The organism is Paraburkholderia kirstenboschensis, from assembly GCF_904848585.1.
GTDB classification, from domain to species: domain Bacteria; phylum Pseudomonadota; class Gammaproteobacteria; order Burkholderiales; family Burkholderiaceae; genus Paraburkholderia; species Paraburkholderia kirstenboschensis.
In genome coordinates this window covers 226,216-456,901 of the sequence record NZ_CAJHCR010000004.1, presented here as the reverse complement: position 1 = coordinate 456,901, position 230,686 = coordinate 226,216, and the positions used below count along the sequence as shown (strand labels likewise).

The window sequence follows — 230,686 nt, the reverse complement described above, 5'->3', positions numbered from 1 at the left end:
CGTCGTGCGGTACGTGCGGCAACACTGCCGGACACGCCGCGATCAACACCAGCGCGCTGACGGTGGCCGCCAATGCCAGATGCACGGCCGGCGCCATGCCATGCGCGAGCAGCGCGCCGCCCGCCGCCGCGCCGAACATTCCGCCGACGCTGAACATGCCGTGCAACGACGACATGATTGGCTTGCCCAGCGCCTTTTCGACGGCGCTGGCTTCTGCGTTCATCGCGACGTCGAGCGTGGCCATGCCCGCGCCGAACGTTGCCAGCACGATCAGCAAAAGCCAGTAAAACGGCACCACCAGGATCAATGCGGCGCAGACCGCCATCACGAGGCCGCCGGTCAGGCAGGCGCGGCGTGTGCCGACGCGCGCGATCCACGAAGCATTGGCTGCCATCGCGCCGATCGAGCCGCCAGCGACGGCAAGAAGCGCCAGCGACAGCAATGCTGGACTAAGCTGAAAACGGTCGCGCACGGTCGGCACGTGCACGCCCCACGACCCGTACACCATTCCGGCGATAAAAAACACTGCCATGGTCGCAATGCGGGCTCGCTGACGGACTGTGTAGGACAGGTCTCGGTGAGCAGCGGGGATGGCGGCGAAGTCGGGAGATCGATCGGACACGGAAGTCTCGTGAAGAAAGGTGCGGGAGAAAGCGCACTGAAAGCGAATTTCCGATTCTAACCAGGCGCGCTGTCTTATGCTTGAAGCGCTTGAAGCCATGAAAGTGTACGTCGGAGGCGATTGGCCCCGACTGCAAGCCCTAGCGCGGGCCGCGAGCGGCAGGTCAAGCGTCCCCTCCTGTAACTGCATTTGTGGTCTCCGGAGAGCAGAGATCATTCATCAAGGAAGGCAATTGAACATTCCCGCACAAGCTCCATTGCACCTGCTGCATACCTCCGCCGTCGGTACGCTTGCGACGCACGCTCGCCAGCCCGAAGGTTTCCCCTATCCGTCCGTGCTGCCATTCGCGCCGGACGAGCGCCACCGGCCTACGATCCTGGTGAGCCGGCTCGCCGAGCATACGCACAATCTGCACGCAGATCCGCGAGCCGGCTTTCTCGTCGTCGACGCGCCCGACGGCGACGTACTCAATGGTCAGCGCGTCACCTTGCTGGGCACGTTTGAACCGGTCGATCCGGCGCCGGAACTCGTCGCGCGTTATCTGCGCTATCACCCTGACGCGGAGCGCTATCTCGTTCTCGGCGACTTTACGTTCTGGACCATGACGCTCGATCGTCTGCGCTATATCGGCGGGTTCGGCGCAATGGGGTGGCTCGGCGGCGACGAACTGGACCCGCTGCCTGCGCTGGAAGCCGATCAGGAAGAAGCGCTCATAGGAGAATTCGCCGATGGGTTTTCAAACCGCTCTGGTTATCAGCTCATTGGCATAGACCGGTATGGCGCCGATTTAAGACAAGGTGGGCTGCGCAAACGTTTCGCCTTCGAGAGCGGTAAGCCGGATCTGGCAACCTTGCACGCGGCGCTAGAAGATTGCATGCGGCGGCAAACCAATTAGGCGTTTATTGCCGATTCGGGAAAACCTTATCGCAGAAAAACGGCGGGAAGCGCCGCTGCAATATGTTACGTCGTCTCATATCAAAGCTTTCATGAAATGAGATGTTTGGCCGGTGAAACGTATCTTAATTTTCATCTGCTGATAATTAATCCCATAATTACCGACGCAAGATAGTCTTTCGCTGCAATATGCGGACGTGGCGAAATGAAAGGGAGCGCGCGGACACGGGGCCGCGACGAAAGTTTTTGAAACGAAGAAGTATTAGTTTTACGCCGATGCATTTGTAGTCTTTCTATTTTGTGTTAATCTCGCGTGCAAATTCCGAGGCATGAACACCTTCAAAGGGCAAGCTGGCTTAAGACTGGCAGTCGTTAATTCAAACCATAAGGGAACCTATGTCTTCCTACAAGGAACTACTCGCGCAGCGAGAGAAGCTTGAAAAGCAGATCGAAGAGGCTAAGTCGCGCGAATACGCCGAAGTGCTCAACGAAATCAAACAGAAAATGGCCGACTACGGCATCTCCCTTAGCGAACTGGGTGGCGGCCGCGCACCTAAAGGCGCCAAAGCCGCTCGTCCGCGCGCCGGCGTCGCACCAAAATACCGTGACCCGGAAAGCGGCAGCACGTGGTCCGGGCGTGGCAAACCGCCGCGGTGGATTGCCGGTTTGGATCGCGAGAAGTTTCTGATTCAAAAGTAATCCCTTAGGGAATTACTCAGATGTAAATGGCTGCCCCGTTAAATGTAATACGAATACGAGTCGGTTGCGAGAGCGCTTCAGCCTCGCCGAGAAAGGTCGCGTGCTGTTCTGAACGCGGCCTTTTTATTGTCGCGCCGAACGCGCTGCAAGTTGCCGTGCGCCGCCACTTCGCGTAATTGGAATGCGAATGCTTTTCGTTTTCATAAGCGGCTGATTTTTATAGATGTTTTTCCGGTCAGCGCGGTTTATGAAGGCCCGGCGGGTAGAATGTAGGCATTGAACTCCTGCTTCCTTCAAGATGCCTTCCGCCGCCGTTGAGTCCGCCGAGAAACACCGCGTCGCGCGCAAAAGTACGTTTGTGAGTATTGCGCTGAATGCGGTATTGATGGCGCTGCAAATCGCCATCGGCGTGTTCGCGCACTCGCAGGCACTCGTGGCAGACGGCATCCATTCTCTTGCCGATCTGATTTCGGATTTTGTCGTGCTGTTTGCCAATCGGCACAGCGGCGCGAAGCCGGACGCGGATCACAATTACGGGCATAGCCGTTACGAAACGGTCGCTTCGTTATTTCTCGGCGCGCTGCTGATCGCTGTCGGCGTCGGTATGTTGTGGCGTGCAGGCACTCGTCTCGCCGATCTGGACAGCATTCCAGCCGTTCATCTGAGCGCTCTGTTCGTGGCAGTGCTCGTGCTCTTCTCCAAAGAAGGATTGTTCCGCTACATGCTGCGGGAAGCGCAGCGCGTGCGCTCAGCCATGCTGATTGCGAACGCGTGGCATGCGCGCTCGGACGCGGCATCGTCGCTGGTGGTCGCGCTCGGTATTCTCGGCAGTCTCGCCGGCGTGCGCCTGCTCGATCCGATCGCCGCCGCGATCGTCGGTTTCATGGTGGCGCGCATGGGCTGGATGTTCGGGTGGGACGCGCTGCAGGATCTGTCCGACCGCGCGTTAGACGAAGCCGCCACTGCCGACATGCGCGCGCTGCTGCTGTCGACGCCCGGCGTGCGCGACGTCCACGAATTGCGCACGCGAAAAATGGGCGATTTCGCGCTAGTCGACGCACATATCCTGGTTGATCCGCTGATCTCGGTGTCCGAGGGGCATTACATCGCTGAGAGTGCACGCCTGCGTGTGTTGACCGACAACCGCGTGCTCGACGCGCTGATCCATGTCGATCCCGAGAACGATGCCGTCGCGCATCCGCCGGTGGGTTTGCCGTCACGCGAGCGGATCGTTGCTGATGTCAACGTGGCATTGGCGGCGGGCGGCCTCAAGGCGGCAGCGGTGAACATCCACTACCTCAGCACAGGGCTCGACGTCGAAGTCGTGCTGCCCGTTCAGCCATTGCACGACAACGACAGCGACAACGACCACGAGAGCACCGGAGCGCTAGAGCGTGTCGACCTCGCCGCGCTGAAGCGCCGCCTCGGCGCGCGCAAGCTCGATGTATTGCGCGAACTCAACACGCCGTCGACGCAAAGCGGTTCGTCGACGCAACTCGGCGCGGGCGCGCATCGTCACAAGAGCACCGTGGTCCCGCATGGCACCAGCTGAGCCGTGCAAGAACGCAAGCCGACGCAAGGCGCGGCCGTGCCGCGCGCAACTGCGAGCCGCGCTCAATGAGGCGCCGCGCGCAGCAGCACCGGCTCGAGCTTCATCTGCACGGTCGACGGCTACTTAACAGCGCGGATCACAGCGGCAATTGCGTATCGAATTTGATTTCGCGCAGCACGACGCTCGTGCGTACCTGAGCAACCGCGGGAATCTTGAAGATGCGTTCGTGCAGAAACGTGTCGTACGCCTTGATGTCCGGCGCGACGATCTTGAGGATGTAATCGGACTCGCCGGTCGTGCTGTAGCACTCGGTCACTTCGGGGCAAGTGGCGATTTCCCGCTCGAACTGTTCGACGCCGCCCTCGGTATGACGCGTGAGGTGAATGTGCGCGAGCGCGCACACGTGCAGCCCCAGTTTTTCGCGATCCAGTAGCGCGGTGTAGCGCTGGATCACGCCCGATTGCTCCATGTCCTTGATGCGCCGCCAGCAAGGCGTGCTCGACAGACCGACCTGGTCGGATATTTCTTGCACCGAGCGGCGTGCATCTAGCTGCAAAAGGCGCAGGATTTTTTGAGAGAACGTATCGAGTGTCAACTGCGCCTCCGTTGGCGTCGCCGTATCACCGCATGGTAGAGGGCGCGAAAACGAAACGCAATGCAAAACGGCCTGAGCGAGGGAGATTACCTAATTTGCTGGTTCCTCAGCGGGATTTTGTCCTGAGGCGTCCCCTTCTACACTGGCAGCTAGGCCCGCGGCCTGCATTGCGCGCAGATCCTTCAGCATGTTGCAGAAAAGCGCGCCTTGCTCGATCGCGTCGTCGAGCGCCACGTGCGTATGTGGATGCTCGTCGAACCAGTGTTTTGGAAAGCGCGGCTTGATGTTCTTGCGATACGGCAAGCCGGTCATTGCGAAGGCGAGTGTCTTGATGTCGAGCGCCGACCACGAGAACGGGCAACGGCCGACAAAACGCATCATGTACCAGAACATGTACGTGAAGTCGAAGCCGGCCGGCATGGCGACGAACACGGGCTTGCCGGGCAGCGCCTCGACCCAGTCGACATACGCCGCGAGCGCCGCCTCCGGACGCTGCAAGTCCGTGCGGCAGGCCGCCCAGGCTTCCGGCTGTGTCTTCCACCACGCTTCTTGCACGGGATGCGGCGCGGCGCCCTCAAGCAATTCCAGATTCGCGGAGAAAGTGGCGATGAGTTGCTTGTCTTCCGTATAGGCGGCCGATGCGAAGCTCAGCATCGAATGCGGACCGGGAATCGGGCCGTCCGCTTCGACGTCGGTACTGACATAGATTTCGCTGCTCATGCGACGACTCCGTCGGCAACATAGGGATTGCTACGCCGCTCCGCGCCGAATGTCGACGTGGGACCGTGGCCCGGGACAAAGGTGACGTCGTCGCCGAGCGGCCAGAGCTTTTCACGAATCGAGCGCACCAGATCCGCGTGATTGCCACGCGGGAAATCCGTGCGGCCGATCGAGCCTGCGAACAGCACGTCGCCGACTAGCGCTAGCCGGTGCGCGCGGCTAAAGAACACCACGTGGCCGGGCGTATGCCCCGGGCAGTGATAGACCTCGAGCGTCTCGTCGCCGAACTGCACCGTGTCGCCATTGTCGAGCCACTGGTCGGGCTCGAACGCTTCGGCCGCCGGAAAACCAAAGCGCGTGCTCTGATCGGGCAGTTTGTCGAGCCAGAAGCGTTCGTCAGGATGCGGGCCTTCGATCGGCACTCCGTAATACGTGGCGAGCGTCTTTGCACCGGCGCAGTGGTCGATATGACCGTGCGTCAGGAAGACTTTCTCGACGCTCACGTTCTGGCGCGCGATCTCAGCCTGAATGACGTCGAGGTCGCCGCCCGGATCGACGACGGCCGCGCGCCCAGTCGCCTCGCAAACGAGCAACGAGCTGTTTTGCTGGAACGGCGTAACGGGGATCAAGGTGACTTTCATGAATGACGGCGCCGCGGGGAAAACGTTGATTGTACCGGCGTCTCAACGCACTGCGCCGACGTTCGCGGGCGCCCGCGAGTGCTTGCACCGAAGTGTTTTGTCTGCTGATTTTTGCAGCAATGGTGAAGATTCATCAAGGTTTTCAGTCGCTTAGCAACACAGCATTCTGTTTTGGGTATAATGGACCCCATGCACGAGGAATCGTGCTGCCACAAGGCGATGCGTCCCCATCAAAAATGGGAGCGCGGATCGCCACTCAAGTATGGGCTGTCGCGGTTATGGGCGGCCATCAGGTATCGAGCTTTCGATGCACACGTCTTGCCCAGCCAGGCGCCGCGCGCCTGCTATGACTCTTACGGTCGTGACGCTGGGTGGGGCCTACGCCGCCGTTCCTGCGCGCTGAGTCTCGCACGCAAGAACGTGTTTGCCACGTTCGATGGCGGCATGTGGGGTCTGGTCAGGCTGCCGGGGACAGGTTGCGCCAGACGTGAAAATTAACCGTGCGGTAGCGGCTGAATGAGCCGCATCCGGGCTTTGACGTTCTGCGCTCGTCTGCGCGGCGCGTTGTCGTCCTTTGCCGCCGGAGTCGCAGGCAACACGCTCAACTACGCGTGATGCGGCTCGACAATTTGATTGCACGTCTTATGAAAACTCGGTTATCCCGTAGTCTGGGGACTCTTTTTGCCTTTTTTGTGCTGGCCGGTTGCGCCACGCCGCCGGGCGCCGACAACAGCGTCGCAAGCGCTGTGCCGCTCCGCACAAAGAACGCGCAAGCAGCGTCTTTCGGACCGCAAGCCTACGGCAGCGCGCCGGCATCCGCCGATGCTGCCGCGCAGGGGCCGTCGCTGGCCGATGCGAAGCCGCTTTCGGATGACAGTACCGGTGTCTCGGACTTTCATCAGACCGGCCGCGCCTCGTGGTACGGCCGCGGCTTCCATGGCCGCCGCACCGCCAATGGCGAGCGTTACGACATGCACGCGCTGACTGCAGCGCATCGCACGTTGCCGCTTGGGTCGTATGTGCGAGTGACGAATCCCGCCACTTCGCGCTCCGTTGTCGTGCGAATCAACGACCGCGGCCCGTACGCGCGCGGCCGTGTGATCGACCTGTCGATGGCGGCAGCGAATGTGCTCGATATGCGCCACGCGGGCACCGCGCGCGTGAAGATCGAAGGTTTGACGCAGGACGAAGCGCGCCTGGCGCGTGACGAAACGCTGGCCTCCGACTCGGGCTCCATCGCGCAGAAGTAATACGCGCACGGCGCTGTTTGCGTCGTTCGGCATGGCAAACGACGCCTGCCTGTAGAAAAAAGAAGGGCCGCTCATGCGCATGGGCGGCCCTTTTTGTTTGAGTTTGTGCGGCTGCGCGTACGTCGTTGCCGCTTCCCTCAGTCGTCTTCTTTCTTGAGCGCCAGTGCGCGCGTGTACAGCGCGTTGCGCGACGCGCCGGTGATCGACGCCGCGATCCTGGCCGCGCTGCTCACTGTCAACTCTTCCAGCAACATCTCCAGCAACGCATCGTGATCATGTTCGCCGGCCGTTGCCTGCTGCGCGCCTTCGACCACCAGTACGAACTCACCGCGTTGGCGGTTTGGATCCGCTGCGAGCCACGTTGGCGCTTCGGCCAGGGTGCCGCAATGCAAGGCTTCGTGTAACTTCGTCAGTTCTCGCGCGATCAGCAGCTTGCGCTCGCCGCCCCACGCATCGGCTAGCGCCTGCACTGTTTCGACAATGCGGTGCGGCGCCTCGTAAAAGACCATCGCGTGCGGATGCTGAGCGAGCGTTTGCAACGCGGCGGCGCGGGCTTTAGGTTTCGGCGGAAGGAAGCCGAGGAACGAGAACGTCGCGACCCAATCCCCCGCCGCACTCAGCGCGGTGGCAAGTGCGCTGGCGCCGGGCAGCGGAATCACTGCAAAGCCCGCTTCGCGAGCGGCATCGACGAGTTTTGCGCCGGGATCAGAAATGCCGGGTGTGCCCGCGTCGGACACATAGGCCACGCGCTCGCCCGCTTGCAAATGCTCGACGATGCGTTGCGCGGCGGCTCGCTCGTTGTGCTGATGAACCGCGATGAGCGGCTTCGAGATGCCATAGCGCGCGAGCAACTGACCCGTGTTGCGCGTGTCTTCCGCGGCGATGCGATCCACGAGTCCGAGCACATGCAGCGCGCGCAGCGTGATGTCGGCGACGTTGCCGATCGGCGTGGCCACCACATACAGCGCGGCGGCAGGGTATTGCTGCCCTTGCGCGAGTTCGGAGAGAGGAGTCATGAGGCAGAAAACGCAAACGGACGGAATGAGGCCGTCATTGTGCCACGCAGCGCCGCGCGTTCCGGCTGGCGCGCGGAATGTCGACGCGGCGCGTAAGACGCCGAGCGCAAGCGCCGCCATATCGAACAACTTTTCCGGGCAGGCGGGGTCCAAACTCGTCGGCGCGGCGTTCGAGGCGCGTGCGCAGGAGTTTTTGCAGCGTCAGCGTTTGCGGTTCGTGGCGCGCAATGTGTCGTGCCGCGGCGGGGAAATCGATCTCGTGATGCGCGAGCGCGACGGCGCGCTGGTATTCGTCGAAGTTCGTGCGCGCGCGCAACGCAACTATGGCGGCGCGGCTGCAAGCATTGGTTGGCAGAAGCGGCAACGGATCGTACGCGCCGCGCAGCACTATCTTGCGAGCCAGCGTTCGCATTCGCGCGAACAGCCCGCTTGCCGCTTCGACGTGATTGCGTTCGAAGCGGGGCGCCTCGTCTGGTTACGCGATGCTTTCCGTGCCGACGAAGTGTGACGCAATGCGCGGAGAACATGGGTTAGTGCGATAAACTTGCGCTCGCGTGCGAGCTACGGGGCGAAATGGTGAGACTTCAGCGTGCTGCACAGCGCATTTTGCGAGGTGTTGAAGCGCACACGGTTCGTTGCGCTCAAGGTTCGGTGGAGCGCTATTGCTCGCAGCAAGACTTCATTTATACGACTTCACAATACGGCCGCACGTCGCGGCCCACTCGCGGCAGAAGATAGAGACTCGATGTCAGTCGAACGCATTCAACAACACTTCCGCGATAGCGCGGCAGTCAAACTCGAAGCTTTGGAAACCTTGTCGATGCCGATTGCCGCAGCAATCGACACGATGTTTGCCGCGCTTGCCAACGGCAACCGTATTCTTGCGTGCGGCAATGGCGGTTCCGCGGCGGACGCGCAGCATTTTGCCGCCGAACTGATCGGCCGCTTCGAACGCGAGCGGCCTGGCTTGCCGGCCGTCGCACTCAGTACCGATACGTCGGTGCTCACCGCCATCGCCAACGACTATTCGTTCGAGCAGATTTATTCGAAGCAGGTGTGGGCATTGGGTCAACCGGGCGATGTCCTGCTGGCGATCAGCACGTCGGGCAATTCCGCCAATGTGGTCGCCGCGATCGAAGCCGCGCACGAGCGCGAGATGATCGTCGTCGCGTTGAGTGGAAAGGGCGGCGGACGCATGCAGGAAGTATTGAGCGATACCGACATCCACGTGTGCGTGCCGTCAGATCGCACCGCACGCATCCAGGAAGTGCATTTGCTGACCATCCATTGTCTATGCGACGGCATCGATGCCATGTTGCTGGGCGAAGACTGAGATTGATCCGAAGGAGAGCTAGTTGATGAGCGTATTCCGCGTCAAAAAGACACTGGTGAGAACCGTGCTGGTAGTTGGGTTTGCGGCGGGGTTGTCCGCGACGTTGCAGGGTTGTTTTCTCGCCGTTGCGGGCGCAGCGGGTGGCGGCGCGTTGATGGCGACCGACCGGCGGACAATCGGCGCGCAGACCGAAGACCGCGAGATCCAGGTGAAGGCGCTTTCGCAGATCAGCCAGAATCTGCCGGATTCGGCGCACGTCAACGTGACGGTGTTCAACCGCCGCGTGCTGCTGACCGGCGAAGTGGCGGGAGATGCGTCCAAGCAGCGCGCGGAGAGTATCGCGCGTGGCCTGAACAATGTGAATACGATCGTCAACGAACTTGCGATCATGCCGGCGAGTTCATTCTCCTCGCGCACGAATGACACGTATCTCGAGACGCGCGTGAAAACCGCGCTGATCGCCGAGAAGGATATCTCGGCGAACGATTTCAAGGTCGTCGCCGAGCGCGGTTCCGTGTATCTGATGGGCCTCGTCACGATGGACGAAGGCAATCGCGGCGCGGACGTCGCTAGCCGGGTGCCGGGCGTCACGCAGGTTGTGAAGGTGTTCCAGTACATCCAGCCGCAAGAAGCCGCGGCGGCGAATGCGGCTGCGGCGACGGCGCCCGTTGCCGCGTCGCAGCCGGATGCTGGCGCGCCGACGGTGGGGACGATTCCGGACTCATCGGTCAGCGCGCGACCGCTCGAGCAGCAGTCGCCGGCGCCGGTCACGAATTCGAACGCGGTGCATCCTGGCAATCCGAAGGCGCCGCAATGAAGCTTGGGGTTGTCGGTGTCGTTATCGCTTCTTTGATGTTCGGGGCGGCGGGCTTGTTTGTATCGACGGCATATGCGGCCGATGTACCCAGCGGTCAGAGGGTGGCCGGCGCGAATGCTTGCATGGGATGCCACGCGGTGGATCGCAAACTGGTCGGTCCGTCGTTTCAGCAGATCGCCGCCAAGTACAAGGGCGACGCCCAGGCGCCCGCGAAGTTGGCGCGCAAGGTGAAGGACGGCGGCTCGGGTGTGTGGGGCATGATTCCGATGCCCGCGCATCAGTCGATGAGCGATGCGGATATTCACGCGGTGGTGGATTGGGTGCTTGCTGGGGCGCCTTCGAAGTGAGTTTTTGCCGTGGCTGGCGGCTTGGCAAAACGGAAAATCCTTGTGCTAGAATTATTTGCACGTTGGGGGGGTAGCTCAGCTGGGAGAGCGTCGCGTTCGCAATGCGAAGGTCGGGAGTTCGATCCTCCTCCTCTCCACCAACCAGATTCCAAGCGACACCAAAGTTTTACCACAAAACCCCGTCAGGCCTAGCCTCACGGGGTTTTTTGTTGCAAACTTCTCCAAGGTTCCACCAACCGCAACAACCCCCATACTGGGGTAATTCTGGTGGTTGCTCCAAGGTGTCGCAGACCTGTTACCCCAACCATGGCCAAAGCCAACCGGATTCCCTTGTCAGACGCGGCAGTGCGCGCCGCTGTCCCGCTTGAGAAGATCCGGAAGCTGTACGACAGCTTGGGGCTGCTCGTCGAAGTCCATCCGTCGGGCGGTAAGTATTGGCGGGTCAAGTACCGGTTTGCGGGTAGGGAAAAGCGGCTCGCGCTGGGCGTATTTCCCGACGTAAATGTGCGCGACGCGCGCAAGCTCCGCGATGAGGCCCGGCAGCTGCTCGCCGCCGGTATTGATCCGGGCGAGGTACGCAAGGAAGAGCGCATCGCACGGCGTCAGGAAGAGGAACGGCGCGACGCTGCGATGCGCTTCATGCTGGACAGCGATGGGGCTCTGTCGTTCAGGCTGGGCAAGCGCTGTCTGAACCTGACAGCAGCAGAGACGGTTGAGCTTCGTGTCTTTCTGGATGCGACGCGTGCCGTCACTCCCAAAGGTTAATCATGGCGCTTACTGATCTGAAGATCCGCAACGCAAAGCCCACCGACAAGCAGCAGAAGCTGTTTGACGAGCGTGGGCTGTATCTGCTCGTTACTCCCGCCGGGGGTAAGTGGTGGCGACTCAAGTACAGGTTTGGGGGTAAGGAGAAGAGTCTATCCATGGGCGTGTTTCCTGACGTAGGCCTGAAAGAGGCGCGTGAGCGCCGGGACGCCGCACGCAAGCTGCTGGCGAACGGGGTTGATCCGGGCATCGAGCGCAAAGTACAGCGAGCCGGAGCGGCGGAACGTGCGGCCAACAGCTTTGAAGCCGTCGCTCGTGAGTGGTTCGCGAAGTACGAACCAGGATGGGCAAAGTCCCACGCCGAAAAAGTCATGGGACGCTTGGAGAAAGACGTGTTCCCGTGGCTCGGCGGTCGCCCGATCGCCGAGATTACCGCTCCCGAAGTGCTGGCGGTTCTCCGCCGCGTAGAAGCCCGGGGAGCACTTGATACCGCGCACCGTGTCCACCAGAACTGTGGTCAGGTTTTCCGCTATGCGATCGCTACCGGGCGAGCGGAGCGCGATGTCAGCGCGGATCTGCGCGGCGCACTGCCGGCGGCGCGTCATACTCACTTCGCGTCCGTTACCGAGCCTTCTGAGGTGGCTGGGCTGCTTCGCGCGCTCGACGCATTTCAAGGCACGTTTGTTGTTCAGTGCGCGTTGCGGCTGGCGCCGCTGCTGTTCGTGCGCCCAGGGGAACTCCGCACTGCGGAGTGGGCTCACTTTGATCTCGACAAGGCGCAGTGGCGCTACACCGTTTCAAAGACAAAGACCCAACATCTGGTACCGCTGGCCACGCAGGCTGTCGCGATCCTTCGCGAACTCTACGCGCTCACCGGTCAGCGCACGTACGTTTTCCCGGGGAGAGACGTGAAAAAACCGATGAGTGGTGCGGCCGTCAACGCGGCGTTGCGGCGGATGGGATTTGACACAAAAACAGAGATAACGGGCCACGGCTTCCGCGCAATGGCGCGCACGATCTTGCACGAGCATCTGCGCTTTCCCGGCGAAGTCATTGAGCACCAGCTTGCCCACAAGGTACCGGACGCGCTGGGAACCGCCTACAACAGGACGAAGTTCATTGACGACCGTATTCGAATGATGCAGGCATGGGCGGACTATCTCGACTCGCTCAAGGCCGAACCCCGACTCGACCCGATAGCAGTCGCAGAAGCGCACGCGACATGAACATGATTGGTCGTCGCTGACTCAACCGCTGGACATCAGCTGGAGCAGTTGAGACAGCCTACACGGCGCTGAGCTACTGCTTGCGCTAGCGATTCAACACGGGCTGGGTTGAATCCGTCGACCAGCTCCACCCGCGCGCAGCGACGCGTTCAGCGCTAACGTTTGTTCGACAGGGCGCGTGCCTTTGCGGGAAAGGCGTCGTCGTCGAGAAGGCCGGCGTGCCGGTGGCCGACATCGGCTGCACGCTGTTCGCCGTGTACGGCGTGCTTTCCGCGTATATCGGCGCGCGGAAGACCGGGCAGGGGGCAGTTGGTGATTTTCTCTTCTGCCACCTTGCGCAAGATGCCTCTTCACGTCTCGCTCACTGCGCACTATCCCATCGCCATGGTGGCATTGCCCGCTAATTCATCGTTGGCTTCGAAACAGTACAATCGCCCGCTGACGACTCCAGCCGTTTGCAGCACGCGGCGCCCGCACTGTTTTGACCGCGCGCCGGTGTGGGCATGGATTGTCGAGGCGCTTGCAAACTCGACGCGCGAGTGAAATAGCATTTAAGGGCTGGAATGAAAGACCGACAGACTGTGGGCATCGAGCCGGGTAGCGAGGACTGCCGGACGAACCCTGAACTCGCACGCGATGCGGCGGCTGCGATCTCGACGGCCAAAGGATCGGTAACTGCTGCTCAAGCCGATCGTCGGCCGAACTGGAACAGATGGGCGGACGTCCCCGAAGCCAAGATCGGCGAGGCGGTGGCGCTCTCTGAAGACATCGGCCCGGAGAAGGTCGATTGGGGCAATGGCGCCGAGTGCGGTACCGCGCCTGCTGAATCGCAATCGTTCAATGACCGACTCTTCGCAGCCGTGCGGCACGCGGGCATCGGTAAGCCGTTGACTATCGTCTCTGGCTCCAGCGAAAACCCGACGATCGACTCAATGATCAGGTTGGAGGATTTTGTCGCCTGGGCTCGTAAGAAGAGGTGGTGTCTTCCAGCAGAGCTCGAAGAATTCTATGGAGAATACGACCCCCCGTACGACCCCCACTGGGACGGCCCGTCAGCTTCCCGATCTGAGCCTTCGAAATGGCCTTGGGGCGATCACGATACACCTCTGCTTCGTCAGATGGCCGCTGCTGCCCAAAGATTCTGGTCGCTGTACGATCCGGCCGATCCTTCCACGGCGCCGACGAACAAGGACGTGGCGGAGTGGTTGATGACACAGGGTGTCCACAAGCGGGTGGCCGAAATTATGGCCACCATCCTTCGTGACAAGAATTTGCCCGCTGGGCGGCGCAAAAGATAGTCGCACCTTTCCGCGGCATATCCGGCGCAGCACTCCGAAATGGCGCGCCCATTCTCCAGCGGAATGGCGCGACCCTTCGCGCCTATTCCGAGTGGCTATCAATCTATAAATTCCAAAGCCATGTTTCACAACCTTTGACAAGGAACGACATGGCGCATCAGACGATCGCACTCACCAGCAGCGTAGGCCCGAAGCCGGCAGAATGCCGTCATTCGCTCCCGGAGATGCCGATCACGCTTCCCGAGGTGGGTCTCTTCCGGTTCAAGCAATTCGCGGCGTTTTTGCCGTTCAGTCGTGAGACCTGGCGCAAGCTGGTGCTCGAAGGTAAGGCGCCGGCGCCGATCCGTATGGGCGGTCGGTGCACGGTCTGGCCCGCGTCCGAACTCCACAAATTTTTTCACGACCCCGCGAACTACCGAACTGAAAGACCTTCCGAAGCGCGACGCGGCGAAGGGCGAGCTATCGTTCGCTAGCAGATCAGATTCGACGCGACGGTCCGGTCAAGCTATGGTTCTGCGGGGCGGTAATACTAGCCGGCCGACAGGTCGCGGTCCTCGCGACTTCGAGATCAACCCAGACTAATGGAGGTGCCTCGACCTTTTTCGATAAAACAAACGTATCCATTAACTTAGTACAACTGATAAAACACAATATGACCATTGATAACCAGCAGCGACACTCCGCAATCCCGCGGCCCACGCCGTTGCCTCTTCGCGCAGCGGATATTCCCGACGAACTGAAAAGACATGCTCGCTGGGTGGCATGGAGGTATGTGTCGGACGGCCACCGCTGGACCAAACGTCCGATCAATCCATGCAGTGGCGGCAATGCGAAGTCGAATAATTCGGCAACTTGGGCGACGTACGAAGAAGCACTGGGTGCTGTGCTTATCTATCCGGACATGGCAGGCATCGGCTTCATGTTGGGCGATGGCTGGGTCGGCATAGACGCAGACCACTGCTATACGGTGTTGGACGGTTTCACCGAACTCGCGCAGTCAGTGCTCGACAGCGTGCCAGGTTATGCCGAACTCTCCCCGTCCGGCGAGGGCGTCAAGATCATTACGCGCGGCACAATTCCGCAAAGCAAGGCAGACGGCGTCCTTGGCTTGGAAGTCTACGACCGTCATCGCTTTTTCACGGTCACCGGCCACGCCGTGCCGGGGCGTATCAATATCATTCCGGCTGCACCCACCGATCTGACGACGTTTTACACTCGGCACTTCGGCGCGCTCATGCCATTCAATGATGATGATCTGTTGGTGTACGGTAAGAGGCCGCTTCCTGGGTGGCCCATCGAGCGCGTTAAAACTGAGGTCCTCGTGCACATGTCTGCCGATTGCCACTATCAGGAGTGGCTCGAAGCCGGCATGGCGCTGCATCATCAGGGCGAGGCGGATGACGATTGGCTGAAGCTTTGGGACGAGTGGAGTGCGACCGCTCCGGACCGGTACGACGAAGGCGCGACCGCTGTCAAGTGGGAAACCTTTGGCGAGCAGCGGATGCAGGGACGCGGCGGCATTGCGTTGCCCACGCTAATTTGGCGCGCTCGACTGGCGTGTGTTGCACACTGGCGCGCGCAGATCGCGACGATCACCGATCAGGCACAATTGATATCAGCGGTTCCAACTGGCATTTCTCGCGACGCGATCTTGAGTGGCGCTGACCGCGACGTACTCGCACGGGAGTTGACCGCGCGAATCCAGGGGGTGCTATGTCTGTGAGTCTGCTTGAAACCAAAGTCCGCAAGCTATTGCAGTCACCGATGATGCCGGTGGACTATCAAAGCCGACTTAACGCCGATTTTCCGCTCACGGAGTTTGGCAACGCGGCCCGCATGGTGCAGCTTTGCGGTTCGGAACTCACTTATGTGCCTGAGGACAATTCCTGGTACCTGTGGACTGGCGTGTACTGGCAACGGACGACGGAGGCGAATGTGCGCAAAATGGCAGCTAACGTCGTGAAGGAGATGTCGCGGACGATTCCCAACGGGCTGGACAGCGCGGCGCTTGTCGCCTATCACAAGTGGTGCGTGCAGAGTCAGAAGGCATCGATGGTCAGCAGCATGGTTTCCTTGGTTGCAAATGACCCGACGGTGCTGGTGCCCTTCAACCAGTTGGACCGCGATCGGAACTTTTTGGGGGTCGCGAATGGTGCGGTAAACCTGACGACCGGTACGTTGCAGAACCCGAACCGGAGTGATTACCTGACCATTACGACCGGCGTGGCGTTCAACGCGACAGCCACCTGTCCACTTTTCGAGCAGACCGTCTCCGACGCGTTCTACGGAGACGCGGATATGGTCGCCTTCTTTCAGCGGGTCGTCGGGTACTCGTTGATGGGCAATCCGAAAGAGCACGTCATCGTGATTCCATATGGTAGCGGTAGCAACGGAAAGTCCACCATCTTGAACGCGATTTCCGCCGTTTTGGGCGGCCACGCCAAGTGCACATCAGCGAGTACTTTTCTTACGGATGGGCGAGGCTTTAGCGGAAACGCATCCGGTCCGAACGAAGCCGTGTTGCGCTTGCGGGGTTCGCGCTTCGTTGCCATGAGCGAACCAGACGAAGGTAGTCAGTTGCGAGAGGGGCTGATTAAGAGTGTGACGGGCGGTGACACAATCAGCGCGCGCGGAGTGCATGCGAAACACTCGGTGGAATTCCAACCGTCTTGGGTGACTTTTATGGCAACGAACCACCGACCGATTGTAAAGGGCGTCGACCATGCGATTTGGCGTCGGCTGCTGCTCGTTCCCTTCACGCGTAACTTCAGCGCCGACGCGGCCATACCAAAAGACCCCGACCGCGCCGAAAAACTGAAGACTGAATACGAAGGAATTTTGCGCTGGTGCGTTGATGGCGCGCTCGCTTACCAACGGGCGGGGCTAGGGCTTCCGGATAGCGTTAGGGCGGCGCACCTAGCCTATAAGGTAGCCATGGACTTGCTCGGCGACTGGCTGGCCGAGGAATGGGAGGACGACCCAAACGGTTATGCGACCACGGAAGAATTGTGGGCCTCGTGGAAGAGGCACGGCGAGCACTTTGGCACTATCGAAATGGTGCGAACTGTCAATGCTCTTTCGCGGAGCTTGGTAGACAGAGGCTATACCAACGTCAGGAGGGTGCCGGGAGCCGGTAAACGCGGTTTCCGGGGCATCAGGCGTCGCACATTCGAAAATCGCGATTTTTTGGACTAGCCTGGCGCATTAGATGGGTTTCCCCGGAAGCGTTGCCAGTAAGATTGTAGAAATGTGGCGAGGGCCAATATTCCGGGCGATTCCCCGGGCGCATTGGGCGCATCAATACTTTTTTCTGATAACTTTCACGGACAAGATCATATAGAAAAGTTCCGGGAAAAAGGTCTGAAATGTGTCCAATGTGCTGCTCTTTCTCTCGAACCTGCATAAGGCGCAACGACCACAATGGAATGAGCGCATACCACGATGGTCAAAAAGGCGCGGATACGAAGTATCCAATGCGGGGCCTGTCGGCCATATTGGTGTGGGCGACCTGTTACCGGAACCGGGTAAGGTGCAGGCGGCTGGTTTCGGGGCGATTACGGGCGAAGTCGTGTGCGCCCTCATGCCATCGCCGCTAAACGCCGGATGTTCGCAATCCAGGCACTTCCCGTCGGCTCCCGTCTAGCGTTTTCCGGCGCCAACGGAAGCGCGCAACGTCAGGCTCTCTTTCACCCTCCTAACCGTCGGGCACGCATACAGCTATCGCGCGCGCGCGCGAGGTGGGTTGCGATGTTCTTTTCGTAAAGCGCGTTGCCCGCAAAAGACTAGCCAAGGCGGGCTCGGTGCACGCTCGTTTACCTAGGTCTCCAAATGCTCGCGCAAGTCGCCTTTGGCGCCCGCGCCGCTTGTTACGCGCGGTCTCCCAGCGCTCGCGTCTATCGTGAGAAGAACTCAACGGGTGCACATATGATTGTGGCGGCAATGCGCGAACATACGCGGAGGCGCAACCTATTCGTCGCCACCTGTCGGCGGGATCAGGTAGCAAATCTTCCGATTGAGGTATAAGGGTGACACGTGCGCGGCGGCAAGCGACCCAATCCCGGTGCATCACTCTTTTGAGGCCGCCAAGATGAGAGTCTTATCAATGCCGATGAGCGCGGGCATGGTACCGATAGTCGCGAGGCTCACCCGGAAGGAGTCAACTGCACCGGACTTGGGGCTCGCCACACCGGCGAAATTACACAGATGCCAGAAAGGACGATCGTCGGAAAAGCAATCGATACGGCCGCCGATCGCTTACGACATGCAACCACCACAGACGGTCAGCCCGCTTTTGTGCATTTGGGGTACGCTTCAGATGGACGGTCCGTGCGGGCCGCCGCGCCGTCCTTGGGTGTCTAACTAGGGTTGACATTGGATTATTTGACACTTCGTCCATCATAGTCTAGAAATTAGTTGGACAGAGGCATAGAGCGGTATGGCACTCTCGCTAGACTCGAAAGGAAGCGCATCATGAGCAAGGGGCAAAGAATCGGCTATGTGCGAGTGAGCACGGCCGATCAGAACGCGGAGAGGCAGCTAGACGGTCTCGCGCTTGACAAGGTGTTCACCGATAAGGCTAGCGGCAAGGACACCAAGCGTCCTCAGCTACAGGGGGCACTCGAGTACGTGCGCGAGGGCGACACGCTAATCATCCACAGTATGGACCGGCTTGCACGGAACACGGAGGACCTATTGCGGATGGCGCGAGAACTCACTTCGCGCGGCGTATCCGTCGAGTTCGTGAAGGAGCGGCTCACCTTCAGCGGAAACAGCGATGACCCGATGTCGCACCTCATGATGACGATGCTGGGCGGCTTTGCGCAGTTCGAGCGGGCCCTCATCCGCGAGCGCCAACGAGAGGGGATTGCGCTGGCCAAGGCGAAAGGCAACGTGTACAAGGGACGTAAGCCCTCACTTACGAAAACCCAAATAATAGAGTTGCGGCAGCGGGCTGCGAAGGGCGAGTCCAAGGCTGAACTGGCTGCGAGCTTCGGCGTGGCACGGCAGACCATCTATAACGCGCTGGGCCGTCCATGAATCGCTCGTGCACGTGAGCACCGTGACGGCACATCGGAATCGAACCGCTAATCGACCTCGCGACCGAGGTTGTAACGCTGCCGGTGCGCATAGATGGCGACCTCGCGAATGAGCAAGTTTGGGAAGACATTCCCGCCCGCCGCGCCGGGGTTCCCCGCGACGCTGCGGACTAGGTGCGCGGCTTGTACCTGTTGAAGCGGCTGCGATGCGGCGCACGCGTGGGAGGTTGCTTGCGACACTGGAGCCGTACAGCTATCGGGTGGGCAGCGATTGGCGCCTGCCCGACATGCCACCGTAAGGGCGCCGCGCATCTTCGACCGGGGTTCGTTATTGATAACGACGGGCAAATGCTGCACAGGCCTTTGCTCTGGCAGTGCTATGAGGCGTGCACCGGCGACGGACACGATTACACCGGCGGGGTACGCACCTGCGGCGCGCCGCGGGAGTTAATGACGGAACTTGGCGCGCGCTGTCAGTCGAGCCGTGCGCTTTGCTGTATCGCTGGCTGCGCGAGCGGCACCAGACGCGCGTGCAATCCTGGGGGATTGGGCACGTGCGTTCCTCGCCACACAGACAACGCAAGACGGCGGTGCGTTTATCACCGCCAAGGAGGCGTCCAATGCCCGCATCAACGGTTTTGACCGGCGCAAAGCGAGCGGAGCTGAAGACGTTAACAGCGAATCAAAGGGAGTTCTTTGACGAGCGCGCCGCCATTCTGGAATACGAGGCCGGGGCCTCACGGCTCGACGCGGAGCTACGCGCACTGGACCTAACGTATCAATGGTTCGGTTTGCGTACCTGCCCACGGGACGGGGCCGATTCCTAATTGCGAATCACGCGCTGGAGTTCCGCCGATGACGGGGAGGAACACTGAACGGCGTCGCGCCGTCCGTCGCCACGTTGATGGCGATTGTTGTTCTCGCGAGGTGGGTGTAATCGGCGGAAGGGTGCTGCTCGCTGTTGCCGTCGGCCTCTGCGAAGACGCATTGACCACCTCTGACCACCCGCAGTGCGTTTCGGTTTTCGCCCCCCCCGGCATGCCCATTCTGCGCCTCCACCCGGGTCCCATAAAAATGGTGCACTCAAACAGGGACATTTTTTTTGAAAACTTTAAATCCCGATTCGGTTGTTAAGGGCGATCGCACCTTCCCGCAGTTCCGCCGGGGACCGGCGTGCCGCGCGCGCTGCTGCCCGAGTTTATCGCCGACCTGATCCGCCACCCCATTCCTGCCGGTCGACGACAGTACACCCCGTCGTCCTTTTTCAAAGTGATACTGTTGAAAAAGTCGCTGGCTGTCTATTTCATGAGGTTTTCAGGGGTCTTCTTACCCTTGGCCGGCATGTGCGAGCGGCTTGCAAGCCGATCTGAGAGGTCAATTTCGCGCAGGACAACTGATAAAACCTACTCGGCGACTTTTTCAACAGTATCAAAGTGACATCGGTCATTCGCATGCCGTGATTGTCGGCCGGTGCTCGACCTTTGCTAACTAGTTAGGTGCGTCGACCGGCAAGCGAGAGGAGGTAGCCGGGCAAGCAGCTCCCCGGCCAGTTCGACGAGATCGCGAACGATTACGCCATCGGTATGAGCTCGGACTGTCTGAAAGCGATCTGACCGGCGGGGCGTCGCCCCGGCGTTCGCGGCGGAAGCATAGTGCCCTCCAGATGACGTTAAGGATCCCGAGGTATTGGTTCATTTTGTTTCTAGATACCCAACCATTCCGACCGGCTTTCGCTATGTTGGGAAGCGCACATTCCCGCACGGACACATGTTGCGTTGGGAAATGCCATGACCTAGATTTACGTTGCTTCTACCTTACGTGTTTCCCATGCTATTCGAGGAGCGTCAAATGGCGCGATCGCTGTAGTGGTCAAGAACGCGACGTCGAATGAACATGCGGTTCACGTTTTTGATCGATTCGCGAATGGCCGACGCGAGATATTCGGCCCTCGCGTCCCGAATCAACAAGCGCTTTATCTCGCGAAAGACGAGATGACGCCCGCATTGACCGTTGATGCCTCAACCGACCTCGACGTACTGAAAGGAAAGATTGCATTTTCGGTCGACAATGGTCCTAAGGTCTTGGTCGGATACTCTTGCAGCGGGCGGCCTAACGCTGGGGACAGGCGATGGCACCAACCATTCTGCCTGCCAGAAACTGCTCCCCTCCCAAGCCTTCCCCACCGTACGCGACATCCAGTTCCGCAAAAGATCCATCCACCGACACGGCATCGAAACCCGGCCGGATCTCTGGTCGCATCGTGGATGGCCGGCCTTATGAACCCTCCGCAGGCTTTTGGGCGGACCTGATCACTAGCTTCGATGGCGCTCAGAAGCAACTCTATCGCTATCAGGCCGTCGTGGTGAACCTTCTGCTCTTGCTGGTCGGTATCTATCACGTGGCGCAACACCTCGCGTACCCGTATTCGATCCGTCGTGGCTGAGCTTTCTGGGCATCAGTGGGTCTACCTTCGGCATCGGCAAGCAATTGGTCGAAACGAAGTGAAGTCACCGCGCGAGTCGCCGTCACGCGCGTATGCGCCTAGCGGCGGCGGCTGTATTTCCGTGAAGAGAACGCGCCGTTCTACTACTGTCGTCGGCCGGCGATTGACCGGCTGGCGACGATGATCAGCTTCGCCTCGCGTTCTGCGGCTGCGAAGGTCTTAATGCTCCGCCGCCGGCGGTTCCTGGCCGATACTGTTGAAAAAGTCGCTGGTCGTCTATTTCATGAGGTCTTCAGGGGTCCTCTTACCCTTGCCTGACATGTGGCAGCGGTTTGTAGGCCGATCTGAGACGTCGATTTTCGCGAAGGAGAACTGATAAAACGACGCGCGACTTTTTCAACAGTATCGGCCGACGCCGAACGTTCGTAGCCGTACTGATGTCCAGATGAGGTTCGATCGGTAGCTCAGGCCATCCACTTCATGAACTTACGGAGGCGCCTTTATGAGTGAAGCGTTGTGGGCCAGTCCATCCCGCCAAGCCGATCGCGCTCGGCGGCTGTTAAATTGCGGGTTCGATTGTTTCGTGTCTCCCACCTCTCACAAGGACGAGGAGTTGCGCTACGCGGAGTATGAGTTCCAGCTCTATTCCATGCACGCAAAGTGGCTCGCGCATAAAGGCCCAGATGGCGTTGTGCAACGCGCGGCAAGCCAGCAGGTATGCATCGATCTGCAGACATTAACAGCGGGACTGCGTCTGGGAGAGGCATGGAACAGCCGATGGGATGCATGCCTGGACCGCTGGAATGATCCCGCAGATCCGCACGGCGCTTACGTGTGCCCCGTCCTGATTGATCGCGTCGACGCACCGTCCAACTTTCCCGATGAGCATGATCCAGCCGGCGAGTGCGATCGCGAAAACGTGTGGACCATCACGAACGCCGACCGGGACCGCTTCTTTTTTGCACGCGATTTCTCGGGAATGTTCGCGATTGCCAACGACGATCCGGCCTATCGCGCCGCTTCGGGCTACGTTCCCCCCGCGGGCATGTTTGAAGAGAAGTGGCTGTTCGAGCGCCGCTCGTTCATGCAGATCCTGCCGTATCTGCAAACGGAAGGCGTTGCTGTTCAACCTTGGAGAGGGTGCGAATTTCTGCCCGATCTGCTTGGGCCGGATGCTGCACGCATCCGCGCGGATGACCAATGGCGCAGTCTCTACCGAGTGATCCGCGGCCTGAGTCAGGTCGAATGCAACGGCTTCTTCGACCGTTTGCAAGGGTATGACGACGTCAATCTGTCCGTACCGTTGTTCCACTACACGCTTACTTCCAAGGGCAACAAGGCGTTGGCCTCCGAGCTCGGAGGCCTGCTGATCTGGCTGGAACGGTTCGATCCTGAGCTGGCTAGCAGATTTGCTAATGCGGGCTTGTCGGCCTTCAAGGCCGATCCGACACAGGCAAAGGCAGAGGTCAAGTATCAGGAGAAGCACTGGGCCGATGACGGGGGCTGGGGGGCGCGCTACGACGCAGGCTCTGGCGCAGGCTGCAATGATGGAGCCCGAGTGACCGGCTCGGTCAGCATTGGGTCAGGCGTCGTGGATAGTGCAGCTGACATGGAGTTCCTGCGCAAGCCACACTTTCATTACAGGGCCACGATGCTGTTGCGCACGCTTCCCGCGTTGCGCATAGCGCTGTGGAAACTCGCCATTCATCGACTGCGCAATCTGGCGTGGCTGCCTCTCACAGATATGTCTGGCCAATTGCCATCCAAGCTCGGCAACCGAAGCGCGCTGGGTCAGGTTCTCACCAGCGAACTTGCGATGGCCATCGTCGTCCGATTGCACATCTTCCTCCCAAATACGATGTTGGCGAGGTACGTAATGCCGGCCATCGGGCGAGCATGGGACGCTGCTGAGAAGAGGAATCCTGGAATGTCTGAAGCCGAACTCCAGCAGGATTTCGAGTACCGCTTCTGCCAGGACTTCTTCACGGGATCCATCGAGCAGCAGGATGGCCATTGGATGGACAGCATCCCCAACTCGAATCTGCACGAGTTGCCAGCATGGCCTGCGACATCTAAGAACGGCTTCGGGTCGCGATTGCGTCAGTCGCATCTGGAGGGCAACGGGCAGGCCGATCCGTCGGATCCTCAACCGCCGCGACTGTCGTGGCTTCCCTGGACCTCGCCGTTCTGGAAGGTGCAGGCCGATGGCCGGGCGGAATTTCGTGATCCTGTGGCAAGCCTTGATCACGATCTTGACTTCGCAGGCGACGGCCACCCGGCCGTTCCGATGCGCTACCCCGTGATCGGGGCCAAGCAAGACTTCGACGCACTCGGCACACAGGTGCTGCTGCCCGCCACATTCGGGAAGGTCGGCATGGAAGTGCTGAGTGCACAGCGCGTGCGGGAATCGTTGGCGATACGCACAGCTTCCCATGTGCTGGTCGATGGCCAGCTGGCGGACAACGCACAGGCATTGGAGCGCCGCTTGCACGGGGATAGAACGCAGTTCTGGGCGCGACGCCACGTCGGCGAAATGCGTCGCGGACGAGTGGCAAGTGCGCTGCGCTGTGGGACTACGACGACCGCGCCGACGCCCGCGGCTGCCCTGTGGGCGCTGGACGGCGCAGCAACTGGCAGCACCCTCTACGTCTTCGACTGGCGCAGCGGCCTGCCCTCGAGCGGCGAGAGTGGAGAGGTGTTCGCAACAGTCGGCGCCGGCGGAAAGATCGCGAGCGAGGGCGACCGCTTTGCGGTACGCGACCCGGGAAATTTCGGCGCATTCCTCCTACCCCTTCAGCAGAAGACCTTCAGCGCTTTTGAGCAGGCGCTCGGCAAGGGCGCTGGCGTCTCCCACGTCGACCAGTTTCGAGTCGAGCCAGGTATCAAAGGCTGGACCCTCACCCTGGCAGGTTTGCGCCAGTACTTTCCGCTGAGTGGTGGCGGGTCGGTCCCGCCGAGCGAATGGGGCTTGATGGTAGAGTTTCTGGCCTGGCGTCACGCCGAACGGACACCCGACCAAGATGGCTGGTACGGCGGACCGTTCAATGTGATGCGCGACCTTGGTTTTGACGCCTGGGTCCCGCAGTCGGTTGGCGCAAGCGCGACATTTCTGCGCCAGGGCTGGCCCGAGGTTGCGCGTGGCGCCGTCACGCCCAAAGAAGGCCAACCGCTGCCGGGGCCGGGCCCGCTCGACGGGTTGTCGCTGCGCTGCGCACCGCATATCTGGAATGCGCCCGCACCGATGAAAGCTTCTTCCAGCGCACAGATCACGGTAGCGATGCTCAACTGGCCTTCGCTCTACCGGCTGCGTGAGATGTTTCAGGACTCGGAGCAGGCGCGCCGCGCTGTGTACGACCTGTGGCGCATGGGTGTGCGCGCGGCCTTGACTCTGCCGCTCACGGGGCTCAAACCTGTCTTCGGCAAGCAACTGCCACTCGCCCATCAACTGTTCCAAAGTGCAGAGTCGATCGCCATGCTGGCTTGCTGGCGTTATCTCGACAGTGGGGGACTGGCGCAGGCGCTGCAACGTGACACGGGTCCGACCGCTAAGGCAGCCAAGGCTTGGTTCGATGCGGATGTGGTGCGCAAGGATTTCCGGAATTGGACCGCGGAGCAGGAGTATGCATTTGTGTGGCAGGCGCTGGTACCAGCCATTAAGGAGCAGAACATCCGTCTAACGCTGGAGAAGCTCAGACCTCTGCCGCCACTTGCCACCCGTGTCTACGTCGACCAACTAAGCGAGGTGATGGATCTGGAAGGGCTGGACAGCGCGGCGCCGCCCGTCCCCCAGATCGACTACCAGGCCGTGCTGCTGCGCCAGCCTGCGGCTGAGGTTGGACTTGGCCTGTTGGCGGCGCCTGCACCTGCTCTCATCGCGGAAGGGGACGTCGCCATGCATAGGCTGGCAGCGCTGCCAGGCGCGGGCCAGTTCTGGGTTGGCGGCGTCGTGCCAGTGCTGAAGGTTGGAGCCGAACTCAAGGCGGTGCCTCTTATGCTGCCCGAGCCAGCGCTGGTGCGACTGTCCCAAGGCCCCGCCGAAACGGTCCAGATTGGGACCTATTGGGCCCGCGACGGTGTGGAGGAACTGCTGGATTTCGCTGCGCTGGACGTCGCCGAGCCCTTCACGATTGAGGCAGACGTCAGCAGTTGGATGGGCGATCTGGCCGAGGGGCTGTCGCTCACCTTGCTGGCATCGGTGACTGTGCCATCCGAGGGCACATTCGCTTTGAGCCTCGGCCTGCGCCTGGCCGGGCCATGGCTGCACAAGCCACTGGAATGGTCGCGCAAGGTAGTCGAGATCAGCGGCATCTCGATCGCCAATGTTGCGGGCGGCAAAGAGCTGGTATGGCGCTTTCCGTTGGCCGATCTTGGCGACACCGGGGCTCTGCCGCTCCGGGTGGACAGCAACGCTCTGATTGAGCTGGGACTTGGCCTGTGCAACGGGGCCGTCACCGCCCGATTCAGCGTGCGCGCGACCACCCTGAGCGTTGGTCTGGGTTCGCCGGTTGCCAGTCTGCGCCTAGAGACTGAAGGTGCGCCGCTCGGCTTTGAGGCCGATCTGATGAGTGGTAGTGCGCTGGTGACCTACCCCGACAGCTTCGGTGCCTATCTGGCGCTGGAGCTGGCGGCGTTACCCGGCGCAACCCACGACGCCGCCCGCATCGTCCCCACTGAAGGCAAGGACGCGGGCGCCCACGTTCCTCCTTTCGACATTCTGCTGGCGCGCTTTGGCGCCCCTGCCGTCGCCAAGGCGCCATTGGCGGCGCGCCCGGGCATCGATCTGTCGGACCTGGCGCGTCCGCGGATTCCAGCCTGGCTGTTCGAGAGCGGCGCTGCCGCACACCACACAAAGCCAAGCTGCCGCCTGCTAGACATCGCGGGGCAGTGGCTGGAAGGTGCCGCCGACTCGGTTGGCGCTTTCCTGTCGGCTGTCCAATCGCCCGTCATCGCCCGGCAAGCCGACCATCTGCAACTGACCCTGCCCGTGCTCATCACGGTGTCCAGTATGCGGGGCGAAGCCACGCTGAATGCCCGTTGCGCCGTGGATGTGCAAGACTACCTGCAACTGCGCGGCGACAGTTTTGCCTGCGGCCTAAGCCGCATCAAGCTCGACATGGACGTCGGTGCAACGCCACTTGAACTGGGCAGTATCGCCAAACTCACGCTGCCGTCCAAGGTAGAAGCGATGCTGACACTCGATGGCAGCGACCCTGGCAGCTGTTTCCGCTTGGTCATCCCCGAAGAGAACGAGCATCCGGTGCTTGCCGTGCCGGCCAGTGGTGGCATCAAATTTGACATCAGCGAATTCGCCCTGGGCAGCGGCGGACTGACGCTTGCCGCGAAGGTGAGCAAGGATGTGGTTGCGCTCGACCTGCCGGTGCTGGACAAAGAACTGGCGGTGCAGGAGCCCAAGGACGGCATCGGCGAATTCCGCATCGTGCGCGGGCGGTTGGTCTCGGCCAGTCTGCAGGCCAAGGTGCGACTCAAGGTGTTCGACGACGCTGAAGGCGTGCTAACGATGCGGGTCGTGCAGAACAGCGGCGGCCTGACCATTATGGCGGAGCTGGATGTTGGCGTGGCCAAGACCTTCCACTTGCGCGCTCTGTACCTGCAGGTGATCGTGGCAAGCATCAACCTGAGTCTGAGCTACGGGTCGGATAGGCAGTGGCAGGTCAAGGGCGGGCTCACCGGCAGCATAAAGTTCTCGCCTGAGGGACCGATGCTGGGCCGATTGGGAGAGTACCGGTCCCTGTTTGATGGCACCAGTGTGCACTTCGAGAACATGGACCTGGCGCATTTGGGCGAGTCGCCGATCACGGTCATGGTCACGCCGCGTACCTTCGATGTGGCCAGCATGTTCGCCGTCACTTGGCGCGGCTTCGTGTTGCAGCGCCCGGGCGACCTGCAAGCGTTCATGGGCCTGCGCCTGCTGGGCGACATCACGTTTAAGCAGCGCCTCCCTAAAATGCGCGTTGCGCTCACGCTTGGTGACATCACTATCCGTCAGTCGCGCGCCGACTCGCTGATCCCGAAGATCGCGATCTCCTCGATCGGCGTGGACATCGGCATGAATGGTGGCTTTTCGTTCAAGGGACGTATCACCGAATTCGACGACGCCTACGAATACGGTTTCGGTGGCGAAGTGGAACTGCGCAGCGAAGCCCTTCCAGCAACCCAGGCCTTGCTCAAACTGACGCGCCTGAAAGACGATCCTGCCAAGCCGTCGATCGCGGTGTACGCATCGACGGAGCGCAACGATTCGCTCGGCTATGGGTTCTTCCTGCGCAAGGTGGGCATCGGTGTCGGCATTCGTCAGGGCCTTCGCGGGTTCTCGGACGAACCCGGGCAACCCAGCGCGCTAACGATCGCCGCTCGCGTCGAACGCACGCTGAAAGACCCGCGCGGTTTGCCATATCCGGCACACCTGAGTTCCTGGCAAGCGCTCGTACCCGGCCAGCGGCCCGAATATGTACTGGTGGCCTACATGTTGGTTACCTTCGGCTTGCTCAAGCCCGATGTCGACCATCCGCTAGCCGCGTCCGCCGTGCTGGCGATCGACGACAACTTGGACATCATCGTCGGCCTCAACGGCTGGTTTGTGACCTCGCCAGATAATACGGGAAACGACGCGTACATTGCACATCCGGCCATCAAGGGCGCGTTGGCGCTGTCGCCGCGCGAACAGGTCCTCTACGGTCGTTTCATGACCTTGCCGAACTCGAAATTCGGCGACACGGCAAACCTCAATCCAATGATGAGGATGCTGCAGAGCGCGTTGGATGCCGTGCGCCTGTGCGTATCGATGTATGCCGATCCACGCGGCGCCCTGATCGAAGTCGGCTGGCCACGCAATGCCCGGTTCGAAATGCAGCTCGGGCCCGCCCGGGGCTGGGCTGAAGCGGGTTTTCGCTTTGGGTACTACCGAGGCACTCAGGTGGTCGGACTTAACCTCGCAGTGCAGGCCGAGATCGGCGGCAGCTTCTCGCAGGACATGGGCTTTGCAAACGTGTCGCTCTCGGCAGTGGCGCGCTTCCAATTACAGGCGACTTTCGCAGGTGCCGTCACCAACTCAGGACAGTACTATGTGCTGGCAGATGTAATGCTAAGTGCACTGTTGGAGATCGCGGCCCGAGTCTACAAGCGCATCAGCATCAGCGGATGGGGCTTCAGTTTCACCGTAACCCTGTTCGATGTCAGCGTCACGCTCGGGATCACGGCGACCGCTGTTTTACAGACGGCGATCGTCCCCTCGGGGTTGGGTTTCAATGGCAGCGTCGAGGTGCACATTCAAGTCGCGGGCTTTGGCATCGGCGCGCGCGTGCACATCGGGTCGTCAGAAGGACGGGTCGACGAGGCTCGTAGCGCCATTACCGCTCTGGTGCCCCCGATTGAAGAGTTGATCAAGGCTGGAACGCGCAGCGCCGCCGCACGACTGCTCGCGCATACCGCGATGCCCACAATCGATGCGTCGCTAGCGCCCGCCTCGTCGGTGCCGGTGACGCCGCGGGCGGCCGCGGCCCCGACGCGCTGGCGCTGCTACGCAATGCCAGTCGGCACAGACGAACTGCGGGTGGTCCTATTTCCCGACGCCGAGGGCGACTTGGACGCGATCGGCTATCCGCCGCAGGCCGCCCCAACCGATGGCAGCCCGGTGCCCTTTGTGCCGCGAACCCATACGCTGTGGCTCAACGCAGCCGCGGCCGATGCGTTCCAGGGCGTGGTCGGTCACGATGCCAGCCCGCCACCGCCGGTGACTGGCGGGCCGGTAGAGCTTACCTTGGTGGAGGCGGCCGACGATGTGCTGCTTTCGCATGATTGGCTGGCACGACAACAGCCCGATGCTCCGCGCGCCCTTTATGCGGGCGACCTACTCGCCAACATCGCTGTCGAGAGTGCGGAAGTGCCGGAGGAAGTCGTAGATCCGCGCACCGTCCAACCGGTCGCTGGAGACTTTGACGACCCGGCTGTGCTGGCCGATCCGAAACGTCGTTCGACACGCTTTCGCAAGCGCTATGGCTCAGACAACACGCCGACCTACGACGATCATGTGCGTCGGGCAGACGAGACGGAACTCAACGGTCCCGTGGCAGCGGCGGGCACTACCAGCAGCGGTGAATTGCTGATGCAGTTGCTCAACATGGCGCGGGACGCCAGTGTGCGGCCGGGCCATCCAGTGTCTGGTCCGGCGCCGCACGACAAGAATTACAGTCCACACCTTCTGGCGTCGCGCCTTGGCCTGGTACTGTCGTTTGCCTGGTCCAAGCAGCTCGAAGCGCAGCTCGCGTCACAGGGCTTGGCCGCCATTATCGATTCGGAAAAACCGCAACCGATCATGTTTAGCCACGCGACCACCGCCGCGGACTGGTCCTGCGATGCCACACGTCGCGCCCGCTTTCAGATCGAACCGGGCTATTACTTCGAAGGCAAGGGCGAGATTGGTCTGGTTTGGTCGGTGTTGCGCACCAGCGCGCAAGGCGTGACCACAGATGAAGGGCCAGCCAACCACATGGGCATCGCCGCATTCCGGGTCCAACGCCTGAAAGACGATCGTTCCGGCCTGCCGGCGTCGGACAAGATGCATGTGATTCCGATCTGGCGCAAATATGTTCGCGGTGGGAAAACGTACTGCGTGCGCCCACAGTTCCAGTTTCATGACAGCAATCTGCCACTGACTGGGACTGCTCAGCCGGTGTACTTAGTAGAGGCTCTCGCCGACGATGGTAAAGGCGACACGGTGGTCGCCAGCACGACTATCCCGGTCGACTACCGCGCCGCGTCGAGCCTGTTCTCGCTGGTCCATGCGCAGGCAGTGTTGCGCTTGCCGCCGGAGGCGCCTGATGCCACCGTTGCGGCACTGGCGCCTTATCGGCTCGAACTGCTGCTGCACGTCGATGTGGACACGCGCGCCACGCCAGAGCGCGCCTGGAAGGCGACGCGCACCGATCTGGAGAGGCTGGCTAGCCGAATCGAAGTGTTCCGTTATCGGGTTGACGCCGGTGTGCTGGGCCGCTATGGACAGGGGCACGACGGTCAGGTCTCGGTGTTTTGGTCCGAGGAGGACAAGGCGTCCGGGATCGCATTGCCGGATACCAACCAGTTGCGGCAACTGAGCATCACCGATCTGGACACCGTCACCGACCGGCTCAAGCCCTTGGTGTGGAGGGTTGAGCGGACCAAGGGGCCGGTGGCTCCGAGCGCGGAAGAGAAGACCACGGAACACAAAACGGTTACTCTGACCTGCCGCGCGCGGCTCGACATCCGCGTCGCCAGCGAACAGGCAGACTGGGACCGCGTGCTGGGCGCCGGTGGCAACGCGGCCGAACTACATGTACGCCTGAAGGGCGACGCGGGGGGGGCCACGCTGCCGCCGGAACTGGCAACCGCACTGCTGCGCTGCCGGATCGCGCTGATGCGCGACACCACTCTGGTCACAGTGGTCAGGGAGCCGAATGCAGAGGTGACCGAGGGCACAGAAGTGGCGGCATTGGAGCGCTTGCCGCTGGCCGCCGCAGTGGAACGTCAACCCGAATGGCTGCCGCGAGCGACGTCCAGTTTCCGAGCCGAGGTCGCGGCCCAGCCGTTCGTGGCGGGTGGACGGCCTGAGGACATCGGTCTGCGTCTGCGCGGCATAATCAACCACACCCGAGACATAGCCGATCGTTACGGCGCGGTGGTCGGCTACCGGGTCTGGACATTGGATCGCTTCGATGCGGACCCGGAACGACGCGGCAGCGCACTGGCCGATTTCCTGGTGGAGCCTGAAGCTTTGTACCGCGCCACGCCGACGGCCGTCACGGTGCGCCAGCTTGCGGGGGGGCCGCCCGGCCAACCCAACTGGCGGTTAGAAGGCGACCGGCTACGTTTGCCCGCGGCATCTCCGTCATCGATTCCCGCTGTTCAGGAGGGCTTCGGCGTGCGTGCGCTTGACGGCGGCAACAAAGTCGCACTGCATGCGTCGCTCGTCGCGCTGACCAATGATCTTGAGAGGAGCGGCGTCTACAAGGCTTGCTGTCACGCAGACGAACCGATGTGGCCCGCCGTCTCGGCCGATGGCGACCGATTGGCGGAGTTGCTTGCGCGCAATGTGGCTGCGAGTGATATCTACGGATGGCGCTTGCTGGAGGCGCTGGGTGGATGCGTCACAGTATGGGTCGCAAGCGACGATGACCGCTTCGGCATTGAGACCTGGGAACACACTCTGTCGGCGCATGCGGCGTCGGTGCTCGCTGTGACGTTCTCTCACCTGCAGCCCGGTGAGCGCCCCGACAAGCAGTCGCTGACACTGTACGGGGTGCGCGTGTTTGCGCGCACTATGCTGGATGAATTGCTCGCCATTGCGGTGTCGCAGGACGTCGCGCAATGCCTGACCGAGGCAGCAAGCCAGCTTGCCGCAGCTTTACGGCTGGTCGCACCGCCTGCCAAGTCCGGTGTGCTGAGCTCAGCGGAAATTCCGCATGCGTGGATTGAGTATGTCGAAGCCCTCGTGGAGCGGATTGACGGCTTGGTCACCCGCTCGGACAAAGACCATCCACCGTGTCTTCTCGCGCGCATGTGGGAGCTGGCGAAGGTTCCGGCGACGCAACACAATGCGCAACGGGGCGAACACTCCAACGCTGCCGCAGAGCAGGGTCCGAAGGCGCAGTTCCCGTCTGTGCTGCCTGTGCTGGGCGGCCAGGTGCACGTCTTCCATAACATGGAGAACGGCTATGCGCGCGAGCTCGAGGTGGCAGTGGAAGTGGTGCGTCGCTATGACATCGTGGCGCCACGCGCAGTGCGCACCATGCCAGCCAGTTATGTGCACGAGGTGCCGGTCTTCCGCACTCAGGCGCTGGAAGCGGAGCGCTGGGCGATGACGCCTGATCCAGACACGGGAGCGCTGACCGCGCTGGTGGCCGTCCACTCGGCCCAGCGGCTGGCGCTGTACCGAAGTGACCTGGCAGCCCGGGTGCAGTTCATTGAGCAGAAGGTGCGCTTGCAGCGCGCCGTGGCGGCGCCGGCCAGTGGCGGGTGGGAAGCGGTGATGGGCGCGGTCGCCGCAGACTTCAATGTTGACGCTTACCGCGGATCCTGGGCGGCCGGTGAGGAGCAAAGTGTGCCCCCAATGTCGGACTGGACGCTGGTCGACGACGCAACCCCTGCAATCATCAACCACGGCTACGACGCGTACCGTTACCCGGATCTTCCGCCCTTCTACGCGTATGGCGTGCAAGTTGTGACGCAAGCGGGCGTGCGGCACTCGGCCGAAACCGGCGCGCTCGAAACGGTCCCTGCGATGGTCGAGGCCATGTTCACTGAGCGCGCAGGCCTGTCTTATCCGACCCCGCAGCTGCGCTGGCTGCTGGCGGATGATGGTGAGACCTTGCTCTTTGAATTCGCGCTGGTGCGTGGCGCGGACGCCCTCCGGCCGCAGGTACGGGCGCACTGGATCGCGCGCGACCAAGTGTGGCAGGTGCGTGCCACCGGGGAGGGGACGGACCTGGAAGTGCCCGTGCTGCAGCTTCCGGACGTGCGCGCGCAATACAGGCTTGTTGTCGCCGGCGGGGCGCTTGACGGGCCGCCGCTTCGTGTTGAACTCGTGCAATTGGGGCACCGGGACGCGGGGGTTGCTGCGCGTGTGCTCGTCGGTCCGGACGACGGCACACAGCAAGTGGAGGCCAAGCTGGTTCAACTCACCGAAGAGGAACACCGGGGCCGAATCGGGATCGCGGGCGCGCTCAGTCTGGCCCCCGTGGAACTGGGCTGGTTGCGTACGGCGCTGGGCCGGGATACCGCCGAATGGACCTTGAGCATAGAGGTGCAACGTGACGGTGTGCAATACCGCAGCGAAGGGGAAATCCCATGACCACTACCTTGTCGGTCCGCACCAACGATGTGACCGGTTTCTGTCCGCTGACCTATAACAAGTGGGGGCAAAATACCAATTGCGGCTATCTGTTCGCCGCGCGCCATGAGTTGCAGGCTCTCCTAGAGGACGGCGACTTTCAGAACCTAACCAGTGCAGACGGCAGCGCCACGCTGGTACGCGTCTCGCTTAACGCCCGTGAGTGCCGACTGACGCTGTATGCACCCGACTTCAGCAACGGGGTGTTATGGCCGCACGAACGCCCGGTGGTGGAAACGACCGTCAAGGTGAAGGTGTCGGGCGATGCTGTGCTGCGCCGCACCAGTACCAGTCCACTGCGCTACCAGGTTGTGGTCGGCATTTTGCGGTGCGCCTTTGCGCCAATGTTCGAGGCCTTGCGCGCGGCGCATGGCGGCGCATCGGCGCTGGTCGCTTTCTGGCCCAGCTTGCCGCACACCGGCCAGGATTTGGACTACTGGTTCACCCCGCTCGGACTGGCCTTGGAGGGTGCGCTCGAGTGGCGGGCCCCGGACCGACGCGACGTGCTGCTGCTGCCCCGTCATCAGCCAGATGCGGCCGATGGCGACGCCGCTTGGAAGACGATACCGGACAGCGAGAGGACGGGCACGCACGCGTGGAATCGACTCGTGCCAGCGTCGGCGCGCGCCAAGCCCAATCTCGAGGCATTGGTGGAGGGCTTGCGCGCCGATGCACCCGATCCGGAGGCGTGGCCAGGCACGGAGCCGCGCTGGGCCATGCTCCGCTGGCGCCTCATGACGCCGGATTGCCAGCCGTTCATCGATCAATGCTTCCAGCACGCGGCGACCGGGGTGCGTTTGGAGCGCATGGCAGCCGCGTCAGGTGCCGTGCAGCCGGTGTGCGCGGAGCTGGTGTGTCAGCTGTGGGTCTCTGGTGACGGTGCGGCTTTGAAGCTTGAACATGGTGGCTTGGTGTGTGATGTAACGGGCACGGCGATGACCGCGCAATTCGTCTGGGACGCTCGTGAGCGCAATTCGGTAATGACCGCGCGCACTGCCCGCTCCGCATTGTGGCTGTCCGGCGCAGTGCCGGCGCCCTCGGCAGCGCAGTTCGACATAGTGCGCCTGACGCTGCGCACAGCCGGCAAGTCAGATTTGCAGACACCCAATCTGTCATTGAAATGGGCGCATGACCAGCAGCCCGTGCACACGCAGCTGACCTTGGCGGCCACGGGCATGCTGTGTGGTGATGCTCTAGCAGGTGCTGCTGGCATCGATCCACCCGCAATGGGCGGGTCACCCAACGTCAATACGCCAGCAGAGGTTCAGCCCGTCTGGCTGATGCTCGAAGAAGGCTGCCTGCAGCTCGAAGCCGAGGCGCTACCGTTGGACCGGAATGAAGCGCGTCCTGCGCAGGCGCTGCTGGCCGCCGCGGCCGACAGTAGCAAGGTCTTTCGTGGCGGCTTGCCGCTGGAAGCATTAGGTGGCCCGGCCGGACTGACGGCGTGGGTGTCAGGCGGCGCCAACCAAGCCGAGCCGCATGTGGTTCTGCGCATCGACCGCCACGAGGTCCAACTGTATCTCTATGACGCCATCTTGGTCTGGCGCACACCGGGCTGGTGGGTTTGCGCCGGTGGCGCGCGCCAGAACGCATTGACTCTGCCATCGCTGGGGAGGCCGTTCATCGATGCTCTGGCTTCGGCCCCTGCCAGCCGTGCCGATGCCGACAGCAAGCTCGCCCTGGCGTTGGCTTCGATGATCTTCCCAGCCCTCTGGGTAGGCCGTGCCGGGGTGGCCGCGCCAGGCGGATGGTCGCTGGATATCCGTCATGGGAGTAAGCCCGAGTTCGTGCTGCCTGCAACGGCAGTACGCTCTACCGTGCTGTGGTCGGCTTTTCAGGACGCTTATCTTGTGCAGACCATACCCGCTGGCGGCCAGGCGTTGGGGGGGCCGCTGCTCGATCCAGCCCGTGCGCTGGTGCCGCTCGTGCACGCCACCGGAGAACCCTTGCAGCTAGTGTTGGGCACGTCCGGCCTGCCACGGCTGGCCGCCCCGCGCTACCCATTACCGACGCATTTGGCCAACGGCTGGAAGCCGCTGGCTGGCGAATTTTTTCATCCCAATGTGACCGGGCTAACCCTAGACCCCGTCGAATCGCGCTACACCTACCGACATGCCCCGCCGATACTGGCCGATGGCTACCTGCGTGCCATGCTCGACGGAACGCTCGGCAGCACACTCGCTTCGCAGTCGCTTGCTGCGGTGCGGCCCGTGGACGATCTCGCCATCGACGCAATCGCCGTGAAGATAGAGAGCAGCACCGTATACCAAGTGCGCGGCTGGCTGGCCGCGCCGCAAACGGTGACCGTTTCTAAATTGGAGCTGGCGCTCGGGGGCGCCGACCCGCATCTGTCCATGCAGGCCACCGGCGGCGCGGACGACGGCGAGCAACTGCCGCTGCGCATCGGCAGCCGCGATGATGGGTTCAGCGGGCCGGTCGCGGTGGTGACGGGCAGCGCGGGCAACAGGTCTTATCTGACGCGCGTCATGGGAACCGGCAAGCTGCTGCGCAACTTCGGCCAGTCACTCTGGATCGATGACGCATGCCGCACGTTTCGCGATGGCGTCGGCAGGAACTGGACGCCGTTTGCCGATGGTGTGCGCACGATCACGAGTATCGGGGAAGGGCCATCCGACCCCCGGCGCTTGTTGACCCAGCAACGCCTCTGCACGGTCGACGGTGGCGCTCTCGGCGTCATTGAACTGATCCTTTGCCTGGCCGACCTTGATCCAGCTGCCCCGGAATGGAGCGGGAGTTGGGACCTAAGTGGTCCGCTACAAAACCATGCGGGCAGCACGCCGATGTGGGGGCCTTTCGTGCTGCTGGCTGATGAATTGCTGTCCATCAGCACCAGTGCGGCTGCAGTGAAGGTGCGGTTGGGCGCACCGGCCGGCGATCGGTTCCTGCCGCCGATTGACGCCTCCGGTGCGATATTGCTGGATTGGCAGATAGGCATTCACGGATGGGGCTTGGCGCTCGGCGCAAATCCCTTGTTCGAATGGCGCATGGAAAAGGTGCCAAGCGCAGATCCCAGCGTAGCAAGCGTCAGCGGCACGCTTGTGGCTGACGGACCGCGAATGGTCGTGAAGGTCAACCGCATCAGCTTGCACACCAGCCTCGGCGAAGTGGTGCTGCCGTGCAAAGAGGTCGAGCTGAATTATTACTTTGAAGATGGCGTCTGCAAGGCCCTCGCCGCTAAGATCGAGGTCGAAGCCTCGACAGGGCTGGAGGCGCATTTCATTCTGCACTACCGTTTCTGCGCCAACGCGCAGCAGAGCGCGGGCTGGCGCATCGTAGCCTCGCCAAGCGGCGAGCCAAGCTTGAGTTGGAAGAGTGGACCGGCAGGAGAGTTGGTGCTCGAACTTGGCGTCGGCAAGGCGGGCGCGATCAGTTTCACCGATGTGAGCGGGCGTGCTCTGGAACTGGAGCAGGCACAAGCTGGCGCGCAGCGCTGGCTTGTGCTGGGGAAGTGTACTGGTGGCAAGCAGATGGCAGGCTGTCTTGAATGCCGAAACGGTGACCCCGACCAAGCGACTCAACTCAGACTGGCATATAGCTGGACCGACCTGCTTGCAAAGCCTGAGGCCTGTTTCGGGTCACTGGACGAGGTCAGTCGGATACGTGTCAACGGCCTTGCCGACTGGTGCAGCAGGCATTGGGAAGGGGCTCCGGCGACGGTGACGCGCACATTGAGCGGCCACCTGGTGCTTGACAACGATTACGAGTTCGAGTTCCAGCAACGAGCGGCTGCTCCGATGACGATGCGCGACTGCGTGCACTGCTTCTTCGACGGGGTGCCGCTGGACGCCGACGGGAGCGTTGCAGGCGACGTGCTGCACGCGATGGTGGAACATCGCTTGCACATCGGCACCGCAGCAACTCCCGTTTTCTCGTTTCAGGTCCCGCAGGCGATCCGTCTAGTGAAGTTTCACGATGGCAAGGTGGGTATGGTTGCCAACGACGTGATTCTGTTGCGCCTGACTGACGCTGAAGCTGATGCGCCGCAAGTTGTGCCCCAGGTCCTGTATGAGTGCGACGAGGCACTAAGCGCTTGTCATGGTGCCGCGAGCGGCAACGGGCATGTCCGCGGACTGTTGCTGCGCTTGCCGCTGCGCACGGGGCAGGGGCGCTCGGTGCTGAGGGTGCCACTGCCGCAATTGCCGAAGTTGGAGTGGTTTCCGTTGATCTCGCCACCAGTGGACGAGTCTTGTGCGCCGGCCAGTCGCTGGCAGGAACGCCGGGCACTGGCGCACGCTCTCAATGCCCATACCATCGCACGGTTATGCGAATCTCAAACTGCGGCAGAATTCGCTACGGGCGTGGGCTTGCCGGGGGATGGCGAAACGCTGCCGGAATGGAGCGCGGTCGCTCAGGCGGTGGGTTGGCTGGACAGCGGCCTGCTGAGCGCAGGTGTGGGCGTGCTCGCGACGCCATATTACGTCGGAGTGTTGAAGAGAGGGGTTTATCCAGTTATGGAGAGTGCCATTCCAGCCACACTGTATGTGCCCGATGCGGCAGTGCAAGGCGGCCTGCGGGAAGTGGCGCACGCCTTGGTCACCGATGCCGCAATCAATGGCAAAGACGGCGCCCCGGATGCCGAACGCACAGCGCTGCTGACATGGGGTACCCGCGAACTGCTGCGCCGCTCGTTGCGCTCGAGCGCGCTGGTGATGGCACATGGCCGACCAACGCTGAGCGGTCCGGTGCCCCGCAGTTTTGTCGTGACTGCGGTCGACGATGAAGCATCGGCGCCGCCACTGCTGTCAGGCGCCCACCAACCACGCTACTCCGCGCTGATCGAACTGATGAGGCCAGCGGAGGCGCCTGCAATGGCGTCGCAGGTGCTGACCGCGCGCACTGACCAAGATGGTGTGTTGGAAGTTGTTGACGCTCAGCCGCTGATAGCGGAAGGCGAGCCGGCGCTTCGCTTCCGCCTCGCGCTGAACCATATCGTCGACAACGCGGGCCGCTTGGCGCCCCTCTCGTCTATCGGTGCGGCACTGTCGAAACGGCAGCGAATCATGTTTGCGGAATCGGTGCAGTCGGACGCGCGCCTTCGCAGGGTGCTGCCACTGGTTTCGCCGCTAGCCGGCGCCTCGGCGCAAATTGTCAGTCCGGCGCTGGTGGATGTCTGCGCCGCGGTACTCCGTCCTGGCGACATGGTCCTCACGCGCTGGGCCCTGCGCGGCGAGGGCGCGGAGACTGGTCCCGGCGTAGAACTAGGTTTGCGTTCGGCCCGGGCCGGCAATGCCGCGGCTGGCAACGCGGTGGCTTTGGGTATCACTGAGCGCGCCAAGGCCCTTGTAGACGGCGTTGAGTGGGTGCTGCAAGAAGTGACCACGGCGCGTTCGCTGGGTGCCGTTCCCACGCCTCTTGCAGACAAGGGCATCGAGGTGACCGTGGTGACACCACGCGACACGGTTCATCGCCTCATACCGTTTGGAGCTGACCCGCAGGACAACTGGAAATTAGTGCTGGGCGTGGCTGCACAACAGGCCGACGATCCGGACAGCACCGAGGGGACACGCGACTTGTCGCTGCGCCTGCTGGAGCCACTCTTGTGCGGCGCCTTTCCACATGAGGTCGGTGCATTGGTATCCGAAGGGGCTGAGCTGGCATGGGCGGTGGCGGCGGGCGATCAAGGGCGTGGATCGCGAGACTCATTGGATCCTGCCGAAGTGTCTAGCGTGGAAGAGATCGACGCCAGCGCGCGAGCGCGCGACACATGGAACGCGGCTGAACAGATTCGCGCGGTTCGGCTAGGCCCGTGGCAATCGATGATGGACCGGCCTTTGCACGAGGAGGCATCCACCAATCCGGGTCGCTACAGCATGGCTCCTGGCGCTGATTTGGGCCGCCTGCTACAGCTGACTCGCAAGGACCGCAACGCGTCGCGCCACTGGCTGCTTAAGGAGGGCTTGGAGGCTGGTCCCTTATTGGTGCTGCTCATTCGCTCGGGTGGCGAAATGCGTTACATTGTCGCCTTTGCTGTGGATTGGCAAAGAGGCACAGCGCTTGAGCAGCCTGAACGAGTGTTGGCCGTGCACGGCGGTCGGGTGATTGGCTTCGGCGACCTCGCCGGCCCTCAAAGCATTCGTCTTGAGCACGACGCGTTCATGCTCTACAGCACTGCCTACGCGTTGAGCCTGGCACTTCCAAAACAAGAGTCCGCACCCGCGCGCGCGTGGCTATTCAATCGTGACGGCGCGTGCGGCGCTATCACACCGTCAACATCGCCGTAGGATCGACAATGCTTGAGCGGCTATGTCCTGGGCGGTGACCGGCATCGTTGATAGAAGACGTGTCCATAGACGCAGCGTCGAATACGACACTGCTTCGGCTGGCTGTACATCGCTGACGGTGGCTAGCATGGAAAAGCTCACAACGTACTACGGCGATGATGCGAAATACCTTTGCGGGCCGCTGTCCTATGTCATTCGACGAATACTTGAAACCCCGAATAGATACATGCGCACAGGCACCCGGAGCTTTTTGCGAGTCAACATGGGAACCGGATCCTGGTTGATCGTTTTTGGAACGATGGCCCAGTCGCCGGAACATGGATTTGGTAGGACAGGAAGACCGCCGACGGCCAATTGTCGCCCGTTCACTGACGTCCGCTGGGTGATGCTGAGCGCCGTTTCGATGTCGCGATGTTGGAGTCGGCCAACGACAGCGATTCGGCCTCCGCACGGTAGATGCTGACGCTACCAGACAATGTAGTCCCGTCATACCAACCTTGTCTCTCAGTGGCACAACTGCGGCGGCAGTCGCGATTACTCTGGCGGCCTACGCTACACATCTCTCAGTAGGTGGAGCACTCACTCCGTCCCACAGTCGCAAAACTGTGGCGCCAGTCGCAAGTCTGGCGCCCTACGTCAGCGTGCCCTCAAACCCGCGCATTTCCATACTCCGCAAGCCTTTACTTATCAAGCCCTGCTCATCAAAAGAGTAAATTATGGTTGCGCTTGTCGTGTCCGGATCATATGTTTAATCGCAACCGGTGCGCATACTCGCCTGGCGCGACAGAGATCTTCGCAGGGTCAACCAACCGACAGGAGGATTCCATGGCGGAAAGCGAAGATTCAAAGGTTAATAACAAGGATTCCAAAAAAGAGAAAAAAACCCTATGGCAATTTCTCAAAAAGAATTCGTGCGGCATAGTCGCAATCGTCGTGATCTTGGCCTTTGTCGTCCTGGGGCTGATCGGGAACAAGACCTCCCTCAACCTTTACAAGATAAGTCTGACCTCCGAACCAACGCAGACCGTGCCTGCGATCTGTCGATCACTTTTCGGCGAGGTAACCCAGATTCGAACGGTCATGGCCGAGCAGAGTTCGACTCTTTCGCAAATGCGGCTCGACGCAACAGCTTACGCAAACAAGTATGACAATCCCGCCGACGCAGCATCATTCGGGAATTCGAAAGACAAGGGACCTGGCTATCTGAACTGGCAAGAGCGCCGAGCCGATGCAGATGCTCAGCAGAAAAATTTCGATAACACTGTCGCTCAATTAACCGGCGTCATCGCCCAGGTGGAGCAAAAATGCGACTTCAACAAGTGACAACTGAGTTGTCGTCAAGCTTTTCACACGCCTCGTGGCGCACTCACCACAAGTGACTGTTTGGCGAGCGGTACGGCCATCTCAATGTCCGATTCGCGGACCGGACGAATGTCCCTTCATGGCCCGAGCTGAGCCGCTTCCATCCTGACAGTCGCACGAATTCGCGACGCATGGCGAGTGACCAGATACTGACGCGCTGCAAGACGGCATAATCCGGCGCGCTTCAGCTGATTGAGAGTTGCGATTGACACGAAGCTCGCCGCGCGGAGGTTTTCGTGTATTTTCGCTGAGCGCAAGCCCGGATTGGCGCGGACGGGTGAATTGCAGCCGGGTGTAACGTGGATTGTCTTTGAAGAGTTCCCATAACAGCCAGTACAGCTTTTGGCGTGATGGTGTAGCCCAACGAGAGTGTTTCTTGACCGGCTAAAGGGCGTGACCTACCGTCCATTGGCGACGTCGTGGTTTCCTCGCCTAGAAAATCCGTTCGCTGCACCCGCCTAGCCATCCCATGCAAAGGAGGTGTCACCATGCCGACAAGACCGAGTCCGATCTTCGGGACAGGATGAGGACCGCCAGTATTCCTCTCCGAAGGTCTTACGGTTACCGCTGCTGCGACGTTGGACACCAACGATAGTTTCCAAACCATTCCATTCTATATGTGCGCATCAGGGACGAAACCGGCGCCGGCATACCCGACCGCCCTTCGGCGGAGAATTTTGACGTGCAATTCATCAACTCCTCTGGTGGCTCTGCAGGCACCCTGACAGTAAACAACGTGGACTTTCCAGACGGAAGCATTAAAGCCTATGCCGGGACATCTAGGCTCGTCGTCGATACGCCGCAACCAAATCCATTCGCCTTTAGCCAATACGTTCTTGTGGTGACCGTTGTGGATGACAAGCTACCAGGTAACGCCGTGCTCGGACAAGCAACGTGTTCGCTAGCCGTGCCCCCGACGAAATAAACTGACGCGAGTGAGGCCGGACTCGCTACTCAAATCTACGGTTGGTGTCGCTCGGACTGACCGTTTCGGCCAATGACGCAACGTTCACCGTCGGCGAATTGAATGGCCACGTGCAAAGGGGATACGACGTCTGAACGTCCGGAAAACGGTGCGTGCGAATGACGCTTCACGGCCGATACTGTTTGCAAGGACTTCCTCCGAAAGTCAAGATCGGCGTGAGATTGGTTGGCGCCGGCAAATGCACGACGCCAACGTGCTGGTGGTCCAGTTGGTTGGGCAGCCATAACACATCTCCTTTCTCAGCTGAGGCTCGCGCTCCGAAGCAATACCAGGAACAGACTGCCTCTTTGCAAACGGCCTTGTTGCCCGAGATGTATCGGGCGGGCCACGATATGAGCCGCACGGGAGAACCCTTCTATGAGAAGGAAGTTGTCAAGGCCTTTCACATACTGCGTCACGAACTATCGGCCCAGTCCATCTCGGTCTCCGCGCGGACGCCACGTAGCCGGGTCAAGGGCAGGCGAAGCCTGGCGCAGCGCACCCTTGACGCTGCGAAGAGGCGATATGCTGGCCTATGTTGGCGAGCGTGAGTTATAGCGCTCGCCAACATACGAGCGCATTCTGCGGAGGTCCACCGCCGTCAACCATTGCTGCAATCCGATCCAGGTCCCTGGTATGAAGCCGGTCATCGCGCGCGTAAGACTCCAACGTCTCACTACCTTCTATCCGCTGGCGCCTGGCCAGCCTCATCCTGTATGCGCGTTACGCTGGAATTTTTCCAGGAGCATGACCCATCTATAAAATCGGCTATGTTGGTAACCTAGGGTTCTCACGGGCATGGTCACTTCAAACCGCCAATGCTTCGAGTTTCGGAACCTTGCATGATCGCGTTGTTGTAATATCTTGCTCGCTCTGACTGACTTAAGCTGTGCGCCTTCGGGTACTAACCCGTCCTTCAGATAGCGCCACACCGCAACTGCGAGGCGCCGCGCCACCGCGACGATTGCAATGCGCCGCGCTCGGCGATTTGGTCCGGTGCCCTGCGTGCGCTGGTTGAACCAATGTGTCAGCGCACTGCCGGGTTGGTAGCGCAGCCAGGACCACGCCATCTCGATGAGCAGGGCACGCACCCGTCGGTTGCCTTGCTTGCTGATGCCCTGGTCCACCTGGCTCTCTTCGCTGTCGAAGGGCTGCGGCACCAGCCCTACACACGCGCCCACCTGGCGCCGGTTGTGGAACTCCCGCCAGAACAGTTCGAGTGCGAGGCGCGACGCGCCGATCGGCCCGATCGCCTTCAGCCGCTGTAACCGATCGATCCGCTCACGTGCGGGAGCAGGCAGGCTTGCATGCCGCGTCTTCTCCAGCGCCGCGAGTTGCTGCTGGGCTAACGCCAGCCGTTCGCACTCGCGCAGCAGTCGCTCACGCAGCTCGCGCAGCAGCGCGGAGCCGTCGTGACACCGCACCTCATCACGAGTGAGCCGACCGGCGAAGGCCTTGTGATCGACCTCGTCCCAGCAACCGAGCGTGGCCAGAAGTTTGCGCATGCGGTCGCGGTGCTGCAGCACTTCCTTCTGCAGTTGCCCGCGATCGCGCATCAGCTGACGCGACGCTTCGTCCTGCGGCGACGGCACGTGAACCACGTGCATCCGGTCACGCTCGCCGCGCAGCCACGCACGCAGGTTGATCACCAGCTTGATGGCATCGAGCCGGTCGGTCTTCGCGCGCCGCTTGTGGCGTTCGACCGGAATGCTGGCCGAATCGACGACGTAGCACTCGAGGTGTCGCGCCTGCAGCGCGCGAGAGATCCAGAACGCGTCCTGGCCGGCCTCGTAGATCACGACACCGCGCACACCCTCCGGCAACGACCACTTCCCCTTTTGCGCCTCGATCAGGCTCAGCACGGCCTGCAGGCGCGCTGCGGCATGCGGTTGGGCCACCGTGTGCACCGCCGGCTTCTTGCGCCGGCCGTCGTGAAGCGCGACCTTCCACTTTACCGAAGCCAGCTCGAGTGACACCGCCAGCACCAATTCCTCACGAGCCGTCGTGAATGTCTGATCCGTGCGCATGATGCTCTCCTTGTAGCAGGGTTCGATCGACTGATTTTATCGATCAGCGTCGGCAGATTTCCTGATGCATAGGATCTATTTGAAAACCGGCGAACAGGCATGAGCTACCAGGCCCCCATGCGGTGCTGACTCGCCAACAGGATCACAGAATCGTCGGGTTCTTCTCCCGTTCGGTCCGACCTCGTCTTGTTATCGCGTCGAGCAGTAGTTGAGTTTCAGGCTAACCGGGTCATGCTGTGGCGGATGGGAACGGCGGATGCATCGGATGGCGTTGCCACACATCGGCGTCATAATGTTCGTCCTTCGCGAGCATCGCCCACAATATCCGGACATGCTTGTTGGCAATCGCAATCAACGTCTTGTGATAGCCCTTGCGTTCGTGGAGCTGTCTGATCCACCGTTGTAGCCCGCTTGCGTGCGTGGGGTCCGCACGCAACGCCGACTGCAACGTACTTCAGGCGCCCTGAAAAAGCAGCGTGCGCAGATAGACGTTGCCGCGCAGGCTGATATGTCCCAGCCTGGTCTTGCCACCTGAGCTGTGCTGCTGTGGTGTCAGGCCGAGCCATGCGCCGAACTGCCACCCATTCCTGAAGGCCTTCACATCGGGCACCGTGGCGGCCAGCGCACTCGATGTTACCGGACCGACGCCAAGCAGTTCGCCGGCGCGTTTGGCGACATCGCTGTTTCTGGCGTGAGTGGCGATCTGCTGGTCGCAGCGAGCAAGCCTCAGGTTCAGCGCGACCAGTTATTCGCGCACCTCAAGCAACATGGCACGCACCGGGTCAGGCATTCTGGCGTCTTCGATCAGCGTAGGCAACGCGCCCAGATAGCGATCGGCTGAACGTGCAATCACCACCCCAATTCAGCCAGCAGTCCGCGCGTGCGATTAAGCAGCGAGGTACGTTCCTCCAAGGGTAAGAAGACCCCTGAAAACCTCATGAAATAGACGACCAGCGACTTTTTCAACACGGCGCGATGGCGTCAGAGCCGAGGATGCTCATCAACGTCTTCGCGTTGCGCCGCCCCTGATCCTCGAAATTGTTGTTCTGTACACCGACAACCGTTACCCGCGACAGCGAGGGGCCGCGAACGACCCCCTTACCGCCGTTCAGCGGCTACCGGCTCGAGCGTCTCCTCTCCATGCACAAGAGCCGGACGGTTTCCGATCGAAAAATTCTTCCGCGCCGCCTGCGATTCGCTGCGCTACAAGCAGGGGCGAAAAGTCAGGCTGCAGTGACTTAAAAGTCACTGGAAGTCATATCCCCAGTAAGACGGATTTATCCCAAAGGGACAGAAAACCGCTCCCAACCGGAACCGACAAGCGTGACTTCGGCTCATGAGTATCAATTTCAACGGCTTGGCGGGCGGGAGGCGCTATGGGTCAGCGAACAGACGTTCTAACGAGGCCTGATTTGCCTTTTCCGTGCTGCTCTTATAAAGCACTTCTTCGATGCGATCTTTCACGAACTGCACAGGCATACGCGGCAGAAGGCGCTGCAAGCTCGCAAACGCGCCGAGTTCGGTGAGCGCCTCCACGCCAAACTCCAAGTCATCACCGTTCTGCAAGTCAACCAGGATGCGTTCAATCTCCTCGGGCCGCCCCAGATCGAAGAGAATTCTTATCACGCGTTTGCATCGTTTCTGGTCGGCGGAGAATTTTCTCAGCACGTCCAGGCCGAGCTCGTGATCGCCAAGTTGTACCAAGGCGGCCGCGATCTCAACTCTCTGAGCATGTGGCATGTCGACGTTGCGCACGGATTCCGACAGCCTCTCATGCGCCTTAGCGGCATCTCCGGTCATGGCAAGCGAGATCGCGGCTCTTGCCTTGTGCCAATCGTCCACGCTTGCATCCGACATGAGGTCGGTTAATGGACCGCGTTCGCCGGCTCTCGCCATGTACTCCGCGACTTCGACTCGCTTTTCGGACGACAGCGAGGTGTCTCTCGCAAGATCGCTAAGTGTTCCGCGAACGTCTTCGACGTATCCCACTGAAGCTAGTGCGGACGCCGCCGCAAAGCGGATCTCAATCGGACTTAAAGCATCGTCAGCGATCCCGCAAAGGAACCTTCTCGCCAACGAAATGACTTGCGTCCTTTTTACCAGCGCACCGAAGATTTCGGCGACATGGTTCGACGCACCACAGACTTCCCTCGCGCGATCCGCTATGTCGTTGCGCGTTAGCAAATTGGCGCAAAGGTGAGCACCAAGATCGGCTATCTCGCGCGCTTCGGTGCGACCGTCGACTGCTGTCTTCCATAGATCGGTAGCCCTCGCAAGATAGTGTCTCTCCGCCGAGCGCTCGAATTGGATGATGTATGCCGTTACACGCAGCAACGGATCAATCTTGCTTGCTCGCAAAACGCGGATCGCCTCCGCACCGTCGTTCAAATCGCAAAGCGCGACCAGCGCCTTTCGCCGGGCGTTCAGCGGGCAGCCCCGATCGCGCACGACGGCGGACAACAGTGATACGGAAGACGAGGGGTCGCCTTTCAGCGCAAGTAAACGAAAGGAGTCCGCGCGCATCCAGACATGTCTCGCATGTGTTGCGAATGCCTCCAACTCGTCCGCCGACATAAATTCAAAGGCAAGATTCAGAAGCCTGCCGAGGGATCGGGGGCAGTTGGATGCTCCTTCGGCGAGCAGCTCGAGGAACTGTTTGCGGCATTCTTTTTCTTTGACCAATTGTCGAAGGACCGGGACTGGGTCGGGTGTTCGAAAGGTCATAAGAGACTGCACACAGGGATTCCAGCGGCTGAAAGTTTCGATCAATCGCGCGACAAGCTCGCTGCGCTGTTCGGGCTCAACCTGTACGCCCTCCGCGATGGCACATGCTACGAAGTCCGTGCCCAGGCGGCTAAGGCTCATCAGACGGTCGAAAAAAAACATGACCGAGGAACGAGCTTTTTTTTCGCTACTCCAGATGCTTAGGCTCGAGAGGACAACTTCGCGCCAGCGAGCGTCGCCCCACTGGTTGAGGACGTTCTGAGCGACTTCCGACTCGATGGGGTGTTGTCTCACGAGAAGCTCTGCGCACAGGAACTCCCGGATCGTATTGTGTGTGAATTGCAATGAATCGGGAGTTAGGCGCACTAGGCCGGACTGGAGCAGCGCCTCGGGAAGCAAGGAATTGATAATCCTTCGCTTCTCGAACCCGTCGCAAAGAGATGCCGCGAACCATCCCCTGGCGACACAGATGTCGAATAGCTTCCGCATTCCGATTGTGCGGTCGTTTCCCTGGAACTGCTGGTGCATGGCCAGTTCCCGCAGCAACTCCCTGCGACCCCTTTGCAAGGTGAGCGCGGCTCTCTCTCCCTCGCTACCGAACAGTTCGGCCCAGGCGGAGGAGACGTTATTCAGGCCAGTCCGCATGCGCGCAGCGTCCAGCGTTCCTTCGATGAAGCGGTCGTATAGCTCCACTCGAGTGCAATATCCATTTACTTGCCCGCCAAGATACGACAAGAGCGCCATCGTGAGCAGAACCGGGGTCTCAAGTATGCCTTTGAGCGCGGATTCGTCGATCATTCGGAGAAAACCAGCCGACGTACTGGGTGCACGATCAAAAAAGGCGAACCATCGGTCGACGAGGTTCAACGCCTGAGTGCGATCGAACGGAACGAGCGTGAAACGAGAGAACTGTTCCTCCCCGAGGCTGGTGTGCAGGTCAACGATGGGTCGCGAACTGACAAGAAGATGCTTGGCTTCTGCTTGGTCATTGGCCTCCAGCATAATCTGGTCAATGAGAAGCCGGCGCTGATCGGACCGCACGATTTCATCGAGACCATCGATTATCAGCAGCCACGATGCACCTTCCGGAAGCGCCTGGCGGAAAAAATCGCGCTCCATCGACATGCCGATATCGATCGCCACAGCGTCCCGTATGCGGTCTTCGAGGCTGCCACCTCGATTCGCTACAACCAAGCTCTGCGCGCTTACATAAACCGGCAGAAAGCGATGCTGCATCTGCACGACCCAGTCGCTTGCCAATTGAATACAAACGTGACGCAGCATCGAGGTTTTCCCCGAACCAGCGTCTCCCTGCACTAGTATGTTGCGATGGTGTTGCAAGCTAGATTCGATGCTGGTGTTCTCGGAATCGCATACCACGGTGCCGCGCGGCGCCCGTGACGGCGTCATCTCCCGACGGAATGGCTGGCGAACGTAAATCGTTTCGAGCGGCGGAAAAGATGAGCGGGGGGTGTCGAAAGCGAACATCCCTTGATAGGCAATTTCGTCCCACTTTCTAATGACCCGCCTGCAATACCCGTCGAACGTGCTCGCAGACTGCTGCTTGCGCGATCGGTTGCCTGCGTCGATGAGCCCAGCAAGCGTCGGAAGGCTTCGCGCGGCGGCGTCTAGTCTGGAAGCGAGCAACACGTGCTCCCCTGGCATCCGCACAGGAAACTCCCTAAGGATGGCGATGGCCGCGCCGTTGACAAGCACCGGTGCGCCAGACATTCCCCTCAGATGTTCCGCCGCCGCCTGTCTTGTGACCAGTTGAATGGCGGGCGCGCCGTCTTCGGTCCATCCGGCCAGACTAATGATCTGTTCTCTAAGCCATAAGCCTCTCGGATGGCCATCAGCCGGACCATACGCTGTCCAGTCTTGCCCAGCGCGGACTTCGGTGCTCGCCGCGATGGGGATGGGATGAACGTCGGCGAGAAGGCCCTCTTGGGCAATTGAGAGGACGGCGACATCATGGAAGTAGTCAATGTTGGTCGCGTTCAATGATCCACTCACCGGGGTATCGAAAAACAGCAACTTGAAAGTCATCGCCTTCGGTTTTCGCGCGGCGAGGTCCGCTACCACGTGCGCGGCGGTAATAGCGAACCCGGGAGCGCCGAGCCACGCCGTTCCGCAGAAGCCATCGCGGTCAAATACAGACGCTGTGGCTCGTTTAATGGCTTCGTCGTCGAACATACGAATGCACCGGTCCGCAGATTAGTCATATACGGGCTCGCGTTCGCTGCCCGCGCCGCCGAATCGTCGCACTTCCGCCTCCTGAACACGTGCGTCCACGATCTTGACTTCCACGTACGTGGGGCACTTCGTGACATAGGAAGAATAGTCGTTCGTTCGCAGCGATTCCACAAACTGTTCGAGGGGACTTCTCCAGTCCTCTTCGTCGAAAATTGCAGGTGGAATGCGAATGATGTCTGCCCAGGTGCCGCTATTCAGATAAACCGGGAACGACTTGCCGCCATCAAGTCGAATCTTCTTCGGCAGATGCGTGTGGCCGAATATCACGGTCGAGAATCGTCCCGATCGAGTGAGCGCCGTCGCCGCAGACAGGTAGTCATCGGCCTCTCGACCGAGATCGAACGCATGGCTACTCATTGCGCACGTCAAAACGCGGCGCAGAAGTTGTAGCCGATTCGTCGGAACGGCCCTGACGCGCGGTCCTATTCTGGCTGTCGCCTTGAAGATGTCAGAGATCCACGCATCGAGCCGGGCTCCCGCGCGAGTGGCAATTAGACTTCTGTTGCGGCCGCCGGATGACATGTTGCCCGTGACGGTGGTGGCAGGGAGGAGCTCCGCGGCGTGCTGCGCTCCCAGTTGCTCGATCAGCACCGAGTCGAGCGTCCTCAACTCGGATTCGGGCGGGCGCCGATCTCCACCCGCCGAGCTAAGGTGACCCGTTCGCCTGGTGGTCAGGTTATCGTCACTCACGCCGCCAGCGGCGACGCCCTTCGCGACTTGCGACAGAACTAGAATGTGCTCGAGGACAAGCTTGATTTCCGGCTCTAGAAAAAGCAGCAGAGGAATAACGGCTTCCGTTTCCGGCTTAAGCAAATCGACAAACCGGTATTTGGACTTGAGACGATTGATGACATGGATGACAAGCAGTGTTCCGGGCGGCGGTTGGAAATATCGGTCGGAGCGTTCGAGCTTGCCGCCGAGTCCTCTGGACGCCATCGAGCGCTCCTGCCGGAGCTGGCTGTGATCGATCTGATTGAAGCGGTCGTAGCGATTTCCGTGCTCAACGAGCAAGTTACCGTTGATGTAGGCCTCGCCATCGTAGATGAATTCAAGCCTCGCTTGATCGTTCGGATCGAGCAGATGCCGCAATCTCGTTCTGACGGCAGGTAGCGCAAGCTCGACGTCGTGATTGCCGAGTAGCAAGACGAGTCGGTGACCGGCGTAAACAAGACGCTGTAATGCTTCAAACGGTCCATCACCGTGCGCACCTCGGGATCTCAGCACGATCTGGTTCAATTTGGCGATTGCCCGTTCTTCGCTGTCGGTCCAGCTTTGCGCGTAGCTTTTCGCCCCTTCGATTTCATCGTCCGCTAAAAAATCGACGATGTCGCCCGCGATAATCATCGTGGTGCGCTCGGTGTCCGAGGCGGAGCATCTCACCCAATCGATGAAGTCGCGCAGCTCATCGTAACTGGCGCAAAGGCTCGTTCCAAGCGTCGCCTCGCCGTCAGGCGAGCGCTGCGACGGTCGGCCGCCGAGATGGAGGTCTGAGATGACGAACAGCCGTTCGGTACTTAGGGACTGGACGGGCATCTAAATATCCTCGCGGAGCGAAACTTGTCCAAGGGGAATGCTTTGTTGGTCCCCGCTTGGTCGAGCGTCCGTTCTTCGCTGAGCGTACATGTTGCTGGAGCAAAACAATCGTGATGCACAGCAATGCGTTCACAACGCATGCACTGACGACTTTAGCGTACCGAGGAAGCGCTCCCTACACATCATCACTTTCTACCCGAAGCGATCTCTTGCGGATATGTGACTATCGAACGGCCACAACGCCTTATCCCATGCTGCGTCTCGTCATCGCCATGCGGCGCAGCGCACCCAGCCGACAGGCCGCATTCGTTTTTCGTCCCAGATCCGTCTTTCAGTATAGTGTCGGCAATAGCCGGAGGGACTACCGTAATTGGTCTGCTGATCATTCTCCGTTACAAGTGTGCGTATCGCCTGATCACGCGCACGAATGCCGCTTCCGCCGTGCATATCTGTGCCCAGGTACTCGCGGTCCATCGACTCGGCTCTCGCGCGCGTGCTGCCCGGCACGCGTCGGCCATCAGGGCCGCGACGATTTCGACTTTCGCCATTTCGAATACGCGCCGTGGCATTGCAGGGGGCGCGGTTGCTGTTTGGCGAAGATGACTCGTGAATGTCCGCAAGGCAGACGAACCACCGTCTTGGTTTCCGCGATCGAATGCCCGTTTGCCGAGCAGAGCTGCCACCTGAGCGTCCGGGCGACGCACCGGACGTACGTCCCTTCATGGCCCCGCAGCCTGCCTGCCGCGACCGGCGACAGGCGACCCGTTTCAGCCCATCCGATTGGGCGGAAAACGATCGCTCAACATGTGGGGCTAGTGGGGATACCAGGAATTTTTCCGCTTCACCGGCGATCGATCACTAATTGGCTCGCCGGAGTGCAAGTGGGGGGCGTCGCTCAAGTTGGGTGCCGCTTAAATATCGGCAGAGACATCGGCGATTCAGACTTCGCGCGACAGATGCGCGAGGATCGTGAGCGGTGGGAGCGCCAGCGCAAGGAAAAAGAGCGCACGCAGGAAGCGGCCCTTAAGCAAACGGACCCATTCATTCGCTGGTTTGCTTGGCCCGTGTGCGCTCTGATGGGCTTGATCTTTCTCGTGCTGATGTACACCGTCACGCCAACGATCATCAACGCTGTCATCAAAGCCACGCACGAGTGGCAAGCCCTTTTACGCTGAGGAGCTTCAATGGACACGCTGAGATTCGCACTCGCGTTGGAAGGCGAGGGTATGGATCCGGACCAGGCGGCCATCATCGCCCACGAGCTATACGCGATTTATGCTCATTCGGTACGGGGTGGTGTATACAAGCCCGTGGACTATGGGGATTTCGAGACGCTTAGTCTTAAGGCGAGCTTGGCGCGAGCCTCCAAAGAAGCGATGAGGAACGCGCTACGCGCGGGGCTCGAAGAGGACGCCGATCAGGAGAAGCATTGGCGGGCTGAAATGGAACGGATCAAAGCTGAGCGAAGGCGGCGGCGGTTCATTGATTGGCGACTCGGAGTCGGGATTGAAGCCAATGCGCAACACCGTATCGTTTCACGCGATACCTAATGAGTCCCGGCGCCCACGTTCGCATTCCGCACAGCCTCGATGAGGGCGATCTGGTATGGGAAATGCACTACCTCACGTCGACGCGTCGACATGGCGCTTCATGCGTGATGTGTCTGAACGTCTTTATCACGAGAAATCGCTGACTGATTGGCTCCGCGATATGCGGGCAGCACACTCGGTGTTGCTTGGCGAAGATGTACGTGTGGACCGCCTTCTTTCGGAGGCGGTTGCGATCCTGGAATACACCATCATTACTCGCGGAAGTCGACTTCCTATCGAGATAGCCAGCCCGTTGGCTCCCAGTAAGTCAAGGAAAGGCGCTGAGCGTTGCGCCGTCTGACTATTCGTGCAGGGCGAGAAATGCGACCGTGACGTAGTGGGCGGCGAAGATCGGTCGCCACTGAGTCTCTTGGGTGAGATGGTGCTAAGGCAAAGAATTGTCGTTGGGAAAGGCGAGCGATCAGTAGACTGCCGCGTTTTTGTCGGGCGAATGGATCGCCTTGATTCTTCTGCTATGCGGACAGCTACGTCGAGCCCCGAATGGTCATACGTGTATTCCGCGCCCGCAAGGGGTGCAACCGATCGGTCAGTCAATCGCGTCTCGCTGACATCGGTTCGACCGTATATCGTGAAAGGAATGCGAGTTCGAGTCTCTGCTGCAGGACCGGGGAACGCAGAGGCGGATTGGGGTGCCGAACCTGCGAACGGTGTCAGCTGATCGGACCGGACGCATGATGGCGATGACGCCGTGGAGGGAAAGGTGAACGATAGCGATGAGACTCGAATTCTGCTCGACGAGATCGAGGCCAGCCAGCGCGATATCTTTGCCAGCTTAAGCCGGGTCGAGGACCTGGTGGCACGGATGGAAATACGTCTGACTCAAGTTGCGGATCTGGCGGCGACGGTTTCACAGGAGGCCGATCAAATCGCGACGATGGCGGAGCATCGACGGCGCTTGCTCGACTCGCGGCGCACCACCTGACGTTTGAAGACGCGCGGCTCGCGGGGGCAATACGCGAGGCAATGAGTTCGTTCTGTCGCGTGTGGTGGACCGCGCTGCGGATTGCGGACTCGCATGGTCACAACCGTGCCGATTCCGCTTGCTTTAGCCGCAGAAAACCCGCTTTGGCGTGAGCGTCGTAACGCGCAAGGAGCCGACATGACGATGGACGAATTCGAGAGCCACATGTTGAAGGAAGTGATGGAAATGGACGCCCTCGTGGCTGCGTGGGGCGAAAGCATGGCGGGAGGCATCGGAAAGCTGGAGGCAGCGTCGAGTCGCCTCCGCATGCAAATTGCCGAGATTCGAGTCGAAATCGAACAAATAAAGCTGATGGTCGTTGAATGGCAACGCGAACTTGCTGACCGTGATGCCGAGGGTTCTGGCGAACCATAGCTGGATCGCCCGTCTGCGGCGCCGGACACGATGGAATAAAGTCGTGGAAGCAGCTTGGATTGGGCGCCCACTTTATGCACGTGATCTGAGCGGCGAGAAGGACCTCGATTAGGCAGAGGCGGCAGGAAGGGCGGGCATAAGCATGACGCGTTACGAAGATGACCGAGCGCAATGGAGCGATGAGCAGATTGCCGCGCTTCAGTCGGGCGACTGGGCTGCGCTGGACGTCCCCATGCTGGTCCGCCTGCTTAACGGACAGACGCCCCAAGACGTTGTGCGACACCTGCGCAAGCTGCTCGCGGCGCTCCTCAAGTGGATGGCGTGCCCTTCACGCCGCAATGGGGGTTGGAGCGGAATCATCAGCTGGCACCGACATTTTCTGAGGGACATTTTCGAGGATGACCCACCCATGCGCGAGCACGCGGCCGCCGGGCTGCAGGGCGAATACGAGCTTGCGGTCTACCGCGCTGCGTCAGCCATTGGAATCGACCCGGAGGATCTGCCCGCACGGTGCCCGTGGAACCTTGAGCAGATAATCGATAGTGAATTCATGCCCGGCGCCCCGGCGACGCCGGATGACTATGAACGCGCGTACAGTGAAACCGGGCTGTAGTGTGTGGCCCTGTTCTTAGGAGGCGGGTCGCCCACAACATCCGGATTGGTAATCCGTGGTTGCGTCAGCCGCGTAGTTGGCCGGCCGCCTTTCCGGAGCGGATCCGCAGTGAGTTCCGGCCGCGAATTCCCTCAATTGGCTGCAAACCTGTAACCGCGGGGTAACCCCCGAGCCGGTGCTTCTACTCTTTCGTGACTTGGAATGGCGAACGCTGTACGTCGACTCGATCGTGACGCACGCACGGCGTACGTTTTTTCCTTTTGGGCAGCCTGAACGCCATCAGTAAGCGCCCGCGTCCGTCGCGGGCTCAGTTCACGTTCGACGGGTTGAAAAGGAAAGGTCTGGTCCTGAATGAATGCGCCGTTTCCCGGTCCTGTTGCGGACGATAGCAGTCATGGCGGCCAAGAGATATTCTGTTTCGGAGTTGACACCGCCCGTGCTGCGTTGGAGCTTTGACCACCGGCACACCCGTTTTCTGGAAGGGCGCGTGCGTAACATCTTTGGCGAAGGTGTCCGGTTCGCGTGTCCCAATGCAACTGACCGTGATGGAACAGCCGCTTCGCGGGCATGTCGGTGCGACAATTGCAGAGCCACTATCTGGAACTCGCGAACGAAGTGACCGCTCGCGTATGCTCTGACAACGAACGTTACGAGTCTGCGCGATAGCGACATGCTCAAACACCGGCTCGTGGCTTCATCGGCGGCCATCGATGTGCTACTTGTGGCGCCTTCCGTTGAGATCAGGAGAGCCATCGTATGAGCGATAACGACACGAACCACGATCACCCTGCACGCACGATCGCCGAGGCGCTCGACTCGCGCGATTGGGATCTAAATGCCGGTGAATTGCACAAGTCTTTTCTCGATCTGGTCGGCGCGGTGATAGCGGTCGCGCGCGAAGTCGCCAACGTCGCGGCCACGGCCGATCGCGCTAACGACAGGCTCGATTCGATAAACGAGGGGCGCAGGCAACTGATGGAGGCGACGCACACCAACCAGGCGCCAAGAGCGGCCCCAAGTGCAGCTCCCGATGCTCGCCTCGTGGATCCGTCGGCGGCCAACGCACGCCATGACGGGGAGGAGCATGACGACACTGACGCCCGATTGAGCCGCCTGCTCGCCGATATGGAGGAACAATCGACCCAGGAAACGCTCAGGCGTGAGCTGGAGCACGCCCGTCAATATCAGACCCGCGCAAAGCTCGCAGAGCATCGGGTTGACTTTCTGTACCGCAACCTCGTTGAAATGTGGCGCATGGTGCGTTGCGCCGAGGAGGACGCGCAAGCACCCGAACAACTGCGCAAAGCACTTGTTTCCATTGAGACACGTTTGCGTGCGATGCTCGAATCGGCAGGCAAGCTGCCGCCCGAGTGATCCCCGGCGTGCGCATACCGACAAGCCCCAAGGTCGGATTAGTGCGCGGCCGGTTCATGTCATCGCTTGTACGGACTGGCGCAGTACGGGCCTACAACGCAGACCTATCATTTCACGGCCACTCCAGTGCGGTACCGGCTGATGCTTTACGGCCAGATCGCTGCGGAAGGCTACGAAGTCATCATCGACACCATTTCCGCCTGGTTATTTATTTGTAAAACTCCGGACCTGATCGGACAGACGATGTCAAATCGTCCGGCTCAGTTCGGCCACAAAGGGACATTCGACATCGTCTCGACGATCGTCGACAATCTGCGCAGGACTATGAGATCGTCTCAATCACATTCAATGGAGATTGAGTCATGGGAATGATCAAACATGTTTCGGTTCTTCTGCTGCTTATCCCTTTTTACGCGCATTCGGAACAGTACGTATGTACGCCCGAGAAGATGACGGGTTTCAAGTACGATTCACAGGAAAAAAAGTGGAACTACGCAAAGTTCAAAACCGATTTCCAGTACGTACTCACACCGGGAAAAGGAAAATTCGCATTCAACTTGGTTAAGGTCGGCGACGCCAACCCAACTGGTGGATGTGAAAAAGGATTTAATGACGCGGGGTTCTTATTTTGTAGCATCCCGGATGGAGATTTCAAATTCAACAAGTTCAATGGCCGCTACTTGCTTGTGAGCGACATAGGCTATTACTTGGTCGGCAAAGGCATGTGGGCAGAAACTGACGAGGATAGCGGAGATTTGGCTTTCCAAATTGGAAAGTGTAAGCCTTTCAATTAAGCATCGGGTAACATTCGCGCAGGGCGAATGTCTGCTTCTCCCGTGGTCGGCTGCTCCTGAGCGGCTCCGAAGAACGGGTCGGGCGGGAGTCGGCCAAGGAGCGTCGTTCGTCAGAGATTGTTCCGCGACGGCGGGCCCTCCTGACCCGTGAGTAGCCGCTGTCTGGAACTAGAGGTTGCACATCACGCGATTAACCGATCCGTCGCCGGCGGGAAGACACGATTTAAAATTTCTTGCTTCAGCTTCAGTAGCGCGTCCAAACGGCACTTCTTAGCGAGCCGATTATACAAAGCTGTATTCGTGCAGTGAATACTCGCGTGAGCACGCATTCTGACAAGCATCATTGGCAATGTGTACTCCTTTGCAGAAACATATTTTGTTATGAAGCAGCCTGCCTCATCGATCACTTCTTCAAATTCCTGCACCAAAGAATCAACAACATCTGCGCCGTATTGCGCGTCCAATGCTGATTTGATTCCGTAACAAACTGCTTGCACTTTTGCATCATCAAGATCAGCATATTTCGAAGAGATAAAGTCGTTAAATTTTCTCGAGGTGGTCGCGATCCCGCTGTCCAAATAATGTGATGCGGCGTAGATTAGAAATAGCGATCTAAATGAACGGCTCGAATTTGCCCGCCATCCCTCAAAATCTACTTGCGCCCTGAAATCGTCGCAAGTCATTGTCAAGTGTTCCTCGTCCATGATTTCGCAAATGGCAAGTTCATCGCAAAGGTAGTTCTCTATGCAATATCGATCCAATCTTAAAACGTTTGAAGGGAGCTCAATCATTTCGCCGCAAATAAGATATAGGTCGCCGTCAACGATGTATATGGACCTCCTATCGGGGGCCTGAAATTCCTTCGCCTTTGCCACTACGGCATCTCTCCCACCCTGCGGAAATACTTTGCTGATTGTCAATTTGTCAGCAAGCAGTCTACTCAGAAGGGTGCTGTAAACCTTTGCGAAGCCGATGGCTTTGTCCTCAACATACACGTCTATATCGTTAAAATCTTCGTAAAAAACTGATGCCGCAAATTTTGCGGTGGCCCCTCGTTCCGGAAAATCGTTCATCTATTCACCCGCAGAGCATTTTTCTTGTTTTCTCCAATAATCTCAGGAGAATGTGTCGCGAACAAAAATTGGATGCTTGAGTTCAATCTCGTCAACTGGCCGACAAGAGTCTCTTGCCAACGCAAATGTAAGGAAAGCTCGGGTTCATCGATGATGATAATGCCGGCATTGATCCGAGGCATAAATGTAACATGAGCCAAAAGGGTGAGGAGTTGCCGCTCTCCAGACGACAGGGACATTATCGGTACAGCATCGCCTTCACGTTGGATTATCAACTCTCCAACTGAATCGACCGATACGCTCTTTTTTGAATCGTTGAGAAAAGAATTTGCGACCGAAATAAACGATTCGATCGGCGCGAAAACCTTGGCAGCGCTACGCTTGTTTCTATCCAACTCTTTAAGAATAGCGTCAATTCTTTCGATTTGGGCTTTGTTCAACAACCATTCCAACAGCGCGGGCCCGTCGGGCTCGTCGCTAGTTTCGTGTGCCGATTCCAATTTATCAAAAAACAAGTCGATCTGATTTTTGGCATTAGAAGTTCCTCCCAGCTCAGAGGCTACCTGCTCGATTTCTCGACGTCGCGATATGATATTACGATATTCGGCATATCTTTTGCTTTTGTCCGCGCGAAGGGAGTCATCGATACCAATATATTTGAACGTTGATCGAACAATAACATTCACCAAGGAAGAATTTGCGGCGTCGGCTATGCGCCGATATTTTCTGTATTCATTCTTAATAAGCCGTCGGGCATTTTCAATTCCTTCCTCGCCCGGTGCGTTTCGGTGGCGCGCAGGGGCCACTCGAGTGCCATTCGTGATATGAAAACGGAACGTCTCTTCGTCATACAGCTCGTCGTTTGTTTTAAGGCGGCGCTCGAGCCCAATGAACATTGGCTCAGGTATGCTCGCCATAAACTCCGATATCAGATTCTTCTCCCGAAGAAATCTGAACCGAATTTCCTCCGCCATTTCGTCGATCTTACCCGTTTTCGTATATTGCTCAAGCTCATCTTTCTCATAAATTCGAATTGATGAAACGCCAGCCAGCTCGATTACTCTAAACTCTATTTCAAGTTTATTTTTACTTATTGTTAAAGTGCAGATTTTCGCGTCTTTTTCGAACTGTATTTCCATTTCTCGAAATGAAATCGTCCACAACTCGCGAACGTTGACCGTTAGCGCGGCTTGTATAAGCCTGAGTGCCGTCGTCTTCCCACTCCCATTTATACCAACAAGGAAGTTCAAGTCCGGGTTAAAGTCTATCGAAAAATTATAAGATCTAAAGACATTGGCAGCGCTGAACTTAATTAATCTCACTCTTTCCTCTCATTCGAGCATATTTTTTTCGGTGTTCGTCGATTTGATCCGCCGGCACCCCGGCGCCAACCACCGGACGTCCGCGGAAAGGATAATCGAAAAGCCTCTCGGCAGTTGGCCGATTGGGACGAAAGCATTGCTTGCCCAGCCTAGATTTTTTGTCTTGCTCGGCCGCCCGGCTACGGCACAGGTTCATTGGGGGGCGCTCAACCGCTCCCTACGTTTATCGACGAAATGGTCAAAAAACTTAAGCGTTCACGCCAGTTTTCGGCGCAACCTCGCGTTGGCAAGCAGTGAGATGAGCGTCCGTTACCGACGTACGGCCCGTCTACGCAACCCGTCCTCGATATTTGTGGCATCTGCGAGTCGTCTAGAAGTTGTCATCTGTCGTCAAGCCGGTTCGTTCCCGTCAGGACAAAAACCAATGCATGCGACGACGGATGAGTGGCCGGTTTGCAGAAATTCAAAAGACTGAATTGGGTCGAGGCCGTGTGAAATCGCAGGCTAAACGCGAGGTTCGAGAAAGGCGACCCTTCAGGTCTCGCTGTATTGGCTTGGCGGTGCGTTGGGAAGGGTAAAGCGACACCCGAAAACCGAGTACTTTTGCGTTTTCACGCGGCCTCGGCCGGTTGCCGCCCCCTGCCTCGACACGCTTGGGACCTGATCTAACTGTGAATGTCACATGGAGTCCCGACTCTTACAATTCATTCAACAAACATTACGCTGATGCGCCAGCCTGCGGCGGTGCCTTGGGAGGCACGGCTCCTGGATGATACGTCGAGTCGAAAACCATATCTGTCAGCCAGCGCTTAAAGCTGGGGTTATCGCTGAACTGCTTGAACAGTTCCGTATGATCAGAGATCAGTTCCAGCACCACTCGATTCAGTGCCTTGTCGTGTTCCAGCTTCGCGTTCTGCTTGTCGGAGTTGGCCTGCGCGTTTTGGTAGGCTTTGTCCTGCGCCACGCGGGCCGGGATGTCCTCGGTGATGACCTTGCGAATCTTGTCGCCGTCCTTCCACTCGATGTTGCCGAACATGTCGTTGAAGGCCTTGATGATGTTCGACAGCTTGTCGAATTCGGGTGTACTGCCACCGCCACCACTGCCAGGCGGGGGCGGTTCGATGAAGGCATCCGCATCGTCCATCGACATCTTCAGCGACGCTTGCGCCTCCACCCGATAGCTGTCCATGTCTATGGCTTCCAGCACGCCCTTCGAGAGGTCTTCCTCCTTCGGGGCAGGGAGCTTTGGGATCAGGAAGTTCAAGAAGATCGCCAGCTTTTCCCAAGCCGGGTGGCCGTAAGTCAGGATTGCCGCGAGGAAGCCGTAGCTGCGCACAAATGTCTTGGCCTTGCCCTTGAACTCAACTTGGTCGTCTTCGCTCAGGTTGTCGATGTACTCGGCAACGCAGGCGTCGAGAATGGGGTCGAGCTCGTCCCGGTTTGCGCCAGTGACGTAGAGCGCGACCAAGTCCTCGACCTGCTGCCAGCTGTACACCTGCTTCGCATCGAGATCGTTCTTCAGGTCGTGCAGTTTGTTGGGGTCTGTTTCGCCGGTCTGGATCGTGGCGCGGTAGTAGTCCTGGAATGCCGCCTTCACCGCCTCCGCGTTATCGGCAAAGTCAAGCACGAAGGTGTCGCGCTTCTGCGGATGGGCGCGGTTCAGCCTTGAGAGCGTTTGCACCGCCAGCACGCCCGCCAGTGGCTTGTCCACATACATCGTCTGCAGCAGCGGCTCGTCAAAGCCGGTGACGAACTTGTTAGCGACGATCAGGAAGCGATATGGGTCTTGCTTCAGCTTCGACGGAATATCTTTGCTCGGGAATTCATTGAGGTCGGCCTCGGTCTTCTTTACCCCGCCAATTTCGAAGTCCCCTGAGTACGCCACGATGGCCTTGAAAGGGCTCTTGATGGTGGCGAGGTAATCCGACACCTCGCGATAATAGTCGATGGCACGTGCGATCCCGTTGCAGACGATCATCGCGCGCGCCTTGCCACCGATCTTCTGCTTGCCAATGACCTGCGCCACGAAGTGATCGATCATGATCTCGGCCTTCTTGCGGATGGCCTTGTCGTGCGATTCGACGTAGTGGCGAATCTTTTTCAGTGCCTTGATCTTCTCGAAGTCGGGATCGTCCTCGATCGTCTTGGCGACGTGGTAGAAGCTGTCCACCGATGTGTAGTTCTCAATCACGTCGAGAATGAAGCCCTCCTGGATCGCTTGCTTGGTGGTGTAGGTCAGCTCCTCCGGGGCGCGGAAGCACGCTTCGCCACCCTCCACGTAGCGCTCGCCGAATAACTCCAGCGTCCGGTTCTTCGGCGTGGCAGTGAAGGCAAAGTAGCTGGCGTTCGGCAACACCTTGCGCGACTCGATCAGCTTGTTGACAGCGTCCTCGACCGTTTCTTCGTCACCCCCGTCATCACCCGGAGCTCCCGACAAGGCCATGTGCATCTTGGCCGTGGTCTTGCCGCCCTGGCTGGAATGCGCCTCATCGATGAGCAGCGCAAATTTCTTGCTTCCGAGATCGCCTAGCTCATCATAGATTACCGGGAACTTCTGTACGGTCGTCACGATGATCTTCTTGCCTTTACGCAGGAACGTGCGCAACTCGTCCGCGTTATCGGAGTGACCGAATATCGACGCGACGTGGTCGTAGCTCTTGATGGTGCGAGCAATCTGTGTGTCCAGCGCGATCCGGTCGGTGATAACGACGACCGAGTCGAACAGGGTCAGCATCGCATCGGCGGTGGTCTTCAGCTCCACTAGCTGGTGAGCCAACCACGCGATGGTATTGCTCTTGCCGCTGCCTGCCGAATGCTGGATGAGATAGCGCTTGCCGACTCCATCTTCGCGGGAACGGCGCAGTAAGGCACGGACGGTACGAAGTTGGTGAAATCTCGGGAACACTTGCTTGCGCCGCTTCTTGCCCTTTTCGTCCTCCTCTTCCACCACCTGTGTGAAGTTCTCGATGATGTTGGCGAGCGAGTCCTTCAGCAGCACCTGCTTCCATAGATAGTCAGTCTTCAAACCGTGCTGGTTGGGCGGGTTGCCTGCACCGCTGTTCCAGCCCTGGTTGAACGGCAGGAACCACGAGGTCTTGCCGGTGTGATGCGGGCAGAACCGCACTTCGGCATCGTCTACGGCCACGTGCGCCACGCACCTCCCGAGTTGGAACAACAACTCGTTCGGGTTGCGGTCGGTCTGGTACTGCGTGACGGCATCGGCAACGGTCTGCTTGGTCAGAGAGTTCTTCAACTCGAAGGTCATCACCGGCAGTCCATTGATGAATATCGCCATGTCCAGCGAGCGCTGCGACTCGTCATTGCTGTAGCGCAGCTGGCGGGTGACGCTGAAGATGTTCTTGCCGAAGTTCTCTGCAGCGCTGACGTTGCCCGGCGTCGGCAGCAGCTTGTACAGATCAACGTGAACCGGGCCGTGGCCAACACCTTTGCGCAGCACATCCACCACGCCCCGCTTGGCGATCTCGCCCTGGATGCGGTGCAAGAACTGGGTCCGCTTGATGCCCTCGTCTGCCAATTCCAGCGTTTCGACCGCCTTGGGCTGGGTGGCCTGCAGGAACGACAGCAACTGCGCCACATCCACTGCCACGTCGCGGTTGTAGTCGGTGGGTTGCCCCTGCACGTAGCCGCCGCCGGTGCAGAGGTCGCGCACGATCAAGGCCTCCAAGCCCTTTTCGCTGGTGTCAGTCGTCGCCATCGGTTTCCTCCTCATCGGTATCCAATTCTTCGTCGCCGCCGAGCACTGCCAACTCTTCGTCGACCACCACGTCGTCCGCGCCCGGCACCCAGCCGCGCACATCCACTTGACCGGTGACGACATCGGCAATCTGTCGGTCGCGGTACTCGCGGATGAGGGCGATCTCCTTCTCGATCTCACGACGTACCGATTGTTCTTCGTGGAAGAAATCGGTGACTTCGCGTTGCAGATGCAGCGGTGGAACCGGAACCTTCTCTTTCAATAACGAACGCGGGTTTAGCGGGCGATTGCGTCCTGCCGCGCCTCGTGAATGATGGTTCAGGAGCAGGTCGCCAGACTTGCTCAAGAAGAACGTGTATAGATACTCCGGCGTGACAGCATCAAGTATGCACTTGGCAATTGGGTAGCGATGGGAGGCGATACACCCATCATCTTCGGCACTGGCAACGGCAACTGCGCCTTCCCAAGCGAACTGCCCGCTAAATATCAGGTCACCTTTCTCGATTCGGAAGAATGTCGAATCCCCAAGGTGCTTTCCTTCGGTTAGAGGCTTGTGGAAGATGCCGCGACCACGGTTGAACATACCAATCGGCGTGTATGTCGTCTCCGGTTCTCTGGTGATTGACTTCGCTAGAAGCGTGACGACTCGGTCGAATCGGAGGTATTGGGTTTCTGCAGACGCAATCGCGTGTTCTGCGAGGACACCCCGCTGCTCTGCCATCAGCGCGATGAGTTCGCGCTTGGCCTTGATGAATCGGGCGATGTGGGCATCCTGCGCTCGCAGGTAGGCGACGATCTGGTCTTGCTCAGAGCGCGGCGGTTGCAGAAGCGCGATGTCGAGAAACTGGTTCGGGTACAGGCGCAGACGCGAGGATCGGATGCCGGTTGAGCGCCCGATGTATTCGGCAACGTAGGCTCGCGTGCGTAGCAGATAGTCGAGATACGCTGGGTTGTAGCTGTCGACACTGTGCGGCCGATACACGCCGTAGGCCGGGCTGACGATACCCGCGTGCCTGCTCGCACCAAGCGCCGCCATCCACGCCCAAAGCGTGTTGATCACGATGTCTCCGGGACGACACAGCTTGGAGCCAACATAGCTCGCGGCCTTGAACATCGTCACTTTCTTCTGGCTGCGGGGCGTAACCCCGGTCAGATGCGATACCGACAGCAGCTCCTCTTCGCCGGTGCGCGAGCGCTCATCCACCTCACGAAAGAAGACCTTGGCGCGCTGCTCGCCCCAGTGCTCGGGTACTGGCGGAAGCCAGCGCATCTTGGACGTCCGGTATGCCGGATATCCAGTATTACCTGGCAGTACCGAAGCACGAGAGGCCGGCACCTGGCTTTCAGCGGTTGTATCCGAGCCAAAAAGAGAGGCTTGCCGTTCGCTCATGCTGGCGCTCCTCCCACTATCTTTTTCAGCAAGCCCTCGGTTTGCTGCTCCAGCTTCAGGATGTCGGCGCGAATTTGATCCAGGGTGCGCAGCGGTGTCGGCTTGTAGAAGTAGCGCGCAAACGAAATCTCGTATCCGATCTTGGTCGCATCCATTGCGATCCAGGCATCGGGAGCGTGGGGCAGCACCTCGCGGACAAAGAAGGCCTCGATGCCACCCGGCTCCTTGAGCGGCACCTGCTCGGTGTCGCGCAGGTCGGTATCGGCCTCGTACTCGACCATGAACCGATCCTTGCCCACTTCCTCCAGATACGCGCCGTCGTAGCCGGGCTCGAAATGATCACCCGCCTTGAGCTTGCTACGCTTGGCGATGACCGGCGGTGCCGTTTCGTCGCGCCAACTCACTGCCTTGTAGATTGGCTTCTTTTCCGGAGCGCCGAGCTTTTTGCCGTGTGCCTTCATCGTGGCGTCAAAGCGGGCTCGGAATTCGTTGTGATCGTCGAAAACTTCTTCGCCGAGTTCCTGCTGCGCCAGTTTGGCCAGTTCCATCAGCGTCTTGTCGCGCAGCCAGGTCGCAGGGTCGAGTAGCTTCTTGCGGCGCTTTTCCGGTACCGCCTTCTTGGTGGTCTTAGCGTCTTCGTCGTCCGACTCGTCGTCGGCATCCTCGTCGCCACCGTCCCCCTTCAGCCACGCCTCGATTTCGGGCTTGAGCTTGGCGAATTCTGTGTACAGCTTGTCGCTGTGCTTGGCGTAGATCTCGCCGCGCAGGGCCTCGTCGCCGGTGGCAAAGCGCAGGCTTTCAATGGCGCTACGCTTGAGCTGGCTTTTGAGTCGCAGCGGACGTTCAACGGTGGTTTTCCAGTAGCCGAAATCGGAGTTGTCGAACCATTTGCATTCCGGCGTGGCCTTCGCGGCCTCGGCATCGGCGGGTGGCTGATCGAGGTAGTGCTTCAGGATTCGTTCAATGTCCGCGTCCGCCAGCTCGCAGCTTTTCTTGCCGAGGTTGCGCCGCATCGGCAGGAACCACTGCGAAGCGTCGATCAGCTGCACCTTTCCACGTCGGTGATCGGCCTTGCGGTTGGCCAGCACCCAGATGTAGGTCGCGATGCCAGTGTTGTAGAAGATGTTGAGCGGCAGCGCGATGATGGCTTCGAGCCAGTCGTTTTCCAGCACCCAGCGGCGGACATTGCTTTCGCCCTGGCCCGCGTCGCCAGTGAACAGCGCGGAGCCGTTATGCACCAGTGCGATGCGGCTGCCGAGCGGCGTGTTGTGCTTCATCTTTTGCAGCTTGTTCACCAGGAACATTAGCTGCCCGTCGCTGGAACGGGTGATGAGCTTGAACTCCGAATCGCCGCCGTGATTGACGATGAAGCGCGGGTCGCTGAATTCCTTCTTGCCGCCCATCCGGTCGAGGTCGGTCTTCCAACTCTTGCCGTAAGGCGGGTTGGAGATCATGAAGTCGAACTCCCGGGACCGGAACTGGTCGGCCGACAGCGTGGACTTGTCCGCGCCGCCGACGATGTTCTCGGCCTCGTCGCCTTCGCCCTTGAGCAGCAGGTCGGCCTTGCAGATGGCGTAGGTCTCGGGGTTGATCTCCTGCCCGAACAGGTGGATCGAGACTTCCTTGTCGTGGCTCGCTGCCAGTTCGTGCAGCGCCTCTTCGGCCACGGTCAGCATGCCGCCCGTGCCGCAACTCCCGTCGTACAGCAGGTAGGTGCCGGACTGGATCTGGTCGGCCACCGGCAGGAACAGCAACTTGGCCATCAGTTTGACCACGTCGCGCGGGGTGAAGTGTTCGCCTGCCTCTTCGTTGTTCTCTTCGTTGAAGCGGCGGATCAGTTCCTCGAACACCGTGCCCATGCCGTGGTTGTCCAGCGCGGGCAGCTTGATGCGCCCGTCGGTATCCTTGACTGGAAGCGGCGCGAGGTTGATCTCCGGGTCGAGGAAATCGTTGATCAAGTGACCGAGGATGTCGGCCTCGACCATCGTTTGGATTTGGTCTCGAAATTTGAACTTTGCCAAGATGTCCTGAACGTTCGGCGAGAAACCGTCCAGGTAATTAACGAAGTTGTCGCGAAGGCGCTGTCCTTGTCCACTGGCGGTGAGAGTGGCGAGGGTGAATTCCGACGTGTTGTAGAACGCCTGCCCTGCTGCCATCCGCAGCGCGCCGTCCTGCTCGGCCACCTTATGGGTGTCGAGGAACTTCTTGCGCTCGAGCACTGCCTGCTTGGTCGATTCCAGCACGGCATCAAGCCGCCGCAGTACGGTGAATGGAAGGATCACGTCGCGGTACTTGCCACGCACGTATACGTCGCGCAGGCGGTCGTCAGCGATGTTCCAGATGAAGTCAGCAACCCACTTCAGGTTACTTTGATCTTGTTGTTTTACGGGTTTCATCAAACCTGCCCTTGCATAGATGTTGTTATGTCAGGCGAGTTACTGACTGATTCGGTTGGCGACACGGTTGTTCGGTGGTTCATGGGATGGATTGGGTTCCGTTACTATTCCGTACGGCGACAATCGTAGGGTTAATTTTCTGCATTTCGCCCCACTCCGGCCCGGGCATAGTGCCGCGCTGGCGGAGTTGTGAGCGGGGCTGAATTGAATTGCACGCAGCGTTGTCATCTACGACGAAGCGCAGAAGCGCTACCTTAAACTTGTGCTGCTCGTGTCACCATGCTCGACGGACTCTCGCGAATTATGGCGGCGGCGTTGTGCTCGCGGGTGATGCATTTATCAACGCCGCTTTTTGGGATTGATGTCTTGGCGCCCAACGACAATCTGGTGCGCAGCGGGGTTTGGATCCGTTTCCGGGGCAAATTTCGCTTTCACGTAGAACAGCATCGACTCTGGCAACTCGAGTGTCAGCTTCAGCGTCTTGGGGGGAAGATCGTATTCCGCCGCGATGGCTGCACGCTTGCCCGCGTCGAGATCCGGATTCGGCGTCACCGTGACTTCAACTGTCGTGCTCCACTCCTGATCGAACGCGGGATCCTCGCCGCCAGGTTTCCCGTGGCGTGTCGACAGAATGCGGCCTAGCACGAAATCCCGGAAGTCGCCGAGCGTATGACAGAAAGCCCGCACGTGCCACCGTTCACCATCAGTAGCAAACGCGTGCGGCGACAGCCATCGCCAAGTTGGCGTTTCACCCGTCATCGACTGATACTTCACCTCGATCTTGTGCCGTTCCCTGACCGCCGTCACCATTGCGAGCAGCACTTGGGGCGTGGCTCGCCTTTTAGGCAGTGGCCACGTGGCGACGGGAATCCGGGGCGACGTCATCGGCACGAACTCGTCGAGCGTTGTCGGCTTAATCACTTGCGGCTGGAACCCGGATAGCGGCAGATAACGTTTCCTGGACTTGTTGTAGTCCATGTTGCCGGGGTGGCGCTCCATGTAAAGTCGGAAATCCATCGCTGCCTGGGCGGGATTGATGCCAAACGTATTCACGAGATCCGCGCGCTGCAGTTCCCCTTTCCAGAAGAGACAGCGCTCAATGTGTGCGAGACGCTGCAGGATTGTCGGCGGCAATACGTCAGGATTGGACTTATGGGGCTTCTGTGGCATGACACTTCGCAATGATCGATGTTGACAGCCTATCATCCAAGAATTAGGCTGTGCAACATGTCGTACAAGGCGATGTATTTGCGCGCGGAATAGCCGTGATTTGCCGCAGTCCTACACAACTGCACAAAGCCAACTATGGATGGACTGAAAAGCCCCGCCCCTGGTGACCCGCACATCGTCGCGCACTACAGGGAGTCAGACCGCCAATGGCAGCCCCTTGCCGATCATCTGTGGGCGGTAGCGTTCTGGGGAAAGCTTTTTGGCGGCAAGATCGGCATGCCGTTGCTCGGCGAACTGCTCGGCCTGCTCCATGATCTGGGAAAGTACGGTCACGACTTCCAGAATTATCTGAAATCTGCAACCGGGCACCTAAATCCCGACGAGGACGAAACATGGGTCGATGCCGGCAGACTCAAAGGCAAGATCGACCATTCCACTGCTGGCGCACAGTTTGTCTGGCAGCATTCAGCGGGTTCGCGTCATGACATTGACGCAAACTGCGCCGCTCAGCTGGCTGCGCTCTGTATTGCATCCCACCACTCCGGGTTAATAGACTGCGTTGCGCCAGACGGTGACGACAACTTCGTGCGCCGTATGGGCAAGGATCATAACCTTACCCATCTGGACGAAGTATGCAAGGTCGCAGATGCCGATATCCTCTCGCGCAGTCGAGACGTACTGAATGATCCTCAGTTGCTGGCAGAGGTCATGCGCATAAGGGAGCGCATCACGAGCGCGAATCCTGGTGCCCTGATTCCGCGTTTCGAGCAATTTGGCCTGCTTGTGCGTTTCCTGTTCAGTTGCCTGATTGCAGGCGATCGCATCGACACCGCCGACTTTGAGAAGCCGGGCCGAGCGGGATTGCGCCAGCACGGCGAATATGCCCGGTGGCCGGACCTGATAGGGCGGCTGGAGCGTTATCTTGTTGCGCTCGAAGCGCCACAGCCGATTGATGCGTTGCGTCGCGACATTTCGAACTGGTGTCTGGCTGCAGCAACGCGGGGTAAGGGCATCTATCCCCTGACCGTCCCGACCGGTGGCGGGAAGACGCTTGCAAGCCTGCGCTTCGGCTTGCACCACGCCGAGCATCGAAAGCTCGATCGCATTATTTACGTCATACCCTTCACGTCAATTATCGACCAGAACGCGAGCGCGGTGCGCCGCGTGCTCGAGCCCGCCGATGCACCGCAAGATCAGGGCCATGTGGTCCTGGAGCATCACAGCAACCTCACGCCAGAACGGCAAACATGGCTCGAGAAGATTCTGAGCGAAGATTGGGATGCGCCGGTCGTCTACACGACGACGGTGCAATTTCTTGAAACGCTGTTCGGTCATGGCACGCGCAGCGCGCGGCGCATGCACCAGCTTGCAAACAGTGTGCTGGTGTTCGACGAGGTTCAAACCTTGCCGATCCGCTGCGTGCACCTGTTTAGCAACGCGATCAATTTCCTGGTCGAGCAGTGCAACAGTACCGTGCTCCTGTGCACGGCCACGCAGCCGCTGTTGGACAAGGTTGACCCCGAGAAGGGCGCGGTACGAGTTTCACCCGAGGCAGATCTGATCCCTGACGTTACAGCCCTGTTCGACGCACTGAAGCGTGTGGAGGTTCACGACCTGCGCAAACCCGGCGGCTGGCGAGATGAGGAAATCGCACGGCTGGCGCTCGAGCAATTCCGCAATACCGGCAGTTGCCTAGTAGTCGTCAACACCAAGGCTGTGGCGCGAAGCCTATTCGAGCTGCTGAGCGCCGAGATTGACCCGGACTGTCTCATCCACCTCAGCACCGACATGTGCCCCGCGCATCGACAGGTGGAACTAGGCAAGGTACGCCAGCGACTCGAGCCTGGTACCTGCGCGCCCGTGCTTTGTATCAGCACCCAGTTGATCGAGGCGGGCGTCGATGTGGATTTCGACGTGGCGATCCGCTGTCTGGCGGGTCTGGACTCCATCGCCCAGGCCGCCGGCCGCTGCAACCGCAATGGCCGGCTGGAGAAAGGGCATGTCTATATCGTTGACCCGGCCAACGAGCTGCTGGCCACCCTGCCGGACATCGCGATTGGTCGGGAGCACGCGAAGCGGGTACTGGACGACTATCGTGCCGATCCGGATCGGTACGGTGCCAACCTTCTCGGCACGCAGGCCATGAGTGATTACTACCGCTACTATTTCTTCCAGCGTGCCGCGGACATGAGTTATCCCTTGACGGATGATGGGGTGGGTTACAGCGGCACATTGCTGGAGCTGCTATCGACCAATGAGCGCTTGGTCAGGGAGTACAAGTACCGTCACAACACGCCGCCGACTTACCTGTTCCGGCAGCCCTTCATGACCGCCAGCCAGCTCTTCATGGCGATCGATGCGCCAACGCAGGGCATCGTCGTGCCGTACGGGAAGGAAGGCATGGCGTTGGTCGACGACCTTTGCGGGTCGCCCAACCTGGCCAAAGCGTCTTCCTTGCTGCGCAAAGCGCAGCGGTACACCGTCAATGTCTTTCCGAACGTTTTCGAGAAGTTGAGCAATATGGGTGCGCTGCGGCCCATTAGTGATGAATTGCGCATCTACACCCTGGATCGCCCTTACTACAACGAACACTTCGGGTTGTCTGCCTAAGCCGTCAATGAAGGAGGTCGTCGTATGGGATTACAAAAAGTACCGCGAAATACGATCGAATTTAGGCTGAAGGGGCGGTATGGGCTGTTTACGGACCCGCTGACGAAGGTCGGCGGCGAGAAATGCTCATATCACGTCCCGACCTATGAAGCGTTGAAGGGGGTGGCCAAGTCGATTTACTGGAAGCCCACCCTGATATGGATCATCGACGAGATCCGGGTCATGAAGCGGATCCGGACGCAGACCAAAGGTGTCAAGCCGCTGGACTATGGCGGGGGCAATGATCTTGCGATCTACACGTTCCTGGCAGATGTCGAGTACCAGTTGCGGGCGCACTTCGAGTGGAATCTCCATCGCCCGGAACTCAAGAAGGATCGAATCGACGGCAAGCATTTCGCGATTGCTACGCGCAGCCTGGAACGAGGCGGCCGCCAGGACATCTTTCTGGGAACTCGGGACTGTCAGGGTTATGTCGAGCCTTGTGTCTTTGGGGAGGGCGCCGGGGCACTAGATCAGGACGGCGAGCTGGCTCTCGGCATGATGTTCCATGGCTTCGACTACCCGGATGAAATCGGCAAGCCGGAGTTGCACGCCCGTTTCTGGCGTCCGACCATGGCGAACGGCTATATCCGGTTTCCGCGCCCGGAGGCATGCGGTGAGCACAAATTCGTACGGGATATGACTGGCAAGCAATTCGGTATCAGCAGCACTCTGCTTGACGTCGATTCCGAGGCGCGTGAGGTGGGAGTGGTCGCATGAGCTGGCTGCAAAAACTCCACGAAACCTTCGAGACCTGTTACGGTCGTGAACCGGATGGATCTATCCGTTTAATGCCGATCGCCCACACCACGCAGCAGGTGCAGGTCGAGATCGCTCTCGACGGGCGGGGCCGCTTTCGTCGCGCTTCCGTGCTGGAGAAGGAGCACTGCACGACGCTCATTCCGTGCACCGAAGCATCGGGTGGTCGGTCCGGCAGCAGGCCGGTCAGTCATCCGTTGTGCGACAAGCTGCAATACGTGGCTGGCGATTATCTTGCGCATGGCGGCGAAGTCACGTCGGGTTTTGCCGGTGATCCGGGCGAGCCGCAGCGCGATTACCTGTCCCAGATTTCGGCCTGGGCCGGATCCGCGCATGGACATCCGAAGCTCGATGCGATTCTCAAGTACGTCAGGCGTGGCCGCATGGTCGAAGATTTGATCAAAGCGAAAATTCTTCCCGTTGATAGGTCTGGCCGTCTCGTCAAGCAGTGGGCCGGCGACAAGGATCAGGCACCTAGAATCATTAAGGCACTCTCACCTGGGCAGCTGCCCGAAGATGCCTTCGTGCGCTGGCGGGTCGAAGATACCAGCGAGGCGTCCGGCACTTGGGAGGATCCGAGTTTGCGAGATGCGTGGATCGACTACTACGCGACCACTGCGGCGGTACACGGTTACTGCATGGTAGAGGGCAGGGTGACCAGGCTGGCGCGGCAGCATCCGGGCAAGCTTCGCAGCGGCGGCGACAAGGGCAAGCTGATTTCGACCAACGATAGGAACGGCTTCACGTTCCGCGGCCGTTTCATCGATGCGGGGCAAGCTGTCGGGGTCGGCTATGAGGTGACACAGAAAGCGCACAACGCGTTGCGCTGGCTGATTGAGCGGCAGGGCTCTCGCCGGGGCAGCCAAGTCATTATGTGCTGGAGTATGGAAGGGATCGACGTCCCCGACCCTATGATGGACACCTTTCAGGGTCTGGCCGTGTCGGTGACGCAGGCGGGGGATCCAAGTGCCGGCGAGATTTTCGCTAAGAAACTCAAGCTGGCGATTGACGGTTACCACGCGCGCCTCGACGCTTCGAAGGGGGTGCAGGTCCTTGCACTTGACTCAGCCACGCCCGGACGGTTGTCGATTACGTTCTATCGGGAACTGTCTGGTTCCGAATTCCTGCGGCGCGTCGAGCACTGGCACCGGGCCTTTGCCTGGCCCCAAAACTTTGGCAAGAGCCTGAAATTTATCGGTGCGCCTGCACCACGCGACGTTGCGCAGGCTGCTTTTGGCCAGCGCGTCGGCGAGAAACTGGAAGCCGCAACGCGCGAGCGACTGCTGTCCTGCATTGTGGATGGAATCGCGGTTTCTCAAGACCTTCTCGATGCAACACGACGCCGGGTTGCCAACCGCGTCGCCATGGAGCCATGGGAATGGGAAAAATGCCTTGGAATCGCCTGTTCATTGTTCAAGGGAAAACATCGGGAAAGGAACTATCAAATGGCACTCGAAACTGGTCGCGCCAGTCGCGACTACCTATACGGTCGCCTGCTTGCGCTGGCGGAGAACCTCGAAGGCTTCGCTCTCCGCAACGCCAGTGAAAATCGCGCCACCAATGCCGTTCGGCTAATGCAGCGCTTCGCGGACAGGCCATACTCAACGTGGCGCACGCTGGAGTTGCAGCTCACACCCTACAAGATCCGCTTGCGGTCCCGTGCTCCGGGATTTCTGATCGATCGGGAGCGCCAGCTGGATGAAGTTCTCGCTTCCTTTGATCCAGAGCAGTTTCAAAACGATTCCCCGCTCTCAGCGGAATTCCTGCTCGCGTATCACTGCCAGCGTAAGGATCTCTATGCCGGTGCCCAGGAAGACGCAGCTCCGGAAGAAGCGCCGGAAAACGAGAGTAACGACTGACCTGAGAGGCAAACAACATGACCACGTTGCAAAACAAGATCGATTTCGCGCTCATTCTCTGCGTCAAAAATGCCAACCCCAACGGCGATCCGCTTAACGGCAATCGGCCAAGGACGGACTATTCGGGCAACGGTGAGATCACCGACGTCTGCCTCAAGCGCAAACTGCGCGACCGTTTACAGGAAACCGGCCAGGCCATCTTCGTCCAATCCGATGACCGCAAGAACGATGGCGAAGTCAGTCTGCGCAGCCGCTTCGAAAGCGCGCTGGGGAAAGGCAAGCTCAAGAAAGGGATGAGCAGGGATGAAATCGCCCACGAGGCGTGCACCCGATGGTTTGACGTCCGTGCGTTTGGTCAGCTCTTCGCCTTCGGGAGGGACGATGACGCCGCGGGCGTTTCGTTCGGTGTCCGCGGGCCGGTCACGATTCAGTCAGCATTCAGCAGGGAGCCCGTGAGTATCACGAGCACCCAGATCACGAAAAGCGTGAACAGCAGCGGCGATGGAAGCAAACGCGGGTCCGATACGATGGGCATGAAGTATCGGGTGGATTTTGGCATCTATGAAACCTACGGCAGCATCAATCCGCAACTGGCCGAGCGTACCGGGTTCAGTGATTCGGACGCGGAGCTCATCAAGGTTCAGCTTCCCCGGCTGCTCGAAAATGATGCGTCGTCGGGTCGGCCAGAAGGCAGCATGTATGTTCTCAAGGTAGTCTGGTGGAAGCACCGGTCGAAGCTGGGTCAATGCTCTTCTGTGAAGGTTCACGAGACCTTGCGTTCGTTGCTGCAGCCCGATGGGTCCTTCGACGAGCGGGTGCTGTATAACGCGTTGACCGGGCTCGAGCCCGAAATCATGGATGGCTTCTGAGTAGACGAGGAAGACCAGGACCTGATCCCCATCGCCGCCGTACCAGTTAATTCCATGTCAGTTTCGCGGACCGGAGACATCCGAATATTTCCCGGCCGTTTCGCCAAGCATTGAATGATTGTAAAGGTGCTTTCTCTTCGAGTGCGGAGTGGCGCCTCATGCGGGCCCGTAGATGGAAACACGTCGCTCACCGGTCGTTGATTTGACCGGCTCGCGCCCGGGCGGGCGCGCGGATTGAAACACTGCGGCCATAGGGATCTGCATCATCGGAAGATAGTCGCATCCCACGCGCGGCGGAATTGAAACAACTTGATCCGCGATGCGATGGATGAAATGAAGTCGTTTCGCCTGACGTGGGCGCGTGGATTGAAACTTGTAGTTGTAGATCGCGGCTTGGTTGCAGAACTGGTCGCGCCTCACGCAGGCGCGAGGATTGAAACAGGTTGTGGCACAGCGTGTAGTCCCGCGGCGAGGCGGTCGCGCTTCACGCAGGTGCGTGGCTTGAAACGCTATCCAACGCCGCAGGATGAGGCATCCTTCGCGTCGCGCCTAACGCGGGAGCATAGAATGAAGGACATGGTGATGGAAGGCGTGTCGTGATGGATAACAAGGTCGCGTCTCACGCGGGCACGTGGATTGAAACTTCAGCTTGCACTCGTTGAGAATCGCGTTCACGTGTCGCGCCCTACGAGGGCGCGTGGATTGAAACGTCCACTGCTTTTGCAGCATCGGCTTGAAGTTCGTCGCGCCCTACGCGGGCGCGTGGATTGAAACACTCCGCTGCTAGGTATGTCTTACGTCGTTCATCGGTCGCACCTCACGCAGCCGTGTGGATTGAAACATGGAGGACGGTGAGGATGTGCAAAAGGCGTTATTGTCGCGCCTCAGGCGGGCGCGAGGATTGAAACATCAAGAAGACGCAGAAGGAACACGCGATCCACTGTCGCGCCTCAGCCGTACTTGGTTCAAAGCCGCTGTCACGTTCACAATGATGTGCTGCGGAGTGAAGTGTCGCGTCTCCCACGGCCGTGTGGGTTGGGAACCGCATCGGCAGGTACTCATGGCATGCGAGCGCGAGTCGCGCTCTTCATGGGCGCATGGGCTGAAATAAGTGTTCGCCGGATCTGCCGATCAACTTCATTGCGTCGCGCCTTCACGGCGCGTAGGTTGAAACCGCATCCCGGCTGCCTTTGCCAGTGACCTCAACGCCGCACTGTTTTTGGACGCGTGTGTTGGACTATGACCGGCAGGAAGAAGACGACCACGGCAGAGTCGCATTCTTCCCCTAGGGGCCTCCGGCGTGCCTCCAATCGGGTTACACCGCGGCTACATGGAGGCGGGAATGGAAAAAGGGTTGTGACGTTTTCGCGTGCAACCTTTCGAACTTGTTGGTGGGCGGGAGTGACTCGGACACTGGACCTGCAGATTAAGAGTCAAGACGTTGCTGTTGACCGGGATATTGAAAGATTGCCATACCGAACACAAGGAGTGGCCCGTGCTCAGATGCGGCTCACGCAATGCACACATCCCCGTAGTTGCGCGCCGCGGCCAGCAAAGGACGGAAGACAATCTGCCATGATGCCTCTACGGTGCGTGCGAGAGTTCGCGAGCGCACTGATTCTTGCAAGGATACGGTGGGACAGTAGCGGATGATTTGGCATGCAAGCTTATTTTGAAAGGCGTCCGTTTCTATGCCCAAAATTTACCTCGAGTTACCTGGAAAACCTCGCCACGGACCGGCGGATCTTGAAGAGGAATACACGATCACAGTGACGCGCCCCGATGGTTTCGCATGTACCGAGGACGAGGCCAAGACTATTATGGTGGTGTGCTTGCGCCAAGGGCCGCGCAGGCGCCGAAAGTCAAAGGTGGCTGAGCAGCAACAACTCGAAGCGCGCGGGCAGATGCGCCTATTGGACTGACGGCTTGACCCGTTCTCGGCGGCCCTCGCCACACCGCGGCGGCGGCAGCCAGCACACACGCTCGGACCATGGCTTTATCCGGAGCGCCGCGTTACGAAAGCAGCGTAGTTAGCTTGGGGGCAACTATGGGGGCAACTTGACCCGTTGAAACTATGGAATTGGCTTGGCATAAGCATTTCAGAGCTTTGTTTGATAGTCCTCCTCCCACCACAATTTCTTATAAAAACAACGCACTACGTCTTGCGATGTAGTGCGTTGTTTTGCAATCCGCGGCAGGTTTTTGCACACTAGGTGTGGCAGATTTGTGGCGCCGCACAGTGGTTCGAGATCACGTGACTCATTGGTAAAAAACACTTCATGTCTCTACCGTGATCGGTGACCCTAAGAGTCAACCTTGCATACATCAGCTAACCAACGCCGCTGTGTGCACAAATGTGACATGGCGCAAAAAAGGCCAATGTCCATGCAAGCTCTACTCACGGTTGATCAGCTCGCTGAGCATCTACAGAAATCTGTCGCCAGCATCCGTAGCGATGCGACGCGCAATCCCCAGTCCCTTCCGCCGATCTGCCGCCTTCCGAACACGAAGCGCCTTCTATGGCGCGCTGAAGATGTAGAGAGATGGATCGGCCTACACGTCGCTGGCGCAGACTTTCCCAACGTGACGGAACAGACCTTACCTGAAAAGCGCCGGCGGGGTCGCCCACCCAAAGCCATATCGGTAGCGAAGCGCTCGCATAGCGACGTCAAGCGGTGAGTCATCCCGCTTGACGATTTGAGGGGCAGCATTGTCCGCACACACGTGCTTGGGCGGCGACCAACAGATGCAGGCGGCGATTCGGAGCGCCATTCGGCTGATGCACTGGTCGCACGCGTCGCGGAATTGCAGAAGAAGCACCGGGAGCGGGGCGCCAGTGAAAAGCGCAACATGCTGCCCGGCATACCGCTTCCGCACGACGTGGTTAAGTTACCGCATTGGCCCGACTTTGTGCGGGGCGTGCCCAACGGCTTCCTGCGGTCACCACTGTTCGGCGCTATCGCCAAGGGCCGGCGCCGCTTTATGTCGGGCGAGCAGGTGACAACGCTCGACGGACTGACCATTCTTTACACTGGCGAACGCCTTGACCAGGTTGACCTCGATGGATTGGAAAGAGTGCTCCATATCTTGCGCCTTCAGGCGCTGGGGGTGCCGTGCCGAGTAACGTCCTATGCCTTGCTTAAGCTTATGGGCAAGACTGACACGGGCAAGAACCGTAGGGTGCTGCACACGCGTATCACCCGTCTAAGAGCCAACGCAGTAGAAATCAAGCAGGACGGGCGGTCATACATCGGTGGCTTGATCGATGAGGCGTATAAGGACAATGAAACCTAGGAATGGATGATCGTGGTCAACCCTAAGCTGCAAACTTTGTTCGCAGCGGAGCAATTCACGCAAATCGACTGGAATGTGCGTCGCGCTGGTCGGAAGTCGCTAGCTCAATGGCTGCACGGCTTCTACGCCAGTCATGCAAAGCCCTACCCGATGCGCACGGACACACTGCTGAAGCTTGCAGGTAGCGAGGACGGAGAGTTCGAGCAGCGGGCGACAAACTCTGCGCAGGGCCCTTGATGCCTTGGCCGAGGCGAGCGAGGCCCACGGTCAACTGTTCAGCTACGACATTCGAGGCGACCCAGTACATGTCGATAAGAAGCCCAGCGACTCGCAACGCCGACACCTAGCCAAGAAGGCCGGCGGTTTTTAATCTTTATCTAATCATGCTGCGGCGAATTGCATCCCGAGCATGCGGGCGGCTTTGTGCCGTGCGCTTCGCGTAACGAATGCGGCGTTGCGCTCTCGACACACGTCCGATCATGGGGCTACTGCGGCTCACTTTGTGCCCCTTGCGCCCTTCGAGCGACGGAAGAAGGCTTTGCAGGAAATACGACGACCAGTTCGGGTTGATTGAAGATGGCGCCAACTCTACGAAAATTGCGAGTTTGCCTTGATCAATTGGACAAAGCGCCTGCAAATATGGCAGGACCAGAATATGGCGAAAACGCCTCAGCGGCTGGTGGCAACTTCGGACGACATCGTTCAACGATTTCATCGCGGATGGTTGAAGGAGGAGGTGCAGTATCGCAGTCCGATGCGAAGTGCAAGGGCATGCCGACTGCTGGCATGAAAGAACTGGAGCGGGTCAAGATCATCGCAGCGGGGCACATTGAACTTAGCACCAAAAGGATTTAGCAGGCCGTGTGGACACGGATGACGGCCAAAACGGCCAGCGGGGGTGCATTCTGCGTTTCCGGGCTAGCGTTCCGTTCGCAATGCCAGACGCCTTGCTGGCAAGGCCTTTGCGGGATGCTTTTCACCCTCTACCTTCTTCTTACCATGCTTCTACCCGAGAGACTGTGTGGTCAACTGCATCAATGTCCCACGTTTTGATTTCGCTGATGTCTATGCCAGGTGGTGGCGGGGACTCCCCAAACCAGTCAAAGTCGCTGAAGTTGGGCAAGGGTGGTGCGGGCTGGGCCGCGACAATCATGTTGACCGGCCGTGTTGCTCCAAGTTGTCCAACGGGAGGTGCCCGGTCAAAGTTTACGCCGCGTCATCGGGAGTCAGCGTCAACCCACGACAGTGGATCTTCCGCATACGACCGCAGTTGGTGCCTTTGGATGGGCGCCTACGCCATCAGCCAAGCGAACCATCAATAATCAATTGCCCATCAGTGGAACGCGTTTCATCCGTCTCCGGCGGATCGTTGGGGTGCCCCGATCTGCTATACTAATAACGAGTGCGGGGGCAAAATTCGGCTTCATGCCGTGTGATCCGATGGCTTCGGCTACCGGCTCCTATACCTCCCACCTCTTATTCCGGCGCCTCCTGGTCTGTGATCAGGGGGCGTTTCTTACTGTAGACGACACCTTTGCGGCCGGCTTCGAACCGGTCCATGTGCTCTATCTCGACGACCTTATCCCAGATCAGTTCGAGGTAACGGTTCTCTTGGCGCTCGTAGTGACGCTGCAGGGCCCATAGAAAATAGTCCACCGCTTGAAGACCGGAACTCTCGGGTGGAGTGCTGGCGATTATGGTCACTTTTGTCGAGCGGCGGGAACCGTAGTCGGATTCGAAACGCGCTTCGGCGCGCTCGATGGCGGATCGGAACGCATGTGTTCGTGTCTTGCTGCCACGCTTGGCAAAGCAGATGTTGAGCTGGTCAGCGAAAGGGTGGTAGCGCCGAAACAGCTCTTCGACAAGCGTGTCATAGAGCTCGTCGCCTCGGTACCGGTAGCCCGGCTCACTCTCGTTACGCCGCCGCACATTTGCCAGCAGCGCGGATTTGCTGCGCACCACGCCATAAAAACGTAGATCGAAACCCATGAGTAATTTGAATACCTCACGACGTACTTCAGCCACATCGTCCTTGGCGTGAAAAGCCCGCGCGGTCTTGCGACGCTCAGGCTGCATCGAAGGCACGCGCTTGAAGTAAGGGTCGGCCATCAGGTCTGCACGCAGTTGTTCCAGTGCTGTATGCAAGGCGGCGGGATCGTTCACATCCAGTTTGCCGAGTATGAATGTTTCTGAACAACCTACCTGGCCAACGAGCACGCGACCCTTGCCGTCGAACAACGTGGGATCGCCGGCCTCATCAACGAAGAAATCCAGTGTGTTCGCTTCGTTCTCATCCCTCATGCTGCGTCTTCCGCCGTGAATGCGTCCGGCCAACCGCCGTACTCGTCGATCACGCGGTCGATCCTATCCATCAGGACCAAGGTTTCCGATAAAGCGGCGACGACTTTACGGTAGTGAGCAATATCGTCAGTGCTCAAAGTTCGTCCCTTGCGATCCTTGAGCCATTTTTCGCAGACTTGATATCCGCCGACGTGAAAGTTCCAAACGTCTTCCGACACGCCACGAAAACCCACGGAACCAGGCTGCTGCGAGCCACCCTTTCGACATGCCGGTGCGTTGATCCAAACAGTCCCCTCTATCCAAACGACGCGCGCGACTTCAGCGTCCCCATTACCGATAAATTCAGTGCTTGGCCTATCGAGGGCTGGTGAGTCCAATAAATGCAGCGCAACTAGCTCCCGCCCCAGTTGGGCCAATGAGCGGAATAACGCCAAACTGCCTGTCAAGGGCAGGCGTGGGAAGTCAATTTTCAGAAATTCACCGTAGCGGCTGCGATAGCTGGGACTGTGGAATAAAGCGTATACATATTGAAAGATGTCCTCCGGCGTGAGGCCCGCTGGTATTCCATGCTCACCGGTCTGCTTCAGTGCGAGGGTGCTCGCCAAAAGGTCTAGAAATGATCGACTGAAATTTGGGCGTCGCGTTTTCCCATACATATCGTTCTCCTTGAAAAACAAGGGGAATACATATGCATTGGTCGACGTCTTTGATGAAATAAAGATTTTATCGACAGGCTCTGAACTAACAAAGCAATGCGCGAATCTCAGATCATTAACTGCTCGCGAGCAAATTAGCCCAAGATCATGATCTTCGACACTCAATTGAGACATGACCTGTTTTCGCAGGATTGTTAAAATATGTTTGTGCAAAACGGTCCACTGCCGATCAAAAGGGCGATATGCAACCTGTCCGATATACTCTCGCCACAAACCGCTCTTGACAAATTCCCTTGCCTCGTCGTAGTTCCACTGATTCGTCGTGCAAATTCGATATTTCTGTTTCAACTCATCGAATGAACTCGATTCGGCTAGCGCTGCCATTTTTTCTTCAAGCTCAGCACGAGAAAATGCCATGGCCAATTCATCTTGCTGACTCGCAAAACCAGTTGCCCAATAACGCTCTTTATCGGCGTTCCTCTTGCCGCTGCCAAACAAAGTTGGTAGGTCTATGTAACGCTCATACTCGTCCTGGATATCCTGGGAGGTTTCAGAGATCGCAAAATAAAAATATGGAGCTGTTGGCCGGTGCGGTTGAACCGCAGAAGCAATATTTATCGCCGTTTTTTCCTTCAGAGCGGCATATTTCTTCTCCAAGAGCCCCGTCAAGGAGCTTAAGACCGTTAAGGTCGCCTGCTCTGGACAGATCACTCGCGATCCAACAAAAATAGCAACGCCTGTGATAATTTCAAATACCGGCTGGTCGTCCACGTCATCGTTTCCTATGCGACGCAAACTCCCGTGCAAATCGAGGCAGTAGGAACGATTGAAGCTGCCACTAAGATGATTTCTCAGGTCACGGGGTTGTGTCCCATGTAAATAACCGTGCCCTGTGATGAGCCCTAGAACACCCACGCCGCTCTTCTGAATGTGCCACTCGCCAAATCTCATGAACTTAATGTAATCATTCGAAAGCGCCTGGATTTGTGATTCTTCAGTTCGAACCGTTCGCTTGTATTCTTCGACAAGGCCGGTAATCCAGTCACCTGAATTCCATGATGACACCGAATATGGCGGATTTCCAATGATCACGGTAAACCGCTTGTGCCACTTAATTTCGTTCACGGTCTCGGCTTCATGAGCGAGTGCCTTGAATTCAACGAACGGTAGTTGCCGCAATTTCGGTTCTAGGGCGTTCGTCAGATAAATACGTGCCCGTTGTTCGCTGCGGAATAGATAGCCTGTCTCAGCCAGTTTCAATCCGATTTTCATATGTGCGATGGCATACGGTGCCATCATCAATTCGAATGCATGAACGCGCGGCAACAAATGCTTGGGCACATACTCATTCCAGGCCTCTTGGCGCTTCGCCTCGTTCAGTCCGTTCTTCTTCCACTTGTTCGTCAAATGACCGTGGATAACTTCGATCACCTCAACTAGAAAGGTTGCCGTGCCGGTTGCCGGGTCAAGAATCTGAACGAAGGGCTCGTCAAGCGAAATGGTTTGCTTCTCCCCCGGTTCGTCTGTGAGCGACGGCAGTTGCAGGTTAGGATGCCTTTGCAGCATCTCGCCCCAAGTCGATGTATCTGCAAGGCCGTCCTCGAGCCCAAAATCGACTTGTAGCAGCTCATGGACGCTGCGGACGATGTACGAGACTACTGGCTGGGGGGTATAGAAGACTCCACGCTGGACTTTCAGCGCCTTGTTGTATGCAGCCAGAAAGTCTTCATAGAAGTGAATGACCGGGTCTTCGTCGCGCCGTTTGTTCCCGAAATCCTTAAGCACCAAATCAAGTCGCGTCGCAGGGTCGCGCAGCAAATCGACTACTTCTTGAATACCAAGTTCATCGAAGTCCACTTTGCCCTTGCGGCCGCCGGCCTTGAGAAAGCTCTCTAGCATTTCCTTTAAGAAGGGGTTAGTAACCGGCACCATCGCGACAACATCTTCCTGAACCACGGCCGTTCCCGCGCCCGGTACGGTACGGGAGACAGCGGCAGAGAACAGACCGTAAGTGACGGTCTGCGCATACATATCTGCGAACTGAGCTTCGTCTAGGTCATGAATTAACGCCGTACGAAAACCCTTCATCAGTTTGCGTAGCGGGCCGCTTTCGCTTTCATGCTCAAGTACGAGCGACGCGCGGTTGCGTATGCGCCGGGCCAGTTCTGCTAGCCGCTGCGCGAGCTCTTTTGCAGTATCGATGATTTGCCGGTGACGCAACTCGAAGGCTTGTGACCACTGTTTGCGCCAAGCGGCAAGATCTTCGGTGTTCTCGGGCCATGTAAGTTTTGTACCAAGCGTGTCGGCGACATAGTCCAACGTGAGATTCGTGTCATCGCTATCCCACCCCAATACGCGAAGCGTGGGCTTGGTGTCGATCAGGTCACCGCTCAGTTCGCTGAAATGCGCAAAGGTCAGTTGGCGGTCGTTGTCGGCACCATAGGCGGAAATAAACAACAAGTCGTGCTGTTGCCAAGCAGCCTGCTGCGCTTTATTGGCGCTTCCGCGCTTTTTCATCACCAGCGCATTCAGGACGCGACGCAAGATAACGATGGGCAGACGTTTCTTCTCGAAATCGATAAAAAAGATACCCCAAGGCTGACCACTTTGCAGTGGGCGAAGCTGCTTGATTTGCCGGATGCCGACGCGCTCGGAGTCCTTCAGCCCCAGATCGTCGGACCAATCGAAGGTTAAGTCGTCTTCGTCCTCAAATTGGTCAATGGGCCAGTCCAATTCATCACGCAAAAAATCGAGAAGCTGCGCGAAAGTCTTAATGCAGCGCATGCGTAGGCGTTGTTCTTCTGTCATGTCGTGCCCTTTTTCAGTTCAGTTCCATCCACGCCCTGAGCACTGGCTCGACACCCAGCGGCGCTTGGACTCTCTTCAGGTAGCTGTTTTTGATGTGTTTTTCGACTCGTTCGCGTGCTTGTTTCAGCGTCGTTTGCTCGATTTCGCAGTGACGCGTGGTATCCGGCGTGGCGCGGATCGAATCGACGATCTGCGGCGCGTCTTCCAAAATGTCGCCGCTGGCAAGATCGAACAGGTACCACTGCACGTAACCTGCTTGCAGCGTCCACTGCGACTGATCTTCAGAGTGTTCTTCGCCCGCCTGTTTTGCGGGCAAGGCGAAGCAGAAAAACACGGCACGACAATTGGGTTCCATGTTTTCTTTCCCGCTGAATACCTTGCCCGGCAGGGCTTGTAGACGAGCTTCAAGTTCCGGCTGCGCCTTTAGCAGAGCCTGCAATTCTAGATGCATCGACTCCACGGGTGAGAGGGTGCCTTCGTAAGCGTCGGTGAACTCCTTGAGCGCCTGATAGTCGTCCTCCGGTGTCAACAGTTTTTTGCCTTCAATGCCGAAGGTTCTGGAAATGCGCAGAGTCTTCTTGGAGACGGTGCGGAACAGCCGCAGCAGTTCATCCAGTTCGTCCGGTGGCAAAAAGTTCCAGTAGGCGGTTTCGCCGCGCAACTTATTCTGTTCCGGGTGGTCGGCAAGCAACCGTGCTTCGACTTCGGGGTCCATGCGTCGATCCACGCGGCCGATTCGCTGCATCAGACGGACGGGGTTCCAGTGCAGGTCGTAGTTGATGATACGAGTAGCATCTTGGAGGTTTAGCCCTTCGGACAGCACGTCCGTAGAAATCAGGACCCGAATTTCCGATTTACCCTCTTCGACCAACTTCGGACTGGAAGACCCATTGTAGTAAGGTGAGAAGCGCGTGACGACTTCGCCACGATCGACCTTGGTGGCGCTGTCGATTTCTTCGACACCTTCGATGCCAGCATCGATGAGTTGCTGCTTGAGATAGCGTGCCGTGGTCATGAACTCACTGAAGATCAGCACCTTGTGCTCCTTTAATACGGGGTCCCTCTTGAGCAAGGCGATCAGGGCCTGCAGCTTTTTGTCCTGCGACGGCTTGAATTTGTCCAGTTCTTTCAGGAAAGCGGCAATCTGATCAAGATCAAGGATCGTCTCGGCGATGATTTCATCGATCTTGAACTGATCGCGCGGCAATTTTTCGACAGCCTCGAGCAACTCTTCTGGAACAATATCTTCGTCGGCGTCCTCGTCGCTGGAGTCACCAAACAGCTCATACTGGTTCTGATGAACGTAATCGACAAATGACGAATGCTGGTTCTTCCAGCGTTCCAGCAGACGCTTCTCATGCGACGTCTCCGCATGAACTTCCACCCATGCCAACAACTTGAGGAGCAGATTCCAGCAGGAAGAACGGAAGGCATGCACTGAGCTTTCAAAACGTTTGAGGAACTGTGTTCGGATGAGTGAAACGACCTGTTTCTGGCGTCCTTCGGCCAAGGCATCGATGTCTTGTTCCTGACCGGTATAGTAGTTGTAGGGATAATAGATAGCGAGAGAGAACAACGGCTTCTGCTTGCTGAAGGCGTCCTCTAACATTTGCAACAACTTGCCGTAGGTCTGCTTGACCGAGTACGGCTGGACTTTCGGTTCCCGCGGCTGAGGGAAGAGAATCTCTCCGGTACCAGTAGCTTCCAGACTCTTGCGCACGTAAGCGCGGCTACGCTGGACAACAAGCGATTGGAACAACGCGTCCGTGCCGAGCACTCCGTCGGCTTCAATCTGGTCGGTCTGCATAACCTCGCCGTCGTCGCCAGACCGGTCTAGCGACCGCTCAAGCTCTTTTTCCATCTTGCGGAAATGGCCCGGCAATGAGTGAATACCAAGCGGAGCGTCCTTGAAGTAGTCAGCCTGTCGACGGGAGAACAACTCAATCATGTGCTGCAAATCGCGCAGCCGGTTGTTGATCGGCGTGGCGGTGAGCATAAAAAGGGCCTTGCCATCAGCCAACTGATACAGCTTCCAGTAGCGCGACTGTGGATCACTCGGATCGCCCTTCGTCCCAGTGTTGCGGAAATGGTGGGCTTCATCGACGATGATCACATCTGCGCGATCACGAACGCTAGCGATATCTTCGGCCGTCTGACCACCACGCATCAGATCGGTGTGGTTAAAGATCTCGAGCTGGCTGTATTTGCCAAAAAGGTGCGGTAGGCGCTGTCGGAGCGCGCGTTCCCAGACTGGTTTGCGAGCTGACTTCGGAACGAAGAGCGCCACTTTTAGACGGTCATGCACGATTAGACGTTCGATCAGCATCAGGCCGACATACGTTTTCCCCAAGCCAACGCCATCACATAGGAACGCGCCCTTGTAACGGCTCGCCCGCTTGAGCAAAGCGTGGTAACCCTCGCGCTGATAGGGTGCAAGAATCTTGTAGACTGCCGAATGTTCACGCTCCCACTCAGTTGCCGTAAGCTCGTGACCGCGGAAAAATTCAAGCAGTGATTTGGCATAGACTTCGAATGGCGAGTACTCCTCGATATGCCGTTCGATGACCTTGAGCAAATCCGGTGTCACGTCGTCCGCAGCCTCCCAGTGATGCTCGTACCACTCTTGGAGGACGGCAACTGGGGTACCGGTGATCTGTACATTGAGTTCGATATTCTGGGTTAAGCCAAGGTGCGTGAAATTGGAGGAGCCAACTAAGGCAGATGAGCCAATGACGTCCATTCTGGCGTGGGTGATATACGCCTTTGCATGGAATTTGTCTTTACGGTACACGCGGCATTGAATCTGTCCGCTGCGAATAGCATCGACAATGGCAGCGACACCTTCCAAGAAGTCGTTCTTCTTTTTTTCCGCTTCGATGCTTTGGTCAAGCCGTCCCGCCACACGGACTAAGCCTTCTTCAAATGCTCTCTTGGTCCGCCGGGAGATTTCGTCGCCCATTAGTATCCGAATACTTCCAACTTGCTTCCATTCGGCTCCCAAGGCAAGTAAGGCCCCGATTTCAAAATACCCCGTGGCAATGTCGATCGACTTCGAGAGTTGACACCAGTCGCGCAGATAGCGGACAGCTTTCCAGTCGTCGTTGCTATTATCGACAATGAACAGTTCGCTGCCGGCTAGGCTTGTTCGATTCGGCACGTATTAGCTCCTTTTGCCTTCATGTCGCCCTTGTTCTCCGCGTCCGTGTCACTCTTGGCTCGAAGCTGTTGGGACAGTAAAACGTCGCGATTCCATTGGCCGCAATGCCGGTCTTACAACGTTCCGGCCCGTTGCCTGAACATCTCCCTCCATTTCCGGAATGGAAACGGAAAGGTGTCGAAGAGCCTGCGAAAGGGTTTCAGCGATCCAGACCGGTTGGGTGTGAGTTCCAAAGGATGGCGTGGGCCAGCGAGATTACGATCGCGCAGTGTGAGGCATAAAACGCCTTGTGTTAATTCGTCCGCGGCCGCGCTTCCCTGTAATCGATTCGTTGATACCTTGCGCCGCGAGTGTTTGCGCACTGAACCAGCCTGCGTCCATCGGCATTGCGCGCGACTTCCATCGGGTGCTGACCAACGTGAGCCGCTGGCACATGTAGTTTTAGGTAGTCGCCACTGCTTTGCGGTGCCTCCACCCCGATTGCACTGAAACTCCGTAGGCCGTTCTCGACGGTTGAGTCGTTCACCACCTGATGGCAGCAGTCCACATTTTGACACAGCCAACCGTTTTCGGTCGTTACACGGGGTGCAACCGGTTGATCTTTACGAAGACACTGCCGCGGTCGACTGTTCCGCTAGGTGCTTGCGCATGCATGCAAGCGTGCGCGAAGTGGATACAGTCTCGCAGTCGATGCGACCGTCTCCGATTGGATGGCTCAGATCCAATGCCTTTGCGCCAAGTCCTGAATGAGACCGCTTTATTGACAAGGACATGAGTCTGCCGCTGCACCTCACCGCATCGAGCAGCAAGCGTCCCGTCCTCGCAAGGGGCGGCCATTCTGGCAATGGCGAAATGACGAACGTAGATTATCTGGGTTTGCCGAAACGGCCCAACGGCTACGGCCGCCAAATTAACCGGATGTGATCTACATAGTGAAGCTGATCTGCCAAATCCAATTATCCCACTCGAACGTCTTCTGCACGCAGGGCCTCAAGGGCCAACCGGCGCGCGAAGGGGGGGCCGCATAGCCGGCGATCATCTCCTCCTGCCGCGAATGCGCGTAGTCCGCATACGCGTCGGTCGCACGGATCAGCGCCGCGAGCAGAGGCCTGCATTGATCGTCCATCTTGGCGATCGCCTCGTCGCGTTTATTAACGAGCGCGAGACCGACAATGTCGGTCGCGACGGGGGCGTACGCAGTCTCCACGCGGTTCATCTCGGCCACGAGGCTGCGCGCTTTCTCGCTCGCGTCGGAGGCCTTCACCATCTCGTTCAGCTTCTTCAGGTTCGCCGTTACATCTCCGTGCGCGCGCGCCACCAACGCTTTCTCCATGTCGAGGTCTTCGGGCTTCACCACGAGCACGAGGTTGCGGGCCGCGATCGCGCGACGGTCGACAGCTGTCCGCACCTGTACGGCCATGTCGGCACGCGCGTTGATGCCGCGCACGAAGCTGGAGAACCCATCGGTCGAATCGCTCAGCGACTTGAGGGAAAGTCCCGCAACCGCGACGACGATCAGGGACAACGTGCCGAAGCCGGCAATCAGCTTCGCTTTAATACTGAACTGGTTCAAGGCGGCCATATATTTTTGCTTCTCCAAGGACGAAACCTGGACGTTTCGTTATGGACTCTCAGGTCCGGAATGGGAGCGTCTATGTAACCGCCGTGCTTCCCGACGGTCCCGCGCAGTGTTGCGATTGCGTGCGAGCACGAAACCGGCATTCCATTTACTGGTTATCGGGTCGCGCCGGGCGGACTTGAGGGAGGCGGGGTAATCCATTGCGGACTTAGCATGAGATCGCCACAGAACATGGGCGTCGCGGCGGCAGCGTCACCCAATCAGCATACGACGCGGCAACCGCCAGTCGTGGCGACACAGGCCGCGAACGCAGTAGCGCAACGCGGCGTCGAGCGATGAGTGCGGTCGCGTAAGCGGTTTAAAAGCCGCGCGCTAGGCACTAAAGACCCGTCTTTTCGATCATTTGCGCAAGATGACCTCTGTTACGCTACGGGTTCGCCAGACGCGATCCCCGGTGGACGCGTCTCTCCCTTCTCCTAGCGCGTGAAGACCGCGCATGCCCAAACCGAACCTAATGGTCACGCGTCGTCCGAACTTCATCATTGCGATCAGTGGCGTCCTGGCCAGCGCAATCCTGGCCATTGCAGTGTGGGTGCTGGCCCAGATGCACGACGACGCGTTGCGGCGCGCGCAGGATTCTGTGTTCAACGTCTCGCTGCTGGTCGAGCGCGACGTGTCGCGCAATCTGGAAATCTACGACCTGTCGATACGGACGGTGATCGAAGGGCTCAAGCAGCCACGCGTGCTGCAACTGGAGCCTTCGCTGCGTCAGATGGTGTTGTTCGACGGCTCGGCATCCGCGAAAGACATGGGCTCGATCCTCGTGATCGACGAAACCGGCTATATCAAGTTCGATTCGCAGTCCGTTACGCCGCGCCATGTCTATCTCGCCGACCGCGACTACTTCAAGGTGCATCGCGATTCGCCCAACGTGGGGTTGTACGTGAGTCGCCCGTTCATGCCGCGCGCGACGGGCACTGATATGAGCATCGGCTTGAGCCGGCGCATTTCGCGGCCGGACGGCAGCTTCGGCGGCGTGGTGGTCGGCACCATGCGGCTGAAATACTTTCGCAGCCTCTTCAACGGTATGAACCTCGGCGCCGGCGGTTCAATGGCGCTCATGCTAGGCGACGGCACGATGCTGATGCGGCGTCCGTACGACCCGAAGACGATCGGCATCAATCTCACGGGTACCTCCAACTATTCGCGCTTCGTCGCGCAGCCGAGCGGCGACTTCTTCGGCACCGCGGCGATCGACGGCGTCGAGCGCTGGTACGCGTTTCGCCACATCGACATGTATCCGCTGATCCTCGATGTCGCGCTGTCCACGCGCGACATCTACGTGGGCTGGCGGCGGCGCGCATGGATCATAGGCTCGCTGATCGGCGCGCTCGACCTCACGCTGATCGCGCTGGCCGTGCTGTTCGCGCAGCAGATGCGGCGCCGTCTCCTCGCCGAGGAAGAGTTGCACAGGCTCGCGCGAACGGACGGTCTCACGGGCGTGGACAACCGCCGCACCTTCGAGGAAGCCGCGGAGAAGGAGTGGCGCCGCGCGCAGCGCAACGGCGGACCGCTTGCCATGCTGCTGATCGACGTCGACAGTTTCAAGGGCTTCAACGATCTGTACGGCCACTCGGCCGGCGACGACGCGCTGATCGCGGTGGCTCACTGCATCTCGCACAACGTGCGGCGTCCCGGCGACACGGCGGCGCGCTACGGCGGCGAAGAGTTCGCCGTTCTGCTGCCGGACACCGACGAAGCAGGCGCTATCTGCATTGCAGAGAAAATCCGCGCGGCGGTCCAGGCGCTCGGTCTTGGACATGTGGCGAGCTCGCACCACGTGTTGACGGTCAGCATCGGCGTAGCCACTACGCAAGGCGAGGCCTTCACGACGAGCCGCGCGCTCGTCAATGCCGCGGACCAGGCTTTGTACGCCGCGAAAGACGCCGGCCGCAATCGCGTCGTGCCATACCGAACAGTGGGAACCGGCGCATCGGCGAATGGGCGCGCTGTCGTGGTGGTGGCTGGCCATTGAGTCTCACTAATTATACCCGGGTAATATATTGTTTCTTAATTTAATCCGGGTATAATTCGACAACTTTCCGACCTGGAGTTTGTCGTGACCACGTACTGCACCACCTGCACGGCCTTCGAAGGCCATCGCCTCATCGCCTCGGGTCAGTTGCCCGCAGTGGCGCTCGCCGTCAAGGAAGTGATCGCGCGAGGTGAGCAAGCGCCCGTTCTGGTTTTCGACGACGCCACGGCCGCCCCGGTCGAATTCGATCTGCGCGGCACTGCTGAGGAGATCATCGCGCGCCTGGGCCGCGCGTCGCCCGCCGCTCATTCGCACAACGACGCAAACAACGACGCAAGCAACGATGCAGCCGCCGAGCCCGACACACCGCGCGGTCGCGGACGCCCCAAGCTAGGCGTCGTCGCGCGTGAAGTCACCTTGTTGCCGCGTCATTGGGACTGGCTGAACGCGCAGCCGGGCGGCGCGTCGGTCGCGTTGCGCAAGCTCGTGGAGACGGCGCGCGCTAATGGCGAGCAGCGCGAGCGCAAACGCGCGGCGCAAGAAGCGGTGTATCGCTTCATGACCGCGCTGGCCGGCAACCTGCCGGATTACGAGGACGCCACTCGCGCGCTCTATGCAGGCGATCGACCGCGCTTCGAAGAGAAAATCGCCGGATGGCCGGCGGACGTCCGCGCCTATGCATTGCGGCTCGCCGGCAGCGCGTTCGAGGCGCAAGCGTGAATCGCGTTGAACGCGACGCCCAGGCGAAAAAAAACCGCTCACACTCGGTCGAGCGTGAGCGGAAAAGTCGGAGAGTTACAACAACATCGCATGCGCTACATGGGGTCAACGCAGCGGGAGAAGTCTAAGAGGCGAATCAACACACTTCTATCGGACGAATCTCAAACGCATGCATGCGCGTTTGTCACGGCTCCGTCTGCCAGGCATTCCTTACATTATCCTGTCCCGCTTATTCCAGGCATTTAGCGCTTCAAGTCAGCACCGTCAGCGCCGTAAAAGAAAGGTGAGCGCCGCTGCGTCTCCACGTCCTGCATGCATGACTCATCGCAAGGAGTCGCGACATGTTTGCAACGATGCAGCGGCGAGCATTCCGTTGTGACTTCCGAAGGATGTTCAAATGAAGTGGTTCGACCGCATGACCGTGTTCAGGAAACTGCTGCTGGCGTTTGCCGTTGTGATTGGATTTTCCGTGGTGATCGGCGGCACTTCGCTGAAAACGCTGTCGTCGATGCATGACATCACCGATGCGATCTGCGACAAATACATGGACGGCCTTTACTGGCTGGAAGAGGCGAACCGCCACAAGATCGACGCCGACCTCGCCGCCGCAAATCTCGGCTACGTGACCGACGACGCGGGGCGTCAGAAGCTGAAGGACAGCATCCTCGGCTCGCTCAAGCTGATGCATGAGGGCTACGAACGGTATCGCGCGACTATCGTCACCGCCAAAGGCCGGCAGATGTTCGACGACGTGCTGGGCAAGTCGGCGGAGTGGGAAGGCATCGTGCATCAGCAGATCGGACTCGCGCCGATTCCGGCCGGCGTCGACAACAACGAACTCGTGCGCCGCGCGATTGCGTCGAGCGAGGCATTGCGCGATCGCATCACGGCGTTGATCGACTATCGCCGTCAACAAGGCAACGACGCGCAGGCGGAAGCAACCAGCGAATATCAGCGCATGCGCATTGCGATGGTCGCATTGGTGCTCGGCGCGATCGTCGCGGGCGGCGTGCTCGCTGCGATGATCGCGCGGCGCTTGTCGCGTCAGTTGGGCGGCGAGCCGGATTACGCAATGCAGCTTGCCAACCGTATCGCCGATGGCGATCTCAGCGTGCGCGTCGAGACCCGCGCCGGCGACACGCACAGCATGCTCTACGCGCTGCGCAACATGCGTGAGCGGCTCGCCGCGATCGTGTCGGGCATCAGCGAATCGAGCGAATCCATTCTGACGGCGTCGGGCGAGATCGCGCAAGGCAACACCGACCTGTCGCAGCGCACCGAAGAGCAGGCTGCGGCCTTGCAGCAAACGGCGTCGAGCATGCAGCAACTGACGTCGACGGTGAAGCAGAACGCCGAAAACGCGCAGCAGGCGGGCGGCGTCGCGCACGGCGCAGCGGAAGTGGCGGCGCGCGGCAGTGGTCTTGTCGACGACGTCGTGGAAACGATGCGCGAACTGGCTGCCGGCTCGAAACGCATGACCGATATCATCGCGGTGATCGAAGGCATCGCGTTTCAGACCAACATTCTGGCGCTGAACGCAGCGGTCGAAGCGGCACGCGCCGGCGAACAGGGACGCGGCTTCGCGGTCGTCGCCGGGGAAGTGCGCTCGCTCGCACAGCGCAGCGCGGTGTCGGCGAAAGAGATCAAGGAACTGATCGAAAGCTCGACGGCACGCGTGGGCAGCGGCGCGGAACTCGCCGAGCGGGCCGGCCAGACGATGGCTGAAGTGACTCAGGCGATCAAACGCGTGACGGATCTCATGGGCGAGATTTCGTCGGCGTCGCAGGAGCAAAGCACGGGCATCGAGGGCGTGAGCCGGGCGGTCGCGCAAATGGACGACGTGACCCAGCAGAACGCCGCGCTCGTCGAGCAGGCTGCGGCTGCGGCCTCGTCGATGGCGGATCAGGCGAGACAGCTGCAGCAAGCGGTGACTGTGTTTTCGCTCGAAGCGACGCGCGAGTGATTGGGTTCACGTCATCGCGCGACGTGTTGTTTCAACGGACTGCACGCCATATTGTTCGCGCTTGCCACCTCCAATGGCACTCCGTACACTCGCGCGTAATTCCCGCACGGCGTTTGTTTTTTGCGCCGTCGTCCACGAAAAACGCCGAATAGAGGAGAACCCCCGCGATGGCCGATTCCTATTTTCCCCGCTGGCGCGCGCAGCCAGACGCCGTCGAGGGGCGCATCGTCGGCACCGACGAGCGCCTCGCGTGGCCGCAGATGTTCGCGATGGGCATTCAGCACGTCGTCGCCATGTTCGGCTCCACGGTGCTCGCGCCGTTGCTGATGGGCTTCGATCCGAACCTCTGCATCTTCATGTCGGGCATCGGCACGCTGCTGTTCTTCGTGCTGGTCGGCGGCCGCGTACCGAGCTATCTGGGCTCGAGCTTCGCGTTCATCGGTCTCGTGATCGCAATCACGGGCTACGGCGGCCACGGGCCGAATATGAACATTCCGCTCGCGCTGGGCGGCATTATCGCGTGCGGCGTGGTGTACGCGATCATCGGGCTGATCGTGTCGGCGGTCGGCACGCGCTGGATAGAAACGCTGATGCCGCCGGTCGTGACTGGTGCGATCGTGTGCGTGATCGGTCTGAACCTCGCACCTATTGCGGTGCGCGGCGTGAGCGCCAGCAACTTCGATTCGTGGATGGCGTTGGTCACCGTGCTGTGCGTCGGCGCCGTCGCCGTGTTTGGACGCGGCATGCTGCAACGTCTGCTGATTCTGGTCGGCTTGCTGATGGCGTATGTGATTTACGCAATCGTGACGAACGGCCTCGGCATGGGCAAGCCCATCGACTTTTCGATTGTGGCTAACGCTGCGTGGTTCGGTATGCCGCACTTCACGGCACCGGTGTTCGACATGCAGGCCATGACGTTGCTCGCGCCGATCGCGGTAATTCTCGTCGCCGAAAACCTTGGGCATATCAAGGCGGTAAGTGCGATGACCGGGCAGAACCTCGACCGCTTTATCGGCCGCGCCTTTCTCGGCGACGGACTCGCGACAGTCGTCTCGGGTTTCGCCGGCGGCACGGGCGTGACGACGTATGCTGAAAACATCGGCGTGATGGCCGTGACCAAAATCTATTCGACGCTGGTGTTCGTCATTGCCGCTTTGATTGCGCTGGTGCTGGGCTTTTCGCCGAAGTTCGGCGCGGTCATCCAGACCATTCCGGGTCCGGTGCTCGGCGGCGTTTCGATTGTCGTGTTCGGTCTTATCGCGGTGACGGGCGCGCGCATCTGGGTGGTCAACAAGGTGGACTTCTCGGACAACCGCAATCTGATCGTGGCCGCTGTCACGCTGGTACTCGGCGCAGGCGACTTCTCGCTGAAGCTCGGCGGCTTCGGTCTTGGCGGCATCGGCACCGCGACTTTCGGCGCGATCATTCTTTACGCGCTGCTCAGAAGGAAGCCGGCGCAAGGTCCGGTGGCCTGACGGTTCTCGCGGCGGCGCGCGTACCTTCAACAAAGGTCCGCCGCCGCACTTTGAGCAGTAGCTGTTTTACTTCCTGCGCGCGGTCAGCGCCGTCTCCGACAGATCCACTTCGCGCATGAGCTTGTTGAACGTCTCGTCGTTGATGGCCTGACTGCTGCGCAAGCTTAGAAACACCTGACGCTCCGCACGCATTGCCGAGAGCTTCATGCGAAATTCCAATGCATCTGCGCGCCGTGCCATCTCGCGCGGTTCGCGGTCCTCACCGAGTGCGGTGAGCCTGCGACGATAAATGTCCATCACGCGCGCGGTCACATCGGCCGCATATGCCGAGGCGGATTCGTCGAGGTTCGCGCACTCCTTGTCATGCACGTTGTCGACAGCGCGAATTGCGGCTTGCGCGGCCATCGTTCGTGCAAGCGCTTCTTCCGCTGCGTGCGGGTCTTTGCCGCGGCGCCATCCGCGCAATAGCAGCGGCAGCGCGATCACAGCGACGACCAGCGACAACAGGATCACGCCGGATGCGATGAATATCGCGAGGTCACGCCCAGGCAACGGTGCGCCGTTCGGCAGCATCTCCGGCAGCGACAACACGCCGGCGAGCGTCACCGCTCCGCGCACGCCAGCGACCGTCGTGACTCCCACGGTGCGCAATCCCGGCACCGCGTTGGCGACGCCCCGCCGGGTCGCGCCACGGCTCGCGAACCAGCGCAGCAGCCAGACCCACACGAAGCGCAACGTGTAGAGCGCCGCCGCAACAGCCGCGATATACCCGATCAGCAGCCCGACTTGCACGTCGCTCGTCTGATGCGCGTCGAGCAGCGCGCGGCCGAGAATGTGCGGGAACTGCAGCCCCAGCAGAATGAACACCATGCCGTTGAAGACGAACTCGATCATGGTCCAGGTGCTGCTCGCGCGCACTCGCGATGCCACCGGCCCGGATGTTGCCAGCGTCGTGTAGTTCATCATCATGCCGGCCGCGACCGCCGCGAGAATCCCCGAGAGTTCGAGGCGTTCCGCGATCAGGTATGCGGCGAACGGAATCAGCAACGTCATCACGACGCCGGGCGCCGGGTCGCCTTCTTCGGCGAGGTTCAGAAAGCGCACCGAGATAAAACTGAAGAGCCAGCTCACCGCTGCGCCCGTCGCGAGACCGCCTGCGGCGATGATCACAAAGCTGATCGACGCGTCGCGCAATGAGAAGACGCCGGTGAGCGCGGCGGCGATCGCGAATTTCAGCGCGACGAGGCCGGAGGCGTCGTTCATCAACGCTTCGCCTTCCAGAATGTGCATCAGTCTGCCCGGAATCTCGCCCTTGCCCGCGATGCCGGAAAGCGCAACCGCATCGGTCGGCGACAGCACGGCGGCAAGTGCGAACGCGACAGGCAGCGGCATCGACGGTACGAGCGCATGCACGAAGTAGCCGACGGCGAGCACCGTCATGAAGACGAGGCCGAGCGCGAGCATCAGGATCGAGCGGCGCGCCATGAAAAATTCCCGCTTGGGAATGCGCCATCCGTCCGCGAAAAGCAGCGGCGGAATGAACAGCATCATGAAGATTTCCGGATCGAAGGTGACGTGCAATCCGAGCTTCGGCCAGGCGAGCATCGCGCCGATTGCGATCTGAACCAGCGGCAACGGTAACGGCGCCAGGCGGGTCACGACACCCGACCCGGCCACGGCAAGCAGAAGAATCAATACGGTGAAGACGATTTCCATCGGTACGAGACTTGGAAAGATAACGGAGATGCGGACAAAGATTTTGCGCCGGCGCGTCGCACCTCGCAAAGCCGGCGCGCAAGCGGCATGGGGCGCGTCGGCGTGCTTGACAGGAATCATGGAGTCGCGCGGCGCAGCGCGAATGCCAGGTGTCGACCGCGAGTTTAGCCTGTGAGTTTGACCCGCGCAGCGTGTCCGCGCCGCGCGGCGTACTTCAGCGACTCCGCCGGGACTGCGCCACGCTGCACAAAGGCCGCTTGTTCTGGCTGCACGCTAAAGGTGCGCCCGCGCCCTGCTGTGGCGCATGTGCCGTGCCGCCGGTGCAATCTTTCACGCGAGTTACATGTCTATGTGCGCGAGCGCGCGCATGGAGCTTGCTTAAGCCATATCGATGACGCACATTTTGGAGCAATGGCGCCGTGGGTTGTTCGCACCCGCGTTCGACCGGCCCGGCTCTCGCGTGAGAGGATTGCATGACGATTGCGCAACAGGAAAGGACGGCTACCGCGCGCCACGGCTTCGACGTCGAAATGACGTCCGGCCTGGAACGCTTCTCGGTGCAGCACGGCGAGCTGACGCTCACGAGCGTGTTTCAACCCATCTTCAGTCTGTCGCATATGCGGGCGGTCGGCTATGAAGGCTTGCTGCGCGCTCACGACATGCTCGACCGGCCGGTCTCGCCGCTCGACGTATTCGGCGAGGCGGCGCGCGTGGGCGATGTGTTGCAGCTGGACCGGCTTGCGCAGACGCTGCATCTGGAAAACTTCAAGGTGCTAGGCGCCGAACGCGAGTGGCTGTTCCTCAACGTGCACCCGGGCGCGCTCACCGATCCGTATCTGTCCGCTGCGTTACTGGCTACGCTCAAGCGCCTCGGCTTGCCGCCGAGGCGCATCGTGCTAGAAGTGCTCGAACAGCGCGCGGAAGATCTGGAACGTCTCGCGGATGCCGTGCGCCAGTTCCGCGAGCGCGGCTTCCTGATCGCACTCGACGATTTCGGCGCGGGACATTCGAACGTCGAGCGCATCTGGCAATTGAATCCGGACATTGTGAAGCTCGACCGCATCATGCTGTCGCACGCCGCGCATCGGGCCGACATGGGGACGATTCTGCCGGGCCTCGTCGCGTTGCTGCACGAAGCGGGCAAGCTCGTGCTTGTCGAAGGCGTGGAAACGGAACACGAGGCGCAAATGGCGCTTGCCTGCAATGCCGACTTCGTTCAAGGGTTTTTCTTCGGACGCCCGAACCCGGGGGCGGCCGACGCAACGCACGCGGCGACTTGCATCAGCGAACTCACCGAGCGTTATCGCGATCAGATGGAAGCACGCGAGCGCCGCAACGCGAGCCGCCTCGCTCCCTATCTGCGCGCGTTCGAACGTGCGGCGGAACGGCTCGCAGCCGGTGAGCCGCTCGAAGAAGTGTGCTGGAATTTCCTCGCGCTCGATCACGCCGCGCGCTGCTTTCTGCTCGACGCGAAAGGGCTGCAGGCGGGGCGCAACGTCGTGCTGCGAGCCGATCGCGCGGCGCATGAAACGCGCTTCTTGCCGCTTGCCGATGCGCAAGGCGCGAACTGGCTGCGTCGTCCGTACTTTCGCGATGCGATCAACTCGCCCGAGCGCGTGCATGTGACGCGTCCGTATCTGTCGATCAACGAAGCGTTGCCGTGCGTGACGTTGTCGGTGGCGACGCGCGTCGGTGCGCAGACCTGCGTGCTGTGCGGCGACATCGACTGGATCGACGAATAGCGCTTCTGCGATGATGTCGTTTTCAACGACACCCGGCTGCGCTCATGTCCGTACTGCTAGAAGTCATCGCCACTACTGTCGCCGACGCGCGGCTCGCCGCGCAAGCGGGCGCCGACCGGCTCGAACTCGTGACCGCGATGGGCGAGGGCGGGCTCACGCCGAGCATCGGCTTGATCGAAGCGGTGGTCGATGCGGTCAGCGTGCCCGTCAATGTGATCGTGCGCCCTCACAGCCGTTCTTTCGTCTACGACGCCGACGACTTCGCGGTGATGCTGCGCGACGTGCGGGCGGTCAAGGCGGCGGGCGCGAACGGTGTGGTGATCGGCATGTTGAACGCGGACGGCGAGATCGACCGCGAACAACTTGCGCGTGCAATCGACGCCGCCGATGATCTCGCGATTACTTTCCATCGCGCGTTCGACGAAGCCCGCGATCAGCAAAAAGCGCTAGATGTGCTGCTCGGTTTCGATGCGGTGACGAATGTGCTGACCTCGGGCGGCAAGCCGTCGGTGCTCGATGCCGAAGCGACGATTCGCGAACTGGTGCGCCAGGCGGCGGAGTCGCGCTGCACGGTGCTGGCAGGCGCGGGCCTGACTGTCGATGCCGTTGCGGGCTTCGTGAGCAGGACGGGAGTCGAAGCGGTGCACTTCGGGTCGGGCGTCCGCACCGGCGGTAACGGGCTCGCCCCGGTCGAAAGCGCAAAGGTCGCTCAGGTGAGGGCATTGCTGGATGCCGAGGCGAAAAGCTAGCGCGCGGGCTGAATCGCCAGGCAGAAAAAAAGCCGCTACGTGCATGTGCACGAGCGGCTTTGTTGTAGGCGTCGGCAAGGCCGGTGCCTCGTAGCGCTTACTTCGCGACTACCACTGGAATTCCGCGCAACTGCCCAGCGCCTTTCACTTCCTCCAGCGATTTCTTTACCGACGCCCCGGTCGCCGCTTCAATCTGCAAACGCGCGGCGAGATCGCGCTCGCCCCGCTTGACGCCCGCCAGATTCGCGAGCTTCACATGGCCGTAACCGCGCACACGGGCATGCAGATCGGCGAGCTTCGCGACGTCTTCGAGATTGTCGGCGTCGAGCTTGGCGAGCGCTCGCTGCAACGTGGTTTCGTAATCGTCCGCGAGTTCGTGCTCCATTTTGCGCTCGAGCGTGCGGCCAAACGGGTCGAGCATCGTGCCGCGAAGGCCGCGCACCTTTGCGAGTACGCCGAGAACGGGCCACATCCATTGGCCGAAGGTTTTTTTCGTCGGATTCGCGCCGGAATGCGCGCGCGTGAGTGTGGGCGGCGCCAGATTGAACTTGATGCCGAAGTCCTTGCCGGCCACGCCTTCGAATTGCGCTTCGAGTGCTTCCCGGAACGCGGCATCGGTATGCAGGCGCGCGACTTCGTATTCGTCCTTCACCGCCAGCAGACGATAGAACGTCGTAGCCACCGCACGCGTCACGCGTTCGCTGTTTGCGTCGACCGCGCTTTCCGCACGGCGCGCAGCATCGACCAGCGCACGGTAGCGCTTCACATAGCTTGCGCCGCCGTAAATTTGCAGACGGCCTTCGCGATGCGCAATCAGTTCGTCGAGTGTATCTACGCGCACCGTCTGCTTCGCGGCATGCCGCGCCTGCCACAGCGATTCGAGCGCGGCAGGATCTTCCGCAGCGAGCCGGCCGATGGAAAACGCCAGTTGATTCATCTGCACAGCCACGTTGTTCAGTTCGATTGCGAGCATCAACGCGCCGAACGACACGGGCACGAGTCCAAGCTGCCACGCATAACCGAGCATCAGAATGTTAGCGCCGATGGTGTCGCCGAGAAAACGCGTGGCGAGCGCCTGCGCGTCGCAAGTCGACATGCGTTCAGCGCCGGCTGCATGGCGCATCTTGTCGATCAACGCGTCGGCATGCAGCGTAGCGTCCGGGTTCTGCACGAACGTGGCGTTCGGAATGGCATGCGTGTTGACGACGATGCGCGTGCGGCCATGACGCACCGTCTGCAATGCATCGGCGCTCGCGCCGACCACCATGTCGCAGGCGAGCAGCACGTCCGCTTGCTGCGTGTCGATGCGAACCTGGTTGAGCCACTCGTCGCGCGCAGCAAAGCGCACGAACGACAACACCGAGCCGCCCTTTTGCGCAAAGCCCATGAAGTCGAGCACCGACGCGCTCTTGCCTTCCAGATGCGCAGCCATGCTGATCAACGCGCCGACCGTCACGACGCCCGTGCCGCCGACACCCGTTACTAGGATGTCGTACGGTGCGGCATCGAGCTGCGTGGCGGGTAGCCGCAACGCGTTGACGCGCTCAGCCAATGCTTGCGGATCGAACGCGGCGCCCGCGGCTTTCTTCAGCTTGCCGCCTTCGACTGTCACGAAGCTCGGGCAAAAGCCGTTCACGCATGAGTAGTCTTTATTGCACGACGATTGATCGATGCGACGCTTGCGTCCCAATGCTGTTTCGACGGGTTCAACCGACAGGCAATTGGACTGCACGCCGCAATCGCCGCAGCCTTCGCAGACCTCTTCGTTGATGAAGAGGCGTTTGTCCGGATCGGGGAATTCGCCCTTTTTGCGGCGACGCCGTTTTTCGGCGGCGCACGTCTGGTCGTAGATCAGTACGGTCACGCCGTCGGTGTCGCGCAATTCGCGCTGCACGGTGTCCATTTCGCTACGGTGATGGAACGTCGTGCCCTTCGGGAAAAGATCGTGATGGCCGTCGTATTTCTCCGGCTCGTCGCTGACCACGACGAAGCGCGACACGCCTTCGGCTTCCACCTGACGCGCGATCTGCGGCACGGAGATGCTGCCGTCCACGGGCTGGCCGCCCGTCATCGCGACGGCGTCGTTGTAGAGAATCTTGTAGGTGATGGTGGCTTTCGCCGCGACCGCCTGACGGATCGCGAGAATGCCGGAGTGAAAGTACGTACCGTCGCCGAGATTCTGGAAGACGTGACGCGTTTTCGTGAACATCGAATGCGACGCCCAGTCCACGCCTTCGCCGCCCATCTGAATGAGACCGGTGGTGTCGCGCTCCATCCACGAAGCCATGAAGTGACAGCCGATGCCTGCTTGCGCAATCGAGCCTTCAGGCACTTTCGTCGACGTGTTGTGCGGACAGCCCGAGCAGAAATACGGCGTGCGCTTCACGCTGTCCGCGGCGTTGGAGAGAATTTGCGGCGCGACCAGATCGACCACGCGTTCGCGGCGATCGAGCGCCGGCTTGTGCTTCGCGAGCCAGTTGGCGAACACCGGCAAGATGCGCGAAGGCCGCAATTCGCCTAGCGACGAGAGCAGCATGCTGCCGTCTTGCGCGTGCTTGCCGATCACGGCCGGCCGCGCACCTTGCGTACGGTTGTACAGATAGTCCTTGATCTGCTGCTCGATGACCGGGCCTTTCTCCTCGATCACGAGCACTTCGGAAAGACCTGCGACGAACGTGTCGATGCGCGTCATTTCCAGCGGGAACGACAAGCCCACTTTGTAGATACGCACACCGGCCGCGTCGAGATCGGCGACGGTCAGGTCGAGGCGGCGCAACGTTTCCATCAAGTCCAGATGCGCCTTGCCGCATGTGACGATGCCCACGTCCGCATGCGGGCTCGGCGCGATCCATTTGTCGATGCTGTTGGTTTTGGCAAAGTGACGTACGGCGTCGAGCTTCGCGTGCATTCGCGATTCGATGGTGAGGCTCGGCAGATCAGGCCAGCGATTATGCAAGCCGCCCGACGGTGCTTCGAAATCCTCCGGTGCGGTCCAGTCGGTTCGCAGCGCATCCAGGTCGACCGTCGAGCCGGATTCGACCGTTTCGGAGATCGCCTTGTAGCCGACCCACGCGCCCGAAAAGCGCGACAGCGCCCAGCCGTACAGCCCGAATTCGAGCATGTCCGCAATGTTCGACGGATTCACGACCGGCATGTGCCACGCCATCATCGCAAAGTCGCTTTGATGCGGCATCGACGAAGACACGCAGCCGTGGTCGTCGCCGGCCACGACCAGCACGCCGCCGTGCGGCGACGAGCCGTACGCGTTGCCGTGCTTCAGCGCGTCGCCCGCGCGATCCACGCCGGGGCCCTTGCCGTACCACATCGCGAACACGCCTTCGACGGTGCGCTCCGGGTCCGCTTCCACGCGCTGCGTGCCGAGCACGGCGGTGCCGCCGAGTTCTTCATTGATGGCGGGCAGGAAGCGAATATCGCCCGCGCTGAGCAGTTTCTTCGCTTTCCACAATTGCTGATCGACCATGCCGAGCGGCGAGCCCCGATAGCCGCTGATAAAGCCCGCGGTGTTCATGCCGCGCGCCTGGTCGAGTGAGCGCTGCATGAGCGCGAGGCGCACCAGCGCCTGGGTGCCGGTCAGAAAAATCCGGCCGCGGGTCGCGGTGAGATTGTCGGACAGCTTGTAGTCGGAAAGTGCGGGCGTGCCGTCGATGGGCAGACGAGCGGTCATAGGTGAGTCTCCAATCCCATGCGTGATGGTTGCTGTTGTGCATTCGGCGCGCGTCCTCGGGACGCCGAGGTGCCGCAGCGAAAGAGACTCTATTTTTTAGCGCCAATCGGAGTGGATTTTTTCTACTTTGCTCCTGCGTCAGCGAATGAGCGCGAGGAGCGACCGGTTTTAAGCCGCTTTTGAGATAGATATGCCACGCAAACGGTGGCTGCGGGTATGCCCTGGGGCGATGCAGGCAATGGCCCGGCTTTGGTTTGCCCGATCAAATGCTCGAGACGGCGGCTGTCACAGGTGCTTCATCCAGCGGCACGATCTCATGAAAATGCGAATAGTCGATATGGCTCACGCCGTCGCGTTCGCTCATGATGTCGACAAAACGGTGCTGCCAGTAGATCTGGTCGCACGTCCACATGTGGCGTGCCTGCATGGTCTGCGACGTCGATTCGTCGACGCCTTCCAGCGTGAGCAGCAGCGACGTGTCGCGCGCTTTTAGCGTTTCGGCTGTTTCGCCGAAGAGTGGACTGGTTTCGTCGATCACATGCATGATGCTCCAGCCGAGCTTGAAGACCGGATGCTGGTCGCGCACGAGTGCGAGGTCATAAAGCTTGCGCAGCGTATAACCTTCGGGAGTCGTTTCGCGGCGCAGAATGCGCAGCCGTGCATGCGCTTCGGCGATCACGTTCTGACGCCCGTTGGCCGAGCGGACCATCAAGGTCATGTGACCGTCCAGCGGCCGGATGATCGCGTAGCGCGCGAACATGATCTTCGCGTGCGGACGAGAGAAGCGCGCGAAAATCAGACCCGTCGCCAACGCAATGCTCGACATACCGACGAAGATTTCGAGCGTCGCGATCCAGTGCGCGTACACCGTTTGCGGATGCATGTCGCCGTAGCCGACGGTGGCCAGCGTTTCGACGCTGAAGAAAAACGCACCGCCGAACCCCGGCGGGTACTGATTCGCAATGGCCGCGTTGCCGAGCATATAGAGCGCGGCGAATGTGGTGTTCAGCAACAGGAAGATCACCGCCAGGCTGACGAAAAACATCGGCCAGCGCACCACCAGCGCGCGGTGATAAAGATCCTGCCAGAATCGCGTCGGCATGCCGTGCGCGATCACCACGCGGTCGTCCAGACGCAGTTCGCGGCTGCCGCGCGAAGGGCCTGTTTCGGCGCTCACTTCCGCCCGTCCGATGCGGGCAAAACGGTCCGACGGTTCAGTAGCCATCGCGTACTCGTGGAGATGAAAACGGCGCAAGCGTAGCACGCGGCCTCGCTCGCGGAGCGCGATCTTCGGCGCGTCGAACAGGGCGAAGGAAGGTGTGCGTTTTCCGTGCCGTGGCGGTGCGGCGGGGGCGCTTCAGTGGTTCTTGAACGCGCTGAATGCCGCGTTCAGATGCCGTTTACCATGCGCTGCTAGCGCTGACGCCAGCGCTAACACTGACGCAGACGGCCTGTGCTCCGCTTTACGGAAATGCTCGCGGCTTCGGAATGCCTGCGCCGTGCTCGATGTCGTCGACGGCTTGCTGGTGTGCCACAGCGATGGCTTGTGCTTCGTCGGCGTAACCGTTGTCGCCGCCGATGGTCGTCCACGGCTTGACCGCTTTCTCCCGATGCCTGATTTCGTATTCCGCGTCCCAGCGCGCGCCGCTGAGTTCGATTGGGCGGACGTGAATCGAGTACACGCCGTAGAGGAAGAGCTGCTCAACCATGATCGCCTCCGACCATTGCGTTCAGGTGGCGCGCCGCGAGATGCGCCGCGCCGGTCTGCCTAGAGTTCGATTTCCCCGAGTATGCGATGAGCGAGCGCCTTCGCTTCTTCCAGTGCCTCGCCCGGTGTGGACGAGGTAGCTTCGACTTCGTAGACCGTGGTTTCCTGGTCCTGGCTCGCCTCGCCTTCGTCGCGCGCGAGTGTGACCACGCCTTGCCACGTATCCGAGTCGAGCTCTCTTACCGACGCAGTGGCCGTGTAGATGCCTTTGGTGTAGGTGATGTCCTCCATGGCGTCGCTCCTTGTTCCAAAGGTTCCGGTCTTTTCATCGTAGCACGGCGATGGCGCTTCGGCTGAAGCCCCGCGGCGCGGCGCCTCGCGACGACGCGCGCCTGTCCAGCGGAAAAGATAACGTCCAATCGTTACAGCAGCGCGACGACTTCATCCAGCGACGGCGCATGCGCGCCCGCGTGCCGGCAGGCCGCCGCGCCGGCCGCCAGCGCGAACGCCAGATGCTCCGGCCACGCCCGCTGCGAAGCGGTCATCAGACTGAACAGCAAGCCGCCGATGGACGCATCGCCGGCGCCGACCGTATCCACCACCTCGACGCGCGGCGGGCGCGCCTCGAAGGTCGCCGCGCCGTCGATCAGCAGAGCCGTTTCCGGTCCGCGGGTGACGAGCACGGTGGCGGACGGATTCATCGCGCGCAATTGGGCAAGCGCATGCGCTTCGTCGTCGGCCTTGAAGAGCAGGCGCAGGTCTTCGTCCGATACCTTGATGAGGTCCGCGAGCGCGGCCATTTTGCGTAGCGTGGGTTCGTATCCGTGCTCCATCAGATTCCGGTAGTTCGGATCGAAACTGATCTTCACGCCGCGCGAACGCAATTCGGCGGCCAACCGGGCGAGCGTATCGCCGAGCGGCTGCCGCACGAGGCTGATGCAGCCGAAGTGCGCCCACTTCACCTGCTGCATCCAGCCTGCCGGCAGATGCGCGGGATCGAAGGCGAGATCGGCGCCGTTCTCGCCCATGAAAAAGTAAGCAGGCGGATGCGTGCGATGAACGATCGCGAGCAAAGGCGGGCGCTCCACGCGCTGCATGAAGCGCATGTCGAGCCCGGCCGCGACGCTCGCGTCCCACAGTTCGTCGGAGAAATTGTCGACGCCGAGCGAGCCCGCGCATGCGGTCGGCAAGCCGAGCCGCGCGACGCAACGCGCGACGTTCCAGCCCGCGCCGCCGGGACGCGACAGCCATTGCGAGGCGCCCGTGCGCACGAGATCGGTGAGGATATCGCCCGCCGAAACGAAGACGGGCAGTTCGTTGTTCACGTGGCTCATTTTGCGTGCTCCGTGGAGACAGCCGCGGCGGTCGGGCCTTCGGCCAGCGCGTGCGTCAGCACTTCATAGCACGCGCCCATGGTGTGATAGTCGGTCTTGCCGGCCGGACTCTTTTCGTCGCTGTATTTGCGGTTGTCGCAGGTGAGGATGCGATACCACGCACCGTATTTGTGATCGACGAAGTGCGCCCAGCTATAGCGCCAGATCTCGTCGTACCAGTCCCAGAAGCGTTCGTTGCCGGTGCGCTTGCCGAGCAGCGCGGCGGTCGCGAAAGTCTCCGCCTGCACCCAGAAGTACTTGTCGTGGTCGCACACGGTGCCGTCCGGGCCGAAGCCGTAATACAGGCCGCCGTGGTCTTCGTCCCATGCGTGCGTCATCGCGGCGTCGAACAGTTCGATTGCGCGCGGCAAGAGCCAGGGCAACGGACGGTAGCGCTCGAGAATCAGCAGCAGCTTCGCCCATTCCGTTTGATGCCCAGGCTGGAAACCCCACGGACGGAAAATGTTCGAGCTGTCTTCCTCGTTGTAGTGCCAGTCGACCGACCAGTCTGCGTGAAAGTGCTCCCACACGAGCCCTTGCGACAGCTTCGCCTGACGCAGCGTGATGTTCGACGCGACGCGCTCGGCGCGGTCAAGATACACGAGGTGGCCGGTCGCTTCGTGAGCGGCGAGCAAGGCCTCGGTGGTGTGCATGTTCGCGTTCTGCCCGCGATATGAGCTCACGCGCCATTCGGGCGATGCCTCGTCGGCATAGAGACCGGCGGCGGCGTCCCAGAAGCGATGCTCCATCAACTCGAAGGTCGCGCCGATCATCGGCTTCGCTTCCTCGATGCCGGCCATCGCCGCATGCGAGTACGCGAGCAGCACGAACGCGAGGCCATAGCAGTGGCGCGTGGCGTCGAGCGTGCGCTTTTTGCCGTCGCTCCATTCGATCTCCCAGTCGTAACCTTCGTGCTGCGCGTCCCAATGCGCGTCGCGCAGAAAGCGCACGCCGTGGCGCGCGTATTCCAGATGCTTCGGGTCGCCGAACTGGCGATACGCCATTGCGTAGTTGAAGACGTAGCGGCAGCTGCTCACCAGATGCCGCGTGGTCTTGTCGTAGACGGAACCGTCGTCGCGGAAAAAATGGAAGAAGCCGCCGCTCGGATCGAGCACATTGGGCGCGTAAAAGCGCAGCGTGTCCTCGACGTGCGAGAGCAGAAACTCGCGGCTGCGAAAGCTGGCGACGGGCGGCACGGCGGGCGCGCCGTTGGCGGAAGGAGGCGTAGCGGATAGCGTCATGGCGTTCTCACCAAAGTACTGGCACGGGCAATGAGATGAACGGGCAAGCGGACTTCTGTTTCGGCGGGCGCGTCTTCGAGTAGCAACTCGACGCCGCGGCGGCCGAGCGCTTCCTTGTCGACCGCGATGGTGGACAGCGGCGGCGTGGCGTGAGCGGCGGCGGGAATGTCGTCGAAGCCGATGATGGCGATGTCCTCGGGCACGCGCACACCGCGCGCGGAACAGGCGCGCAGCGCCGCGAGCGCGGCGGCGTCGTTGTAGGCGAACACGGCGTCGGGGCGTGGGCCGGGCGCATCGAGCAGTTGCTGCATCGCTCGGGCCGCGCCGCTGTCGGGGTCGAGTCCGGCGTCGATTGTGACTTCGAGCGACGGGTCGAACAGGAGTCCCGCTTCGAAAAACGCACGCCGATACCCGAGCGCGCGCTGGGCGATGCTGAAGTGCGCGAGCGATCCGCCGATGAACGCCACCCGCTTGCGCCCCTGTTCGAACAGATGCCGCATAGCAAGCGCGGCGCCGGCAGCGTTGTCGAGATTGACCGAACGCAAACCCGGCGCCCAGAGATCGATCAGCACGAGCGGGCGCTGCATCGCGACGAGCGTGGCAAGCGTCTCCGGTTCGACGAAGCCTGCGATCGCGACGGCGTCGGGCGCATGCAGGCGCATCTGCTGGATTACGTCTTCGGTGGGACCGGCGGTCAGCACCGAGGGCACGATCCCGCGCTCGCGGCAGGCGTCTTCCACGCCGTGCAAAACGTGCGAAAAGAACGGGCTGACGGCGAAGTTGTTGTGCTGGCGGTGCAGCAGGAACGTCAGACGGCGGATGCGCGGACGCAATTGCCCGGCGTCATAGCCCAGTTCGCGCGCCGCCTCTACTACGCGCACGCGTGTGGCCTCGGAAAGGCCCGGCTGGTTTTTCAGTGCGCGTGAGACGGTGCCGATCGACACGCTGGCCGCACGCGCGACGTCGCGGATAGTTATCGCCATCGAAGCAGGTGGCCGTGACAGAGCGGCCGCACGTGTTTTGGTCCGGGCGATTGTATAGTAAAACAGCCGTCAAACAGCTTCAAAGCGTGGTGGCAGGCACCGGTAAATACCCGTATATGCTGGCCTTTTTCACATTTCTTCGTTTAGTAAAATTGCTAAACAAATGCGATTTCCGCGCGTTAGCTCTGTGGCGGCGGGCTTTCCGTGACGGCGGTAGCAAGGCTGGAAACTCGGTCCTTCCAGCACTCGGCGCCGCTTCGTCAGTCGGCGTGCGTCGCCGAGGCTTCTGACTGCCCGCGCAGCAAGGCCACGCTTTCTGCGGCGTCGATCAGCACGAATCCGCTTGGCTCAAGCTTCGCGCGCCGCTTGGCCAGCGCCGCGACTGAGGCGATTTCCTCGCTGTTATAGAGCGACGCGCCGTCGGTCGGCTCCGGCTCCACGCGCACGCAGCCAATTGCCATCGTGACGAAGCCGAAGAAGGTCGGATTGCCGCGCCGGTCTTCGCCGTGAATGCCGCCGGCCAGACGGTCGGTCGGCGCGTAGAAGCGTTGCGCGCCCTCGTTGAACACGTGAATCGCGCGCAGCACGCGCTCGCGCCAGTCGTCGCTCTGGAACAGGATGAGGAAGTCGTCGCCGCCCACGTGACCGAGAAAGTCGCGCGTCGGATCGCAGACGTCGGCGAGCACCGCGGCGGCGAACTTCAGTACCTCGTCGCCTTGCCAGTAACCGTATTGATCGTTGAAAGGCTTGAAGTGGTTCAGGTCCACATAGCAGGCGTAGAAACCGGCGTGATTGCCGACGAGCCGCGCAATGTGCGAACTGATCGGAATGTTGCCCGGCAGGAACGTTAGCGGGTTAGCGTAGCGCGCCGCTTCGATGCGCACCTCGGTGACCGCGCGCACCAGGTTCTCGCCGGTGCCGAGCCCCGCATACTTGCCGTTTTCGGTGATGACGAAGCCATCGGCGAGATAGCGCTGATCGTCGCTTGCGAGGAGCTTGGCCATCTGCTCGACGGTCATCGATTTCTCTATCACCACCGGCGAGGCGTTCGCGAAAAGCAGGCATGGCCGCTTGCCGAACAACTCGCGGTGATACGGCAACGCATAGCGGTCCATGAAGCTGCGGCGGTTGATCAGCGCAACCGGTTCGTCATGCTCGACCACGGCGACCGCGTGCAGATCGGGCAGACGGTTGAAGAGTTCGAGCACGTCGTTGTTGGTCGCCTGGCGCGGCAGCGCGGGCGCGTGCACGAGCATCTTTTCCGAGGCCATGCCGCCCGATGGCGACGCGCCGCCGAGCGTGCGCGTCGCCTCGGGAAACACGGCGATGTGGCCAGCGCGCAGGGCGTCGCGGGCGTCGTCGGTGACTTTGCGTGCCGGCTGCGCATGCGGACGGCCAAAGAAAAAGCCTTGCCCGCAGCCGATCCCCATGTCGCGCACGACGATCAGATCCGCCTCGTTCTCGATGCCTTCGGCCACGAGGCGCGCGCCGCTCGCGCTCGCGAAGTGCTGCATTGCGCGAACGGCCTCGAACTTGAGGGGATCGCAGGCGATGTCGTGAATGAAGAAGCGGTCGATTTTCACGACGTCCGGTTGGAGTCGCACCCACAGATTCATGCTGGCGTTCGCAGTGCCGTAATCGTCGAGTGCGAACTGCGCGCCTGCCGTGCGCAACGTGGCGATCACCGGCAGGAAACTGCCCACGTCGGGAATCATGCTCTGCTCCGTCAACTCGATCACGATGCGCTGCGGGTCGACGCCGCGATGGCGCAGCAGCGCGAGCGTGTCGTCGGGTGCGTCGGCCAGACGCCGAAGCGCGCCTGCGCTGAAGTTCAGGAACAGCTTGCCGTCGTAGCCGAGCCGCGCGAACGCTTCGATGCAGGCGCGCGCAGCGGCCTGTTCAAGCTCGATCGCGCAGCCTTCCACGAGCGCTTGCGAAAAGAGGGCGAATGGCGCTTCGAGCGATGTGCCGGCCGGCCCGCGAATCAGGCCTTCGTAGCCGAGGATCGCGCCGTCCTCGAGGTCGATGATCGGCTGGAATACGGCGGACAGATCACGCCGGGCAATCAGGTCCTCGATGCGCGGCGCGGCGATTCCGGAGGGCGAGCGAAGTTGCATGGCAGTTAGACGTAGCGATGGACCTTCGGCTTAACGACCTGCTCTGCGGAGAATTAAGTGAACTTTTGGTGAAGCGTTGCACTGGTGTGGTGCGTTCGGGCTGGGGTGAGGCTTCGCGCGCGGTTCTCTGATAGTTTGAGGCGCTGCGGGGAGTCGACCAGAAGTCGACCAGGAGTCGGCCACGAGCCAGCCAGGAGCCAGCCAGGAGTCGGCCAGGAAGCCGCCTATGCCATCTGGCCGAGGCGACAACCGTCGCGGATGAGCGTGAAATAACGAAAAGCCGCGCAAGGCGGCTTTTGGAAAACGACGCTCAGGGAGGGCGCTTATGAATGTCCTATTTGCATTGCGCGCGTATTCAACGGCGGGCGACGGCGGCGGCGGCCCGCTCGCGCGAGGCGCGGCTTTCCGCGCTGGTGTCGCGAGCGCCCCAGCGCTGCGCGAGCGCGGCGCAGACCATAAGCTGGATCTGGTGGAACAGCATCAGCGGGAGAACGACCGCGCCGACCGCCTGCGAGGCGAAGATGACCTTGGCCATGGGCACGCCGGCGGCAAGACTTTTCTTCGAGCCGCAGAAGATGATAGTGATCTGGTCCGCGCGACTGAAGCCGAGCCGCTTGCTCACGAAAATCGTCATGCCCAGCGCGAGCGCGAGCAGCACCACGCTGATGAGCAGAACGCCGCCCAAAGCGGAGAGCGGGATCTGATGCCAAAGGCCTTCGGTCACGGACTCGCTGAACGCGCCATACACGACCAGCAGAATGGAACCTTGATCGACGAACTTCAGCACGCCGCGATGCCGCTCGATCCACTTGCCGATCAGCGGGCGCAGCAGTTGCCCCGCCACGAACGGCACCAGCAACTGCAGCACGATATTGCCCACGGTGTGCCAAGGGGAGCTACCGCCCGCCGCCTGATTCGTGACGAGGACGCTGACGAGTGCGGGCGTGATGAAGATGCCGAGCAGGCTCGAGGCCGACGCGCTGCAAACCGCGGCCGGAACGTTACCTTTGGCGATGGACGTGAAGGCGATAGAGGACTGAACCGTCGACGGCAACGTGCAGAGGAAGAGGATCCCGGCGTAGAGCGCAGGCGTGACAAGTGGCGAAAGGAGCGGTTTAAGCGCGAGGCCGAGCAGAGGAAACAGCGCGAACGTGCTGAGCAGTACGACCACATGCAGACGCCAATGCGTCGCGCCCGCAACAATCGCTTCCCGCGAAAGCTTCGCGCCGTGTAGGAAGAACAGCAGGCCGACCGCGACGTTCGTCACCCAGTCGAACCCCGCGGCGGCCTGGCCGTGAACCGGCAGCAGGCTGGCGAGTATCACCGTGCCGATCAGGCACAGGGTGAAGTTGTCGGGAAGCAGTTTCGGGCGGGCCATGTCGGATTCTCGAAATCGGTGATGCGGGACTGCACGCAAGGCGCGTGCGCGAAGCGCCCGGCGGTAGTGCTATGGAAAACCCTATTGTCCGTCTAAAGCTATTAAAACGGCAAATTCATTTGCCGAATTGATTAATGACTCCGATGCATTCGCGCCGTGGTCGACGAATCGGCTATGCCTCGACAGTCGGCCCGTGCGCGAACGCCTGTGGCGTCCCGCGGGTGCGCTTGGCTGATCGACTAATCGTCGGGTGAACAGGGCGCGTCGCGTCGTTGCAATTACGCCTTTCGCGTAACGCTCTAACCCTCGATGCACAGCCGATTCTCAGGCGGGTTTAGCAAGGGTTGTGGCGTAGAAAAACGTCGCAGTAACAACGTGTTACAAGAGCGGACGAGGCCTAACACTTTTTGGCTCGACACCCTCTTCCCGCGACCATAAATTACCGATCAAAGGCCGTCGGGATGCTCTGCGCTGCGACCTGTTCGCAGCGCCCGCGCCAGTCCCTCAACAAGTCCATCGCAGCTCGAACGGTGGGCTTCAGGCAAGTCTTCGGGCAAGTGAGTCACTGGTGGACGGGTTGTCGAGAACGAAGCACCTGGCGTGGGGCGCGGTAATCGTCGCGCTGTGCTCGTTCGCCTACGCAAAAGGTCCGGGCATGCCGCACGGCGGCGCGAGCTTTGGTGCGGACAGCTACGGTCACGGCAATTACGTCAACCGCGACGTTGGCCGCAACGTCGAGCGCAACCTCGATCCCTCCGGCGCTTCAAGTGCAGGCATGCATCGCGTCGCCGGACCAGGTGCTTATCCTGGGGACGGCCGCGGCGGCATACCGTACGTCGGCGTCATTCAACCGGTTAGCGCCGAGACGCGCCCCGGACAGCGGCCGCAATCCAATGCACCGGTTCGCTCGGGGTCGATCCGGGCCGACGTCGCGCGCTATAACGAAGAACGCGGTTCACTGCGCGCCGTCCAGCGCCAGGGCGACGACAGCCGCCCGCCCGAAAGTTCTCCCTACCGAAACTAGGCCCGCCCGGGCCGCGCTTCGATCAATCCTCTAGCCGGATAGGCGGCGCCGCGGCTTGCGTCGCGTTCAGTGCCTTGGCAACGTTCGTTGTTCCAATCCCGTTCCCTTGCCCGCCTTTCAATTGGCTTGGCGCGCGCATTACGCTTTGACTCACCTCCAAACCGCGCGCGCAATCTGACGTTTCGACGCCACACTTTTTTGAAAACACTCGGCAGCAGACCACCTCCCGTCGTCAAATTTGGGCGGTTATGCGGCGGCGCGTCATCAGCATGTCATCTGAAGCGTTATCGAACGCGTTACGCATAGCGCGCGCTGCTTCGCGCGAGCCGCGGTGTGTGTCGCGATGCCACGAACATGCGCACGTGAAGGTCTGTAGCAGGCCGATAAGCGACAAAACTAATCAGACCGATATACCGGCAATAACCAGCGATATTTTTGTTCATAAAAATGGTCCGCAAAGATGGTCCCGCCCAGATTGGCTCGACGATTGAACGGACAACAACAATGGTTCGCGCGAGCTTGCCCTTTCGCACAGCCACACCCCTTTTGACAAAGACTGGAGAATCCATGAAAACAGGCATCAGCCGTGCGCTGAAGACCACCCTCAAGGCAACCGCGTGTGCCGCTTTGCTGGCCAGTGCATCGTCTGCTTTTGCGCAATCGAGCGTGCAACTCTACGGTCAGGTGGACGAATGGGTCGGCGCGCAGAAATTTCCCGGCGGCAAGACGGCGGTCCAGGTGTCCGGCGGCGGAATGTCGACGTCGTACTGGGGCTTGAAAGGGGCTGAAGATCTGGGCAACGGCTACAAGGCGATCTTTACACTGGAAGGCTTCTTCCGCGCGCAGAACGGCCAGTACGGCCGCTTCGCCGGCGACACGACGTTTTCGCGTAACGCGTACGTCGGTGTCGAATCGCCGTACGGCACGGTTACGGCCGGCCGGTTGACCACCGAACTGTTCGTGTCGACGATCCTGTTCAACCCGTTCATCGACTCGTACGTCTTTTCGCCGATGGTCTACCACGTGTATCTCGGGCTCGGCACGTTCCCGACTTACTCGACCGATCAAGGCGTGACGGGGGACTCGGGCTGGAACAACGCGGTTCAGTATCAGTCGCCGAACTTCAACGGCCTGTCGGCGAGCGCAATGTATGCGCTGGGCAACACGACGCAGAACGGCGCGAAGAAGTGGAGCGGCCAGGTGCTGTATTTCCACGGCCCGTTCGCCGCGACCGCGGTTTATCAATACGTGAACTTCAACAACACGCCGGGCGATCTGGGCAGTTTCGATTCCTCGGGTGTGCCGGGCCTGAAGGCGCAGAGCGTCGCGCAAGTCGGCGTCTCCTACGACCTCAAGTATGTGAAGCTGTTCGGCCAGTACATGTACACCCACAACGACCAGACGCTGACAAGCTGGCACGTAAACACTGCGCAAGGCGGCGTAACGGTCCCGGCGGGTCCGGGCACGGTGATGGCGTCGTACGCTTATTCGCGCGACGGCGGCGGCTTCGACCAGACGCGCCAGACCGCGGCGATCGGTTACGACTACCCGCTGTCCAAGCGCACCGACGTGTACGCGGCTTATCTGTACGACCACATCAGCAGCCAGTCGAGCGGCAATACGTACGGCGTTGGCATGCGCGCGAAGTTCTAGGCGTCGCTGCGCAGCTGAACTGGCCGGCGAGCGGCGACTGCCGCGAGCCGGGCCGCATGCTCACAACCTCCAAAGCCCGCTTCCTCACGGAACGCGGGCTTTGGTCTTTTCTGAGGCGATCCGCCATAGTCGTTCCGCCATCTGCTCTTGATAAACCGGGCAAAATAACGCCGATTAATTCCTATAGCGAGCGATTCGGATGGACACCCTCGTCAGCATGAAAGTGTTCCGGCAAGTGGTCGAGGTGGGCAGCTTCGTGGGCGCGGCTGAACGAATGGAGATGTCCGCGGCGATGGCGAGCAAGCACGTGATGCATCTCGAACAGCAGCTCGGCGCGCGCCTGCTGAACCGCACCACGCGCCGCGTCGCGCCGACCGAGGCGGGCCGCGAATACTACGAGCGCTTGAGTCAGGTGCTCACCGAACTCGAGGAGGCGGAGCAGGTGGTTGGTGCGGCGAGCGTCGTGCCGCAAGGGCGCTTGCGGGTGTCGTCGCTGTCGGCATTCGGACTGAGTCACGTGATGGCCGCGGTCGCCGACTATGCCGCGCAGTATCCGCAGGTCACCGTCGACATAACGTTGTCGGACCGCGTGGTCGAGCTGATCGATGAAGGCTTCGACGTCGCGATCCGCGCCTCGCCGAGCGGCCTCAAGTCGTCGTCGCTGATCGCGAGGCAGATCGCGATGGCGCATCTGCTGCTGTGCGCGTCGCCGGAGTATTTGCGCCGGCGCGGCACGCCGAAGACGGCCGCCGATCTCGGGCGCCACAACTTTCTGCAATACACGGGCGTGTCGGCACTCGACGTCCTGCAAGCCACCGGCGAAGCCGCGCGCGTACGCCTGTCCGGCAATCTGATCGTCAATCATCTCGAAGCGCAACGCGTCATGGTGCTGCAAGGTGCGGGCATAGCGCTCCTCGGCACCGAAGTGATCGGCGCCGATTTGACCGAGGGGCGTCTCGTGCCGGTGCTCGTCGATGAAGTGCCGCCTCGCGAGCTGCCGATCCATGTGGTGTACGCGAGCCGGCGCCATTTGTCGGCGAAGGTGCGCTCGTTCGTAGACTTCCTCGCCGACCGGTTCGCGAACGAGTCGCTGTGGCCGTCGCTCGAACAGATCAAGGCGCTGGCTGTGAGATAGCGCCCGGCATAGCGCGTCGGCAAGCGCACCAGGCCACAAACCGCCGAAGCCGCGCCCACCCGTTTCGTTATACTGGTTGCCAGCACCCACACACGCAAACAGCGTAACGATCTGGGGGAGACATGACCGATCTGTCCACGCCGCAGCGCGCTGCCAGCCACGAGCTGCCCGCCGGCCGGCGCTTGCGCTTCGTCACCGCCGCAGCCCTGTTCGACGGCCACGACGCGTCGATCAACATCATGCGCCGCATCCTGCAAGCGAGCGGCGTCGAAGTCATCCATCTAGGCCACAACCGTTCCGTCGACGAAGTCGCGACCGCCGCGCTGCAGGAAGACGCGGACGGCGTCGCGGTGTCGAGCTATCAGGGCGGCCATAACGAATACTTCCGCTACCTGGTCGATCTGCTGCGAGCGCGAGGCGGTGAGCGCATCAAGGTGTTCGGCGGCGGCGGCGGGGTGATCGTATCCGAAGAAATCGTCGCGCTGGAAAGCTACGGAGTCGAAAAGATCTATTCGCCGCACGACGGCCAGCGGCTTGGCCTGCAAGGAATGATCGACGACATGATCGCGCGCTGCGCAGCAGCGGCCCGAGACGGCGTCGCAGCGCGGACCGGCGCAGTCGGGGAATGGCTCGCCGGCCTGATCGGTCAACCTCTGTTGCACTTGCGTTCGAGCGCACAGGTAAGCGAAGGCGCGGGCATCGGCGATAACGACGACGGTTCCCAAAACGTTCCGGGCGAGACGAGCAGCGTGGATTCGCGGGACGCAAGCTCGCTCGTGTTCCGGCGTCTCGCTCAACTGATCAGCGCCATCGAGGCGGGCGGCGTCGCGTCGTCGAAGCGCGCCGAGCTATCCGCCCTTACTCAGGCAATGCAAGTGCCCGTGCTCGGCATTACCGGCACGGGCGGTGCGGGCAAATCGTCGCTCACCGACGAACTGATCCGCCGCTTCCGGCTCGATTACGGCGACGCGCTCACCATCGCCGTGCTCGCCATCGACCCGTCGCGCCGCAAGTCCGGCGGCGCGCTGCTCGGCGACCGCATTCGCATGAACGCGATCGGCGACTGGGGCGGCGGTGCGCGCGTCTACATGCGCTCGATGGCGACGCGCGAGGCGTCGAGCGAAATCTCCGACGCGCTGCCCGACGCGCTGATGCTGTGCAAGGCGGCCGGCTTCGACCTGATCGTCGTCGAAACCTCAGGGATCGGTCAGGGCGACGCGGCCATCGTGCCGTTCGTCGACGAATCGCTATATGTGATGACACCCGAGTTCGGCGCGGCCAGCCAGTTGGAGAAGATCGACATGCTCGACTTCGCCGACGCGGTCGCGATCAACAAGTTCGATCGCAAGGGCGCGCCAGATGCGTTGCGCGATGTCGCGAAACAGGTGCAGCGTAACCGCGCCGACTTCGCGAAATCGCCCGAGGCGATGCCGGTGTTCGGCACGATCGCTTCGCACTTCAACGACGACGGCGTGACCGCGCTTTACCAATACGTCGCCGAAGCGCTGCGAAAGCACGGCCTGCGCTCAGGAGGCGGCCGTTTGTCCGTGCCCGCCGACGTGCGATTTTCGAGCGGCCGTCATGCGATCGTGCCGCCCGCGCGGGTGCGCTATCTCGCGGAAATCGCGCAGACCATCCACGCTTATCGCGAGCGGGCCGATCAGCAAGCGGGTGTTGCGCGCGAGCGCTGGCAACTCGTCGAAGCGCGCCGGATGCTCGCGCAAGCGCGCGCAGACGAGCACGATGCGCAAGCCTCGCTCGACGCGCTCATCGAGCAACGCACCACGGCACTCGGCGAGCGCGAGCGAAAGCTGCTCGACGCGTGGCCCCAAACCGTCGCCGCCTATTCGGGCGATGACCACGTGGTCCGCATTCGTGACCGGGAGATACGCACCGCGCTCACGGCCACGACCTTATCGGGCACGCAACTGCGCAAAGTCGCGCTGCCGAAATTCGTCGACCACGGCGAGATTCTGCGCTGGCTGATGCTCGACAATCTGCCGGGCTACTTTCCGTTCACCGCAGGCGTCTTCCCGTTCCGTCGCGAGAACGAAGACCCGACGCGAATGTTCGCGGGAGAAGGCGATCCGTCGCGCACCAACCGCCGTTTCAAACTGCTGTCCGAGGGCATGCCGGCCAAGCGTCTTTCGACCGCATTCGACTCGGTCACGCTATACGGCGAAGAGCCGCATGAACGCCCGGACATCTACGGCAAGGTGGGCAACTCGGGTGTATCGGTGGCGACGCTCGACGACATGCATGCGCTCTACGAAGGCTTCGATCTGTGCGCGCCGCAAACGTCGGTGTCCATGACGATCAACGGCCCTGCGCCGACCATACTCGCAATGTTCTTCAACGTAGCGATCGATCAGCAGATCGCGCGCAAGGCGCAGCAACTGGGCCGTGCGCTGAGCGAAGACGAACTCGCCGAGACGCGCCGCACAGCGTTGGAGAATGTACGAGGCACAGTGCAGGCCGACATTCTGAAAGAAGATCAAGGCCAGAACACCTGTATTTTTTCGACCGAATTCAGCCTGAAAGTGATGGGCGATATTCAGGCGTACTTTGTCGAACACGGCGTGCGTAACTTCTATTCGGTCTCCATCTCCGGCTATCACATTGCCGAGGCTGGCGCGAATCCGATCTCGCAACTCGCCTACACGCTCGCGAACGGCTTCACGTATGTCGAGGCGTATCTGGCGCGCGGCATGTCGATTGACGACTTCGCGCCGAACCTGTCGTTCTTCTTTTCCAACGGCATGGACCCGGAATACACGGTGCTCGGCCGTGTTGCGCGGCGCGTGTGGGCAATCGCGATGCGCGAGCGTTACGGCGCGAACGAACGCAGCCAGAAGCTCAAATATCACGTGCAGACATCGGGCCGCAGCCTGCACGCGCAGGAGATCGACTTCAACGATATCCGCACCACGCTGCAAGCGCTGATCGCGATCTACGACAACTGCAACTCGCTGCACACGAATGCGTTCGACGAAGCGATCACCACACCCACCGAGGAGTCGGTGCGACGCGCAGTGGCGATTCAGTTGATCATCAATCGCGAATGGGGGCTTGCGAAGAATCAGAATTCGAATCAGGGCAGCTTCGTCATCGAGGAACTGACCGACCTCGTCGAAGAAGCGGTACTCGCCGAATTCGACCGGCTGACCGAGCGCGGCGGCGTGCTTGGCGCAATGGAGACCGGTTATCAGCGCGGGCGCATTCAGGACGAGTCGATGCTGTACGAGCATCGCAAGCATGACGGCTCGTATCCGATTGTCGGCGTGAACACGTTCGTGAGCGCGAAGCCGCATGAAGCGCCGACGCCAATTGCGCTCGCCCGCTCCACGGAAGAAGAGAAGCAAAGCCAGTTAAAACGTCTGCGCGACTTCCAGACGCGGCATTGCGACGCCGCGCCCGCCGCGCTCGAGCGTCTGCAACTCGCGGTAATCGACGACGAAAACGTCTTTGCGGTGCTGATGGATGTGGTGCGCGTCTGTTCGCTTGGGCAAATCACGCACGCGCTGTTCGAAGTGGGCGGGCAGTATCGTCGGAATATGTAGCGAGCGGGGCGAGCCGAGGGGGCGCCGCCGCGACCGTCAGCGAGCGACGGCAGCAACCCGCGCAACCCCCGCAACCCTCGGCGATGTCAACGCCCGATGCCGAGTCGCGCCTTTGCGTCGTTGTATTCCTTCGACAGACGCTCGACCAGTTCGCTCACGCTCGGCACGTCGTCCATCAGGCCGACGCCCTGGCCTGCGCCCCAGATGTCTTTCCACGCCTTCGCCTTTTCGTTCGCGAAGTTCATCTTGGTTTTGTCCGATTCGGGCAGCGCCTCCGGATCGAGCCCGGCGTTGACGATGCTCTCGCGTATGTAATTGCCGTGCACACCCGTGAACAGATTCGTGTAGATGATGTCCGACGCGGTGGAATTGACGATAGCCTGTTTGTAGCTGTCCACCGCATGCGCTTCTCTTGTCGCAATGAAGCGCGTTCCCATGTACGCAAGGTCGGCGCCCATGGCTTGCGCGGCGAGAATCGAGCCGCCGTTCGCAATCGATCCGGACAGCACGATCGGGCCGTCGAAAATGCGCCGCACTTCGCCGACCAGCGCGAACGGTGAAGTAGTGCCCGCATGGCCGCCCGCGCCCGACGCAACCAGAATCAGACCGTCGACGCCCGCTTCCAGCGCCTTCTGCGCGTGCCGCAGGTTGATCACGTCATGCAGCACGATTCCGCCGTAGCTATGCACTGCATCGACAATCTCGCGCGCCGGCGCGCGCAGGCTCGTAATGAAGATCGGCACCTTGTGCTCGACGCACACCCGGACGTCATGTTCGAGCCGCGTATTCGATTGATGGACGATCTGGTTGACGGCAATCGGTCCGATCACCGAGCCGGGATTCGCCGCCTTATGTTCGGCGAGTTGCGCCTGCAGTTGCGTAAGCCATTCGTCGAGCAGTTCGGCGGGGCGCGCATTCAACGCGGGGAACGAACCGACGATGCCGGCCTTGCACTGCGCCAGCACGAGCTCGGGATAGCTGACAATGAACATCGGCGAGGCGACGACAGGCAACGCCAGATTTTGTAGAACGGCGGGCAATGCCATAGTGCAAGTCTCCTGATTGACCGACCGGTGCGCAAAGCGCCCGGCTATTGATGAGTGTAGCGGCATGCGGCTTGCACCGTGGCGAAGCTGACAGCCCGCGCACATGGCCGCTCGAACGTTTAAGAACGATCGTTCGATTATAGGCCAAGCGCATGCCTCGCGGTCGCCGGTTCGTTTAGAACGGTTGGAATGAGTGTTCGGGTTCTACGCTTGCGTGGGTTGTCCCACCCGGTGGGGACACATTGGGCTTCTACAATGCACTGACTTCTAACGACGAGAGACGCCGGCCATGGCCTTCGAGAATTTCACGCCCTTTCGCGTCGCCGCGGGCGATGCAGATATCTTCGGAGTGAAGGGCGGAGCGGGGCCGCCGCTTCTCCTGCTACACGGCCATCCGCAATCGCATCTGATCTGGGCGCGCTGCGCGGATCAACTGGCTCAGCACTTCACGGTCATTGCCACCGATCTTCGCGGCTATGGCGCATCCGGAAAGCCGCAGAGCGATGCCGCGCATGCGCCGTATTCGAAACGCACCATGGCCGCCGATCAGGTCGCAGTGATGCGGCACTTCGGGTTCGAGCGCTTTCTCGTCTGCGCGCATGACCGCGGCGCCCGCGTCGCGCATCGCATGGCGCTCGATCATGCGGACGCCGTCGAACGTCTGATGCTGCTCGACATTGCGCCGACACTAGCCATGTACGAAGCCACCGACCGCACCTTCGCCACGCATTACTTCCACTGGTTCTTCCTGATTCAGCCGGAGCCGCTGCCCGAAACGCTGATCGGCGCGAACCCGGCCGCTTATGTCGATGCGGTGATGGGAAGCCGTCACGCGGGTCTCGCGCCGTTCGACCCGGCCGCGCTCGACGCTTACCGCTTGGCGCTCGCGCAACCCGGTGCGGTGCATGCAATGTGCGAGGACTACCGCGCGTCGGCGAGTATCGACCTCGAGCACGACCGCGCGGACATCGAGCGCGGGCAGAAGATTGCCTGCCCGTTGCGCGTGTTGTGGGGCGACAAGGGCGTGATCGAAAAATGCTTCGACGCGCTGGACGAATGGCGTCACGTGGCGCGCGACGTGAGCGGCCGTTCGCTGTCTTGCGGCCACTACATACCCGAAGAGGCGCCTGACGAGCTGGTCGCCGAAATGCTGTCGTTCTTCGAAGCGCTCGAAAAGTAGCGTTGCTCGCTTAACCGAGCGGCGGCAGGCGCCGCGCGATGGGCGTCGATTTGACGATCGCGGTGCTGGTCTCCGCCCGCTCGGCTACCTTCGACAGAATCTCGTCGAGCTGCTCGATCGAATGCAGATAGAGGCGGCAGATGAAGCAATCGTCGCCCGTCACTTTGTCGCATTCCACAAACTCCGGAATTCGCCGGATCACTTCTTCCACCAGATGCAACTGGCCGGGCAAAGGCTTCACGCGCACGATGGCTTGCAGCGTAAAGCCTAACGCGCGCGGATCGAGCTGCACTGTGAAGCGCTCGATCACGCCTTGCGCTTCCAGGCGTCGAATGCGCTCGGCCGTGCTGGGCGCCGATAGTCCTACGAGGCGAGCAAGTTCGCTGACTGGCCGGCGCGCGTCTTCGGCGAGCGCGGCGAGGAGCGCGCGGTCGGTTTCGTCGAGCGTAGCAGGCGCGGGCTGTGCGAGGCGTTTTGTCATGACGGCCTTCGATTATTAGGTTTGATCGCAGTATCGCTTAAGTTTAGCCATGTATTCACGAGAGCGGATTATCTACACTGCTTGTCAGGCAGAATTCAATCGAGGATCGGATCATGGCTTCAAACGAAATCCGGCGCGGTGCGGCGGAGATGAGCATCGCAATGCTGATGTCGGGCACGATCGGCTGGCTGGTGGTGTCGTCGCAGCAGAGCCCGTTCAATGTGGTGTTTTTCCGTTGCATTTTCGGCGGCGCAACGCTCGCGCTGGTGTGCGCAGTGCTCGGTCTCTTCAGGCGCAAGCTGTTCTCGTGGAAGATGCTTGGGCTCGCGTTGCTCGGCGGCGCGGCGATCGTCGCGAACTGGGTGCTGCTGTTCGCCGCCTATTCGCGCGCGTCGATCTCGATGGCGACGGCCGTCTACAACACGCAACCTTTCATGCTGGTGGCGCTCGGCGCTCTCGTGTTTCGCGAGCGCATTAGCGCGTCGACGGTGGCATGGCTGCTGATCGCATTCGTCGGGCTCGTGTTTGTCGTCAAGGTCGAACCGGCGGTACTGGCGGTGCCGGGGCAATATCTCGTGGGTATCGCCTACGCGGTGGGCGCGGCTGCGATGTACGCGGCCTCCTCGATCATCACGAAGCGCCTGAAGGGCACGCCGCCGCATCTGATTGCACTGATCCAGGTGTTGCTCGGCGTGGTCATGCTGGCGCCGCTCGTGCGTTTCGACGCGCTGCCCGCCACCGGTGCGCAATGGATCGAGTTGATCGTGCTGGGCGTCGTGAACACGGGCCTCATGTACGTGTTGCTGTACGGTGCTATCCAGAAGCTGCCGACCTCCATGACCGGCGCGCTGTCATTCATTTATCCGGTGGTGGCGATCATCGTCGACCGGGTTGCTTTTGGTCAGGCGCTCGCGTGGATTCAGGTGCTGGGCGCGGTGCTGATCCTCGTTGCGGCTGCCGGCGTCAATCTCGGTTGGCGCATCGTGCCGCAAAGGCGCGTGCCGTCCGTCTGAGCGCCGCGCATCCGGTCAACGCGGCGAGCCGCAATGCTATGGATTGCAAAGCATATGCGCGAACGTTTGTTCATATCAGCGGACCAATCGTTCGTAAGGCTCGTCGCGGCTCGCGTCTGCTTTCGGGCCGCATGCGGGTGAGCAGCCGCCGTCAAACATCTGTAGGGAAATCACTGATGCGGTCAAAAATCGCGCGCGCGTATCATTCGACCAGACGCTGATCACGTCCGACAGAATTTCCGCCGCTCGCCTTTACGGGTCGAGCGGCTTTCTTTTTGTGGCGGCGTTTTTCCTTAGCCGGCCGGGGCCGGCGCTCTTGCCAACGCGCATGGGCCGGCGGCCAGTGCCCGGACACTCAATCGCTTCAAGCAACGTAGGTGCTCACGCCCTTTGCGCCGCGCGCGCGACGATCTGCTCGCCTTCCACCATGAGCGGTCCGTTTCCCGCAGCCAGTTCATCCACAATCGTTTTGACGAGTGCGGGCCATTCGCCACGCGGCTTCAGTATCGAAGCGGCCGCACGCATGACCGCCGCGTCGTCGAGCATTTGCAGCAGCGTCGTAAAGCTCATCGCGCGGACGTCGAGCAGCTTGAAGACGATCAGCACCTTGAGCGCGTTCCTGGCATTGCGTGCCGGGTCCGCGCGCAACCACGCCACGCGGGAGAAAGCCCGTTCCAGCGCCTGTCCGACGTTCGTGAACGGTGCGCCATGGCCGGGAATCACAAGGCGGACGTCGAGCTCGGCAATGGCTTCGAGCACCGCCTGCTCCTCCGCGAAGCCGCTTTCGCCTTCGAGCTCCGGAAAGATCACGCCGAAGCCGTTCTCCCACAGCGCGTCGGCGCTAATGAGTACCCGTTCGTCCGCGCAGTACAGCATCAGCGAATGCGGATCGTGACCGGGTGCGCCGAGCACCTGCCAGTCGAGCGCGCCGAGCCGCAGCGTCGCGCCCGGCTCGATTGTGCCTGTGAAGCCGAAGCGCTCGCAGGTCTGCCCGGTCGCGCGGAAGCTCAGACGCGCCTCGTCCCAGTCGCGCACGGCGCCCGCTTCGGAGGCGGGGATCAGCGTGCGGCACGGCCACGCCGATTGCAACAGCGCATTGCCGCCGCAATGGTCTGAATGTAGATGCGTGTTGACGACCAGATCGAGTGGCCGCTCGCCGAGCGCCTGCTGGACGAGGGCCAGGGTTTGGTGCGCATGCGTCGCGTAACCCGTGTCCACGATGGCGGCGCAGTCGTCGTCGACGAGCAGCACGTTGTTCGACGAAAGCCAGCCGCGCTCGAAGACGCGGATCGATGCAGGCAATGCGTTCATAGCGTGCCCATGCCCGAGCCGGCTCCTACGCTTGCGTTCACGGAAGCCTCGACTTTCGGCATCACGAGAATGGTCGACGTGCCGACCACTGCAACTTCACCACGCTGGTTCTTGACCGAGCCCTCCAGGTGCGTGAGGTCGCCGTTCAGGCTTGGCTTCCAGTAAGCGTCGCGCACGCGCCAGGTCATGGTGAGCGTGTCGCCTGCATGCGCGGCCTTTTTCAGCTTGATATCGAACTCGAGTCCGAGCGGCTGCGCGTAGGTTGAAAAATGCGTCGCGAGCAGCGCCATGAAGTGCGCGGTGGGCTGTGTGCCGGACGCAATGAGACCGCCGAAGCGGCTTTGCGCCGCATAGGCTTCGTCGTGATGCAGCGGGTTCATATCGTTGACGAGCGTAGCGAACGACTTCACCGAATCTGCCGACAACGTGAGCGTCGAGCTGAAAGTCTCACCGATGGTGACAACGCGCGGCGGCGCGTTCATGGCTGCACCTTTGCCTGGCTTGCGATCAACCCGGCGCGGCGGGCCTCCAGTGCCTCCCACACGGCGCGCTTCTCGTGGTCGTCGTAGATCGACCAGCCGGCGATTTCGTCGATGGTGCGCAGGCATCCTTCGCACCAGCCGGTCGACGCATCCATCCGGCACACGTTGATGCATGGCGACGGCACGCCGCCGGCCTGTGTTGCTTTGTCGATTACCGCTGTCATCGCGTCAGGCCGTCTCGCGCAGCGCTACGTCGACTACCGGCGCGCCCGTCAATGCAACCAGTTCCTGGGCGGTCAGATTGAACACCGCATGCGGATGTCCGGCGGCCGCCCACAGGCTGTCGAGCGCGAGGAGGTCTTCGTCGATCAGCGTGACCGGTTCGACCGCATGACCGACCGGACACACGCCGCCAATTGCATAGCCGGTTTTTTCGCGGACGAACTTCGCGTCGGCGCGGCCGATGTCGCCGACTTGCGCCGCCACTTTCTTTTCATCGACGCGATTCGCGCCGCTTGCTACCACCAGCACCGGCGCATCGTCTTCGCGACGGCGAAACAGAATCGACTTTGCGATCTGCGCGACCGAACAGCCAAGCCCGGCGGCGGCTTCGGCGGAAGTCTTGCCGGTCTCCGGCAGCATGACGATCCGGCCACTGTGACCGCGCTCGCGAAGCAGCAGTGCGACGCGGCGGGCCGAGTCCGGTAATGCGGTGAGGTCGTCTGATTCAAGAGAAGCATGGTCCGTCATCGTGTCAGGTCCTGATTGTCTGGTGTCCGGCAATGTCTTGAGCGAGGCGTCCGACCCAGGCTCAAACGCAGTTGGCCGCTGCTTCGCTGCGCGACTTCGCGAGCAGCGCCTTGCCGGCGCGCGAAACGTTCGGCCGGCCGATCGACGTGGAAATGAAATCGCCGATTGCCACGACTTGAGCAAGGTCGATGCCGGTCTCGATGCCGAGGCCGTTCATCAGATACAGCACGTCTTCGGTCGCGACGTTGCCAGTTGCGCCCTTCGCATACGGACAGCCGCCGAGCCCCGCCACCGACGCGTGATAGATTTCGATGCCTTCCTGCAGCGCCGCGTAGATGTTGGCAAGCGCCTGGCCGTACGTGTCGTGAAAGTGCCCGGACAGACGCTCGCGCGGAAACACCTGTGTCACCGCTTCGAAGACTTCGCGCGTGCGCTTCGGCGTGCCGACGCCGATCGTGTCGGCTATGTCGATTTCATCGCAGCCGAGCGCTGCAAAGCGTTGCACCACGTCGACTACCGACGCGACCGGCACCTCGCCTTGATACGGACAACCCAGCGCGCACGACACGCTGCCGCGAATGCGCAGGCCGTGCTGCTTGGCTGCCTGCGCGACCGGCGCGAATCGTTCGATACTTTCCGCGATGCTGCAGTTGATGTTCTTCTGCGAGAACGCTTCGCTCGCGGCACCGAAGATCACGATCTCGTCCGCGCGCGCGGCAAGCGCGCCTTCGAAGCCGCGCAGGTTAGGCGTGAGCACCGAATAGATGGTGCCGGGGCGGCGCTCGATGCCGGACATGACTTCCGCGCCGTCGGCCATCTGTGGCACCCATTTGGGCGACACGAACGACGCCGCTTCGACGTTGCGAAATCCCGCTGCGGAGAGCCGGTTGATCAATTCGATCTTGGTGGCGGTCGGGACAAACTCCTTCTCATTCTGAAGGCCGTCGCGCGGACCGACTTCGACGATTTTCACTTGCTGCGGTACAGCCATGATTGTCTCCCCATACACAGTAGTCGATCAGAGTTGGCGGTTCGGTACCTGCTCCCGCCCATGCAATTCGACGATGTCAGTATCCGCGTTCGATATCCACCACGCCGCCGACTGCTTCCCCACGCTCCAGCGCCAACATTTTTTCCGCGATCTGCTCGACGCTTTCTTCGCGCAACGTCAGCGCGGACATGTGCGGCGTAACGGTAATGCGCGGCTCCTGCCAGAACGGGTGATCGGCGGGTAGCGGTTCCTCGCGAAACACGTCGAGCGTGGCCGCGGCGAGTTGGCCGCTTGCTAGCGCGCCGAGCAGATCTGCTTCGACGAGATGCGCGCCGCGTGCAACGTTGATCAGATACGCGCCGCGTTCAAGCCGCGAAAACGTGCGCGCGCCGAGCACGTCGGCGGTATCCGGCGTATGCGGCAGCAGATTCACGAGTACCTTCACGCCGTCGAGAAACGCGTCGAACTGCGCCGCGCCAGCAAACGTAGTGATGCCTTCGACATGCCGCGCGCTACGGCTATAACCGCGCACCGGCATGCCGAACGCCGCGACCTTTTGCGCGACATGTGCGCCGAGCATGCCGAGTCCGAGCACACCCACCGTGAACGTCTCGCGCGGATGCGGATCGAGTACTTGCCAGCGCCGCTCGCGTTGCAGCGTCTGATATTCGTCGAAGCGCCGCAGATAGCGCAGCACCGCATGCGTTACGTACTCGGCCATTTGCGGCGCCATGCCGGTGTCTTCGAGGCGGATCAACTGAGCGTTGCCGGGCAACGTGCCGGGCTGATCGCGTTCGAGCGCGAGAATGGCGTCGACGCCTGCGCCGAGATTGAAGATCGCGCGCAGATCGCTGCGGCCGGCCAGCATCTCGCGCGGCGGGCGCCATACGACGGCGAAGTCGGCGGGCGCGGTGTCGCCGGGCTGCCATTCGCGCAGATCGGCCTCCGGCAGCGCGCGGGCGAAGTCGTGCAGCCAGGCGGCGGCTTCACCGTTCGGCATGTAAAAGAGAATTTTCATGCGACCTCGCCGTTGAATGCGCAATCGCGCCGCTTCGCACAAGAGGTGCGGCAGGATGGCTGCGAGGCTTCCGGCGGCTGCGGCGCAGCGCACGACGCTGGCGACATGAGGGCTCCTCCTTTTATGAATAGGCTTCATTCTACTTTTTCGGCGGCAATCCCGCGCGGTTGCGCACGACCGTGCGCGTCGCGGGCCTGTGCGCCGCCAGTTCCCGCCCTCCACTCCATAAACAAAGCACGAAAACTTGGTTCGTCCACGCGTCGCACGGCGGGACAATGGCTTCCCGGTTTCCCGTAGCGAGGGACAGACATGCTTTCATGCACCACATCGCCGTGGCCGCCGCGGCTCGTGACCGTTCCGGGCCTGCACGGCAGCGAGGGCGCACATTGGCAAAGCTGGCTGGAACGCCAGTTCGCGCGGTCGTTGCGCGTCGAGCAGGCCGACTGGGATGCACCGGACGTCGCAGGTTGGGCGAACTCGCTGCGCGAACTGCTCGCGCGTGAACGGGGGCCGTTCGTGCTCGCCGCGCATAGCTTCGGCTGCCTCGCGGCTGCGCACGCGTTGCAGCAGGCGTCGTATGCACATGAGGTAGTCGGCGTGCTGTTCGTCGCGCCCGCAAGCCCGCAAAAATTCGCTTTCGCCGGACCGTTCGAGGCGCGGCGTGTTGGCGTTCCGTCCATTCTGATCGGCAGCGAAACCGATCCGTGGATGCCGCTCGCCGGCGCCCGCGAACTCGCGCAGCGCTTTGGCAGCGCGTTCGTCAATCTGGGCGACGCAGGGCATATCAATACCGCAGCCGGGTTCGGCCCTTGGCCGAGGGCGAAGTATTTCATCGACACACTGGTGCACTGCGCGGCGCCGCTGCGCTTTCGCGACGAAGCGTTCGAGATTGGGCAGCACGCGCTGGTTTGATGCGCCGGTTGTTGACCATTTGTTCGGCAGACCTGTTCGGCTTCTGATCGTGCGCCGCTCGATGCCCGGCATGCGACGACTATCGCGCGGCCCGACTTCGGCCGCGGCGCGCGGAGGCGATCCGCTAGAATCCCGCTTCACGTTGCGCAATTGCGCGGCCACAAGTTTTTATCATCGATAGCGGGGACAACATGGCAGACAGGACGGGGACAACGCGCTGGCTGGCGGCGGGCTTCACGGCAATCGCGCTTGCGCTCGGCGGCGTGTCGGCTGGGCACGCGGAGACGTCGTTGATGAACGTGTCGTACGACGTGACGCGCGAGTTGTACAAGGACATCAATGCCGGCTTCATCGCCGCGTACAAGCAGAAGAGCGGCGAGAGCGTGTCGATCCGCCAGTCGCATGGCGCGTCGAGCGCGCAGGCGTTGTCGGTATTGCAGGGCTTGCAGGCAGACGTCGTGACGATGAACCAGCCGAACGACATCGACCTGCTCGCCGAAAAGGGCCAACTGGTCCCCGCCAACTGGCGTACGCGTCTGCCGGACGACAGCGCACCGTACACGACTACGATGGTGTTTCTCGTGCGCAAGGGCAATCCGAAGCACATCAAGGACTGGGACGATCTGGCCAAGCCCGGCGTGCAAGTGGTGATCGCGAATCCGAAGACTTCGGGCAACGGACGCTATACGTACCTGGCCGCATGGGGTTATCGCAAGCAGCATGGCGGCAGCGACGCACAGGCGCTCGACTTCGAAAAAGCGATCTTCAAGAATGTGCCGGTGCTCGACACGGGCGGCCGCGGTGCAACGACGACGTTCACGCAGCGCGGCATCGGCGATGTGCTGGTGACATTCGAAAACGAAGTCGCGCTGATGAACACCGGCGTGGGCGCGGGCAATTTCGAAGCGGTGTATCCGTCGGTGAGCCTGCTTGCCGCGCCGCCGGTGTCGATCGTCGACAAGGTGGTCGACAAGCGCGGCACGCGCAAGGAGGCGCAGGCTTACCTGGACTATCTATGGTCGCCGGCCGCGCAGGAGATCATCGCGCAACATCATCTGCGTCCGCGTGACAAGAACGTGCTCGCGAAGCACGCCGCCGAGTTCAAGCCGATCAAGACGTTCACCGTCGAAGAAATGTTCGGCAGCTGGCAGAAAGCGCAGCAAACACATTTCTCGGACGGCGGGACGTTCGATCAGATCATCGTCGACAAAAAGTAAACTGCCCGGCTGGAAATGAACAAGGCCGCTTCGAGATTGAAGCGGCCTTTTTATTGCGCGGCTTTTATAGCGCGCGGTCAGTGCGCTTAGTTCGTCGCGGCGTGTGCGGATTGCTCATGTTCACAACCATGCTCGCAGCCGCTTTTGTCGAGCGGCATGTGCTGCGCGGCTTCGGCGCGAATGCCGAGACGTTCGAGTAGCTTGCGGTCCGCTTCCGCTTGCGGATTGCTCGTGGTGAGCAACTGATCGCCGTAGAAAATCGAATTCGCACCGGCGAGGAAGCACATTGCCTGCAACGCTTCGTCCATCTGCTCACGACCGGCCGACAGGCGCACCATCGCGCGCGGCATGGTGATGCGCGCAATCGCGATCGTCCGAACGAATTCGAACGGATCGATCGATTCAGTGCCCGTCAGCGGCGTGCCTTCCACTTGCACCAGATTGTTGATCGGCACCGATTCGGGATACGGGTCCATGTTCGCCAGTTGCGCGATCAGTCCCGCACGTTCGCGGCGCGACTCGCCCAGTCCGACGATGCCGCCGCAGCACACGTTGATGCCGGCGTCGCGAACGCGTTCGAGCGTGTCGAGACGGTCCTGATATGTACGCGTCGAAATGATCTGGCCGTAGAACTCCGGCGACGTGTCCAGGTTGTGGTTGTAGTAGTCGAGGCCTGCTTCGCGCAGTTGCTGGGCCTGGTGCGTTTCGAGCATGCCGAGCGTCACGCAGGTTTCGAGACCCATCGCCTTCACGCCGCGAATCATGTCCTTGATCGGCTCGAGGTGGCGGTCTTTCGGATTGCGCCACGCGGCGCCCATGCAGAAGCGCGTCGCACCGTTTTCCTTGGCGACTTTCGCGGCGGCGAGCACTTCGTCGACCGGCATCAGCTTGTCGGCTTGCAGGCCGGTATCGTGATGCACCGACTGCGGGCAGTACGCGCAATCTTCTTCGCAGCCGCCGGTCTTGATCGAAAGGAGCGTCGACAGTTGTACGGTGTTCGCATCGAAATGCTCGCGATGCGTTTGCTGCGCGCGAAACATCAGGTCGTTGAACGGCAGTTCATACAACGCGACGATATCGGCAACGCGCCAGCGCGCGAGTTGCTTGCCCGCCGCATCGACATTGGCGTTGGCGTTGGCATTGTTGGCGGCGGCCGTTTCAGCAGGCGCGGTGGCGATGTTCAGTTGCGTCATGTGTTCAATCCTCATGAATGGATGTGTTGGTTGATTCAGCGCTGCGCGTGACGCAGCGTCTGCAATAGCAGGTCGATGTCGAGCTGATCAGCCGCGAGCTCCGGCGCGGCCGGGCGCAGATGCGGCACGATGCCGAGCAACGGCGCACCGTGTTCCCGCGCGAGATGCTCACGGATCGACGCGATGTTTTCGTCGGGGAAAGTCATGTCCGGATCGACGCGATTCGCTACCCAACCGGCGAGCGTGAGCCCGCGCGCGGCAATGGCCTCGGCGGTGAGCAACGCGTGGCTGATGCAGCCGAGGCGCATGCCGACCACCAGCACGACCGGCAGCTTCAGCGCGACGGCGAGATCGGCGGTGTCGTGCGTGGTGGTCAACGGCACGCGGAAACCACCGACACCTTCCACTACCACGACGTCCGCGCGCTGCAACGCCTGCGCATGGCAAGCGACGATATGGTCGATATCGAAGGTGACGTTCTCCAACGCGGCCGCGATATGCGGCGCCGCTGGCTCCTTCAGCAGATACGGCGTGCGCATCGCGGGCGGCAGCAGCACGTTTGAAGCGGCGTCGAGCTGATCCGCGTCTTCGTTATGCAGTTCGCCGTTCAGTTCGAACGCGCCAGCAGCGATCGGTTTCATCGCGGCGGCTTGCAGACCTTCGCGCACGAAGCCGCGCAACAGTGCGCAAGAGACGAACGTCTTGCCGATTTCAGTATCGGTGCCGGTGACGAACAGCGACAGTGCAGAGTTCGTGTTGCTCATGCGGCTTGCGCTCCTGCCTGTTGCAAGCCGGCTTCCAGCCGGTCGAGATCCGCATGCGAATGCGCGGCCGACAACGATATGCGCAAGCGCGATGTGCCGGTGGGCACGGTCGGCGGACGGATTGCGGGAACCCACAAACCGGTGCGGTCGAGCGAGGCCGCAATATCCAGCGTCGCCTCGTTCGCGCCGATCACGAGCGGCTGCACGGCGGTGTGCGAATCGACTGGAATCCACGGCGTGCTTTTGAGCATTGCGCGTGTGCGTTCGATCAATTTCCGCAGATGCGCGCGGCGTTCATCGCCTTCATCGCCGCCGATAATGCGCAGGCTCGCGGAAACCGCATGCGCCGCTGCGGGTACGGAAGCCGTGGTGAAAATATACGGACGCGCGCGCTGTACGAGCCATTCGATCACCGTCTCATGCGCGGCGACGAACGCGCCCGACACGCCCGCCGCCTTGCCGAGCGTGCCGATCGAAACCAGATTCGGCGAGCGCAACGCGGCGTCTGCGACGGCGCCGCGGCCTTGCGGACCGAGCACGCCGAAACCATGCGCGTCGTCGACGATCAGCCATGCGCCATGCTCTTCCGCGAGTTCAAGCAGACGCGGCAGCGGTGCGATATCGCCGTCCATGCTGAACACCGTGTCGGAGACGATCGCTTTGACATCCGCATCTGACGCGTCGAGCATCGCGCTCAGCGCTTCCATATCGCAGTGCGGATAGATCTGCACATCTGCCCGCGATAAACGGGCGCCGTCGATCAGCGACGCGTGATTCAGCGCGTCGGAGAAGAGCGTCGTGCCGCGGCCCGCGAGCGCGGTGAGCGTCGCGAGATTCGCCATATAGCCGGTGCTGAAATAGAGCGCGCGCGGTGTATCCACGAATCCGCCGACGAATTCGGCCAGGTCGTCTTCGAGTTGCGCGTGTGCGCGTGAGTGGCCGCCAAGCAGATGCGAACCGCCACTGCCCGCGCCATAGCGTTGCGCGCCTTCGGCAATGGCCGCGATGAGTTGCGGATGCGCGGCGAGCCCAAGATAGTCATTGCTCGCAAAGCCGATAATCTCGCGGCCGTCGACCGTCATGTGCGCGGCGCAGGGCGTGTCGGCCGTACGGCGTCGACGGCGCAGGCCGCGTTCGTCGATTTCCTTCAGCCCCTCTGAGAGTTTGTCGAGTAGATGCATTAGCGGACCTGCGCGAGCGTTGCTTCGAACGTTTCGCGAGTGCGCGAGGCGAGCAGCGCGAGTTCGTCGTCGTCGAGAATGTATGGAGGCATCAGATAAACCGTGGTCGAAATGGGGCGCAGCAGCAGTTCACGTTGCAACGCGTTTTCGAAGAAGCGGCGCGAGAATGTTTTGGCATGCTGAGGGTTTTCGATTGCCGCGTCGAAGGCGATGATGGTGCCGCATTGCCGTAGGTTGCGCACTTGTTCATGTTCTGCGAGCGGCGCGAGTGCGGCCATCAGCTTTGCGGACTTTTGCGCGTTGGCCGCGAGCACGTTGTCGGTCGCGAACAGATCGAGCGTGGCGAGTGCCGCGCGGCACGCGAGCGGGTTGCCGGTGTACGAATGCGAGTGCAGGAAGCCGCGAGCGGTGTCGTCGTGATAGAAGGCTTCGAAGATTTCGTCGCGCGAAAGCACGATGGAAAGCGGCAGATAGCCACCGCTTATACCTTTGGAGAGGCACAGAAAGTCCGGCCAGATGCCAGCCTGTTCGCACGCGAAAAAGGTGCCCGTGCGTCCGCAGCCAACGGCGATTTCATCGGCGATCAGATGCACGCCGTATTGATCGCACAGCGCGCGTAAGCCGGCGATATACGAAGCGTCATGCATGGCCATGCCAGCCGCGCACTGCACGAGCGGCTCGACGATCAACGCGGCGATCTTCGTGGCACGGGCTTCGAAGAGCGCGCGTACGGGGTCGAGCGCGCGACGTGCGACGTCCGCTGCCGTTTCGCCGGGTTTCGCGAGACGTGCGTCGGGTGATGCGACGACGTGCGCGTTGCGGATCAGCGGGTCGTAGGCGTCCTTGAACAGCGCGACGTCGGTGACGCCGAGCGCGCCGATGGTCTCGCCGTGATAGCTGTTCGCGATGCAGACGAATTCCTGCTTGTCGGCGAAACCGCGGTTGCGCCACGAGTGGAAGCTCATCTTGAGCGCGATTTCGACTGCCGATGCACCGTCCGACGCGAAGAATGCGTGACCCAACGTGCCGTGGGTGAGCGCACCGAGGCGCTCCGCGAGTTCGATGGCGGGTTCATGCGTGCAACCGGCGAGCATGGCGTGCTCGAGCGTATCGAGTTGATCCTTGAGCGCCGCGTTGATGCGCGGGTTCGCGTGGCCGAACAGATTGACCCACCAGGAGCTGATTGCATCCAGATACCGATGGCCGGCGCGGTCGTAGAGCCACGCGCCTTGACCGCGCGCGACGGGCACGAGCGGCAGGCGCTCGTGGTGCTTCATCTGCGTGCAGGGATGCCAGACCGCGCGCAGGCTGCGGGCGATCCAGTCTTCAGTCGATGTTGGCGATGTTGCTGAATTTTCCAAGAGGTACTCCGAGGTGCTTTTTTGCCGCTGCGGTTTGGTTTTTGTATGTTTTTTGGGGCGCGGCGCGTGGTCATTTTTTGCGCTGCGCGCGGCCCTCCCGGCTAGCGTGCGGGGTCGAGATTAGCGGTTTATTTCGGGCTTTGCACTAGGGGTGGGACGGTGCGTTTTGGCTGAGGCTTTGGGGTTCGGCGGGGTTCGCGGCAGGTGGTTTGGGTTTGGGTCTGAAGGTCGCTTTTGCGGGGAGTTGGCGACGGAAAAGTAATTGGAGTGTTAGGGCGGGAAGATGGGCGCGGGGCGGTTGGAGGGACTGGAGCGTGCCCGTTTTGGTCTTGTGGCGCGGGCGGTTGGCCGGCTAAGCGGGCAACGGATAGCGCTTCGTGACCCCGGCCGCTCTTATCACCAACACTCAAAGGAGTGAACACATGGCACAGGACATCTTCCTGAAGATTGACGGTATCAACGGCGAGTCGCTGGACGACAAGCACAAGGACGAAATCGAAGTCCTTTCGTGGAACTGGGAGATCCTGCAGGACTCGACGATGCATACCGGCAGCGGTGGCGGCGCGGGTACGGCGGCGCACACCGCTCCCTCCGTTCATGCACTGACGGGCAAGCTCGAGGAACGTCTGCAGAACGCGATCGCAGCCGGCGTCGTGGATGTCGACGAAAACGCGAGCCAAACGGCCGTTACGCTGCGCTTTCGCGACATGTTTGCGCCAGGCGAGGTTAGCGTCAACGCGCTGGTCAGTCCGTTCATTGCCGTTGCCGGACAGGAGTTGGCCAGCGCGTCCGGGCAGATTCGTCTAACGGGCTACACCGACAATCTGCCCGCAGACAGAGGACATTTCGCGTCCAACGAGGCGCTCTCACTGGCGCGCGCGACCACCGTGAGGCAGATGCTGGTCGCCGCGGGCGTGTCGGCGGACAGGATCGAGATGGTCGCGAAAGGCGATGCCGACCCGGTCGCGAGCAATGAAACATCCGAGGGCCGGTCGAGAAACCGGCGGGTGGAAATCAGGTTGTCGACGTAGGACCACGCTCACGGTCAGAGAGAGCCGGCATGGATAAGTGTGAATGACTAACAAGACATGCCGGCCAGCTAACCGTGGCTCAGTCAATTATTCAGTGCTTCCGGCTTACCGCCTATTGCGACGGTGCGCAATTCCGAAGAATGCGCTGCACCCTGCATTCGTTCGACAGCGCGCGGCTCTCAGGGTCGGCAGGTCTGGCGGCAACGAAAGCTGATCGACGGCCGGCCGGAACACCGGCAGGCGCATGCTCGGTCAGCAATGTTCGAGACGACATCACACGTCGTCGTGGGCGACTATTCGCGACTAGCAATCGCCCGTCGCGCTTCGGCGGCAGAAGAAAGGGAAGAACGATCAGAAGCCCCGGCCCCCGAATTGTTATCAGCCGTGCGCGATCCCTGATCTCCCCAAACGACGGAGTTATCGACCGCGTACAGCCGGCAAGGCGCCGAACTCTGCTTCTGGCAATTCGCAATCGCGACCGACATCGGATCGTCGCCGCCCTCGGCCCACGACCATGCGCCCGTATCCGACACTGCGAACGCGCGGCTCGGATACTGATGCAGGAAGTTGCGGTATCCGTTGCGTCCGGCTTCATCGACGTAGGGCACTGCGTCGATGGCATCCACTGAAGCAAAGCCGCTCGCCTTCGGCGCCGACGGGTCCGACACACGGTATTGCACGCCCGTGGGCATGCCCACGCGGGCGAGGAAGGCCTCGACGGCCGGCCACCATACATGCACGCCGTCGCGGTCGCCGACGAGCCGATGTGCGTCGTTCTTGTAGCTGCCGTAGTCGACCATCTTCGCGCTCGCGCCGTGCGCTACGTACGCCGCGTACATCCCGGCCACGAGCGGCGCATTCCACACTGAATCGTTGTCGCCGTACATCCACAGCGACGGCACTTTCGTTTTGTCGCCGTACGCACCGAATGCGCGTGTCAGGTTGCCTTGCCAGTCGCCGCACGCGTCCTGCCGCAAGCCGCCCGAAAAGTTGATCAACGCGCGCACGCCCGGTGCGGCCTGTGTGCCGTAGGCCAACGTCGCGAGACCGCCGTGCGACGTGCCGGCCACCACAATGTGCGACGCGTCGACGTAGGGCTGCTTCGACATGTAGTCGACGGCGGCCGCGACGTCGCCGGCCTGCGACATGCCGTTGCTTTCCACGTCGCAACCGTCCTGGTGATAGACGCCGCCCGACTGGCCGAAGCCCTGGCGGTTCGGCGCTACGACCACATAGCCACGGCGCACGAATTCGCGCGCGAACGGCAGCGGGTCGCTGCGCTCCTGCATGCGCGGATCGCCGGGAATCTTGCCGTGATTGAAGACGATCATCGGAAACGGGCCTGCGCCGTCCGGCTTATAGACCGTTGTTTGAAGCGTGATGTCACCGTCGGCATCGACGGGTATGCGAATAATCTGTTGGTTCAGGCGCGCGGTGGGCAGATAAACGTCGTCCTGGAGCGCAATGCGCGGCACCTGCGCGCGGGCGAGGGGTCCGGGCTGGGCGTCCGCGAGCGGGTTCGCCTGCGCGACTGCGACAGCGCACATGGCCGCTGCACAAATCACCGCACACTTCGTAAGGACCTTGCTCAACACCATTCACGCACCTGCCTGAAAAGACTGCCTGGACATCTCATGTCCGTTCATCGAAACACGCGGCTGACATTCGCCTTTCGTGCACGTTTGCGACAAACAAAAAGATGCTCACGTACGCATTGCGCGGAGCGCACGCACGTCAATCGAGATCGCACGGGATAAACCCAACGGCCGACGCGACCCCACGCGTCGATGATGAACGCCACGTCTGCCGCCGGGCGCCGCGGCCGCAACCCTTTGTATCTGGTTATCGGCCAAGCGCCGGCGCGGCTTGCGGAACCCTTACCGACTGGTCCTCGCATCGCGTCGTCATGAAGCTACAGCCTCATCCTGGCACGACAATTTTGTTTTGTGCAATCAAGGAGAACCCGCGACGAAAAATTTGCCGCGTCGCGGGCGCCCGTCTGGCGAGGCGCAGACTGGCCGCGGGTGCGGCTGGTGCGGGCAAATGTGGCCCTGAATAGGCGTGCGACTTGCGGTGCGCAGAGGCGGGGATGGGGACAGAGACGCGGCCCGCGAACGGGCTGGTCAAGGGGCTGATAACGGGCTGCGAAGCGACTCGATGAGGAGCCCCTGTAAATCGAGAACGAACGAGCCTATCTGCGGCCCATAAAAGGGCTTTCCGGCAGACCTGTTAAGAGGGAGCTAGCGAGCCGTCGCGCGACACCACAGCGCGAAGCGAGGAAAGAGAGGGCGCGGGCTGTGGCGTCGAGCCAACAGGACAAAGCGGCGCCGCTATAGGGCCATATGCGATTGCGGCGCATTGTCCGCTGCCGCGCGGCGAAATACCGGGAAAGGCGCTGAAAGCTACTCGCTCACATCGCCGTCGACGTAGAGCCAGCGTCCGTCGTCGTTGCAAATGAAGCGGCTCAACTCATGCAGCCGGTGCGCGCGGCCCGCAACCTTGTATCTGGCGATGAACTCGACAGTCGCGTGACGCGAGTCGATCTCCGCGAACGCCTTGATTTGCAGTCCGAGCCAGCGAGGAGCGTCGGGCGCCGACACGTCCGCGTCCAGATCGGCGGGGCAGGTTTGTGGCGCCCAGGTCGCGCGCAAATAGTTCGTTGCGCCGACAACATAAGCGCTGTAACGCGAGCGCATCAGTTCCAGTGCGCGCGGCGCGACCTCGCCGCCGTCGATGTAACGGCCGCAGCACTGCGCGAAACGCGGCGCTTTCGCGCCGCTCGCCTGGCCGGGAGCAGCGCCGCCGCATGGACAGTCGGCAGGTCGCTGCGTGGACGACTTGTGCTTGTTTATAGAACTCATCGAACCCATCGAACTCCTAGCCCAGACCGCGCGCGATCAATATCTTCTGGATATCGCTCGTGCCTTCGTAGATCTGGCACACGCGTACGTCGCGATAAATCCGCTCGACCGGAAAGTCGCTCAGATACCCGTAGCCGCCGTGGATCTGCAGCGCCGCTGAACAGATGCGCTCGGCGGCTTCCGACGCAAACAGCTTCGCCATTGCGGCTTCCGTGAGACACGGCTGACCCGCGTCCTTCAGCGACGCCGCGTGCCAGATCAACTGACGCGCCGCTTCCAGTTGCGTCGCCATGTCGGCGAGGCGGAACTGCACCGCCTGGTGCGAAAAAAGCGGCTGACCGAAGCTCTCGCGCTCTTTTGCATAGGTCAACGCGGCCTCGTACGCGGCACGCGCCATGCCGACGCTTTGCGCAGCGATGCCGATGCGCCCGCCTTCGAGCCCCGACAGCGCGATGCGATAACCCTCTCCTTCCGCGCCGATCAGATTCGCGGCCGGCACGCGGCAGTCCTCGAAGATGATCTGCGCGGTGTCCGACGAATGCTGGCCGAGCTTGTCTTCGACGCGCGCGACCACGTAACCCTTGCTGTCGGTCGGCACGATAAACGCGCTGATGCCGCGCTTGCCCGCCGCCTTGTCGGTGACAGCCATCACGATCGCTACGTCGCCGTTCTTGCCGCTCGTGATGAACTGCTTGACGCCGTTCAGCACGTAAGCGTCGCCGTCTTTATCGCGTGTGGCGGTGGTGCGCAGCGCCGACGCGTCCGAGCCGGCTTGCGGTTCGGTCAGACAGAACGCGCCGAGCATTTCGCCGCGCGCGAGCGGCGTGAGCCAGTCACGCTTTTGCGCGTCGTTGCCGTAAGTCAGCAGAATGCTGCATACGGGGCAATTGTTCACGGAGATCGCCGTGGATGTGCCGCCGTCGCCCGCGGCGATTTCCTCGAGAATCAGCGCGAGCGCGAGCGCGTCCATGCCGGCGCCGCCGTAGGTTTCGGGCACCAGCACACCGTATGCGCCGAGTTCCGCGAGTTGACGGTGAACGTCCTTTGGGAACGTGCGCTCGCGATCCCACGTCGCCGCGTACGGTGTGACTGCTTCGCGCACGAATGTCCGCAGCGCGTCGCGGACCATCAGGTGGTCCTGATCAAGCACCATGAGCGTGTCTCCTCACCATTCCAGCGGCGTGCCGTCGTATTGATAAAAGCGGCCATTGAACGCTTCGCGCGAGGCGGCGGCCTGCTTGAGTACCTCGCGCATGCCGGCGACGCTGCGCGTGGGGTCGATCGCCGCCTGCGCGCCGCCCATATCGGTTTGCACCCAGCCGGGATGCAACGACACACACGTGGCGCGCTGCGCGTCGAGCGACGCGAGTTTGAGCGCGTCGTTCAACGCCGCTTTGCTCACGCGATACAGCCAGCCGCTCGTGCCGCTCGTGTCGCCGATGCTGCCCATCTTGCTCGAGATCACCGCGAGCACACCGCCCGTTTCTTCGACGAGCGGCAGCAGGATCGGCATCAGTTGCATCGGGCCGCGCACGTTGGTGTGCATGACGTGGTCGAAGTCTTCGGCGGTAATGGTTTCAATACCTTCGGTGCGCGGGCCGTACACGCCCGACACGACGATGGCAACGTCCACATGCTCGCCGTCGAGCTTCCAGCCGAGCGCGGCGATATCCTCCGGCTCGGTCACGTCGACGGAATAGGTTTGCGCGCCGAGTTGAGTGAGCGTGTCGAGCGCTGCGCCGTCGCGCGCGGTGGCGAGCACGCGCCAGCCGCTATGTTTGTACTGCCGGACGAATTCCTGGCCGATGCCGCGCGATGCACCGACGATCAACACTGTCTTCATGATCCACCTCGGACTAAGTGAAACGCTTGAACGTGCGTACGACGCGTCAAATCAGTTCGATACCCATCGCAGTCGCCTCGCCGCCGCCGATGCACAGGGTCGCGACGCCGCGCTTGCCGCCGCGCTTTTTCAGCGCGCCGATCAGCGTGACGAGAATACGTGCGCCCGATGCGCCGATCGGATGGCCGAGCGCACATGCGCCGCCGTGCACATTGACCTTGTCGTGCGGCAGCTTGTGCTCTTTCATCGCGGCCATGGTCACCACGGCAAACGCTTCGTTGACTTCGTACAGATCGACTTCGTCGGCGCGCCAGCCGTTCTTCTCGAACAGCTTGCGAATCGCGCCGACCGGCGCGGTGGTGAACTTCGCCGGTTCCTGCGCGAAAGTCGAGTGGCCGACCACGCGCGCGATCGGCGCGACGCCGAGACGCTTGGCCGTCGATTCGCGCATCATCACGAGGGCCGCGGCGCCGTCCGAAATCGACGACGAGTTCGCTGCCGTCACCGTGCCGGTTTTGCTGAACGCGGGCTTGAGCGTAGGAATCTTTTCGAGGTCCGCCTTGAACGGCTGTTCGTCGTGGTCGATGGTTACTTCGCCTTTGCGGCTCGCAACCTTCACCGGCGCGATTTCCCATGTGAACGAACCGTCTTCGTTCGCGCGTTTCGCTCGGTTCAGCGATTCGACGGCGAATGCGTCCTGCGCGTCGCGCGTGAAGTCGAACGAGGCCGCGCATTCTTCCGCGAACGTGCCCATCAGGCGGCCTTTTTCGTAGGCGTCTTCGAGGCCGTCGTAGAACATGTGGTCGATCACCTGGCCGTGACCCATGCGCATGCCGCCGCGCGCCTTCGACAACAGATACGGCGCGTTCGTCATGCTCTCCATGCCGCCCGCTACGATCACGTCGGCCGAGCCGGCAGCCAGCATGTCGTGCGCGAACATCGCCGCGCGCATGCCGGAGCCGCACATCTTGTTGACCGTGGTGCTGCCCGTTGCAAGCGGCAAGCCGGCGCCGAGCGCGGCCTGTCGTGCAGGCGCCTGGCCGAGGCCGGCGGGCAGAACACAGCCCATCACCACCTCGTCGATCTGCTCGGGCTTGAGGCCCGCGCGTTGAACAGCGGCTTCGATCGCTACCGAGCCGAGTTGCGGCGCAGTCAGCGACGCGAAGTCGCCTTGAAACGCTGCCATCGGCGTGCGCGCCGCGCTCACGATCACAACCGGATCAGCCGTTGTGCCGTTCATGTTTGTCTCACTCATGTTTTAGCTCCTTGATCACACCTTCGACGATAGCCGGCACGTCGCCAAGCTGGGCCGCATCGGCGGCGACCACGTCGTTGTCCGCCTGATGCGCGCGGCTTGCCGACACGGCTGCGACGCAACGCTGGTAAGTTTCATCGAGCGCGGCCGCGTTGTTGATCGTCATGCCGAGGTCGCGCACCTTGCCGTCGTGCACACCGTACGCCCAGCCGTGCACGGTCAGTTCCTGGCCGCGCGCCCATGCATCGTTGATGATGGTCGTGCGGCACACGTTCACCACTTGTTCGAGAGCGTTCAGTTCGACGAGACGCCGGTGACGCGCCTCGCCGAGCGGCCATTCGTCGAGCAGCGCGGCATGCTTCGCCCGCACGTCCTGCACGTGATGCAGCCAGTTATCCGCGAGACCCACGCGACGGCCGTGCAAAGCCGCGCCCACGCCCGAGCAGCCATAGTGGCCGACCACCATGATGTGCTTGACCTTCAGCAGATCGACGGCGAACTGGATCACCGACAAACAGTTCAGGTCCGTATGCACCACTACGTTTGCAATGTTTCTATGCACGAACACTTCGCCCGGCGGCAAGCCGATGATCTGGTTGGCCGGCACTCGCGAATCGGAGCAGCCGATCCACAGATACTCGGGCGTCTGCTGATGCGCGAGGCGCGAGAAGTACTCGGGATCTTCGGACAATTTGCGGGCGACCCACGCGTCGTTGTTGTCGAACAGATGAGCGAGCGGGTGAGCAGGGTTGGAAGCGTTCGTGTTCATAAAGCGTCTTGGCGGTTATTCGACCGTTTGAGCGGCCGGGGTCGTTACGTTAGATTCGGTGTCGTACAGGCGTCATGCATGCAGCGTGCGGGCAACTATGCGACTCTTACGCTGCGCTCGTCTGCTGGCGCTAGTGCGGCGTCCTGGGCATTGGGTTCATTAGATGTGTTCGATCCATTCGATGCGTTGAATGTCCCATCGGCAAAGCGTTCCGGATAGCGGATGCAGAAGCGCACGCTGCTGTCGTACGGAAAAAAATCGGGCAATTCGCCTTTCAGTAGATGATTCTTATGCGTTTGCCACAGCGCGGGATCGAAGAAGTCGGCGTGATGCTGCATGAACGAGCGGCGCACGCGTGGGTCGCCGAGCAGGAAAGTGCCATACGTCTCCGGGAAAATGTCGTGCGGGCCGACCGAGTACCACGGCTCGCCCGACATTTCGTCTTCCTCGTTACGCGGCGCGGGCACCGCGCGCACGTTGCAATCGGTCAGATATTCGATCTCGTCGTAGTCGTAAAAAACGACACGGCCGTGGCGCGTCACGCCGAAGTTCTTGTACAGCATGTCGCCGGGGAAAATGTTCGCCTGCATCAGTTCCTTCACCGCGTTGCCATATTCCTTGATGCCGTGATCGACGTCGTTGTCGCTGCCGTTTTGCAGGAACAGATTGAGCGGCACCATGCGGCGCTCGATGTACATATGGCGAATCACGAGATTGTCGCCGTCGTATTCGAGCAGCGACGGCACTTCTTTTTCCAGTTCGCGCAAGAGCGCTTCGTCGAGCCGCGAAAGGGGCAGCGCGACGCTCGAATATTCGAGCGTGTCCGCCATGCGGCCCAGGCGATCGTGCCGTTTGACGAGCTGATACTTCTCCTGAATCTTCGCGCGAGTGGTTTCCTTCGGCGGCGGGAAGTTGTCCTTGATCAGCTTGAATACATACGGAAACGAGGGCAGCGTGAACACCAGCATCACGAGCCCCTTGATGCCCGGCGCGATGATGAACTGATCGCTCGAATGCGACAGGTGATGCAGCAAGTCGCGATAGAACAGATTCTTGCCCTGCTTCTGCAAGCCGACCGACGTGTAGATCTCCGCCTTCGGTTTGCCCGGCATGATGGTGCCGAGGAATTCCACGTAAGCGGACGGCACTTCCATATCCACGAGAAAGTACGAGTGCGAGAAGCTGAAAATGATCAGCAACTGTTCGCGCTTGAGCAGCACGGTATCCAGCGCGAGCAAGCCAGGCTGCACATGGCGCAGCGGCACCGCGAACGGCAGCAGCATATCGCCGTTGATAATTCTGCCGACGATATACGCCGACTTGTTGCGGAAGAACAGCGACGAGAGCACATGAATCTGGAAGTTCGGCGCTTCGTCGAACGTACCGAACGAGTCGTGAATGGTCTGCATCACGCAGCCGACGTCGCGCGTCAGATCTTCGAACGGCGGCTCCAGCTGAAAGTTCGTGACGATGCGCTCGAGCGTGGCGGCGAGGCCGTCCTTGCCGGGATAGTACGCACGGTAGGTCGGCTTTGCTGCGGGCTCGTCGTTCTCGATGTATTCGGTCGAGATCGCCGGGCGCACGAAAATGAAGTCGTTGTTGAAGTACGAGCGATGCAGGATCTTGCAGCAGACGGAATTGAAAAACGTTTCCGCGCACTCAGGCTGACGATGCGTGGTCAGCAGGCCAATGTAGTGCAGCTTGATCTGTTGCCACACTTCGCTGTCGATATTCTCCGCGTCGTACTCGTCTTCGAGCAGCGCGACGCATTCTTCAACGCGATCGTCGTATGAAGTAATGCGCTCGCGGGCTAGCTTTTGCAGGCCGTGCCAGTCGCCGCTTTCGAACAGCGCCTTGGCGTGGATCGCCGCGTCGCGAAAGATCCGGTAGTGCCGGTTGAATCCTTCGAGCAGCGTTTCCGCGACGTCAAAGCCGATTTGCGACGACAACAGTTTGGGGAAGTGATTCATGTCGACCGTGCATTCGTCTCATGTCGTGAAGACACCCGTGATTGTATCGTTCGAGTGCGCCCTCGACGCATTGCGCCAACCGGTTGGTGACCCGCCGCCGCGTGGGCGTTGCCGGGCACTCGCCGACTTTTCCGACTAACTCCGCTCAATGCTCCTGTTCCGCCTCGTTAAACGACTCAACTTGCAGCAAAAAATAGGCTCGGGCGACGGTTCGCTGCCTTGCTTACGCGGGCTTGGCTTCACGTGCCTTGTGCGTGCCGCTCTCGAGCAGCGCTCGCGCTTGAGCTTCATATTGCGCGAGGTCTTCGAGCGTCGCGTTCAGGTCTTCCAGTTGGCGCTCCAGCACGTCGCGATGACGCGCGACCGTGGCGAGAAACGCTTGCAGTTGCGGGACCGTGTCGGTCGGCGATTCATATACATCCAGCAAATCGCGAATCTCGGAGAGCGTGAAGCCGAGCCGTTTGCCGCGCAACGTGAGTTTGAGCCGCGTGCGGTCGCGGCCCGAGTAGACGCGCCGCAAGCCGCTCGAACCTTCGCGGCTCGGCGAGAGTAAACCCTGGTCTTCGTAGAAACGGATCGCGCGCGGCGTAACGTCGAACTCCCGCGCGAGCTCGGTGATCGTGTATTGCGTGTTCATCGGGACATTCAGTAGCCGGGCAAAAAATCGGATTGAACGATAGAATCGACGTTTACGTTATCGTCAACTTGGGTTGAATGCAACCTGCTGCAAGTACGCGAAACGCGTGGAGGAAGACATCCGAAATGAATGCGCTCGAACATCAACTCGACTATCCGTTCAAAGACACATTGCCCGAACCCGGCCACGCGCAGGAAGTCGTGCCCGGTGTCTTCTGGCTACGCATGCCGTTGCCTTTTGCGCTCGACCATATCAATCTCTGGCTGCTGCGCGATCAGATCGACGGCCAGGACGGGTGGACAGTGGTCGACTGCGGGATCGCGTCGGATGCGATCAGGGAGAACTGGGAGACAGTGTTCGAGTCGGTGCTCGGCGGTTTGCCGGTGCTGCGCGTGATCGTCACGCATTGCCATCCGGACCACGTCGGTCTCGCGCACTGGGTTTGCAACGGCGGCGACAAGAAGCGCTGGAACGCCCGGCTATGGATGACACTCGGCGAATACATGCAGGCCCGCGTAATGGCGGCGGGCGACGGCTCGAACGCGGGCGGCGAGGGCGCCGCGCGCCACTTTGCCATGCACGGCGTGACCGACGAGGCGTCGCTCGAAAAACTACGCAGCCGCCAGAGCTATTACGCGAATCTGGTGCCTGAAGTCCCGGACCAATACCGGCGCTTGCGCGAAGCGGATGCCGTGAGGATCGGCGGCAAGACGTGGCGCGTGGTGACTGGCTTCGGCCACTCGCCGGAGCATTGCGCGTTGCATTGCGAGGAGACCGGCGTGCTGATCTCCGGCGACATGGTTCTGCCGCGCATATCGACGAACGTGTCGGTGTTCGCAATGGAGCCAGAGGGCTCGCCGCTCGCACTGTATCTGGAATCGCTTGCGCGCTACGAAGCCATGCCTGAAGAAACGCTCGTGCTGCCGTCGCATGGCAAGCCGTTTCGCGGTGTGCGTACGCGCGTGAGGCAGTTGCGCGAGCATCACGATGCGCGTCTCGCCGAAGTCCGCGAGGCGTGTGCGCAAAAGCCGCAAAGCGCAGCGGATATCGTTCCCCTGATGTTCAAGCGCGAGCTCGATATTCACCAGTTGACGTTCGCCATGGGCGAGGCGCTCGCGCACTTGCATCTGCTGTGGCTGGCAGGCGCGTTAACGCGCAGGCTCGATGCGGACGGGGTGATGCGGTTTTCGGCGTGACGGTTGGCCTGATCTGAGCGGTCGATAAAAAGGCCCGGTGCTTTCGCGTTCGGGCCTTTACTATGTCTCAGAGCACAGCGAGTGATTACTGCACTGCTACCGCCGCAAAATTCTGTCGTCCAAACGGACTCACGTGATAACCGCTCACGTTGGTTCGCGTGATGGCCGCGGCGGTCGGATAGCCGAGCGGAATCCAGAGCGCCTGGTCGTGGATGATCTGTTGCGCGGCCTGATACGCTTTCGTGCGTTTGGCCTGGTCCGGCGTGGACTTGCCGTCGGCGATCAGCTTGTCGAGATCCTCGTTGCAGAAGCGCGCGAAGTTGATGCCCGACTTCACCGCGTTGCAGCTAAAGAGCGGCGACAGATAATTGTCCGGATCGCCGTTGTCGCCGGCCCAGCCCATGAATAGCGAGTCATGCTGGCCTTGCTTGGCCTGCTTGATCAGTTCGCCCCATTCGATCACTTTCACTTCCGCCTTCACGCCGATCTTCGCGAAGTCCGCTTGCAGCAGTTCGGCGCCGGCCTTCGGATTCGGATTCAGCACGCTGCCGTTCGGGCGCACCCAAATAGTTGTTTCGAAGCCGTCCGGATAGCCCGCGTCCGCGAGCAGCTTCTTGGCCTTCGCAGGATCGTACGGCCAGGCCTTCACTGCCTTGTCGTAACTCCACGTATTCGGCGGATACGGATTCACCGCGGGCGTTGCGGTATTGTCGAAGACGGTCTTCAGATACGTGCTGCGGTCGAACGCCATGTTCAGAGCGGCGCGCACTTTCTGATTGTCGAGCGGCTTCTTCTGCGTGTTCAACGCGACGAACGCGGTCATGAATGCAGGCGTCTGCACGATGGCGAGCGACTTGTCGCCCTTCGCGTCGGCGAGATCCTGCGGCTTCGGCGACAACGCAATCTGGCATTCGCCCGCTTTCACCTTCTGCGCGCGCACCGTGGCGTCTGGCGTAATTGCGTAGATCAGGCGGTCGATCTTCGGTTTCGCGCCCCAGTAGGACGGGTTCACGTCATAACGGATCACCGCGTCTTTCGTATAGCTCTTCAGTTCGAACGGGCCCGTGCCGATCGGCTTCGAGTTCAGGTCGACCTGCTTGCCGGCCTTCAGCAACTGATCCGCGTACTCAGCGGAATAGATCGAGGCGAAGCCCATGGTGAGGATCGATACGAAGGTCGCATCCGGTGCGTTCAGTTCGAACTTGACGGTGTTGTCGTCGACCTTGCTGATCGACTTGATGAGCTTCGGCAATCCCATCGACTGCCCATGCGGGAAGCCGCTCGCGCCCGCCACCTTGTGCCACGGGTTGCTGTCGTTGAGCATGCGGTCGAACGTGAAGACGACGTCGTCGGCGTTCAGCGGCCGGCTCGGCTTGAAGTAGTCGGTGGTCTGGAACTGCACGTTCGGGCGCAGGTGGAACGTATAGGTGAGGCCGTCCGCACTCACGTCCCATTTGTCGGCTAGCGACGGCACCACTTTCTTTGCGGCTTCGTCGTATGAGACCAGCGAATTGAAAATCACGTCGGCCGACGCATTCGTCGTGACGAGCGAGTTGAACTGCACGACATCGAAGCCGTCGGGGCTCGACTCGGTGCAGACGGTCAGCGGTTTGGCGAGCACGAGCGCGGGCGCCGTGAACAGTACGGCGGCTGCGAGCAGTTTGAAGCGCATAAGATCTCCGATAACAAGCGCAGTCAGGCAGTGCGTCTGGTTTCTGGTTATGTTCCGTTGACGGGCGACGGCGGCGTGGCCGTCGACTTCATTTTGATACGTTTCCAGCGCTCGCGCATGGTCGCCATTAATTCGGACCAAGCTGCAGGACCAACCTGCCGGACCACGCGCGCGCCGGCCTTCGCGAAAGCTTATCGAAGGGCAGTTGCGGCGACAACAACATAATCCGCATATTCATATGGAATGAGAGCCGCGCGTTTATGCGGCCGCGGCCTGCTTCACCAGATAGGCGATGCCTTCGATAGCGCGCACGCCGTACCACGACACCATCTCGCCATCGATCAACTCAATGCGCTTGCCCGCCACTCGCGGATCGCGTTTGAGCGCATCGCAATGAGCTTGCGTGAAGCGATACGGCTCGCTCGAAAGCAGAATACGGTCGACGCCGGCAAGCCACGGCGAGCGGTCGAAATCGAACGCCGGGTAGCGGCCCGCGCCTGCGCTTCCGCCTTGCACGTCGGGCAGCGTATGCCAGTTCACGAGGCGCAGCATTGCGGAAATGTAAGTGTCGCGCGCGACAGTCATCCACGGTTCGCGCCAGATCAGATACAGCACGTTTTGCGCGGCAAACGCGCGTGAGGCGGCCTCGTGCAGACGCGCTTCAAGCATTGCGGCGAGATGCTGCGCTTCTTTCTCCCGATCGAAAATCGCACCGAGCAGTGCGTATAGCGAAAGGTTGTCGTGCGGTGTCTGCGGATGCGTGACGACGACATGCGGCACGAAGGTGCGCAACTGCTCGACGGTGCCGCGCTCATTCTCGTCGATATTGACGATCAGATGCGTAGGTTGCAGCGCGCGAATCGCTTCGACATTCACCGCTTTCGTGCCGCCGACCTTGGGCACGTTGCGAACCCCGTCGCGCGGATGCACGCAAAAGCCGGTACGCCCGACGATCTGCCGTTCAAGGCCCAGAGCAAACAACAGTTCGGTAATGCTCGGGACCAGCGAGACGATGCGCGCGCCGGCGCCCGCCTTCTCGTGCGCGACGCCGGTTGCATCGACCGCACGCAGTGACATGATTTACTCGACGATAGCGCGCGGCTTGCGCGGCGCGCGTTCGAACACGCGATCGTAGAGCCAGCGTGGCGCGATGTGCAGCAGCATTGCCACGACGCGCATCTGCCAAGGAAACACAGCGTAAGCCGTGCGACGCTCGATCGCATGCGCGGCCTTGGCGGCAAAGCGATCCGCGTCCATCAGAAAGGGCATGGTGTACGGATTGTGCGCGGTCATCGGCGTGCGCACATAACCAGGCGCGATCGTGACGACGCCGACGCCGAGCGGACGCATCTCGACACGCAGCGCTTCGAGGTACTTGAGCGCCGCGGTTTTCGACGCGCTATACGCGCCCGAGCCCGGCAAGCCGCGCACGCCCGCGACGCTGGCAATGCCGACCAGCGTTCCGCGCCTCGCCGCGATCATGGGCGCCGCGAACGGCTCGAATGTGGCGACCATGCCGAAGTAGTTGACGTCCATCACCTCGCGGAAGGTGCGCAGGTCGCCTTGTCCGGTGACCGCGCCGCGGCTCACGCCTGCATTGGCGATCACGATGTCCGGCAAGCCGTGCTGCGCGATGAACTGCGCGGCCGCATCGGCGAGCGCCTCGGCGTCGCGGACGTCGACGGAATAAATGGAGATGGAGTTCTGCGGATGAGACCGCTGAAAGGCGGCGAGGGCGTCGCCGCGGCGGGCAACGAGGCCAAGAATCGCGCCGCGCCGCGCATATTCGGCGGCGAGCGCGAGGCCGATTCCACTTGACGCGCCGGTAATGAAAACTTTCAGCGGTGAACTCATTCCGGCGCCTCGGGCTTTACATCTTCTTTGCGCGAACCTGCTGGACCAGGTAGTCGAGCACCTGCACGGTACCAGGCAGGCTATTGGTCGCGGCCGGGCCGGTTTCATACTTGCCCTGAACCGCGACAGTCGGCACGCCGTCGATCTTGTAGTCGTCGAGCAGCTTCTTGTCTTTCTGCAACGCGCTCTGCGTCGAGAAAGAGTTGTAAGCGTCCATGTACTTTTTCGGATCTACGCCGTTTTTCGCAAGGAATTTGGCCTGATCTTCAGGCGTCAGCAGATAGTCTTTGTTGACGTGGATTTCGTTGAAGACCTTCGGCGTGAGTTGCGTGGCGAGGCCGAGTGCGTCAAGCGCGTGATACATCTTGGAATGCGGAATGAAGTCGTCGCGGAAGGCAACCGGCACGCGCTTGAACACCACGTCGGCACCCTGCTTCTTCACCCATGCTTCGAGGTACGGGTTGAATTCGTTGCAGTGCGGACAGCCGTACCAGAAGAATTCGGTGACTTCGATCTTGCCGGCGGGCACGTCGGTGGGTTGCGTGCTCGGCAACACCGTGTAGTCCTTGCCCGCGACCGGCGCCGACGGCGATGCGTGCGCGTTGGCCGCGACGAGCCCCAGCGAGAGGAACAGAATGCTCAGCAGTTTTTTCATGTTTTGTTGACCCAGGTAGGCGTAAAACAGTGGCGCCACGCAAATGCCCGTCACCGTTTTTAGAATCGGCATTGGACGGTTCTATCGTCCGTCGTGCTCAATCATGCTTATCGTGCTTGCGATTCTTGCGACAGGCGCCGCGCACCGATAGTTCGGCGGCGGCGCATGCCGGCGGATCACTCGCTGTTTATTGCTTGGTGAAGCGTATTACCGCTGTGTCCACGCCGGCGTCCGACAGGCGCTGACGGTTCGCGTTCATGTCCTCGAACTTCGAAAACGGTCCGATACGCACGCGATAGTACGTAACGCCGCCCGCATCGCGCTGCGTGACCTTCGACTCGAAGCCCTGGAACGCGAGACGCGCGCGTTGCTGTTCGGCGTCGGCGGCGGTCTTGTACGCGCCCACTTGCAGGAAGTAGCCGGTGTTCGCGTCGCCCGGAGCCGGGGCTGCGCCCGAACCCGGCTTGCCGTTCGCGGCCGTGGCCGACGACGTGCTCTTCGGCGCGGAACCCGCGGCCGTGGCTGCCGGCGCGCTAGTGGCTTGCGGCTTCTTCGCAGGCGCGGCGGCGGTGGCGCCGCTGCCGTTATCCTGAGCCGGCTTCGGAGCGACCGCGGTGCCGTTCGCGTTGGCGTTCGGATTATTGCCGATAGTCGGCGGCACTTCGATGATCTGAGGCTGCTCCAGCATGCCCGACTGCGTCTGCGAGTTGGTCTGGCCAGGCGCGGTATTCGGCGGCGCGGGTTGCGCCGCTTGCGGCACCGGCTGCCCCGGAGTCTTGCCTTGCAGCGGACGGTTCGGATCGTATTGCGCCTGGCTCGCGCTCGAATCCGATGCAGCAGGCGGCGCGACCTTCGAGACGAACGGCGTAGGCGCACGGGTGATATACAGCGCCACCACTACCGCGATCGCAAGGCCGACGATCAGGCCCAGCACGATGCCGAGAAAAGTGCCCCCGGTTTGTTTCGATTGCTTTGTTGTGCGGCGTGGTTTTGCCATCGTGCGAATTACCTGCAAAAAGAATCCTGGAACGGCCGCCGATTATAGCGACGGCCGCATACATGTTGCGCCGGAGGACTTACATCTTGACTGGAGCGGAGACGCCGATGATCGCAAGACCGTTGGCGAGCACCTGACGCGTGGCCGCAAGCAGCGCGACGCGTGCATTGCGTTCGGCTGCATCGTCGACCAGCACGCGCTCGGCTCTGTCATTGTAGAACGAGTGGAATTCCCCGGCGAGGTCGCGCAGATAGAACGCAACCGCGTGCGGCGCGAGTTCGTCGGCGGCATGTTGAAGCATGTCCGGGAACTCGGCGAGCTTGTTCAGCAAAGCCATTGAGCGCTCGCTCGTGAGCGGCGCGAGGTCGACGCTGCCAAGCTTGCTTTCGTCAGCGCTCTGGTCGCCGCTGTAGCGGGCCTTGCATTCGGCGATGACCGAGCAGATCCGGGCATGCGCATATTGCACGTAGTGCACGGGGTTTTCGTCATTTTGTTTCAACGCGAGGTCGATGTCGAAGACGAACTCCGTATCGGCCTTGCGCGAAATCAGGAAGAAACGCACGGCGTCGCGGCCACGGCGAATCGTTTCTTCGTCGATCAGATCGACCGCGGCTTCCGAGCCCGGCGTCGCGCCGCCCGACCATTCGATCAGATCGCGCACCGTCACATAGCTGCCCGCGCGCTTCGAGATCTTCACCTCTTCGCCGTTGCGCATGACTGTGACCATCTTGTGCAGCACGTAGTCCGGGTAGCCTTTCGGAATGCCGAGGCCGAGACCTTGCAGACCGGCGCGCACACGCGCGATCGTGCCGTGGTGATCGGAGCCCTGAATGTTGATGACCTTCGTGAAGCCGCGCTCCCACTTCGCGACGTGATACGCGACGTCCGGCACGAAGTACGTGTACGTGCCGTCGCTTTTCCGCATGACGCGGTCTTTGTCGTCGCCGTCGTCGGTCGTGCGCAGCCACAGCGCGCCTTCCTGCTCGTAGGTCTTGCCCGCGGCGATCAGCGCTTGCACCGTCCTCTCCACGCGGCCTTCGGTGTAAAGCGACGACTCCAGATAGTACTGGTCGAACTTCACGCCGAACGCCTGCAAGTCCATGTCCTGCTCGCGGCGCAGATACGCGACCGCGAAACGGCGGATCGCCTCGAGGTTTTCAACGTCGCCCGCGCCGGTGACGGGTTCACCGTCGCTCGCGGATACCGTGACGCCGTTCAGATAGTCTTTCGCGATGTCGGCAATGTACTCGCCGTTGTACGCCGAAGCCGGCCAGCCTTCGTCGCCCGGAGCGAGGCCGCGTGCGCGCGCCTGGGTGGACAGCGCGAGCGTTGCGATCTGCACGCCGGCGTCGTTGTAATAGAACTCGCGATGCACGTCCCAGCCTTGCGACGCGAGCACGTTCGACAGTGCGTCGCCGAGCGCGGCCTGGCGGCCGTGGCCGACGTGCAGCGGTCCCGTCGGGTTCGCCGACACGAATTCGATCAGCACATGCTTGCCGGCGTCGCGTTGCGAGCGGCCATACGTTTCTTTTTCGGCGAGCACGGCGGCGATCACGGCCTGCTTGGCCGTGGCGGCGAGGCGCAGGTTGATGAAGCCGGGCCCCGCGACTTCGGCGGCTTCAATCAGTCCTTGCGCTTGCGGCTGGGCGAGCAGCGCGTCGACAATCTGCTGCGCGAGCTGGCGCGGATTGGCGCGAAGCGGCTTGGCGAGTTGCATCGCCACATTGCACGCGACGTCGCCGTGCGCGGCGACTTTGGGCCGCTCCAGCGCGATGGTGGGCGACACGAACGCGGCTTCGGCCGCACCTTGCGTGGCAAGAGCTACCTGCTTCACCGTGTCGGCGAGCAGTGTTTCGAGAGTATGTTTATGTGCGGGCAGCATGCTTGTTGCGAGTCCAGTGAGGCAATCCGGTGATGCGGAAGAGGCGCCGGCCGCGCGGCAGGCACGGCCGATTCGTCAGAAGCGTGGAAAGCGGTGGTTCGCTCGTCAACGCATCGGCATGACGGGCGCGCCATCGGGCACGTAGCCTGCAACGCAACGAGCGCGCGGCGCGGCGTCCTGCAAAGGCATGGCTGCGGCGGCATGCAGGCGCGAACCGGCCGGGCTGGCTGCGCCGCTTGCACCTTTGCGCGCGGCGCAGCGAGGCGCGCTTTTCCGTCCAGACGGATTTTAGCAGGTGCTAATATGTTCAATCAGATGCCCAGCAAGGGCCGATGCCGCCGCGTCTCTTTGGCGAGCTAAGGGAGCGCGCGCTGACGGCTGCATTGAGCGCCGCTCGCGCGTTAATCGACCATAACGAAAAAGGGAACAGTCATGCTGATTACTTTCAAATGCCGCGCTTGCCCAGACGTGATGATGCTCGAGAATCTGGCACAGTACCTGGTCGGCATCGTCGGCAAGCGTCTAGGTGAACGAGGTGTCATCACGCACGCCGAACTCGGCGACGCGATCACCAAACTCGAAACGGCCATCACCTTCGACAAGCAGGAACGCGCCGAACACGACGGCCATTTCCACGAAGGCGAAGAGGGCCACGACCATCACGAGATTCCGCCTGGGCTCGCGCAGCGCGCTTACCCGTTCCTCGACATGCTGCGCGCCGCGCAAAAAGCGAACGCGGACATTGTTTGGGGACTGTGATTCTCGTAGGCCAGCCCGGCCAACGCGGCCGGACCGGGAGGGTGGCTATGCCCGCGCGGTATTTGCCGCTGACCTGATATTCGGCGGCCCGCGCCCAATGTCTGCATGAAAAAGAGCCCGCTCAACGCGGGCTCTTTTGTCTTGCGAGGCCTGAAGCGGTTTGGCCGTGCCGCCTGCTTACTGGCTGGCGGCTTCCGGAGCGACTGCGGGAGCTGTCTCACCCTTCTTCATTTTTTGCTTCTTAGGTTTCTTGACGTGTTTCGCCGTGGGCGGGGAGTACGAACTGACCGCGCTCGAGCCGCCCGGAGCGGCGGTTTGCGCGAGCGCCGCCGAAGCACCCGCGGCAAGCGAAACAGCAGTCAATAACAGCGCCAGCTTCTTCATAAGATTTTCTCCGTTGACGGTTGCAATTAGATGAGCCGACGCGTTTTCGCCGCGTCTGGCGGGTCAAGCCGCCCCAGTCTACAAAGCCGAAAATTACGTTGCCGCAAATATTCAGTCTTTCTCGCCCGATATAGTGGGTTTCCCGCCACGCCCGCACACCGGGTGTTACCGGCTCATAGCAACGGCGCCAACGCCCGCTCGGCGTCCGCCTTCGAAAGGGACATGCGCTGCGCGTAGTCTTCCAGCTGGTCCTGGCCGATCTTGCCCACCGAGAAATACGTGCTGTCCGGATGCGCGAGATAGAAGCCGGAGACGCTGGCTGCTGGCAGCATGGCGAGCGATTCGGTCACGCTCATGCCAATGTCGCCGGCTTGCAGCACCTCGAACATGTCGCGCTTCACCAGATGGTCCGGGCACGCCGGATAGCCGGGCGCCGGACGAATGCCGCGATATTTTTCGGCGATCAGGTCGTCGCTGGACAGGTTTTCGGTGTTCGCGTAACCCCACAGGTCGCGCCGCACGCGCGCATGCAGCGCTTCGGCAAAGGCTTCGGCGAAACGGTCGGCGAGCGCCTTCAGCATGATTGCGCTGTAGTCGTCGTGATCCTTTTCGAACTGCTTTTCCTTCACGTCGACGCCGAGACCCGCCGTCACCGCGAACATGCCGATGTAGTCCGCCACACCCGAATCTTTCGGCGCAATAAAGTCGGCTAGCGAGCGGTTCGGCCGCATCACGCCGTCTACCACCGGCCGCACGCTTTGCTGCCGCAGGTTGCGCCATGTGAGCGCGACTTCGCTGCGCGATTCGTCCGTGTAGATTTCGATGTCGTCGTCGTTGACCGTGTTGGCGGGCAGCAGCGCGATCACGCCGTTAGCCTGCAGCCAGCGGCCCTGGATCAGGCGCGCGAGCATCGACTTGCCGTCGGAAAACACGCGCCGCGCCGATTCGCCGACGATCTCGTCGTTCAGAATCGCCGGATAAGGACCGGCGAGGTCCCAGGTCTGGAAGAACGGCCCCCAGTCGATGTAGTTCGCCAGTTCGTTCAGATCGAAGTTCTTGAACACGCGGCGGCCAATAAACTTCGGCTTGACCGGCTGATAGCCTTTCCAGTCGATCGGGGTCTTGTTCGCGCGGGCTTCGGCGAGCGTGACCATCGGCAGGGCCTTCTTGTTCGCGTGCTGATTGCGGATGCGGTCGTAGTCGGACTTCAACTCGTCGAGATACTTGGTCGCGCCTTCGTCGGACAGCAGGCTCGAGGCGACGGACACCGAACGCGACGCGTCCGGCACGTACACCACGGGGCCTTCGTAATGCGGCGCGATCTTCACTGCGGTGTGCACGCGCGAGGTGGTCGCGCCGCCGATCAGCAGCGGAATCTTCTTCACGCGGAAGTAGTCGTCGCGCTGCATTTCCGACGCGACGTAGGCCATTTCTTCGAGGCTCGGCGTGATCAGCCCGGAGAGCCCGATGATGTCCGCGCCTTCGACCTTCGCCTTCGCGAGAATGTCGTTGCACGGAACCATCACACCCATGTTCACCACTTCGAAGTTATTGCACTGAAGCACCACCGACACGATGTTCTTGCCGATGTCGTGCACGTCGCCCTTCACGGTCGCGATGACGATCTTGCCTTTCGCGCGCACGTCGCCGCCCGCGGCCGCAAGCTGCTTCTTTTCTTCTTCGATGAACGGGATCAGGTGTGCAACGGCCTGCTTCATTACACGCGCCGACTTCACGACTTGCGGCAGGAACATCTTGCCCTGGCCGAACAGGTCGCCGACGATGTTCATGCCGTCCATCAGCGGGCCTTCGATCACGTTGATCGGACGGCCGCCTGCGGCCGCGATCTTCGCGCGGACTTCCTCGGTATCTTCGACGATGAAGTTCGTAATGCCATGCACGAGCGCATGCGACAGGCGCTTCTCGACCGGCTGGTTGCGCCACTCGAGGTTCTCTTCTTTCTTTGCCGCGCCGGTTTTGAACTTGTCGGCGATTTCGAGCAGGCGGTCGGTGCCGTCTTCACGACGGTTCAACACCACGTCTTCGACGCGTTCGCGCAGTTCGGGATCGAGATCGGCATACACGCCGAGTTGCCCCGCGTTGACGATGCCCATGTCCATGCCGGCCTGAATCGCGTGATACAGGAACACGGTGTGAATCGCCTCGCGCACCGGATCGTTGCCGCGGAACGAGAACGACACGTTCGACACGCCGCCGCTCACCTTCGCGTAAGGCAGGTTCTGCTTGATCCAGCGCGTCGCATTGATGAAATCGACCGCGTAGTTGTTGTGCTCCTCGATACCCGTGGCAATCGCGAAGATGTTCGGGTCAAAGATAATGTCTTCCGGCGGAAAGCCCACTTCGTTCACGAGGAAGTCGTACGAGCGCTTGCAGATCTGCGTCTTGCGCTCGAACGTGTCGGCCTGGCCCTGCTCGTCGAACGCCATGACCACAGCGGCCGCGCCGTAGCGGCGAATCAGGTTCGCGTGATGGCGGAACGCTTCTTCACCTTCCTTGAGCGAGATGGAGTTGACGATCGCCTTGCCTTGCACGCACTTCAGGCCCGCTTCGATCACTTCCCATTTCGACGAGTCGATCATGATCGGCACGCGCGCGATGTCCGGCTCCGACGCGATCAGATTCATGAAGCGGACCATCGCCGCTTTGGAGTCGAGCATCGCCTCGTCCATGTTGACGTCGATCACCTGCGCGCCGTTTTCCACCTGCTGACGCGCGACGGCGACTGCTTCGTCGAACTGGTCGTTCAGGATCATTCGTGCGAACGCCTTCGATCCTGTCACGTTGGTGCGTTCACCAACGTTGATGAAGAGCGTCCCGGACGTGACGTTGAACGGCTCGAGGCCGGCGAGGCGCATGGTGTGATCTGTCATGGCGTATGTGCGAGTCGATTGCGTGCGTTAGGTGCGGCCTGGGTGCGTCTGCGGCCCGTCTCAGGTGCGGCTCGTTGCTTCTGCGGTGCGTCTCTAGTTCGTCGCTATTGCGTATCTAGTGCGCCCGAAGTGCGTCTGCTTGTACGCCGCTTACGCGGCGTCGCGATATTGCGTCGGCCATTTGCGCGGCTTTACTTCTGCGAGCGCCTTCGCTATCGCAGCGATGTGCTCCGGCGTCGTACCGCAGCAGCCGCCGGCAATGTTCACGAGGCCCGCTTCGGCAAATTCCTTGAGCAGTCCGGATGTGTCGGCCGGCAATTCGTCGAAGCCCGTATCGCTCATTGGATTCGGCAAACCCGCGTTCGGATAGCACGACACATACGTGTCGCAAAGCTTCGCAAGTTCGGCGATGTACGGACGCATCAACGCCGCGCCCAGCGCGCAGTTCAAGCCGAACGTAAGCGGCTTTGCATGCCGCAGCGAGTTCCAGAATGCCTCGACGGTCTGGCCCGACAGAATGCGCCCCGAGGCGTCGGTGACCGTGCCCGAGATCATGATCGGCAAACGTTCGCCGGTGTCTTCGAACAGTTCGTCGAGCGCGAAAAGCGCGGCCTTCGCATTGAGCGTGTCGAAGATCGTTTCGACGAGGAACAGGTCGGCGCCGCCCTCTAGCAGCGCCTTCGCCTGCTCGTAATAGGCCGCGCGCAGTTCGTCGAACGTGACGTTGCGCGCGCCCGGGTCGTTGACGTCGGGCGAAATGCTCGCGGTCTTCGGCGTCGGTCCGATCGCGCCGGCAACGAAGCGCGGTTTGTCCGGCGTCGAATACTTGTCGCACGCGGCGCGCGCAAGCTTTGCCGACTGCAGATTCATTTCGACTGCAAGCGCTTCCATGCCGTAGTCCGCCTGCGCGACCGTAGTCGCGCCGAACGTGTTCGTCTCGATGATGTCGGCGCCCGCAGCCAGATACTGCTCGTGAATCTCGCTGATGATCTGCGGCTGCGTGATGGACAGCAGTTCGTTGTTGCCTTTGATGTCGCGCCCGTAGTCCTTGAAGCGCTCGCCGCGATAGCGCGCTTCGTCGAGCTTGTAGCGCTGGATCATCGTGCCCATTGCGCCGTCCAGAATCAGAATGCGCGACTTGAGCAGCGCGGGCAGCGCCGTGCCGCGGGTATAGGCGAGCTCGGGACGGACAGGCTTGACGGTTTGGGCAGGCTGGTTCATGGCGGACAAGGCTTGCGCCGGCTTTTTCGGGAACCAGTCATTGTAGCCGCAGCCGGGCTAATTCGCCGGGCGCAGGCGGCGTGGCGCTGACTGGATGTCGGGGAGGAGCAGGTCAGGTCGCGACAAACGCCGCGAGAGACCGCGCAATACACGAACGCGCGCGAATCACACAGCTACGACACGGCAACCCGACAGCAACCCCTCGCGGTGAAGGGTCACCACAAAAAGAAAAACGGTTCAGCAGGCTGAAGCCCACTGAACCGCTTTCATCATTGCCGACCGCCTTATGAAGGCCGCCGGTGGAACCGGACGGCGCGGTCGATATATGTCGCCAAATACGTTGAAAACACTACAAACGGTATTAACGCCGAACACGTCGGCGCGACCTGCACTCAGTGGAGAATTACCGGTTGATGCATCAGGCTGTCGAACTGGCCGAGGAATTCGTCCACTTCGTCTAGCGACGGTTCCTCTTCGATCAGCTTTTGCACGTTCTCGCGAAACCGCGCCGCCATTGCACCGTCAATGTAAATTTCACGCTGCATGTTTTTGTCGACGATCTCGTAGCCACCCGATTTCATGGCCAGCGGGCCTTCTTGCGGCGGGAATTCGACGACACAATAGTTAGGGCTGTTGTAGATCATTTGCATGGCGACACTCCTTATTTCCGTTGGCTCCTGGCCATTCCTGCGCCATACGTGGAGCTTATGGTGTGGAATTCAAGGGGTGGGTCCGGATTGACGCTTGTAAAAGTTCCGAACCTACCGGTTAGACCGGCCTTTCAAGAAACGTTTCAAGCAGGGCAGCAAAACGTTGAGACTGCTCGACTGGCGCAAGATGAGCGGCGTCGAGTAATTCGAAGTGAGCGCCTTCAATGGCATCTGCTATCGCCTGACTAGCAGCAGGCCGCGTGCCCGTATCGTGGCGCCCTGCCACGACCAGGGTTGGACAGTGAATCGCTCCCAGCTTACCGCGTACGTCGAAGTCGCGCAGCGCTTCGCATGCCATAGCGTAGCCTTCCGGCAACGTGCGGATCAGCGCCTCGTGTATCGGCTCCACCGCCTCCGGATGCGCGACCCGAAAACCCTCGGTCAGCCAGCGTTCGAGCGTGGCGGGCACGAGCGACGCCATGCCGTCCCGGCGCGCGCTCGCGGCGCGTTGATCCCATGTTGCGCGGGCCTCTGGCGGATTCGCGGCAGTGCTGTCGGCAATGGTGAGCGAGTCCACGCGCGAAGGGTGGTCCAGCGCGAACTGCTGCGCGATCATGCCGCCCATCGACATGCCTACGAGGTGCGTGCTCGGCGCGCCCAGCGCATCGAGCAGCGCGGCAAGGTCGCCGGCAAGATCGGCAACTGAGAACGGCTCTTTTGACAAAGCCGTTTGGCCATGACCCCGCACGTCGTAGCGCAGAACCGTGTAGTCGTCGCGAAAATAACCGGCGAGCTGGTCCCACACAGACAGATCGCCGCCTAGTTGATGAATAAACGTGAGCCAGGGGCCGCCGCCTTCATTGCTCAGTACGTAGCGCGTCTCGATACCGTTGATGTTCACTTGCATGCGGGCTCCTTCAAGGGGAACGCAGTGGAAGAATTGGTCGAGGCCTGACGCATCTACGAATCGGCTCGCCAACGGTTGCATCTGATGATGCAGAGTCGGCGTCGAGAAGGAAGTTTCGCTTGTATGTGCGAGGCACTATTCGAGTGCATGCCGGCATTGCCGCTGTTGCCGGCGGTTTTGTGTCAGGGCTTGATGTTGCCGGAACTGTCGTCGGTACCGGTCGAATTGACGGGTGGGCCTGGCTGAGACGTCAGCGGCGCGGCTGGTCCGGCTTCGGACGCGGCTGCCGGCGCAGCGGAAGGCGCGGAATCTGGCGATATATCGGACGAGCCCGCGCTGTTATCGACATCCATCTTGCCGTGCCACACCAGTTCGAATTGCGTGCCGTTCGGCTCCGTCTGCACGAGCCGCGCGGGCAGCCAGCCGAGCGAAGGCGCGAGCCACACGTCGATGCGGCGCTGGTCGCCTTCGCGGCGCGGCAGGCGTTTGAAATGACGCGTTTGCAGGTAGCCCTGCGCGGTGCGGATCGTTTCGTCGCCGATTGTCTCGACGGGCCAGTTTTCGCCGCTGTCGCTGTCTACCACAAAAAACTGCCGGGTCACGCCCGGCTTGTAGGCGTCGGGGTCTCCGCGCACGAGGCTCGCCAGTTGCATGATCATACTGAAGCGGTCCTGCGCGCCGTCGGGCAACGGCAGCGTCGTCGGTGTTCGCGTGAAGGCGATCTTCCTGTCGGCGCGATTGAAGATGGAAACATCTTCCACGCGACGACCGCGCTTTTCCACGTATTGCTCGGGAGCGAGGCCGAATGCATCAATACGGCCATGGCTCGAATAGACGAAGGTGCCGACAAAAGGCAAGGGCACCGAAACCACCATTTCGTAACTTTGCGCGCTGCTGATCCAATGGATCGTACCGGGCTGGTTGCGCACGCCGTTGTAAAACGTGTCGTATTGAAGTTCGCCTGACGGCGGGACCGAGAACTTGACGCCAGGCGACGCTTGCGCCTCGTTTGCCGTTGCGCTCGCGGACGCGCCGCTTGCGCCAGTTGCGACGCTCGCCGGCACCACGTTTGCGGCAGGCGCGCTGGCGGCGGTGTCCGCGGTGTCCGATGCAGCGCTTGCGGCGTCGACGGTAGGCTTTTCGGCCGGTTGCAGCGCGGTCAACACATGCTCGCGCGGCTTGCCGGCGGCGGGCTTGCGTTTTCGCTCCGGCGCAGGCGCAGCCGGGGTCGCGGCAGCCGGATTACGCTCGATACGTTCGGGCTTGAGAAGCGCAACCTGCACCGGGACATGTTCGTCATTGGATGGATTCAGTGTCGCGCGGTGGCGCTCGATCCATTGCGCCGCGATCCAGTGAAGAACGCCGACCACGAGCAACACCGCGATCCAGCGCCACGTACGCCAACGCCCGCGCGGCTCGTCAGCGAGCGTCAGATCGGAATGGCGTGCGGCGGAAGGTAGGGCCATCGGCGAGAGAATGAATGCGTGTAGTGCGGGCGCGAAGTGCGAATAAATGGATACCGGCGGCGGGCCTCAACGCGGCGTCGGACTATACCCCAGCTCGTACGAGAGCTTTTGCGCACATTCCCGCAGCGCCGTGTCGATTTCGCCGCCCCAGCCGATGTCGAACGCGCCTTCGTGGCCGAGCGCGACCAGGCCGAGCGCCAGTTCGCCGGTGGAGTCGAACACCGGCATGCAGAACGCGTGAATGGTCGGCAGCAACATGCCTTCGACGCGCGCCGCTTCATGCTTGCGCACGTCCGCGAGCGCCCGTTCGACCTCCTCGCGGGTGCGCGGCACGCCCATATGCGACGAGCGGCGCGTGTCGGCCAGTTCGCGCTCCAGCATGGCGCTGGTCTTGCCCGCGGGCAGATAGGCCGCAAAGAGCAGACCCGTGGCGGAGCTGAGGAGCGGCATCACATCGCCGAGTTTCAACGACGCCTTCGCCGGATGGCTCGACTCCATCCAGTGAACCATGGTCGGCCCCTGATTGCCCCACACGGCGATGCCCACGGTCAGGTCCAGCCGGTCGCGCAATTCGGCGAGCGCGATCCGCGCGAGCTTCACGCCGTCGACGCGGGCAAGCCGCGCGAGTCCGAGTTGCAATGCGAAGCCGCCCAGTTCATATCGACCGGACAGCGGGTCTTGCGAGACGACTCCGAGGCGCAGAAAGCTCACCAGATAGCGGTGCGCTTTGGCGGGACTCATGCCGGCGCGCTGCGCGAGATCGCGCAGCATCATCGCGCGCGGTTCGTGGGTCAGCACGTCGAGCAGCCGGAAGCCGACTTCGATCGACTGGATGCCCGAGCGCAGCTTTTCCTCGCCGGCGTCGGCGGCGTCGGCGGTTTCGGCGGTTTCGTCGTCGATGTCGGACGCGCCGGGCGCTTCGGCGGAGTCCGCGTCGGCGTCAGCGTGGTCATGAATGGCGCCGGAGCGGGCAGTGTTCGGCATGTGCAAGGCGCGCGAAGCGCGTTCGAAAGCGATGGAAGAAAAGCCGGCCGCAGAGCCCTTGCCCTGCGCCTGTCACCCGGTTTCGGCAAGGCGGGCTTGGGCTGCGCCGATTCACCATCGTAGAATAGATTCCCTCTATCGTCACTAACAGGGTTCATTCCTCCATGAAACTTGCCACGCTGAAGGACGGCACGCGCGACGGCCAACTGATTGTCGTGTCCCGCGACCTGCACACCGCGGCCGTTGCCGACGCGATCGCGCCCACGTTGCAACGCGTGCTCGACGACTGGACCTTCTATGCGCCGCAACTGCACGACCTGTACGACGCGCTCAACCAGGGGCGCGCGCGCAACACATTTTCATTCAACGCAAACGACTGCATGGCTCCGCTGCCCCGCGCTTTCCAATGGGCGGACGGGTCGTCGTATGTGAATCACGTCGAACTCGTGCGGCGCGCGCGCGGCGCGGAGATGCCGCCGGAATTCTGGACCGATCCGCTCATGTACCAGGGCGGCAGCGACGACTTCATCGGTCCGAAAGACGACGTGGTCTGTGCATCCGAAGCGTTCGGCATCGACTTCGAGGCAGAAGTTGCCGTTATCACCACGGACGTGCCGATGGGCGCCACGCCCGAGCAGGCGCTCAAAAGCGTGCGTCTGATCGCGCTCGTCAACGACGTGTCGCTGCGCAACCTGATTCCCGCCGAACTCGCGAAGGGCTTCGGGTTTTTCCAGAGCAAGCCGGCTACTTCGTTTGCACCGGTCGCCGTGACGCCCGATGAACTCGGCGAACATTGGCGCGAAGGCCGCGTGCACCGGCCGATGATCGTCCACTGGAACGGCAAGAAAGTCGGCCAGCCCGACGCCGGCACCGACATGGTGTTCCATTTCGGCCAGCTGATCGCGCATGCTGCCAAAACGCGCAATCTGCGCGCGGGCGCGATCGTCGGATCGGGCACCGTCTCCAACAAGGACGCGAAGCGCGGCTACTGCTGTATCGCCGAAAAGCGCTGCCTCGAAACGATCGAGCACGGCGCGCCGCAGACCGAGTTCATGAAGTACGGCGACACGGTGAAGATCGAAATGTTCGATGAAGCGGGCAAGTCGATTTTCGGCTCCATCGACCAGAGCATCGCGCCGCTCGACTGACGCGGTACGGCGCGTCGTCCGAAAGGGTTTCGCCCGATGCCGCTGCCACCGCGCGCCGCTACACTGACTGGCGCGGCGGCATCGGCGGTATATCAAAACGAAAAACTCATGTGAGGAGACACCATGCGGCGAGCTGGATCGTTTGACGCGGGATTGGGGAGCGCTTGCGCGCGTGGTCTGCATGCGAGTGCGGGACGTACGCGGCTGGAGGGGCTGAAGCTGACTGGGCGGCCAGCCAGAGTCGCGGCTCGTGTCGCCGCACTGTGCACGGCGCTTCTATGCCTGTCGCCCACGATCGCGTTGGCTCAGGTGAAGATCGGGCTCGTGCTCTCGCTGACGGGGCCCGCCGCGTCGCTCGGCATTCCCGCGCGCGATACGGCGACGTTGCTGCCGAAACAGATCGGCGGCCAGAGCGTCGAATACATCGTGCTCGACGATGCGTCGGACACGACTCAGGCCGTACAGGACACCAAGAAGCTGATCTCCGAAAATCATGTCGACGCGATCATCGGTTCATCCATCACGCCGAACTCACTGGCGATGATCGACGTGGTCGCCGACGGCACCACGCCGATGATCTCGCTTGCGTCGTCGGCGAAAATCATTGAACCCGTGGATGCCAAGCGCCATTGGGTATTCAAGACTCCGCAAACCGATGCGATGATGGCTTCGGCAATTGCCGAGCACGCAAGCACACGCGGCGTGAAGACGGTCGCCTTCATCGGTCAGGCCGATGCGCTCGGCGAGACGTTTTACGCCGAAGTCGCGAAATTCGCGCAGCTTCACCACATGCAAATGGTGGCGAGCGAGCGCTTCAATCGCACCGATCCGAGCATGACGGGTCAGGTGCTGAAAATCCTCGCAACGCATCCCGATGCAGTGGTGGTGGGCGCGGCCGGCACGCCCGCCGCGCTACCGCCGAAGACACTGCGCGAGCGCGGCTACAAAGGGCTGATCTATCACAACCACGGCGTGGGCAATAACGACTTTCTGCGCGTGTGCGGCGCCGATTGCAACGGCACCTTCCTGCCCGCAAGCCCCGTGCTGGTCGCGGCGCAATTGCCCGCGGATCATCCGGCTAAGCGCCTCGCGCTCGATTACATCGCGCGCTTCGAAGCGCTCCGCGGACCGGGCAGCGTCTCGGCATTCGGCTCGTACACGTGGGACGCGGGCATGTTACTCAACCATGCTGTGCCGATCGCGTTGAAAACAGCAGCGCCGGGTACGCCGGAATTTCGCCGAGCGTTGCGCGACGCACTCGAAGGCACGCGCGGTCTCGCGGATACCAACGGCGTCGTCAACATGAGCGCCGGGGACCACCTGGGACTCGACCAACGTGCGCGCGTAATGGTCGAAATCAGGAACGGCAAATGGGTTTATCAGCCGCGTTAAGCGATGCGCGCATCACGCACACACGGATCGATCACCATGTCTGAACTAACTCACAGCAACGATGCGTTTTACGCACATTACCAGTCGCTCAAGTTGCATCGCCGTCCGCACGGCGTGCTCGAAGTGGTGATGAGCGGCGAAGGCGCGAACAGAAGCGGGCTTGCCACCGCCGACGCGCGCATGCATTACGAACTCGCGGAAATCTGGCGCGACATCGACCGCGATCCCGACACGCGCGTCGCTATCATTCGCGGCGAGGGCAAGGGCTTCTCGGCGGGCGGCGACCTGCAACTGGTCGAAGACATGGCCACCGACTTCGACGTGCGCGCGCGCGTGTGGCGCGAGGCTCGCGATCTGGTCTACAACGTGATCAACTGCAGCAAACCGATCGTCTCGGCGATGCACGGTCCGGCCGTCGGCGCGGGTCTGGTCGCGGGGCTGCTTGCCGATATTTCGATCGCGTCGAAGACGGCGCGCATCATCGACGGTCACACACGGCTCGGCGTAGCCGCCGGCGATCACGCGGCGATTGTCTGGCCGCTACTGTGCGGGATGGCGAAGGCCAAGTACTACCTGATGCTGTGCGAGCCGGTGAGCGGCGCGGAGGCGGAGCGCATCGGGCTCGTGTCGCTCGCGGTCGACGAAAACGATCTGCTGCCAAAAGCATTTGAAGTCGCGCAGAAGCTCGCACACGGTTCGCAAACCGCGATCCGCTGGACGAAGTATGCGTTGAACAACTGGCTGCGCTCGGCAGGGCCCGCTTTCGATACGTCGCTTGCGCTGGAATTCATGGGGTTCGCCGGGCCGGACGTGCGAGAAGGCGTGAACTCGCTGCGCGAGCGGCGTGCGCCGGATTTTGGCGGCGCGGACCCTTGGCGCGCACCGTAATGGATGCAGCGCGATTCCGATGCACTGCGCTGTATGATCGGATTCGGGTGCGCTCCATGCGCTCTTTCTTTCGCGTTTTCCTTCCGCGCTTTTTTTGTTAATGCAGCGAGGCGACAAGCATGACTGACACACCTGGCTCAACGCCGCCGTTCCCTGGCTTCCCTGGTTTTCCGCCCGCCGAAATGCTGGAGAGCATGTGGGGCATGATGCGCATGTCACCGTTCGGCTCCGCGTTTTCCGGCGCACAACCGGGCGCGGGCCTGGGTCCGTCACTGTCCATGATGTCCGACATGATGGCGCCGCTTACCAACGTCGAAGAACTCGATAAGCGCATCACTGACATGCGCGCGGTCGAGCAATGGCTCAAGCTGAACCTGAGCATGCTGCAGTCCGCGATTCAGGCGCTCGAGGTGCAGCGCGCGACGCTTGCGACGCTGCGTGCGTTCGGCGCGTTTGCACAGCAATCGATGAGTCAGCCGGCGACGGCGTCGCCAGCGCCAGCGCCGAGCCCGTCTCCGACGAGCAGTTGGCCTCATCCGGAGCCGGCGGCTTCGGCCGAAAGCTCGACTGCCGCCGAATCGTCGAGCGACGAGGAAGACACACCTGCCACACCGCCGTTCGACGCATCGGCATGGTGGAGCCTGCTGCAATCGCAATTCAACCAGATCGCGCAATTCGCGATGACTCAGCCGCCAGCCAGCGCGGCGGGCGCAGCCGAGAGCGGCGGCGCGCAAGCCGACGCTTCCCAGGATGCGGCGGACGAGGCGAGCGAGGCGGTTGGCGGGGCGACCGATGTGCCGCGGCCATCGCCCGGGGACGATGCCGCCGCAATGTCTGCAAAGTCGGCTGAAGGCGCTGGATCTGCTCAGCCTGCGGCGAAGCGGCCAGCGGCGAAACGCGCGCCGTCAACCGCGCGGCGCACAGCTTCGAGCACGGTCAGCAGCGGGTCGAAGCCGCCAAAGAAGTCCGTGTGACGACGCGCAGCGAGAGGCGGGCGGCGGGCGGGCCGACCGTCGGCGGCGGGCGACCATAGAAAAATTGCCGACTTGTCACCGTTTTGACCCCGTCGGGAGCCACACTCCGCCGATTGCACCAGTCGTTGAGGCATGTCAACCGGGCATCGGAATTGCGTCCGTTACCGCGCGGGTTTGAGGAAGTCAGCGTGATATCATTGGAAGGTCTTTGTTTGGTTTTTGGGCGTGCGCTGAAAACAACCAATCGAGCCGCCCACGCTCCATTCGCCGCCGGCATCACCGGCGCAGGGCTGGACGGTGCGGTTTTCATCGCAAACTGGCTCGACCTCAGGCAAAGGGTATCCCTCACCCACGGTTGGCCGCGCAGCGCGTAACTTCGAGCGTGTAACTTTGCGTTAGCCGCTCCTCGCGCGAGCGCCCGGACTTCTTCGCTGGCCGTGCATCCAGGCGGCCGGGTACCGCGTAAAATTGAAGGCTTGGCCGGCGAACGGCGCGGCATTCGGGCACGACACCCGGCGCGTTTGGTTCGTGGCCGGGAAAGTGCTACACGTAGTAGTGACAGACACACACAGTATGTGCAGAACAGGGGTGGGACTATGAACACCATGCTTTACCCGGAACTTTATAAATCGCTCGAATCCGTTCGATGGGACATGGAGAAAGACATTCCCTGGGACAAATTCGACGCATCGCTATTGACCGACGAGCAGGCCGCGACGATCAAGATGAACGCGATCACCGAATGGTCGGCGTTGCCCGCCACGGAAATGTTTCTGCGTGACAATCATCACGACAGCGATTTCTCCGCGTTCATGAGCGTGTGGTTCTTCGAAGAGCAGAAGCATTCGCTGGTGCTGATGGAATACCTGCGCCGCTTCAAGCCGGAAATGTGCCCCACTGAAGAAGAGCTGCACGCCGTGCGCTTCGAATTCGACCCGGCGCCGCCGCTTGAAACACTGATGCTGCACTTCTGCGGCGAAATCCGCCTGAATCACTGGTATCGCCGCGCTGCCGAATGGCACACCGAGCCGGTCATCAAGCACATCTACGAAACCATTTCGCGCGACGAAGCGCGCCATGGCGGCGCTTACCTGCGCTACATGAAGAAAGCGATGGTGCAAACCGGCGACATCGCACGCGCTGCTTTTGCGAAGATCGGCGTGCTGATGGCGTCGGCCCGCCGCACCGAAAAGCCGTTGCATCCCACGAATCTGCATGTGAATCAGGCGCTGTTCCCGCGCGACACGATCCAGTCGCGCCTGCCCGACCCGGAATGGCTCGAGCGCTGGCTCGACGAGCAGATCCGCTTCGACGACGGTTGGGAAAAGAAGGTGGTCGAGCGCATTCTGCATAACCTGTCGCTGCTATTCGAGCGCACGTTCACTACCGCGCAGGAACTGAACCGCTATCGCAAGGAAGTGGTGACGCGGCTGCAGGCCGACCAGAAGTCGGCCGAACAGCCGGCTTGAATGCAGCCTCGTGGATTCCGGTTCGCGGCTCGCGCATAATGCAAAGCTAGCGCCGCGCTCCGGTTCGGCGCTCTGAAACGGTCCGGCAGGCGCGAGCTTGCCGGACCGTTTTGTTTGATTGGCGCTTGATTTCGATGCTTGACCTTTACGCTTGACCGGTCTGCCCGAGCGTCATGCTCCACGTTGCTTGCGCCGTATCGCGGCGGCAATTTTCTGTATCTTCCACGTCCCCAAATGGCTGCTATTTTCGAACGCAAGATTCTCACGCGCGACGCGCTGGTCGCGCTGCGCCCTTCGCTGAACGCGCCGGTCGTATTTACGAACGGCGTGTTCGACATCCTGCATCGCGGGCATGTCACCTATCTCGCGGACGCGAAAGCGCAGGGCGCTTGCCTGATCGTAGGCGTGAACAGCGACGCGTCGGTCCGCATGCTCGGCAAGGGCGATGACCGGCCGATCAACAACGAAGCCGACCGGATGGCTTTGCTCGCGGCGCTGGAGAGCGTCGACTACGTTGTTTGCTTTGGGGAAAAGACGCCGGTCGAACTGATCTCGGCGCTACGTCCGGATGTGCTCGTCAAGGGCGGCGACTACGACATGGATGCGCTGCCGGAGTCGGCCGTCGTGCGCGGCTGGGGCGGCAAGGCGCTGGCGATTCCGTTCGAGCACGACCGCTCGACCACGGCGCTGCTCAAGAAGGTTCGTACGCAGGGCTAAATGTGATGGGGTGAACGCGGCGCTGTGTCTGCGTGGCTTGGGCCTGGGGTTGGGGCTTGCGCTTGCACAGTTCGATGCCTGGTTCGAGGCGTCAGTTGCCGCCTCGATGAGCCCCTTAGACGCGCCGCTCGTATTCGCCGATGCAGAGTTCGCCGTTGCCCTTAGCCACTCGAATGCGCCGCTCGAATGCGCCGCTCCGACACGCCGCTGCTATAGCCGGCTCCAATTCTCCGCTCCGATTTTCGCTTTATTGCGGCAACGCCGACGCCGCGATCGGCGCGACCGGTGCCGCCGCGCCAACAACAGCCTGATCGGCGGCGTCGGTGGCCGTGACCGGGCGCACCTTCAACCAGTCCGGATGGACTTCACGGCTCAAGTGATTGGGTTCGCGGCCGCTCGCCGTGGGCGTCGGGCCGAACACGCCGCGCACTGCGACGAATGCCAGAAGGTTGGCCAGGAACAGTATGGCGATCAGCCAGCGCAGCATCGTTATATTTTCCCTTGCAGAAGTTAAGCCGCTGGTGTGGTTCAGGCGCGAAGTTCAGCCATCACATCCAGCCGGTGTTCTACACGCCATGTTCCGAAGCGCGCTCGGAAGCTATCAGTGCAAGCCCAGACAAGACCAGTGAATCGTGGCGAGTATGCGGCACTTTCAATGCGCTCGCCACTTCGTCTGCAGCGCCGCCGCCGACCACGAGGCGCACCGGCACCTGCCATTCGTCCTGCAAGTCGCGCCAGGTCCGTTCGACGAGACCTGCTTGTGCCAACGTGCAGCCGGCGGATAGCGAACGCGGCGTGTCCGTCGCGAAGAACGGGCCGCGTCGGGCCACGTCCTGCGTCCCGGCGGCGCTCCCTAGAAGGCCGCGCGCGGCGCTCGCGTCGAGCGTCGGCAATTGAGCCGTATGCTCGCCGAGCGAGCGCATCATCAACGTCCAGCCTGGTGCGATAAGTCCGCCGACGAAGCAGCCGTCCGCGCGCAACGCCTCGAGCGTGGTCGCTGTTCCGAAGGTCGCAATCAGCAGATGCTCGCCGGGAAATGCCGCGTACGCGCCGATCATGCCTGCCCATCGGTCGCTGCCGAGCGCATGCGGCGTCGTATAGCTGTTGGTCACGCCGCATTGCTGCTCGCGTGCGCGGATCGTGGTGAGCGGCAGATGCGGCCATTGCGCGTCGACCATCGCAGCGATTCGCTCAGCCACAGTTTCGCCGGCGACATTCGATAACCATGCGCCGCGAGGCGTCGGCAAGTTCGCCCACTGAGTCGCCCACTGAGTCGCCCACTGAGTCGCCCACTGAGTCGCCCCCTCGGTAGCCCACTGAGCCTGACCGGCGCCACCATGCGCGAGCGCGCCGGCCGCGATCTGCGTGCCGTCAGCCTCCACCATCGCCCATTTGACGCGGCTATTGCCCGCGTCGATCAAGAGATGAGGCGCGCCGCTCGTCATGCAGCACCGTCGGCGAGACGCAGGGACACGTCGCCGGTCGCGATGCTCTGCCGGCCCGCGCCGGTATCGAGCAACAACTGGCCGCGCTCATCGACGCCCGCAGCGACGCCGCGCGCGACTTCCTTGCCCTGTTCGAGCAGCACGACGTCGCGGCCCGCGTACGCATGCATTGCGTTCCAGCGCGCCTGAAACGGCGCGAATCCTTCCGCGCCGAAGCGCAGCAAAGCGGGCTCCAGTGCATTGAGTTCGGCCGCGAGGGTATCGGTGAGGTTCGCGTTGGGCAGCGCGCGCTGCAGCGCGGTCGGCGCCGTGCCGCGTGCCTGCGGCGGCGCCCCGGCGTTGAGCGCGCCGATTTTCGCGGCGAGTTCGTCGGCGCCCTTCACGTTGGTGCCAATGCCGATCACGACGGCGCTCGCGTCTTCCGTACTCCAGGCCGTCTCGATCAGGATGCCGGCGAGCTTGTCGCCTTCGAGCAATATGTCGTTTGGCCACTTCAGCGCAATCTGGCCGGGGCCCGCGACAGGCAACGAGCGCAGTCCGTCGACGAGCGCGACGCCCACCGCGAGGCTCAATCCGGCCAGTCCTTCCAGCGGACGCGGCAGCACGCAGGCAACCGAAAACAGCAGCGCATTGCCCGGCTCCGCGTACCACGGACGGCCGCGGCGGCCGCGTCCGGCGGTTTGCAGGTAAGCAACCCGCACGATCGGCCTCGGCAGCGCGCCCGCCTTGCGCGGCAGCGCCTTCACGCGGGACATGAGGTCGGCGTTGGTCGAGCCGGTTTCCTCGACGATTTCGATCGGCCAGTCATGCGCATGCGCGCCGAACAGAGCGACGGCGCGTTCACGGTCGATACGCCAGTCGGCTGCGTTCGCGGCAGCGGCCGGTCCTTGGGGCGGAGTGGAAGCGTTCATGTCCCATATTGTAGCGACAGCGAACCGCCTGGTCCCGCCAGGACGGTCGATCCGCTGCGCCTTCGTTACAATGGCCGCTAATCCGATAACCACATTGCAACGATCCTTGAACTACGACACTCCGCCCGGCCTCGAAGTCGCGGCTGGCAGCCAAGGCAAGATCGTCCGGCTCTCGGGCCAGTGGACGGCGCTCGCGCTCGCGCGCGACCGTGCAACCGGACATGTGATCCCGCAACTGCGTTCGCTCGAAGGCGCCGAAGGCATCGGCCAGTGGGATCTGTCGCGTATCGACCGGATGGACCACGTAGGCGGCCAGGCGCTGTGGCGCGTGTGGGGTCACAGAATGCCGCCCGACACCGAACTCACCGACACACAGCGCGATATCTTCGAGCGCATTGCGTTGCTCGACACCGTCCGCGAGACGGCGGAGCCGGTCGCCAGATTCGATCCGTTCACGCGGCTCGGCCTCGCGCTGTTTTCGTTCTTCGAGCATCTGTACGGCGGCGTGGCCATGCTTGGTCGCGTCGTACTCGATCTGCTGGCGATCGCGCGCAAGCCCGCACTCACGCCGTGGACTGAAATCTCCGCGAACGTCTACAACGCCGGCACCAGGGCGTTGCCCATCACCGCGCTGGTCGCGTTTCTGATCGGCATCGTGCTGAGCTATCTGTCCGCGCAGCAATTGAGGCTCTTCGGCGCCAATCAGTACATCGTGAATATTCTCGGGCTGTCGGTGATCCGCGAACTCGGGCCGGTGCTCTCGGCGATTCTGGTGGCGGGCCGCTCAGGCTCTGCAATCACCGCGCAGATCGGCGTGATGCGCGTGACCGAGGAACTCGACGCCATGCGCGTGATGGGCATTCCCCACGGTCTGCGGCTCATCCTGCCGCGCGTGGTGGCGCTCGGTGTGGCGATGCCGCTACTCGTGATGTGGACGAACATCATCGCGCTGAGCGGTGGGGCCCTCGCCGCGAAGATCGTGCTCGGCATCGACATGAGTTACTTCGCGCGCGCGTTGCCCGGCGTTGTGCCGGCTGCGAACCTGTGGATCGGTCTTGGCAAGGGCGTCGTCTTCGGCATGCTGATCGCGATCGTCGGCTGCCACTTCGGGTTCCGTATCAAAGCCAATTCGCAGAGTCTCGGCGAAGGCACGACGACCTCGGTGGTGACGTCCATTACGATCGTGATTCTCGCGGACGCTGTGTTCGCGATCCTGTTCCAGAACGTGGGGCTCGGATGATCGCGCCGCTAACTCAGGCCGTACGCGGCCAGCCGATGCCTTCCATTGCCGAGCCGGTGATCGAAGTGATCGACGTCACCAAGCGCTATGGCCGCAACATCGTGCATCAGCATGTGAATCTGGACGTGCGGCGCGGCGAGATCGTGTCGATCGTCGGCGGGTCGGGTTCGGGCAAGACCACGCTCGTGCGGCAGATCCTCGGCTTGGAGCGGCCGTCTTCGGGAACCATCAAGCTGTTCGGCGAAAACCTCGCGACCATCTCTCCCGAAACCGCGCTGCTGATGCGCAGCCGCTCCGGCATGCTGTTTCAGCGCGGCGCGCTGTTCTCGTCGCTGTCGGTGTTCGACAATGTCGCACAGCCGGTGCGCGAACTCGGCCAGGTGCCCGAAGATCTGCTGCGCGACATCGTCATGCTGAAGCTGGAGATGGTCGGGCTGCCGTGCAAGCACGCGTCCAAAATGCCGTCGGCGCTGTCGGGCGGCATGATCAAGCGCGTTGGCATTGCGCGCGCGATCGCGCTCGAACCCGAACTGCTGTTTCTCGACGAACCGACAGCCGGGCTGGATCCGCAAGCGTCCGACGAGTTCGTCGAACTGATTTCGGCGCTGCATCGCGCACTCGGCTTGACAGTCGTGATGGTCACTCACGATCTCGACACGATGGTCGCGCTTTCCACGCGCGTGGCCGTGCTGGCGGATCGCAAGGTGCTGGTCGCCGCGCCCGTCGAAGAAGCGGCGGGCGTCGATCATCCGTTTATCCGCGAATATTTTCTCGGCTTGCGCGGGCGCCGCGCCTTGCAGGCGTTGCCGCCCGAGCGCCGCGCAAAGTTGCCGCGCGCGGCGCTCGAGCCGGCATCGTCCGAATTGCCGCTGTGAATCAGGGAAACTAGGGAACCTGGCAATGGAAAACAAATCGCATGCGTTCTGGGCAGGACTCTTTACGGTCGTCCTGCTGGCCGCGATTGCAACGGCGGCTTTTTTGTTCAATGTCGACCGCGCGGTGCGCGTGCCGTACGATCTGATTGCGCGCACCAACGTAACGGGCCTTTTTACCGACGCGGCCGTGCGCTATAGAGGGCTCGACGTCGGCAAAGTGCAGTCGATCAAATTCGACCGCGACCATCCGGGCCAGATCCTGATCCGCATTCTCGTCGACACGCATGCTCCGATCACGCATTCCACGTTCGGCAGTCTCGGCTTCCAGGGCGTGACCGGCATTGCGTTTATCCAGCTCGACGACACGGGGCGCGATCCGTCGCCGCTCGCTTCGTCGGCAAAACAGGTTGCGCAGTTGCCGATGCATCCGGGCTTGCTGGATCAATTGCAGCAACGCGGCGACGTGCTGTTGAAGAAACTCGAAAAGGTCACGGACGACGTCGACAATCTGTTGTCGCAGGAAATGGTCGACCAGTTGCACGGCACGGCGGCAAGCATCCAGAAAGCTGCGGACGGCGTCGCCACGCTCACGCACCAGATGGCGCCGGTGGCCGGCAAGCTGCCCGGCACCATCGACAAGCTGGATCGCACGCTCGCCTCGACGAACCAGTTGATCACGAGCCTGAATCGCGCGGATGGTCCGTTCGAGACCAATCTGAACAAGGTGGGCACCGCGGCTCAGCAAGCGGGCGACGCGCTCACAGCGATGAACGGCTCATTGCAGGATCTGTCGGCGCGGGTCGGTTACGACACGTTGCCGCGGGTCAATTCGCTTGCTGAAGACGTGCGCTCCGCCGCCCGCTCTGTGGACCGCGCCGCCGATACGTTCAGCACCAGCCCGCGCAGCGTGCTGTTCGGCGCGCCGGCGGCGGCGCCGGGACCCGGCGAGGCCGGTTTTACGTGGCCCGCCGCGCGCGCCGCACAATGAATCTGAAGGTTTGAAGAAAGGAATATCGTCATGTCACGCTCCATTCACCGCTTGTTGTCCTCGCGTGCCGCGCGCACGGGCGCTGCTTGCGCGACGCTGCTTGCGCTCAGTCTGCTGGCTGCCGGCTGCTCCAGCACGCCGGCCGCGCTCGCGGACATTCGCTACGACTTCGGGCCGCCGAAGCCTGCAGCGTCCGCGGGCACGCAATCGGCAGTGAAGGTGCTCGACGTGAACGCGCCGGAAATGCTCCAGTCCGACAAGCTCGTGTACCGGCTCGGCTATGCCGACGCGCAGCAGATGGCCGCGTACGCAAACAGCCACTGGACGATGCCGCCTTCGCAGTTGCTCACGCAGCGTCTGCGCGGCGCGCTCAGTTCGCGCGGCACGGTGCTGACGGGCGCCGACGGCGTCGCCGCGCCCGTGCTGAAGGTGGATCTGAGCGAGTTCGAGCAGGTCTTCGACAGCCAGTCGCAAAGCCATGCAGCGGTGACCGCGCGCGCCACACTGACGCAGGGCGGCAAGGTGCTGGGGCAGCGCACCTTCATCTCTCGCGCACCGTCCAGTACTGCCGACGCCGCAGGCGGCGCGCAAGCGCTCGCCACCGCCAGCGACGACCTCGTCGCGCAAATCGGCGCCTGGCTCGGCGTTCAGGCGCTGGTCGCCGCGCAATGACCGGCGCGCAGCGCACGCAACGGAGCGCTGCATGAGCGAAAGATCGTGGCTGCGCCGTCCGTCGGTGCTTTCGCGGCAAGCGCTGCTGCTATACACCGCGCTGATCGTCTACGGTTCGTGGTATCCGTTTTCGGGCTGGCGCTCGCTCGGTCTCACGCCGTTCGCCTTCCTGTCCGATCCGATGCCGCAGTATTTGACGGCATTCGATGTCGTCACGAATGTGCTCGGTTATATGCCGTTCGGCGCGCTGATGGTGCTTGCGCTTTACCCGCGCTGGCGTGGTCCGCTCGCGGTCGCGCTGGCTTTCGTGCTCGGCGGCCTGCTCTCGGGCGTAATGGAAGCCGTGCAAACGTATTTGCCGACGCGGGTCGCGTCCAACCTCGACCTCGCGGCCAATGCGCTCGGCGCACTGCTTGGCGCGGCGATCATGTCGCCGGCTACGGGCGCGCTGCTCGATCGCGGGTTGTTGCGACGCTTGCGGCTCATGTGGTTCCACCGCGAGAGCGCCGCGCTCGCGTGTCTCGTCGCTGCCTGGCCCTTTGCGACGATGTATCCGTCGCCGCGTCTCTTTGGGCTCGGTAACTGGCCGCGCGCGCTGTGGACGCGAGTCGATTCCACGACGCAAGATGCCCTCTTCGCATGGACGCCCGCTGGCTGGCACGTCGGCGCATGGCCCGCGTGGGTCGCAGCCTGGTTGCCTGACGATGCCTGGGAAGCGCTCATCACCACGCTCAATCTGTTCGCCGCGCTTGCGCTCGCGTCGTTGACGGTACGCCGTCATGCGCCGCGCGTGCGGCTGTTGCTGCTGTTTATCGTCGTGGCTCTGGGGGTGAAGGCGGGCGCTACGTTCCTGCAATCGCAATCCGGCCTCGCTTTCGACTGGGCGACGCCCGGCGCGCTCGCGGGCCTCGGCTGCGGCGCGGCGCTCGGGCTGCTTGCGTTGCGTCTGCGGCGCAGATCGCGCGCCGCGCTGGCGGCGGGCGCACTCGTCGTCACGCTGGTGTTCGTGAACCTGCTGCCGGTGAATCCTTATTTCGATGTCGTGCTGGCCGACTGGCGGCAAGGACGGTATCTGCACTTCAATGGCCTCGCGCGCTGGCTCGCGTGGGTGTGGCCGTACGCGGCGCTCGTGTGGCTCGCGTTCGTCGTCGAACGGGTCTGGCTCAGGCGGCGCACGAGGCTCGAATCGAAGTAGGCGCCCCCGCCGCGTCAGCGATGCTGGCCCCTTGCTCGCTATAATCGTCCGCAGGCGGCCCCCCGCAAGCGGCCCTCCGCAGGCGGCACTCCGCAAGCGGCCCTCCGCAGGCGGCCCCCCGCAAGCGGCCCCCCGCAAGCGGCCCCCCGCAAGCGGCCCTGGGCAACAAAGCGCGCGCCGCTGCGCTCGACTGCCTTCTGCTGCACTATTGCCCTTCTGACAGCCTCGCTCTTCGTACACCATGGACTCCTTCTACAAGTATCACGTCTTCTTCTGCCTCAATCAGCGTGAACCGGGCGCGGAGCGTCCGAGTTGCGCGAACTGCAACGCGCAGGCAATGCAGGAATACGCGAAAAAGCGCGTGAAGAAGCTCGGCCTTGCCGGCCCCGGCCAGGTACGCATCAACAAGGCAGGTTGCCTCGACCGCTGCGAACTCGGCCCGACGCTCGTCGTCTATCCGGAAGGTGTCTGGTACACGTATGTCGACGAGAGCGACATCGACGAGATCGTCGACTCGCATCTGGCAAACGGCAAGGTTGTCGAGCGTCTGAAGATCGATCAATAAGCGCCGCCATGAACGCACACACGAAGAAGTATCTGATCGACGGCCCGGTAGGCAAAATCGAGGTCGCGCTCGATCTGCCCGACGAGGCCCGCGAAAACGGCGCGGCGCCGCGCGGCATCGCGCTCGTCGCGCATCCGCATCCGCTCTTTGGCGGCTCGATGGACAACAAGGTCGCGCAGACGCTTGCACGCACACTGGTCCAGTTGAACTACGTGACGTATCGCTCGAATTTTCGCGGTGTCGGCCAAACGCAAGGCGAGCATGACGGCGGCATCGGCGAGCGCGACGATTTGCGTGCGGTGCTCGACCACATGCGCGCGCAGCCGGGGCACGCCGATCTGCCGCTGGTGCTGGCAGGCTTCTCGTTCGGCACTTTCGTGCTGTCGCATGTGGCCGCGAAGCTGCGCGACGAAGGCGAGGAGATCGAGCGGATGGTGTTCGTCGGCACCGCCGCGAGCCGCTGGGAAGTGGCGCCCGTGCCGGACAATACGCTGGTGATTCACGGCGAGACCGACGAGACCGTTCCCATTCAATCCGTTTACGACTGGGCGCGGCCGCAGGAATTGCCCGTGGTGGTGATTCCGGGCGCGGAGCATTTTCTGCATCGCAAGCTGCATATCCTGAAGCGGATCATCGTCGACGCGTGGCGGTGAGTTGCCGCGCGGCGCGCGTTTTCCGGGGTACAGGTACACGCAAACGCGTCACTATTCGCCAGCCATTGCGCGAAGTTCGGGGAATAGCGCGCGTATAATGGGCGCTCTTTTTTGGGCGCAGCACGGCCTGTCCGGCAGTTCGCGCGACGCGTAAGTTCTTTTCACGCGCGCAGCGGTGCCGGCTACGAGTGCTGCGCGAACCGATCGCGTGGCCGGAAGTCCAATGGGCGCTCAAGCCGTTACGTTTAGTCGTTACGGCCAGTCGCTCGCCGACCGGCTCTTCCAAACTCTGCGCCCTGCGCGCGTTGTATTTTTCTGCACGAACCTACCCTATGCGTTTTTCCACCTCCGGCCGCACGTCTTTCCCCTCTGTTGCATCTCTTGTTTCTCCCACGCTAAGCCGCACATTGACGCTCGGCGTCGTGCTGCCCGCCACGCTCGCGGCCAGCACGGCGTTCGCGCAAGTGCCGCCGCCGGGGGTGAACGCGCGTTCGTGGGTGCTCGTGGACGCGACCAGCAACCAGGTTCTCGCCTCGGGCAATCCCGATGAGCGTGTGGAACCCGCATCGCTCACCAAGCTGATGACCGCGTATCTCGTCTTCGAAGCACTGCAAACGAAGAAGATCGCGATGGACCAGACGGTGACGCCGAGCGAAGCGGTGCGCCGCGTGCGTACCGACGAATCGCGCATGTTCGTGGAGGCAAACAAGCCCGTGACCGTGCACGATCTGGTGTACGGCATGATCGTGCAGTCGGGTAACGACGCCGCCATCGCGCTGGCCGAACTGGTTGGCGGCAGCGAAGCGCAGTTCGTCAACATGATGAACACCGAAGCACAGCGCCTCGGCATGAAGCACACGCATTTCGCCGACGTGAACGGCATGCCCGACCCGCAGCACTACACCACAGCTGGCGATCTGGCGGTGCTGTCGGCGCGTCTGATCCGCGACTTCCCCGACTACTACAACATCTTCTCGGTCAAGGACTTCACGTACAACAAGATCAAGCAGCCGAACCGCAACCGTCTGCTGTGGATCGACCCGACCGTCGACGGTCTGAAGACCGGCCATACGCAAGCCGCCGGCTACTGCCTGATCGCGAGCGCGAAGCGCTCGCTGCCGGGCACGCAGGACGCATCGCGCCGCCTCGTCTCGGTAATGATGGGCGAGACGAAGGAACATGACCGCGTGCAGGACAGCCTGAAGATGCTGAACTACGGCTACTCCGCGTACGACACGGTGCGCCTCTACAAGGCGAGCCAAATCGTGGGCACGCCGCGCGTCTACAAGGGTGCGCAGGACTCGGTGCAGATCGGCGTGAAGAGCGATCAGTACATCACCGTGCCGAAGGGCATGGCGGACAAGGTGAAGCCGCAAATCGAGCAGATGGATCCGCTGATCGCGCCGATCGCGAACGGTCAGCAAGTCGGTACCGCGAAGCTCGTTGCCGACGGCAAGGTGCTTGCGCAATTCCCGATAGTCGCATTGCAGGCTGTGCCGCAAGCGGGCGTGGTGGGCCGCGTGTGGGACTCGCTCATGCTCATGTTCAACAAGAAAAAGTAAACACGGATCGCAATGACCGCTCTTCCTGATGTTTCGCTGGAGCCGATCGTTTATCTGAACGGCGAAGTGGTGCCTTTGTCCGAAGCGCGCGTGCCGGTGCTCGACCGCGGCTTTATTTTCGGCGACGGCATTTACGAAGTCGCGCCGCTGTATGCGCACGCGGGCGGACGCACGGCCTTCCGCTTCGAACAGCATCTGGCGCGTCTCTCGCGTTCGCTCGAGAAGATCGGCATTGCCAATCCATTCAACAATGCGGGCTGGCGCGCGTTGATCGAGCGCGTGGTCGCGGCTAACGAGGCCGAGGCCGATCTCGCCGCCGGTCAGGACGCGATTGCGTACATTCAGGTCACGCGCGGCGTCGCAAAGCGCGGCCATGCTTTTCCCGCAGGCATCCAGCCGACGGTGTTCGTCATGGTTACGCCGCTCCATCTGCCGAACGCCGCCCAACGCGCGGAGGGCGTGCGTTGCGTCAGCGCGGAAGATCGCCGCTGGCTCAATTGCGACATCAAGTCTGTCTCATTGCTCGGCAATGTGCTGATGGCGCAATACGCCGCAGAAAACGGCGCGTTCGAGACGATCCAGTTCCGCGAAGGCGTGTTGACCGAAGGGTCGTCGTCGAATGTGTGGGTGGTGAAGGGTGGAGTATTGATTGCGCCGCCGCGCAGCCACAAGATTCTCGAAGGCATCCGTTATGGGCTGATCGAAGAGCTGTCGGCCGAATGCGGTATCCGCCTGGAAGTACGCGAGATCGCCGAAGCCGAAGTGCGCGCAGCCGATGAGATCATCATCAGTTCGGCCACCAAGGAAGTGCTGCCCGTCACGCAGCTCGACGGCCAGCCTGTTGGCGCGGGCAAGCCGGGTGCGGTGTTTGCGGCGCTGTATGCGGCGTATCAGCGAGCCAAGGCAACAGAGGCGCAAGGGGCGCAGCAGCAAGGAGCAAAAAATGAATCCGGCGAACGAATCACTGATTGAGTATCCCTGCGATTTCCCGATCAAGATCATGGGCAAATCGCACCCCGAGTTCACCGAGACGATCGAAACGGTGGTCCGGCAGTTCGATAGCAAAGTCGACGCCTCGCGCGTCGAGACGCGTCCGTCCAGCGGCGGAAACTACACCGGGCTGACGGTGACGGTGCGTGCCACTAGCCGTGAACAGCTCGACGATATCTATCGGGCGCTCACCGGTCATCCGATGGTCAAGGTCGTACTTTAAGGCGTCACACTACGGCGCGACGCGCAATGCGTCCGCCGCGTCCGCCGCTCGGGCCGCGCTTGCGGCCGAGCCGGCCTCGCAAGCCCGGTCGAACAGCAGCTTGAATCGTCCCACTTCCGCAAAGACCCAGTCCCTGAACGCCTTCACCCGCGCTGTTTCCAGCATCTGCGGCGGGCAGATGAAGTAGTACTGCCACGGACTCGGCCCGTCCACGTCGAATAGCCTCACGAGGCGGCCGGCCGCGATCTCATGCATTGCGAGCGAGCGGCGCGTTAGCGCAATTCCTTGACCGTCGATCGCCGCCTGCAACAGGTTCGACGAATCCTGATACAGCACGCCGCGCTTCGGCTCCGGCCACTCGGTGAGGCCTGCGGCGTCGAACCATGGGCGCCATAATTCGTCGTCGGAACGGAGCAGAGGAAGCTTCGCCAACTCGGCCGGCGTTTTCGGCAGGTTGCCACCGTTGAAATTCGGCGCGCATGCCGGGAAGAAAATCTCCTCGAGCAACAGTTCGGAGTACAGCCCCGCATATTTTCCGTAGCCGAAACGGATTGCTACGTCGACGTCGTCGCGCGCGAAGTCCGTCAGCGCGTTTGTGGACAACAGTTCGAGGTCCCATTGCGGATGTGCTTCGATAAAGCTGCCGATTCGCGGCGTCACCCAACGCGCCGCAAACGACGACAGCATGGACACCACGAGCCGCCGCTCGCGGTCGCCGGCACGGAGTTCGCGCGTGGCGTCGGACAATGCGGTCAGCGCGGAGCGTACGTGGTTGGCGTAGCGCCTGCCCGTTTCCGTCAGCCGCACGCGCTTGCCGTCGCGGGCGAACAGCGACACGCCGAGTTCGGCCTCCAGTGCCCGAATCTGATGGCTGACCGCGCCGTGAGTGACGAAGAGTTCGTCGGCGGCGCGCGAGAAACTCTCGTGGCGGGCGGCGGCTTCGAAGGCTTTGATCGCATTCAACGGCGGCAGATGGCGGAGCTCCATCGTAGTTTTTCTCACATAGAGGTGAAAATTGATCGTTTTGCGAAACCCCTTGCTACGCCTACGATTGTAGCCATGAAACGACTTTTGGCGAGGGCATTATGCGAGAAGTTTCCTCTAGCATCGCGTATGAAATTCACGGTGGCGAAACGCTTCCCCTGAAGGTGGCGCGCAGCACGAAGCTGGTCGTGCGTGGCGGCGCAGTGTGGGTAACGCGCAGCGACGACACTGAAGACTACTGGCTGCAGCCCGGCCACACGTTGAGATTGCGGCGCGGCGAACGGCTGTGGATCAGCGCGGAAGGCACGCCGCGCGCAACGATCGCGTTTTCAGTGCCCACGCGTTGCGACGAGCGCGCGCTGAACTGGTTTGCGCGAGTCGGCGAACGTTTGGCGGCGCGCATGCGCGGCGGCTGGCGCACGGTTTAATGGCGGGCGCCCCGGCTCCGGGGCGCGGCGACTCCCGGCGGGGATTGCCAGATTTCGGTAAACTGCCGGGATGATGTCTGTCCCTCCGGTTTCTTCATCTCAATTGCCCGCCGCGGCGCCGCTTACGCTGCGCTGGCGCGGCGGCGAACTCTACGAAGCCAGTTTCGATGCGATGCGCGCGTTCACCGACGCGCGCACCGTCGACACTCCCGACGAAATCTGGCTGGTCGAACATCCACCCGTATTCACGCTTGGCCAGGCCGGCGATCCGGCACACCTGCTGGCCGCCGACAGCGCTATTCCTCTGGTGAAAGTCGACCGTGGCGGGCAGATCACGTATCACGGCCCGGGGCAGGTGGTTGCCTACCTGCTGCTCGATTTGAGGCGTCGCAAGCTGATGGTGCGCGAGATGGTCACGCGGATCGAGCAGGCCGTGATCGACACCCTTGCGGCGTATAATCTCGCCGGAGAACGCAAGGCGGGCGCGCCCGGTATTTACGTCGCGCCCGGGCCGCACGCCGGGTTGCATGCCGGCGCAAAGATCGCCGCGCTGGGCCTGAAAATCCGCAACGGCTGCAGCTATCACGGCGTTAGCCTGAATGTGAAAATGGATTTACGGCCGTTTCTGGCCATTAACCCTTGCGGCTACGTGGGGCTCGAAACAGTCGACATGGCAACGCTAGGCGTTGGGGCCGGCTGGGACGACGTGGCCCACACCCTTGCAGCGTGCCTCACCGCAAACCTCGACGGCAACCCTGCGGCCGTCGCCCAACCGCAGGCCGGTGCGCTCACCGCCTGACTGGACCGAACGAATGACTGACGTTACCGCGAACCTAGCAACTTCTCCCGTGCCGGAAGGCGTACCGGCATCTGCCGCTGCTTACGACGCCACCGCGAAGCAGAAAGCGCAAGCCAAAACCGCCCGCATTCCTATCAAGATCGTTCCGATCGAAAAGCTGAAAAAGCCGGAGTGGATTCGCGTCAAGGCGGCGACCGGCAATTCGCGCTTCTATGAAATCAAGCAGATTCTGCGCGAGCACAATTTGCATACGGTGTGCGAGGAAGCGAGCTGCCCGAACATCGGCGAATGCTTTGGCAAGGGCACGGCGACGTTCATGATCATGGGCGACAAGTGCACGCGTCGCTGCCCGTTCTGCGACGTGGGCCACGGCCGCCCGGATCCGCTCGATCCGGAAGAGCCGGGGAATCTCGCGCGCACCATTGCCGCGTTGAAGCTGAAGTATGTGGTGATCACGAGCGTGGATCGCGACGATTTGCGCGACGGCGGCGCGGCGCACTTCGTTGAATGTATCCGTCAGACGCGCGAGTTGTCGCCTGACACGCGCATTGAAATTCTGACACCGGATTTCCGGGGCCGTCTGGACCGTGCGCTCGGCATTCTGAATGCCGCACCGCCTGACGTAATGAATCACAATCTCGAAACGGTGCCGCGTTTATATAAGGAAGCGCGCCCGGGTTCGGACTACGCGCATTCGCTCAAGCTGCTCAAAGACTTCAAGGCGCTGCACCCGGACGTCGCGACCAAATCAGGCCTCATGGTTGGCCTGGGGGAAACGGAAGAAGAGATCTTGCAGGTTATGCGCGATCTGCGCGAGCATGATGTGGACATGCTCACCATCGGTCAGTATCTGCAGCCTTCGGAACACCATTTGCCGGTGCGTTCTTATGTGCACCCGGACACCTTCAAGATGTACGAGGAAGAGGCCTACAAGATGGGCTTCACGCACGCAGCGGTGGGCGCAATGGTGCGCTCCAGCTACCACGCCGACTTGCAGGCGCATGGAGCCGGCGTAGTGTAAGTGTCAGATGCGCTGGTCTGCCAGGTTGACGAAAACCCGCACATGCTGCGGGTTTTTTTATTTCGCGGTGAGCAGGCGCCTGAGCGTTAAATGCAGCGCCTTGGCGAGGTGCTTGCGCCTGCTAGCGGTAGTACCGTGTGAGCAGCATACAGATAGATGCAAGCGTTCCGCCGATGATCGAAAAGGGAATGGTGAGTTCGATAAAGCGCTCACGCATAGCCTGATTTTCGATGACATAGTCGATGAAATCTGGCGTCTGGGTTCTCCGGTAAGCTCGAGCAAAAAGTATATCTGATCGAGCCACATTTAGTTAGGTTACCGAATAATTGGATGCGGCAAATGAGGCCACTACCATCGCGGTCATGGCTCAACGCGTCGAGCTTCCTGCGCACCGACGTCGTGGTGATAGGCATTGTGCTGATCGGCTTGATCGCCTGGGTGTTCGATCCAGGCATGCGCGCGCTGGAGCGGTGGCTCGTGCCATGGAAAGGGCGCGCGTGAACGCGGCCATGCTCGCGCGCTAGCGGTTATGCGCTAGCGTGTGCATCACGGGAAAAGCTCAATGACCGGCCAGCCTCGCTCGTTCGCCATCGCGCGCAAACGCGGATCGGGATTTGTCGCGACCGGATGCGTGACGCGTTCGAGCAGCGGAACGTCATTGATCGAATCGCTATAGAACCAGCTCTGCGGAAAGTCGTGCAAACGGTGGCCGAGCGAAGCGAGCCAGCTCTCCGTGCGCGCGATCTTGCCTTCACGGAAAGTCGGAACGCCCACTGACGTGCCTGTAAAACGAGCAAGCGGATCATCACCCTCCGTACCCAGTTCGATCCCAAGAAGATGCTCGAAGCCGAGCGCCTTGCCGATAGGCGCGGTAACGAACACGTTCGTCGCTGTGACAATGCAGCAGAGGTCGCCCGCCTCGATGTGACGCTGCACCAGTTCACGTGCGGCCGGCAGGATCGCCGGCGTGATCACTTCCTGCATGAATTGCGCATGCCATGCGTCGAGCTGCTCGCGAGAGTGGCGAGCGAGCGGCGCCAACGTGTAGTCCAGATAGGCGGCCATGTCGAGCGTACCGGCCACGTACTGCCGGTAATACTCGTCGATGTCTTGCGCATGGCGCGCCGCGCCTTCTATGCCGAGTCCAGCGATAAAGTGAGCCCATGCCTGGTCGCTGTCGAGCGGCAGCAACGTGTGGTCCAGGTCGAACAGCGCGAGATTGCGGCTCATCCGTTGTCCTCGTGACAGGTGGTGGAAGCGCCACATGAACGGCACAGACGGTCACGCGACGATCTCATCGTTGAGCGAGCGTATATTTAAAAGCACAAAATTACAATAAGGCAAAAATGTGCAACACTACTGTCATATACGCCCCGGGTGTCGTACGCGCGGCATGCGGTTCGGGTCACGGCAGCAGAGAATAAGAGCAGTGCCTTATGTTGATTCTCCTTAACCTTCTTGCCGGCGTGGCACTGCTTGTCTGGGGCTCGCATATCGTTCGCACCGGCATCCTGCGCGTACTGGGCGCCGATCTGCGCAGCATCCTCGGGCGAAGCACCCGCAGCCGTTGGCGAGCATTCCTGTCGGGAGTCGGCGTAACGAGCCTCGTGCAGAGCAGCAACGCCACGGCGGTCATCGTCACGTCGTTTGCCGCGCAAGGGCTCCTGCCGCTGACCAGCGGGCTTGCCATCATGCTCGGCGCCGACGTCGGCACGGCGCTGATGGCGCGGGTTCTCACTCTAGATCTGTCCTGGTTGTCGCCGATCCTGATCCTCTTCGGCGTGCCACTGTTCCTGTCGCGCAAGCAGACGCGCACAGGCCAGGCCGGGCGTACGCTGATCGGTCTCGGTCTGATTCTGCTTGCGCTGCATCTGATCGTGGAGGCCGCGCAGCCGATGATGCAAGGCGCAGGCGTGCGCGTGATGTTCGGCGCATTGACCGGCGACACCATGCTCGACGCGCTGGTCGGCGCGGCCTTCGCAATGCTGTCGTATTCCAGCCTCGCGGCCGTGTTGCTCACGGCCACGCTTGCGTCGTCGGGCGTCATTTCGTTGAAGGTGGCGTTGTGCCTCGTGATCGGCGCGAATCTCGGCAGCGGCTTGCTGGCGTTGGTCGGCACCGTGGCGCAAAACGCGGCGGCGCGGCGGCTCGCATTGGGCAGCTTCGCCTTCAAGCTGGCGGGCGCACTGCTGATCCTGCCGTTTACGTCCCTGCTCGCGCGCGGACTGCCGGTGCTGATCGCCAATCCGCGCGAAGCCACGGTGGGTTTTCATCTGATCTACAACGCACTGCGTTGCTGCGCGTGTCTGTCGCTGATCGATCCGGTGGCGCGCATCTGCGTACGCGTGTTGCCCGACCGGCCCATGCCGAACGGCGAACTGCGGCCGCTGCATCTGGACGAGGCTGCGCTGTCCACGCCGACGCTCGCGCTCGCGCATGCGGCGCGCGAAGTGCTGCGTATCGGCGATATCGTGCGGGCCATGCTCGACAACGTGGCCGAGCTGATTCATCACAATCATCTCGACAAGGCGCGCGAAACGATCCGTATGGACGACGACGTCGACGAACTCTATGCAGCGGTCAAGAACTACCTCACGCTGATTTCACGCGAGCAGCTGGACGAAGCCGACAGCCGCCGCTGGACCGACATCATTTCGCTGACGATCAACCTCGAGCATGCGGGCGACATCATCGAGCGGATCGTGGGGGATATCGAGGAGAAGAAGATCGCTCACCGCCTGTCGTTTTCAGAAGAAGGACTCGGCGAACTGGACGATCTGCAGGCACGGCTCGTCAGTAATCTGCAACTCGGTCTATCCGTATTCCTGAACAACGATCTGCGCTGTGCCGAACGTCTGCTTGCCGAAAAAGAGCGTTTCCGCGATCTGGAGCGCGCGTATTCGTACAGGCACCTGGACCGGCTCACGGGGCAGACTCTGCGCAGCATCGAAACGAGCGCATTGCATCTGGATCTGATCAGCGACATGAAGCGGCTCAACTCGCTGTTCTGCTCGACGGCTTACCCGGTGCTCGACGCCGCCGGCGCATTGCATGACACGCGTTTGCGCAAGCGCGCGCTCGACACGATGCATGTGAAGGAATGAGCGGCACGCGCGGCGCGCCGCATGACGCTTCAGGCCAGCACGACCTCTTCGAGCTTCTTTTTTAGCGCGGTGAAATCGGCGGCGTCGGCGGCCTTCTTGTTGGTGACGAGCACGTCGATCCGCTCGACCGGGCAATACGAGATCCGGCTGCGCTGGCCAATCTTGCTGTAGTCCGCAAGGATCACGACGCGGTCGGCATTCGCGACCATCGCGCGCGCCACTTCTGTTTCGGCATGGTCGTAATTCGTCGCGCCATGCCGGTGATCGACGCCGACCGGCGACAGCAGCGCAAGGTCCGCTCGATAGCGCTGAATATCGAGCACGGTGGTGGCGCCCGTGGTTGCCATTGCCCGGTCGCTGATCGTGCCGCCGAGCAGAATCACTTCGTTGCCCGCATCGGCTTGCTCCGCGGCGCCGCGCAGCTTCAACGCGACGTCGATCGAATTCGTGACGATGGTCAGGTTGGCGAGTTTCGCGAGCTCTTCGGCGAGTGCGGCGGTCGTGGTGCCCGCGTCGATGAATAGCGTCTGGCCGCTCGCGATCAACCCGGTCGCCGCCTTTGCAATCGCCGTCTTGGATTTGACGCGCATGTGAGCGCGCTCGGCGATCGGCGCTTCGTCAGCGGGTTTGATCGCGCCGCCGTGTACCCGCCGCAATTCACCGAGCGCTTCGAGGTCGAGCAGATCGCGCCGGACCGTTTCGCGCGACACGCCAAGGTCCGCCATGATCCGTTCGGTCGACACCCGATGGAGCGTCGACACCAACGCGCGTATTCTCTGATGACGGTCTTCCTGCCACATGCATTTTCCTTGGATGCGAAGGCGCTCGCACAACGTGTCTTAACGTGTGACATCGTGGACACGAATGTGTGACCAGACGATGTCAAGCCTACTACTTTAGCCCCATTGTGTTGTATTTTTTTGGCAGCTTGCAAGTTTGTGTATTTGACTTTAGCCTTCGCAAATCGAAGCGCCGTGCTTGTTCGAATTTCGAATGTTCGAAGGGAAAGTCTGATCTGTTCTTTCGCGCACTTTCGTGCATTAGCGTGGCGCTTTTTGACAAGACCGCATGCGTTGGAACGCATTCAATACGCTCTCCGCTTTATTCTGGGTGAAAGGTGACCGGACGTGGGAAACGGGATCGATCATGCATCACCTGCAGACTGGCCATATCCGCGGCTCGTCGCGCATCGCTGCGGCGGCACGCTCGCACCGGAAAACACTTTAGCGGGCTTCGACGCCTGTGTGCGCCACGGCTACCGCATGGTTGAGTTCGACGCCAAGCTTTCCGCCGACAACGAACTCTTCCTGCTGCACGACGACACGCTCGAGCGCACCACCAACGGCTACGGCGCCGCTGCTGTCTATACATGGGCGCAGCTCGCCATGCTCGACGCGGGCGCCTGGTACGGTCCGCAATTCGCGGGCACTCGCCTGCCGACGCTTGCCGATGCGGCTGCGCGTTGCGCGCGCGACGGCATCGCAGCGAACATCGAAATCAAACCCTGTCCCGGCCGTGAGGAGATCACCGGCCGCCTTGTCGCGGACGGTGCGCTGAGGTTGTGGCAAGGGCAAACGCCGCCGCTGCTGTCGTCGTTCTCTTTCGACGCGCTTGCGGCTGCGCGCGACGCGGCGCCTTCGCTGCGGCGCGGCATGCTGTTCGAGGAAGTGCCCGCGGACTGGCTGCGTATCGTGCGCGAGCTCGACTGCGTGTCCTTGCATGCGAGCCACCGTTATCTGACCGCGCCGCTCGTCGGCGAGATCCGCGCGGCCGGACTGCATGTGCTCGCTTACACGGTCAACGATCCGGCGCGCGCGCAATTGCTTGCGCAGTGGGGCGTTGACATGATTTGTACAGATCGCATCGATAAGCTGCAGCACGACATGCTTTGAGCTGCGAAGCCGGCCAAGGCAGGGCGTGGGCGGGCAAGCAGGCACGCGGAGGCGGCCGCAAAGGCTGATCCGGGAGCGCACGCAATGGCGCACGAGTAGCGCCCTTGAAGTCGAACTAGAAATTTTCCAAACGTAGCAACTTCGGCAGAGGATGGGGAAAACTATGAACCGCACCGTGTTAGCTCGCATACTTTCGATGTCTGCCGCCGCGGGCGTCGCGGCCGCCGGCGCGAGCAGCGCTTGCGCCGCGCCGCTCGACGCACTGATCGCCGCCGCGAAACAGGAAGGCCAGCTTACCGTGATCGCGTTGCCGCACGACTGGTGCAACTATGGGCAACTCGTCGCGGGGTTCCAGAAGAAGTACGGCATCAAGATCAACGAGCTGAATCCCGACGCGGGCTCCGGCGATGAAGTGGAAGCGATCAAAGCGAACAAGGGCAACAAGGGTCCGCAAGCGCCCGACGTGATCGACGTGGGCCTGTCGTTCGGCCCGAGCGCGAAGGCTGAAGGGCTGCTGCAGCCGTATAAGGTCTCAGCGTGGAACTCGATTCCCAAGGAATCGAAAGATGCCGACGGCTACTGGTACGGCGACTACTACGGCGTGCTCGCGTTCGAAGTGAACGCCGACATGATCGACAAGGCGCCGTCCGACTGGAGCGATCTGCTCAAGTCAGACTACAAGAACGCGGTGTCGCTCGCGGGCGACCCGCGCTCCGCGAATCAGGCGATTCAGGCGGTGTACGCGGCGGGTCTCGCGCAAAGCAAGGGCGACGCGAGCAAGGCGGACAAAGCCGGCCTCAAGTTCTTCGCCGACCTGAACAAGAGCGGCAACTTCGTGCCGGTGATCGGCAAGGCCGCGTCGCTCGCGCAAGGCACGACGCCGATCATCGTCCGTTGGGATTACAACGCGCTCGCCGATCGCGACACGCTGAAGGGCAACCCGAAGGTTCAAGTGGTGATTCCGAAAACGGGCGTGGTCGCAGGCGTCTATGTGCAGGCGATCAGCGCTTATGCGCCGCATCCGAACGCAGCCAAGCTGTGGATGGAGTATCTCTATTCCGACGAAGGCCAGATCGGCTGGTTGACCGGCTATTGCCACCCGATGCGCTACAACGAACTGGTGGCCGCGAAGAAGGTGCCGCAGGCGCTCCTCGACAAGTTGCCGCCGCCGTCGTCTTATAAGAACGTGGTGTTCCCGACGCTCCAGCAACAGGACGCGTACAAGGAAACCATCACGAAGCATTGGGACGAAACGGTCGGCGCGAACGTCAAGTAAGCGCTACGTCGACGTATAGCGCGCGGCCGTGCGTGCCGTGCGCGCCGTGCCAGCCGGGCGGCGCGCGCGCCGTTAGCCCTCAGTGCCAGAAACGCCGGCAATGCGGCAACGCCGGCAATGCGGCCATTGCGGGGATTACCCAAAGGTTGAGCTATGAGCGCTTCATCGGATGCTGGATCGGTGCAGCCGGACTTGCTGGTTCCGCCTGTGCCCACCCCAACGCCGCGGGTCGACGGTCCGGGCCGCGCGTCGCAGATGCTGGCCTGGATCGGCGTCGTGCCGTTCTTCACCTTCGCGCTGCTGTTCCTGATTGTGCCGACCGGCTTTCTGATGATCGGCGCGTTCCAGGATTCGCAAGGTCACTTCACGCTCGCCAATCTGCGCGATCTGTTTCAGCCGTCCGTGCTCGACGCCTACTGGATCAGCTTCAAGGTAAGCGCGGCGTCCGCTGCGGGCGGTGCGCTGATCGGCTCGCTGCTCGCCTGGGCGGCGGTGCAGGGCAAGCTGCCGGGCTGGATTCGTCCGACGTTGATGACGTTCTCCGGTGTCGCGTCGAATTTCGCGGGCGTGCCGCTCGCGTTCGCTTTCATCTGCACGTTGGGGCGCGTCGGGCTCGTCACCGTGTTGTTGAAGAAGTATCTCGGCTTCAATCTGTATTCGACGGGCTTCAGCATTCTCAGCTTTTCCGGGCTCACGCTGACCTACCTGTATTTCCAGATTCCATTGATGGTGCTGATCGTCACGCCCGCGCTCGACGGCCTCAAGCGCGAATGGCGCGAAGCATGCGATTGCCTCGGCGGCACCGCATCTCAATACTGGCGTTATGTCGCGCTGCCGGTGCTATGGCCGAGCGTGCTCGGCGCGACGCTGCTGCTGTTCGCCAACGCGTTCGGCGCGGTCGCCACCGCTTATGCGCTGACCGGCAGCTCGTTGAACATCGTGCCGATTCTGCTCTTTGCGCAGATTCGCGGCGACGTCATGCACAACCAGAATCTCGGCTACGCGCTTGCGCTCGGCATGGTGCTCGTCACGGGTCTTTCGAATGGCGGCTACATCTGGCTGCGCTCACGCGCTGAAAGGGGCCGCGGATGAAAAGCCAATCGCGCGTGGGAGCGTGGACCGCGATGGTGGTCGGTTCCCTGTACTTCCTGATTCCGCTGATCGCCACCTTCGAGTTCAGTCTGCGGATGAAGCGTGGCACGTATAGCTTCGAAGCGTATAGCGTGGTGCTCGGCGATCCGCGCTTTCAGGCTTCGTTCGGCTATTCGATTCTGATGGCGCTGCTCACGATCGTCGTCGGCATATTGCTGGTTGTGCCGACTGCTTACTGGGTGCAACTGCGCTTGCCGAAGCTGCGGCCTGTGGTCGAATTCATTACGCTGCTGCCGCTCGTCGTGCCGGCTATCGTGATCGTGTTCGGCTATTTGCGCATCTACAACAGCAGTTCCATTCTGCCGCTCACGAGCAACGAGCGCGCGACCGATCTGCTGCTGGTGTTCGGCTACGTGACGCTTTCTCTGCCGTACATGTACCGCGCGGTCGATGCAGGCCTGCGCGCCGTCGACGTGCGCTCGCTCACCGAAGCCGCCGAGTGTCTCGGCGCAAACTGGCCGACGATTCTCTTCAAGGTGATCTTCCCGAATATCCGCTCGGGCATTCTGTCCGGCGCGTTTCTCACCTTTGCGGTAGTGATCGGCGAGTTCACGCTGGCGAGTCTGCTCGATCGTCCCGCGTTCGGCCCTTACCTGCAACTGATCGGCGCAAATCGCGCGTATGAGCCGTCGGCGCTTGCGATCATCGCGTTCATGATTACGTGGGCGTCGATGGGCTTGATCCAGGTATTCGGCTCGGCCCGCGCGTTGAGCGGTCAGAAGGTTTGATGCAATGAGCTTGATCCACTGAGGCAGCGAATCATGGCATTTCTCGAGATCGAAAATCTGCATAAGTCCTTTGGTGCGAACATCGCGTTGCATCACTTCGACATGAAGATCGAGCGCGGCGAGTTCATCACTTTCCTTGGACCTTCTGGCTGCGGCAAGACGACCGTGCTGCGGATGATCGCCGGCTTCGAAACGCCGACGCGCGGCATCATCCGGCTCGATAACAAGGACGTCACGCACCTTCGCACGCGGCAGCGCAAGGTCGGCATGGTGTTTCAGTCGTATGCGCTGTTTCCGAACATGACAGTGGCGGAGAACATCGGCTTCGGACTCAAGATCACGCACCGGCCGCAGGCGGAGATCAGCCAGCGCGTCGAAGAGATGCTGCACCTGATCAAGCTGCCGCAACTCGGCGGCCGCTATCCGTGGCAACTGTCGGGCGGCCAGCAGCAACGTGTGGCGCTGGCGCGCGCGTTGGCCGGCAAGCCGCAGGTATTGTTGCTCGACGAGCCGCTGTCCGCGCTCGACGCGAAGATCCGCATTTCGCTGCGGCAGGACATTCGCGCGCTGCAGCGCGAACTCGGCATCACGTCGATTTTTGTCACGCACGATCAGGAAGAGGCGCTGTCGATTTCCGACCGCATCGTCGTGATGAACGAAGGGCGCGTCGAGCAGATCGGCTCGCCCTCGGAGATCTACAACTATCCGCGCACACGCTTCGTTGCGTCGTTCGTCGGCACGCTGAACATTCTGGCGGGGCATGTGATCGATCCGGCGACCGGCAAGATGGCCGTGGACGGCCAGGAGTTGACCACTACCCAGGAACTGCCGGCCGGCGATGCGGGCAAGAAGCGCCTGCTCGCGCTGCGCCCCGAAGCGATCGTGCTCGAACCCGCGGCGCCTGGCCGCAACACGCTGAGCGCGACCGTCGAAGAAGTGAATTTTCTCGGCGCGGTGGTGCGGATCAGAACGCGCGTGAAAGATGCGGTGATTTCTCTCGACGTGTTCAACGATCCGAATCGCGGTTTACCCGAACGAGGTCAGCCGGTGTCGCTCGGTTTCTCGCATGAGAATCTGCTGGTACTCGAAGAGGGCGGCGCTTAGAAAACGGCAAAGCCCCGCCAGCAAAGGCTTCGGGTTTTCCCGGGGCCGCAGCCGCAACGAATTCCGGTTTTCCCGACGCGGGTCGTCTGGATTTCCGGAATCCCGGATGGCACTTGCGAACAGGCGCAAGAAAACCTATAAAAATCAAAGGCGCGCGGCCTACCTCAAGCTGGCATCGACCTTGCGAAATAGATAACGCGGCCGCAACGGTCCGACAACTAAAGCAAGGAGACAACGATGTCCGATTTCCCTTCCCGGTATTTCTGAATTCGTCGTCTTGTCGCGGCCTAATGCCGTGCACAGGCGTGACGATCACTCGTTCGCATGATGCGCAGCGTGGCAGGCCATGGGCTCACCCACATCGCAGGAACCATCGTGAAGAAACCTATCCACAAAGTGCTGTACGTCCAGGTGATCGTGGCGATCATCATTGGTATCGCGCTCGGACATTACTATCCGAATCTCGCCGTCGACATGAAACCGCTCGGCGACGGCTTCATCAAGCTGATCAAGATGGTGATCGGGCCGATCATCTTCTGTACGGTCGTGACCGGCATTGCCGGCATGGAAGACATGAAGAAGGTTGGGCGCGTCGGCGGCAAGGCGCTGCTGTATTTTGAAATCGTCTCGACGTTTGCGCTGGTGCTCGGCCTGATCGCCACGCACGTGCTGAAGCCGGGCGTCGGTTTCAATATCGACCCCGCCACGCTCGACGGCAAGGCAGTCGCTTCGTACGCCGCCAAGGCGCACGGTCAGACCACGGTCGACTTCCTGATGCACCTGATTCCGGACACGCTCGTCTCCGCGTTTGCACAGGGCGAGATCCTGCAGATCCTGCTGATCGCGCTGCTGTTCGGCGCGGTGCTCGCCACGGCCGGTGAGAAGGGCAAGGTCGTCACGAACTTCATCGACGGGCTCTCGCATGTGCTGTTCGGCATCGTGCGCATCATCACGAAGCTCGCGCCGATCGGTGCGTTCGGCGCGATGGCCTTCACCATCGGCAAGTACGGTATCGGCTCGCTGCTGCCCATGCTGAAGCTGATCGGCACGTTCTATCTGACGTCGATCGTATTCGTGGTGGTCGTGCTCGGCATCATCGCGCGTGCGGTGGGCTTCAACATCTTGCGCTTCATCGCGTACATCAAGGAAGAGATGCTGATCGTGCTCGGCACGAGTTCGTCGGAAGCCGCGCTGCCGCAACTGATGCTCAAGCTCGAAAACCTCGGCTGCTCGCGCTCGGTGGTGGGTCTCGTGGTGCCGACCGGTTACTCGTTCAACCTCGACGGCACGAACATCTATATGACGATGGCCGTGCTGTTCATTGCCCAGGCGACGAATACCGACCTCACGTGGGCGCAGCAGCTCACGCTGCTGGCGGTGACGATGCTGACCTCGAAGGGCGCGAGCGGCGTGACGGGCGCGGGCTTCATCACGCTCGCGGCAACGCTGGCGGTGGTGCCGACCATTCCGCTGTCGGGCATGGTGCTGATTCTCGGCATCGACCGCTTCATGAGCGAATGCCGTGCGTTGACGAACATCGTCGGCAATGGCGTGGCGACCGTGGTCGTGTCGGCGTGGGAAAAGGAACTGGACCGCAACAAGCTGAACGCGGCGTTACGCGGCGACGTGCCGGTCAAAGAGCCGGCCGGCGTTTGAGCCGGGCATCGACTTACATTGTCTGAAAACGCGTGATGTTTGCGGCCGCGGACACCAGCACATGCAACCGGTGACCGCGCGCCCAACCGAAGTGCCGTCGGCCGGGGAAGCTCGCGCCGACGGCGCTTCGCCTTATGCCACAATATCCGATCACACCCGACCGGATATTGCCAACGTGACGCGCCGTCTGCTGATCCTCTTCGCGCTCGTCGCCGGGCTCGTTGCGGCGTGCGGACTCACTTATAGCGTCGCGTGGCAAAGCGGAATCGACAGCTTGCGGCACAATGCCGCCGGGCGTGTCGATCGCACCGCCAGTTCGCTCAAGAGCACGCTCGAGCGCTATGAATCGCTGCCGTATCTGCTCGCCGAGCATCCAATCGTGCAGGACGTGCTGGTCGATCCGTCGCCCGCCAACGTCCAGCGTGCGAATCTCTATCTCGAAGACCTGAACCGTCACGCGCGCGCGACGGTGACCTACATCATTCCGCTCGACGGCTATTGTGTCGCCGCGAGCAACTGGCAAGGACCGGGCAGTTTCATCGGCGCGGGCTATCTGTTCCGGCCATATTTCGTCGATGCAATCAAAGGCCGCGTGGGCCGCTTCTTCGGCATCGGCACAATCTCGCAGGCACCGGGCTATTACATTTCACAGCCGGTGCGGCGTGAGGGAAAGATCGTCGGCGTGGCGGTCGTCAAACTCGATCTCGAATGGTTTCAGGGCGCGGACGCATACGAGCCGCTCCTCGTCACCGACGATCACGGCGTGATCTTTCTGTCATCCGTGCCCGCGTGGAAATATCACACGATACGGCCGCTGTCGGGCCAGGTCGCCGATTCGATCTACCAGGCTCGTCAGTACGCGCAGCAGCCTATTGCGCCGCTGCCCGTGACGATCGAGCGCAAGCTCGAAGGCGACGCGCAGATCGTGCGCGTCGGCGGCGGACGCTACGCGCCGCGCTATCTCGCGTCGCGGCGCGGAATGGGCGAACCGGACTGGCATCTGATCACGATGGCGCCCGTGAGCCCGGTCGACGCCGACGCGCGCAACGCGACCATCGTCACGGGCTTCGGCTATGTGTCGCTCGTATTGCTCGCGTTCTACTGGAGAATGCGCCGGGCCCGCGTGCGCGAGGTGATGCGTAGCCGCGCGCTGCTGCAAAAGGCGTACGCCGAGTTGAACCAGCGCGTTGCGGAGCGCACCGCGGACCTGTCGCAAGCGAACGAGCAATTGCAGAAGGAAGTGGCGGAACGCACGCGCGCCGAACAGGAATTGCGCGCCGCGCACGACGAACTCATTCAGGCGAGCAAGCTCGCAGCGCTCGGTCAGATGGCGGCCGGCATCACGCATGAACTGAACCAGCCGCTCGCGGCACTGCGCGGATTTTCGGACAATACGCGCGTGCTGCTGGAGCGCGGCGACCAGGCATCGGCACGGGAGAACCTCGAAGCGATCGCGGCGCTCACCGAACGCATGGGCAAGATCACCAATCAGCTGAAGCTGTTCGTCGGACGCGCTCGGCCCCGGAGCGCGCGCGCGTCGGTCGTGCGAGCGTTGCGCAATGCCCTCGCGCTGTTGCAACAACGTTTGAAGGGCGTCGAACTCGACCTCTCGTTATTCGACGCGGAAAACGGCAGGCGCGCGCCGCTCGATCTCGCCGACGATCACGCCGAACTGGTCGCACACTGCGACGATCTGCGTCTCGAGCAGGTGCTGATCAACCTGCTCGGCAATGCGCTCGATGCGACCGCCGGTATGAGTCCGCCGCGCATCTCAGTGCAGATTGAAGTTGCTGCGGACAGCCTGTCGTTCGCCGTCAGCGACAATGGCCCCGGCATTGCCGAAGATGTCTTGCCGCACCTGTTCGAGCCGTTCTTCACCACGAAGGAAATGGGTCAGGGACTCGGCCTCGGACTGGCGATTTCGTCGTCGATCGCGCGCGATTGCGGCGGCACACTGGTGGCGCGAAATGTGTCGAACGCGCCGGAGGGCGGTGCATTATTTGTGCTGACGCTGCGCCGCGCGCGCGTGCAGATGAGTCACACCGCGGACCCGCTCACCACCGGTTCCTGAATCCGATGAGAACAACATGCTGAACGACGGCTTGCAAGTGCTGTATATCGAAGACGACGAACTCGTGCGGCGCGCCAGCGTGCAGAGTCTGCAACTGGCGGGCTTCACCGTGGTCGGTCATGCGTCGGCGGAATCCGCGGCGAAGTCGATCAGCGCGGACTTTTCAGGCGTGATCGTCAGCGATATCCGGCTGCCCGGCGCGAGCGGTCTCGATCTGCTCGCGCAGTGCCATGAGCGCGCGCCCGACGTGCCGGTGATTCTCGTCACCGGTCACGGCGATATTTCGATGGCTGTGCAGGCGATGCGCGACGGCGCCTATGACTTCATCGAAAAGCCGTTTGCTTCGGAGCGTCTGATCGAAACCGTGCGACGCGCGTTGGAGCGGCGCAAGCTCGTGCTGGAAAACCTCGCGTTGCGCCGTGAGCTCGCCGGGCAGAGCACGGTTGCGCCGCGGATCATCGGCCGTAGTCCGGCAATCGAGCAGGTCCGGCGGCTCATTGCAAACGTCGCGCCGACCGATGCGTCCGTGCTCATCAACGGTGACACCGGCGCGGGCAAGGAATTGATCGCGCGCAGTCTGCACGAGCTTTCGCCGCGACGTGACAAGCCGTTCATCGCGGTCAACTGCGGCGCGCTGCCGGAGCCGATGTTCGAGTCGGAGATGTTCGGCTACGAACCCGGCGCCTTCACGGGCGCCGCGAAACGCCGGATCGGGAAGCTCGAACACGCGTCGGGCGGCACGTTGTTTCTCGACGAAATAGAAAGCATGCCGCTTGCGTTGCAGGTCAAGCTCCTGCGCGTGTTGCAGGACGGTGTGCTCGAACGCCTCGGCTCGAATCAGCCGATTCGCGTGAATTGCCGCGTGGTCGCCGCGGCAAAAGGCGATATGGCGGAACATGTCGCCGACGGTTCGTTCCGTCGCGATCTGCTCTACCGGTTGAACGTGGTCACGATCGCGCTGCCGCCGCTCGGCGAGCGTCGCGAGGACATCGTGCCGCTCTTCGAACACTTTCTGCTGGACGCGGCCGTGCGTTATCAGCGCCCCGCACCAATCCTCACCGACCGTCAGCGCGCGAGCTTGATGCAGCGCGACTGGCCCGGCAATGTGCGGGAATTGCGCAATGCGGCGGACCGCTTCGTGCTCGGCGTCGCCGACGATCCCGTCATGTCTTTCGGCGACGAAGGCGCGCAGCCGCAGCCGCAGCCGCTGAAGGAGCGCGTGGAGCAATTCGAGCGGGCGGTGATCGCTGAGGCGTTGGAGCAGAGCGGCGGCGCGGTGGCAATCGCAGCGGACCGGCTGCAGCTTGGCAAAGCGACGCTTTACGAGAAAATCAAACGCTATGGCCTCGCGGCCAAAGGGGACGGGGACAGGTGAAAAAAGAAACGCCGGCATTCATGCCGGCGTTTTTCATTTTGCTTTGGCTTGGGATCGGTTGATCTAAGCGTCTGGCGTTACTTTCAGCGCGAGGCTCAGTCAGCCGCCGTGACGCTCGCCCGACTCAAGCAGCATTCAGCGCCTTTTCCAGCAACTGGTCGAGTTCCGCGAACTGCGGTTCGCCGACATAGCGCTTCAGAATCTTGCCGTCCTTGTCGACCAGAAAGGTGGTCGGCGTGAGCTGGACGTTGCCGAACTGCTTCGCGGCCGAGCCGTCGTCCATCGCGACCTTGAACGGCAACTGGCGCGTCTGGGTGTAGTTGGTCACGTACATGGGGGCGTCGTAGCTCATGGCCACCGCGACGAATTCCAGTCCTTTGCCCTTGAAGCGGTTATAGGTCTGGACCATTTGCGGCATTTCCTTCATGCAGGTATCGCAGCTCGTCGCCCAGAAGTTGACGAGGTAGACCTTGCCTTTCAGATCGGCAGTCGAAACTTTCTGGCCGGAGAGCAGCGTGAAAGTCGCGTCGGGCACGCGCTGTTGGCCGGCAAACGCAAAATAGCCAGCCACGCCGATCGCAATCGCCACGACGGCGATGATCAGGTAGCGAAGCGGATTCGTGCGCTTGGCGGCGGTGGTCGACGTGATGGTGCTCATGAACGGAACCTCGGAAGTCGCGAAAAGGCGCGGAACAGTGCGTAGGCTGGGGCTTTGCGCCCGCTGCGGCGTAGCGTGGGTATTGTAGTCCTATTCGGGCGAGGCGGCAGCGAGCAACGTCGCCCGTCCGGACGCCTCGGGCCGGGCGCGGACGGTTCCCCGGCGGTCGGCGTGCGCTTTCTGCGGACGCTTCCTCAGCTGCCAGCGGATAATGTCGCTTTATGCTCAACGTCATCTGCCCGTTTCCCGGGCGCCTCGTTCCCATGCTCCAGACAGTTTTTCGCGTTTTCCCTCTGTTCACTCAAATTCTCTCGCGTCTCGTTTCTGGCCTCGCCCGGAATCGCAATTCAGCGGATCAGGAGCCGCGCGCGGTTTCGCGCATGCATTCGGCCGTCCGCGCGGGGGCTTGTGCGCTCGCCATAGGCGCGGCTCTGAGCGGATGCTCGCCGACTTTCGACTGGCGGACCATCATGAATAACGACAGCGGCTACACGATCGATCTGCCCGCCAAGCCGGGCAACGATCAGCGCGCCGTACAGATAGACGGGGCGCCGATGCAAATGGCCATGCAAACGGCCGAAGCCGGCGACGCCGTGTTCGCGGTCGGCACGATCACGCTGCCCGACGAAAGCGAGGCGACGCAACGCAAGGCGCTCGACTTTCTGCGTACCGGCCTGGCGCGCAACGTCGGCGCGGAGCCGGAGGCGCGCGCTGTGCAGATTCCACTCGCGGCTGGCGGCAAGGTGCTGGGGCTGGAAATGAAGCTGAGCGGACAGGCCGGTTCGGACCACGAAAAGCGCACCGTTTATGCTCGGCTGGTCGCGCGAGGGCGGCATGCATATCAAGCCGCGATCATCGCTTCGCAGCCACTGCCGCAGGAGCAGGTGGACCAATTTTTTTCGTCGTTCCAACTGTATTGAAAACAGTAGTTTTGGCCGATTCGCGACGCGCGGGATCCATTGTTGTAGTGAAAGTTCCTTCGCAGCTTTTCACGCTAATTCTCGGTTTACGTTGAAGTTTTCCACTTGACGGCGCGTCCTGTGGATAACTCTGTTGAGAACTCTCGCTTTATTCGCGCAGACGCCCGTCCCGTGGGCATTTCACCAGTCCGTGCGCACACTGGGCGTAATAAAAAGATGTTTTAAATCAAGGATCTTGCGACGCAGGCTTCTAGGTACCTTTCAGATGTTTCTAAATTTATCTGGAACGCGCGCATGTGCATAAGTCAAGTCTTGACAGCATATTTTTCTCCTCACCCAGAGCCAAAAGCGCGTCGATACTGAACCGCCTCGCCAACGTGCGCAGCGCTCGGCATGATCGTCCCCGCGAGGTCGGCGATGGTGCGCGCCACCTTCAACACACGGTAATAAGCGCGGGCCGACCAACCGAAGCGCTCGCCGGCCTCGCGCAATAACGCCTCGCCGGCTGCGTCGGGCCGGCAGACGTCGTCCACCTCTCTTCCGCTCAATTCGCGGTTGGTTTTGCCTTGCCGTGCCAATTGGCGAGCACGGGCGGTATTCACCCGGCATGCGATCGCCGCGCTCGTTTCGCCAACGGCGTTCGACCGCGCGGATAGCTCCGCCGACGTAAGCGCCGGCAGTTCGAGTTGAATGTCGATCCGGTCCAGCAGCGGGCCGGACAACTTGCGCAGGTAGCGCGCCGCGATCTCGGGCGTGCAGCGGCAACGTCCGTTCGGATCGCCGCGCCAGCCGCAAGGACACGGATTCATCGCCGCGATCAATTGGCACGCCGCGGGGAAGTCGGCCTGCAACGCAGCGCGAGAGATGGTGATGCGGCCGGCTTCCAGCGGTTCACGCAGTGTTTCGAGCACGTCGCGGTCGAACTCGGGCAATTCGTCGAGAAAAAGTACGCCAAGGTGGGCCAGCGTGATCTCACCCGGTTGCGGAGGATTGCGCCCGCCGACCAGCGCTGCCGCGCTCGACGAATGATGCGGCGCGCGAAACGGCCGTCGGCGCCATTGCGCGGGCGAGAAACCAGTGCGGCTTGCGGACAGTAAGGCTGCCGAACTGAGCGCTTCGTCATCGGTCATGGGTGGCAGCAGACCCGGCAGGCGGGCGGCGAGCATGGATTTGCCGGCGCCCGGCGGCCCGATGAGCAGCACATGATGTCCGCCGGCCGCGGCGACTTCGAGCGCGCGACGCGCGCCGCGCTGGCCGATCACGTCGCCCATGTCGGGCACGGCCGCGGGTGTGAACTGCGCGAGGTCGGGTGCGGCGACCGGATAAAGGCGCGCATCGGGCGCGTCGGCCAGATGCGCGCACAACGAGGGCAGATCGCTCGCGCCATATACATCCACGCCGGGCACGAGCGCAGCCTCGGCCGCGCTTGCGGCGGGCAGATAGAGCTGCGGATTGCGGTCCGGCGGCGCGTGAGCGGCCATGCATTCGGCGGACGTTTCACCGCACGCTGCCGCGCTGCGCGCGGTGCCGCAGGCCATCGCGAAAGCGCCGCGCATGGGACGCAGCGCGCCGGTCAACGACAGCTCGCCGGCGAATTCACGATGAAGCAGCGATTCCGCGGGAATCTGGCCGCTTGCCGCGAGAATGCCCAAGGCGATCGGCAGATCGAAGCGGCCCGATTCCTTCGGCAAGTCTGCGGGAGCGAGATTGACGGTGATGCGCCGCACGGGAAAATCAAAGCCGCAGTTCTGCAGCGCCGCCCTGACTCGCTCGCGGCTTTCGCGGACTTCCAGATCGGGCAGCCCGACAATCGAAAAAGACGGCAACCCGTTCGCGAGGTGCACCTCGACGGTTACTTCGGGCGCGCGGCCAGAGGCCGGCGCGCGACTGCGCACCACGGCAAGCGACATGTTTTCTCCCGTCGGACGGTGCGCGACTCACGCGCGCCGATCCCCTTAATACGCTGATGACGTCACGGCTCGCTTGCCTGTGATGTGCAGCTAAACGCAGCTACTGCGCTGCGAGAGCGAAAAGCGTCAGGAGGTCTGCGTCACCGGCAGTTTCTGTTCGAGTTCCGCGACGCGACGTTCCAGTTCTTCGAGACGCGCGCGTGTGCGGACGAGCACTTGCGTCTGCGTATCGAACTCCTCACGCGTGACCAGATCGAGCTTGGAGAAGCCCTGCGACAGCATGGCTTTCACATTGCGTTCGACGTCTTTGGCCGGCGAATTCTTGAACAGCTCGCTCATGCGGGCCTGAATGTCGTTAAAAACATCGTTCGGTTGTTTCATGGTGCTCCCCTTAGTGCACAAAAAATGTGCAGCGTTTCATTACGTCTGTGCCTCGCCTCTGGCGATGCGCTGTGTTGGTGCGCTGGCCTCTTCCACTCACGGCGGCGTGAGCCCCTTTGGTGCGCGCTTCCTCTTTCGGAACCTGCGAACACTCTAGCAACGATCCCTGCACCGCGCCACCGGGCGCGGCGTGCGTTAGCCATCCGGACAAGGACGGCTGAGCTGCTCGCGAAGCCCGCGCGGGCGGAGTTTGACACAACATGGCATACGAGTTGCTCTTACTGCCCCGCGCGCACTGCCGGCACCATTTTCCGGCAGCGAAACGAGACCACGCGGACGGGTTACGAGTGCCAGCCAGCTTCTGCAAGCGAAACGCAGGCGAAGTGCAAGCAGGCTGCAAACAGGTTACGCAACGGGTTACGCAAACAGGGTTACGCAACGGGTTACGCAACTAAGCGAGGGATTTCATGAAACTCATTACCGCAATCATCAAGCCGTTCAAGCTCGATGAGGCGCGCGAAGCCTTGTCGGCGATCGGCGTCTCGGGCATCACGGTCACCGAGGTCAAGGGGTTTGGCCGTCAGAAGGGCCACACGGAGCTGTATCGCGGCGCTGAATATGTCGTCGATTTCCTGCCGAAGGTGAAGATCGAGGCCGCTGTCTCGGACGACATCGTCGATCAGGCGATCGAGGCGCTGGAGCGCGCGGCGCGAACCGGCAAGATCGGCGACGGCAAGATCTTCGTCACGCCGATCGAGCAGGTGATCCGGATTCGCACCGGAGAGACCGGCGCGGACGCTCTGTAATACCAAAAGATAGCGACACAGATAGCGACAAGAGGAAACGAAAGATGCGCAAACTATTGATGTCCTTGCTGATGGCCGGTTCGCTGCTCGCGGGCGGTATCGGCGCCGCCCTCGCGGACGACGCTTCCGCTCCCGCAGCCGCCTCGGCCGCTGCTTCCGATACGGCGGCAAGCGCGCCGGCACCGGACGCTTCGGCCGCCGCCGCAGCTTCGGCACCCGCTGCTGACGCATCGGCTGCACCCGCAGCGAGCGCCGCCGCCGCACCTGCGGCATCGGACGCCGCTCCGGCCGCACCGACCGCGCCGTTCTCGGTCGATTCGTCGAAGATCAATTCGGGCGACACCGCCTGGATGCTGACCTCCACCGCGCTCGTGCTGTTCATGACGATCCCGGGTCTGGCGCTCTTCTACGGCGGCATGGTCCGCAAGAAGAACGTGCTCGCGACGCTGATGCAAAGCTTCGCGATCACCTGCCTCGTGACGATCATCTGGACGGTGGTGGGCTACAGCCTCGCGTTCACGCCGGGCGGCTCGTTCATCGGCGGCTTCTCGCGCGTCTTCATGGCCGGCATGAACTACATCAAGGGCGACAAGGCCACGACGCTGACCGTCAGCCACCTGGCCCCGACGATCCCGGAAACGGTCTACTTCGTCTATCAGATGACGTTCGCGATCATCACCCCGGCGCTGATCACGGGCGCGTTTGCAGACCGTATGAAGTTCTCGGCGATGCTGGTGTTCATGGCGCTGTGGTCGATCATCGTCTACTCGCCGATTGCGCACATGGTCTGGGAACCGACCGGCTGGCTGGCTAGCGCGGGCGTCCTCGACTTCGCGGGCGGCACGGTCGTGCACATCAACGCCGGTATCGCGGGTCTGGTGTGCTGTCTGGTGCTCGGCAAGCGCGTCGGCTACGGCAAGGAAGCAATGGCTCCGCACAACCTGACGCTCACGCTGATTGGCGGCGCGATGCTGTGGGTGGGCTGGTTCGGCTTCAACGCGGGTTCGGCAGTCGCCGCAGACGGCCGTGCCGGTTTCGCGATGTTCGCAACGCAAGTAGCAACGGCAGCCGCGGCACTCGCCTGGATGTTCGCCGAATGGGCGGCCAAGGGTAAGCCTTCGGTGCTCGGTATCGTGTCCGGCGCGGTGGCTGGTCTCGTGGCGATCACGCCGGCTTCGGGCTTCGTCGGTACGCTCGGCTCGCTCGTGATCGGTATCGTGGCCGGCGTGGTCTGCTTCTGGGCGGCAACGTGGCTCAAGCACAAGCTCGGTTACGACGACTCGCTCGACGCGTTCGGCGTGCACTGCGTCGGCGGTATCGTCGGTGCGCTTCTGACCGGCGTGTTCGCGGTCAAGGACATCGGCGGCTTCGACGGCAGCGTCCTGCTGCAAGCCAAGGGCGTGCTGACGACGCTGATCTACAGCGGCGTGGTGAGCTTCATCCTGCTGAAGATCATCGACATGACAATCGGTATCCGCGTGACGGAAGAGCAGGAACGCGAAGGTCTGGACGTGAGCCTGCACGGCGAACACGTCGAATAAGGAAGTGGCTTGACGAGCCCGTGCTCCCGGGCTCGACGAATCAGGAACAAGCACGAACAGCACAGCGCTTTGGCCCGCCTTCATGGCGGGCTTTTTTCTTGCTCGCTATCTTGTTAACAGTTCTTTTTCCTGTCTATCATTCCGATAGAGACAATGCATTCTGGCTAGCTTGCGAATGGAGAAAGCGTCCCCAAATGGGCAAAGCATTTGCTCTACAATCTTTTTTCTCCAGTCTGCGAGTGATCAATGGTTCCGCACCTAGTTACGGCGTTAAACGGCCCGCTGCTCGATCTTGAGCGGAAGATCCTCGACGCTACTCCCGCAATCGAACGCTGGTTCCGGCTCGAGTGGCAGGAGCACACGCCGCCGTTCTACTGCTCGGTCGACCTGCGCAATGCGGGTTTCAAGCTCGCGCCGGTCGATACCAATCTGTTTCCCGGCGCTTTCAACAATCTGCCCCAGGAAGTGCTGCCGCTTGCCGTGCAGGCCGCCATGGCGTCGATCGAAAAAATCTGCCCGGACGCGAAGAATCTGCTCGTGATTCCGGAGCGCCACACGCGCAACGCGTTTTATCTGGAAAATGTCGCCCGGCTGGCCGCGATCATGCGCCAGGCCGGCTTGAACGTGCGTTTCGGCACGCTCGACGAAAGCATCAACGGACCCGTCACGATTGCTCTGTCGGACGGGCAGAAACTCGTGCTCGAACCGCTCGAGCGCTCGCAGCGCCGCCTCGGCCTGAAGAATTTCGACCCGTGCTCGATCTTGCTGAACAACGACCTGTCGGGCGGCATTCCGCCCGTGCTCGAGAATCTGCACGAACAGTATTTGCTGCCGCCGCTGCACGCCGGCTGGGCCGTTCGCCGCAAATCGACGCACTTCTCGTGCTATGACGACGTTGCGAAGAAGTTCTCGAAGATGGTCGAGATCGATCCGTGGATGATCAACCCGTACTTCGCGCATGTCGCAGGCGTGGATTTCCAGGAGCGCACGGGAGAGGAAGCGCTCGCCGATGCGATCGACGGCGTGTTGAAGAAGATCGCCAAAAAATACCGCGAGTACGGCATTTCCGAAAAGCCGTATGTCGTCATCAAATCGGACGCGGGCACTTACGGCATGGGCGTGATGACCGTGCACGACGCGTCGGAAGTGGCCGCGCTCACCAAGCGCGAGCGCGCGAAGATGGCGGCCACGAAGGACGGCCTGGAAGTGCACGACGTCATCGTGCAGGAAGGCGTGTACACGTTCGAGCGGATAGGCGAGGAAGTGGCGGAGCCGGTCGTCTATATGATCGACCGGTACGTGGTGGGCGGTTTCTACCGCGTGCACGGCAGCCGCGAGCGCGATCAGAATCTGAACGCGCCGGGCATGCACTTCGTGCCGCTCGGTTTCGAGCACACGGCGCTGCCCGATGCGCACGCCAAACCCGGCGCGGCGCCGCCGAACCGCTTCTACATGTATGGCGTGGTGGCTCGGCTCGGGCTGCTGGCGGCATCGGTCGAACTGGAAAAGACCGATCCGGAAGCGATCCAGGTTTAAGCGCAGGCCTCGCGAGGCCGGGCTGCATGAGGCTGCGGGAGGCGCGCATGCCGCCCGCGCCATTTTCACCGACGACATTCACGCGCAACGTCACGCTCAACTTCACACGTAACTTCACGCGTAACTTCACGATCAACGCCAGGCCCAGCAGGGCGCAACGGGACCTTCATGGACATTCTTTTCATCGCCGATCCGCTTACGCAGTTCAAGATCTACAAAGACTCTACTTACGCGATGATGGCCGAGGCCGCGCGCCGCGGGCATACGCTGTACACGTGCGAGCCGAAGCATCTGGCGTGGACGGGCGGCGACGTCGAAGCAAACGTGCAGCGCTTTGCGATCACCGGCGACGTGACCGACCTGCATCGCGATATCTGGTACACGGCGGAAGCCGCCGCGCCGCGCGCGCTCAAGAGCTTTAGCGCGGTGGTAATGCGCAAAGACCCGCCGTTCGACATGGAATACGTCACGTCCACGTGGCTGCTCGAAATGGCCGAGCGCGCCGGGGCACGCATCTTTAATAAGCCGCAGGCGATTCGGGATCACTCGGAAAAGCTCGCGATTGGCGAGTTCGCTGAGTTCGTCGCGCCCACGCTGGTGACACGCGATCCGGCGCGGCTCAGGGCGTTTCACGAGCAGCACGGCGACGTCATTCTGAAGCCGCTCGACGGCATGGGTGGCATGGGCGTATTCCGCGTGAAGCCGGATGGCATGAACCTCGGGTCGATCATCGAAATGCTGAGCCACGACGGCGCGCGTTCGGTGATGGCGCAGAAGTTCATCCCCGAGATCAAGGACGGCGACAAGCGCATTCTGCTGATCGGCGGCGAAGCAGTGCCGTATTCGCTCGCGCGCATTCCGCAAGGCAACGAGGTGCGCGGCAACCTGGCGGCGGGCGGCCTCGGCGTCGCGCGTCCGCTGACCGATCATGATCGCAAGATCGCTGACACGCTCGCGCCGGTGCTGGCGGCGCGCGGTCTGCTGCTCGTCGGGCTGGATGCGATCGGCGACTGGCTTACGGAAGTCAATGTGACGAGCCCAACGTGCTTTCGCGAGATCATGGATCAGACGGGCTTCGACGTCGCGGCCATGTTCATCGACGCGCTGGAGCGGGCGGCGGGTTGAGCGGTCATCCTTGAATGTGGGCCGCGGCCCCCAAACTACGTGGCAGGATCAGCATCACGTCCGCTGTGAGCGGGACGCCGGCTTTGGCCCGAAAACGGGCCTGCTACAATGCCCGCTCTTCGCATCTGTTTCCAGCGATGGGCTCTTGCACCGAGCCATCGGCACGAATAGCGGACCTGGAACGAGCGGGTTCGGCGCGCGCCGGCACGGCGCCATGCGCATGGTTCCGCTCACGAAGGGGTGCATTCCCGGCTCTCATGGCCCACGGCCGGCCGAGAGCGAGCGTTTCGGACAGGTTCCGATCGACGTTTGGGGCCGTCTTTTTGCAGCAAGGCTGACATGGCAGGCATTCTGATCATTGCGCACGCTCCGTTCGCCACCGCGTTGCGCGACTGTATTTCGCATATCTATGGTGGCTTGCCGGCTCGCATTGGCGTGATCGACGTATCGCCCGACTGCGATCCCGCACAAATGGTTGCTTTCGCGGAGTCGGAAATCACGCGTCTGAAGGAAGAGAACGGCGCGCTCGTGCTCACCGATATGTTCGGCGCCACGCCCGCGAACATTGCGGGGCGGCTTGCGTCGGTGCCGGACGTGCGCGTGCTGTGCGGCGTCAATTTGCCGATGCTGGTGCGCGCAGTCTGTTATCGCGCAACGCCGCTCGATACGCTGGTGGACAAAGCGCTCGCCGGCGCGACCAAGGGCGTTCATGCAATCGGACCGGCCACGCCCGCGCCCGCTGAGGCATCGGCGGCTCCGCCCGACTGTCTGCCCGCGTTGCCTTGCGACGCGGAACTCGTTCAGAAGGCTGGGCCAGCAGGCCTGTAGCGCATCGCATTGCAACTGCATAATCACTGATTGCCAGTTTCACCTTCACAACAACACTTACCCGCGCTTCGGACCATCACATGCTGCAACAGGAAACGACTATCGTGAACAAGCTGGGGCTGCACGCGCGCGCGTCGGCCAAGTTGACGCAACTCGCGGGCAACTACCAGTCGGAAATCTGGATGAGCCGCAATGGCCGCCGTATCAATGCGAAAAGCATTATGGGCGTGATGATGCTGGCCGCGGGTATCGGCAGCACGGTGCTGATCGAAACCGAAGGCGCCGACGAAAAAGAAGCGATGGACGCACTGTTGAAACTGATCGCTGATAAATTCGGCGAAGGTCAGTGAGCTTGCGAATCGATATAGCGATGAGTGAAAACGCCGCGGCCTGTCCGCGGCGTTTTTTTTAGCGCGCGACAATACATGGATCTCGTCGGCGGATGCCTCGACGCGTCGAGGCCGCGGCGAACGGCACGCGTTGACAGGCGCGTCGATGCGTTGACCGCATCGACTACGGTCTTTCATGCTGCATTGCACACAGCATTCACGCACGTGCGGGACGGCGTGGAATTTATAATGACGACGAGAGTCTGAGAGCACTGCAGCGGTTTGCCGCGGCATCACACAACTAGAGGAGGTGCGCGTGTCGTTCACGCTGCATGGAATTCCCGTGTCACGCGGTATTGCCATCGGGCGAGCCTATCTGATCGCCCCGGCTGCACTTGACGTAGACCACTACCTGATCGAACCCGCGCAGATCGAGAGCGAGGTCGAGCGATTTCGCGCGGCCCAGCAACGGGTGCATGAAGAACTCGATGCATTGCGCGCCGATCTCGCCGCAGACGCGCCCAGCGAGATGGGCGCTTTCATCAACGTACATTCAATGATCCTGAACGACGCAATGCTCGTTCAGGAAACCATCGATCTGATTCGCACACGCCGCTACAACGTGGAATGGGCGCTGACCGAACAACTCGAACGGCTGTCGCGCCATTTCGACGATATCGAAGACGAATATCTGCGCGAGCGCAAGGCCGACATCCAGCAAGTGGTGGAGCGGGTGCTGAAGGCGCTGGCGGGGGCGTCGGGCTCGCTGGTGAATGGCGTGCACGGCGCATGCGACGAAATGATCGTGGTCGCGCACGACATTGCGCCTGCCGACATGATGCAGTTCAAGACGCAAACGTTTCAGGGTTTCGTCACGGATCTCGGCGGGCGTACTTCTCATACGGCTATCGTCGCGCGCAGCCTGGGCATTCCGGCGGCGGTCGGCGTGCAGCACGCGAGCGCGCTGATTCGCCAGGACGACCTGATCATCGTCGACGGCGACCATGGCATTGTGATCGTCGATCCCGCACCGATCGTGCTGGAGGAATATTCATACCGGCAGAGCGAAAAAGCGCTGGAGCAGCGCAAGCTGCAGCGCCTGAAATTTTCGCCGACGCAAACGCTGTGCGGCACGCGTATCGAACTGTGCGCGAACATTGAGTTGCCCGAAGATGCGCGCGCCGCGGTCGACGCCGGCGCGACCGGTGTTGGCCTCTTCCGCACCGAGTTCCTGTTCATGAATCACAAGCACCGCATGCCCGAAGAGGAGGAGCAGTTCGAAGCCTACCGGCGCGCGGTCGAGTTGATGAACGGTCTGCCGGTCACGATCCGCACCATCGACGTGGGCGCCGACAAGCCCCTCGATTCGATGAGCGGCGGCGACGGCTACGAGACCGCATCGAACCCCGCGCTGGGGCTCAGGGCAATTCGCTGGAGCTTGTCCGAGCCGCAGATGTTCCTCACGCAACTGCGCGCGATTCTGCGCGCGTCGGCGTTCGGCACCGTGAAGATTCTGGTGCCGATGCTCGCGCACGCGCAGGAGATCGATCAAACGCTCGACCTGATCCGCGAAGCCAAGCGTCAGCTAGACGATGCAGGGATTGCGTACGACCCGAACGTGCAGGTCGGCGCGATGATCGAGATTCCTGCCGCGGCCATTGCGTTGCCGCTCTTTCTCAAGCGGCTGGATTTTCTGTCCATCGGCACCAACGACCTGATCCAGTACACGCTGGCTATCGACCGGGCGGACAACTCGGTCGCGCATCTGTACGATCCGCTTCATCCGGCGGTGCTGCATCTGATCGCCTTCACGTTGCGCGAAGCAAAGCGGGCAGGGGTGCCGGTGTCGGTGTGCGGAGAGATGGCGGGCGACCCGAGCTTGACACGTCTGCTGCTCGGCATGGGCCTCACTGAGTTTTCAATGCATCCGAGTCAATTGCTCGTGGTCAAGCAGGAAGTCTTGCGCTCGCATTTGAAAACGTTGGAGAAGCCGGTGGCAGATGTGCTCGCTTCGTTCGAGCCCGAAGAAGTGCAAGCTGCGCTTAAGCGCGTAGCACAAGCCTGATCGACATTGCCTGCTCCGAATGAAAACGCCGCACATGTGCGGCGTTTTTCATTATGGCTTTGTACTTCTGTTCAGGGCCGGTGGCGTTGTCCGCATACTGGGCAATCCGGCTGACGCGCAATGCGCATGGTGGTCCATTCCATTCGCAGCGAATCGAGCATGGTCAGCCGGCCGACAAGCGGCGTGCCGATTTCGCCGATTACCTTCAGCGCTTCGGCCGCCTGCATCGAGCCGATGATGCCGACCGTCGGCGCAAACACGCCCATGGTCGAGCACGCGACTTCCTCGAACGGCTGGTCTTCGGGAAATACACACGCGTAGCACGGCGATGCTTCGTCGCGGAAGTCGAACGTGCTGATCTGGCCGTCGAAGCGCAATGCGGCGCCCGACACCAGCGGCACGCCATGCTTCACGCAGGCGCGATTGATCGCGTGGCGCGTGGCGAAGTTGTCGGTGCAATCGAGCACGACTGTGGCGGCGGGTACATGACGATCAAGCCACGCGTCGTCGACGCGTTCGGCCACCGCGTTCACGGTCACTTCGGGATTGATTTGCGCGAGCGTGTCGCGGCCGGACTCCACCTTCTTGCGCCCGACAGACGCGCTCACATGCAGGATCTGCCGTTGCAGATTGGTTAGATCGACCGTATCGGCATCGACTAGCGTCAAGCGTCCGACGCCAGCCGCCGCGAGATACATCGCGGCAGGCGAACCCAGTCCACCCGCGCCGACGATGATCGCGTGGGCATCGATAAAGCGCTGCTGCGCCTCGATGCCGATTTCGTCGACGAGAATATGGCGGGAATAGCGAAGGAGTTGATCGTCATTCATGGCGGGCCAGCGTGTCTTCTTCGCTGCGTGTCTTCACGGCGGCTTGCGCCGCGAAGACACGTGAGTCGTGCTGCTTACTTGCTTTGGGTGGCCGGTGCGGCTGCCGGCGCAACACCCGACGCACCCGGCACCGGTTGCGTCGGCTTCACCGCGACCGGCGCGGACGCCGACGTGGCCGGCTTGTTCTGCGCGAGACGCCGCTCGGTCAGCGACTTCGATTCCTGCACCGGCTTGCCTTCGAGCTTGTTCAACGCTTGCGCCAGCATGAAGTCGTCGGCGGAACCGAATTCGACCGGCTTGCGCTCGCGATCCTTCTGGCGCTGTTCCGGCGTCTTCTTGTCGTTCTGCTCTTCAAGCTGACGCAACTGGTCCATGCGATCCTGCTCGCGCTTCTCGGCTTCCTTCTTCTCGTTCGGGTCTTGCGTATTGGCAAGGTGATTCGAGTAGTCGACTTCGCGCGTGACGAGTGCGTCGTCCGGATCGCCTTCTGCGTATTGATCGACCGCGATGTCAGGACGGATGCCCTTGTTCTGGATAGAACGGCCGCTCGGCGTGTAGTAATACGCCGTGGTCAGGCGCAGCGCGGTGTCGGCGGTCATGGGCCGCACGGTCTGCACCGAGCCCTTGCCGAAAGTCGTCTTGCCGACGATCAGCGCACGATGCTGATCCTGCAGCGCGCCCGCGACGATCTCCGATGCCGACGCCGAGTAGGCGTTGGTCAGCACGATCATCGGCACGGTCTTGAAGATCGGCGCTTCGTCTTTCAGCGGATCGGTGTCGAAGGACTGCAGGCGGTAGTTGTCGTAAGTGTCGCGATAAACCTGCTTCGAATCCGGAATCTGCCCGTTGGTGGACACGACGACCGAGTTCGGCGGCAGGAACGCGCCGGCCACGCCGACCGCACTTTGCAGCAGGCCGCCGCCGTTGTTGCGCAGGTCGAGCACGAGGCCCTTCAGATTCGGCTGCTGACGCGCGATGTCCTGCAGCTTCGCGGCGAGGTCAGGCGTAGTGCGTTCCTGGAAGCTGGTGATACGCACATACGCGTAGCCCGGCGCGAGGATCTTCATCTTGACCGACTGCACCCTGATGAGCGCTCGCGTGACGGTGAGCGGGAACGTGCGGTCGTCGGTCTTGCGGAAGATCGTGAGCGTGACCTTGGTGCCCGGTTCGCCGCGCATCTGCTTGACCGCCTGGTCGAGCGTCATGCCGCGTACGGGCTTGTCGTTGATGCGCGTGATCAGGTCGCCCGGACGAATGCCGGCGCGGAACGCGGGCGTGTCTTCGATCGGCGAGATGACCTTGATCAGGCCGTCTTCCGACGAGATTTCAATGCCGAGGCCCGCGAAGCGACCTTTGGTCTGCTCCTGCAGTTCCTCGTAATCGGTCTTGTCGAGGTAGGACGAATGCGGGTCGAGGCTCGACACCATGCCTTTGATTGCGGCGGTGAGAAGCTTTTTATCGTCGACAGGTTCGACGTACTCGTGCTTGATCTGCCCGAACACTTCGGCAAAGAGCCTGAGCTGGTCCAGCGGCAACGGAGTGGCGGCGGCGCTGGCGGGCTGCTGGGCCGAGGCCGAAAGTTGCAAAGTGGCAAATACACCGGTAGCAAGGCCCGCGGCGATCAGGCCGATATTTTTCAGGTTCTTTCGCATAGAGTCTGTTGCGGTCGGAAGCGCGTGGCAGCGTCGATAGAGATGGGGACGGACAAGTATAACTGCACACCCGCCAACTCAGGGCGCGGCGCAGGCAATCGAGATTCGACAGCGCCAGGCGTGCCGGGTTCGGCGCAACACGCGCGCGGCGTCGAAGTAATGTGCTGTAACGGTGGATCGCGGCCAGAGTGGACGCGATCGAGGGAAGCGGACTGCACTGACCGGTACGTCTTGCCGGTCGGCGTGATCCGTTGGTGGCGCGCCGCCGCGCTTGCTGCCACCTTCGCCGCCACGATCTTTAACAAAGATGCGCGGGGACGCGGCGAAGGGCAGATGAGCAGGCGGCGGCCAGAAGCAGCTACGTGGCAGTCACGCTGGACTAGCGGGCGCAGCGGAATCAGCCCGCCTTGCCTTGCTTCGCGACGGCAGCCTGTGCCTTCGCGATCGCTTCCTGGTCGCCCAGATAGTAGTGCTTCAGCGGCTTCAGGTTCTCGTCCAGTTCATAGACGAGCGGCACGCCGTTCGGAATATTGAGCCCGACGATGTCGTCGTCCGAGATGTTGTCGAGGTACTTCACCAATGCGCGGATCGAGTTGCCGTGCGCCGCGATCACCACCTTGCGGCCCGACTTGATGGCCGGCGCAATCGACTCGTTCCACAGCGGCAGCACGCGCGCCACCGTATCTTTCAGGCACTCGGTGAGCGGCAGCTGTTCGCGCGGCACCTTGGCGTAGCGCGGATCGTTATAAGGCGCGCGCTCGTCCGTCGGTTCGAGCGCCGGCGGCGGCGTGTCGTAGCTGCGACGCCAGACCAGCACCTGTTCGTCGCCGAATTTCGCCGCGGTTTCGGCCTTGTTCAGACCCGACAGCGCGCCGTAGTGGCGCTCGTTCAGACGCCACGAATGCACGACGGGTATGTACATCTGATCCATCTGGTCCTGCACATGCCACAGCGTGCGGACCGCGCGCTTGAGCACGGACGTGTAGGCGATGTCGAACGAATAGCCGGATTCCCTCAGCAGCACGCCCGCCTGCTGCGCTTCGCGGTTGCCCTGCTCGGTCAGGTCGACGTCGACCCAGCCCGTGAAGCGGTTTTCCTTGTTCCACGTCGATTCGCCGTGGCGGATGAGAACGAGTTTGTACATAAGATTGCCGGTCGGTAGTAAGGAAGCGGTAAGCGCTGCCCGGCGCCCGACGAGGAGCGCCGCCATCGCGTCAGACGCTTATTTTATAATGCCGGGATTGCCCTTTCCGATTTCTCTCTTTTTCGGCGGATCTTCCGTGAAGTTTTTCACTGATTACACAAACCTTGTCCTCATTGCGATCGTCCTCATCTCCGGTGGGTTGCTACTGTGGCCGATCATCAGCCGGCGCGGCCGCGGTGGCCTGTCGGCCGCCGAAGCCACGCAGCTGATCAATCGGCGCAACGCGGCGGTCATCGACCTGCGTCCGCTGGCTGACTTCGCCAAAGGGCATTTGCCCGCGGCGCGGCACCTGGAATTCGCCGAGTTGCAAGCAAAGGTCGCGCAACTGGTGAAGAATAAGAGCAACCCCGTGCTGCTGGTGTGCCAGACTGGCCAGCAGTCGAACAAGGCAGCGCGTATCGTGCAGGATGCGGGATATGCGGAAGTCCACGTTCTGGAAGGCGGCGTCGACGCCTGGCAGAAAGCCGGCATGCCGGTTGTGAAACAAGGAGTAGCCAAGTGAACAAAGTGATCATGTACAGCACGCAGGTGTGCCCGTATTGCCAGATGGCCGAACGTCTTTTAAAGTCGCGCGGCGTCGAGAATATCGAAAAAGTACTGATCGACAAGGACCCGGCCCGTCGTGAGGAAATGATGACCCGGACCGGTCGTCGCACGGTGCCGCAAGTGTTCATCGGCGAGAAGCACGTGGGCGGGTACGACGATCTCTCCGCGCTCGATCGCGCGGGCGGTCTGACGCCTCTGCTCCAAGCCGCCTGAATTCTCGCGCCGTTGGGCGCGGGAAGCGGCGGGTGAAATACAAGCCGGCGCATCGTCGCCCCGCGAGGGCGGGCGGCGCGCCGCAAATATCTGGCGACCCGTGAGTTCATGGGCCGCCGCTACGCATACCTATCAGGGAATCACTCAATCATGTCCGACGAGAATAACCAGCCGTTCTTCAACATCCAGCGCATCTATCTGAAGGACATGTCGCTCGAGCAGCCGAATTCGCCGGCCATTTTCCTCGAGCAGGACATGCCGTCGGTCGAGGTGGAAGTCGACGTGAAGGCCGAGCGCCTCGCGGACACTGTGTTCGAAATTCTCGTGACTGGCACCGTGACGGCCAAGGTGTCGGATAAAGTTGCGTTCCTGATCGAAGCCAAGCAAGCCGGCATTTTCGATATTCGCAACATTCCGGCAGAACAGGTCGATCCGCTCGTCGGCATTGCGTGCCCGACCATCCTGTTCCCGTACCTGCGCTCGAACATCGCCGACGCGATCACGCGCGCCGGTTTCCCGCCGATCCACCTCGCCGAAATCAACTTCCAGGCGCTCTACGAGCAACGCCTCGCGCAGATGGGCGGCCAGGACGGCGCAGCGCAAAACGGCGTCACGCATTAAGTGTCGCAGGCAGTGCCGGCTATGAAGGTCGCTGTTCTCGGAGCCGGCGCATGGGGCACGGCCCTCGCCGGCCATCTGGCCGTCAGACACGACACGCTGTTGTGGGCGCGCGAGCCCGCGCTGGTCGCAGATCTCTCCGCTTCGCACGAAAACGCCCGCTATCTGGCGGGCGTTGCTTTGCCGCCGGCGCTTCGCTACGAAGCGGACCTGAACGCGGCGCTCGACCACGCGCTTGCCGACGACGCGCTATGCGTCGTCGCCACGCCCGTGGCCGGACTGCGTGCCCTGTTCCAGTCGATGCGCGACGCGGGCAAAGTGCCCGCGCATATCGTGTGGCTTTGCAAGGGTTTCGAGGCGGAGTCGCAGTTGTTGCCGCATCAGGTGGTCGCGGCCGAACTGCCCGCGCACGGCAGTAATGGCGTGCTGTCCGGTCCGAGCTTCGCGCGGGAAGTCGGTCAGCGCTTGCCGGTTGCGCTGACCATCGCGAGTGCTTCGGCGGCCTGCCGCGAGCGCACGGTTGCGGCGTTTCATCACGGCGCGATGCGCATTTATACGGGCGACGACATCGTCGGCGTAGAAGTGGGCGGCGCGGTGAAGAACGTGCTGGCTATTGCAACCGGAATCGCCGACGGTCTGGGTCTCGGCCTGAACGCGCGCGCGGCGCTGATCACCCGCGGACTCGCCGAAATGTCGCGTCTCGGCGTGACGCTCGGCGGACGCGCGGAGACGTTCACTGGTTTGACGGGACTCGGCGATCTGATTCTTACCGCGACCGGCGATCTGTCGCGCAACCGCACGGTCGGCGTGCAGCTCGCCGCGGGCCGTTCGCTCGCCGATATTCTCGGCGGCTTGGGCCATGTGGCCGAAGGCGTGCGTTGCGCGCAAGCGGTTCTCGCGATCGCGCGTGCTCATGCAATCGAAATGCCGATTACCCAGGCGGTCTGTGCCGTGCTGTTCGACGGCGTAGCGCCGCGCGACGCCGTCAGCGCCCTGTTGCGGCGCGATTCGAAGGCCGAATAAGTCCCCAGGTTCCCGGGCGCTCTCCCTGTCAGCCGTTTGGCGTGTAACAACGCTGAACGGCTGCCTGCACTCGCTGTCGATTGTCTATCGACGCTACGGATCAGTGAGGTTCCCATGCTCAGTATCGATCGTTGCACGCTGGAAGCGCGCGTGGCCGACATCACGACTCTTGACGTGGACGCCATTGTCAACGCAGCCAATACTTCGTTGCTCGGCGGCGGCGGTGTGGACGGCGCGATTCATCGCGCGGCCGGCAAGGAATTGCTGCGCGAATGCGAAGCGCTTGGCGGCTGCGCGACTGGCGATGCGAAGCTCACGCGCGGCTACCATTTGCCGGCGCGATATGTGATCCACGCGGTGGGCCCGGTCTGGCGCGGCGGCACGCATGGCGAGGCGGATCTGCTGGCTTCCTGCTATCAGCGCTCGCTCGAAGTGGCGCGCGAGGCAAACTGCGCGAGCATTGCATTCCCCGCGATTAGTTGCGGCATCTACCGTTTTCCTCCGGACGAAGCAGTTCGTATCGCGGTCGAAACGGTAATCGAAAATCTACCTCGCATGCCGCAACTCGAGCAGGTGATCTTCGCCTGCTTCGACCACGACATGTTCGAGCGTTATCAGGCGGAGTTGCAGCGCCGTCAGGCGCCGCCCTCGAAACCTGTTTGACGCCACGCTTCGAACACCACGATTGCGACTGTATTCGACAGGTTCAGGCTGCGGTTGCCCGGACGCATCGGCAGGCGCACGCGCTGTTCGTTGGGAAACTGTTCGAGCAACGAGTCTGGCAGGCCGCGCGTTTCCGCGCCAAACACGAACCAGTCGCCCGACTTAAAAGCATGCTCGTGGAAGCGGCCCGAGCCGCGAGTGGTGAACGCGAACATGCGCGCCGCATCCGGCGACTCCTTCGCGATAAATGCGGCCCAGTCGGCATGCACGTTCATTTGCGCATATTCGTGATAGTCGAGACCGGCGCGGCGCAGCTTGGCGTCGTCGAGCGGAAAGCCGAGCGGCTCGATCAGATGCAGCCGCGCACCCGTGTTGGCGCACAGGCGGATGACGTTGCCGGTATTAGGCGGAATTTCCGGTTCGACAAGAACGACATTGAACATAAAGTGGCCAGGTAGAGACTAGTTTTTCGGTGTGCGCAGTGCGACGAAGTTCGTGACGCGCCGCGCGCCGGCTGCCTTCAGCGTGCGGGCGAGCGCTTCGAGCGTTGCGCCGGTCGTCATTACATCGTCCACGATGCCCACGTGCAGCCCTTCAACTTTTCCAGCAAGCTGGAATGCACGGCCCACGTTAAGCCGGCGCGCGTCGAGGTCGAGCCGCGACTGCGGCGCGGTGTCGATCACGCGGCGCACCAGGGTCGGGTCGCCCGGCACCTTCAACGAACGAGCCAGCGCTCTGGCAATCTGCCATGCCTGGTTATAACCGCGCTCACGGAGACGCCGGTCCGCGAGCGGTACCGGAGCGATGACATCGGGGCAGTCGGACGGATCTTGCCAGGTATCTTGCGCGAGACGCGCAAGGCGCCGCGCGAATTCGCGCGCCAGCATCAACTGGGCGCGAAACTTAAGGCCGACTGCGAGCGCGTCGAGCGGCGCGCGATAGTCGGCGAGCGCGAACGTTGCATCGAACGGCGGTGCTTCGACGACGCAATCCGCGCAGCGATAAGACGCGTGCTGTTCCCTTCGCGTGAAGGTCAGCGGCAGCACGGCGCACACGCAACAACGCAAGGCACTCTCATTCCAATAGGATTCGTCGCAAAAGGGGCACAGCGTGCTGTGCGACAAATTGCCGCACAAAGCACAGGCGTTCGGCAGAATTGCGTGCATTACATGCGGCCACGCCGAACGCACGCCGCGCGTGAATCGCGTGATGTGACTGGCTGAGGACGAAAAATATGCTCGGAATGTCATGCACTGGCGGCCGCGAAGGCCTTTCGCACTGAAGCGGAGGAAGCGAACGAGTATACTTCGGGCTCTACGCCAGTACGACACCCATGTCCCCAACTCCCGCTCAATCAGGCCGTCCGGCCTACGATTCCCGGCGCCTCAGGCGGATTTTCGACCGCCGTGCAACGACTTTCGACGACGTCGCCTTCCTGCCGCGCGAGATCGCGCAGCGCATGCGCGAGCGTCTCGATTACATCAAGGTCGCGCCGGCGAGCGTGCTCGATGCCGGTTGCGGTGCAGGCGAAGACATTCCTGCATTGCGTGAGCGCTTTCCGGAAGCGCCGGTGTTCGGCTCGGACCTGTCGCACGCCATGCTTACGCGCGCGCTGCGCCACGATTCCGGCGATACGAGCTGGCGGCGCTTCTTGCCTGCCACGCTCGGCAAGGCGCTTGGCGCACGCGGTCCGCGCTTTGCGCAAGCGGACTTTTCCGCGCTGCCCTTCGCGGCGGGCGCCTTCGAATTCATCTGGTCCAATCTCGCACTTCACTGGCACTCGCGCCCCGATCTCGTATTCCCTGAGTGGCAGCGCGTGCTCAAGGTGAATGGGTTGCTGATGTTCAGTACCTTGGGACCCGACACTCTGAAGGAGTTGCGCGGCGCATACGCCGAGGTGGAAGCGGCGCACGGCGTCGGCTCGCGCAAGCATGTGATCGACTTTGTCGACATGCATGACCTTGGCGACATGCTGGTCGAAAGCGGCTTTGAAGTTCCCGTGATGGACCAGGAAACCATCACAATCACCTATAAATCGCCCGAGTCGCTGCTCGCGGACGTGCGCCGTTGGGGCGCGTATCCGTTCGAGCGCGAAGAGTCGTCGGGCGCGGCGGCACGCCGGTTGCACAGAGCATTGCTGGCAGCGCTCGAAGCGCGTCGGCGGGGCGACGGAACAATCGCGCTGACCTTCGAGGTGATCTACGGACACGCGTGGAAAGCGGTGCCGCGCACGACGGCGGAAGGACACGGCATAGTGCGAATAGAGGACATTGGACGAGGCTCGTCGAGGAATCGCTAAAGCGGTAAAGAGGACATCTGTTATGTCTGAAATTACCGTTTCCAAAGACGTGCAGAAGGTGCGGCAAAACGGCGCGGAGGCTTGTCGCGCCTGGCTTGTGAGGCTGTTGGGGCTTGCTTGTGGATGCTATGGATCGCGCCTATAATGCGTCAGTTTGTCGCCCGGAGTTCCCACATTTGGGGCGGCAGGCCCGAGGCACGGGGCTGCAAGATGAGTTGGCGAAGTGGCGGTTGGGCGACCGGAATATGAGGTCGCGGTCGGGCATTGCGGGCGGCCGTTGGTGACGTTGGTGACGCGTTTGTGACGTTCGGCGGGAGGCAGCGATGGATGCATCAGATCTGCTGGCGGATTCAGAACCGGTCCTGAAGGACTGGACAATGAAACGCAACTGTTCCATGTCGCCGCGGCAGTTCGTGTGTTTCTACGTGTCGCTTGCGTTGTTCTCGTTGGCAATTGCTTTCATGCTGGTTCTGGTCGGCGCCTGGCTGGTGTTGCCGTTCACCGGTATCGAATTGCTGGCGGTGGGCGTCGCGTTTGCCATATATGCGCGCCACGCTGTCGATTACGAACGCATCCGGCTGTTTCCGAACCGGCTCGTGATCGAGCAGGTGAGCGCCGAGCAGGTCACGCAGTTCGAGTTCAATCCGCGCTGGGTGCGGATCGAGGCTGGCGCAACACCGCGTGATCAGATCAAGCTGGTCTCGCGCGGCGAGACGATCATGATCGGTCAGCATCTCGCGCAGCACCGGCGCGCGCAGTTCGCCGGCGAATTGCGTATCTGGCTCGCGCGTTGTTAGGCGCGTCCGGTCATGCGGCGTTCACGGGGAGCGCGGGCAGCCCGTCACGGGGTCAGCGGGGTCGAGGGTTTGAATGGAAATTTTGGGTAAGGAAGCTATGAAAACAATCAAGCGAGCGCTCATGGGCGTGCTGGCGATGAGCGGACTGCTTTTCGCCGGTGCCGCCCTGGCAGTGGGCGATGTTCCGGGCGGCCCCGCCGTCAACGAGATCAATCTCCAGCCGCCTGCGACGAAAATCGCTGAGGAGCTCTACAGCCTCCACACGTTCATGCTGATTCTTTGCACGGTGATTTTCATCGGCGTGTTCGCTGTGATGTTCTATTCGATCTTTGCCCACCGCAAATCGAAAGGTCACAAGGCTTCGAATTTCCACGAAAGCACCACCGTCGAAATCATCTGGACGATCGTGCCGTTCGTCATCGTCGTTTTGATGGCGTTGCCGGCCACCAAGACGGTTGTCGCAATGAAGGACACGACCAATGCCGACGTCACCATCAAGGTCACCGGCTACCAGTGGAAGTGGGGCTACGACTACGTGAAGGGTCCGGGCGAGGGCATCAGCTTCCTCTCCACGCTGGCCACGCCGCGTGCCGAAACCGACGGCCGTCAGCCTATTTCCACTACGTATCTGCAAGAAGTCGACAATCCGCTGGTCGTGCCGGTCGGCAAGAAAATCCGCATCATTACCACCGCGAACGACGTGGTCCACTCCTGGTACGTGCCGGCCTTCGGCGTGAAACAGGACGCGATTCCGGGTTTCGTGCGCGACACGTGGTTCAAGGCTGACAAGGTCGGTACCTTCCGCGGCTTCTGTACCGAACTTTGCGGCAAGGAACACGCGTTCATGCCGGTGGTGGTCGAAGTACTTTCCACCGACGACTACGCGAAGTGGGTCGACACGCAGAAGAAGAAAATGGCCGCGGGTCAGGACGATCCGAACAAGACTTATACGTTGGCCGAGTTGATGGAGCGCGGCGGCAAGGTGTATGCGGCCAACTGCGCGGTTTGCCATCAGCCCACGGGCAAGGGCGCGGGCGCATTCCCGGCGCTCGACGGCAGCAAGGTCGCCAACGGCGCGATCGCCGAGCATGTCAGCATCGTGTTGAAAGGCAAGAACGCAATGCCTTCCTGGGCGCCTACGCTGAACGACGTCGAGATTGCTTCGGTGGTCACATTCGAACGTAATTCGTGGGGCAACCACACCGGCGACGTTCTCCAGCCGAAGCAGGTCGCGGACGCCCGTAACGGCAAGATGCCCGAAGGCGGCAATCATCTGGCCGACGCAGGTGCGGCGGCGAGCGGCGCGGAAGCGGCGTCAGGTGCCGCGGCTTCGGAAGCGTCGGGTGCGCAAGCAGCGTCGGCGGGCTCGGAAAGCACGGCGGCATCGCAAGCCACGCTGCCGGCGAGCGTCTACTTCGATACCGGCAAGAGCACGCTGCCGGCCGACGCAAAAGCGGCGGTCGAAGCAGCCGCGGCATACGCGAAGGCGCATCCGGACGCGAAGTTCACGCTGTCTGGCTACACCGACGCCACCGGTTCCGCAGACGCGAACGCGAAGCTCGCAAAGAGCCGTGCGGAAGCCGTGCGCGACGCGTTGAAAGCAGCCGGCATCGCCGAAGACCATATCATTTTGAAGAAGCCGGAAACGATCACGGGCGGCAGCGACGCGAAAGAAGCCCGGCGTGTTCAGATCAGCCCGGCTGCCTGACGTGTCACGGTCAGCACCGCAGTATTCGCTTTAGGAGATTGTCATGTCTAGCATCGGACACGATGTAGTCGCGGGCCACGAGCACGTGCACGGCGACCATGCCCACGAAACGCCGCATGGCTGGCGTCGTTGGCTGTTCGCAACCAACCACAAGGACATCGGTACGCTGTACCTGATCTTCTCGTTCACCATGTTCCTCTCCGGGGGCGTGATGGCGCTGATGATCCGTGCCGAGTTGTTCGAGCCGGGCCTGCAGATCATGCGCCCCGAGTTCTTCAACCAGTTGACCACCATGCACGGCCTGATCATGGTGTTCGGCGCGATCATGCCGGCGTTCGTCGGCTTCGCAAACTGGATGGTGCCGCTGCAGATCGGCGCATCGGACATGGCTTTTGCCCGCATGAACAACTTCAGCTTCTGGCTTCTGCCGGTGGCGGCTGTCCTGCTGGTCGGTTCGTTCTTCTCGCCGGGCGGCGCGACCGCCGCGGGCTGGACGCTGTACGCGCCGCTGTCCACGCAGATGGGCCCGGGCATGGACTTCGCGATTTTCGCGGTCCACCTGATGGGTGCTTCGTCGATCATGGGCGGGATCAACATCGTCGTGACGATCCTGAACATGCGCGCGCCCGGCCTCACGCTCATGAAGATGCCCATGTTCGTCTGGACCTGGCTGATCACCGCGTACCTGCTGATCGCCGTGATGCCGGTTCTGGCTGGCGCAATCACCATGGTGCTGTTCGATCGCCACTTCGGCACGTCGTTCTTCAACGCGGCCGGCGGCGGCGACCCGGTCATGTACCAGCACATCTTCTGGTTCTTCGGGCACCCCGAGGTGTACATCATGATCTTGCCGGCGTTCGGGATCGTGTCGCAGGTGATTCCGGCGTTCTCGCGCAAGCCGCTGTTCGGCTATAGCTCGATGGTGTACGCAACCTCGTCGATCGCGATTCTGTCGTTCATGGTCTGGGCGCACCACATGTTCGCAACCGGCATGCCGGTGACGGGCCAGCTGTTCTTCATGTACGCGACCATGCTGATCGCCGTGCCGACTGGCGTGAAGGTGTTCAACTGGGTCGCGACGATGTGGCGCGGTTCGCTCTCCTTCGAAACGCCCATGCTGTTCGCGGTCGGCTTCCTGCTGGTGTTCACGTTCGGCGGTTTGTCGGGCCTGATGCTCGCCATGGCGCCGCTCGACATCCAGTATCACGGTACCTACTTCGTGGTCGCGCACTTCCACTACGTGCTGGTGGCGGGCTCGCTCTTCGCGTTGTTCTCGGGCTGGTACTACTGGGCGCCGAAGTGGACCGGCTGGATGTACAACGAAACGCGCGGCAAGATCCACTTCTGGGCGTCGATGTTCTTCTTCAACCTCGCGTTCCTGCCGATGCACTTCGTCGGTCTCGCAGGTATGCCGCGTCGCTACGCCGACTATCCGGCGCAATTCACCGACTGGAACCAGGTGATTTCGATCGGTGCGTTCGGCTTCGGTTTGGCGCAGGTGTACTTCCTGTTCGCGGTTGCGTTGCCTGCGTATCGCGGCGGCGGTGACCACGAAAAGGCTGGCGACAAGCCGTGGGACGGCGCAACGGGCCTCGAGTGGACCGTGCCGAGCCCGGCTCCGTTCCACACGTTCGAAAACCCGCCGACCGTCGAGTAATCGTCGTTTAGCGAAGTGGCCGGTTCCGGGGCGACGTGATTGCAGCGTCGCCGGGACCGGACGGCGGCGAAAGCGCGGCAATGGCAGTAACAAGGTATTTAGAAACCCGAGCATGACGCGCAATTCACAGGAAAGACGTACACCGGAGCAGATTCGAGCGAGCAACAGGCGGATAGGTCTTGTGCTGCTCGCAATCGCAGCGGTATTTTTCGCGAGCGTCATCATCAATCAGGGTTGGTTTTCCTGACGGAACCGGTACAGGTGTAGTTTGCAGGTTTGTTGAGGATTGAGATGTCGACGCAACCGCCGGCTCAGGCCGATCGCTCTTTCAACCGTTCGATGCTGGTCAAGCTGTTCGTCGTCGCGTTGATGATGTTCGGCTTTGGTTTTGCACTGGTGCCGATGTACCGCGCGATCTGTCAGATCACCGGCATCAACAACCTGGTGCAGCGCGATGCAACGGTGCGCGAGGCGAAGAATACGCAGGTCGACATGAGCCGTACGGTTTCGATCGAATTCGATGCGAATGCGCGCGGCCCGCTCGGTTTCAAGCCGGAGCAGCGCAGCATGGACGTGCATCCGGGCGAAGTGACAACAGTGATGTACGAGGTGAGCAACGAACAGGCACGCACGATCCAGGCGCAAGCCATTCCGAGCTACGCACCGAAGCAGGCGACCGAGTACTTCAAGAAGATCGAGTGTTTCTGTTTTACGCAGCAGACGTTGACGGCGAATCAGACGAAGCGGATGCCGGTCGTGTTCGTCGTCGATCCGAAGTTGCCGAAGGACGTAAAAACGATCACGTTGTCGTACACGTTTTTCGAGTTGAATACGCCGGCAACGGCGAAGGTCGGAAGCGCGGCGCTCCCGGCCGAGACGGCGGCAACTGCCGCCAATCCCGCCTGACGGCTGATGCCGCCGGCGAAGGAAGGCAACAATGAGCGATAACAGCGGCGGCCCGCGCAAAAGCAGTTTCGGCCAGTCGATGAGGGCGGTGTTCTGGTCGTTTTTCGGCGTGCGCAAGCGGCGCGATCTGGAAGCCGACGCAACGCAACTGAACCCGGTGCACGTCATTATCGCGGCGCTGATCAGTACGGCCATTTTCATCGGCGTGCTGATTCTGGTGGTGCGCGCGGTGGTGGGCTGACACTGCGCGCATGCATGTAGTACGGGCGTAGCAGCGCCCACGAATTAGAGTGAAGCGGTGCGGTACACACGCGCCGCCGAAGATACAGCCGGAGCTTCCGGAACAACTGGACTGAAGTGGAGAATCAAGAATGAGCGGTCAAAACGAGAGCCCGTACTATTTCGTACCGCATCCGTCGCGGCATCCGATCAGCGCCGCCGCTGGTTTGCTGGTCATGCTCGGATCGCTTGCGGCGTGGATCAACGAACATGACTGGGCGCCGATCGGCGTTGTCGTCGGCCTGTTGTGGCTGCTCTTTACGTTGTGGCACTGGTTTGGCGACGCGATTGCCGAATCCGAAGGCGGCATGTACGGCAAGAATGTCGACAAGTCATACCGCTGGAGCATGAGCTGGTTCATCTTCTCCGAAGTGATGTTCTTCGGCGCTTTCTTCGGCGCGCTCTTCTACGCACGCGCAATCGCGCTGCACGAACTGGCGAGTCTGGATTACAAGCTGATCTGGCCGGATTTCTCGGCGGTGTGGCCGAACAACGGTCCCGCGTCGCTCGTGTCGACCTTCAAGTCAATGACGCCGTGGCCGGTGCCGACCATCAACACGGCGCTGCTGCTTTCTTCGGGAGCCACGCTGACGGTCTCGCACCACGCACTGCGTGAAGATCATCGCAAGAAGGCAATCATCTGGCTGGCAGCTACGCTGGTGCTGGGCGTGTGCTTCCTCTTCCTGCAGGGCTTCGAATACTTCCACGCGTATAACGAACTGAACCTCACGCTGGCTTCGGGCGTGTACGGCTCCACGTTCTTCCTGCTGACGGGCTTCCACGGTTTTCACGTGTTCCTCGGCGGCACGATGCTCGCGGTGGTGCTGGTGCGGATGATTCGCGGACACTTCACCGCGGAACACCACTTCGCGTTCGAAGGCGCGGCCTGGTATTGGCACTTCGTCGACGTGGTCTGGCTCGGACTCTACGTGGTCGTGTACTGGCTGTAAGGCTGGTAGCCCCGCGCCGCGGCTGGCTATGCCGGACCGTGCGGGGGCCGTCGCGCAGCGTCCTTCGGAACACCGCGCACGCGAGTAGTGAGCAGGATTGTGAAGCGCCGCCCTCGACCCTGTCAGGGCGGCGTTTTGTTTAGGGCAGCGATGGTTGCGCCAGGCTCAGCGCCCGTACGGTATGCCGGTTGAGTGAATCCAGCCCATCCAGTAAGCAAACAGAATGAAGAGGAAGAGCGAGATAGAAAGTCCGACTCGCGTGGCGAGCGACCAGACCATCCGCTTGGTTTTGCCCTTGTCATGCATCATGAAATACAGCGCCGACACCATGCTGGCGATGATCAGGACGAAGGCAATGGGAACGAGAATGTGCATGGAAGCTGAAACGGAAAAGCGCGAAGGCAAGGTGGCCATTATCTCACCGCGCGCCGGCGTTTGCCCTACGCTTGCCACCACGCTCAGGCCGGGCATGGAGTGCCGTCGATGAAGATCCGCCTCGTTCCCGCGTTGTTGATTCTGCTCGTGGTCGCGGTGACCTTGCGGCTCGGCTTCTGGCAGCGCGACCGCGCGCATCAGAAAGAAGCACTCGAGGCACGCATCACGCAGTTCGAGAACGCGCCCGCGCAACCTGTCACCAGCGCGCCGGTGGCATTGAAGGACATCGAATTCCATCGCGTGAAAGCGCGCGGCACGTTTGTCGCGGACAAGGTCGTGTATCTCGACAATCGTCCGTATAACGATCAGCCGGGCTTTTACGTGGTGATGCCTTTTAGACTCAACGACGGCGGTTATGTGCTCGTCAATCGTGGCTGGTTGCCGCGTAACATCAATAATCGCGAGACGATTGCGCCGTACACTACGCCGCAGGGCGAAATCGAGATCGAAGGGATTGCCCGTGCGGATGCGTCACGCGCGTTCGAACTGGGGCAGGGCGGTTCGGCCGCGCATCAGGCGATTCGCCAGAATCTCGACGTCGCCGCGTATGCCGCCGAAACCGCACTGCCCTTGCAATCGTTCGTGATACAGCAATTGAGCGACGACGGCGACAAACTCGTGCGCGACTGGCCGGCTCCAAGCAGCGGCGTCGAGCGCAACTACGGCTACATGTTCCAGTGGTGGGGCATGGCGGCCGCGGCTTTGGCCTTCGGCCTGTACGCCGCGCGCCGCGCCGCCAGAAAACCGCAGGCGCCCATCGTGTGATGCAGCGCGTGCCCGGCGCGGCTCTGCACGAGTGAGGCGAGCCGCACAATTATTGAAAGAGGTCATGTAGTGTCGACGCCATCTCCCCGTTCGCCGCAAGCCGGCAAACCCGCCGCCGCCAAACCGATGCCCGGCCAGCCCAACGGCAAGGGCTCCTGGGAGCGCGGCCGCTGGATCTTGCTGCTGCTCGCGATCGTCTGCGCGGCGCCTATCGCCGTGTCGTATTTCATGTACTACGTGGTGAAGCCGAGCGGCGGCAGCACCAGTTACGGCACGCTCGTCGAACCACAACGGCCGATTCCCGAGTCGCTCGTCGTGACTGGTGAAGACGGCAAACCGCTCAAACTCGCCACGTTGCGTGGCCACTGGCTGCTGATCTCCGTCGACGACACCGCCTGCGACAAAGCGTGCGTGACGAAGCTCTACTTCATGCGGCAAATCCGCGCGGCACAGGGCCCGGAACGCGAGCGCGTCGTCGAAGTGTGGCTTCGTACAGGTGCGGGGAACGTGGCGGACGTGATACAAAAGGCTTATCCCGACACCAACATACTGCTGGCCGATCCGGCGCAGGTGTCGGCGTGGCTGCCGACCGCGAACGGCACCAAGGTCACCGACCATATTTACATGGTCGATCCGAACGGCAATCTGATGATGCGTTTCCCGAAAGATCCGAACCCGAGCAAGATCAAGGGCGACGTGACCAAGCTGCTGAAGTGGTCGAGCATCGGCTGATGCAGCAACCAGGGTAAGAGAAGATGTTCGTACTGCAATTGGGCCTGATCGGCTTGTGTATCGCGTTGTTGCCGCTGTCTTATGTGTGGGTCAAGGCCGACGACGACAAATTCCGCAAGCTCGTGTGGCTCACCACTTTCCTCACGCTCGACCTCGTGATGTTCGGCGGCTTCACGCGTCTGACGGACTCGGGGCTCGGCTGTCCGGATTGGCCCGGCTGCTATGGCACGTCGTCGCCGTTTATCGCGCATGCGGCAATCACCGCCGCGCATCAGGCGATGCCCACCGGCCCCGTCAGCATGACCAAGGCTTGGATCGAAATGATTCACCGCTACTTCGCGATGGCGATCGGCGTGCTGATCATCGCGCAGACGGTCATTGCATGGACCGCGCGCATCAAGCGGCGTCCGCTGCACGTGTCGCCCTGGTGGCCGACTTCGCTGCTGCTGCTGATTCTCGTGCAAGGCGCATTCGGCGCATGGACGGTGACGATGAAGCTGCAACCGGTCATCGTAACGACGCACCTGCTGCTCGGCCTCGCGCTACTGGGCACGCTCGGCTGGCTCGCCGCGCGCCAGACGCCGTTGCCCGCCTACGAGCCCGAAGCCGCGCGCTGGCGCGTCGCGGCGGTCGCGGGTCTCGTGCTGTTGATTGCGCAGATCGCGTTGGGCGGCTGGGTCAGCACCAACTACGCGGTGCTCGCGTGTACGGATTTCCCCACCTGCAACGGCCAATGGGTTCCGCCGATGGACTTCGCCCACGGCTTTCACTTGTGGCGTGCGCTCGGCATGACAGGCAACGGCGACATGATCACGCAAGATGCGCTGGTAGCGATTCACTGGACGCACCGCACCTTCGCGCTCGTGGTCGTCGGCTACCTCGTGTGGTTCGCGCTGCAATTGCGCCGCTTCGAGTCGCTGCGGCGTCCGGCCAACGGCGTTTTGCTGGTGGTGCTGATCCAGTTCGTCACCGGATTGTCGAACATCGTTCTGCAATGGCCGTTGCCTATTGCGGTAGCTCATAACGGAGGCGCGGCGATCCTGTTGCTCCTGCTCGTTATGTTAAACTTTCGAATCGCTTATAGCCGTCCCGGCCGCGCCGTGTTGCCTGCGCGCGATGCCGCGCCAGCGTGAATCCACATGGACAGCACAACACTTCCCCAAACGCCCGGCAGCCGGATCTCGCAGTACATTGCGCTGACCAAGCCGCGCGTCACGCAACTTGCCGTGTTCTGTGCCGTCATCGGCATGTTTCTGTCGACGCCCGGCATGGTGCCCTGGACGGTTCTGATCGGCGGCACCGTCGGCATCTGGCTGCTCGCCGGAGCGGCGTTCGCAATCAACTGCCTCGTCGAACAAAAAATCGACGCGAAAATGCGGCGCACCTCGTGGCGTCCGTCGGCGCGCGGCGAAATCACCACTAGGCAGATTCTGTTGTTCTCGGCCGTGCTCGGCGGCCTCGGCATGTGGACGCTGTACACGTTCGCCAATCCGCTGACCATGTGGCTCACGCTTGCCACGTTCGTCGGCTATGCCGTCATCTATACGCTGCTGCTCAAGCCGGCCACGCCGCAGAACATCGTGATCGGCGGCGCGTCGGGTGCCATGCCGCCGGCGCTGGGCTGGGCCGCCGTCACCGGTCAGGTGCCGGGCGACGCGTGGATTCTCGTGCTGATCATTTTCGTATGGACGCCGCCGCACTTCTGGGCGCTCGCGTTGTACCGCCGCAAAGACTATGAAAACGCCGGCTTGCCGATGCTGCCGAACACGCACGGCGAAAAGTACACGCGGCTGCACATTCTGTTGTACACAGTAATTCTGTTCGCCGTCACGATGATGCCGTTCATTTCAGGCATGAGCGGCGTGGTGTACCTCGCGGCAGCTGTGGTGCTCGGCGCGGTGTTTCTCGCCTACGCGTGGAAGATCTACCTCGAGTACTCCGACAATCTGGCGCGCCGAACCTTCCGTTACTCAATCGTCTATCTGTCGCTGCTGTTTGCCGCGCTGCTGGTCGACCACTATGTGCGCGTTGTGATCGGCGCGTAATACCATGCTCAATACCCGCTTCGCGCGTGCGGCGCGTGCTGCTGTGATTGCCTGCGCGCTCGGCAGCGCGTTGTTCGTGGCGGGCTGCGGCAAGCAGACGCCAGCGTTCCAGAACCTGGACCTCACCGGCAATACTCAGTTCGGAAGCAACTTTTCATTGCCCGACACGTCCGGCAAGATTCGCACAATGGCGGATTACAAAGGCAAGGTCGTGGTGCTGTTTTTCGGCTACACACATTGCCCGGACGTTTGCCCCACCACGATGGCCGAGCTCTCGCAAGCGCTGCAGCAACTGGGCCCCGAAGACGCAAAGCGCGTTCAAGTACTGTTCGTCACCGTCGATCCCGAGCGCGACACTGACGCGCTGCTCGCGCAATACGTCCCCGCGTTCAATCCGACTTTCGTGGGCCTGCGCCCCGCTGACGAGGCGCAGCTCAAGAAAGTGGCGAAAGACTTCCGCGTCTACTACGCGAAGGTGCCCGGCAAGACACCCGACAGCTACACGATGGACCATACAGCGGCGAGCTATGTGTTCGACCCCGAGGGCAAGCTACGCCTTTTCGCACGCGACGGCCAGGGCGCCGCGCCTTGGGTACACGATATCAAGCTGCTGCTTGACTGACGCGGCGGCCGCTTATTCTCCAACGGATAAATGCGGCACGAATGCCGCAAGACTCGCACAAGAGCAGAACAGGAGCCGCACAACAGCCGCACAGGAACCACACGCGAGCCGCACCAACTCAAACCGGTATCGGCAGATTCAACCCCGGCGCAAGCCGTGTGGTCTTGAACTCGGTCACCTCGTAACGCGCGAGCTTCTGCACGGCGAACGGATCGGTTGCGAGGATCGCATCCAGCCTGTCGCGTTCGATCCGCACCGCCAGGATGATGCCGCCGTCGCGCGGCACTTTCGGTCCCGCGGCCACGAAGACACCTGCTTCGAAATGTGTGGTCAGGAACGCACGGTGTGCTTCCAGCGCGTCGTCCATGCGCTCGAGCGGGGCGGTATAGATCAGGTTGATGACATACATGGGCGTCCTCGCAGGTGATTGAAGTACCGCGGACACTCGCGGCAACGTTTCGAATTATCGGCCACAGCGTGGCTCTTCGCCGCGCAATCGCGCTGCGCATACCCATATGTGATTGCGGTATTTCACATCTCGCACGGCATATGAGACGATTTACGGTCCAGTCGGCGGCGCGCTGTTATCCCGTTCTTACCTGCGTGTCATTAGTGCCTGCCTCCGGCTATCACCCGGATCTCATTGCAAACGGATTCGATTAGAAACAGCGAGAATTACATGCAGCGCAGAAACATCCTCAAAGCCCTCTCCGCAGTGATCGCCGGCGCGGCGATCGTCACCAGCTTCGGCGCCCATGCCGACGACAAAGTCATCAAGGTCGGTACCATCGGCGGCCCGGACGCGCAGATCTGGGAAGTCGTCGCCAAGGTGGCGAAGCGTGAAGGTCTGAACGTGAAGGTCGTCGAATTCAACGACTATGTGCAGCCGAACGCCGCGCTCGACGCCGGCGATCTCGACGCCAACAGCTTCCAGCATCAGCCGTATCTCGACAGCCAGATCAAGCAGCGCGGCTACAAGATTGTCAACGCGGGCCTCACCTACATCTCGCCGCTCGGCATCTACTCGAAGAAGCTGAAGTCGCTGAAGGATCTGCCGCAAGGGGCGAAGGTCGCCGTGCCGAACGATCCGTCGAACGAGAACCGCGCGCTGCTGCTCCTGCAGACGCAAGGCGTGATCAAGTTGAAGGCCGGCGCGGGCGCGAACGGCAACAATGCGACGGCGCTCGACGTCGCTGAGAATCCGAAGAAGATCAAGCTGGTTGAACTCGATGCTGCGCAATTGCCGCGCTCGCTGGCCGATGTCGACGCAGCCGCGATCAACACGAATTTTGCGCTTTCTGCCGGTCTGCAGCCGACCAAAGACGCGATTGCGCTCGAAGACATTCACAGCCCGTACGCGAACCTGATTGCAGTGCGCACTCAGGACAAGGACAAGCCGTGGGTGAAGAAGCTGGTTGCCGCGTATCAGTCGGAAGATGTGCGCCAGTTCATCAAGACGCAGTTCAAGGGGTCGGTGGTGCCGTCGTTCTAACGCGGCTTACAGTCCCAACTCCCATCGCTCGATCATCAGGTCCTTGCCGAAACGGCGCTCCGGCGCCGTGCTGACGAGCTCGAACCCGGCGCGCTTGCACAGGCGCCGCGGCTCTTCCAGCGCGCTGGCCGTGGTCAACGTCAGTCTCGTGTAACCCGCGCGCCGCGCGAACCGCGTTGCTTCGGTCATCAGGCGGGTGCCAATGCCAAGACGGTGCAAGTCCGGCTCGACCCACAAGAGGCGCACGCCGGCCACCGTCGTCGACACTGCGACGATGCACACCGCGCCCACCACCATGCCGTTCTGATCGGCGACGACGCACGTTTCGCGAACGCTATCGTTGCGTTGGGTGTAGTCGGCGACCACGCGCGCAAGCAGCCCTTCGAACGACCCGTCCCAGCCATATTGCGCCGCGAACCACTGCGCCTGTCGATGCACGAGCCAGGCGCATTCGCCCGGGCGCGGCGCGCGCAGTTCAATGGCGTCCTGCTGCGGCTTGTCGCCGAGCAGCCTTTCGATAATGTTCATTGCGGCAATCAACTGCTCCTGTGAGGCCGCGCCGAGCCCGCCCAGCAGGTCCAGCACTTCCTGAACAGCCGCCGAGTCGAGCGGCGCATAGGCCGCGTGGCCGTTGGACGTCAGTTCGATCAGCGACTGGCGCGCGTCCGTCTCGGACGGCCGTCGCGTGATCAGATTGCGACGCTCGAAACTGGTGAGTAAGCGGCTCAGATAACCGCTGTCGAGTCCAAGCGCGCGGCCGAGCACCGACGCCGTCTGCGCACTTCCGCGCGACAGTTCGTGCAGCACGCGCACCTCCGTCAACGAGAACGTGCTGCGAGCCAGGCGCTCGTGCAGAGCGCCGATAAGCCGCGTGTAGAAGCGATTGAAATGGCGGACTGCCTGGGCCCGTCGCAGCGTCTCGGAATCGGTCAAATGCTGATCTCCGTTTTTTTTATGGATTCGCATACCACTATATTGGAACGCGCCCTCATTAACAAAACCGCGCGCGTCCGGACGAACCGCTTGCGGATCCAAAAGGTACGAACGTGCACACTTCCAGACATCATGAACTGGTTCGCAATTGGGTCTGCGGCACGCTTAACTTGTCTCGAATACGGGTAAGTCCTGGGACCTCCGAACCGGCACGCAAGACGCGCTCGTTGGCCTGAGAAGCTTGTTCCGCAAGGCTTTGCGCCCGGTCATACCGGCATAGAACCAGTTCGTTGACTGGTATTATGTTGGTTATATAATGGGCTCTCTTTTTTGCAGGCCGAACCTTTCGCCACTGCCGCCGGAGCGCCATGGAAACTCGCTGGTCCGCACTTATGCCTGACGCTCGCAACGTCACGCCGCTCTATTTGCAACTCGCGCGCAATCTGGCGACCGCGATCCATTGCGGGGTGTGGTCGGCAGGTGAGGCGCTGCCTTCGGAGCGTACGCTGTCGGACGCAATCGGCGTGTCGCGCATTACCGCGCGCAAGGCAATCGAACTGCTGGTCGAGCAAGGGCTGATCCGGCGCGCGCGCGGCGCGGGCAGCTTCATCACGCCACGCGTCGAAGATCCGCTGTCGCGGCTCACCGGCTTCACCAAGAAGATGCAGCAGCGCGGCTTCCGACCGGACTCGGTGTGGCTAGAGCGCGATATCCGC

General features: G+C 61.6%; 186 protein-coding genes, 1 tRNA gene and 5 pseudogenes (2 of these 192 running past the window's edge). 112 read left to right on the top strand and 80 right to left on the bottom strand.

The features are described from left to right. Positions 1-622, bottom strand: partial view of an MFS transporter gene (locus JMY24_RS14760; protein WP_201702311.1) — the 5' portion only. Its footprint begins 590 nt before the window's first position; 622 of the gene's 1,212 nt are visible here — the first part of the coding sequence; the start codon lies at positions 620-622; the stop codon falls past the left edge of the window. Between the two features lie 232 nt (positions 623-854). Here JMY24_RS14760 and JMY24_RS14755 point away from each other — a divergent pair, with 232 nt between their 5' ends. The 3 genes from JMY24_RS14755 (at position 855) to JMY24_RS14745 (ending at position 3,767) form a co-directional block, all read left to right on the top strand. Continuing rightward, on the top strand, positions 855-1,517 hold the full coding sequence (locus tag JMY24_RS14755; RefSeq protein ID WP_128594078.1) for a HugZ family pyridoxamine 5'-phosphate oxidase: 663 nt from the start codon (positions 855-857) through the stop codon (positions 1,515-1,517). A gap of 395 nt (positions 1,518-1,912) precedes the next feature. Beyond that, a complete protein-coding gene (locus JMY24_RS14750; protein ID WP_020067195.1) occupies positions 1,913-2,215 on the top strand; it encodes an H-NS histone family protein in 303 nt (100 codons plus the stop codon). Positions 2,216-2,513: 298 nt separating this feature from the next. Next, positions 2,514-3,767, top strand: a complete 1,254-nt coding sequence (locus JMY24_RS14745; protein ID WP_201702308.1) for a cation diffusion facilitator family transporter — start codon at positions 2,514-2,516, stop codon at positions 3,765-3,767. 136 nt (positions 3,768-3,903) lie between these two features. On the opposite strand, the gene JMY24_RS14740 is transcribed toward JMY24_RS14745, so the two are convergent. The 3 genes from JMY24_RS14740 to JMY24_RS14730 all read right to left on the bottom strand — a co-directional run bounded on the left by JMY24_RS14740 (position 3,904) and on the right by JMY24_RS14730 (position 5,723). Next, the gene (locus tag JMY24_RS14740) at positions 3,904-4,362 is read right to left on the bottom strand and encodes an Lrp/AsnC family transcriptional regulator (RefSeq protein ID WP_006050474.1); all 459 of its coding nucleotides are present in this window, start codon (positions 4,360-4,362) and stop codon (positions 3,904-3,906) included. A 90-nt stretch (positions 4,363-4,452) separates the two neighbouring features. Beyond that, positions 4,453-5,082 carry a 3'-5' exonuclease family protein gene (locus tag JMY24_RS14735; protein ID WP_128589039.1) on the bottom strand — a complete coding sequence of 210 codons (630 nt, stop codon included), beginning with the start codon at positions 5,080-5,082 and terminating at the stop codon, positions 4,453-4,455. Further along, positions 5,079-5,723, bottom strand: coding sequence for an MBL fold metallo-hydrolase (locus JMY24_RS14730; protein ID WP_128594079.1), 645 nt, complete (start codon positions 5,721-5,723; stop codon positions 5,079-5,081). The genes JMY24_RS14735 and JMY24_RS14730 overlap by 4 nt, the downstream gene beginning before the upstream one ends. A 644-nt stretch (positions 5,724-6,367) precedes the next feature. Between JMY24_RS14730 and JMY24_RS14725 the strand changes: the two genes are divergently transcribed. Continuing rightward, complete coding sequence (locus JMY24_RS14725) at positions 6,368-6,973, top strand: septal ring lytic transglycosylase RlpA family protein (RefSeq protein WP_413231247.1); 606 nt, start codon at positions 6,368-6,370, stop codon at positions 6,971-6,973. A gap of 137 nt (positions 6,974-7,110) precedes the next feature. On the opposite strand, the gene rsmI is transcribed toward JMY24_RS14725, so the two are convergent. Beyond that, entirely contained in the window at positions 7,111-7,989 is an 879-nt protein-coding gene (rsmI, locus tag JMY24_RS14720; protein WP_128589046.1) for a 16S rRNA (cytidine(1402)-2'-O)-methyltransferase, read from the bottom strand. Between rsmI and JMY24_RS14715 the strand changes: the two genes are divergently transcribed. The 17 genes from JMY24_RS14715 to JMY24_RS14630 all read left to right on the top strand — a co-directional run bounded on the left by JMY24_RS14715 (position 7,988) and on the right by JMY24_RS14630 (position 41,664). Further along, positions 7,988-8,497: a YraN family protein gene (locus JMY24_RS14715; RefSeq protein ID WP_128594081.1), complete on the top strand. Its 510-nt coding sequence runs from the start codon at positions 7,988-7,990 to the stop codon at positions 8,495-8,497. The two genes, rsmI and JMY24_RS14715, sit on opposite strands and share 2 nt — an antisense overlap. A gap of 237 nt (positions 8,498-8,734) precedes the next feature. Then, positions 8,735-9,322 (top strand): phosphoheptose isomerase, encoded by a 588-nt coding sequence (locus tag JMY24_RS14710; protein WP_128594082.1) that lies wholly within the window; start codon positions 8,735-8,737, stop codon positions 9,320-9,322. Positions 9,323-9,347: 25 nt separating this feature from the next. Then, complete coding sequence (locus tag JMY24_RS14705) at positions 9,348-10,139, top strand: BON domain-containing protein (RefSeq protein ID WP_128594083.1); 792 nt, start codon at positions 9,348-9,350, stop codon at positions 10,137-10,139. Further along, positions 10,136-10,486: a c-type cytochrome gene (locus JMY24_RS14700; protein ID WP_128594084.1), complete on the top strand. Its 351-nt coding sequence runs from the start codon at positions 10,136-10,138 to the stop codon at positions 10,484-10,486. Before JMY24_RS14705 ends, JMY24_RS14700 begins: the two co-directional genes overlap by 4 nt. Positions 10,487-10,550: 64 nt before the next feature. Beyond that, positions 10,551-10,626 (top strand) — tRNA-Ala (locus tag JMY24_RS14695). 166 nt (positions 10,627-10,792) lie between these two features. Beyond that, positions 10,793-11,251, top strand: coding sequence for an Arm DNA-binding domain-containing protein (locus JMY24_RS14690; protein ID WP_236597404.1), 459 nt, complete (start codon positions 10,793-10,795; stop codon positions 11,249-11,251). Between the two features lie 2 nt (positions 11,252-11,253). Continuing rightward, positions 11,254-12,477, top strand: a complete 1,224-nt coding sequence (locus tag JMY24_RS14685; protein ID WP_128594085.1) for a tyrosine-type recombinase/integrase — start codon at positions 11,254-11,256, stop codon at positions 12,475-12,477. A 563-nt stretch (positions 12,478-13,040) separates the two neighbouring features. Next, the gene (locus tag JMY24_RS14680; RefSeq protein ID WP_201702306.1) at positions 13,041-13,775 is read left to right on the top strand and encodes a hypothetical protein; all 735 of its coding nucleotides are present in this window, start codon (positions 13,041-13,043) and stop codon (positions 13,773-13,775) included. A 772-nt stretch (positions 13,776-14,547) separates the two neighbouring features. Then, positions 14,548-15,498, top strand: coding sequence for a PriCT-2 domain-containing protein (locus tag JMY24_RS14670; protein ID WP_201702304.1), 951 nt, complete (start codon positions 14,548-14,550; stop codon positions 15,496-15,498). After that, positions 15,495-16,970, top strand: coding sequence for a DNA primase family protein (locus JMY24_RS14665; protein WP_164853371.1), 1,476 nt, complete (start codon positions 15,495-15,497; stop codon positions 16,968-16,970). Before JMY24_RS14670 ends, JMY24_RS14665 begins: the two co-directional genes overlap by 4 nt. A gap of 1,275 nt (positions 16,971-18,245) precedes the next feature. After that, the gene (locus JMY24_RS14660) at positions 18,246-18,812 is read left to right on the top strand and encodes a recombinase family protein (RefSeq protein WP_128594090.1); all 567 of its coding nucleotides are present in this window, start codon (positions 18,246-18,248) and stop codon (positions 18,810-18,812) included. Positions 18,813-19,431: 619 nt separating this feature from the next. After that, entirely contained in the window at positions 19,432-19,638 is a 207-nt protein-coding gene (locus tag JMY24_RS14655) for a hypothetical protein (RefSeq protein ID WP_164853372.1), read from the top strand. Between the two features lie 1,301 nt (positions 19,639-20,939). Further along, positions 20,940-21,254 carry a hypothetical protein gene (locus JMY24_RS14650; protein WP_128594091.1) on the top strand — a complete coding sequence of 105 codons (315 nt, stop codon included), beginning with the start codon at positions 20,940-20,942 and terminating at the stop codon, positions 21,252-21,254. 502 nt (positions 21,255-21,756) lie between these two features. Continuing rightward, positions 21,757-33,096, top strand: a complete 11,340-nt coding sequence (locus tag JMY24_RS14645; protein WP_201702302.1) for a hypothetical protein — start codon at positions 21,757-21,759, stop codon at positions 33,094-33,096. Continuing rightward, positions 33,093-39,377 carry a serine/threonine-protein kinase gene (locus JMY24_RS14640; RefSeq protein ID WP_201702300.1) on the top strand — a complete coding sequence of 2,095 codons (6,285 nt, stop codon included), beginning with the start codon at positions 33,093-33,095 and terminating at the stop codon, positions 39,375-39,377. The genes JMY24_RS14645 and JMY24_RS14640 overlap by 4 nt, the downstream gene beginning before the upstream one ends. A gap of 825 nt (positions 39,378-40,202) precedes the next feature. Next, positions 40,203-40,700, top strand: a complete 498-nt coding sequence (locus JMY24_RS14635; protein WP_201702298.1) for a hypothetical protein — start codon at positions 40,203-40,205, stop codon at positions 40,698-40,700. Positions 40,701-41,421: 721 nt separating this feature from the next. Further along, positions 41,422-41,664: a hypothetical protein gene (locus tag JMY24_RS14630; protein WP_128594099.1), complete on the top strand. Its 243-nt coding sequence runs from the start codon at positions 41,422-41,424 to the stop codon at positions 41,662-41,664. A 917-nt stretch (positions 41,665-42,581) separates the two neighbouring features. On the opposite strand, the pseudogene JMY24_RS14625 reads toward JMY24_RS14630, so the two are convergent. The 4 genes and pseudogenes from JMY24_RS14625 to JMY24_RS14610 all read right to left on the bottom strand — a co-directional run. Next, a pseudogene (locus JMY24_RS14625) lies at positions 42,582-43,730 on the bottom strand (IS110 family RNA-guided transposase); the annotation flags it as partial. A 454-nt stretch (positions 43,731-44,184) separates the two neighbouring features. After that, a complete protein-coding gene (locus tag JMY24_RS38360; protein ID WP_236597402.1) occupies positions 44,185-44,340 on the bottom strand; it encodes a transposase in 156 nt (51 codons plus the stop codon). A gap of 764 nt (positions 44,341-45,104) precedes the next feature. Beyond that, entirely contained in the window at positions 45,105-48,647 is a 3,543-nt protein-coding gene (locus JMY24_RS14615) for a serine protease (protein ID WP_201702297.1), read from the bottom strand. 21 nt (positions 48,648-48,668) lie between these two features. After that, entirely contained in the window at positions 48,669-50,240 is a 1,572-nt protein-coding gene (locus JMY24_RS14610; protein ID WP_128594103.1) for a metallophosphoesterase, read from the bottom strand. An 881-nt stretch (positions 50,241-51,121) separates the two neighbouring features. Between JMY24_RS14610 and JMY24_RS14605 the strand changes: the two genes are divergently transcribed. The 8 genes from JMY24_RS14605 to JMY24_RS14570 all read left to right on the top strand — a co-directional run bounded on the left by JMY24_RS14605 (position 51,122) and on the right by JMY24_RS14570 (position 55,967). Next, positions 51,122-51,415 (top strand): hypothetical protein, encoded by a 294-nt coding sequence (locus tag JMY24_RS14605; protein ID WP_128594104.1) that lies wholly within the window; start codon positions 51,122-51,124, stop codon positions 51,413-51,415. Between the two features lie 9 nt (positions 51,416-51,424). Next, the gene (locus JMY24_RS14600; protein WP_128594105.1) at positions 51,425-51,790 is read left to right on the top strand and encodes a hypothetical protein; all 366 of its coding nucleotides are present in this window, start codon (positions 51,425-51,427) and stop codon (positions 51,788-51,790) included. Positions 51,791-52,550: 760 nt separating this feature from the next. After that, the gene (locus tag JMY24_RS14595; RefSeq protein WP_128594106.1) at positions 52,551-52,772 is read left to right on the top strand and encodes a hypothetical protein; all 222 of its coding nucleotides are present in this window, start codon (positions 52,551-52,553) and stop codon (positions 52,770-52,772) included. A 177-nt stretch (positions 52,773-52,949) separates the two neighbouring features. Further along, positions 52,950-53,186 (top strand): hypothetical protein, encoded by a 237-nt coding sequence (locus JMY24_RS14590; protein WP_201702296.1) that lies wholly within the window; start codon positions 52,950-52,952, stop codon positions 53,184-53,186. Between the two features lie 142 nt (positions 53,187-53,328). Beyond that, positions 53,329-53,799 (top strand): DUF29 family protein, encoded by a 471-nt coding sequence (locus JMY24_RS14585; RefSeq protein WP_128594108.1) that lies wholly within the window; start codon positions 53,329-53,331, stop codon positions 53,797-53,799. 756 nt (positions 53,800-54,555) lie between these two features. After that, on the top strand, positions 54,556-55,173 hold the full coding sequence (locus tag JMY24_RS14580; RefSeq protein ID WP_128594109.1) for a hypothetical protein: 618 nt from the start codon (positions 54,556-54,558) through the stop codon (positions 55,171-55,173). Positions 55,174-55,314: 141 nt separating this feature from the next. Next, a complete protein-coding gene (locus JMY24_RS14575) occupies positions 55,315-55,545 on the top strand; it encodes a hypothetical protein (RefSeq protein WP_128594110.1) in 231 nt (76 codons plus the stop codon). After that, positions 55,536-55,967, top strand: coding sequence for a hypothetical protein (locus tag JMY24_RS14570; RefSeq protein WP_128594111.1), 432 nt, complete (start codon positions 55,536-55,538; stop codon positions 55,965-55,967). Before JMY24_RS14575 ends, JMY24_RS14570 begins: the two co-directional genes overlap by 10 nt. 182 nt (positions 55,968-56,149) lie before the next feature. Here JMY24_RS14570 and JMY24_RS14565 read toward each other — a convergent pair whose 3' ends face one another. From JMY24_RS14565 to JMY24_RS14540, 6 genes are all read right to left on the bottom strand, one after another. Beyond that, entirely contained in the window at positions 56,150-57,040 is an 891-nt protein-coding gene (locus JMY24_RS14565; RefSeq protein WP_128594112.1) for a DUF4435 domain-containing protein, read from the bottom strand. Beyond that, positions 57,037-58,362, bottom strand: a complete 1,326-nt coding sequence (locus tag JMY24_RS14560) for an AAA family ATPase (protein ID WP_201702295.1) — start codon at positions 58,360-58,362, stop codon at positions 57,037-57,039. The genes JMY24_RS14565 and JMY24_RS14560 overlap by 4 nt, the downstream gene beginning before the upstream one ends. Positions 58,363-59,080: 718 nt before the next feature. Then, complete coding sequence (locus tag JMY24_RS14555) at positions 59,081-62,077, bottom strand: type I restriction endonuclease subunit R (protein ID WP_128594114.1); 2,997 nt, start codon at positions 62,075-62,077, stop codon at positions 59,081-59,083. Continuing rightward, positions 62,064-63,467: a restriction endonuclease subunit S gene (locus JMY24_RS38355; protein WP_236597401.1), complete on the bottom strand. Its 1,404-nt coding sequence runs from the start codon at positions 63,465-63,467 to the stop codon at positions 62,064-62,066. The genes JMY24_RS14555 and JMY24_RS38355 overlap by 14 nt, the downstream gene beginning before the upstream one ends. Beyond that, complete coding sequence (locus JMY24_RS14545) at positions 63,464-65,863, bottom strand: type I restriction-modification system subunit M (RefSeq protein WP_128594115.1); 2,400 nt, start codon at positions 65,861-65,863, stop codon at positions 63,464-63,466. The genes JMY24_RS38355 and JMY24_RS14545 overlap by 4 nt, the downstream gene beginning before the upstream one ends. Before the next feature lie 339 nt (positions 65,864-66,202). Beyond that, entirely contained in the window at positions 66,203-66,916 is a 714-nt protein-coding gene (locus JMY24_RS14540; protein ID WP_236597400.1) for a helix-turn-helix transcriptional regulator, read from the bottom strand. Positions 66,917-67,168: 252 nt separating this feature from the next. Here JMY24_RS14540 and cas3 point away from each other — a divergent pair, with 252 nt between their 5' ends. The 7 genes from cas3 to trfA all read left to right on the top strand — a co-directional run bounded on the left by cas3 (position 67,169) and on the right by trfA (position 76,700). After that, on the top strand, positions 67,169-69,643 hold the full coding sequence (gene cas3, locus JMY24_RS14535; RefSeq protein WP_128594117.1) for a CRISPR-associated helicase Cas3': 2,475 nt from the start codon (positions 67,169-67,171) through the stop codon (positions 69,641-69,643). 24 nt (positions 69,644-69,667) lie between these two features. Beyond that, the gene (cas5c, locus tag JMY24_RS14530) at positions 69,668-70,402 is read left to right on the top strand and encodes a type I-C CRISPR-associated protein Cas5c (protein WP_128594118.1); all 735 of its coding nucleotides are present in this window, start codon (positions 69,668-69,670) and stop codon (positions 70,400-70,402) included. After that, positions 70,399-72,300: a type I-C CRISPR-associated protein Cas8c/Csd1 gene (gene cas8c, locus JMY24_RS14525; RefSeq protein ID WP_128594119.1), complete on the top strand. Its 1,902-nt coding sequence runs from the start codon at positions 70,399-70,401 to the stop codon at positions 72,298-72,300. Before cas5c ends, cas8c begins: the two co-directional genes overlap by 4 nt. A 17-nt stretch (positions 72,301-72,317) precedes the next feature. Continuing rightward, positions 72,318-73,169 (top strand): type I-C CRISPR-associated protein Cas7/Csd2, encoded by an 852-nt coding sequence (gene cas7c, locus JMY24_RS14520; protein WP_128594120.1) that lies wholly within the window; start codon positions 72,318-72,320, stop codon positions 73,167-73,169. 1,691 nt (positions 73,170-74,860) lie between these two features. Beyond that, positions 74,861-75,091, top strand: coding sequence for a hypothetical protein (locus tag JMY24_RS14515; protein WP_128594121.1), 231 nt, complete (start codon positions 74,861-74,863; stop codon positions 75,089-75,091). An 883-nt stretch (positions 75,092-75,974) separates the two neighbouring features. After that, positions 75,975-76,463: a replication initiation protein gene (locus JMY24_RS14510; RefSeq protein WP_193424929.1), complete on the top strand. Its 489-nt coding sequence runs from the start codon at positions 75,975-75,977 to the stop codon at positions 76,461-76,463. Positions 76,464-76,469: 6 nt separating this feature from the next. Next, the gene (gene trfA / locus JMY24_RS14505; protein WP_193424932.1) at positions 76,470-76,700 is read left to right on the top strand and encodes a plasmid replication initiator TrfA; all 231 of its coding nucleotides are present in this window, start codon (positions 76,470-76,472) and stop codon (positions 76,698-76,700) included. 136 nt (positions 76,701-76,836) lie between these two features. On the opposite strand, the gene JMY24_RS14500 is transcribed toward trfA, so the two are convergent. From JMY24_RS14500 to JMY24_RS14485, 4 genes are all read right to left on the bottom strand, one after another. Continuing rightward, positions 76,837-77,178, bottom strand: a complete 342-nt coding sequence (locus JMY24_RS14500) for a hypothetical protein (protein WP_164853377.1) — start codon at positions 77,176-77,178, stop codon at positions 76,837-76,839. Positions 77,179-77,939: 761 nt separating this feature from the next. Then, on the bottom strand, positions 77,940-78,764 hold the full coding sequence (locus JMY24_RS14495; RefSeq protein ID WP_128594122.1) for a DUF3800 domain-containing protein: 825 nt from the start codon (positions 78,762-78,764) through the stop codon (positions 77,940-77,942). Further along, the gene (locus JMY24_RS14490) at positions 78,761-82,228 is read right to left on the bottom strand and encodes a type ISP restriction/modification enzyme (RefSeq protein WP_201702294.1); all 3,468 of its coding nucleotides are present in this window, start codon (positions 82,226-82,228) and stop codon (positions 78,761-78,763) included. Before JMY24_RS14490 ends, JMY24_RS14495 begins: the two co-directional genes overlap by 4 nt. 13 nt (positions 82,229-82,241) lie before the next feature. Further along, entirely contained in the window at positions 82,242-85,385 is a 3,144-nt protein-coding gene (locus tag JMY24_RS14485) for a helicase-related protein (RefSeq protein ID WP_201702293.1), read from the bottom strand. Positions 85,386-86,156: 771 nt separating this feature from the next. On the opposite strand from JMY24_RS14485, the gene JMY24_RS14480 reads away from it, so the two are divergent. Then, positions 86,157-86,309: a hypothetical protein gene (locus tag JMY24_RS14480; RefSeq protein ID WP_164853378.1), complete on the top strand. Its 153-nt coding sequence runs from the start codon at positions 86,157-86,159 to the stop codon at positions 86,307-86,309. 94 nt (positions 86,310-86,403) lie between these two features. Here the strand turns inward: JMY24_RS14480 and JMY24_RS14475 are convergent. Continuing rightward, a pseudogene (locus tag JMY24_RS14475) lies at positions 86,404-86,967 on the bottom strand (MCP four helix bundle domain-containing protein); the annotation flags it as partial. Positions 86,968-87,460: 493 nt separating this feature from the next. Between JMY24_RS14475 and JMY24_RS14470 the strand changes: the two are divergent. The 4 genes from JMY24_RS14470 to JMY24_RS14455 all read left to right on the top strand — a co-directional run bounded on the left by JMY24_RS14470 (position 87,461) and on the right by JMY24_RS14455 (position 93,157). Further along, positions 87,461-88,999: a sensor domain-containing diguanylate cyclase gene (locus JMY24_RS14470; RefSeq protein WP_128589411.1), complete on the top strand. Its 1,539-nt coding sequence runs from the start codon at positions 87,461-87,463 to the stop codon at positions 88,997-88,999. An 84-nt stretch (positions 89,000-89,083) separates the two neighbouring features. Continuing rightward, on the top strand, positions 89,084-89,719 hold the full coding sequence (locus JMY24_RS14465; protein WP_128594126.1) for a DUF2239 family protein: 636 nt from the start codon (positions 89,084-89,086) through the stop codon (positions 89,717-89,719). Between the two features lie 397 nt (positions 89,720-90,116). Further along, the gene (locus JMY24_RS14460; protein WP_128594127.1) at positions 90,117-91,682 is read left to right on the top strand and encodes a methyl-accepting chemotaxis protein; all 1,566 of its coding nucleotides are present in this window, start codon (positions 90,117-90,119) and stop codon (positions 91,680-91,682) included. Positions 91,683-91,849: 167 nt separating this feature from the next. Further along, entirely contained in the window at positions 91,850-93,157 is a 1,308-nt protein-coding gene (locus tag JMY24_RS14455; protein ID WP_128594128.1) for a solute carrier family 23 protein, read from the top strand. A 66-nt stretch (positions 93,158-93,223) separates the two neighbouring features. Here the strand turns inward: JMY24_RS14455 and JMY24_RS14450 are convergent, their stop codons facing one another. Next, complete coding sequence (locus JMY24_RS14450; RefSeq protein WP_201702292.1) at positions 93,224-94,873, bottom strand: Na+/H+ antiporter; 1,650 nt, start codon at positions 94,871-94,873, stop codon at positions 93,224-93,226. Positions 94,874-95,346: 473 nt separating this feature from the next. Between JMY24_RS14450 and JMY24_RS14445 the strand changes: the two genes are divergently transcribed. Together JMY24_RS14445 and JMY24_RS14440 are read left to right on the top strand one after the other, a co-directional pair. Continuing rightward, entirely contained in the window at positions 95,347-96,615 is a 1,269-nt protein-coding gene (locus tag JMY24_RS14445) for a sensor domain-containing phosphodiesterase (protein WP_128594133.1), read from the top strand. 44 nt (positions 96,616-96,659) lie between these two features. Continuing rightward, the gene (locus tag JMY24_RS14440) at positions 96,660-97,364 is read left to right on the top strand and encodes a copper homeostasis protein CutC (RefSeq protein WP_128594134.1); all 705 of its coding nucleotides are present in this window, start codon (positions 96,660-96,662) and stop codon (positions 97,362-97,364) included. 97 nt (positions 97,365-97,461) lie between these two features. On the opposite strand, the gene JMY24_RS14435 is transcribed toward JMY24_RS14440, so the two are convergent. From JMY24_RS14435 to JMY24_RS14395, 9 genes are all read right to left on the bottom strand, one after another. Continuing rightward, entirely contained in the window at positions 97,462-101,049 is a 3,588-nt protein-coding gene (locus tag JMY24_RS14435; RefSeq protein WP_201702291.1) for an indolepyruvate ferredoxin oxidoreductase family protein, read from the bottom strand. A 262-nt stretch (positions 101,050-101,311) separates the two neighbouring features. After that, complete coding sequence (locus JMY24_RS14430; protein WP_128589372.1) at positions 101,312-102,274, bottom strand: ion channel; 963 nt, start codon at positions 102,272-102,274, stop codon at positions 101,312-101,314. Between the two features lie 238 nt (positions 102,275-102,512). After that, entirely contained in the window at positions 102,513-102,758 is a 246-nt protein-coding gene (locus tag JMY24_RS14425; RefSeq protein WP_128594136.1) for a hypothetical protein, read from the bottom strand. Positions 102,759-102,817: 59 nt separating this feature from the next. Continuing rightward, entirely contained in the window at positions 102,818-103,048 is a 231-nt protein-coding gene (locus JMY24_RS14420) for a hypothetical protein (protein ID WP_128589368.1), read from the bottom strand. Positions 103,049-103,179: 131 nt separating this feature from the next. Next, the gene (locus tag JMY24_RS14415; RefSeq protein ID WP_201702289.1) at positions 103,180-104,091 is read right to left on the bottom strand and encodes a carbohydrate kinase family protein; all 912 of its coding nucleotides are present in this window, start codon (positions 104,089-104,091) and stop codon (positions 103,180-103,182) included. Next, complete coding sequence (locus JMY24_RS14410) at positions 104,088-105,371, bottom strand: AGE family epimerase/isomerase (RefSeq protein WP_128592455.1); 1,284 nt, start codon at positions 105,369-105,371, stop codon at positions 104,088-104,090. Before JMY24_RS14410 ends, JMY24_RS14415 begins: the two co-directional genes overlap by 4 nt. Further along, positions 105,368-106,354 (bottom strand): LacI family DNA-binding transcriptional regulator, encoded by a 987-nt coding sequence (locus JMY24_RS14405; protein ID WP_201702287.1) that lies wholly within the window; start codon positions 106,352-106,354, stop codon positions 105,368-105,370. Before JMY24_RS14405 ends, JMY24_RS14410 begins: the two co-directional genes overlap by 4 nt. A 260-nt stretch (positions 106,355-106,614) precedes the next feature. After that, the gene (locus JMY24_RS14400) at positions 106,615-108,471 is read right to left on the bottom strand and encodes an EAL domain-containing protein (protein WP_128594138.1); all 1,857 of its coding nucleotides are present in this window, start codon (positions 108,469-108,471) and stop codon (positions 106,615-106,617) included. Between the two features lie 355 nt (positions 108,472-108,826). Beyond that, entirely contained in the window at positions 108,827-109,849 is a 1,023-nt protein-coding gene (locus tag JMY24_RS14395; protein ID WP_201702286.1) for a bile acid:sodium symporter family protein, read from the bottom strand. A gap of 568 nt (positions 109,850-110,417) precedes the next feature. On the opposite strand from JMY24_RS14395, the gene JMY24_RS14390 reads away from it, so the two are divergent. The 4 genes from JMY24_RS14390 to icmF all read left to right on the top strand — a co-directional run bounded on the left by JMY24_RS14390 (position 110,418) and on the right by icmF (position 117,221). Next, positions 110,418-110,873, top strand: coding sequence for a hypothetical protein (locus JMY24_RS14390; RefSeq protein ID WP_128594139.1), 456 nt, complete (start codon positions 110,418-110,420; stop codon positions 110,871-110,873). Between the two features lie 567 nt (positions 110,874-111,440). Beyond that, entirely contained in the window at positions 111,441-112,526 is a 1,086-nt protein-coding gene (locus tag JMY24_RS14385; RefSeq protein ID WP_128594140.1) for a porin, read from the top strand. 199 nt (positions 112,527-112,725) lie between these two features. Beyond that, complete coding sequence (locus tag JMY24_RS14380) at positions 112,726-113,661, top strand: LysR family transcriptional regulator (protein ID WP_201702285.1); 936 nt, start codon at positions 112,726-112,728, stop codon at positions 113,659-113,661. A 122-nt stretch (positions 113,662-113,783) separates the two neighbouring features. Further along, complete coding sequence (gene icmF, locus JMY24_RS14375; protein ID WP_201702284.1) at positions 113,784-117,221, top strand: fused isobutyryl-CoA mutase/GTPase IcmF; 3,438 nt, start codon at positions 113,784-113,786, stop codon at positions 117,219-117,221. Between the two features lie 86 nt (positions 117,222-117,307). Here the strand turns inward: icmF and JMY24_RS14370 are convergent, their stop codons facing one another. Further along, complete coding sequence (locus JMY24_RS14370; protein ID WP_128588460.1) at positions 117,308-118,267, bottom strand: NAD(P)H-dependent flavin oxidoreductase; 960 nt, start codon at positions 118,265-118,267, stop codon at positions 117,308-117,310. A gap of 289 nt (positions 118,268-118,556) precedes the next feature. Between JMY24_RS14370 and JMY24_RS14365 the strand changes: the two genes are divergently transcribed. After that, positions 118,557-119,447 (top strand): alpha/beta fold hydrolase, encoded by an 891-nt coding sequence (locus JMY24_RS14365; protein ID WP_128594141.1) that lies wholly within the window; start codon positions 118,557-118,559, stop codon positions 119,445-119,447. A 10-nt stretch (positions 119,448-119,457) separates the two neighbouring features. Here JMY24_RS14365 and JMY24_RS14360 read toward each other — a convergent pair whose 3' ends face one another. Beyond that, complete coding sequence (locus JMY24_RS14360) at positions 119,458-119,928, bottom strand: Lrp/AsnC family transcriptional regulator (RefSeq protein WP_128594142.1); 471 nt, start codon at positions 119,926-119,928, stop codon at positions 119,458-119,460. Between the two features lie 113 nt (positions 119,929-120,041). Here JMY24_RS14360 and JMY24_RS14355 point away from each other — a divergent pair, with 113 nt between their 5' ends. Further along, the gene (locus tag JMY24_RS14355; RefSeq protein WP_201702279.1) at positions 120,042-120,941 is read left to right on the top strand and encodes a DMT family transporter; all 900 of its coding nucleotides are present in this window, start codon (positions 120,042-120,044) and stop codon (positions 120,939-120,941) included. 381 nt (positions 120,942-121,322) lie between these two features. Here JMY24_RS14355 and JMY24_RS14350 read toward each other — a convergent pair whose 3' ends face one another. The 6 genes from JMY24_RS14350 to JMY24_RS14325 all read right to left on the bottom strand — a co-directional run bounded on the left by JMY24_RS14350 (position 121,323) and on the right by JMY24_RS14325 (position 125,493). Continuing rightward, a complete protein-coding gene (locus JMY24_RS14350) occupies positions 121,323-122,252 on the bottom strand; it encodes an MBL fold metallo-hydrolase (protein WP_128594143.1) in 930 nt (309 codons plus the stop codon). Then, positions 122,249-122,734, bottom strand: coding sequence for a MaoC family dehydratase (locus JMY24_RS14345; protein WP_128594144.1), 486 nt, complete (start codon positions 122,732-122,734; stop codon positions 122,249-122,251). Before JMY24_RS14345 ends, JMY24_RS14350 begins: the two co-directional genes overlap by 4 nt. Beyond that, the gene (locus JMY24_RS14340; protein ID WP_128594145.1) at positions 122,731-122,958 is read right to left on the bottom strand and encodes a DUF1289 domain-containing protein; all 228 of its coding nucleotides are present in this window, start codon (positions 122,956-122,958) and stop codon (positions 122,731-122,733) included. The genes JMY24_RS14345 and JMY24_RS14340 overlap by 4 nt, the downstream gene beginning before the upstream one ends. 4 nt (positions 122,959-122,962) lie before the next feature. Next, positions 122,963-123,484 carry a YbaK/EbsC family protein gene (locus tag JMY24_RS14335; RefSeq protein ID WP_128588447.1) on the bottom strand — a complete coding sequence of 174 codons (522 nt, stop codon included), beginning with the start codon at positions 123,482-123,484 and terminating at the stop codon, positions 122,963-122,965. 61 nt (positions 123,485-123,545) lie between these two features. Beyond that, on the bottom strand, positions 123,546-124,475 hold the full coding sequence (locus JMY24_RS14330) for a hydroxymethylglutaryl-CoA lyase (RefSeq protein WP_128594146.1): 930 nt from the start codon (positions 124,473-124,475) through the stop codon (positions 123,546-123,548). Positions 124,476-124,551: 76 nt separating this feature from the next. After that, positions 124,552-125,493: a 2-hydroxyacid dehydrogenase gene (locus tag JMY24_RS14325; RefSeq protein WP_128594147.1), complete on the bottom strand. Its 942-nt coding sequence runs from the start codon at positions 125,491-125,493 to the stop codon at positions 124,552-124,554. A 309-nt stretch (positions 125,494-125,802) separates the two neighbouring features. Here JMY24_RS14325 and JMY24_RS14320 point away from each other — a divergent pair, with 309 nt between their 5' ends. After that, a complete protein-coding gene (locus JMY24_RS14320) occupies positions 125,803-126,405 on the top strand; it encodes an RBBP9/YdeN family alpha/beta hydrolase (protein ID WP_128594148.1) in 603 nt (200 codons plus the stop codon). A gap of 191 nt (positions 126,406-126,596) precedes the next feature. Further along, a complete protein-coding gene (locus tag JMY24_RS14315) occupies positions 126,597-127,622 on the top strand; it encodes a sulfate ABC transporter substrate-binding protein (protein WP_128594149.1) in 1,026 nt (341 codons plus the stop codon). Positions 127,623-127,708: 86 nt separating this feature from the next. Here the strand turns inward: JMY24_RS14315 and bioB are convergent, their stop codons facing one another. Genes bioB through bioA form a run of 4 tightly spaced genes read right to left on the bottom strand, consistent with a single transcriptional unit; the run spans position 127,709 to position 132,121 of the window. Beyond that, on the bottom strand, positions 127,709-128,815 hold the full coding sequence (bioB, locus tag JMY24_RS14310) for a biotin synthase BioB (RefSeq protein ID WP_128594150.1): 1,107 nt from the start codon (positions 128,813-128,815) through the stop codon (positions 127,709-127,711). A 35-nt stretch (positions 128,816-128,850) separates the two neighbouring features. Further along, the gene (gene bioD, locus JMY24_RS14305) at positions 128,851-129,579 is read right to left on the bottom strand and encodes a dethiobiotin synthase (protein ID WP_128594151.1); all 729 of its coding nucleotides are present in this window, start codon (positions 129,577-129,579) and stop codon (positions 128,851-128,853) included. Continuing rightward, on the bottom strand, positions 129,576-130,760 hold the full coding sequence (gene bioF / locus JMY24_RS14300) for an 8-amino-7-oxononanoate synthase (RefSeq protein WP_128594152.1): 1,185 nt from the start codon (positions 130,758-130,760) through the stop codon (positions 129,576-129,578). The genes bioD and bioF overlap by 4 nt, the downstream gene beginning before the upstream one ends. Further along, positions 130,760-132,121 carry an adenosylmethionine--8-amino-7-oxononanoate transaminase gene (gene bioA / locus JMY24_RS14295; protein WP_128594153.1) on the bottom strand — a complete coding sequence of 454 codons (1,362 nt, stop codon included), beginning with the start codon at positions 132,119-132,121 and terminating at the stop codon, positions 130,760-130,762. The genes bioF and bioA overlap by 1 nt, the downstream gene beginning before the upstream one ends. Before the next feature lie 422 nt (positions 132,122-132,543). On the opposite strand from bioA, the pseudogene JMY24_RS39575 reads away from it, so the two are divergent. Continuing rightward, a pseudogene (locus tag JMY24_RS39575) lies at positions 132,544-132,759 on the top strand (type VI secretion system tube protein Hcp); the annotation flags it as partial. A gap of 69 nt (positions 132,760-132,828) precedes the next feature. Further along, positions 132,829-133,152 carry an OmpA family protein gene (locus tag JMY24_RS39570; protein ID WP_236597411.1) on the top strand — a complete coding sequence of 108 codons (324 nt, stop codon included), beginning with the start codon at positions 132,829-132,831 and terminating at the stop codon, positions 133,150-133,152. Positions 133,153-133,445: 293 nt separating this feature from the next. On the opposite strand, the gene JMY24_RS14285 is transcribed toward JMY24_RS39570, so the two are convergent. The 8 genes from JMY24_RS14285 to JMY24_RS14250 all read right to left on the bottom strand — a co-directional run bounded on the left by JMY24_RS14285 (position 133,446) and on the right by JMY24_RS14250 (position 142,487). Further along, positions 133,446-134,750 carry a dienelactone hydrolase family protein gene (locus JMY24_RS14285; RefSeq protein ID WP_128594154.1) on the bottom strand — a complete coding sequence of 435 codons (1,305 nt, stop codon included), beginning with the start codon at positions 134,748-134,750 and terminating at the stop codon, positions 133,446-133,448. 804 nt (positions 134,751-135,554) lie between these two features. Continuing rightward, positions 135,555-136,022, bottom strand: a complete 468-nt coding sequence (locus JMY24_RS14280) for a YchJ family protein (protein WP_193424935.1) — start codon at positions 136,020-136,022, stop codon at positions 135,555-135,557. A gap of 7 nt (positions 136,023-136,029) precedes the next feature. Further along, positions 136,030-137,166 (bottom strand): acyl-CoA dehydrogenase family protein, encoded by a 1,137-nt coding sequence (locus JMY24_RS14275; RefSeq protein ID WP_128594155.1) that lies wholly within the window; start codon positions 137,164-137,166, stop codon positions 136,030-136,032. A gap of 12 nt (positions 137,167-137,178) precedes the next feature. Next, complete coding sequence (locus tag JMY24_RS14270) at positions 137,179-137,856, bottom strand: SDR family oxidoreductase (RefSeq protein ID WP_128589633.1); 678 nt, start codon at positions 137,854-137,856, stop codon at positions 137,179-137,181. A gap of 46 nt (positions 137,857-137,902) precedes the next feature. Then, the gene (locus tag JMY24_RS14265; RefSeq protein ID WP_128594156.1) at positions 137,903-139,111 is read right to left on the bottom strand and encodes an acetyl-CoA C-acetyltransferase; all 1,209 of its coding nucleotides are present in this window, start codon (positions 139,109-139,111) and stop codon (positions 137,903-137,905) included. Next, entirely contained in the window at positions 139,104-139,880 is a 777-nt protein-coding gene (gene can / locus JMY24_RS14260; protein WP_027780080.1) for a carbonate dehydratase, read from the bottom strand. The genes JMY24_RS14265 and can overlap by 8 nt, the downstream gene beginning before the upstream one ends. Before the next feature lie 95 nt (positions 139,881-139,975). Then, positions 139,976-141,850 carry a bifunctional isocitrate dehydrogenase kinase/phosphatase gene (gene aceK, locus JMY24_RS14255; RefSeq protein ID WP_201702278.1) on the bottom strand — a complete coding sequence of 625 codons (1,875 nt, stop codon included), beginning with the start codon at positions 141,848-141,850 and terminating at the stop codon, positions 139,976-139,978. Positions 141,851-142,073: 223 nt separating this feature from the next. Next, positions 142,074-142,487 carry a MerR family transcriptional regulator gene (locus JMY24_RS14250; protein WP_128594157.1) on the bottom strand — a complete coding sequence of 138 codons (414 nt, stop codon included), beginning with the start codon at positions 142,485-142,487 and terminating at the stop codon, positions 142,074-142,076. A 125-nt stretch (positions 142,488-142,612) separates the two neighbouring features. Between JMY24_RS14250 and JMY24_RS14245 the strand changes: the two genes are divergently transcribed. Beyond that, positions 142,613-143,683 carry an MBL fold metallo-hydrolase gene (locus JMY24_RS14245; RefSeq protein ID WP_128594158.1) on the top strand — a complete coding sequence of 357 codons (1,071 nt, stop codon included), beginning with the start codon at positions 142,613-142,615 and terminating at the stop codon, positions 143,681-143,683. A gap of 85 nt (positions 143,684-143,768) precedes the next feature. Here JMY24_RS14245 and JMY24_RS14240 read toward each other — a convergent pair whose 3' ends face one another. The 6 genes from JMY24_RS14240 to argS all read right to left on the bottom strand — a co-directional run bounded on the left by JMY24_RS14240 (position 143,769) and on the right by argS (position 150,743). Continuing rightward, the gene (locus JMY24_RS14240) at positions 143,769-145,355 is read right to left on the bottom strand and encodes an ABC transporter substrate-binding protein (protein WP_128594159.1); all 1,587 of its coding nucleotides are present in this window, start codon (positions 145,353-145,355) and stop codon (positions 143,769-143,771) included. 258 nt (positions 145,356-145,613) lie between these two features. After that, on the bottom strand, positions 145,614-146,432 hold the full coding sequence (locus JMY24_RS14235) for a cobalamin-binding protein (protein WP_128594160.1): 819 nt from the start codon (positions 146,430-146,432) through the stop codon (positions 145,614-145,616). Positions 146,433-146,435: 3 nt separating this feature from the next. Beyond that, entirely contained in the window at positions 146,436-147,209 is a 774-nt protein-coding gene (locus tag JMY24_RS14230; protein WP_128594161.1) for an SDR family oxidoreductase, read from the bottom strand. Between the two features lie 16 nt (positions 147,210-147,225). Continuing rightward, positions 147,226-147,864, bottom strand: coding sequence for a thiol:disulfide interchange protein DsbA/DsbL (locus JMY24_RS14225; RefSeq protein WP_128594162.1), 639 nt, complete (start codon positions 147,862-147,864; stop codon positions 147,226-147,228). A gap of 187 nt (positions 147,865-148,051) precedes the next feature. Beyond that, on the bottom strand, positions 148,052-148,879 hold the full coding sequence (locus JMY24_RS14220; protein WP_201702277.1) for an SPOR domain-containing protein: 828 nt from the start codon (positions 148,877-148,879) through the stop codon (positions 148,052-148,054). A 61-nt stretch (positions 148,880-148,940) separates the two neighbouring features. Next, the gene (gene argS, locus JMY24_RS14215) at positions 148,941-150,743 is read right to left on the bottom strand and encodes an arginine--tRNA ligase (protein ID WP_201702276.1); all 1,803 of its coding nucleotides are present in this window, start codon (positions 150,741-150,743) and stop codon (positions 148,941-148,943) included. A 432-nt stretch (positions 150,744-151,175) separates the two neighbouring features. Here argS and JMY24_RS14210 point away from each other — a divergent pair, with 432 nt between their 5' ends. Then, positions 151,176-151,502 (top strand): DUF1840 domain-containing protein, encoded by a 327-nt coding sequence (locus JMY24_RS14210; protein WP_128586100.1) that lies wholly within the window; start codon positions 151,176-151,178, stop codon positions 151,500-151,502. Between the two features lie 177 nt (positions 151,503-151,679). On the opposite strand, the gene JMY24_RS14205 is transcribed toward JMY24_RS14210, so the two are convergent. The 7 genes and pseudogenes from JMY24_RS14205 to JMY24_RS14175 all read right to left on the bottom strand — a co-directional run bounded on the left by JMY24_RS14205 (position 151,680) and on the right by JMY24_RS14175 (position 160,005). Then, positions 151,680-151,886 carry an acid-shock protein gene (locus tag JMY24_RS14205; RefSeq protein WP_128586099.1) on the bottom strand — a complete coding sequence of 69 codons (207 nt, stop codon included), beginning with the start codon at positions 151,884-151,886 and terminating at the stop codon, positions 151,680-151,682. Positions 151,887-152,059: 173 nt separating this feature from the next. Continuing rightward, positions 152,060-154,783 (bottom strand): annotated as a pseudogene (gene metH / locus JMY24_RS14200) (methionine synthase); the annotation flags it as partial. A 144-nt stretch (positions 154,784-154,927) separates the two neighbouring features. Further along, positions 154,928-155,998, bottom strand: coding sequence for a homocysteine S-methyltransferase family protein (locus tag JMY24_RS14195; protein WP_128586097.1), 1,071 nt, complete (start codon positions 155,996-155,998; stop codon positions 154,928-154,930). Positions 155,999-156,390: 392 nt separating this feature from the next. After that, entirely contained in the window at positions 156,391-156,648 is a 258-nt protein-coding gene (locus JMY24_RS14190) for a BTH_I0359 family protein (RefSeq protein ID WP_013337859.1), read from the bottom strand. Between the two features lie 118 nt (positions 156,649-156,766). Beyond that, positions 156,767-157,555, bottom strand: a complete 789-nt coding sequence (locus JMY24_RS14185; protein WP_128594165.1) for an alpha/beta fold hydrolase — start codon at positions 157,553-157,555, stop codon at positions 156,767-156,769. Between the two features lie 182 nt (positions 157,556-157,737). Continuing rightward, complete coding sequence (locus tag JMY24_RS14180) at positions 157,738-159,021, bottom strand: DUF3108 domain-containing protein (protein WP_201702275.1); 1,284 nt, start codon at positions 159,019-159,021, stop codon at positions 157,738-157,740. Between the two features lie 66 nt (positions 159,022-159,087). Then, on the bottom strand, positions 159,088-160,005 hold the full coding sequence (locus JMY24_RS14175) for an IclR family transcriptional regulator (protein ID WP_128594166.1): 918 nt from the start codon (positions 160,003-160,005) through the stop codon (positions 159,088-159,090). Positions 160,006-160,169: 164 nt separating this feature from the next. On the opposite strand from JMY24_RS14175, the gene JMY24_RS14170 reads away from it, so the two are divergent. The 6 genes from JMY24_RS14170 (at position 160,170) to rfaE2 (ending at position 166,593) form a co-directional block, all read left to right on the top strand. Then, a complete protein-coding gene (locus JMY24_RS14170) occupies positions 160,170-161,153 on the top strand; it encodes a fumarylacetoacetate hydrolase family protein (protein WP_128594167.1) in 984 nt (327 codons plus the stop codon). Between the two features lie 123 nt (positions 161,154-161,276). Continuing rightward, entirely contained in the window at positions 161,277-162,545 is a 1,269-nt protein-coding gene (locus JMY24_RS14165) for an ABC transporter substrate-binding protein (protein ID WP_128594168.1), read from the top strand. 36 nt (positions 162,546-162,581) lie between these two features. Then, positions 162,582-163,433 carry an enoyl-CoA hydratase/isomerase family protein gene (locus JMY24_RS14160; protein ID WP_128594169.1) on the top strand — a complete coding sequence of 284 codons (852 nt, stop codon included), beginning with the start codon at positions 162,582-162,584 and terminating at the stop codon, positions 163,431-163,433. 119 nt (positions 163,434-163,552) lie between these two features. Beyond that, the gene (locus JMY24_RS14155; RefSeq protein WP_201702274.1) at positions 163,553-164,407 is read left to right on the top strand and encodes a PhaM family polyhydroxyalkanoate granule multifunctional regulatory protein; all 855 of its coding nucleotides are present in this window, start codon (positions 163,553-163,555) and stop codon (positions 164,405-164,407) included. A gap of 596 nt (positions 164,408-165,003) precedes the next feature. Then, positions 165,004-165,876, top strand: a complete 873-nt coding sequence (locus JMY24_RS14150; protein ID WP_027780097.1) for a ferritin family protein — start codon at positions 165,004-165,006, stop codon at positions 165,874-165,876. Positions 165,877-166,110: 234 nt separating this feature from the next. Continuing rightward, positions 166,111-166,593, top strand: coding sequence for a D-glycero-beta-D-manno-heptose 1-phosphate adenylyltransferase (gene rfaE2 / locus JMY24_RS14145; protein WP_128594171.1), 483 nt, complete (start codon positions 166,111-166,113; stop codon positions 166,591-166,593). 247 nt (positions 166,594-166,840) lie between these two features. Here the strand turns inward: rfaE2 and JMY24_RS14140 are convergent, their stop codons facing one another. The 3 genes from JMY24_RS14140 to JMY24_RS14130 form a co-directional block, all read right to left on the bottom strand. Further along, complete coding sequence (locus JMY24_RS14140) at positions 166,841-167,080, bottom strand: hypothetical protein (protein WP_020067099.1); 240 nt, start codon at positions 167,078-167,080, stop codon at positions 166,841-166,843. Positions 167,081-167,159: 79 nt separating this feature from the next. Further along, positions 167,160-168,038, bottom strand: a complete 879-nt coding sequence (locus JMY24_RS14135; protein ID WP_128594172.1) for a type III pantothenate kinase — start codon at positions 168,036-168,038, stop codon at positions 167,160-167,162. Further along, a complete protein-coding gene (locus tag JMY24_RS14130) occupies positions 168,035-168,949 on the bottom strand; it encodes a biotin--[acetyl-CoA-carboxylase] ligase (protein ID WP_201702273.1) in 915 nt (304 codons plus the stop codon). The genes JMY24_RS14135 and JMY24_RS14130 overlap by 4 nt, the downstream gene beginning before the upstream one ends. A gap of 106 nt (positions 168,950-169,055) precedes the next feature. On the opposite strand from JMY24_RS14130, the gene JMY24_RS14125 reads away from it, so the two are divergent. From JMY24_RS14125 to JMY24_RS14080, 10 genes are all read left to right on the top strand, one after another. Continuing rightward, positions 169,056-170,189, top strand: coding sequence for an MlaE family ABC transporter permease (locus JMY24_RS14125; RefSeq protein WP_128594174.1), 1,134 nt, complete (start codon positions 169,056-169,058; stop codon positions 170,187-170,189). Further along, on the top strand, positions 170,186-171,064 hold the full coding sequence (locus JMY24_RS14120) for an ABC transporter ATP-binding protein (protein WP_128592251.1): 879 nt from the start codon (positions 170,186-170,188) through the stop codon (positions 171,062-171,064). Before JMY24_RS14125 ends, JMY24_RS14120 begins: the two co-directional genes overlap by 4 nt. Before the next feature lie 25 nt (positions 171,065-171,089). Then, on the top strand, positions 171,090-172,052 hold the full coding sequence (locus JMY24_RS14115) for an MlaD family protein (RefSeq protein WP_201702272.1): 963 nt from the start codon (positions 171,090-171,092) through the stop codon (positions 172,050-172,052). A gap of 30 nt (positions 172,053-172,082) precedes the next feature. Beyond that, positions 172,083-172,724 (top strand): ABC-type transport auxiliary lipoprotein family protein, encoded by a 642-nt coding sequence (locus JMY24_RS14110; RefSeq protein ID WP_201702270.1) that lies wholly within the window; start codon positions 172,083-172,085, stop codon positions 172,722-172,724. A gap of 31 nt (positions 172,725-172,755) precedes the next feature. Continuing rightward, entirely contained in the window at positions 172,756-173,919 is a 1,164-nt protein-coding gene (locus tag JMY24_RS14105; RefSeq protein ID WP_201702268.1) for a VanZ family protein, read from the top strand. 241 nt (positions 173,920-174,160) lie between these two features. Beyond that, entirely contained in the window at positions 174,161-174,484 is a 324-nt protein-coding gene (locus JMY24_RS14100) for a (2Fe-2S) ferredoxin domain-containing protein (RefSeq protein WP_027780106.1), read from the top strand. A gap of 8 nt (positions 174,485-174,492) precedes the next feature. Then, the gene (locus JMY24_RS14095) at positions 174,493-175,137 is read left to right on the top strand and encodes an alpha/beta hydrolase (RefSeq protein WP_128587944.1); all 645 of its coding nucleotides are present in this window, start codon (positions 174,493-174,495) and stop codon (positions 175,135-175,137) included. 332 nt (positions 175,138-175,469) lie between these two features. Next, positions 175,470-176,699 carry a D-alanyl-D-alanine carboxypeptidase family protein gene (locus tag JMY24_RS14090; RefSeq protein WP_201702266.1) on the top strand — a complete coding sequence of 410 codons (1,230 nt, stop codon included), beginning with the start codon at positions 175,470-175,472 and terminating at the stop codon, positions 176,697-176,699. 12 nt (positions 176,700-176,711) lie between these two features. Next, positions 176,712-177,671, top strand: coding sequence for a D-amino acid aminotransferase (locus JMY24_RS14085; RefSeq protein WP_201702264.1), 960 nt, complete (start codon positions 176,712-176,714; stop codon positions 177,669-177,671). After that, complete coding sequence (locus tag JMY24_RS14080) at positions 177,643-177,912, top strand: HP0495 family protein (RefSeq protein WP_201702262.1); 270 nt, start codon at positions 177,643-177,645, stop codon at positions 177,910-177,912. Before JMY24_RS14085 ends, JMY24_RS14080 begins: the two co-directional genes overlap by 29 nt. 9 nt (positions 177,913-177,921) lie before the next feature. Here JMY24_RS14080 and JMY24_RS14075 read toward each other — a convergent pair whose 3' ends face one another. After that, the gene (locus JMY24_RS14075) at positions 177,922-178,899 is read right to left on the bottom strand and encodes a transcriptional regulator GcvA (protein WP_128587946.1); all 978 of its coding nucleotides are present in this window, start codon (positions 178,897-178,899) and stop codon (positions 177,922-177,924) included. Between the two features lie 98 nt (positions 178,900-178,997). On the opposite strand from JMY24_RS14075, the gene JMY24_RS14070 reads away from it, so the two are divergent. From JMY24_RS14070 to JMY24_RS14055, 4 genes and pseudogenes are all read left to right on the top strand, one after another. Further along, entirely contained in the window at positions 178,998-179,324 is a 327-nt protein-coding gene (locus JMY24_RS14070) for a DUF2917 domain-containing protein (protein ID WP_128594177.1), read from the top strand. Between the two features lie 73 nt (positions 179,325-179,397). Beyond that, complete coding sequence (lipB, locus tag JMY24_RS14065) at positions 179,398-180,123, top strand: lipoyl(octanoyl) transferase LipB (RefSeq protein WP_128594182.1); 726 nt, start codon at positions 179,398-179,400, stop codon at positions 180,121-180,123. A gap of 13 nt (positions 180,124-180,136) precedes the next feature. After that, positions 180,137-181,144 (top strand): lipoyl synthase, encoded by a 1,008-nt coding sequence (gene lipA, locus JMY24_RS14060; protein ID WP_128594178.1) that lies wholly within the window; start codon positions 180,137-180,139, stop codon positions 181,142-181,144. 366 nt (positions 181,145-181,510) lie between these two features. After that, positions 181,511-181,645 (top strand): annotated as a pseudogene (locus JMY24_RS14055) (taurine ABC transporter permease); the annotation flags it as partial. 45 nt (positions 181,646-181,690) lie between these two features. On the opposite strand, the gene JMY24_RS14050 reads toward JMY24_RS14055, so the two are convergent. Next, a complete protein-coding gene (locus JMY24_RS14050; protein WP_128594179.1) occupies positions 181,691-182,374 on the bottom strand; it encodes a histidinol-phosphatase in 684 nt (227 codons plus the stop codon). A 206-nt stretch (positions 182,375-182,580) separates the two neighbouring features. Here JMY24_RS14050 and JMY24_RS14045 point away from each other — a divergent pair, with 206 nt between their 5' ends. Next, entirely contained in the window at positions 182,581-184,248 is a 1,668-nt protein-coding gene (locus JMY24_RS14045) for a Na/Pi cotransporter family protein (RefSeq protein ID WP_128594180.1), read from the top strand. A gap of 29 nt (positions 184,249-184,277) precedes the next feature. On the opposite strand, the gene JMY24_RS14040 is transcribed toward JMY24_RS14045, so the two are convergent. Beyond that, positions 184,278-185,048 carry a DeoR/GlpR family DNA-binding transcription regulator gene (locus JMY24_RS14040; RefSeq protein WP_020067080.1) on the bottom strand — a complete coding sequence of 257 codons (771 nt, stop codon included), beginning with the start codon at positions 185,046-185,048 and terminating at the stop codon, positions 184,278-184,280. Positions 185,049-185,375: 327 nt separating this feature from the next. Here JMY24_RS14040 and ugpQ point away from each other — a divergent pair, with 327 nt between their 5' ends. The 8 genes from ugpQ (at position 185,376) to JMY24_RS14000 (ending at position 195,502) form a co-directional block, all read left to right on the top strand. After that, positions 185,376-186,140 (top strand): glycerophosphodiester phosphodiesterase, encoded by a 765-nt coding sequence (gene ugpQ, locus JMY24_RS14035; protein ID WP_128594181.1) that lies wholly within the window; start codon positions 185,376-185,378, stop codon positions 186,138-186,140. Between the two features lie 163 nt (positions 186,141-186,303). Further along, positions 186,304-187,416, top strand: coding sequence for an ABC transporter substrate-binding protein (locus JMY24_RS14030; RefSeq protein WP_201702260.1), 1,113 nt, complete (start codon positions 186,304-186,306; stop codon positions 187,414-187,416). A gap of 153 nt (positions 187,417-187,569) precedes the next feature. After that, entirely contained in the window at positions 187,570-188,508 is a 939-nt protein-coding gene (locus JMY24_RS14025) for an ABC transporter permease (protein WP_128584592.1), read from the top strand. Next, positions 188,505-189,296: an ABC transporter permease gene (locus JMY24_RS14020; protein ID WP_020067076.1), complete on the top strand. Its 792-nt coding sequence runs from the start codon at positions 188,505-188,507 to the stop codon at positions 189,294-189,296. The genes JMY24_RS14025 and JMY24_RS14020 overlap by 4 nt, the downstream gene beginning before the upstream one ends. 33 nt (positions 189,297-189,329) lie before the next feature. After that, a complete protein-coding gene (locus JMY24_RS14015; protein ID WP_128584590.1) occupies positions 189,330-190,400 on the top strand; it encodes an ABC transporter ATP-binding protein in 1,071 nt (356 codons plus the stop codon). Positions 190,401-190,775: 375 nt separating this feature from the next. Then, a complete protein-coding gene (locus JMY24_RS14010) occupies positions 190,776-192,056 on the top strand; it encodes a dicarboxylate/amino acid:cation symporter (RefSeq protein ID WP_128584589.1) in 1,281 nt (426 codons plus the stop codon). 61 nt (positions 192,057-192,117) lie between these two features. Continuing rightward, on the top strand, positions 192,118-194,127 hold the full coding sequence (locus tag JMY24_RS14005) for a sensor histidine kinase (protein ID WP_128584588.1): 2,010 nt from the start codon (positions 192,118-192,120) through the stop codon (positions 194,125-194,127). Between the two features lie 19 nt (positions 194,128-194,146). After that, on the top strand, positions 194,147-195,502 hold the full coding sequence (locus JMY24_RS14000; RefSeq protein ID WP_128594185.1) for a sigma-54-dependent transcriptional regulator: 1,356 nt from the start codon (positions 194,147-194,149) through the stop codon (positions 195,500-195,502). A 124-nt stretch (positions 195,503-195,626) separates the two neighbouring features. Here the strand turns inward: JMY24_RS14000 and JMY24_RS13995 are convergent, their stop codons facing one another. Beyond that, positions 195,627-196,160, bottom strand: a complete 534-nt coding sequence (locus JMY24_RS13995; RefSeq protein WP_201702258.1) for a TlpA disulfide reductase family protein — start codon at positions 196,158-196,160, stop codon at positions 195,627-195,629. Between the two features lie 380 nt (positions 196,161-196,540). On the opposite strand from JMY24_RS13995, the gene JMY24_RS13990 reads away from it, so the two are divergent. Continuing rightward, a complete protein-coding gene (locus JMY24_RS13990) occupies positions 196,541-197,080 on the top strand; it encodes a hypothetical protein (RefSeq protein ID WP_236597399.1) in 540 nt (179 codons plus the stop codon). A gap of 332 nt (positions 197,081-197,412) precedes the next feature. On the opposite strand, the gene JMY24_RS13985 is transcribed toward JMY24_RS13990, so the two are convergent. Both JMY24_RS13985 and JMY24_RS13980 read right to left on the bottom strand, forming a co-directional pair. Further along, positions 197,413-198,990 carry a YifB family Mg chelatase-like AAA ATPase gene (locus tag JMY24_RS13985; protein ID WP_201702256.1) on the bottom strand — a complete coding sequence of 526 codons (1,578 nt, stop codon included), beginning with the start codon at positions 198,988-198,990 and terminating at the stop codon, positions 197,413-197,415. 126 nt (positions 198,991-199,116) lie between these two features. Further along, a complete protein-coding gene (locus JMY24_RS13980) occupies positions 199,117-199,371 on the bottom strand; it encodes an accessory factor UbiK family protein (RefSeq protein WP_020067052.1) in 255 nt (84 codons plus the stop codon). Positions 199,372-199,838: 467 nt separating this feature from the next. On the opposite strand from JMY24_RS13980, the gene JMY24_RS13975 reads away from it, so the two are divergent. The 7 genes from JMY24_RS13975 to ptsP all read left to right on the top strand — a co-directional run bounded on the left by JMY24_RS13975 (position 199,839) and on the right by ptsP (position 207,601). Further along, a complete protein-coding gene (locus JMY24_RS13975) occupies positions 199,839-200,177 on the top strand; it encodes a P-II family nitrogen regulator (protein WP_006048089.1) in 339 nt (112 codons plus the stop codon). Between the two features lie 44 nt (positions 200,178-200,221). After that, the gene (locus tag JMY24_RS13970; RefSeq protein WP_201702252.1) at positions 200,222-201,718 is read left to right on the top strand and encodes an ammonium transporter; all 1,497 of its coding nucleotides are present in this window, start codon (positions 200,222-200,224) and stop codon (positions 201,716-201,718) included. Positions 201,719-201,964: 246 nt separating this feature from the next. Next, a complete protein-coding gene (gene gshA, locus JMY24_RS13965; RefSeq protein WP_128585544.1) occupies positions 201,965-203,254 on the top strand; it encodes a glutamate--cysteine ligase in 1,290 nt (429 codons plus the stop codon). A gap of 168 nt (positions 203,255-203,422) precedes the next feature. Continuing rightward, positions 203,423-204,379: a glutathione synthase gene (gshB, locus tag JMY24_RS13960; protein ID WP_128594186.1), complete on the top strand. Its 957-nt coding sequence runs from the start codon at positions 203,423-203,425 to the stop codon at positions 204,377-204,379. Positions 204,380-204,718: 339 nt separating this feature from the next. Continuing rightward, the gene (locus JMY24_RS13955) at positions 204,719-205,207 is read left to right on the top strand and encodes a PTS sugar transporter subunit IIA (RefSeq protein ID WP_128594187.1); all 489 of its coding nucleotides are present in this window, start codon (positions 204,719-204,721) and stop codon (positions 205,205-205,207) included. Between the two features lie 80 nt (positions 205,208-205,287). Beyond that, positions 205,288-205,557: an HPr family phosphocarrier protein gene (locus JMY24_RS13950; protein ID WP_006048084.1), complete on the top strand. Its 270-nt coding sequence runs from the start codon at positions 205,288-205,290 to the stop codon at positions 205,555-205,557. 295 nt (positions 205,558-205,852) lie between these two features. Beyond that, on the top strand, positions 205,853-207,601 hold the full coding sequence (ptsP, locus tag JMY24_RS13945) for a phosphoenolpyruvate--protein phosphotransferase (RefSeq protein WP_128594188.1): 1,749 nt from the start codon (positions 205,853-205,855) through the stop codon (positions 207,599-207,601). Positions 207,602-207,672: 71 nt separating this feature from the next. Here the strand turns inward: ptsP and JMY24_RS13940 are convergent, their stop codons facing one another. From JMY24_RS13940 to gpmA, 3 genes are all read right to left on the bottom strand, one after another. Beyond that, a complete protein-coding gene (locus JMY24_RS13940) occupies positions 207,673-208,431 on the bottom strand; it encodes a HesA/MoeB/ThiF family protein (protein WP_128594189.1) in 759 nt (252 codons plus the stop codon). A 74-nt stretch (positions 208,432-208,505) separates the two neighbouring features. Beyond that, positions 208,506-210,083, bottom strand: coding sequence for a S41 family peptidase (locus JMY24_RS13935; RefSeq protein ID WP_128585548.1), 1,578 nt, complete (start codon positions 210,081-210,083; stop codon positions 208,506-208,508). 397 nt (positions 210,084-210,480) lie between these two features. Next, entirely contained in the window at positions 210,481-211,227 is a 747-nt protein-coding gene (gene gpmA / locus JMY24_RS13930; protein ID WP_128585549.1) for a 2,3-diphosphoglycerate-dependent phosphoglycerate mutase, read from the bottom strand. A gap of 136 nt (positions 211,228-211,363) precedes the next feature. Here gpmA and JMY24_RS13925 point away from each other — a divergent pair, with 136 nt between their 5' ends. The 5 genes from JMY24_RS13925 to JMY24_RS13905 all read left to right on the top strand — a co-directional run bounded on the left by JMY24_RS13925 (position 211,364) and on the right by JMY24_RS13905 (position 214,350). Then, positions 211,364-211,789, top strand: coding sequence for a rhodanese-like domain-containing protein (locus JMY24_RS13925; protein WP_128585550.1), 426 nt, complete (start codon positions 211,364-211,366; stop codon positions 211,787-211,789). Continuing rightward, positions 211,786-212,046, top strand: coding sequence for a glutaredoxin 3 (grxC, locus tag JMY24_RS13920; RefSeq protein WP_128594190.1), 261 nt, complete (start codon positions 211,786-211,788; stop codon positions 212,044-212,046). The genes JMY24_RS13925 and grxC overlap by 4 nt, the downstream gene beginning before the upstream one ends. Before the next feature lie 150 nt (positions 212,047-212,196). After that, complete coding sequence (secB, locus tag JMY24_RS13915) at positions 212,197-212,667, top strand: protein-export chaperone SecB (protein ID WP_128594191.1); 471 nt, start codon at positions 212,197-212,199, stop codon at positions 212,665-212,667. A gap of 21 nt (positions 212,668-212,688) precedes the next feature. Next, positions 212,689-213,687 (top strand): NAD(P)H-dependent glycerol-3-phosphate dehydrogenase, encoded by a 999-nt coding sequence (locus JMY24_RS13910; RefSeq protein ID WP_128594192.1) that lies wholly within the window; start codon positions 212,689-212,691, stop codon positions 213,685-213,687. A gap of 114 nt (positions 213,688-213,801) precedes the next feature. Then, positions 213,802-214,350, top strand: a complete 549-nt coding sequence (locus JMY24_RS13905) for an O-acetyl-ADP-ribose deacetylase (RefSeq protein ID WP_128594193.1) — start codon at positions 213,802-213,804, stop codon at positions 214,348-214,350. On the opposite strand, the gene trmL is transcribed toward JMY24_RS13905, so the two are convergent. After that, positions 214,323-214,793 carry a tRNA (uridine(34)/cytosine(34)/5-carboxymethylaminomethyluridine(34)-2'-O)-methyltransferase TrmL gene (gene trmL, locus JMY24_RS13900; protein ID WP_128594194.1) on the bottom strand — a complete coding sequence of 157 codons (471 nt, stop codon included), beginning with the start codon at positions 214,791-214,793 and terminating at the stop codon, positions 214,323-214,325. The genes JMY24_RS13905 and trmL overlap by 28 nt on opposite strands. A gap of 18 nt (positions 214,794-214,811) precedes the next feature. Further along, complete coding sequence (locus tag JMY24_RS13895) at positions 214,812-215,600, bottom strand: ComF family protein (protein ID WP_128594195.1); 789 nt, start codon at positions 215,598-215,600, stop codon at positions 214,812-214,814. An 83-nt stretch (positions 215,601-215,683) separates the two neighbouring features. On the opposite strand from JMY24_RS13895, the gene JMY24_RS13890 reads away from it, so the two are divergent. The 8 genes from JMY24_RS13890 (at position 215,684) to JMY24_RS13860 (ending at position 222,946) form a co-directional block, all read left to right on the top strand. After that, positions 215,684-216,649, top strand: coding sequence for a methyltransferase domain-containing protein (locus JMY24_RS13890; RefSeq protein ID WP_128594196.1), 966 nt, complete (start codon positions 215,684-215,686; stop codon positions 216,647-216,649). 323 nt (positions 216,650-216,972) lie between these two features. After that, positions 216,973-217,446 (top strand): DUF2244 domain-containing protein, encoded by a 474-nt coding sequence (locus tag JMY24_RS13885; RefSeq protein ID WP_128594197.1) that lies wholly within the window; start codon positions 216,973-216,975, stop codon positions 217,444-217,446. 73 nt (positions 217,447-217,519) lie between these two features. After that, positions 217,520-219,154 carry a cytochrome c oxidase subunit II gene (gene coxB / locus JMY24_RS13880; RefSeq protein ID WP_128585557.1) on the top strand — a complete coding sequence of 545 codons (1,635 nt, stop codon included), beginning with the start codon at positions 217,520-217,522 and terminating at the stop codon, positions 219,152-219,154. Between the two features lie 43 nt (positions 219,155-219,197). Then, positions 219,198-220,811, top strand: coding sequence for a cytochrome c oxidase subunit I (ctaD, locus tag JMY24_RS13875; protein WP_020067033.1), 1,614 nt, complete (start codon positions 219,198-219,200; stop codon positions 220,809-220,811). A 112-nt stretch (positions 220,812-220,923) separates the two neighbouring features. Beyond that, complete coding sequence (locus JMY24_RS38340) at positions 220,924-221,058, top strand: cytochrome oxidase small assembly protein (protein ID WP_020067032.1); 135 nt, start codon at positions 220,924-220,926, stop codon at positions 221,056-221,058. A 44-nt stretch (positions 221,059-221,102) separates the two neighbouring features. Then, entirely contained in the window at positions 221,103-221,717 is a 615-nt protein-coding gene (locus JMY24_RS13870; RefSeq protein WP_020067031.1) for a cytochrome c oxidase assembly protein, read from the top strand. 31 nt (positions 221,718-221,748) lie between these two features. Next, positions 221,749-221,958 carry a DUF2970 domain-containing protein gene (locus tag JMY24_RS13865; protein ID WP_128585558.1) on the top strand — a complete coding sequence of 70 codons (210 nt, stop codon included), beginning with the start codon at positions 221,749-221,751 and terminating at the stop codon, positions 221,956-221,958. Between the two features lie 130 nt (positions 221,959-222,088). Beyond that, the gene (locus tag JMY24_RS13860; RefSeq protein ID WP_020067029.1) at positions 222,089-222,946 is read left to right on the top strand and encodes a cytochrome c oxidase subunit 3; all 858 of its coding nucleotides are present in this window, start codon (positions 222,089-222,091) and stop codon (positions 222,944-222,946) included. Positions 222,947-223,111: 165 nt separating this feature from the next. On the opposite strand, the gene JMY24_RS13855 is transcribed toward JMY24_RS13860, so the two are convergent. Then, positions 223,112-223,321: a twin transmembrane helix small protein gene (locus JMY24_RS13855; RefSeq protein ID WP_020067028.1), complete on the bottom strand. Its 210-nt coding sequence runs from the start codon at positions 223,319-223,321 to the stop codon at positions 223,112-223,114. A 108-nt stretch (positions 223,322-223,429) separates the two neighbouring features. Here JMY24_RS13855 and JMY24_RS13850 point away from each other — a divergent pair, with 108 nt between their 5' ends. The 5 genes from JMY24_RS13850 (at position 223,430) to JMY24_RS13830 (ending at position 227,545) form a co-directional block, all read left to right on the top strand. Beyond that, positions 223,430-224,146, top strand: a complete 717-nt coding sequence (locus tag JMY24_RS13850) for an SURF1 family protein (RefSeq protein ID WP_128594198.1) — start codon at positions 223,430-223,432, stop codon at positions 224,144-224,146. Between the two features lie 69 nt (positions 224,147-224,215). Beyond that, the gene (locus JMY24_RS13845; protein WP_128594199.1) at positions 224,216-224,878 is read left to right on the top strand and encodes an SCO family protein; all 663 of its coding nucleotides are present in this window, start codon (positions 224,216-224,218) and stop codon (positions 224,876-224,878) included. Between the two features lie 23 nt (positions 224,879-224,901). After that, positions 224,902-226,011 (top strand): COX15/CtaA family protein, encoded by a 1,110-nt coding sequence (locus tag JMY24_RS13840; protein WP_128594200.1) that lies wholly within the window; start codon positions 224,902-224,904, stop codon positions 226,009-226,011. Positions 226,012-226,017: 6 nt separating this feature from the next. Continuing rightward, the gene (gene cyoE / locus JMY24_RS13835) at positions 226,018-226,923 is read left to right on the top strand and encodes a heme o synthase (RefSeq protein WP_128594201.1); all 906 of its coding nucleotides are present in this window, start codon (positions 226,018-226,020) and stop codon (positions 226,921-226,923) included. 4 nt (positions 226,924-226,927) lie between these two features. After that, positions 226,928-227,545, top strand: a complete 618-nt coding sequence (locus JMY24_RS13830) for an SCO family protein (RefSeq protein WP_128591441.1) — start codon at positions 226,928-226,930, stop codon at positions 227,543-227,545. A 118-nt stretch (positions 227,546-227,663) separates the two neighbouring features. On the opposite strand, the gene JMY24_RS13825 is transcribed toward JMY24_RS13830, so the two are convergent. Beyond that, the gene (locus JMY24_RS13825; protein WP_128594202.1) at positions 227,664-227,954 is read right to left on the bottom strand and encodes a YciI family protein; all 291 of its coding nucleotides are present in this window, start codon (positions 227,952-227,954) and stop codon (positions 227,664-227,666) included. Between the two features lie 270 nt (positions 227,955-228,224). On the opposite strand from JMY24_RS13825, the gene JMY24_RS13820 reads away from it, so the two are divergent. Then, a complete protein-coding gene (locus JMY24_RS13820; protein ID WP_128594203.1) occupies positions 228,225-229,037 on the top strand; it encodes a MetQ/NlpA family ABC transporter substrate-binding protein in 813 nt (270 codons plus the stop codon). A gap of 6 nt (positions 229,038-229,043) precedes the next feature. Here the strand turns inward: JMY24_RS13820 and JMY24_RS13815 are convergent, their stop codons facing one another. Further along, positions 229,044-229,970, bottom strand: coding sequence for a bifunctional helix-turn-helix transcriptional regulator/GNAT family N-acetyltransferase (locus tag JMY24_RS13815; RefSeq protein WP_128594204.1), 927 nt, complete (start codon positions 229,968-229,970; stop codon positions 229,044-229,046). A gap of 368 nt (positions 229,971-230,338) precedes the next feature. On the opposite strand from JMY24_RS13815, the gene JMY24_RS13810 reads away from it, so the two are divergent. Then, positions 230,339-230,686: the 5' end (the start) of a GntR family transcriptional regulator gene (locus JMY24_RS13810; protein ID WP_020067018.1), read on the top strand. 387 nt of this gene lie beyond the right edge of the window; only the first 348 of its 735 coding nucleotides appear in the window; its start codon is at positions 230,339-230,341; the stop codon falls past the right edge of the window.

Coding starts and splice junctions, on each gene's coding strand:
- JMY24_RS14160 (WP_128594169.1), top strand. CDS start 162,582: ATGTCTGAACTAACTCACAGCAACGATGCGTTTTACGCACATTACCAG.
- JMY24_RS13950 (WP_006048084.1), top strand. CDS start 205,288: ATGCTGCAACAGGAAACGACTATCGTGAACAAGCTGGGGCTGCACGCG.
- JMY24_RS14320 (WP_128594148.1), top strand. CDS start 125,803: ATGCTTTCATGCACCACATCGCCGTGGCCGCCGCGGCTCGTGACCGTT.
- gshA (WP_128585544.1), top strand. CDS start 201,965: ATGGTTCCGCACCTAGTTACGGCGTTAAACGGCCCGCTGCTCGATCTT.
- secB (WP_128594191.1), top strand. CDS start 212,197: ATGTCCGACGAGAATAACCAGCCGTTCTTCAACATCCAGCGCATCTAT.
- cas7c (WP_128594120.1), top strand. CDS start 72,318: ATGACCACGTTGCAAAACAAGATCGATTTCGCGCTCATTCTCTGCGTC.
- JMY24_RS14130 (WP_201702273.1), bottom strand. CDS start 168,949: ATGAACGCTTCCACTCCGCCCCAAGGACCGGCCGCTGCCGCGAACGCA.
- JMY24_RS14555 (WP_128594114.1), bottom strand. CDS start 62,077: ATGGCGACGACTGACACCAGCGAAAAGGGCTTGGAGGCCTTGATCGTG.
- JMY24_RS14240 (WP_128594159.1), bottom strand. CDS start 145,355: ATGCGCTTCAAACTGCTCGCAGCCGCCGTACTGTTCACGGCGCCCGCG.
- lipB (WP_128594182.1), top strand. CDS start 179,398: ATGTCTGTCCCTCCGGTTTCTTCATCTCAATTGCCCGCCGCGGCGCCG.
- JMY24_RS14660 (WP_128594090.1), top strand. CDS start 18,246: ATGAGCAAGGGGCAAAGAATCGGCTATGTGCGAGTGAGCACGGCCGAT.
- JMY24_RS13860 (WP_020067029.1), top strand. CDS start 222,089: ATGAGCGGTCAAAACGAGAGCCCGTACTATTTCGTACCGCATCCGTCG.
- JMY24_RS13890 (WP_128594196.1), top strand. CDS start 215,684: ATGTCCCCAACTCCCGCTCAATCAGGCCGTCCGGCCTACGATTCCCGG.
- JMY24_RS13820 (WP_128594203.1), top strand. CDS start 228,225: ATGCAGCGCAGAAACATCCTCAAAGCCCTCTCCGCAGTGATCGCCGGC.
- JMY24_RS14495 (WP_128594122.1), bottom strand. CDS start 78,764: ATGAGGGATGAGAACGAAGCGAACACACTGGATTTCTTCGTTGATGAG.
- JMY24_RS14725 (WP_413231247.1), top strand. CDS start 6,368: ATGAAAACTCGGTTATCCCGTAGTCTGGGGACTCTTTTTGCCTTTTTT.
- JMY24_RS14325 (WP_128594147.1), bottom strand. CDS start 125,493: ATGAAAATTCTCTTTTACATGCCGAACGGTGAAGCCGCCGCCTGGCTG.
- JMY24_RS13870 (WP_020067031.1), top strand. CDS start 221,103: ATGTCGACGCAACCGCCGGCTCAGGCCGATCGCTCTTTCAACCGTTCG.
- JMY24_RS14080 (WP_201702262.1), top strand. CDS start 177,643: ATGAATCCGGCGAACGAATCACTGATTGAGTATCCCTGCGATTTCCCG.
- JMY24_RS14480 (WP_164853378.1), top strand. CDS start 86,157: ATGAGTCTGCCGCTGCACCTCACCGCATCGAGCAGCAAGCGTCCCGTC.
- JMY24_RS13910 (WP_128594192.1), top strand. CDS start 212,689: ATGAAGGTCGCTGTTCTCGGAGCCGGCGCATGGGGCACGGCCCTCGCC.
- cas8c (WP_128594119.1), top strand. CDS start 70,399: ATGAGCTGGCTGCAAAAACTCCACGAAACCTTCGAGACCTGTTACGGT.
- JMY24_RS14275 (WP_128594155.1), bottom strand. CDS start 137,166: ATGGTGCTTGATCAGGACCACCTGATGGTCCGCGACGCGCTGCGGACA.
- JMY24_RS14050 (WP_128594179.1), bottom strand. CDS start 182,374: ATGAGCCGCAATCTCGCGCTGTTCGACCTGGACCACACGTTGCTGCCG.
- JMY24_RS14460 (WP_128594127.1), top strand. CDS start 90,117: ATGAAGTGGTTCGACCGCATGACCGTGTTCAGGAAACTGCTGCTGGCG.
- JMY24_RS14090 (WP_201702266.1), top strand. CDS start 175,470: ATGCGTTTTTCCACCTCCGGCCGCACGTCTTTCCCCTCTGTTGCATCT.
- JMY24_RS14500 (WP_164853377.1), bottom strand. CDS start 77,178: ATGAAATCGTTGAACGATGTCGTCCGAAGTTGCCACCAGCCGCTGAGG.
- JMY24_RS13825 (WP_128594202.1), bottom strand. CDS start 227,954: ATGTATGTCATCAACCTGATCTATACCGCCCCGCTCGAGCGCATGGAC.
- JMY24_RS14705 (WP_128594083.1), top strand. CDS start 9,348: ATGAGCGTATTCCGCGTCAAAAAGACACTGGTGAGAACCGTGCTGGTA.
- JMY24_RS14490 (WP_201702294.1), bottom strand. CDS start 82,228: ATGACAGAAGAACAACGCCTACGCATGCGCTGCATTAAGACTTTCGCG.
- JMY24_RS14410 (WP_128592455.1), bottom strand. CDS start 105,371: ATGACGCTATCCGCTACGCCTCCTTCCGCCAACGGCGCGCCCGCCGTG.
- JMY24_RS14250 (WP_128594157.1), bottom strand. CDS start 142,487: ATGAACACGCAATACACGATCACCGAGCTCGCGCGGGAGTTCGACGTT.
- JMY24_RS14685 (WP_128594085.1), top strand. CDS start 11,254: ATGGCGCTTACTGATCTGAAGATCCGCAACGCAAAGCCCACCGACAAG.
- JMY24_RS14635 (WP_201702298.1), top strand. CDS start 40,203: ATGGCGGAAAGCGAAGATTCAAAGGTTAATAACAAGGATTCCAAAAAA.
- JMY24_RS14165 (WP_128594168.1), top strand. CDS start 161,277: ATGCGGCGAGCTGGATCGTTTGACGCGGGATTGGGGAGCGCTTGCGCG.
- JMY24_RS14515 (WP_128594121.1), top strand. CDS start 74,861: ATGCCCAAAATTTACCTCGAGTTACCTGGAAAACCTCGCCACGGACCG.
- JMY24_RS14730 (WP_128594079.1), bottom strand. CDS start 5,723: ATGAAAGTCACCTTGATCCCCGTTACGCCGTTCCAGCAAAACAGCTCG.
- JMY24_RS13955 (WP_128594187.1), top strand. CDS start 204,719: ATGGCAGGCATTCTGATCATTGCGCACGCTCCGTTCGCCACCGCGTTG.
- JMY24_RS14645 (WP_201702302.1), top strand. CDS start 21,757: ATGAGTGAAGCGTTGTGGGCCAGTCCATCCCGCCAAGCCGATCGCGCT.
- JMY24_RS13980 (WP_020067052.1), bottom strand. CDS start 199,371: ATGAAACAACCGAACGATGTTTTTAACGACATTCAGGCCCGCATGAGC.
- bioD (WP_128594151.1), bottom strand. CDS start 129,579: ATGAGCAACACGAACTCTGCACTGTCGCTGTTCGTCACCGGCACCGAT.
- JMY24_RS14420 (WP_128589368.1), bottom strand. CDS start 103,048: ATGGAGGACATCACCTACACCAAAGGCATCTACACGGCCACTGCGTCG.
- JMY24_RS14335 (WP_128588447.1), bottom strand. CDS start 123,484: ATGACGGACCATGCTTCTCTTGAATCAGACGACCTCACCGCATTACCG.
- JMY24_RS14710 (WP_128594082.1), top strand. CDS start 8,735: ATGTCAGTCGAACGCATTCAACAACACTTCCGCGATAGCGCGGCAGTC.
- JMY24_RS14100 (WP_027780106.1), top strand. CDS start 174,161: ATGGACTCCTTCTACAAGTATCACGTCTTCTTCTGCCTCAATCAGCGT.
- JMY24_RS14230 (WP_128594161.1), bottom strand. CDS start 147,209: ATGAGTTCACCGCTGAAAGTTTTCATTACCGGCGCGTCAAGTGGAATC.
- JMY24_RS13865 (WP_128585558.1), top strand. CDS start 221,749: ATGAGCGATAACAGCGGCGGCCCGCGCAAAAGCAGTTTCGGCCAGTCG.
- JMY24_RS14020 (WP_020067076.1), top strand. CDS start 188,505: ATGAAAAGCCAATCGCGCGTGGGAGCGTGGACCGCGATGGTGGTCGGT.
- JMY24_RS14115 (WP_201702272.1), top strand. CDS start 171,090: ATGGAAAACAAATCGCATGCGTTCTGGGCAGGACTCTTTACGGTCGTC.
- JMY24_RS14045 (WP_128594180.1), top strand. CDS start 182,581: ATGTTGATTCTCCTTAACCTTCTTGCCGGCGTGGCACTGCTTGTCTGG.
- JMY24_RS14640 (WP_201702300.1), top strand. CDS start 33,093: ATGACCACTACCTTGTCGGTCCGCACCAACGATGTGACCGGTTTCTGT.
- JMY24_RS14140 (WP_020067099.1), bottom strand. CDS start 167,080: ATGCTGCGCTGGCTGATCGCCATACTGTTCCTGGCCAACCTTCTGGCA.
- JMY24_RS13885 (WP_128594197.1), top strand. CDS start 216,973: ATGGATGCATCAGATCTGCTGGCGGATTCAGAACCGGTCCTGAAGGAC.
- JMY24_RS14180 (WP_201702275.1), bottom strand. CDS start 159,021: ATGGCCCTACCTTCCGCCGCACGCCATTCCGATCTGACGCTCGCTGAC.
- JMY24_RS14190 (WP_013337859.1), bottom strand. CDS start 156,648: ATGCAAATGATCTACAACAGCCCTAACTATTGTGTCGTCGAATTCCCG.
- JMY24_RS14610 (WP_128594103.1), bottom strand. CDS start 50,240: ATGCCCGTCCAGTCCCTAAGTACCGAACGGCTGTTCGTCATCTCAGAC.
- bioF (WP_128594152.1), bottom strand. CDS start 130,760: ATGCATCTACTCGACAAACTCTCAGAGGGGCTGAAGGAAATCGACGAA.
- JMY24_RS14435 (WP_201702291.1), bottom strand. CDS start 101,049: ATGACCGCTCGTCTGCCCATCGACGGCACGCCCGCACTTTCCGACTAC.
- JMY24_RS14470 (WP_128589411.1), top strand. CDS start 87,461: ATGCCCAAACCGAACCTAATGGTCACGCGTCGTCCGAACTTCATCATT.
- JMY24_RS14735 (WP_128589039.1), bottom strand. CDS start 5,082: ATGAGCAGCGAAATCTATGTCAGTACCGACGTCGAAGCGGACGGCCCG.
- JMY24_RS14570 (WP_128594111.1), top strand. CDS start 55,536: ATGGGAATGATCAAACATGTTTCGGTTCTTCTGCTGCTTATCCCTTTT.
- JMY24_RS14120 (WP_128592251.1), top strand. CDS start 170,186: ATGATCGCGCCGCTAACTCAGGCCGTACGCGGCCAGCCGATGCCTTCC.
- coxB (WP_128585557.1), top strand. CDS start 217,520: ATGGAAATTTTGGGTAAGGAAGCTATGAAAACAATCAAGCGAGCGCTC.
- JMY24_RS14430 (WP_128589372.1), bottom strand. CDS start 102,274: ATGGCTACTGAACCGTCGGACCGTTTTGCCCGCATCGGACGGGCGGAA.
- JMY24_RS14270 (WP_128589633.1), bottom strand. CDS start 137,856: ATGAAGACAGTGTTGATCGTCGGTGCATCGCGCGGCATCGGCCAGGAA.
- JMY24_RS13990 (WP_236597399.1), top strand. CDS start 196,541: ATGCATTCGGCCGTCCGCGCGGGGGCTTGTGCGCTCGCCATAGGCGCG.
- trfA (WP_193424932.1), top strand. CDS start 76,470: ATGATCGTGGTCAACCCTAAGCTGCAAACTTTGTTCGCAGCGGAGCAA.
- JMY24_RS14285 (WP_128594154.1), bottom strand. CDS start 134,750: ATGGTGTTGAGCAAGGTCCTTACGAAGTGTGCGGTGATTTGTGCAGCG.
- rsmI (WP_128589046.1), bottom strand. CDS start 7,989: ATGACTCCTCTCTCCGAACTCGCGCAAGGGCAGCAATACCCTGCCGCC.
- JMY24_RS14150 (WP_027780097.1), top strand. CDS start 165,004: ATGAACACCATGCTTTACCCGGAACTTTATAAATCGCTCGAATCCGTT.
- JMY24_RS39570 (WP_236597411.1), top strand. CDS start 132,829: ATGTTTGCGCCAGGCGAGGTTAGCGTCAACGCGCTGGTCAGTCCGTTC.
- JMY24_RS14195 (WP_128586097.1), bottom strand. CDS start 155,998: ATGAACCAGCCTGCCCAAACCGTCAAGCCTGTCCGTCCCGAGCTCGCC.
- JMY24_RS14650 (WP_128594091.1), top strand. CDS start 20,940: ATGGCACCAACCATTCTGCCTGCCAGAAACTGCTCCCCTCCCAAGCCT.
- JMY24_RS13840 (WP_128594200.1), top strand. CDS start 224,902: ATGTTCGTACTGCAATTGGGCCTGATCGGCTTGTGTATCGCGTTGTTG.
- JMY24_RS13995 (WP_201702258.1), bottom strand. CDS start 196,160: ATGAGCACCATCACGTCGACCACCGCCGCCAAGCGCACGAATCCGCTT.
- JMY24_RS14700 (WP_128594084.1), top strand. CDS start 10,136: ATGAAGCTTGGGGTTGTCGGTGTCGTTATCGCTTCTTTGATGTTCGGG.
- JMY24_RS14585 (WP_128594108.1), top strand. CDS start 53,329: ATGACGCGTTACGAAGATGACCGAGCGCAATGGAGCGATGAGCAGATT.
- JMY24_RS14280 (WP_193424935.1), bottom strand. CDS start 136,022: ATGGGTTCGATGAGTTCTATAAACAAGCACAAGTCGTCCACGCAGCGA.
- icmF (WP_201702284.1), top strand. CDS start 113,784: ATGACCGATCTGTCCACGCCGCAGCGCGCTGCCAGCCACGAGCTGCCC.
- JMY24_RS14095 (WP_128587944.1), top strand. CDS start 174,493: ATGAACGCACACACGAAGAAGTATCTGATCGACGGCCCGGTAGGCAAA.
- JMY24_RS14440 (WP_128594134.1), top strand. CDS start 96,660: ATGTCCGTACTGCTAGAAGTCATCGCCACTACTGTCGCCGACGCGCGG.
- JMY24_RS14395 (WP_201702286.1), bottom strand. CDS start 109,849: ATGGCCCGCCCGAAACTGCTTCCCGACAACTTCACCCTGTGCCTGATC.
- JMY24_RS14235 (WP_128594160.1), bottom strand. CDS start 146,432: ATGTCACTGCGTGCGGTCGATGCAACCGGCGTCGCGCACGAGAAGGCG.
- JMY24_RS14565 (WP_128594112.1), bottom strand. CDS start 57,040: ATGAACGATTTTCCGGAACGAGGGGCCACCGCAAAATTTGCGGCATCA.
- JMY24_RS14455 (WP_128594128.1), top strand. CDS start 91,850: ATGGCCGATTCCTATTTTCCCCGCTGGCGCGCGCAGCCAGACGCCGTC.
- JMY24_RS14360 (WP_128594142.1), bottom strand. CDS start 119,928: ATGACAAAACGCCTCGCACAGCCCGCGCCTGCTACGCTCGACGAAACC.
- JMY24_RS13975 (WP_006048089.1), top strand. CDS start 199,839: ATGAAACTCATTACCGCAATCATCAAGCCGTTCAAGCTCGATGAGGCG.
- JMY24_RS38340 (WP_020067032.1), top strand. CDS start 220,924: ATGACGCGCAATTCACAGGAAAGACGTACACCGGAGCAGATTCGAGCG.
- JMY24_RS14380 (WP_201702285.1), top strand. CDS start 112,726: ATGGACACCCTCGTCAGCATGAAAGTGTTCCGGCAAGTGGTCGAGGTG.
- gpmA (WP_128585549.1), bottom strand. CDS start 211,227: ATGTACAAACTCGTTCTCATCCGCCACGGCGAATCGACGTGGAACAAG.
- ctaD (WP_020067033.1), top strand. CDS start 219,198: ATGTCTAGCATCGGACACGATGTAGTCGCGGGCCACGAGCACGTGCAC.
- JMY24_RS14070 (WP_128594177.1), top strand. CDS start 178,998: ATGCGAGAAGTTTCCTCTAGCATCGCGTATGAAATTCACGGTGGCGAA.
- JMY24_RS14615 (WP_201702297.1), bottom strand. CDS start 48,647: ATGTTCGACGACGAAGCCATTAAACGAGCCACAGCGTCTGTATTTGAC.
- JMY24_RS14105 (WP_201702268.1), top strand. CDS start 172,756: ATGAGCGAAAGATCGTGGCTGCGCCGTCCGTCGGTGCTTTCGCGGCAA.
- JMY24_RS14425 (WP_128594136.1), bottom strand. CDS start 102,758: ATGGTTGAGCAGCTCTTCCTCTACGGCGTGTACTCGATTCACGTCCGC.
- JMY24_RS14040 (WP_020067080.1), bottom strand. CDS start 185,048: ATGTGGCAGGAAGACCGTCATCAGAGAATACGCGCGTTGGTGTCGACG.
- JMY24_RS38355 (WP_236597401.1), bottom strand. CDS start 63,467: ATGAGCGAACGGCAAGCCTCTCTTTTTGGCTCGGATACAACCGCTGAA.
- JMY24_RS14340 (WP_128594145.1), bottom strand. CDS start 122,958: ATGACAGCGGTAATCGACAAAGCAACACAGGCCGGCGGCGTGCCGTCG.
- JMY24_RS14155 (WP_201702274.1), top strand. CDS start 163,553: ATGACTGACACACCTGGCTCAACGCCGCCGTTCCCTGGCTTCCCTGGT.
- JMY24_RS13855 (WP_020067028.1), bottom strand. CDS start 223,321: ATGCACATTCTCGTTCCCATTGCCTTCGTCCTGATCATCGCCAGCATG.
- JMY24_RS14405 (WP_201702287.1), bottom strand. CDS start 106,354: ATGGCGATAACTATCCGCGACGTCGCGCGTGCGGCCAGCGTGTCGATC.
- trmL (WP_128594194.1), bottom strand. CDS start 214,793: ATGTTCAATGTCGTTCTTGTCGAACCGGAAATTCCGCCTAATACCGGC.
- JMY24_RS14265 (WP_128594156.1), bottom strand. CDS start 139,111: ATGAGTGAGACAAACATGAACGGCACAACGGCTGATCCGGTTGTGATC.
- JMY24_RS13970 (WP_201702252.1), top strand. CDS start 200,222: ATGCGCAAACTATTGATGTCCTTGCTGATGGCCGGTTCGCTGCTCGCG.
- JMY24_RS14025 (WP_128584592.1), top strand. CDS start 187,570: ATGAGCGCTTCATCGGATGCTGGATCGGTGCAGCCGGACTTGCTGGTT.
- JMY24_RS14135 (WP_128594172.1), bottom strand. CDS start 168,038: ATGACGAGCGGCGCGCCTCATCTCTTGATCGACGCGGGCAATAGCCGC.
- aceK (WP_201702278.1), bottom strand. CDS start 141,850: ATGAATCACTTCCCCAAACTGTTGTCGTCGCAAATCGGCTTTGACGTC.
- JMY24_RS14655 (WP_164853372.1), top strand. CDS start 19,432: ATGCCCGCATCAACGGTTTTGACCGGCGCAAAGCGAGCGGAGCTGAAG.
- cas3 (WP_128594117.1), top strand. CDS start 67,169: ATGGATGGACTGAAAAGCCCCGCCCCTGGTGACCCGCACATCGTCGCG.
- JMY24_RS14445 (WP_128594133.1), top strand. CDS start 95,347: ATGACGATTGCGCAACAGGAAAGGACGGCTACCGCGCGCCACGGCTTC.
- JMY24_RS14590 (WP_201702296.1), top strand. CDS start 52,950: ATGACGATGGACGAATTCGAGAGCCACATGTTGAAGGAAGTGATGGAA.
- JMY24_RS13940 (WP_128594189.1), bottom strand. CDS start 208,431: ATGAATGACGATCAACTCCTTCGCTATTCCCGCCATATTCTCGTCGAC.
- JMY24_RS14205 (WP_128586099.1), bottom strand. CDS start 151,886: ATGAAGAAGCTGGCGCTGTTATTGACTGCTGTTTCGCTTGCCGCGGGT.
- rfaE2 (WP_128594171.1), top strand. CDS start 166,111: ATGGCTGCTATTTTCGAACGCAAGATTCTCACGCGCGACGCGCTGGTC.
- JMY24_RS14110 (WP_201702270.1), top strand. CDS start 172,083: ATGTCACGCTCCATTCACCGCTTGTTGTCCTCGCGTGCCGCGCGCACG.
- JMY24_RS14365 (WP_128594141.1), top strand. CDS start 118,557: ATGGCCTTCGAGAATTTCACGCCCTTTCGCGTCGCCGCGGGCGATGCA.
- JMY24_RS14575 (WP_128594110.1), top strand. CDS start 55,315: ATGCTTTACGGCCAGATCGCTGCGGAAGGCTACGAAGTCATCATCGAC.
- JMY24_RS14210 (WP_128586100.1), top strand. CDS start 151,176: ATGCTGATTACTTTCAAATGCCGCGCTTGCCCAGACGTGATGATGCTC.
- JMY24_RS14415 (WP_201702289.1), bottom strand. CDS start 104,091: ATGAGCCACGTGAACAACGAACTGCCCGTCTTCGTTTCGGCGGGCGAT.
- JMY24_RS13830 (WP_128591441.1), top strand. CDS start 226,928: ATGCTCAATACCCGCTTCGCGCGTGCGGCGCGTGCTGCTGTGATTGCC.
- JMY24_RS14345 (WP_128594144.1), bottom strand. CDS start 122,734: ATGAACGCGCCGCCGCGCGTTGTCACCATCGGTGAGACTTTCAGCTCG.
- JMY24_RS14185 (WP_128594165.1), bottom strand. CDS start 157,555: ATGCAAGTGAACATCAACGGTATCGAGACGCGCTACGTACTGAGCAAT.
- JMY24_RS14600 (WP_128594105.1), top strand. CDS start 51,425: ATGGACACGCTGAGATTCGCACTCGCGTTGGAAGGCGAGGGTATGGAT.
- JMY24_RS14385 (WP_128594140.1), top strand. CDS start 111,441: ATGAAAACAGGCATCAGCCGTGCGCTGAAGACCACCCTCAAGGCAACC.
- JMY24_RS14315 (WP_128594149.1), top strand. CDS start 126,597: ATGGCAGACAGGACGGGGACAACGCGCTGGCTGGCGGCGGGCTTCACG.
- JMY24_RS14680 (WP_201702306.1), top strand. CDS start 13,041: ATGAAAGACCGACAGACTGTGGGCATCGAGCCGGGTAGCGAGGACTGC.
- JMY24_RS14085 (WP_201702264.1), top strand. CDS start 176,712: ATGACCGCTCTTCCTGATGTTTCGCTGGAGCCGATCGTTTATCTGAAC.
- JMY24_RS14400 (WP_128594138.1), bottom strand. CDS start 108,471: ATGCAACTTCGCTCGCCCTCCGGAATCGCCGCGCCGCGCATCGAGGAC.
- JMY24_RS14015 (WP_128584590.1), top strand. CDS start 189,330: ATGGCATTTCTCGAGATCGAAAATCTGCATAAGTCCTTTGGTGCGAAC.
- can (WP_027780080.1), bottom strand. CDS start 139,880: ATGAACACGAACGCTTCCAACCCTGCTCACCCGCTCGCTCATCTGTTC.
- JMY24_RS14715 (WP_128594081.1), top strand. CDS start 7,988: ATGAGGCAGAAAACGCAAACGGACGGAATGAGGCCGTCATTGTGCCAC.
- JMY24_RS13895 (WP_128594195.1), bottom strand. CDS start 215,600: ATGACATTCCGAGCATATTTTTCGTCCTCAGCCAGTCACATCACGCGA.
- JMY24_RS14170 (WP_128594167.1), top strand. CDS start 160,170: ATGAAACTTGCCACGCTGAAGGACGGCACGCGCGACGGCCAACTGATT.
- JMY24_RS14350 (WP_128594143.1), bottom strand. CDS start 122,252: ATGAACGCATTGCCTGCATCGATCCGCGTCTTCGAGCGCGGCTGGCTT.
- JMY24_RS14750 (WP_020067195.1), top strand. CDS start 1,913: ATGTCTTCCTACAAGGAACTACTCGCGCAGCGAGAGAAGCTTGAAAAG.
- JMY24_RS14580 (WP_128594109.1), top strand. CDS start 54,556: ATGAGCGATAACGACACGAACCACGATCACCCTGCACGCACGATCGCC.
- JMY24_RS14370 (WP_128588460.1), bottom strand. CDS start 118,267: ATGGCATTGCCCGCCGTTCTACAAAATCTGGCGTTGCCTGTCGTCGCC.
- JMY24_RS14355 (WP_201702279.1), top strand. CDS start 120,042: ATGGCTTCAAACGAAATCCGGCGCGGTGCGGCGGAGATGAGCATCGCA.
- cyoE (WP_128594201.1), top strand. CDS start 226,018: ATGGACAGCACAACACTTCCCCAAACGCCCGGCAGCCGGATCTCGCAG.
- gshB (WP_128594186.1), top strand. CDS start 203,423: ATGGACATTCTTTTCATCGCCGATCCGCTTACGCAGTTCAAGATCTAC.
- JMY24_RS14005 (WP_128584588.1), top strand. CDS start 192,118: ATGCAACCGGTGACCGCGCGCCCAACCGAAGTGCCGTCGGCCGGGGAA.
- JMY24_RS14690 (WP_236597404.1), top strand. CDS start 10,793: ATGGCCAAAGCCAACCGGATTCCCTTGTCAGACGCGGCAGTGCGCGCC.
- cas5c (WP_128594118.1), top strand. CDS start 69,668: ATGGGATTACAAAAAGTACCGCGAAATACGATCGAATTTAGGCTGAAG.
- JMY24_RS13850 (WP_128594198.1), top strand. CDS start 223,430: ATGAAGATCCGCCTCGTTCCCGCGTTGTTGATTCTGCTCGTGGTCGCG.
- JMY24_RS14075 (WP_128587946.1), bottom strand. CDS start 178,899: ATGGAGCTCCGCCATCTGCCGCCGTTGAATGCGATCAAAGCCTTCGAA.
- JMY24_RS13905 (WP_128594193.1), top strand. CDS start 213,802: ATGCTCAGTATCGATCGTTGCACGCTGGAAGCGCGCGTGGCCGACATC.
- JMY24_RS14175 (WP_128594166.1), bottom strand. CDS start 160,005: ATGCCGAACACTGCCCGCTCCGGCGCCATTCATGACCACGCTGACGCC.
- JMY24_RS14545 (WP_128594115.1), bottom strand. CDS start 65,863: ATGAAACCCGTAAAACAACAAGATCAAAGTAACCTGAAGTGGGTTGCT.
- JMY24_RS14030 (WP_201702260.1), top strand. CDS start 186,304: ATGAACCGCACCGTGTTAGCTCGCATACTTTCGATGTCTGCCGCCGCG.
- bioB (WP_128594150.1), bottom strand. CDS start 128,815: ATGACGCAACTGAACATCGCCACCGCGCCTGCTGAAACGGCCGCCGCC.
- JMY24_RS14330 (WP_128594146.1), bottom strand. CDS start 124,475: ATGGCTGTACCGCAGCAAGTGAAAATCGTCGAAGTCGGTCCGCGCGAC.
- argS (WP_201702276.1), bottom strand. CDS start 150,743: ATGCTGCCCGCACATAAACATACTCTCGAAACACTGCTCGCCGACACG.
- JMY24_RS14745 (WP_201702308.1), top strand. CDS start 2,514: ATGCCTTCCGCCGCCGTTGAGTCCGCCGAGAAACACCGCGTCGCGCGC.
- lipA (WP_128594178.1), top strand. CDS start 180,137: ATGACTGACGTTACCGCGAACCTAGCAACTTCTCCCGTGCCGGAAGGC.
- JMY24_RS13985 (WP_201702256.1), bottom strand. CDS start 198,990: ATGTCGCTTGCCGTGGTGCGCAGTCGCGCGCCGGCCTCTGGCCGCGCG.
- JMY24_RS14225 (WP_128594162.1), bottom strand. CDS start 147,864: ATGAAAAAACTGCTGAGCATTCTGTTCCTCTCGCTGGGGCTCGTCGCG.
- JMY24_RS14245 (WP_128594158.1), top strand. CDS start 142,613: ATGAATGCGCTCGAACATCAACTCGACTATCCGTTCAAAGACACATTG.
- JMY24_RS13935 (WP_128585548.1), bottom strand. CDS start 210,083: ATGCGAAAGAACCTGAAAAATATCGGCCTGATCGCCGCGGGCCTTGCT.
- JMY24_RS14450 (WP_201702292.1), bottom strand. CDS start 94,873: ATGGAAATCGTCTTCACCGTATTGATTCTTCTGCTTGCCGTGGCCGGG.